This is a genomic window from Thiobacter sp. AK1 (assembly GCF_039822265.1).
GTDB lineage: Bacteria > Pseudomonadota > Gammaproteobacteria > Burkholderiales > Thiobacteraceae > Thiobacter > Thiobacter aerophilum.
Genome location: NZ_JBAJEX010000001.1, coordinates 448,303 through 634,625 on the forward strand (window position 1 = coordinate 448,303; position 186,323 = coordinate 634,625).

A 186,323-nucleotide genomic window follows, 5' to 3' on the forward strand; every position below is an offset into this window, starting at 1 on the left:
AAGCAGCACAGGCCAGAGAGGGCCCGATCCAAAGAGGCGCATGGCTCAAGTGCCCGCGTGCGCGGGCATAAGGGTCTGCGCGCAACCTCACCTGGTTGTGTCAGTCTCCATAGTCGTGCGGAGCACCGGACAAGCCGCTTTACGGCAAGCCTCGCGTGGACGGGTGAGGCGTCAGGCTTGCATTTGGCGCAGCAAGGCATCGATCTCGGCTTCCGCCTCGAGCCAATCCTCTAGCGCGCTGCCACCAACGAAACCCCGGCGTTCGGCGCGAAAGTAGGCCGCATCGCAGATCATGCGGTATCGCTGCTCCGGTGTGACCACGTCCAGCCTGGTCACCGGCGTCTGGGACGGCACCGCTTCCCCATTGACCTGGGGCGCTAGGGCTTTGCGAGGCGACGCCGTGGCGTGGCCCGCCGCCTTGGCGCGGGGCGAGGTTTTGGCGGTCTTCTTCCCGGCGGATTTCGCCGGTGCCGTGGCGGGAGACTTGGCAGAGGACTTTGGCGCGGCCACCTTGCTCTTGGCGCTCTTGTCGGACTTGGCTGCTGCTACGGAAGGAGAGGCGCTCGCAGCCTTCGCGGTGGCCGTGGGCTTGCCAGAGGAGTGAGTCATCGGTTACCTCCAATTTAACAGCGTAGCGAAATACAGACTATAGCACGGCCCCATGACATTAACATGACCGTTGCGGACGTGCTGGGCGATTGCGGCGCAAGAAGCGTACCAGGGTATGGCCCACCCCTTACGCGCGAAGAGCGCGGATATTAGACAGGCGGTGATGGCAAAGTGCCATCGTCCGCACCATTGTAGGACGCAGCCCGTGGCGCCCTCCCCGCGCTGGTGCAGGCGGTGGGCGGGCTGCGCGCCGCTGGGGGCGGATGTCAGAGCGTTCCGCCCACGGTGAGGCCGTCGATGCGCAGGGTGGGCTGGCCCACCCCCACCGGCACGCTTTGGCCTTCCTTGCCGCAGGTGCCCACGCCGGGATCGAGTTCGAGATCGTTGCCGATCATGGACACCCGAGTGAGCACGTCCGGCCCGTTGCCGATCAGGGTCGCGCCCTTCACGGGATAGGTGATGCGGCCATTCTCGATCATGTAAGCCTCAGCGGCAGAGAACACGAACTTGCCGCTGGTGATGTCCACCTGGCCGCCACCAAAATTCACAGCGTACAGGCCGTGTTGCACGGAACGAATGATTTCTTCCGGATCCTTGTCCCCAGCCAGCATGTAGGTGTTGGTCATGCGAGGCATGGGAATGTGGGCGAAGGACTCCCGCCGGCCATTGCCGGTGACGGGCATGCCCATCAGGCGCGCATTGAGACTGTCCTGCATGTAGCCCTTGAGGATGCCGTTTTCGATGAGCACGGTGCACTCGGTGGGGTTGCCTTCGTCGTCCACGTTGAGGGAACCGCGGCGGCGCGCCAGGGTGCCGTCGTCCACTACGGTGACACCGGGGGCAGCCACCCGCTCGCCGATGCGGCCGGCGAAGGCCGAGCTGCCCTTGCGATTAAAGTCGCCTTCCAGCCCATGGCCAATGGCCTCGTGTAGCAGAATCCCGGGCCAGCCGGGTCCCAGCACCACCGTCATGGTGCCCGCGGGCGCTGGACGGGCATCGAGATTGGTGATGGCCTGGTGCACCGCCTGGCGCGCGTAGCGTGCCAAGACCTCCTCCGTGAAGTAGCCATAGTCGAAGCGCCCACCGCCGCCGGCGCTGCCTTGCTCGCGCCGCCCATGGGCCTCGGCGATGACCTGCAGTGATAGCCGCACCAGGGGCCGCACGTCGGCCGCCAGCAGGCCATCGGAGCGGGCAATCAGCACCACCTCGTATTCGCCCGCGAGGCTGGCCATCACCTGGGTGATGCGCGGATCACAAGCCTTTGCCATGCGTTCCAGCTTCTCCAGCAAGGCCACCTTGTGCCCATCGCTGAGGCTGGCGATGGGATCCTCGGGCAGATAAAGTGCCGGTCGCAGCTGTTGCGGGCGGCCATGACTCAAGGCCGGCACCTGCACCCGCGCCTGGCGGCCGGCGCGGGCAATGGCGCGCGTGGCGGCCGCGGCCCGTTGCAAGGCTTCCAGGTTGATGTCGTCGCTGTAGGCGAACGCAGTCTTGTCCCCGTGCACGGCGCGCACGCCCACGCCCTGGTCGATGCTAAAACTGCCGGCCTTCACCTTGCCTTCTTCCAGTTGCCAACCCTCACTGCGGCTCACCTGGAAATAGAGATCGGCGAAATCCACGCCGCGCTGCAGGATGCCATCCAGCACGCCCTGCAGCGCACCTCGCTCCACGCCAAAGGGCGCGAGCAGGCTGGCTTCAGCGGTGCCGAGCAAGGTTTCCTGGGGTATCACTGGGGTTGGTGTGCTCATGGGGTCCTCAACACTTGTGCAAGGTGCGATGCTTGAGCGCGGGCAGACTGTTACGCAGGCTCTTCTGGTAACTGGGGTTGACGCCGGCGATCACAACCCCTGAGCCGCGCGGCAGCCGGTCCAGGATGACGCCCCAGGGGTCAACGATCATGCTGTTGCCGTGGGTCTCCCGCCCCGACAGGTGGTAGCCCCCCTGGGCCGGTGCGAGTACGTAGGCCAGATTCTCGATGGCACGCGCACGGATCAGGGTCTCCCAATGGGCTTTGCCCGTGGTCTCGGTGAAAGCGGAGGGCACCACGATGATGTCCACCTCGCCCATGGCCCGGTAGAGCTCAGGAAAACGCAGGTCATAGCAGATGGAAAGCCCCAGCCGACCAAAGGGCGTGTCCACCGTCACCACCTCCCTGCCGGGTTCAATGGTCTGGTCCTCGTGATAGTGCTCGTTGCCCAGATCCAGATTGAAGAGGTGAATCTTGTCGTAGCGGGCCACCTGACGGCCCTTGTCGTCGTAGACCAGGCAGCTATTCCTCACCTTGGTCTTGACCCTGGCCTCCAGGGGAATGGAGCCGCCCACCAGCCAGATCTTATGCTTCTTCGCCTGGCTGGCGAGAAATTTCTGGATCGGCCCGCGACCTTCCACCTCGCGCACCTCCACCTTGTCCGTATCCTTGAGCCCCATGATGGGAAAATATTCCGGCAGGGCCACTAGACGCGCGCCCTGCCCCACCGCCATTTCGATGAGGCGTTCCGCCTCGGCGAGATTGGCCGATACACTGGGGCCGGAGGCCATCTGGATGGCGGCGATCTTGAAAATGCCGGGCTGGGGCTTGCTCTTGGCGTAGGTGGTACGGGTCTTGCGTTTGGCGAAACCAGAGGTGGTCTTGGCTGCGGTCATTGCGGAGCTTTCGCTGGGTTCGATGAGGTGACTTCGATGCGCAAGGGGCGGCCGCTGGAACCGTCCGCCAAGAGCTGGATGACGTCGGCCTCGATGCCTAGAGCGATCAACCAGCCGCGCAGTTCCTCGGCCTGGGCGGAGGCTTCGTCATTCCGCCCGTGATGCAGGATGAGCTGTGCGCCGGGGTGATCCAAAAAACGATGCACCGCCTGGGCGATGGCCGGCTCGGCGATGATGGCAGGCCCACTGCGCGGTGCGAGCCAGAAGCTTTCTGGCACGGTGAAATCCTGTCCCGCCGCGGCCCAGGGCAGCAGGACGAATAGCCCCAGAATCCACCTCATGGGCGGGCCTCGCCACCCACGGCTTCTTTCGCTGGCACTTGTCCTAGCTTCACCACCTGGGGGTCGTCCCAGGTGCCGCTGACCTGGTATTCGTAGGCAATCAACTGTCCCACTGGATCCTTGAGGAGTTTTTGCAAAAGCAGCGCGGTCACCCCGACCACGGGGCCGCCGAGAAAGGCTCCCGCCACCGCCACGCCCTCGCCCAGGGAGGGGACGATGCGGATACGCAGGTTCTGGGTCTCCCGCACGAGATCGGTGCTGCCGGAGATGGTCACCAGGGCAGCCGGCCCCTGCATCACGAAATCTTGGGTCGTGAGCACGCCGTCGCTGATGCTGCTCGTGCCAGCAATGTTATCAAACGCGAACCCCTCGCTGAACACATCGCGAAAATCCAGCGTGAGACGACGCGGCAGCGACTGGAGGCTCAAAAGCCCCAATAGCTTGCCCAGTCCCGGTTCGATCTTGAGGAATTGACCGCTGTGGGCCTCCAGCTTCAGCGTGCCGGAAAGCGTGGCGAGATTGAAGGAAGCCGGTCCGCCGCGCCAGGCGAGCTCACCTTTGACGCGCGCCGTGCCGCGGCGGATGCGGTCCGGATGCCCCATGCGGGCGAGCAGGCGGCCCACGTCCTTTACCTCCAGCTCCATGCCAAGCCGGGTGGCGGGCTGGGCAAGCCAGCTCTGCCAGCTGCCGGTGCCGCCAAGCACTGCATCCGAATTGGCCAGCCTGAATTTCTCGATGCGCCAGTCCTGGCCCCGCTTGACGGCCTCAAGCTCGAGCCGGCCGAGCTCGAGGTGGGCGAGGTTGAGCTCTTCCACCACCACGTCCAGCCCTGGCAGATCCACGTCGCGACCGCCGGCCGGCGCGACGCGCCGCTCCGGCAGGGGATCCGGCACCACCAGACGCTTGAGCCGGGCCATCAGCCGCCCGCCATCATGACTGCGCCAAGAGGCCGCGCCCTCCAGCTCGTCGCCATCTACCGTCGCCTGCCACTGGCTACCCTGGCTCCAAGCGTTCAGATGCACGCGTTTGAAGCGCCGGCCGAGAAAATCCAGGGCCGCTACCCGCAAATGCACCCCAGCCAGGGGTAGCGCATCGCCGCTAGCGCCGTCCAGCGCCGCCCGCCAGGCGTCCACATCCAGCGCTGGCAGCTCACCGTCCACCCACACGCCTGGGTGCACCGGCGCCGGTGCCGCTCTCCCACCCAGCCGCACGGTGCCTTTCAGCACGCGCATCTCACCGTCCTCCAGCCGGCGCACCACCTGGGCCGAAACCACCTGGTCGAGCACAAGGCTAAGGGCATCCTGCTTAGCATCGAGCGCCCGCCGCTCGATCCGTAGAGGCAAGGCCTCGGCTGCCCGCTTGGATAAGGGTGCAGGCAGGGCGCACTCCAGCCCCACCAGATCGGAGGCGAGGTTGAGATTGGCCAGATGGTCGCGCAGCGCAAGACTCAGGCTCCAACCCGTGCCACCCTGTACGGCGGTATCCAGGGGAGCGGGGAGGAAGGCTCGCACACCGTCCGCCGTGAGGCGGCCGCTGGCCGTTACGCGCAGAGTGCCATCCCCCAGGGTCGTCAGGCTCAGACTCGCCGGTCCCCCCAGCGTCTCCAGGGTGAGCCGAGGGGCGGTGAGACTTTTCTCGGTAAAATCCAGGCGACCGTTGAGTTGGCGGAACAGGGGAAGCTCGGGCGATAACCGCAGCGTGTTGTTGAAAAACTGGTAGTTGCCAGTTAACCGCAGACGCTGACTGGCGCGCAGGGGCAGCGTAAGACGCAGCGCAAGTCGCCCGCCCCCCTCGGCGCTGGCATGGTCCAGGAAGTGATCCATCCATGCCGCTAGGGGGCTTTCCTGGATGAACCGCAACACATCCGCGGTGGCGCCCTCCGCTTCACCCTCCAGTTGCAGGATTTCCTCTGGTGCTGACAGATCGGGGATCACCGCCTTGACGCGGGGTAGGCGCACGTTGGAAATCAGCGCCTGGCTTGCCACCATCTCCATGTGGCTGCCCCGGAATTCCAGGCTGCCGCTGATGTTCTCCGCTTGTGGCCAGCCTGGCGCGTAAGCGAGCCGCACCCCCTGCGCGCGCCCGGTGACCTGAAATAGGCCGTCGCCCTCGCCGGCAAAGGGAAACTTCGCCAGATCCCCCCGGATGCGCATTTTGACGTCCGAGAGCTGGCCCGCCAGCAGGGCATCCCGCAACCAGTCGTGGGTATCCTGCCCCACCACGCGGGGCAGGTAGAGATGCACGGCGCGAGCGTTGGCACGGGTCAGTCCGCCCGTGAGGTCCACCCACCCCGGGCCGTCCGGAACCGACTCGTAGCTGCCGCTCACGGCGCCTGCGGCATCCGCGTTGGCGAATGCGGCACGCGACAGCGCAAGATGGATACGGCCATCACGCACGCGCCAGCTCGCTGCGGCCTCCAGCGTGTCGAAACCCACCGGATTGCGCATCACCAAGGGCAAGTGGAAGGCGCTGTTGCGCCCGGTGATCTGCAAGGTGCCGCCCTTCTCATCCACGTCCAAGCTGCCCGTGAGATTGGAAAAGCCGGGCAGCTTGCGCCAAGGCTCTATCCCCAGCTCGCTGAAACTCGCCTTGGCGCTATAACGGGCCGGTGCTTCGAGCGGTCCCTCCCAGGTCAGGGTAAGCTGGCGCAAGAGGCCCCGCGGGGCCACCTCTTCCAGTGTAGCCCGCTGGGTGGCGCTCAAGGGCAGGTGCATGGCGAGCCCGCGCAGCGGCTCTAGCGCCACACCCTCCGCCTGCAGTCGCCCCTTTTCCGGTTGCCGACCCCGCGCCGCTTCGTAGCGCAGCGATAGGCTGGCCGCGGGCAAACGCAAGCCGGGCCCCTCGGCGGCCAGCCCACGCGCCTGCAATTCGAAACCAGCCACCAGGTCCCGCCAAACGATACGCCCCCGCAGACTAGCGAGATCCAGCTCCGGTAGCGCCTGCGCCAGGCGCGTGCGCACCGCGCCTAAGTGCAGATCCGCAGTCACGCCCGTGATGCGGCCGTGGTCGATGTCGATCCACGCCTGCACGCCGCCTTTGCCCTCCCGCACGGGATAGGGAAACGTCAGCCAATGCGCCCAGGCCGCAAGGTCGGTAGCCGGCACTCGGGCGTAGAGCGTACCCCGCCAGGCCGTGAGATCGTCGAAGGATCGACCGCGCAGATCGCCGCGCAGATCGAGCTGGGAAGCAAGCGACGCCGGCGGACGCGCCACCAGGCCGAAGCGATGGCGCGCCAGTAGCGGCTCGTTGTCTAGCCTTAGGCCCACGTCTTCGAATACCAAAGGCGGCGCGTCCCGCAGTCGATCCTCCCATTCGATGCGGGCGTGCCGAATGCGGATCTCGCCCTGGCGCAGGATCCAGTCGGCGAGCCCCGCGCGGGCCCCGGGACGGTTCACGGGAATCCCCGAGACGTAGATCAGCCCGTCGGGTTCGCGCCGGATGGTGAGGCTGGGCGCATCGAGTTCGAGACGTTTGAGTCGCAATTCCCCTGCGAGCAACGTCTGCCAGGAAAGCTGGGTGTCCACCCGCTCCAGGGTCAGGGCAGGTTTGCCTTGGACATCCAACACCGTCACGCCCAGGAGGGTGAGGCGGGGCCAAAGGCCTTGCCAGTCTCCCTCGAGGCCCGAGATGCGGATGGGCTGGCCGGCCGCGCGGGACAGGGCGCCGGCGAGATCTTCCCGGTAGCGGCCCAGATCCGGCAGCACCCAGTAGCGCAGCGCCAGCACCATGCCGGCAGCCAGCACGGTGACGAGCAGCCCCGCCGCCACAAGAAGCCGCCAGGCCCAGCCCGCTGCTTTGATGGAAAAGGCCTTCATGTTCGGTCAGGCCCGCGGGGCGACCGCACCTGGCGGGACGTCAGTGTCCTTCTCGCAGTAAGTGGCGGATGGTAAAAAGCATCACACCACTTCCCTAAGCTGATCGAGAATCGCGGGATTTTCCAGGGTGGAGACATCCTGAGTGATTTCCTCGCCCTTCGCGATGGCGCGCAGGAGTCGGCGCATGATCTTGCCGGAGCGGGTCTTGGGAAGGTTATCGCCGAAGCGGATCTCGTCTGGTTTGGCAATGGGCCCGATTTCCTTGCCGACCCATTCCCGCAATTCGGCCACGATCTGCTTTGCCTCCTCGCCCGCGGGCCGCGCACCCCGCAGCACCACGAAGGCGACGATGGCCTCGCCCTTGATCTCGTGAGGCTTACCCACCACTGCCGCCTCCGCCACCAGCGGATGAGCCACCAGGGCCGATTCGATTTCCATGGTGCCGAGGCGATGGCCGGAGACGTTGAGGACGTCGTCGATACGGCCCATGATCCAGAAGTAGCCGTCCTGGTCGCGGTGGGCCGAGTCGCCTGCCAGATAGTACTTGCCGCCGGCGATGTCCTCTGGGAAATAGGCTTTCTTGAAGCGTGCCGGGTCGCCCCACAAGGTGCGCAGCTGCGACGGGAAGGGACGCTTGATCACGAGGAAACCGCCCTGCCCCTGGGGCACGGCGTGACCGTGCTCATCTACGATGTCGGCAGCAATCCCTGGCAAAGGCAGGGTGCAAGAGCCGGGCTTGGTGGGAATGGCGCCCGGCAGGGGCGCGATCATGTTGGAGCCAGTCTCCGTCTGCCACCAGGTGTCCACGATGGGACAGCGCGACTGCCCCACGACTTCGTGGTACCACATCCACGCCTCCGGGTTGATGGGCTCGCCCACCGTGCCCAGCAGGCGCAGGCTGGACAGGTCGTACTGCTTGGGCAGATCGGCGCCCAGCTTGATCAGCGAACGGATGGCGGTGGGAGCGGTATAGAAAGTCGTCACCTTGTGCTTCTGGATCAGCTCCCAGAAGCGGCCGGGATGGGGATGGGTGGGCACGCCCTCGAACACGAGGATGGTGGCACCCAGAGCCAAGGGGCCGTAGGCGACATAGGTGTGTCCCGTGATCCAGCCCACATCGGCGGTGCACCAGTAGATATCGCTGTCCTTGTAGTCGAACACCCACAGCATGGACAGGATCGCGCCCAAGAGATAGCCGCCGGCGGCATGCTGCACGCCCTTGGGCTTGCCGGTGGAGCCAGAGGTGTAGAGGATGAACAGGGGATCCTCGGCATTCACCCACACCGGCTCGCAGCTTTCCGGCTGGCCTTCGATAAGCGCATGCCACCAGACATCGCGCGCGCCATTCCAAGCGATGGCATTGCCGGTCCGGCGCAACACGACCACTTTTTCAACCGTATCGCAGCCACCCAAGCCGAGGGCCTCGTCCACGGCATCCTTGAGCCGCACCGCCTTGCCGCCGCGCAGACCCTCGTCGGCGGTGACGATCACTTTGGCGCCGGCATCGATCACCCGCTCGTGCAAACTCTTCGCGGAGAAGCCCCCAAACACCACGGAATGAATGGCCCCGATGCGGGCGCAGGCCTGCATGGCGATCACCGCCTGCGGACCCATGGGCATGTAAATGACCACCCGATCCCCCTTGGCCACCCCCAGGGATTTCAAACCGTTGGCGAAGCGGCACACCTCGACGTAGAGCTCGCGGTAGGTGAGGCGGCTCACCTGGCCATCGTCGGTTTCGAAAATGATCGCGGTTTTCTCGCCTCGGCTCGCGAGATGCCGATCCAGGCAGTTGTAGGAAACGTTGAGCTCGCCATCGTCGAACCAGCGAAAGAAGGGCGCGTTGCTCTCATCCAGCACGCGGGTGAAAGGCTTGTGCCAGCTCACGTATTCCCGCGCCCGCCTCGCCCAGAATTCCTGGTAATCCTGCTCCGCTTCTCGGCACAGGGCCTGATAGGCCTCCATGCCCGAAACATTGGCCTGCTTGACGAAGGCCTCGCTGGGTTGGAAAACACGGGTTTCCGTCAGCACGGATTCAATGGTGGCCATGGCTTCCTCCAGTGGATTCTTGGTTGGGATCGAGGTGGGGTAGGATGGCACCTATCTTACCAAAAGCCCCAAGCCGCATGCCCATGGATCTCGCGCCCGACCTCGCCCGCGCCCTTGCCCATTCCCGCTACGCCCAGCGGCTGCTCGCAGCCGAGCCACGCCTCGCCGATGCCCTGGCCGCGGGGCTGAACCAGCCATTTGGCCGCGAAGCAATGATCGCCTTGCTCGCCGAGCGAAAGCTTGCCGACGAGGCAAGCCTCAAGGCGGCCCTGCGCGCCCTGCGCAAGCAGGTCTATCTGCGTCTGATCGCACGGGATCTCTTGGGGCTCGCAAGCCTGGAAGAAGTCATGTCCACCGTGACCACCCTGGCCGAGGTATGCATCACCCATGCGGCAGAACACCTGGATGCATGGCTTGCCGGCATCCACGGCGAGCCCATCGGCAGCGAGTCCGGCGTGCGCCAGACGCTCATCGTGGTGGCCATGGGCAAGCTCGGCGGCGGCGAGCTCAACGTCTCCTCGGACGTGGATCTGGTCTACGTCTACCCAGAGGACGGCAACACCCGCGGGCCGCGCCGCGTTTCCAATCACGAATACTTCACACGTTTAGGCCAGAAACTGAGCCAAGCTTTATCCGACCTCACGCCGGAAGGCTACGTGTTCCGGGTGGACACCCGCCTTCGTCCCTGGGGCGAGTCCGGCCCACTGGTGACCAGTCTGGCGGCGCTGGAAGCCTACTTCCTCGCCCACGGCAGGGAATGGGAACGCTACGCCTGGCTCAAGGCGCGCCCGCTCACCGGCGACGAGACGCAACTCATGGCCTTGGTGCACCCCTTCGTGTACCGCAAGTATCTCGACTACGATGCCATCGCCGCGCTCCGTGGCCTGCATGCCCAGATCCGGCGCGAGGTGGTGCGCCGGGATCTCGCCGATAACATCAAGCTGGGGCCCGGCGGCATCCGCGAGATCGAATTCGTCGCCCAGGTGTTCCAGTTGATCCGCGGCGGCAAGGACCCGCTGCTCAAGGTACGCGCCACGCGTACCGCGCTGGAACTTTTGCGCACGCGCCGCCTGCTACCGGACGAAACCGTAGACGACTTGCAGGCGGCCTACGCCTTCCTGCGCCGGCTGGAACACCGCCTGCAGTACCTGGACGATGCCCAGACCCATATGCTGCCGGCAAGCGAGGAGGATCGTCAGCTCATCGCCGAGACCATGGACTGCGCGGACTGGGCGCAACTGCTAACACGCCTCGATGCCCATCGCGCCCGCGTGGAGGCGTGCTTTCAGGCGGTGTTCGCCGAGGAAAGCAGGCAGGCAACACAGGAGGCCGCCCTCTGGGCCGCCGAGACAACGCGTGACGAGGCCATCGCGCAGCTTGCCGAGCTCGGTTTCAAACAGCCCGAAGCCGTGTGGGAAGCGTTGCAGCGGCTGCGCAGCAGCGCTCGCTACCAGAGTCTGCCCGAGGCCAGCCGCGCCCGCTTCGACCGCCTGGTGCCCATGATGCTGCGCGCCGCCGCCGGCTTTCCCGATCCCGAGGCCACGCTCGCCCGCATGCTCACGCTCCTGGAAACCATCGCCCGCCGCAGAGCCTACCTCGCCCTGCTGGTGGAATATCCGGCGTCGCTCACCCAGCTTGCACGGGTGTGTAGCGCCAGTCCCTGGGCGGCGGACTATCTCACCCGCCACCCGGTACTGCTGGACGAACTGCTGGACCCCGCGCAACTACTGGAGGAACCGGACTGGCGCGCGCTGGCAGATGCTCTGCGCGCGGAGCTGGGCGAAGGCGTGGACCCCGAGCGTCAGATGGACGTGCTGCGTCACTTCAAGCACGCCTGGACCTTCCGCATTCTGGCGCGCGACCTGGAAGGCCGGCTACCCATCGAAAAACTGGCCGACGAACTCACCGCCCTGGCCGATCTCTTGCTCGCCGAAGTGTTGCGCCTGTGTTGGCTCGGCCTGCCGCGTCGGCACCGGGAGGATGCGCGCTTTGCCATCATCGGTTACGGCAAGCTGGGGGGCCGGGAAATGGGCTATGCCTCCGATCTGGACATCGTCTTCCTCTACGACGATCCCGCGCAAGCCGCGCAGGAAACCTACAGCCGCCTGGCGGCGCGCATCAACACTTGGCTCACCACCCTCACTCCGGCCGGCGTGCTCTACGAGACCGACCTGCGTTTGCGCCCGGACGGCGCATCTGGCCTTTTGGTGAGCGCAATCGATGCCTTCCGCGACTATCAAGAGCATCACGCCTGGACCTGGGAGCATCAAGCCCTGACACGGGCCCGCTACGTGGCCGGCGATCCCGCCGTGGGTGCTCGTTTCGAAGCCATTCGCCGCGATATCCTGTGTCGGCGCCGCGACCTGGCGAAGCTGCGCGAGGATGTACTTGCCATGCGCGACAAAATGCTCAAGGCCCACCCCAACGACTCGGGGTTATTCGACCTCAAGCACGATCCAGGCGGTCTCATCGACGTGGAATTCATGGTGCAGTTTCTGATCCTCGCCCATGCCCATCGCCATGGGGCACTCGCCGACAACGTGGGCAACCTGGCGTTGCTAAAGCGCGCCGCCGATGCCGGACTCATCGCCGCCGACGCCGCACGGCAGGTGCAGACGGCCTACCGCACCTATCGCCGACTGCAGCACAACCTGCGCATGAAGGGCGCCAGCCGTGCGCGCGTGCCTCTGGCGCAAGTGGCAGAACACGTGCAGGCGGTGACCGCGCTGTGGCGGGCGCTTTTCGGCGCGCCGCCGGCAAATCCGCTAAAATGACCGTTTTTGACCGGTTTCAGGAGTACACAAGATGTCGATGGCGGACCGCGACGGGTTCATCTGGTACGACGGCAAGCTGGTGCCATGGCGCGAGGCCACCACCCACGTCCTCACCCATACCCTCCACTACGGCATGGGCGTGTTCGAGGGCGTGCGCGCCTACAAGACCGACCGCGGCACGGCCATCTTCCGGCTCAAGGAACACACAGATCGCCTGTTCCGCTCCGCCCACATCCTGGGTATGAAGCTGCCGTTCGACAAGAACACCCTCGTAGAGGCGCAGCTCGCCGCGGTGCGGGAAAACGGGCTGGATGCCGCCTACATTCGCCCCATGGCCTTCTACGGCGCGGAGGCCATGGGAATTTCCGCCAAGAACCTGTCGGTGCACGTGATCGTGGCCGCCTGGAAATGGGGCGCCTATCTGGGCCAGGAGGCGCTGGAAAAAGGCATCCGCGTCAAGACTTCGTCCTTTGCACGCCACCACGTGAACATCACCATGTGCAAGGCCAAGGCCAACGGCAACTACATGAATTCCATACTCGCTCACAAGGAAGCCGAGCAGGACGGCTACGACGAGGCCTTGCTGCTGGACGTGGACGGCTTCGTGGCAGAAGGCTCGGGAGAAAATATCTTCATCGTCAGAAACGGCAAGCTCTACACACCCGATCTCACCTCCGCGCTGGAGGGGATCACGCGCGACACGATCATTCAGCTCGCGGTAGAAATCGGCGTGCCGGTGATCGAAAAGCGCATCACGCGCGACGAAGTCTATGCCGCCGACGAGGCCTTCTTCACCGGCACCGCGGCGGAAGTCACACCCATTCGTGAACTCGACAACCGCGTGATCGGCGCAGGCCGCCGCGGCCCCATCACCACCCAGTTGCAGACCCTGTTCTTCGACTGTGTGACGGGACGTCATCCCCAGCACCAGGAGTGGCTGACTTATGTCTGACCCCACGCCCACGGCCGAGCAAGATCTGGCGACCCGCCGCTACGTGGAAGTCACGGCAGACGACTTGCCGCTTGCCTGTCCCACCGACGCGGTGGCCCTTTGGAACGCCCATCCGCGCGTCTTCCTGCCCATTGAGGACAGCGGCGAGGCCCGTTGTCCCTATTGCGGCACCCTCTACCGCCTGCGCGGCAGACCGAGTCATCACGCGTAAGCGTGCCGCGCATTCTGATCATCGCGCCCGCCTGGGTGGGCGACACAGTCATGGCCCAGCCACTTCTCATGCGGCTGAAGGCTCGCAGCCCGCAAACGCGCATCGAGGTTTTGGCGGCCGCCTGGGTGGCACCCATCCTCGCGCGTATGCCCGAGGTAGACGCGACCCTCGACAATCCCTTTGGCCACGGCGAACTCAAGCTCGCCCAACGGCTACGCCTGGCACGTAGCCTGAAAAGCCGTGGTTACGACCAGGCCATCGTGCTGCCCAATTCCCTGAAGTCCGCCTTGGTGCCCTTCTTCGCCGGCATTCCCCGGCGCACGGGCTTCGTCGGCGAGGGGCGCTTCGGTCTTCTCAATGATCTGCGCCGACTGGATGCGGCGGCCCATCCCTTACTGGCAGAGCGCTTCGCCCTGCTGGCCGAGCCGCCGGGCGCGGCACTGTCCCGTCCCCTGCCCATGCCGCGGCTGACGGTGGACCAAGCGCGCGCCCAGGCCACGCTCGCCCGTCTGGGATTGCGTGACGATGCCGAACCCATCGCCTTCTGCCCAGGCGCGGAATACGGGCCTGCGAAGCGCTGGCCGGCACACCATTTCGCGCGGCTTGCCCATCTCCTCACCGCTAAGGGGCATGCCGTCTGGCTGCTGGGCTCGCCGCGCGATGCGCACCTCGGCGCGGCCATCGCCGCAGCGAGCACCGCGCGCAACCTGTGTGGCAAGACCACCCTGGACGAAGCCGTGGATCTCTTGGCCCATGCCCGCGCCGTGGTCAGCAACGACTCGGGGCTTATGCACGTGGCCGCCGCCGTGGGAACCCCCCTGGTGGCCCTCTACGGCTCTTCCAGCCCCGGTTTCACCCCGCCCCTGTCGCCAGCCGCGCGCATCCTCAGCCTCGGCCTTGCGTGTAGCCCCTGCTTCGAGCGCGCCTGCCCGCTAGGGCATCTCGACTGTCTGGAAAAGCTCGTCCCAGAAGCGGTGCAGGAAGCGCTCACCACCCTGCTCGCCCGGCCCCGCGACACTCGACCGGGACCGGCTGGGGCATGACGGTCCAGCGGCACGCCAGCCAAAGCCGGGACGAAACACAAAGTAGCGCCAAGCGATAATGTTCGCTGGGCGCGATCAAACCGTGCGTGAGTAACGCGGCTGCGCTAGCGGTTGCTTTAGGTAAGCGTCGAAGCACATGGCGATGTTGCGCAGGAAAATGCGCCCCAGTTCGGTAACCCGGATCATGTCGGAGGTCAACTCCACCAATCCGTCTGCGGCGAGCTTGGACAACTCCTGCAGACTGTCGGCGAAATAGGCATCGAAGTCGATGCCCCATTGTTCCGCTAGGGCCGACCGATCGAGCGCCAGATCGCACATCAGGGAGAGGATGGCGTCGCGCCGGATGCGGTCATCGCGCGTGACACGCACGCCCCGTTCGACGGCAAGCCGCCCCGCCTCGATGCGCGCCTGGTAGTCCACCAAACGCTTGCAATTCTGCACATAGACTTCCTCGGTCTGGCTGATGGCCGACACGCCGAAGGCATAGATGTCGCAATCCTTGTGCGTGGTATAGCCCTGGAAATTCCGGTGCAGCGTATGCGTTGCCTGCGCCTTCACCAGCTCATCGCCTGGCCGGGCGAAGTGGTCCATGCCGATATAGACGTAACCGGCCGCCGTGAGCCGCTCCAGCATGAGCTGCTGCAAGCGGATGCGGGTGGGGAAGTCCGGCAAATCGGCCTCGCTGATGAGTTTCTGGTGCTTTTTGAGCCAAGGCACGTGGGCATAGCTGAACACTGCGAGCCGGTCGGGGCCCATGTCGATCACCTTGTCCAAGGTGGCGGCGAAGCTCTCCACGGTTTGGTGCGGCAGGCCCACCATCAGGTCCATGTTGATGCTGGCGAATCCTGCCTCGCGCATCCAGCCATAGACTTCGCGCACCAGGGCTTCCGGCTGCACGCGATTGACTGCACGCTGCACGCGTTCGTCGAGATCCTGCACCCCCAGGCTTAGGCGGTTGAACCCGGCCTCGCGCAGGGCCGTCACGTGGTCCCGCGTGAGCTCGCGCGGATCCACCTCGCAACCGGCCTCTACCTCCTCGGCGAAGCGGAATCGGCTGCGCAGATGCGCCGCGAGGCGGCGGATGTCGTCGGGGTGCAGATAGGTGGGCGTGCCGCCCCCCCAGTGCAGCTGCTCCACCTGGCGTGTGGGCGAAAGCAGCGTCGCCACCCGGTCCACTTCCTGCTCCAGCACGTCCAGGTAGCGCGACGCCTTGGCGTAATCATGGGTGGCCACCATGTTGCAGCCGCAGTAGTAACACAGCGTGTCGCAGAACGGGATGTGAATGTAGAGGGACAGGCCACGGCCGTCGTCGCGGGTGCGGGCGATTTCTTCGCGCCATTCCCTTTCCCCAAACGCCTCCGTAAAATAGGGCGCCGTCGGATACGAGGTATAGCGGGGCCCGGGCTTGCTGTATTTCTCGAGCAGGGAAGGCGCAATGCGCATGGTTTCGTTTGCCAAACAGGATGCCGTCATCCATTATAGCGGAATGGTGAGGGCCGCCCAATGACCACCCGTTTCCCCTCACCGGAGGACGCCGAGGCCGCTTTCTACCGCGCCTTCGAACGAAACGATCTGGATGCCATGCTGGCGGTCTGGGATGAAGCGGAAGACGTGATCTGCGTGCATCCCATGGGCAGTCCGCTCAAAGGGGTACGCGCCGTGGCCCAGAGTTGGCAGGAAATCCTGGGCGCGCAAGTGGCGATGCGTTTCGGTATCGAGCCCATTCAGATCACCCGCCAGCAGGGTCTTGCCATCCACATCGTCAAGGAACACATCATGGTACCGGATGGCAAGCCGGTGGCGCCCATGAGTGCCACCAACGTCTATCGTGAGACCCCGGCGGGCTGGCGCATGATCCTGCACCACGCTTCGCCGGCGCCGGGCGTGCTGTCCGGCCCGCACGTCGGTCGTGCCCTGCACTGATGCCAGGCCACCTCCAACCCTCCACCTATCGCGCCCCACGCTGGCTCCCTGGGGGCCATGCCCAGACCCTCTATGCCGCGTTATGGGCGCGGGTGCCCCACATCCCCTACCGTCGCGAACGCTGGATCCTGCCGGACGGTGATTTCCTCGATCTGGACTGGGTGGATGGCTCTCCGGGAGCGCCGCTGGTGGTGCTCTTCCACGGCCTGGAAGGCAACTCGCGCGGCCACTACGCACGCGCCCTGATGCAAGCCGTGCGCCGGCGCGGCTGGCGCGGTGTGGTGCCCCATTTCCGCGGCTGCAGCGGTGAGCCCAACCGTCTCGCGCGCGCCTACCACTCCGGCGACTCCGCCGAGATCGACCTCATCCTGCGTCGCTTCCGTGCCGAATTTCCTGGGCGGGCACTGTTCGCGGTGGGCGTCTCCCTGGGCGGCAACGCCCTGCTCAAATGGCTCGGCCAATGGGGAGCGGAATGTTTGTCCATCCTCCACGCCGCCGCGGCCGTTTCGGCACCCATGGATCTCGTGGCCGCGGGGCGCGCGTTGGATCGCGGTTTCAATCGGCACACCTACGTGCGCCATTTCCTGTCCACCCTGCGCCCCAAGGCCCTGGAGAAGATTGCGCGCCACCGTCTGCCCGTGAGTCCGCAGGCGATACGGGCCGCCGCCACTCTCTACCGCTTCGATGATTTGTTCACGGCGCCGCTGCACGGTTTCCGCGACGCAATGGATTACTGGCGCCGGGCATCGAGCAAGCCCTGGCTCAATTCCATTTCCGTGCCCACGCTCATCCTCAACGCGCAAAACGACCCTTTCCTGCCAGCATCGGCCCTGCCTACGCCAGAGCAGGTGAGTGCGGCGGTAACCCTGGAATTCCCGGCCGCAGGCGGTCACGCGGGCTTCGTCGCTGGCCCCTTTCCCGGCAACCTCGACTGGCTGCCGCAGCGGCTCATTGACTACTTCGCGGCTCACCTTGCGCAGCCGACGCTAGCCCCCTTGCCGCCGAATCGTCATAATGCTCCTGCATCTTGTGCAGTCTGAACGGAGCCTCCATGCAGAATCTCCCTCCAGAAATCTTCAAGGCCTACGACATCCGCGGCATCGTCGGCAAGACCTTCACGCCGGAAATCGTCGAGGCCATCGGCCAGGCCATCGGTTCGGAGGCGCAGGCCCGTGGCCAGCGGGCCATCGTCATTGGCCGGGATGGCCGCCTGTCGGGTCCGGTGCTCAGCGAAGCGCTGGCGCGCGGCATCCGCAAGGCGGGCATCGACGTCATCGACATTGGCATGGTGGCCACGCCGATGACTTATTTCGCCGCCTTCGAGCTGCGCACCCATTCCGCCGTGATGGTCACGGGCAGCCACAATCCGCCGGACTACAACGGACTGAAGATGGTATTGGGCGGCGAAACACTGTCCGGCGAGGCGATCCAGGCGCTGCGCCAGCGGCTGCTCGATGGCGCGCTCAGCCACGGCGAAGGCAGCTATCGGCAGGAGGAGATCGCGCAGCGCTACATCGAGCGCATCGTCTCCGACGTGAAGCTTGCCCGCCCCATGAAGATCGTCATCGACTGCGGCAACGGCGTGGCCGGCGCCTATGCGCCGCGTCTGTACCGGCGTTTAGGCTGCGCAGTGACGGAACTCTACTGCGAGGTGGATGGCACCTTCCCCCATCATCATCCGGATCCCTCGCAGCCAAAAAACCTGCAGGATCTCATCGCCCACCTCAAGGCAGGTGAGGGAGAAATCGGCTTGGCCTTCGACGGCGACGGTGACCGCCTGGGCGTGGTCACCCGCGATGGCCAGATCATCTACCCCGACCGGCAGCTAATGCTGTTCGCCGATGACGTGCTGGCCCGCAACCCCGGTGCCAAGATCATTTTCGACGTGAAGTCCACCCGCAAGCTGTTCGATTGGATCCGCGCCCGCGGCGGTGAACCCATCCTGTGGAAGACTGGCCATTCCTTCATCAAAGCGAAGATGAAGGAAACCGGCGCCCTGCTCGCGGGCGAGATGAGCGGCCACATTTTCTTCAAGGAGCGCTGGTACGGCTTCGACGATGGCCTGTATGCGGGCTGCCGGCTGCTGGAATACCTATCGCGCCAACCCGACGTGACCGCCACCCTACACAGCCTACCGGACACAGTGAATACGCCCGAGCTCAACATCAAGATGGCCGAGGGCGAGCACTATGCGCTGATGGAGAAACTCAAGACCACGGCGCGCTTTCCCACTGCCAAGGAGATCATCACCCTGGATGGGCTGCGCGTGGAATACGAAGACGGCTTCGGACTCGCGCGGCCTTCCAACACCACGCCGGTGATCGTGCTGCGCTTCGAGGCAGACAATCCGGCGGCGCTTGAGCGCATCCAAGCAGACTTCCGGCGCGTACTGCGGGAAGCCGCGCCGGATCTGCCGTTGCCTTTCTGAAGCAGACTCAGTCCAGCCCGCCCACCACGTCCGCACGGCGCGCGGCGTAGGCCATGTCCCGCTCCGGCGGCGCCAGATCCACGTCCAGGCTGGCCGCCACCTGGTCGCGCTGCCGACGGTCGCGCTGCCACCAGTAGGCCCAGTTGCGGCTACGCTCGGTTTCGATCCTGGGATCCTCGCGCAGGGTACGGATGAGAATATCCGCTTCGGATTCGTAAGGGTTGGCCTTGCTCATGCTGGTTCTCCCTGTGAGGGGCCAACCTTAGCGAAAACTCCGCGCGGCGACAACCGGCCGGGTCAGGCCCGCCAGGAACGGTTTGGGCGTGTGCCGCACTGGCCAAAGCCCCCCCACAGAGTCTTTCCCCTCAGGCTCGTGGACGGCGCTTTAGCGGCGATCCTCACCGCGCGGCGTGTCCCGTAGCTTTGCAAATCCCGATAAAATGGCGACCACCTTCATCCCGGACGCCCGCATGTTCTATTGTCTCGCCCGCCCGCTTTTGTTTGCTCTCGATCCGGAAACCGCCCATGAACTGACGATTCAGGGCTTAAGTCGCGCTGATGGTCTGCTGAGCTGGGTCATGCCGCAGCGACCCTGTGCAGCGCGCCGGGTGATGGGTATCGAGTTCCCCAATCCGCTGGGGCTGGCCGCGGGGCTGGACAAAAACGGCGAGGCAATCGCTGGTCTGGCTGCGCTAGGCTTCGGCTTCATCGAGATCGGTACCGTAACGCCGCGACCGCAGGCGGGCAACCCGCGCCCCCGCCTGTTCCGCATCCCAGAGGCGCAGGCCATCATCAACCGCATGGGTTTCAACAACCAGGGCGTGGATGCGCTGATCGAGAACGTCAAGCACGCGCGTTTCCGCGGCGTGCTCGGGATCAACATCGGCAAGAATTTCGACACCCCGATGGAACGCGCGGCGGACGATTATCTCCTCTGTCTGCGCAAGGTCTATGCCCACGCCAGCTATGTCACGGTCAACGTTTCCTCCCCCAACACGCGCAACCTGCGCGAGTTGCAAGAAAGCGAGGCACTCGACGCGCTGCTCATACGCCTGAAAACGGAACAGGCGCGGCTCGCCGATGAACACGGCCGCTACGTGCCGCTGGTGATCAAGATCGCGCCGGATCTGACACCAGAACAGCTGGTGGCCATTGCCGACCGCCTGCTCGCCCACCGCATCGACGGCGTGATCGCCACCAACACGACCGTAAGCCGCGAAGGCGTGTCCCATCTACCCCACGGGCAAGAAAGCGGTGGCCTCTCGGGTGCCCCCCTGCGTGAGAAATCCACTGCGGTGATCCGGGCCCTCTACGCCCAACTGCAAGACGCCGTGCCCATCATCGGTGTCGGCGGCATCATGAACGGTGCGGACGCGCTGGAAAAGATCGAGGCCGGCGCCAGTTTGGTGCAGGTCTATACCGGCCTCGTTTATCGTGGACCCGATCTGATCCGCGAAGTGCTGAAAACGCTTTGCGCACCGCCACCCAACCGGAGGCGCGATGACCCATTCCTCTCGTGAAGCCAGCACCGCCAGCCTCGCGCTGGGAGCGATTGGCGTGGTGTTCGGCGACATCGGCACCAGTCCGCTCTACACCATGAAGGAGGTGTTCGCAGGTCACCATCCCCTGGTGCCCTCCGAAGCGAACGTACTTGGAGTCCTCTCGCTGGTGTTCTGGGCCCTCACCATCGTAGTATCCATCAAGTACGTGGCCTTCATCATGCGCGCCGATAACAATGGCGAAGGCGGCATCATGGCGCTCATCGCCATGGTGCAGCGGGCCGTGCCAGCGACGACGCGCCTTGGCTGGCTGCTCGTCGCGCTGGGCATCTTCGGCGCTTCCTTGTTCTACGGCGACAGCATCATCACGCCAGCCATCTCGGTGCTGTCCGCCGTGGAAGGCCTGCAGGTAGCCACTCCTGCCATGCGCCCCTTGGTGGAACCCATCGCGCTGATCGTGCTCATCTTTTTGTTTGCCATCCAACGCCGTGGCACCCATCACGTGGGACGGTTTTTCGGGCCTGTCATGGCCCTGTGGTTTATCACGCTGGCCGTGCTGGGTATAGCCAACATCCTGACGGTGCCCAAGGTGCTGACGGCGCTCAATCCCATCCATGCCCTGGACTTCTTTGTCCAGCATCAGGGTTACGCCTTTCTCACCCTAGGCGCCGTGGTACTTGCCGTCACGGGCGCCGAGGCCCTCTATGCCGACATGGGCCATTTCGGACGGTTTCCCATCCGTCTGGCCTGGTTCGGCCTGGTGCTGCCAGCGCTGCTGCTCAATTATTTCGGCCAGGGGGCGCTGCTCATCCGCGACCCGGAAGCGATCCGCAATCCCTTCTATCTGCAGGCGCCGGACTGGGCCCTCTATCCCCTGATCGGCCTGGCCACCGCCGCCACCATCATCGCGTCCCAGGCCGTGATCACGGGTGCCTTTTCCGTCACCCGGCAGGCGATCCAACTGGGCTATCTGCCGCGCATGCAGACCGTGCATACGTCCGAGCACGCCATCGGCCAGATCTACATCCCTTTCACCAACTGGGCCATGCTCATTGGCATCGTGGTGCTGGTGCTCATGTTCGGCTCCTCCAGCAACCTGGCCGCGGCCTATGGCATTGCGGTTACCGGCACCATGCTGATCGACACCATTCTCGGTTTCGTCGTGGTCATCACTCTCTGGCGCTGGAACCGCTGGCTGGCGGTGGCAGGACTGCTGGTCTTCCTTAGCGTGGATGTGGGCTTCTTTGCCGCCACTTCCCTCAAGATCGTGGAGGGTGGCTGGTTCCCGCTGATGGTGGGCGTGATGGTATTCACCCTGCTATCCACCTGGAAACGGGGACGCCAGCTTTTGCTCAGTCGTCTGCAGTCCGGCGCAATCGCCCTACGGCCATTCATCGAGGGACTGGTGGCCCATCCGCCGGTGCGGGTGCCGGGCACCGCGGTGTTCCTCACCGCCAGCAAAGATGGCGTGCCCCACGCCCTGCTCCACAACCTGGCGCACAACAAGGTGCTGCACGAGCGCGTGGTATTTCTCACTGTGACCACGGAAAACCACCCCTACGTGCCGCCCGAAAAACGGGTGGAAATCGAAGATCTGGGCCACGATTTCTATCGGCTGGTGATTCACTACGGCTTCAAGGACGAGCCCGACATTCCCGCCGCACTGGCACTCTGTGCGGACAAGGGGCTCAAATTCGAGATGATGGAGACTTCCTTCTTCCTTTCGCGGGAAACCATCATCGCTACGGCTATGCCCGGCATGGCGCCCTGGCGCGAACAGTTGTTCATCCACATGGCGCGCAACGCGGAAAGTGCCATGGCGTTTTTCCGCATTCCCACCAACCGTGTGATCGAACTCGGCTCGCAGGTGGAAATTTGAGCCCGGATGATCCATTAGGGCGCGGCATAGGGATGGTTCCAGGCGCGCCTGGGTTGCCTAAGACGCTCGCAGGCCAGGTTACACACCTGGCCGGAAAATCGATCCCAAGCCCGGCCGCATGGGGCCGCCCACACCCGCGTAGGCGCGGGTGGCCTCTCGAAAAACGGTGAAGGATGGCGATTGCTGCGCAGTTCATCGGGCGCGCGCCGGTCTGATGGAGAATCTAGGTTGAAGGCTGCGAGCCACGGGACAAGGAGCAAGGCATGCGCATCGGTATTCCCAAGGAGATCAAAGACCACGAGTACCGGGTAGGCGCCACACCCGCCGGCGTGCATGTGCTGGTTGCAGCGGGTCATGAGGTGTGGGTGGAAAGCGGGGCCGGCGAGCACATCGGCTTCAGCGATGAAAAGTACCGCGCCGCCGGCGCCCGCATCGCCGCCACGGCGCAGGATGTCTACCGCTGCCCGCTGGTGGTCAAGGTAAAGGAGCCGCAGCCAAGCGAAATCCCCCTCCTGTGGGAAGGCCAGGTGGTGTTCTGCTATTTCCATCTGGCTGCCTCGCGGGAACTGGCGCAGGCGCTGCTTGCCCGCAAGATCATCGCCATCGCCTACGAGACCGTGACCGATGAGCAGGGCGCCTTGCCGCTGCTCATTCCCATGTCTGAGATCGCGGGGCGCATCGCGGTGCACGTGGGTGCCAACTGCCTGCACTTGGCCAACGGGGGTAGTGGAGTGCTACTGGGAGGGGTGCCCGGCGTGTCACCGGGCAAGGTTCTGGTGATCGGCGCCGGCACCGTGGGCACCCAGGCCGCACGCATGGCCCTGGGCCTGGGCGCGGACGTCACCATCCTGGACGTAAACCTCCCCCGTCTGCGTCACTTGGACGATTTATTCGGGCCACAGCTGAAGACCCGATATTCGGAAGCCCATGCCATTGCCGAGCTGGCCACCGAAGCCGATCTGGTAGTGGGTTCCGTGTACATTCCAGGGAAGCGCGCCCCCAAGCTGATCAGCCATGACACGGTGCGGCACATGAAACGTGGTTCGGTACTCGTGGATGTCGCGATCGACCAGGGTGGCTGCGCGGAAACCTCGCGCCCCACCACCCACACCCACCCCACCTATATCCATGACGGCGTGGTGCACTACTGCGTGGCCAACATGCCAGCCGCTACTGCGCGGACTTCCACCCAGGCATTGACCAACGCCACCCTGCCCTACACCCTGCTGCTTGCCGCCGATCCCCTGAGTGCGCTCAAGTCGCGCCGCGATCTGCGCGCCGGGCTGCAACTTTACCTGGGACACGTCACCCACCGCGCGGTGGCGGAAGACCTGGGGCTGCCCTTCACCGAGCCGGAACAAGCCCTCGCCACCTGAACGGCGCATGCGGGCGAAAACCCGCCCCGGCTCAGGGTTGCGTGGCCGCACCTAAAAGCGGATAATTTGGTCGCTTTTTCGCGGCCGCCATCGTGGAAACTTATTTCCTCATCCTCATCAGCACGGTGTTCGTCAACAACATCGTGCTGGTCAAGATCCTCGGGCTGTGTCCCTTCATGGGCGTGTCAAAGAAGCTGGAGCCGGCCATCGGCATGGGACTGGCCACCACCTTCGTGCTCACCGTCGCCTCCGGCGCCAGCTATCTCATCAATGAGTACCTGCTGGGTACCGATCTGTTTTACCTTCGCACGCTCTCCTTCATCGTCGTGATTGCCGCCATCGTGCAGCTGACGGAAATGTTTCTGCACAAGATGTTTCCGTTGCTCTACCAGGTGCTGGGCATCTACCTACCGTTGATCACCACCAATTGCGCCGTGCTCGGTATTCCACTGCTCAACGTGCAGGAGAAGCATGATTTCGTGGAATCCCTGTTCTTTGGCCTGGGTGGGGCGCTGGGCTTTTCCATGATCCTGATCGTGTTCGGCGCCATGCGCGAGCGGCTGGAAGGCGCGGATGTCCCCGCACCATTCCGTGGCAGCGCCATCGCCATGGTTACGGCGGGTTTCATGAGTCTGGCCTTCATGGGCTTCGCCGGACTGGTCAAATGAGCGTGCAAGGCCTGCGTGAAGTGGCCACTGCTCTTTGCTTCGAGCACCGCGGTAGCTGAGATACCGGAGCGAGGCCATGCTTTCTGCGCTGCTCGTCATGGCTGGCCTCGCAACTGGGCTGGGTCTCGCGTTGGGCTACGTGGCGGTGCGTTTCAGGGTCGAATCCAGTCCGCTAGTGGACAAGATCGATGCCATCCTGCCCCAGACCCAGTGCGGCCAGTGCGGCTATCCCGGCTGCCGTCCCTATGCCGAGGCCATCGCCAAGGGCGAGGCAGACATCAATCAGTGTCCGCCGGGCGGCGAAGAAGGGATCCGCAAGCTGGCGGAGCTATTGGGGGTGGAGCCCAAGCCCTTGAACACCGCCCACGGCGTCGAGAAACCCAAGTCGGTGGCCGTGATCGACGAAAACTTGTGCATCGGCTGTACCCTGTGCATTCAGGCCTGCCCGGTGGATGCCATCGTCGGCGCCGCCAAGCAGATGCATACCGTGATCGCCTCCGAATGCACCGGTTGTGAGTTGTGCGTGGCGCCCTGTCCCGTGGATTGCATTCACATGGTGCCCATCCAGGAAGACATTTCCACCTGGAAGTGGAAATACCCGGTCATTCCCCTCAAGGCCGCCTGAAACCATGCGTAGGCTTTACGGCTTTCCCGGCGGTGTGCATCCGCCCGAGCACAAGACCGAATCCAGCGGCCGTCCCATCGCGCCGGCGCCGCTGCCGGCACGCCTAGTGGTGCCCCTACTCCAGCACATCGGCAATCCCGCCAAACCCGTGGTGCAGCCTGGGCAGAAGGTGCTCAAGGGTGAGCTAATCGGCAAGGCAGACGGCTACATTTCGGTGAGCGTGCATGCGCCCACCTCGGGCACGGTGCGGGCGGTTGAGCCCCATCCGGTGCCCCATCCCTCCGGCCTGCCGGCTTTGTGTGTGGTGATCGAGGCCGACGGCGAAGAGAGGTGGGTGGAAAAAACGCCCATCGATTATCTCCATCTCGATCCGAGCGAGGTACGCAACCGCTTGCGCGACATGGGGCTGGCCGGTCTGGGCGGCGCCGTGTTTCCCACCTACGTCAAACTCAATCCGATCCCCGAGCGCAGCGTTCCCACCCTGGTGCTCAACGGCTGCGAGTGCGAGCCCTGGATCACCTGCGACGACCGTCTGATGCAGGAACGCGCCCCCAGCATCGTCGCGGGGGCGCGGATCATGCGCCATCTGCTGGATGCGCGAGAAGTCATCGTCGCCATTGAGGACAACAAGGCGGAGGCCATCGCCGCCATGCGCGAAGCCTGCCGGGACACTGATTTCGAAGTGGTCGTGGTACCCACCCTCTATCCGTCTGGCAGCGGCAAGCAGCTCATCCAACTGCTCACCGGGCGGGAAGTCCCCAGCGGCGGCCGCTCCACCGACGTGGGCGTGCAAGTCTTCAACGTGGGGACCGCCCACGCGCTGGACCGTGCAGTAAACCACGGGGAACCGCTGATCTCCCGCATCGTCACCGTTACCGGCAACGTGCGCCGGCCGCAGAATTTCGAAGCGCCCCTCGGCATGCCCCTGGCAGAACTCGTCACGCTGGCGGGTACCCCGCGGGAAGACACCACCGGCTACATCATGGGTGGCCCGATGATGGGCTTCGATCTGAACTCGGATCAGGTCCCGGTGGTGAAGGCCATGAACTGCGTGATCGCCCGTTCGGAACGGCTGTTTCCGCCTTTACCCTTGCCCTTGCCCTGCATCCGCTGCACGCGCTGTGCCCAGGTCTGCCCCGTACGGCTGCAACCCCAGGATCTCTACTGGTTCGCCCGTGCCAAGAATTTCGGCAAAGCCCAGGAGCACAATCTGTTCGATTGCATCGAGTGTGGCTGCTGCGCCTACGTCTGCCCCAGCCACATTCCGCTGGTGGACTATTACCGTTTCGCCAAGAGTGAGATCTGGGCGCGGGAACGGGAAAAGAAGGCAGCAGACCGGGCGCGCGAACGCCACGAATTCCGCTTGCAGCGTCTGGAGCGGGAAAAGAAGGAACGCGCGGAAAAGCTGGCCCAGAAAGCCGTCGCCTCGAAGGACACTGCCGCCATGCCCAATCCCGATGCGCAGGCCAAGCGCGCCGCCATCCAGGCCGCGATCGAGCGGGCCCGCGCCAAGCAGGCGGGTATCGAGCCACGCAACGTGTCGCAACTGCCGCCGGACAAGCTGAAGGAAATCCAGGAAATCGAAGCACGGCGTGCCAAACTGCGGGAGGCCATGCAAAAGCAACCCGGGGACACACCATGACCTACGTGGCACAACCCGCAAGCGTCGGCATGATCATGGGCAAGGTACTGCTAGCGCTGGGCCTTGGCATTGCCGCCTACGTGATCTATTTCGGCCCCGCCATCCTGGTGAGTCTCACGCTCGCCTCCCTCGCTGCCCTCGCCTGCGAGGCGCTAGTCCTGCGCCTGCGTGGCTACGTAATCGCGCCCTTCTTGAAGGATGGCAGCGCCCTGGTCACGGCGTGGCTATTGGCGCTTTCCATGCCGCCGCTTGCGCCGTGGTGGCTGGTGGTGGCTGGCACCGCCTTCGCCATCGTGGTGGCCAAGCATCTCTACGGAGGACTGGGGAACAACCTGTTTAATCCCGCCATGGCGGGCTACGTCCTGCTCTTGGTGTCCTTTCCTTCCCACATGACCCAGTGGCCGGCGGCGGAGATGCTGGCCCACGCCCACCTCTCCCTGCTCGACGCCGCGATCTACATTTTCACGGGCCATTTGCCCGCGGGCGTCACGCTCGATGCCATCACCATGGCCACGCCCCTGGACATGCTGAAGACCCAACTCAAACTCGGACATACGGTCAACGAAGTCACCCGCGCGCCCCTCTACGGCTACCTCGGAGGGCGCGGCAGTGAAGTCATCGCCGCTGCCTGGCTCGTTGGCGGACTTATCCTCCTCAAGCAGCGGGTGATCACCTGGCACGTGCCCGTGGCCATGCTGGCCGCCCTATTCGCCGCCGCCCTGTGGTTCCACGTGTACGACCCCGATCGTTACGTGGCACCCTGGTTTCATCTGGCCACGGGGGGTGCCATGCTGGGCGCCTTCTTCATCGCCACCGATCCCGTCACAGGCCCCACGACCCCCATGGGCAAGTTGATCTTCGGCGCCGCCATCGGTCTGCTCGTCTATCTCATTCGCACCTTCGGTGGCTATCCGGACGGCGTCGCCTTCGCGGTACTCATCATGAACATGGCCGTGCCTCTGATCGACCTCTACACCCAACCGCGGGTCATTGGGCACGACTCCAAGAAGTCCGACCGGTCATGAATCCCGCCCTCGCCAATTCCGTGCGCACGGCGCTCATCCTGCTCGCCTTCACGCTGTTGGGCACGGCTATGCTGGCTTATACCTTTCAGCTTACGCGCGACATCATCGCCGCCAGCGAGGAACGGGAAAAACTCGCCCTCATCAGCCAAGTCTTGCCGCCGACGCTGTTCGACAACGATATCCTTACAGACACCATCAAGCTGCCACCGACAGAAGCCTTGGGAACCATCGAACCTTCGCTGGTGTACCGAGCCACCCTACACGGCCAGCCCGCCGCCTTGGTGTTCGAGGCCGTGGCACCGGATGGCTACGCGGGTCGCATCTACTTGCTGGTAGCGGTGAAGGCCAACGGGGAACTGGCTGGCGTGCGCGTGGTATCGCATAATGAGACACCGGGGCTTGGCGACTACATCGACATCGCCAAAAGCCCTTGGATCCGTGTCTTCGAGGGTAAATCTTTGGCCAACGTCCGGCCCAACGGCTGGAAGGTCAAGAAAGACGGTGGCGATTTCCCCTACGTGAGCGGGGCGACCATCACGCCCCGCGCCGTCATCAAGGCGGTCCACGGGGTATTGATGTATTTCGAGAAAGAAGGCGGCCCCCTTTTCGCGCGCCCCGCCGCCTGGCAGGAGCAGCACAAATGAGCGAAATGTCATATCGCGAAATAGCCTACAACGGCGTTTGGAAACAGAACACCGGGCTGGTGCAGCTACTGGGCATGTGCCCCTTGCTGGCGATTAGCACCAGCTTCGTCAATGCCGTTAGCCTTGGTCTGGCGACGGTGGCCGTGATGGCCCTGTCCAACGCCTCCATCTCCCTCATTCGCAACGTGGTGCCCAAGGAAATCCGCATCGCCGTGTTCATCCTAATCATCGCCGCGCTGGTGACCACGGTACAGCTGCTCATGAATGCCTTCGTCCATCCGCTCTACCTAGTATTGGGCATCTTCATCCCCTTGATCACGACCAACTGCATCGTGCTCGCCCGCTGTGAGGCCTTCGCTTCCAAGAACCGCGTCTTGCCTTCCGTTTTTGATGGCCTGATGATGGGCCTCGGCCTGACTGCCGTTTTAGCCGTGCTGGGCGCCATGCGAGAAATCATCGGCAAGGGCACGCTGTTCTCGGGCCTTGACATGGTGTTCGGGCCCGCAGCGAAAGAATGGGTGCTCCACGTCCTCCCCACCGGCTATCCAGGCGTGCTGGTGGCCGTTTTGCCACCCGGTGCCTTCATCGGTCTAGGCTGTCTGATCGCCTTGAAGAACTGGCGCGATGCGCGCGCCGCCCAGCAGCGCGCGGCTCCGGCCGCGCTCAAGAGCGCATGAACGCGCGAAAGCGTCGGGAAATCTTCGAGCGGTTGCGCGCCTTCAACCCCCATCCCGCCACCGAGCTGGAATACCGCACGCCCTTCGAGCTGCTGATCGCGGTGATTCTCTCCGCCCAGGCCACGGACCGCAGCGTCAACCTCGCCACGCGCAAATTGTTCGCCAAGGCCAACACACCAGAGGGGATCCTGGCCCTGGGGGAGGAGGGATTGATTCCCTACATCCGCAGCATCGGCCTGTATCCCAGCAAGGCCAAGCACATCATCGCCACCTGCCGCATCTTGGTGGAACACTATGGCGGCCAGGTGCCCGCCACGCGCGAGGCGCTGGAGAAGCTACCTGGGGTGGGCCGCAAGACGGCCAACGTGGTGCTCAATACCGCCTTCGGCCAGCCCACCATCGCGGTGGACACGCATATTTTCCGCGTCGCCAACCGCACGGGCCTTGCGCCCGGCAAGACGCCGCTGGAAGTGGAGCGCAAGCTGCTAAAATTCGTACCAGACGAATTCAAGCACGATGCGCATCACTGGTTGATCCTGCATGGACGCTATGTGTGCACCGCGCGCAAGCCAAAATGCCCCGAGTGCCTGATTTTCGACCTGTGCGAGTATCGGCACAAAACAGCCGCGCCATGAGGGGACAGCATGTCCATCGCCACCGCCCTCGCCACCGGGCGCACCGCCCGTGAAGACCTCGCCTACGAGGCGGTGGCCGGCGCCATGGTGCGCGCGGGCCTGGCCCACGCCAATAGCGTGCTGCTTTTTCTCACCCCGGAATTCGCGCCCGACCCGCAACCCGCTCTGCGCGCCGCCTCCCGCGCCGCCAACTGCACCCAGGTGGTGGGATGTTCCGCGGCAGGCATTTTCACCGAACAGGAATGGGTGCTCGACGCACCAGCCGCTGCCGCCATGGTGTTCGGCGGCCGCGTGTCCCTGATGCCCCGCCATGGCGAAGCCCCAGACGAACTGATCCTGGCGCTGGCCGCGCCCAATGCCATCAACATAAGTTGGCTGCGGGCGCCCGGCCGGCGCTTCGGGGGCGTGTCCGGTGATGCCACCGGCCAAGGCCCCTTCAAGGTGTGGTGCGGGGGGCGGGTAGCGGTCAATGGGCGCTGCGAGACCGTCCTACGTGGGGCGCGCGGCGCGGTGGGCGTCTCCCAGGGCGTGCGACCCCTGTCGCCACCCCTGGAAATCACCCAGGTAAGTGGCTACGACGTGATCAGCCTGGGCAGCCAGCCTTCCCTCAACAGCCTGGCGCGCGAGCTGCCGCTGGAGGTGCGCGAGCTGGATCGCCTGCCCTTGCATCTCATCCTCGCTGGCGTGATCTTCGGTGATCCAGACACCGCCATCCAGGAGGGACGTTACCGGCTGGCACCCGTGATCGCCGCCAACAGCGACGACCGCTCGGTGACACTCTCCGCGCGTCTTACGCCGGGCGAGCGTCTGTTCTGGGCCCTGCGGCAACCGCTGGCGGCGGAACGCGACATGCGCCTCACCTTGGAACGGGTGCGACAAGAGTTGTCGAGCGAGCCCGACTTCGGCCTGTTCTTTCCCTGCATGGGCCGCGGGCCCTATTTCTACGGCGGCATCGATCGTGATCTGGAATTGATCAAAGGACGCTTCCCAGGACTGCCCTTGATCGGCTTCTACGGCAACGGCGAGATCGCGCCCCTGGATGGGCGTAACGAGCTTTTCCAGTACTCGGGCGTGTTGGGGCTGTTTTGCATCGATGTTTGATCCCGACCGGGAACAGGTGCGCCGGTTCTACTGCGAAACCTGGCGCAAATATCGCGACCGCGAGCCGCTGCAAGGCAGCGAAACGCTGGCCATCGAGGTGATCCTGCTCCATCCCGAGTACCACGGCGTGCTTGCGCAACCCGAGCGCTACGTGGATCGCGACTACCCCCCGGAGATGGGTGCCGTCAATCCCTTCCTACACCTGAGCGTGCACCTGGCCATCCTGGAGCAGCTCTCCATCGACCAACCGGCTGGCATTCGCAGTCGTTACCAGAAACTTTTGGCGAGCGGCCTCGATGCCCACGACGCCCAGCATGCGCTGGGGGAATGTCTGATGGAGATGATCTGGCAGGCCCAGCATCACCACACCCCGCCCGACGCCGCCGTCTATCTCCGCTGTCTGGACGACAAACTGGGCGCGTGAAAAAACCCGGCAGCGCCGGGTTTTTTCTGGTTCAGGCCAAGCACGCATCAGCGCTTATATTTGAGACCAGACTGGCTGGCAAAATAGGCCGCCAGATCGGCGATGTCTTGATCGGAGAGGTTGGCGGCCTGGCCATTCATGATGGCGTTGACACGGCTCTTGTCGCGATAGGCCTTGAGGGCGTGCTCCAGGTAGTCATCGTTCTGGCCGGCGAGCTTGGGAAACGCGGGGGTCGGGCTGTTGCCATCGGCCCCATGGCAGGAGGCACAGACGGTGCTCTTGGCCTTGCCAGCGGCGGCATTGCCGGCGGCGGCAGCGGGCAGCGCCACCAGGGCGAGGATCGCGGTGGCGAGGAAGATACGCGTGTTCATGTTTTCCATCCCTTCTTACTTGGCGTCGGAATAGTAGGCGGCGAGATCGGCCATGTCCTGATCGGAGAGACTGCCGGCGATCGCGCGCATGGTGGCGTGCTTGCGCTCGCCCGCCTTGTAGGCCTTGAGCGCAGCGATGATGTATTCCGCGTGCTGGCCGCCGATCTTCGGCACCCGATAGGTGTCGGGATAGACGCTGCGATAGCCCTCGATGCCGTGGCATCCGGCGCACATGGAGCTTTTGTTCTTGCCCGCGGCGGCATTCCCCTCCGCCAGGGCACTGCCGCTCGCAGCGGCCGTCAGCATCACGAGCAGGCTGGCTAGGACGTGTTTGCTCATTTTCCTCACTCTTTCGGGTGGTTTGTGAAAGCTTCAAAACCGGACGGACCGCGCTCTGCTTTGATGTGTGACGGGCACCCCCCCGCGCGCGGCCAAAACGAATTGGGCGTTATTCTATGCGTAGGCAGCAGCGCCCCGCAACCGGCATGCATTTGCCGCTGGCGCGTAAATATTAGATACTCCTAATGTTTTTGCCCACTCGACGAGATTTTCATGAGTCTTGCCTCCCGTTTTTCCGACACCTTGGCCTGCAATTTGTGGATCTACCGCATCCTGCCCTTTTTGCGCTGGTGGCCGCGGGTGAACCGGCAGACGCTGCGATCGGATGCCATCGCCGGTCTCACCGGCGCGCTCATCGTCCTGCCCCAGGGAGTCGCCTTCGCCACCATCGCCGGCCTGCCGCCCCAGTACGGCCTGTACGCCGCCATGGTGCCCGCCGTCATCGCCGCCCTGTTCGGCTCCAGCTGGCACCTGGTCTCCGGCCCCACCACCGCCATCTCCATCGCGGTGTTCGCCTCCGTCGCCCCCCACGCCACCCCAGGCAGCCCCGAGTTCATCAAACTGGTCCTCACCCTCACCTTCCTGGTGGGCGTGTTCGAACTCCTCCTCGGCCTCGCCCGCATGGGCACCCTGGTCAACTTCATCTCCCACACCGTGGTCATCGGCTTCACCGCCGGTGCTGCCGTGCTCATCGCCGGCAGCCAGATCAAACACTTTTTCGGGCTGGAAATGGCGCGCGGGCTGCCGTTGCATGAAATCCTCTACCACCTCGTCTTGAAACTGGACCAGATCAACCCCTACGTCACCGCCGTCGGCTTGATCACCCTGCTCTCGGGCATCCTGGTCAAACGCTACCTGCCGCGCTTTCCCTACATGATCGGTGCGATGATCGTGGGTTCGCTGGCGGCGTTCGTCCTCAACCACCATTTCGGCACCCTGCACACGGGAATCCGCACCGTGGGGGCCCTGCCCGCGGGGCTACCACCTCTGTCGATGCCGGATTTCTCCTTCAAGGCGCTCCATGACATGTTGTTTCCGGCGCTGGTGGTGACCATGCTGGCGCTCACCGAGGCCGTGTCCATTTCCCGCGCCATCGCCGCCAAGTCCGAGCAGCGCATCGATGGCAACCAGGAATTCATCGGTCAGGGCCTGTCCAACATCCTAGGTAGCTTCTTCTCCAGCTACGCCTCTTCCGGCTCCTTCAATCGCAGCGGCGTCAACTACGCCTCTGGCGCCCAGACCCCCCTGGCCGCCGTGTTCGCTTCCCTCGCCCTGGTGCTGATCCTGCTTCTGGTCGCACCGCTGGCTGCCTACCTGCCCACCGCCGCCATGGCCGGCATCTTGTTCCTGGTGGCTTGGGGCCTGATCGATTTCCATCACATCGGCGCCATCTGGAAGATGAGCCGCAGTGAATCCCTAGTGCTCTGGGTGACCTTGATCGGCACCCTGATCAACCTGGAGAAGGGCATCTTCTTCGGCGTGCTGCTTTCCCTCATGTTCTACCTCTACCGCACCTCGCGCCCCCAGGTGCAGGCGGTGGTACCAGATCCGGAGCCGGGCAGCTATCACTACATCGACGCCACTGGCCGCCGCGAGTGTCCGCAACTCAAGATGCTGCGAATCAACGGCTCCATCTTCTTTGGGGCGGTAGACCACGTGCAATCGCACTTGCACCAGGTGGACGCGGACAATCCCCAAGCCAAGCACGTGCTGATCGTGGCCTCTGGCATCAACTTCGTGGACATCGCCGGGGCGGAAATGCTGGTGCAGGAAGCCAAGCGCCGCCGCCGCATGGGGGGCGGTCTGTATTTCTACCGCGTCAAGGAAAGCGCCTGCGAGATGCTGCGGCGCGGCAGCTATGCCGAGGAAATCGGCAAGGAAAACATTTTCCCGGCCAAGAGCCGGCCCATCGAGGCCATCTATCCCAAGCTGGACGCAGACGTCTGCGCGCGCTGCACAGCGCGCATCTTCCCCGAGTGCCAAGAGCAGCTGCCGGATGGACGGAGGCGAACAGACTAAGTGTATTTGCCCTAGCGCCCGAAAACGCTACAATTTGACGTTTTCTTGACGTTCGTTTTCGGGAGCCCATCATGGCGGAAACCCCCACGCGCTGGGGCAAAACCCTGTTCTGGGGTCTGCTCGTGGCCCTGCTCTACTGGGGCCTGTTCCATTATCAGGACGCCATCGTGCGTCTCGCCCACACCACCACCCAATCCTGTCTGGTGGTGGAAGACGGCAAAGAAGTCTATTACCACAAGCCCACCGCGGAAGCTTGCGCGGCGAAAGGCGGCATCCTGATCGAAGGCAACCGGTTAAACGTGCTCGTGCCCATCGTGGTCGCCTTCGTCATGTCCTATGCCCATGGGGCTTTCACCGGCATGTTCTGGGATTCCCTGGGACTTAAGGCCGCCAAAAAGAAATGACAGGGAGCAAAGCGCGATGGAATTGATCCAGTTCATCGAACTCGACCTCACCGGCGCGATCCTCCTCATTCTCATTGGTTTCGTGGGAGGCATGGTGTCCGGCTTCATCGGGTCCGGTGGCGCTTTCGTCCTCACACCGGCCATGATGACCCTGGGCGCGCCCGGCATCGTAGCAGTCGCCTCCAATATCTGCCACAAGTTTCCCAAGGCGCTGGTGGGCGCCATCAAGCGCCACAAATATGGCCAGGTGGACGTGAAGCTGGGTCTGGTAATGGGCGTGTTCGCGGAGCTGGGCATGCTCTACGGCAAGCACGTAATGACCGGCATCAAAGACCGTTTCGGTGCGGTGGGCACGGATCTCTACGTGTCAGCCATTTTCGTGGTGGTGCTAGCCATCGTCGGGAGCTTCGTCTATCGCGACTATCGCAAGCTCAAGAGCCATCCCCATGGTGAGGAGCATCGTTTGACTCGGCTGGCGAAATGGGTGCAGTCGGTGCACATTCCCGGCACCATGATCTATTTCCCGGGTGCCAAGGCAAAGATCTCTTTCCTGTTCGTCGCCCCCATGGGCTTCGCCACCGGCATGCTGGCCTCCACCATTGCCGTCGGCGGTTTCATCGGCGTGCCCGCCATGATCTACATCTTCGGCGTGCCCGCCCTGATGGCCTCGGCCACCGAGCTGGTCATCGCCTTCGTCATGGGGCTGGGCGGTACCATCTTCTACGGTCTCGAAGGGATGGTGGATCTGCGCCTGGCCATGCTGATCCTGCTGGGTTCCCTGTTCGGCATACAGCTGGGTGCCATCGGCACCACTTACGTGAAAGACTACCAGGTCAAGCTCACCATGGCGGTGATCATGCTCACCGTGCTGTTTAGTCGCCTGTTCTACATTCCAGGCTATCTGTCCAAGCTCAAACTGATCGAGCCCCTGCCGGAAACCACGGTAAAGACGCTCAAGGTAGCGGGCGATGGTGTGCTCGCGCTGGCGCTGCTACTGGGGGCGATCACGGTGCTCACCGCCTTGCTCCGGGGCATCGCCGAACATCGCCGCCAGCACGAGGTGCTGAGCGAAAACCAAGGCATTGCTCAGTAGCGCCTGCCGGTGGCCGGTGTGCAAAGGCAGCCCGGGGCTGCCTTTGTTTTTTTCTAGCGCTAGAATCACCGCTCATGCGCATCCTCATCATCGAAGACAATCCGGATCTCGCCGCCAACCTGGTGGAGTACCTAGCGGAGCGAGGCCACGCTGCGGACGTGGCGCAGGATGGCATCACTGGGCTGCATCTGGCCACGGTCAACGACTACGATGCCATCGTGCTGGACTTGATGCTGCCTGGCATGGATGGCATCACGCTTTGCCGCAAGCTGCGCGAGGAGGCGCACAAGACTACCCCGGTGCTCATCGTCACCGCCCGTGACGCGCTGGACGACAAGATCGTCGGCCTCGAATCCGGCGCCGACGATTACGTGGTGAAACCCTTTGCCTTGCGCGAGGTGGAAGCGCGCTTGAAGGCCTTGGCACGACGTGCCCAGAGCCAGGGATTGCAAGCACAGCTGCAGGTGGGCGACTTACGCTTCGATACCGACACCCTGAGGATCACCCGTGGCGCGCGGCTGATTCACCTTCCGCCCATTCCCCTACGCCTGCTGGAAACGCTAATGCGCCATTCGCCGCGAGTGCTAAGCCGTGGTGAGCTGGAGCATGCGGTATGGGGTGATACGCCGCCCGACAGCGACGCCCTGCGCGCCCACATGCATCTTTTGCGCCGCGCCATCGACGCGCCGGGCGAAGCGCCGCTCATCCACACCGTGCGCGGGCTGGGCTATCAGCTCGCAGAAGTCGATGCTGCGGCGGCCCCGTAGCCTGCGGCTGCGGGTCGCGTTCGCCTTTGCCTGGTTCGGTGCGCTAATCAGCCTCTTGCTCGCCACCGGCCTATACCTCTCGGCGCGCGATCTCGGCACGCGGCTGATGGACGAGACCCTGCAGGCTGAGCTGGAAGACTACCTCGCCCGCCGCGCGCGCAATCCCCATTCCCTGCCTCCCCACACCCTGATGCTGCAAGGCTACGTGATCGGCCCCGGCTCAGAAACGGACGCGCCGGAGGCATTGCGGCGCCTGCCGCCAGGCCGGCACGAGCTGCTTCTTCAGGGCCGCCCCTACCGCGTCGCCGTCGCGCAACGCGCGGGCGTACGCTACGTCATGCTATTCGACGCAACGCCCCACATCGAGCGAGAACGCCGCTTCCTGCTGGTGCTCAGTGCGGCCGTGTTGATCATGACCCTGGTCTCCGCTGCGGGCGGCTACTGGCTCGCGGGGAGCGTGGTGGCACCGGTCACTCGGCTGGCGCGGGAGATTTCCGGCGCCGCGCCAGAAGCTGAGGCGCCAGCGTTGGCCAGTCATTTCGGCGAGGACGAGCTGGGGGAGATGGCACGCGCCTTCGATGGCTACATCGCGCGCTTGCGTGCTTTCATCGACCGGGAACGGGCCTTCACCGCCGACGTCAGCCACGAGCTGCGCACACCGTTGGCAGTGATCCAGGGCGCAGCGGAAGTGCTGGCGGACGACCCGGCTCTGAACGAACGCCAGCAGTCGCGCATCGAACGCATCGCCCGCGCCAGCCGGGACATGGTGGAGCTGATCACGGCGCTGCTGCTTTTGGCGCGCGAGGAAACGGCGCGCGCCCAGCCCGACGAGCAGTGCTCGGTGAAAGAAGTTCTGCTGGAATGCGTGGAGCGTCACCGCCATCTCATCGAGGGCCGCCCGGCGCGCCTGGAACTCGACGTCGCGGCCGAGCCCCTCCTGCCGGCAGAACGCACCCTGCTCGCCATCGTCATCGGCAACCTGGTGCGCAATGCCTTTGCCTACACCGAACAGGGACGTGTGGAAGTCCAGCTTCTCGCCGATCGCCTGGTGGTGCGGGACACCGGCATCGGCATCAAGGCGGATGAGCTGGCGCGGGTGTTTCAGCGCTACTACCGGGGATCAGCCAGCACTGGGGCCGGCATCGGCCTGTCGCTGGTAAAACGCATCTGCGACCGCTACGGGTGGCAGGTGCGAATCGACAGCCGGGAAGGCGAAGGCACCACCGCTCAACTGGTGTTCGGGGGCCTTGCCGAGCATTCTTAACGCTTTCTTGATGCTTGTTTGACCAGGGTTTGACGGGCGGCCGGCTAGCATCAACTGTCTTTCCCACCGACCACGCGCCTGTCATGCACGATTACACCGCCACGCTCTACCGCATCCTGCCCTTTTTGCGCTGGTGGCCGCGGGTGAACCGGCAGACGCTGCGATCGGATGCCATCGCCGGTCTCACCGGCGCGCTCATCGTCCTGCCACAGGGGGTCGCCTTCGCCACCATCGCCGGCCTGCCGCCCCAGTACGGCCTGTACGCCGCCATGGTGCCCGCCGTCATCGCCGCCCTGTTCGGCTCCAGCTGGCACCTGGTCTCCGGCCCCACCACCGCCATCTCCATCGCGGTGTTCGCCTCCGTCGCCCCCCACGCCACCCCAGGCAGCCCCGAGTTCATCAAACTGGTCCTCACCCTCACCTTCCTGGTGGGCGTGTTCGAACTCCTCCTCGGCCTCGCCCGCATGGGCACCCTGGTCAACTTCATCTCCCACACCGTGGTCATCGGCTTCACCGCCGGTGCTGCCGTGCTCATCGCCGGCAGCCAGATCAAGAACTTCTTCGGGCTGCCCATTCCCCGTGGCACGCCCTTCCACGAAACCATTCATCAACTATTCCTGCATCTGGGCGAAATCAACCCCTTTGTGACGACAGTGGCGATGGTGACCCTGCTCTCGGGCATCCTGGTCAAACGCTACCTGCCGCGCTTTCCCTACATGATCGCGGCCATGCTGGTGGGGAGCGTGTTTGCCGTCTGGCTCAATGGCATGCTGGGCGCAGAAGTCACCCACATCAAGACCGTCGGCGCCTTGCCCGCGGGGCTGCCGCCCCTCTCGCTTCCCGACCTCAGCCCGCAGGCTTTGCGCAACATGTTCTTTCCGGCGCTGGTCGTGACCATGCTGGCGCTCACCGAGGCCGTGTCCATTTCCCGCGCCATCGCCGCCAAGTCCGAGCAGCGCATCGATGGCAACCAGGAATTCATCGGTCAGGGCCTGTCCAACATCCTAGGTAGCTTCTTCTCCAGCTACGCCTCTTCGGGCTCCTTCAATCGCAGCGGCGTCAACTACGCCTCCGGCGCCCAGACCCCCCTGGCCGCCGTGTTCGCTTCCCTCGCCCTGGTGCTGATCCTGCTTCTGGTCGCACCGCTGGCTGCCTACCTGCCCACCGCCGCCATGGCCGGCATCTTGTTCCTGGTGGCTTGGGGCCTGATCGATTTCCATCACATTCACGCCGTGATGAAGGCCAGCCGCGTGGAAAGCCTGATTCTCTGGGCGACCCTGATTGGCACGCTGATCGATTTGGAAAAAGGCATCTTCGTCGGCATCATCCTGTCTTTGGGCGCCTACCTGTACCGCACCTCGCGCCCGGGCATCCAGCCCGTGGTACCGGATGACCAACCGGGCAGCTACCACTACATTGACGCAGCCGGGCGCCCGGAGTGTCCCCAGGTGAAACTGCTGCGGGTCAACGGCTCGATTTTCTTCGGCGCCGTCAACCACGTGCAGCAGCAGTTGCAGCAGGTGGACGAGATCAACCCGCAGGCACGGCATCTGGTGATTCTCGCCTCCGGCATCAACTTCGTAGACATCGCTGGCGCCGAGATGCTGGCCCAGGAAGCCCGGCGGCGCAGGAAGATGGGAGGCGGTCTCTACTTCTACCGGATCAAGGATAGTGTGCGGGAAATGCTGGCCAAGGGCGGGTGGCTAGACGAAATCGGCGAGGACAATCTGTTCCCGGCTCGCGCCGACCCCATGCAGCGCATCTATCCTTTGCTCGATGCCGGGATCTGCGCCTGCTGCGACAAGCGCATCTTCGAAGTCTGCAGAGCCACCAGCGCCACCGAGCTGACGCGGCCCACGCTGCGCCGCGCCGCGGGATGAGCATGCAGGCCTATCGACGCATCCTCGCCTTTATCGAACTCACGCCGGAAGGAGAACAAGTGGCGCGCCGCGCCGCGGCCTTGGCCCAGGCCACCGGGGCGCGCCTGGCACTCGCCACCGTGGTCGACACGACCGGCGAGGAAACCACCCTGGCACCCGTGCTCACCCCAGGCCAGGCCCGCGCGGCACTGGCGGCGACGTTGGAACACCGGCTCGCCCTTCTCGCTACGCGGATCGGCGCGCAAAAGGCCGAGTCGCTCGCTCTCGCCGGCCCACTTGGTACCATGATCGAAGAACTGCTGCAACGGTGGCAGCCGGAACTGGTGCTGGCGGCTGCCCACCAGACTTTCGGCCTTAACCGGCGTAGCCAGCGCGGTCCATCCTACGACCTGCTGCTGGTGCAGCTTCCGCCGCCTGCCACCTTTACTGGCCGTCTGGTACGGGCGCTCGTCGCCGCATTCTGATTTGCCAGCTACCCCTCTACGGTTAAAATAGCGCGTTCTTCTCGATCTTCCCCTCAACCATGATCCGCAAGAATCCCCGCGGCGACCTACCGGTCGTCGCTGCCTCTGCCTTCGTCGATCCCACCGCCATCCTGTGTGGCAAGGTGTTCGTCGGCGAGAATGTGTTCATCGGCCCCTACGCCGTGATCCGTGCTGACGAGGTGAACGAAGAGGGTGACATGGAGCCCATTATCATCGGTGCCAACTCCAACATCCAGGACGGTGTGGTCATCCACTGCAAAGCTGGCGGTGGCGTCATCATCGGCGAAGGCACCTCCATCGCCCACCGTTCCATCGTGCACGGCCCCTGCCGGGTGGGCAACAATGTGTTCATCGGTTTCAACTCGGTGCTGTTCAACTGCAGCGTGGGTGACGGCTCCGTGGTACGCCACAACTCCGTGGTAGAAAACTGCAGCGTGCCGCCCGGCTTCTACATTCCCTCCACCGTCAACATCCATTCCGATGCCGAGCTCGCCCGCATCGAACGGGTAAGCCCCGACGTGGCCGGCTTCTCGGAATCGGTCGCCGAAGCCAACCGCGAGCTGGTCAAAGGCTACAACCGCATCCGCAACGAGTTCTGAGCGGGCTTTTAGCTCCGGCCGCTGCCGCGGATCAGCCATTCCGGCAGCTTGCGGTCGCCTGCGTGATCGATGATGTACTGCCGGATCAGACGCCGTACCACCTGGGACGGTGTGAGATCCTGCTGGGCGCAGATTTCCTCGAATAGCTTCTTCTTGCGGGGATCGATCAGGATAGTGAGGCGGGCAGTGCGCTGTTCCATGGCGAATCTTGAAAGACGGGACCTGCCCAGATGTTAATACAATTAACATTGAAGCCGCAACCGCTTAACACTAGAATCAGCGCACCACATTCCCGATGATGGCCCATGGCACCCACAGACCCCGCATTGCCCCTAGAGCTGGCCTGGGGCTGTACCCTTGCCTGGGTCGCGCTGGGCGTGCTGCAACTGTTCACCGGCGCGCGCTCCCTCTACTACGCGGCCTCGGCGCTGGTGGGGCTCGCGCTGGCGGGTATCGCCCTCGCTGCCCTCGGCAAGCCTGCCCAGGCCATGATCGTACCGCTGGGGCTGCCCGATCTACCCTTGCACCTCCGGCTCGATGCCCTGTCCGTCGTCTTCCTCACGGTGCAGGGCCTTGCGGCCTGCGGCATAAGCCTGCACGCCGCCGGTTACTTCCGTAGCCTCGACCCTGCGACCGCACGCACCGTAGGTCTCTGGTACAACCTGTTTCTGGCAGGCATGGCGCTGGTGGTGCTGACAGATGATGCCTACGCCTTCATGGTGGCCTGGGAGCTGATGGCGCTGGCATCCTACTTCCTGGTCACCACCGACCACGCGGTAGAGGAGATCCGGCACGCCGGCTTTCTTTATCTGCTCATGGCACACGTGGGTGCCGTGGCTTTGCTGTTGGCCTTCGGCGTGATCCAGGGAGGTCAGGGCGCCTACACCTTCGATGTGATGCGCGCAGCCACACCGTCTCCGTTCTGGGCGGCGGTCGCGTTCCTGCTGGCCGTGTTCGGCTTCGGCGCCAAGGCTGGGTTGGTGCCGCTGCACGTGTGGCTGCCGGAGGCGCATCCCGCCGCGCCTTCACCGGTGTCCGCACTGATGTCGGGGGTAATGCTGAAGACCGCCATCTATGGGCTGTTGCGCGTCACCCTAGATCTACTGCCCAGCCAACCCGCTTGGTGGGGCACCCTACTCATCCTGCTGGGACTCGTCTCCACCCTCTACGGCGTGATCTTCGCCGCCGTGCAATCCGACATCAAACGGCTCCTCGCCTGGTCCTCCATCGAAAACATCGGCATCATCGTCACCGGGATTGGGCTGGCTCTGGTGTTCCGCGCGGAAAGCAAGGCAGGCATTGCTGCGCTGGCGCTGACCGCCGCGCTTTATCACGTGCTCAACCACGCCCTAATGAAGGGTCTTTTGTTCCTGGGTACCGGCTCCGTGCTGCACGCCACGGGCACGCGTCTGATGGGCGGCCTGGGTGGCCTGATCCGCGCCATGCCGTGGACGGCGACCTTGATGCTGATTGGCGTGTTCGCCATCGCCGGCCTGCCACCTTTGAATGGTTTCGTCTCGGAGTGGCTGCTGCTGCAAGCCTTTCTCTTCACGCCCGGACTGGCGCAGCCCTATCTGAATATGATCATCCCAGTGGCCGCGGCTGCGGTGGCACTGGCAGCGGCACTCGCGGCCTATGTCATGGTCAAGCTCTACGGGGTGACGTTCCTCGGCCAGCCACGCAGCGCGGAACTCGCCCACGCCCACGAGGCAGGCTGGCCGGAGCGGCTGGGCATGCTCTGGCTCGCGGCAGGTTGTGTCGTCCTGGGCCTGGTCCCGATGGCTGCCCTTATGCTCGTTGCGCCAGCCAGCCAGCTTTTGCTCGGCGCCGCGCTGCCCGTGCAAAGCGGCCTTCTGCTCGCACCCCTGGGCGCCGAGCGCGCGAGCTTCGCACCCGGCGTCCTGCTGGCCGTGCTCCTATTCATGCTGCTTGCCACGCTGCTCTGGGTGCGCCTCGCCTATCACAGTCGCGTGCGTCATGCCGCGGCCTGGGATTGCGGTTATCCGGAACAGGACGGGCGCATGCAGGATACCGCGGAAGGCTTTGGGCAACCTATCCGTCACGTGTTCGACGCCTTCATGAAAGTCGAACGCGAAATGCCCGATGCTTTTGACCCTAAGCCGCGCTACCGTGGCGCGACACGGGATCGGCTGTGGATCCTCCTGTATACGCCGCTGGCGCGTCTCGTGGCTTGGCTGGCGGAACAGGCGGCGCGCGCGCAGCACGGACGCATCCAGTGGTACCTGTTCTACAGCTTCGCGACCCTGACCTTCCTGTTGTTCTTCGTAAGCCGCTAGCACCATGGAAAGCGGAATCGCCTTGCAACTAGCCCAAACCCTACTCGCGGTACTGGCCGCGCCCTTGCTCATGGGTTGGGTCAATGCATGCCGTGCCTGGCTGTCCAACCGCAGCGCGCCTTCGCTGCTCATGCCTTATCGCCAGCTGCGTCGGTTGTTCCACAAGGACGTAGTGCTCGCCAACCAGGCCTCGCCGCTGTTCCGTCTGGCGCCCTATGCCATCTTCGCCTGCATGGTGTTGGCAGCGGGCATCGTGCCCACCCTAATGAACGATCTGCCCTTCTCCCCGGCCGCGGATGCCATCGCCCTAGTAGGACTGTTCGCCATGGCACGCATGTTCCAAACGCTCGCGGCAATGGACGTGGGCACCGCGTTCGGCACCCTGGGTGCGCGCCGGGAAATGTTCGTGGCGTTTTTGGCGGAACCCGCCCTGCTCATGGTGTTCTTCACTGCCAGCCTGATCGCCCGATCCACGGCTCTGCCCACCATCGTGGACGTATTCGCCCACCAGCGGTTCGCCATCTATCCCAGCCTGGCCTTCGCCGCGGTGGCTTTCTGGATGGTCTCCACAGCGGAGAATGCGCGCATTCCGGTGGACAATCCCACCACCCATCTGGAACTCACCATGATCCACGAGGCCATGATCCTGGAGTATTCCGGCCGGCATCTCGCCCTCATCGAATGGGCGGTGGCGCTCAAACTGTTCACCTATTCGGCACTAGGCATCGCCTTGTTTCTGCCTTGGGGAATTGCGCCCGTGGGCGATTGGACGGGCCTGCCACTGGCCTTGGCCGCCCTGACACTGAAACTGGCCATGGGTGGTTTTACGCTGGCAGTTTTGGAAACGCTCAACGCCAAGATGCGGCTGTTCCGGGTGCCGGAGTTTTTGGGCACGGCTTTTCTGCTCGCGGTGTTGGGCATGCTGGTGCATTTCCTGCTGGAGGTGTGATGACGCTGCCGCTGCCTTTGCAACTCACCAATCTGCTCGCCGCCATCTTGCTCCTGATCGCCTTTGCCCTGCTGTCCCAGCGGCGCATCATCGGCCTCATCACGCTGTTCGCATGGCAGGGTCTAGCCCTCGCTTTATCCACCACCCTGGTCGCCTTGCATACGAAGCAGCCCCACCTGCTCGCCTCGGCGGGCCTCACCCTGGTGCTCAAGGTGGGTCTTCTGCCTTGGATCTTTTTCCGTCTGGTGCGCCGGCTCGACATCGAACGCGACGTTGAGCCCATCATCAACATTCCCACCACCATGCTGATCGGCATCGTGCTGGTGATATTTGCCTTCAATCTGGCACAACCCATTTCCGCCCTGGCCGGAACCGTCACGCGCTCCAATTTGGGTATCGCCATGGCCGTCGTGCTGCTGTCTTTCCTGATGATGATCAGCCGGCGCCAGGCCATTGCCCAGGTGATCGGTTTCCTGGCCATGGAGAACGGCCTGTTCTTCGCCGCCACCAGCGCCACCTATGGCATGCCTCTAGTGGTGGAGCTGGGCATCGCCCTTGATGTGCTGGTGGGCGTATTCGTGCTGGTGATTTTCTTCTTCCAGATCCGGGAGACCTTCGAATCCCTGGACCTGCGTCATCTGGAAAGATTGAAGGAACACTGACATGAACCTGGCCTGGGTGCTTGTCTTGCCGCTGTTGGGGGGCCTCGTGCTTACCCTGGTGGGACACCGCCGCATCGCGCCGACAGTGAATGTCGCCTTCGCTCTCGCTACCTTCCTTGCTACCCTGGCACTGGCGCATGACGTGGCCCGCCATGGCCCGTTCACCCTCGCCCACGACTGGTTCTTCATCGACCCCTTCAATGTGTTTCTGGTCGCCCTCACCGCTTTTGTCGGCTTCACCACGGCAGTGTTCTCGCGGCCTTACATGCGCATCGAGGAAGACCATGGCCGTGTGGCCTCCGCACGGCTACGGATGTACCACGGGAGCTACCAAATCTTCCTGGCCATGATGCTGCTCGCACTTACGACCAATAACATGGGCATCCTCTGGGTGGCAATGGAAGGCGCTACGCTCGCAACGGTGCTGCTGGTGTCCCTCTACCGTACGCCGGCATCCCTGGAAGCCGCCTGGAAATACTTCATTCTCTGTGGTGTGGGGATCGCCCAGGCATTGTTCGGCACCATCCTGCTCTATTTCGCCGCGGAGCGCGTGCTAGGCGAAGGCGGCACCGCCCTGTTGTGGACCCACCTGGACGCCGTCAAGGCCCAGCTCGAACCCGTTGTGTTGCAGCTCGCCTTCATTTTTCTTCTGGTGGGATACGGCACCAAGGTCGGACTGGTGCCACTGCATAGCTGGCTGCCGGACGCGCATGCCGAGGGCCCGACACCGGTATCGGCGGTGTTGTCTGGCCTGCTACTCAACGTGGCCCTGTACGCAGTGGTGCGTGGCAAGGTGCTGGTGGACGGTGCACTCCACTCCGATCTCGCCGGCAATCTGATGATGGGCTTTGGTGTTGCCAGCGTAGTGTTTGCCGCCCTACTGCTCCGACGCCAGCTGGACGTAAAGCGCATGTTCGCTTATTCCTCCATCGAGCACATGGGGCTGATCACCTTCGCCTTCGGCATGGGTGGCATCACCGCCAGCTTCGCCGGGTTGCTGCACATGACCATGCACTCCCTCACCAAATCGGCGATCTTCTTCGCCGTAGGTCACGCCACCCAGAAGGCCGGCACCCAGGTGATGGATGATATCCGCGGGCTGATCCGCTCCAACCCCACCATTGGTTGGGGGCTGCTACTCGGCACCGTGGCCATCCTCGGCGTGCCACCCTTCGGGGTGTTCGCCAGCGAGTTTCTCATCATCACCACGGCCATGCATGACCACCCGTGGGCCACGCCGTTCCTGATCACGGGCCTGGGGATCGCCTTTGCCGCGATTTTCGGGCGCGTACAGCCGATGGTGTTCGGAAAGGCGGAGCTACCCTACCTGCCTCATCAGCCGGCATTGCTGCCCGTGTTCCTGCACCTCGCGCTGGTCTTCGTTTTGGGCCTGTACATTCCGGATTTCCTGGCGAACTGGTACCGCCAGGCGGCGCGTCTGCTCGGAGCGTGATCCATGCCGCACCAGATCGACCTCACCCCGCTTGCGCCCCACGGCGGTGGCCCCATCTGGCAGTTCGCGCTCGGACGCACCCGCCTCACCGCCTTCGCTCGCGGTATCCAGGAGGAAGGCGGTCAGCTGCTGGCCCTCTGGGGCGCCGACGATCGGCACCTCGGCGGCACATTCACCCTGCACACCGCCTATCTCTCGGTGCTGGGTCTAATCTGGGCGAAGACACCGCTGGAAGCGCACGCGCCGAGTTATCCGGACATCGCCCATATCTTTCCCCAGGCCGGACGCATGCAGCGCGCCACCCGCGATCTACTAGGCCTGATCGCGGAGAATGCCGACGACACGCGCAAATGGCTGCGCCATGCCGTCTGGAGCGATGGACAGTTCCCCTTGCGCCGCGATTTCGAGCTTGCCCAACCCGAAGCGGCAGACGCCTATCCCTTCGTGCGTGTCGAGGGTCAGGGGGTGCACGAAATCCCGGTGGGGCCCATTCACGCCGGCGTGATCGAGCCGGGTCATTTCCGCTTCTCCGTGATCGGTGACCGGGTGCTGCGCATGGAGACGCGCCTGGGTTATACGCACAAGGGCATTGAGAAACGCTTCGAAGGACTGGATGTTTCAAGCGGGGCACGTTTGGCAGGTCGTGTCTGTGGCGACAGCCACAGTGCCTTCACCTGGGCCTTCTGCATGGCAGTGGAAACCGCGCTGGAAACCACGCCACCTCCCCGCGCCCAGTGGCTGCGTGCCTTGTTCCTGGAGATCGAGCGCCTGATCAACCATCTGGGCGATTTAGGCTATCTCGGCAACGACGTGGCGCTCGGCTTCGGCTTCAACCAGTTCTGGCGCATCAAGGAAACTTGGCTACGGGCTTGCCGGGAATGGTTTGGCCATCGTTACCTGTTCGATTGCATCGTGCCAGGCGGTGTGGCCCGCGATCTCACGGCGAGCGCGGCGGCGGAAGTCGTACGTCTGGTGCGCGAAACGCGCGAGCAAGTGCGTCCCTTGATCGAACTCTACGAAGAACATGCGGGCGTACAGGACCGCTTCACCGGCACCGGCATCGTCACGCCGGCGCTCGCTGCCCGGCTCGGACTGACTGGGCTCGCAGGACGCGCAAGCAGTCAGGCCTGGGATGCCCGCGTGCAGTTTCCCTGGCCGCCCTACCAAGAGCTGGACGTGCAAATGGCACTGGAACGCAGCGGCGATGTCGCCGCCCGGGCCCGGGTACGTGCCGCCGAGACGCTGGAGTCCCTGCGTCTACTTAAGACCATTGCAGAGAGCTTGCCGCCCGGCCCGCTGGTACGGGCGCTGCCCACGTCCGCCCGAGTATGCGAAGCGCTCGGCTGGGTGGAAGGCTGGCGCGGACCAGTGATCGTGCATGTCCGGCTGCAGGCGGACGGTCGCCTGGACCGGGTGCACCCCCACGATCCCTCCTGGCAAAACTGGCCGTTGCTGGAACTGGCGGTGCTGGGCAATATCGTGCCCGACTTCCCACTCATCAACAAATCCTTCAACCTATCCTACAGCGGAGCGGACTTGTAGATGCCTGCCCGGATCATTTTGCGCCAACTCTTCAAGACCGGCATTATTTCTGAGCCGCCTCCGGCCCCCGATCCCACACTCGCCGTAAACGCACACGCCCTCAACGAGGAAATCCTCAGGATCTTTGGGCGCGCCGTCGGAGTGCGCCACGTGGATGCCGGTTCCTGCAATGCTTGTGAGCTGGAAATCCACGCCATGAATGGGCCCCACTACAACATCGAGGGTGCGGGCGTGAAATTCGTTGCCAGTCCGCGTCATGCGGATGTGCTACTGGTAACCGGGCCGGTGTCCGCCCATCTGGCAACGGCGTTGCGTCGCACCTTCGAGGCCACGCCGGATCCGAAATGGGTGGTGGCCGTGGGCGATTGCGCCGCCACCGGTGGACCATTCGGCGAATCCTATGCCTGTCGCGGGCGCGTCGCCAACGTGATTCCGGTGGACGTGGTGGTACCAGGCTGTCCGCCCGAGCCGAAGCGCATCCTGGCGGGCATCCTTACCGCCGTACGCACAGCCCCGGCGCACCGACAAGCCCCAGCTAGCCCCTAAAGTCGCCGTTTTGGTGGCCGTAAATCCAAACAGGCCAGCCAGGAAACGAGCGCCATGGACCATCCCGACGACTATCTCATCATCTCCAGCCTGCAAGAAGACGGCAAGAGGCTGCGCCCGGGCGACTGGGTGGAACGCATTTCCTCCGCCTTGGCGAACTTCGACGAACATCGCCGGCTGCACTATTCGACCAGCGTCCACCCCTGCATCATCGAGGGGGAAAAGTGTCTCGTCGTGGCGCGCGGCCTGGAAACGGCTGATCCCGCTGCTTATGCCTTCGTGATGGAATTCGCCCGCGCCAACCGGCTGCGCATCCTCGCCGATCGGCGCAGCGGTGCCCGCGCCCTCCCCCTGCCAGCCGGCAACCCTTGACAGCGCCACCAGGGACGGTTCCACCAGGGCGGGGCCCTGTGGGAGAATCGGGAGCATTTCATCCACAGGACAAGCCCATGGGCCATCGCCTGAGCCGCATCATTACTCGCACCGGAGACGACGGGACCACCGGCCTCGGTGACGGCAGCCGTCTGCCCAAGCACGCGCCGCGCATCGCCACCCTTGGGGACATCGACGAACTCAACAGCGTGCTCGGCCTGCTTCTGGCGGAGCCGCTCTTGCCGGAGCCGTTTCGGGCGCTTGTGGTGCGCATCCAGCACGAGCTGTTCGAGCTCGGGGGGGAGCTGTCCGTTCCGGGTATCACACGGGTAAGCGATGCCATGGTGATGGCCCTTGAGCAGGATGTGGAGGCGCTCAATGCGCCCCTGCCTCCCCTACGCGAGTTCATCCTGCCCGGCGGCAGCCACGCGGCCGCAGTCTGTCATCTGGCACGCGCAGTGTGCCGGCGCGCGGAACGCGGTCTGGTGGCGCTTGCGAGTGAGGACACCGTCTCACCCGCTGCCCTGCGTTATCTCAACCGGTTGTCCGACCTGTTGTTCGTGCTCGCGCGGGCCATCAACCGCAGCCTGGACATGCCGGACGTGCTATGGCAGCCCCGCGGCTGAGTGCTACCACGGGGCTTCTTGTTCCGGGGTCGCGGAAATACGGTGGATCGACAAATCCGCGCCAGTGAATTCCGCTTCCTGATCCAGCCGGATACCCACGGTCGCCCGTAGGGCGCCGTATACCAGGAGGCCACCGGCCAAGGCGATGACCGCGCCCAGCAGGGTCCCCACCGCCTGGGCTGACAGGCTCACGCCGCCCAGGCCACCCAGTGCCTCGCGTCCGAAAATGCCTGCGGCAATGCCCCCCCAGGTGCCGCACAGACCATGCAGTGGCCATACGCCCAGCACGTCGTCGATCTTCCATTTGTTCTGGGTGAGCGTGAACATCCACACAAAGAGGCCGCCGGCCACGCCGCCGGTCACCAGGGCGCCGACGGGGTGCATGATGTCGGAGCCCGCGCAGACGGCCACCAGTCCTGCGAGAGGACCGTTGTGCACGAAGCCCGGGTCGTTGCGTCCGGCGAGCAGGGCCACCAGAGTGCCGCCCACCATGGCCATCAGGGAGTTCACCGCCACCAGGCCGCTAATCTTGTCCAGGCTCTGAGCCGACATCACATTGAAACCAAACCAGCCCACAATCAGGATCCACGCCCCCAGGGCGAGAAAGGGAATGCTAGACGGCGGGTGGGCGCTGACCATTCCATCCTTGCGATAGCGCCCGCGTCGTGCACCCAGCATCAACACCGCCGCCAGCGCGATCCAGCCCCCCACGGCATGCACCACCACCGAGCCGGCGAAGTCGTGGAACTCTGCACCAAAGGTGGCGGCAAGCCAGCTCTGTACGCCCAGGCGATGATTCCACGCGATACCCTCGAACAGCGGATAGAGGACGGCCACGATCACGAAGGTAGCGGCAAGCTGGGGATAGAAACGCGCCCGCTCGGCAATGCCGCCAGAAACGATAGCAGGAATCGCCGCAGCAAAGGTCAGGAGGAAGAAAAACTTAACCAACTCGTAGCCATTGCGCTCGGCGAGGGCCCCCGCGCCGGCGAGGAACTGGGTGCCATAGGCCACCCCATGGCCGATGAAGAAGTAGGCTACGGTGGAAACGCAGAAATCACTGAGGATCTTGACCAGGGCGTTGACCTGATTCTTTTGGCGCACCGTCCCCAATTCTAGAAAGGCGAACCCCGCATGCATGGCGAGCACGAGGATCGCACCGAGGAGGAGGAACAACGTATCGGAACTGGAAGTCGGCAGCGACATGAATGGCTCCTTGGTCACACGAACCCCGGACCACAAGCACGGACCGTGCCGGCTTACGGGTCCGCACCAAGTGTGCGCGAGAACGCGCTTTTCTGGGGCTGCCCCGAAACCTGACTGAATCTTTTTGGTGCAAATTGCCCGCGCGATGCACTAGAAATGAGCGCCTGGCAGCCTGCGCCGGAGACGGTGATTCGGGAGAAAGGGGGTTTAGCGCCGCGCCAGAAGCTTACCGTCATGTAACGCAGGCTTTTCTAAAGATCCGGCATATCCGGACGTTAAAGCCCGCATACTGCGGAGCCCACAATGACCTGGAAATTCCTACCCCGTCCATCGGATCGGCGCACGCCCCCGGCCTCGCCGCCGTCGGGTGGTGCGCCCGCCGATGATGTAGTCCAAGGCCCGGACACACCGCAGACGGTTTTCTTGGCGCGCGAGCCCATCATCGATGTCACGCAGCGGGTCGTGGGTTATGCGCTCCTGGTGCGCGCTGGCGGTCTTTTGCCCCCCGGAAAGCCGCGCCATGCCGCCGAAGAAATCAACCTCGTGCTGGACACCCTGAACCGCTTCGGCGTGGAACAGGCCCTCGGCGAGAAGCAGGGTTTTCTGCGCCTGGGCGTGCCTTGCCTGTTGAGCGATCTGGTGGAGGTCATTCCCAGGCAGCGCTTCGTGCTGGAATATGGCGCACCCGAGCCGCTAGACGAAGCCAGTTTGAGCCGTCTTGCCACCCTGCGTGAGCGCGGCTACCGCCTGGCCCGCCACTGGCAGGGCGAGGAGCACGGCCTACTGGATGTTGGCAAGACGGCAAGCCTTGTAATCTATGACCTGGCACTCACGCCTCTGCAAGAGATCGCGCGCATCGACCGGCTGGTCAAGGCGCACAAACTCCAGCGCCTGGTGCGCAACGTCAACAGTCGCACCGACTTCGAGGTCTGCCGCGCGCACGGCTTCGACTTCTACCAGGGCCGTCTGCTCGCGCCTGGGCAGACTCTGGTCATGAACAAGCTCGATCCCAGCCGCCTGCGAGTGATGGAACTATTCAACCTGGTGATCAAACGGGCCGACGTGGGCGAGATCGAGAATGCCTTCAAGCACGACGTCGCCCTGTGCTACAGCCTGCTGTGCTACATCAATTCCGCAGGCATCGGCCTCCAGTACAAGGTGTCGTCGATTCGCGATGCGGTGATGCTGCTCGGCTACGATTTCCTGTGGCGCTGGCTTAGCCTGCTCATTTTTGCTGGCGTGGATCTCACCGCCGGTCAGCGTCTGCTGCTCAGCACGGCGGTGATTCGCGGCCGACTGGCCGAGCTTCTGGGTCAGTCGCGGCTATCCAGCCGCGAAGGCAATCACCTCTTCATCACCGGCATGTTCTCGCTACTGGATGCCCTGCTGGGGGTGCCGCTCGCCGAGGTGGCGACGCGGCTACATTTGCCGGAAGACGTAACACAGGCGCTCCTCGCGCGCAAAGGCCGCTATGCGCCCTATCTGGAACTCGCGCTCGCCTTCGAAAACGACGATGTGGAGCGCGCAGCGCAACTCTGCCAGGAACTGGGCATGGACCTCGACGAAGCGAGCCGCGCCCATCTCGCCGCCATCGAGTGGGCGGGCGTGCTGGCAAAATGAGCCCAACCGGCACAGGCGTGCCGGCTCATTCCTGGACAAGGCCCTCGCGGTGGGTCCGGTTGATGAGTTCGAGCAGCCCCCGGAAAGGAATGAACCGCCCGTACTGACGCACCAGCGGCATGAAGGGGAGATCCTCCCCCGCCGGGAACTGATAGCGGCCCGAGGTCATGGCGTCGTAAAGTTCGCGCAGAGTCTTGTCGAGAGGGCCGAGGTACTGGTTGTAGAGATCCACGTCATCCAGTTCCTCCTCGTCCAGAAGGCAGGCCCGCAGTTCGTCCACCTCGTACACCGCCTGATGCACCAGGTCCAGGTATTCGTCCCAGGTTTTGGGACCTCTCATCTGCATGGTTCGCCTCTCAAATGCAACGGGGGCGGCCCGCAAACCGCCCCCACGCGCACCCCCGGTGCAAGTTCACTTCTTGGCCGCGAAGGCTTCCAGCTTCGGGGCGCGAATCACCTGACCATCGAGGCCCGCCTCCTTGGCAGACCCCCCATAGGCCAGGGTCATGAGCTGGCTGTAATACAGCACCGGCATGTTGAACTTGGTGCCGTAACGCTTGTTCACCTCGCCCTGGTAGATCTCCACGTTGGCCTGGCAGAGGGGGCACGGCGTGACGATGAACTCCGCACCGTGGTCGTAGGCCGACTCGACGATGTCCTTGATCTGCTTCTGGCTCTTCTCCGGCTCGGAAAAAGCCAATGCGCCGCCGCAGCAAGTGACCTTCTGGTCATAGGGCACAGCTTCACCTCCCATTGCCTCCACGAGATGGTCCAGATACACGGGGTTCTCGAAGGATTCACCGTGGATGCCGAAGGGACGGTTGGTTTGGCAACCCACGTAGCCGGCAAACTTCATGCCCTCCAGGGGTTTGACCACCGGCTTCTTCAGTTCTTCGTAGCCGAAATCCTCTACCAGCACTTCCACCATGTGGCGCACCTCGACCTTACCCTGGTATTGCAGTCCCGCTTCTTTCAGGGCCTCATTGGCGTCGTTAAACAGGGTGCTGTTGTGGGCCAGGCGTTCCTTGGTCTCGCGCGCAGACAGCCAGCACGCGGCACAGGTCGCCACCACCTGCTGACCCGGTAGCGCCTTTTCCGCCAAGGCCAGATTGCGCGCATTCATCACGTGGCGCGGCAACTCGCCGCCCTCGGCATAGCCGATGGAAGCGCCGCAGCAGTTCCAGTCCGGAATCTCGGTGAGCTCGATGTCCAGCACCTTGCACATGGACTGCACCGAGGTGAGATAGTTGGAGGCCGAGGCGCCTTTCTGCGAGGAGCACCCCGGATAGAACGCATATTGCTTTTTCGCCATCTTCCTCTCTCCTTAGGCCGCGAAGCCCTTGCGTCGATCCTCGATTTCCCGTGCTTTTTTGAGCATGGCGTGAATCCCCTTGGTGTCCTTGCAGCCGTGCCCCTTGACGAGTTCCAGGGGATTGAGACGCTTGGCCTTCAGCATGCCGAGCCCAATGTCTTTCATGGCCAGCGCGGTCTTGATCCCTGGCCCGAGCCCGTCCTTGAAATAAAGCCCCAGGGATAGCTTGAGCTCGTTGACGCGCCCAGTCTTGACGATGTTGTCCCAGAACATCTTGGCGAACACGCGCGTGGGTTGGTTCTTGGGGGCAAGCCCGAGGCGGTGCGCGTAGTTGGCCAGGCCATGCATGATGTGGGTGATGGGCAGCTTGCGCGGGCAGCGCACGATGCAGTTGTAGCAGGAGGTGCACATCCACATGGAGTCGGAGGTCAACACTTCCTCCCGCTTGCCCGCCCGGATCATCATAAAGATTTCCTGGGGCGGATGTGCCCAGTGGGGCCCAAAGGGGCAGGAGCCGGAGCACACGCCGCACTGCATGCACATCTTGACCCACTCGCCCTCCTCGACGTTGGCCTCCACCTCCTTCAGGAAGCTGTTGCCGTATTTCTTGATCGCTTGGGCATTCAGATCGCTCATCATCCGGCTCCTAGAACTTGAACGGGCTCATGCCGATTTCCTTGATCTTCTCGGCATAGTCGTTGATCAGCTGCGGCACGCGCTCGATGTCGGTGATCGCCACTTCGTAGTTCTGCACCCGCTCCGTCTCCAGGTTCAGGCTCTTGAGTGTATCGTCCACCTTGGACAGGCGATAGCTCGCCATTTCCGAGCCCTTCACGAAGTGGCACTGGTACTGTTCGCCGTGTTTGCAGCCCATCAACATCACGCCATCGTAGCCGCTGTTGAGGGCATCGGTGATCCAGATGAGGTTGACCGAGCCCAAGCAGCGCACCGGGATCACGCGCACGAAGGCGCTGTAGGTCTGGCGCTTCATGCCAGCCATGTCCAGCGCGGGATAGGCATCGTTCTCGCACGCCAGCACCAGGATGCGCGGCTTTTCTGAAAACTCATCCGGGATGTCCACCGCCTTGATCTGGGAACCCACGGTATCCACCGAGTAGTTCTCGAAGGAAATCACGCGCACGGGGCAGGCACCCATACAGGTGCCACACCGACGGCAGCGGCTTTCGTTGAACACGGGATAGCGTTTCTCGTCCTCGTCGATGGCACCAAACGGGCACTCCACGGTGCAGCGCTTGCATTGGGTGCAACCCTCGGCACGGAAGGTGGGATAGGAAAGATCGCCAGAACGCGGATGCGCGGCACGACCGGCGGCCGCATTCTCGATAGCTTGGATCGCCTTCAGTGCCGCGCCAGTGGCATCTTCCATGGCCTGGGCGATGTCCATGGGACGACGCACCGGACCGGTGGGGTAAATACCGGTACGGCGAGACTCATAGGGGAAGCAGATGAAGTGGGAATCGGCAAAGCCATGCACGAGCTGCGGCACATCTGGCCCCTGCCGGTAGTTGAGGTTGAGGATGGAGATCGGCTTGATGTCCACACCCTCTTCCCGCGGCTGGTCGATGTTGACGCCGGAATTGGGCACCTGGCCCGTGGCGAGCACCACCAGGTCGGCATCGATGGTGGCATTCTTGTCGTCCAGGATCAGGTCGTGGAAGGTGACCTTGAGGCCGTTGCCCGCGCTCGCCACGCTGGACACCTTGCCTTTTGTGAAGGTCACCCCCTTGCGCTGGGCGCTGCGGTAAAAGTCCTCGCCATTACCCGGTGTGCGCAGGTCGTCGAAAATGACGACAGTGTCCACGTCCGGATTGCGGTCCTTGAAATACATCGCCTGCTTGATGCTGGTCAGGCAGCAGTGTCCAGAGCAGTAGGGTAGATGGGTTCCACTGGGATCACGCTGACCGGCGCACTGGACGAACACCACGGTTTTCACTTCGACGCCGTCGGCGCGCTTGATGGGCCCGCCATTGGCGGCGCGTGCCAGTTCCTCCAGGCCGAGCTGGTCCACCACGTTGGGCAGCCCGCCACCCAGCTCGGGCAGCTTGTTCATGTCGTAGAGCGTGAAGCCCGAGGCCTGGACGATGGCGCCCACGTGCTCCTGGCTGATGCTGCCGGACTCGGTGGCGATATCGATCGTGAAGCGCCCGGGCGCACCGTCGGTCTTGGCCACCGTGGCGTTGAGATAGACCTTGATGTTCTTGTCCGCCTGGATGCGTGCGGTAAGCTCGTTCACCCCGGTGTCGGCGGGATCGGCGAAGGGCTCCTTGTAGGCCACCCGCTTCCACAGCTTGGCTGCCATGCCACCCAGCGCGCCGGTTTTTTCCACCAGGACCACGCGATAGCCGGCCTTTGAGGCCTCCAGCGCCGCCGTCATGCCGCTGACGCCGCCGCCCACCACCAGCACCGTGTCGTTGCGCGCCGCCGCCGGATTGCCGGCGGGTTGCACCATCTTCTTGACCTCGGCGCAGGCCATGCGCACGTAGTCGTCAGCCATTTCCTGCGTGGTTTCCTGGTGCTCGTCTCCCTCGGGGCGGATCCAGATCACGCCCTCGCGCAGGTTGGCGCGGGACATGGCTACCGTGGGAAAGTGGAATGCCTCGGTCTTGGCACGCCGGGAGCAGGCGGCGATGGCGATGTGGGTGACGCCCTCGTTTTCGATGTCGTTGCGGATCATCGCCACCCCTTCGCTGCTACACAGGAAGGGATGTTCCCGCACCAGATTCATCTTGCCGTCGCGGCTCGCCACCTGCGCCAGCTGGCGGGTGTCCAGCCGTTCACCCAGCCCGCAGCCTTGGCAAATGTATGCTGCCGTTTTCTGATCTGCCATTTTTCTCAAGCCTCCGCCCTAGCCACCTGGTTGACCACCTGGATTGCGCGCAAGGCGCTCGCCGTCGCCGATTGTACTGCGCGGTTCACGTCCAGCGCGTTGCTGGCGCACCCCGCCGGAAAAATGCCGCCATTGGCCTCATCCACCTGGATGAAGCCGCTCAAATCCGCCACCACTTGAGCCGGAATGCGATCCGCCGGCACCGACGGCGCCATGCCGATGGCCAGCACCACCAGATCGTGCTCGTTGGCATAGCGGTGGTAGCCTTCGGTGTCCACGCCATGCAGGATGGGGTTGCGGGTATTCTCGTCTTCGACGATGCGCGCCACCTTGGATTTGATGAACTTCACATTGGGATTGGCCTTGACCTTGGCATAGAAGTCCTCGAAACGGTCGATGGCGCGGATGTCGATGTAGTAGATGGTGGACTTCGCCTCGTCGCCGAATTTTTCCGTGACGTAATGGGTCTGCTTGAGGGAAGCCATGCAGCAGATGCGCGAACAGTGACGCAGATGGTTTTCGTCACGCGAGCCAGCGCATTGGATGAAGGCGATGTTCTTCGCCTCCTTGCCATCGGAAGGGCGCAGGATCCGGCCACCCGTGGGCCCATGGGGATCGGCCAGACGTTCGAATTCCACACTGGTGATCACGTTGGGATAGCGGTCATAACCGTAGGGCTGGATCTTCGCCGCGTCATAGGGTTGCCAGCCGGTGGCCCAGACCACGGCACCCACCTTGAGCTGGATACGCTCTTCCTTCATCTCCAGGTCGATGGCACCGTACTTGCAGGCCGCCTTGGCTTTCTCTGCATCCGGCGTACCGATGGCAGAAGAGTCCAACACGTAGCGCATCGGGTAAGCCATGGGATGGGGCAGATAGGCAACCTTGGTCTTGGCCAGGCCGTAGTTGAAGGCATCCGGGATCTCGCCTTCCACCGCCTCGGCACAGTCGCCACAGGCCGTGCAGTTCTCATTCACGTAACGGGGGGAAAGCTTGACGTCCACCGTGTAGTCACCGGCTTGCCCGCTGATGCCAGTCACTTCGGCCAGAGTAAACACGCGCACACGCTTGTTGCCCTTGATGCGGCGCAGGTTGATCTCCAGACCGCAGGTGGGATGGCAGAGTTTGGGAAAGTAGCGGTAGAGCTGGGATACGCGCCCTCCCAAGGAAGGGTTTTTCTCCAGCAAGATGACATCCTTGCCGCATTCCGCCGCCTCCAGCGCCGCCGTCATGCCGCTGATGCCACCGCCCACCACCAGGATCGTCTGGTTGGTTGCCACTACGTCCGTCATGAGGTCTCCTCCAAACACGGATGATTTGACGACCCGCGGCCCAGGCCGCCGGCCGCTGGGGATTCGGATCTGGCCAGCGCCCGCCGGGCAGCGCAGGCGCCGTTCGTAGCCGTCGAATGTTACTCCCGTTTATGCGGGGCTTCCAGATTCGTTCCGAGCCACGACAATTCAAATTTCTTATGCTTCGATAGACCGCCCAAATTTGATTGGGTAGCCGGGATTTTACCGGCGCGAGTTTGGCACTCACATGCGGGGTGTCACACGGGGCATGCTGGCCAGCTCGCCGGGTTTGACTGGCACGTCGCGTATTTCGAATTCCATGCGCAAAAGATCCCCGAGCACATAGGTGGGCGGATTGCCCACGCCGCCCACTGTCCCGGGATTGACGAGCAACGTTCGCCCGCCTTTGATGTTGGGCAGCCAGGCGATTTCCGGGCGGTGTTCGTGGCCACAGCAGACCAGATCCCAGTCACCGGTGGTGGCCATCCCCCGCGCGTAGTGTGGGTAATGCACAAGGAAGATGTTGCGGCCGGCCAGCACGATGCCTGCATCGGCACCGTAATAGTGGATCAGGCTGCCGGGCTCGTGGGCCAGCTTGGCCATGCTGAAGGTATCCCCCGTGTTGTTGCCATGGATCACGTGTACCGCCAGACCATGCTTCTTCAACACGCGCAGGGTGGTGGGCGCCACCACGTCGCCGCAGTGGAGGACCGCCTCGGCACCGTTGGCCTTGGCATCTTCCACTGCATGGTCGAGCAGACGGCGGTTGTCGTGACTGTCGGAGAGTATGCAGATTTTCATGCGCCATCCGTGCAAAAAGCGCGAATGTTACTCGACACTGGGCTTGGAGAAGTAGTAGCCCTGCGCCCAGTCCACCCCGATGTCGCACAACACCTGGGCGGTTTCCGTGCTTTCCACGCATTCGGCGATGGTAATGATGTCGAAACGACGGGCGGTGGCCACCAGGGTCTCCACCAGTTGGCGCACACGCGCATCCTGGATGATACGACTCACCATCCAGCCCTCGATTTTGAGAAAGCGCACTGGCAGTTCCGCGAGATAGAGGAAGGAGGAATAGCCACTGCCGAAGTCGTCCAACGCAAGGCGGAAGCCAAAATCGGTCAAAGGCTTGAGATGCTTCTTGAGCGCGAGGATATCGCCGGCCTGACGCTCGGTGATCTCGATCACCAGGGGTTTGATCATATCCTCCGCAAGCCCACAACCCTGGCAATAGCCACGCGCACGGGCAAGCAGGGCTTCCACATCCTCCGCATTGGCGAGGAACTGGGGTGAGAGATTGATGAAGTGGGCAAGCCGCGAGCCCGCCTGCACGCTGCGGGCGCAACGATCCATGGCCGCAGAGGAGATGGCCTGATCGATGGCCGCCACCAGGTGCAACGCCTCGGCGGCCTGGATGAATCCCTGGGCGGGAATCAGGCTGCCGTCGCTGGCGCGAATGCGTGCTAGCGCTTCCTCCGCCACCACATGCCCGGTGCGCAGATCGACGATGGTCTGGAAGGCCGGCAGCACCCGTCCTTCGCGCAGGGCGCTTTGCACCTGAGAGCCTTCCCAGATCACACCGCTTCTGCGCTGGGTCTCGGAACGTGCGCATACCACCCGGTCGCGCCCCGCCATCTTGGCTTCGTAGAGCAGCGCGTCGGCCTGACCCAGCATGGCATCCACGTCGAGGTGTTCCGGGCCGTAGAGAGACACGCCCATGCTCACCGTCACCGGCAATTCCCCTTGGGGTAGCACGAGCGGCCGCGCCTTGACCTGTTTGCGCAGGCGTTCCGCCGCTGCCTGGGCGCCGCGGCAGTCCAAGTCGTGGAAGCAGACGATGAATTCCTCGCCACCCCAGCGCGCAACCCAGTCGCCGCCGCGCAGGGTGGACGCCATCACCTCCGCCACGTGGTGCAGCACTTGGTCGCCCACGTGGTGGCCATACTGGTCGTTCACCAGCTTGAACCGGTCGATATCGACGATGGCGATCGCGAAAGTGCCCCGCTCACGGCGTGCCCGGTTCCATTCCAGTGCCAGCCGGTCTTCGGCCGCGCGGCGGTTGGGCAGACCCGTGAGGTGATCCTCCAGCGCCATGCGCGCGATTTCCTGTTCGGCCTGCTTGCGCTCCGTGATGTCCATCTGGCTGGAGACGAAATGGGTGATCTCCCCTTGCTCATCGCGCACCGGCACGATGGACAGGTCCAGCCAATACGGCGTGCCGTCCTTGCGGTAGTTGAGGATTTCCACATGCACCGGCTTGCCCGCAGCCAGCGCCTCACGGATGGCCATGCGTGTGGCCTGGCTGGTGTCGGGGCCTTGCAGGAAGCGTGGGTTCTTGCCGAGCACCTCCTCGACCTCATAGCCGGTGATGCGGGTAAAGGCGGGATTGGCGTAGATGATGCGAAACTCGGCATCGGTGATGACTACAGCCTGCGCCGACACCTCCATGGCGGTCGCCAGCAATCGCCGCTGCTGGGCGGCAGCTTCCGCCTCAGTGACATTGAGGGCGAAGGCGCGCAGGATTTCCTCGCCACTGTCCCGTTCCACGAAGGGCGTAAGTTCCAGCACCACCGCCTCACCGGTGCGGTAGCGCACCTTGACCGAGACCCGCCCGCCGCTGCGCGCGGTCTCTAGCACGTTCTCCCAGGCGCGTTTGCCAAATAGGCGCCAAACCGTGTCACCGACCAGTTCTTCCCGGGCATAGCCGCAAAACTGCAGGAAGTTGGCGTCGGCATCGATGAACACCAGGTCGGACAGCCGCACGGCAAAGCGCCCCATGTGCGCCGCCTCGAGGAACTCCGTTTCGTAGCGTGCCGCCAACTGACGTTCGTGGACCCGGATCTGATGCAGCAACTCCGCCATGGCACCGCCCACCAGCAGTCCGGTGAACTCACTGGAGGCGGCGAAAGCCTCATCGATGAGCACCCGCGCCCGCTGGCGGTCGCCCTTGGCGGCGGCGGCCAGCGCAGCCTCGGCGGCGCGCAGGAAGCGCCGGTGCACCTGCCCGAGGCGCGCCCAGGCCTCGCTGAGCTCCTCGCTCGGCAGCTGTTTCACCTGCTCGGCATTGGCCTGCTCATACCCGCGCCAGTATTCGGGCGCAGGCAAGGGCGTGGCAGAACCTTCCAGCACACGATCCACCACCTGCGCGAGATAGAAGAGGTGGTGCTGGATCTCGATCAATAGCGGGGGAAAGACGGTCTTGAAGGTGGCGATGGTCAGACTCTCCGCGGCGATGATGCCAGCATTTCCGACATCCTGACGCAAGAGCGCCCCCTGGGCGCTCAGGCACGGCGCCAGGTGGTGCCCTGCGCTCCGTCCTCCAGGAGGATGCCCGCCTGCGCCAGCTGCGCGCGAATGGCATCGGCGCGGGCGAAGTCGCGTGCCTTGCGGGCGGCCAAGCGTTCGGCGATCAGTGCTTCGATCCGCTCCGGTGTGTAGCCAAGGCCGGAGACATCGCCGCGCAGATGGGTGGCAGGATCGTTCTGCAGCAATCCCAGCGTGCCAGCCAAGGCCTTGAGCAACCCAGACAGGCGCGCCGAGCGCGTCTTGTTGGCTTGGCGCGCCAGCTCGAACAGCACGGTAATGGCTCCATGGGAATCGAAGTCATCGTCCATGGCCTGCCGGAAGCGCGCGGCGAAGGCGTCGTTCCAGTCGATGACCACAGGTTCCGGTGGCACGTCTCGCAGCGTCAGGTAAAGACTATCGAGGGACTGCCTGGCATCGTTAAGGTGCTGGTCGGAATAGTTGAGCGGGCTGCGATAATGGGCGCGCAGGATGAAAAAGCGCACGGTCTCGGGATCAAATTTTTCCAGCACTTCGCGGATGGTGAAGAAGTTGCCCAAGGACTTGGACATCTTCTCGTTGTCCACGCGCACGAAGCCAATGTGCATCCAGTAGTTCACGAAGGGGTGACCATGCGCCCCCTCGGACTGGGCGATCTCGTTTTCGTGATGGGGAAACTGCAGGTCTTGGCCACCGCCGTGGATGTCGAAATGCTCGCCCAAGAAATGCTCGCTCATCACCGAGCACTCGATGTGCCAGCCAGGCCGGCCCGGCCCCCATGGGGAATCCCACTGCGGCTCCCCAGGCTTGGCCGCCTTCCACAGCACGAAGTCCAGCGGATCGCGCTTGTTGGGATCCACCTCCACCCGCTCGCCGGCACGCAAATCCTCCAGCGACTTGCCCGAGAGCTTGCCATAACCCGGGAAACGCGCCACTGCGTAATACACATCGCCATTGGCGGCGGTGTAGGCCAGGCCCTTGTCGATCAGGGTTTGGATCATGCGGATCATGCCCGGCACGAACTGGGTGGCGCGCGGTTCATGGGTCGGGCGCAGCACGTTGAGCCGCGCCTCGTCCTCGTGCATGTAGCGGATGAAGCGATCGGTCAGTTCCTGGATGGATTCGCGGTTTTCCGCGGCCCGGCGGATGATCTTGTCGTCGATGTCGGTGATGTTACGCACATAGGTCACGTCGAATCCGCTGGCCATCAGCCAGCGATAAACCATGTCGAACACCACCATCACACGCGCGTGCCCCAGGTGGCAATAGTCATAGACCGTCATGCCACAGACGTACATGCGCACCTTGCCAGGCTCGATGGGGACGAATTCCTGCTTGGTGCGGGCTAGAGTGTTATAGATCAGCATCGCGGGTCAGGTGGAAAGAACGTGTTGCACCAAGCGGTGACGGGCGCGCTCGTAGCCCATGAGCCGGAACAGGGGCGGCATCTCCGGCCCAAAGGTCTGGCCAGTGAGGGCAGCGCGCAGGGGCAGGAACAACTGTTTGCCGGCCAGGCCGCTCGCCGCCTTCACGCGCTGCACGAAGGCGCTGAAATCCATGTCTTCCAGCAGCGCATCGGCGGCGATGCGAAACAGCTCGGGAGGGGCCTCCTCCAGCACCTGGCGCGCCGCTTCCGAAATGGGCAGCGCCTCGGCATAGACCGCCTCGGCCCAGACGCGGGCGTCGTGGGGAAACATCACATTGGCACGCACCGCCAGCGCGAAAGCCTGCATGTCCGGCTCCGGCACCAGGCCGTGTACGGCCGGTGCCAACCAGGCAGTCAATGCATCGGCATCGGCATGCTGCACCGCCTGCGCCTGCCAGTGATCCAGCTGGGCGCGGTCGTAGCGCGCGGGGGCGCGGCCGAGATGGCGAATGTCGAATGCTTGCGCGAGCGCCTCCAGGGAAAGCAGCCCACTTTCTTCGAAATGGTGGCCGAGCCGGGCCAGATAGTTGTTGACAGCGATGGGAAAATAGCCCAGCTCGCGCAGCTCCTGCACCGAAAGGCTTCCGGTACGCTTGGACAAGGGCGCGCCGTGTGCGTCCACGATCAGGGAAATGTGACCATACTGGGGTACTGGCAGGCCGAGCGCCTGCAGGATGGCGATCTGCCGTGGCGTATTGGCCAGATGATCCTCGCCGCGCAGCACGTGAGTTACACCCATTAACGCATCGTCCAGCGCGTTCACGTAAAAGAAGGCAAAGCTGCCATCGGAACGCCGGATGATGAAATCGCCGATGTCCTCGCTGGGAAATCTCTGCGGGCCACGCACCAGGTCGTCGAAAGCGAGCACGGTATCCGCGGGCATACGGAACCGCAGCGTGTAGGGCAGGCCCTCCGCCTGCTTGCGCGCCACCTCTTCCGGCTTGAGATGCGCGCACTTGCCGGAGTAGCGCGGCGGCTTGCCGGCCGCCGCCTGCACCTTGCGCGAGACTTCCAGTTCCAGCGCGCTACAAAAACAGGGATAGACCCGCCCCTGGGCCTCGAGTTGCTCCAGGTACCGCGTGTAGATGTCGCCACGGCGCGACTGGCGGTAGGGTGCCGCAGGGCCACCCTCGCCCTCGCCTTCCTGCCAGTTGAGCCCGAGCCAGCGCAGATCTTGCTTTACCGCCTCGACGAATTCCTCACGGCTGCGCTCCAGGTCCGTGTCCTCGATGCGCAATAGGAACGTCCCCCCCCCTTTGCGCGCAAACAGGACGTTGAACAGGGCGGTGCGCACGTTGCCGAAATGGATGAGGCCGGTGGGACTGGGGGCGAAACGGGTCTTGATGGACGCCATGGGGAAAATCGCAGCGCGAAGATTGTCGGGGCTTTGAGCTTGTGGTTAAAATGTTGGAATTACAAAGAAATTATCGGGCCCGAGTATAACACAATGACTTTGCGCACCGCTCGTTCGCTGATCCTTCTCATCACCTCCATGTGGCTTGCCGTGGTTTCTTGCGCCGCGTTCGGCGATGAAATCGACGATGCGCAGCAACTCGTGCGGCAGGGCAACTTGAACCAAGCCCTCGAGCGGGTGAATGCCTATCTCGCCAGCCGCCCCAAGGATGCCCGCGCGCGTTTCCTGAAGGGTGTCATCCTCACCGAGCAGAACAAGACGGCGGAAGCGATCAAGGTTTTCACCGCCCTCACCGAGGATTATCCGGAACTGCCGGAACCCTACAACAACCTCGCCGTGCTCTATGCCCAGCAGCAGCAGTACGACAAGGCACGGCACGCTCTGGAAATGGCCATCCAGACCCATCCCTCTTACGCGACCGCCCATGAGAATCTGGGCGACATCTACGCCAAACTGGCAAGCCAAGCCTACGACCGTGCCCTGCAACTGGACAAAAACAACACCGCGGCGCAGATGAAGCTTTCCCTGATCAAGGAAATCTTCCCCATCAACAGCCGCGTGCAACGGCCCGCCGCCAAGACAGAGGCCACGCGGCCGCTTGCTGTGCCGCCAGCCAAACCCGCCGCCGCGACACCGACACCACCCGCAGCGACCGACAAGGCGCCCAGCCCGGTGCCGGTGGAGAAAGCGCCAGAACCTTCTTCCAAGGCGCATCCCGATGCCACGCAAGCGCTCAAAGCAGTGCAGGACTGGGCGCGCGCCTGGTCGGCGCAGAACGTGGCCGAATACCTGGCCTATTACGGGCCGGACTTCAAACCGCCGCATGGGCAAAGTCGCAGCGCATGGGAAAAAATGCGGCGGGAACGCCTGACCGCCCCCAAACGCATCCAGGTCACCCTCTCCGACCTCAAGCCGCGGGTGCTGGATGAGAACCGTATCGCCGTGACTTTCCGGCAGCGCTATCACGCCGACCACCTCGATTCCACGACGACCAAGACCCTGGTGCTCAGGCGCAGCGGCGAGAAATGGCTGATCGAGCAGGAACGGGTCGGCAGCTGAGCATGCGCGCGCAACGCGGCTATCGCTCCTTCTCCTGGCGCGAGGCCTTGTCCGCCCACCGAGGCAAGCTCACCGTCTTGTTCACCTGGCTTCTGCTGGTGCCGTTGGCGGAACCGCCCGCCACCGCCATGGGCAGCCGGCCGCGCGTGGTGGCGACATCACCTGCACCGCAGCCGCGCACGCCCGAGTCCCTCCTGGTGCAAAGCCTGCTCGACATCCAACACAACCGGCTGGATCAGGCGCTGGAAAAGATCGACACGGTACTCAGGATCGAACCGAATTTCCGGCTCGCGCATCTCATCAAGGGCGACCTGCTGATGGCGCGCGCCCGCCCCATCGCCACCCTGGGCAACGTGGCCGACGAACGTGTGCCGGATTTCCGGGAAGAAGCACGTGTGCGCCTCAAGCGCTACTTGGAGCCCCTGCCCCAGGACCGCATTCCGGAATACCTGCTCAAGCTCGATCCCGCGCAGAGCCACGCCCTGGTGGTGGATACCAGTCGTTCTCGCCTCTTCATCTACCGCAACGACCAGGGCGAGCCACGCTATGTCACCGACTTCTACGTCACCGTGGGCAAACGGGGGGCGGACAAATACCGCGAAGGCGACCAGCGCACGCCCGTGGGGGTGTATTTCGTTACCGACGATCTGCCGCCGGCCAGGCTCACGGATTTCTACGGTGCCGGGGCCTTCCCCATCAGCTATCCCAACGAGTGGGACCGACGTCAAGGCCGCAACGGCTCCGGCATCTGGTTGCACGGCGTGCCCAGCGACACCTACAGCCGTCCCCCCCGCGCCAGCAATGGTTGCGTAGTGCTGAGCAATGAGGACCTCAGCACCCTGCGCCAATATCTGAACGTGGGCCACACGCCGGTGATCATCACCGATGGCATCACCTGGATGGACCGCAATCTCTGGCGCAGCGAGCGGGAGGCGATCAGCCGCGAAATCGAGCGCTGGCGCCGTGATTGGGAAAGCCTGGACACGGAACGCTATCTTGCCCACTATTCACCCAGTTTCAGCAGTGGCGAGCTGGATTTTTCGGCGTGGGCGGCCCAAAAGCGCCAGGTCAACGCCAGCAAGACACACGTGCGCATCACGCTCTCCAACCTGAGCATCTTGCGCTATCCAGGGCGCGAGAAACTGGTGGTGGTCACCTTCGAACAAGACTACCGCAGCAACAACCTGGAGCAGACCATGCGCAAACGCCAGTACTGGCGCGAGGAAAACGGCGTATGGAAAATCGTCTATGAAGGCGCGGTTTGAGCTCCGTGCACCGCCGTGGCCAGTATCCCGCGCAAGGCGAACTTTTGGTAATTGTCAGCGCCGGGCTGCTGGGATAAAACAGTCGCCTGTTCCAGTTCCAGTCGCAAAGGAGGCTGCCATGAAATGGATTCTCGCATCCCTCGCCCTGTTGCTCGCCTGTGTCCTGCCCGCGCGCGCGGCCAACCCGCGCGTAGAGTTCATGACCAGTCACGGCAACATCGTGCTCGAGCTCTATCCCGACAAGGCGCCGCTGACGGTGGCCAATTTCCTCAACTATGTGCAGAGCGGTTTTTACGAAGGCACCATCTTCCATCGGGTGGTGAACGACTTCATCGTCCAAGGCGGTGCTTTCACGCCTGATTTCACCGCCAAGCCCACCTTGCCGCCCATTCCCAGCGAGGCCAAGAACGGGCTTACCAACGAAGCCTGGACGGTTGCCATGGCGCGCGGGCGCGACATCGATTCGGCCACCTCGCAGTTCTTCATCAACTTAGACAGCAACAAGTTCCTCAACCACTACAAGGACGACCCAGACTATTATGGCTACTGCGTGTTCGGCAAGGTGGTAAGCGGCTTCGAGGTCGTGAAAAAGATTGCCGCCCTGCCGACCGGTGCCGCCGGCCCCCTCAAAGAAGACGTGCCGCTGGAGCCAGTGGTGATCCAAAAAGTGGCGTTGCTGCCAGCCGCCCCTTCCGCTTCTCCTTCCCAACCCAAAGGAAAAACCCATGGCAAAGGTCAGACTCGACACAAACCTCGGCCGCATCTTGCTGGAACTTGATGCCGACAAAGCGCCGCTCACCACGGCCAACTTCCTGGAATACGTGAAAAGCGGTCATTACAACGGCACGCTGTTCCACCGGGTGATCGACGGCTTCATGATCCAGGGCGGGGGTTTTGCGCCAGGCATGGTACAGAAGCCTACGCGCGCGCCCATCCACAACGAGGCAGACAACGGCCTCAAGAACGAGGCCTACACCATCGCTATGGCACGCACGCCGGACCCCCACTCGGCCACCGCCCAGTTCTTCATCAACGTGGCCGACAACGATTTCTTGAACTTCACCGCGCCCACCCCCCAGGGCTGGGGCTATTGCGTGTTCGGACGGGTGATCGAAGGCCGGGACGTGGTAGACAAGATCAAGAAGGTGCGCACCGGCAGCCGTGCCGGCCACCAGGATGTCCCGTTGGAAGACGTGGTGATCGAAAACGCCGAAGTCGTGTGAGTCTGACAGGTGGGGCCGGCCGCACCAGGGTCCGGCCTTCCCCTACCGCGCATCCCCCGCCGTGCCCACCCTGTTCATCTCCGATCTGCATCTGTCGCCCGAACGTCCGGCGATCACCGCCCTATTCGAGCGTTTCCTCACGCATGCCTCCAACGGCGCAGAAGCACTTTACATCCTCGGCGACTTGTTCGAATACTGGGCGGGGGACGACGATCTGACCGACCCCTTCAATGCCCGCATCGTCGCCGCCCTGGCGCGCACCGCAGGGCGTGTTCGCCTCTACGTAATGCATGGCAACCGGGATTTCCTCCTCGGCGCCGCATTTTGCCATGCCAGCGGCGCGCAGCTGCTGCCGGATCCCAGCGTGGTCACGCTCCACGGCACGCCCACGCTGCTCATGCATGGGGACACCCTCTGCACCGACGACACCGACTACCAGCGCTTTCGCGCCCAGGTGCGCAACACACGCTGGCAGACCGATTTTCTCGCCCAGCCCCTCGCGGTGCGCAAGGCCCAGATTGCGGCCCTGCGCGCCAAAAGCGAGACGGAGAAAGCCGGTAAGCCCGCGGCCATCATGGACGTCAATCCGCAGGCAGTGGCGGCGGCTTTGCACCGCCACGCAACACCTCGCCTGATCCATGGCCACACCCACCGCCCGGGGCATCATACCCACCAGGTGGATGATATGCTCTGCGAACGCTGGGTGTTACCGGACTGGTACGAGCAGGGCGGCTATCTGCGCTGCGATCCCAGTGGCTGCTCCTTGCATGTCCTAACCTTGTGACAAACCACCATGATCTTGATCCTCACCCCCAACGTGGACCTGCACGCGCCTGAGTACCGCCAGCTCCTGGACTACCTCGACCGCCTGCCCAACGTGGCGTATCGCATCCACCACGAACAGGGTGCGCACCAGCGGCTCACCGAGATCTATCTGATTGGTGACACCGCCGCCCTTTCCATCGACTACATGAAAAGCCTCCCCTGCGTGGAACGGGTGGTACGCGTGTCAGAAGAATACCGTGTGCTGGGACGGCACAAGGACGATAGCCGTCCTACTCATTTCGAGTACAACGGCGTGCGCTTTGGCCAGGACAATCTCAACATCTTCGCCGGTCTGTGCGCAGTGGACACGCGGGAGCACGTGGAACTCATGCTCAAGGCACTGCATGCCCACGGCCAGGTGTGCACCCGCATGGGCGCCTACAAGCCACGCACCAGCCCGTATTCCTTCCAGGGCCATGGCAAAGCCTGTCTGCCCTACGTATTCGAGCTGGCGGGCAAGTATGGCATCAAGGTAATCGCCATGGAAGTGACGCACGAATCCCATATTGAGGAGATTCGCGAAGCCCTCGATGCCACCGGTAATGCCACTGGTGTGATGCTTCAAATCGGCACCCGCAACACACAGAACTTCGAGCTACTCAAGATCGTCGGGCGCCAGCAGGACTTTCCGGTGCTACTCAAGCGCGGCTTCGGCATCACGCTGGATGAATCCTTGAACGCCGCCGAGTATCTCGCCTCGGAGGGCAACCGTAAGGTGGTGTTCGGTTTGCGCGGCATGAAGACCAACATGGGTGATCCCCACCGCAATTTCGTCGATTTCGCCCACGTGCCTGTGGTCAAGCGCTTGACCCGCATGCCGGTGTGCATCGACCCCTCCCATTCCGTCGGCTCGCGCGGGGCCGACCCGGACGGCATTCTGGACATCCAGCACGCGGTGGCCCAGGGGGTAATCGCGGGAGCCAACATGGTCCTGGTGGATTTCCATCCCGCACCCGCCAAAGCCCTGGTGGACGGGCCTCAAGCTCTCACGTTGGAAGAGTTGCCGGGTTTCCTCGAGGATGTGGCCATTGCCCGTGAGGCCTACGAGAAACGACGCGCTTTGGCGCTGCGTACCAAGACATCTCACGCATGAACGAAAAGACGCCCCTATCCTTACTGACCAAACGCACCCTTGCCCTTGCCGCGGCGCGCAAGATCACCGCCGCCGCGGAAAGCTATGCCAGACGCCGTGGCTGGAAAGTGGTGATCGCTGTAGTGGACGACGGTGGTCATCTGATCGTTCTGTCCCGTATGGACGGCGCTCAGATCGGCAGCATCCAGGTCGCGCAGGCCAAGGCCCTCACGGCGCTGGCCTTCAAGCGCCCGAGCAAGGCCTGGGAAGACGCGCTGGCCGGCGGCCGCCATGCGGTACTCGGCCTGCCGGGCGTGACCCCGGTCGAGGGTGGACTGCCCCTCGTGGTGGAAGGCGAAGTCGTAGGAGCCATCGGCGTGAGCGGCGTCACCTCCGAGCAGGACGGACTGATCGCCCAAGCCGGCGCCGCACGCCTAGCGAAAATCACCTAACAGGCCGTTGAACCCAGATTATCCATGCAACCGGCGCGTGCCCAATCCACTGCGCTGCACATGACATTCATCCACGCGTCCTGTTGAGCTTTACGAAAGTCGCTGACAGGCTGCGTAAGTCAAACGTCATTGCGGCGAAAGCGGGAATCCAGAGTATTCACGTCCATTTTCCTGGGACCACGAGGATGACCAGACGTGCGGCGCACGGCCTTTAGCGACCAACATCTATCCGCTAGACAGGCAAGCAAGCGAAAACGAAGTTTCGGCATTCGAAGGCGCCGATGTCGCCGCTAAAGCGCCGCCCACAGGGCTGCAGGAAATTTGTGGCAGGCGCTCGTGGGAGCAGCTTGAGCCGCAATCGCAGCGCCCCCTCAGCGCCGCGGCCGTGCCTCGAAGCCGCGGATGGCGGGCAGCATCTCCTGGTAGGGCAGCGCGTCCAGACTGCCGTAGCGAGCCAGGGCGGCTTTTAGGTCGGCGACCACCTGGGGCATGCCTTCCTCCCCCAGACACGCCCTCAGGCCCGCCAGGCCACCGCACTGGAGCTTGAGTTCTTTGGCGTGGGGCAAGGGATCGTCCGGGTGGGTCACCTTGAGCACGAACACGGCGGCGTGCTTGAGCCTCTCCTTGAACCCAACGCACAGGGCATGCGCGGCCTGGTCACGACATCCCACCGCCTCCCGTTCGGCGATATTGCGCCGCACCCCCAGCTCACAATCCACGCAACGCCGCAACATGCTGCGCTCGAACACGCACTTTAGCGGATTGATCTCGGAATAGGTCTGGCGGTAAGCGTTCTCGTCGTACATGCCAGCTTAAACCCAGACATTAGGACGCAGGATGGGAGTGGTCCCAGGCGCGACTAGGTTGGGTAAGGCGGTCGCAGGCCAGGTTGCACACCTGACCGAGAGGTCGAGCGCGCGCCGGGCCGGATGGCGCCGTCTGCACCCCCGTAGGCGGGTGGCATCTCAAAAAACGGTGTTGGATGCCATCTAGAGTGGAGTCCATGGGGCACGCGCCGGTCTAATGGGTACGATCGGTTTACACGACGCGTGCCTCAGTAATCGTCGCCGATGCGTGGCGGCGCCTCGCGCACCTGGGAGAGCAAATCCTCGGCCACCAACTCGTTTTCGGCGTAAATCACTTTGATGATCACGCCCTCCGGCAGCGTCTGGCTCGCACGCTGCTGCTTGGCGAAGGCGCTGGCTTCCTTGAACACCTCGAACACGCTGAGTTTTTCAAGACGGCGGATAGGCAGGTTCTCGATTCGGTACACGAAGTACGGCATGACTGCTCTCCATTCAGTTGGTTTGGCCTTCACCCCGGGCAAGGCGGTATTCCACGTAGCGCGTAACACCCTCTTCCACCGTGAGGAACGGTTCCTGGTAGCCCACATTGCGCAGACTGGAAATGTCCGCCTCGGTGAAGCTCTGGTATTTGCCTTTGAGCGCCTCGGGAAAAGGAATGTATTCGATGATACCGCGGCTGTGCAGCTCAGCAAGGGTAAGAGGGGGTTCGCCCCGCGCCCGCCGACAGGCGTTGATGGTGGTCACAGCAACATCGTTGAAGGTTTGGGAACGGCCTGTGCCCACATTGAAAATGCCGGAATATTCCGGATGGTCGAGGAAGTAGAGATTGACCTTGACCACGTCTTCCACCGAGACGAAATCGCGACGTTGCTCGCCGTTGCCATAGCCGGCGCAGCCTTCGAACAGTCTGACCTTGCCTTCCGCCAGGTACTGGTTGAAGAAGTGATAAGCCACCGAGGCCATGCGTCCCTTGTGTTGCTCACGGGGCCCATAGACATTGAAGTAACGAAAGCCCACCACCTGACTGGTGAGCTGCCGCCAATGCCGGCGCAGGTATTGATCGAACAGAAACTTGGAGTAGCCATAGACATTCAGCGGCGCTTCGAACTGCCGTTCCTCGCGGAAGACCAGACCGCTGCCATAGACGCTGGCGGAAGAGGCGTAGAGCAGAGGGATGTCTTCCGCCTGGCAGTGCTCGAATAAGGTGACGGTGTAGCGGTAGTTGTTGTCCATCATGTAGCGCCCATCGGTCTCCATGGTGTCGGAGCAAGCGCCTTCATGGAACACCGCCGCCACTTCCCCTTCCCATGCCCCGTCCAGCAGCATGTCGAGGAAGGCCTGCTTATCGATGTAGTCGGCGATCTCGCAGTCCACCAGGTTGCGGAACTTGTCGGCACGGGTGAGATTGTCCACACAAATGATGTCGGTCTCACCCCGCTCGTTGAGGGCCTTGACGATATTGGCGCCAATGAAGCCGGCTGCGCCGGTGACGATGTAATACATGGAATCTCCTCGAGTCGCTTCTTTAGCCGAACAGTTCGTGGTGGTGCACCACCGCCGTGCCCAGCTTGCCCACCACGATGCCCGCGGCGCGATTGGCGGTGCGCATGGCCTGTTCCAGCTCCGCGCCGCAAGCCAGCATGAGTGCGAGTGTCGCGATCACCGTGTCGCCCGCGCCCGAAACGTCGTACACCTCGCGCGCCTGGGTCGGTTCGTGCAGGCGCTGGCCATTGCGGAACAGGGTCATCCCCTCTTCGCTGCGGGTGACGAGCAGCGCATCCAGTTCCAGCTCGTGGCACAGGGCGTGGGCCTTGCGTTCCAACTCCTCCTCGCTCTTCCAGCTGCCGGCCACCTCGCGGAACTCGGCCCGGTTGGGCGTGAGCAGCGTAGCACCTCGATAGCGTGCGTAATCATCCCCCTTGGGGTCCACCAGCACCGGCTTGCCAGCCTCGCGGGCCAGGGCGATCATGCGCTCGATGTGCATCAGGCCGCCCTTCCCGTAGTCCGACAGCACCACCACGTCGCAGCTCTCCAGCATGCGTTCGTAATCGGCGAGCTTGGCGGCGAGGATCTCATGGCTGGGTGGCGTCTCGAAATCGATGCGTAGAAGCTGCTGCTGGCGACCGACCACCCGTAGCTTGATGATGGTGGAGATACTGGCATCGGTGTGCAGAAAGGCCTGCACCCCTTCTGCCTCCACCAGTCGGCGCAGAGTGCTACCCGCCTCATCCGCGCCCACTACCGACAACAGCCATGCCTGGCCCGATAAAGCGGTGATGTTGCGTGCCACGTTGGCAGCCCCCCCCGGCCGATCTTGACTAGCGGTCACGCGCACCACCGGCACGGGTGCCTCCGGCGAGATGCGGCTTACCTCGCCGAACCAGTAGCGGTCCAGCATGACGTCGCCCACTACCAGCACGCGCGCCCGTTGCAGAATGTCCTGCCGCACAGACTGCCCCTTTAGTGTCTGCCGATGGGGAAATACTCGAAGCCCGCCTCGCGCACGACTTTGGGTTCGTAAAGGTTGCGGCCGTCGAAGATCACTGGCTGTTGCAGGCGTGCACGCATCGCATCGAAATCGGGGCTGCGAAACACCTTCCATTCGGTGACGATCACCAGGGCATCCGCGCCGTCGAGCGCCTCCATGGGCGAATCCGCGTAGGCCAAGCGCGGCTCGTCGCCGTAGATGCGACGCGCTTCGTGCATGGCCACCGGGTCGTAGGCACGCACCGTGGCCCCCGCCCGCCACAGGCCTTCCATGATGACGCGGCTGGGTGCCTCACGCATGTCATCGGTATTGGGCTTGAAGGCCAGTCCCCAGAGGGCGAACCGGCGCCCGGAAAGATCGTCGCCGAAACGGCCCTTGATTTTATTGAGCAGCACCTGTTTCTGGTGCTCGTTGGCCTGCTCCACGGCGTTGATCACGCGCAAAGTAACGCCATGCTCCGCGGCCGTGCGCTGCAGAGCCTGCACGTCCTTGGGAAAGCAGGAGCCGCCATAGCCCACGCCGGGATAGAGGAAGTGATAACCAATGCGCGGGTCGGAGCCGATGCCCTGACGCACGTGCTCGATGTCGGCGCCCAATTTCTCCGCCAGCAGCGCCAGCTCGTTCATGAAGGAAATGCGCGTGGCAAGCATGGCATTGGCGGCATACTTGGTGAGCTCCGCGGAACGGATGTCCATGGCGATGAGGCGCTCGTGGTTACGCTGGAAGGGCGCGTAGATGGTACGCATGATCTCCAGCGCACGCGCGTCGTCGGTACCGATGACGATGCGATCGGGACGCATGAAGTCCTCCACCGCGGCGCCTTCCTTGAGGAATTCCGGATTGGAAGCCACCGAGAAGGGAATGTCCACGCCGCGTCGCGCGAGTTGCTCGCGCACCGCGGCCCGCACCTTGTCGGCCGTGCCCACCGGCACGGTGGACTTGTCCACGATCACTTTGTAATCGTCCATGTAGCGGCCGATGTTGCGGGCCGCTGCCACCACGTATTGCAGGTCGGCCGAGCCATCCTCGTCCGGTGGCGTGCCCACGGCGATGAACTGCACCTGGCCGAAGGCCACGCTCTTGGCCACGTCCGTCGTGAAGTGCAGCCGCCCCGCCGCCACGTTCCGCTTGACCAGATCTTCCAGTCCTGGCTCATAGATGGGAATACCACCTCGATTGAGCAGCTCGATCTTGCGCGTATCCACGTCCAGGCACATGACCTCGTTACCCACTTCGGCCAAACAGGTGCCGGTCACCAGGCCCACGTAGCCAGTGCCGATGATGGTGATTTTCATGGCAACATCCCTTCGATTTCCGATTCGATTCGTGTCAGCGCCGCAAGGGGATCGGGCGCCTGGGTAATCGGTCGGCCGATCACCAGATGGCTCGCGCCGGCGCGCACCGCCTCGGCCGGCGTGGCGATGCGCACCTGATCGTGTGCCTTGTCACCCGCTGGCCGAATCCCAGGTGTGACCAGCAGGAACCCGGGCCCGTGCCTGGCACGCAGGGCGGCCGCCTCCCGCGCCGAACATACCACACCGGCGAGTCCGCAGTCGCGCGCAAGGCGAGTCAGGCGCTCGACCGCCTCTTCCGGCGTATCGCTCACCCCCACCTCCAGGAGATCCGCCGCCCGCATACTGGTGAGCACTGTGACCGCCACCAGATGGGGCGCATTGGGTAGCCCGGCGAGCGCCTCCGCCGCCGCAGTGAGCATGGCGCGCCCACCCAGGGCATGCACGTTGATCATCCACACCCCCAGGCCGGCGGCGGCGCGGCAAGCCGCCCCCACGGTGTTGGGAATGTCATGGAACTTGAGGTCGAGGAACACGCCGAAGCCCGCAGACACCAGTTGCTCCACTAGCCGAGGTCCGGCGGCGGTGAACAGCTCCTTGCCGACCTTCAGGCGACAACGGGTGGGGTCCAGGCGCCGGACGAGTGTCAGTGCCGGCGCAGCGGCCGAGTAATCCAAGGCAACGATGATGCGGGGATCGGGTTGGCTCGACATGGGCTTCAGGCGTACGGGGCTTGGGCCTGACGTTCTTCCAGACGGCGCGGCGGCATGGTTTCCCAGCCGCCGCAGGCAGGACAGCGCCAGAAGAACTGACGTGCCTTGAAGCCGCAGCCATCGCACTGAAAAAACGCCAGGCGGCGCGCATGCTGATGCACCAGGTTGCGAATGGTCTCTAGGTCCTGGCGTGCATCCGGCGCTGCCTCATAGAGCTGCGCTTCCAAGAGCTTTTCCAGCCCAAGCAGGGTGGGATTGCGGCGCAGCTCCTCGCGCCCCAGCCGGTAAGCCGCCTCACTACCCTCCGCCTCCAGCACCGCCTGAAACGCCGCGCCGAAAAGATCTACGCTAGGGTAGTTGGCCAGCCAGCCTTTGAGCAGGAGGGCGGCGTCCTGGATTCGCTTCAGATCCCGGTAGCAGGCCAGGAGCTTGTCCGCCACCAGGGGGAGATAGTCCGGATTCTGCGCCTCCACCCGCTTCCAGGCGACGATCGCCTCCTCTGGCCGTTTCTCCGCCACGGCAAAATCGCCGGCGAGCAGTGTGGCGCGGACGTTGCGCCGGTTGACTTCGAGGGCTCGCTCAAGTTCCGTTCGCGCCGCCTCGAAACGGCCCTCCACCGCCATGGCCGCCGCTTTTTCGCAATGGAACTGGCTGATCTCCACCACGAAGGCCGCCGCCGAGGTTTCCGCCAATGCGCGCGCCATCGCAATCGCCTTGTCCCAGTCCTTCTCCTGAACGTAGATCTCCATCAGGGCGCGCCGCGCCGCCTCGGCATAGCGCGTGGGCAGCAAGGTGTTGAACAGTTGTTCCGCGCGATCCAGAAGCCCCGCCTTGAGGAAGTCCTGTCCCAACTCCAGTTGCGCTGCCAGACGTTGCTCCTGGCCCAGATCCGGGCGCTCCACCAGTCCTTGGTGCAACTGGATGGCGCGTTCTACCTCGCCCCGGCGCCGGAACAGGCCGCCCAGGGTGAAGTGTAGCTCCACGGTTTCGCTGTCGGCGCGCGCCGCTTCGGTGAAGGCTTCGATGGCCTTGTCCGGCTGCTGGTTGAGGAGAAAATTGAGGCCCTTGAAATAGGACTCCGGCAGCTGGCGCGACTGGGAAATCACGTGCCGAATGTCGATGCGCGCGGCCACCCAGCCCAGCAAGAAAAAGAAGGGGAAGGCCAGTAGCCACCAGTATTCAAAATCCACGCCCATCGACCCTCAGGTCCCGTTGCCCTGGGCTTCCTGCGCGCGGGGGGCTTCCTGGTTGCGGCTGCGCAGTTCACGTTTGAGAGCGAGGATTTCGCGCCGGCTACGCAGGAGATAAGAGAAACTCGCCGCAACCCCCGCCGCCACACCGAGCACGAACACCACCAATAGCACCACCACCAGCGGGGCCTGCCACTCCGCGCCCAGGTAATAGCGCACCGTCACGACCTCGCTGTTCTTGGCGGCAAAGCCGACGGCCAGCAGGAATAGGAACACGCCCAGTATGGGCGTCACGAAACGCATGGCTTTCCCTCTTTCGATCGAGCGGCAAAGAAAAGGCGGCACCATCTCACGACGCTGCCGCCTGGGACCATCACGGCGTTTTCACGTCTGCTGGCTTTCCCCGGAAGCGAGCCGCTTGCGGTTGTCCACTCGGTCCCGAAGTTCCTTGCCAGCCTTGAAGTGGGGCACGTACTTGGCCGGCACTTCCACCCGCCCCCCCGTCTTGGGATTGCGCCCGATCCGAGGTGGCCGGTAATTGAGACTGAAGCTACCAAAACCTCGAATCTCGATGCGCTGCCCCTCGGACAGGCTCTTGGCCATGGCATCCAGGATGGTCTTCACCGCCAGTTCAGCATCCTTGGCCACCAGCTGGGGATACCGCGCCGACAGCCGCATGATGAGTTCCGATTTGGTCATGGCCGACCCCCGGCTCTTAGTGGTCGCTGCTCTTGGTATCCAGCTTGGCCTTGAGGAGGGCGCCGAGATTGGTCGTACCGCTGCTGGCGGACTGGTCGCTGGCCATCTTCTGCATGGCTTCCGCCGCTTCCGCCGCTTCCTTGGCCTTGATCGACAGGCTGATGCTGCGGTTCTTGCGGTCCACGCTGATGATCATGGCCTCCACCTCGTCGCCTTCCTTGAGATGGGTGCGGATGTCCTCCACGCGATCGCGCGAGACCTCGGAGGCACGCAGATAGCCCTCCACGTCGTCGGCGAGCTGGATCACTGCGCCCTTGGCGTCCAAGGATTTCACCGTGCCCTTGACGATGGCGCCCTTGTCGTGGCTCATCACGTAGTTGTTGAAGGGATCGCCCTCGACTTGCTTGATGCCCAGGGAGATACGCTCGCGCTCGGGATCGATGGCCAGCACCACGGCCTCCACCTCATCGCCCTTCTTATAGTTGCGCACGGCTTCCTCACCGGGCTGCGACCAGGACAGATCGGACAGATGCACCAGCCCGTCGATGCCACCAGGCAAACCGATGAACACGCCGAAGTCGGTGATGGACTTGATCTGACCCTTGACCTTGTCGCCCTTCTTGTAATTGGCGGCGAACTCTTCCCAGGGATTGGGCTTGCACTGCTTCATGCCCAGGGAAATGCGGCGGCGTTCCTCGTCGATTTCCAAGATCATCACCTCGACTTCGTCGCCCACCTGTACCACCTTGGCGGGATGCACGTTCTTGTTGGTCCAGTCCATCTCGGAGACATGCACCAGACCTTCGATGCCAGGCTCGATCTCGACGAAGGCGCCGTAGTCGGTGAGGTTGGTCACCTTGCCAAATAGGCGGGTACCGGGTGGATAGCGGCGGGAAATATTGACCCAGGGATCATCACCCAGCTGCTTGAGGCCCAAGGAGACACGATTTTTCTCCTGGTCGAACTTGAGCACCTTCGCTTCCACTTCATCGCCCACGGCCAGCACTTCGGAAGGATGCTTGACACGGCGCCAGGCCAGATCGGTGATGTGCAGCAGGCCGTCGATGCCGCCGAGATCGACGAAGGCGCCGTAGTCGGTGATGTTCTTGACGATGCCCTTCACCACCATGCCTTCCTTGAGATTTTCCAGCAGCGCCTGACGCTCGGCACCGAGTGTGGCTTCCAGCACGGCCTTGCGCGACACCACCACGTTGTTGCGCTTCTTGTCCAGCTTGATGACTTTGAACTCGAATTCCTTGCCCTCGTACGGCGTCGTGTCCTTCACCGGACGCACATCCACCAGGGAGCCCGGCAGGAAGGCGCGGATGCCGTTGATCATCACCGTCAGGCCGCCCTTCACCTTGCCAGTGATCACACCCTTGACGAGCTGGTTGTTCTCCATGGCCTGTTCCAGCTCCTGCCAGGCAGCAATGCGCTTCGCCTTCTCGCGCGACAAGCGGGTGGAGCCGTAACCGTCTTCCAATGCCTCGATGGCCACGGTGACGAAGTCGCCTTCTTTCACTTCGAGTTCGCCGCGGTCATTGCGGAACTCGGAGGCTGGAATCACACTCTCCGATTTCAGACCGGCGTTGACGATGACCTCGTCGCCTTGAATGGCCACCACCTCGGCGGTGATGAGTTCGCCCACGCGCATTTCCTGGCGGGCAAGGGATTCTTCGAACAGGGCGGCAAAGCTTTCGTTGCTGTTGGGCGCAGCCTGGCTTGCGGTAGTTTGGGAAGTCGCCATCATGAATTGGTACCTGAAAAAGCCGTCCTTTGGTCGAAGACGGGTTGGTTCACACAACGTCGCAAGCGTGGATTAAGGAAAAGAAAAACGCACCCAGCGGCACGTGCTATTCACGCGCCTGGTTCGTCCGTTTTCCGCTACCCGCCGGCGACACCCGGCCCGGATGAGGCCCGATACTGCTTTAGCACCGCTTCGACCGCCTGGTCGATGGTGAGATCGCTGGTATCCAGCAGGCTTGCATCCGCGCATTTCTGCAGAGGGGCGGCACTGCGCTGGGAATCCCGTGCGTCGCGCGCCCGAATGTCCTGCAAAAGAGTTTGGATGTTAGCAGACATTCCTTTTTCCATCAACTGCTTATATCGTCGCTGGGCGCGCACCTCGGGGCTTGCCGTGAGGAAGATCTTGACTCGAGCATCCGGGAACACCACCGAGCCCATGTCGCGCCCGTCCGCCACCAGCCCCGGCGGCTGCCGAAAGGCCCGTTGCCGGTCGAGCAAGGCCTCGCGCACCGCAGGCCATTGGGCAACGCTAGAGGCCCCTCGACTCACTTCCTCGCTACGAATGGCATCCGTCACCTCTTCGTCTCCCAACCATACCCGGCCAGCGTCGAAGCGCACCTTAAGTTCCTGTGCCAGGCGCTCAAGCCCCGCCTCGTCGTCCCAGGCCACACCCGCGCGCAGCGCCGCGAGGGCCACCAGCCGATACAAGGCGCCGCTGTCGAGATAATGGAAGCCCAATCGCTCGGCCACCCGCTGCGCCACCGTGCCCTTGCCGGAGGCGGAGGGACCGTCGATGGCGATGACCGGCACGTCCGGCTGGCGCAAACCCAGGAAAACCTCGAAATAGTTGGGAAAGGTCTTGGCCACGCAGCCCGGATCCAGGATGCGTACCGGCACGCCGCCCAGCGCCACCAGGGAAAAGCACATGGCCATGCGGTGATCGTCGTAGGTCTCGATCACCGCGCCGGCAGTCAGTCCATGCGCGGGTGAGGTAATGCGCAGGAAATCCGGCCCTTCCTCCACGGTAGCGCCTAGCTTGCGCAACTCGGCGGCCATGGCGGCGATGCGGTCGGTCTCCTTCACGCGCCAGCTGCCGATGTTGCGGATGGTGGTGGTGCCGGGAGCGAACAGTGCCGCCACCGCGACGGTCATGGCGGCGTCCGGAATGTGATTGAGATCCGCATCCAGGGGCTTGAGCCGGCGCGGCCCGCAGGCCTCGACCCAGTCCGGGCCCATGCGGATCAGTGCGCCCATTTGCGCCAGGGTGTCGGCGAAGCGGATGTCGCCCTGGATGCTGTCGCGCCCCACCCCCAAGACACGCACCGGTCCGCCGCCGATGGCGCCCGCCGCGAGGAAATAGGAGGCACTGGAGGCATCGCCCTCCACGTGGATGACCCCAGGACTCTGGTAGCGGCTGCCGCCCACCACCCGGAACAGCTGCCAGCCGTCCCGCACCACCTCCACCCCGAAGCGGCGCATGAGATTGAGGGTGATCTCCACGTAGGGCTTGGAGATGAGTTCTCCCACCACTTCCACGGTGGTGGTCTTTCCGATGAGTGGCAGGGCCATGAGCAGTGCGGTGAGGAACTGGCTCGAGACGTTGCCGCGGATGCGCACTCGGCCATGCGCCTTTAGCCGCGCCTCGTGGATGGCCAAGGGCGGGTAGCCTTCCTGCCCAAGATAATCGATGCGCGCCCCCAGCTGGCGCAGGGCTTCCACCAGATCGCCGATGGGGCGCTCGTGCATGCGGGGAACCCCCACCAGGCGGTAGCGCCCCTGGGACAGCGCCAGCACCGCCGTCAGTGGCCGGAAGGCGGTGCCGGCATTGCCCAGGAACAACTCGGCTTCCTGCACCGGGAAGCGGCCCGCCACCCCCGTTACGCGGCAGTCGCGGCTGCCACCCCATTCCCACGCGACACCCAGGTGACGCAAGGCTTTCAGCATCACGCGCGTATCGTCCGAGTCCAATAACCCCTTGATCTCGGTCACACCCTCGGCGAGGGCGGCAAGCAGCAGTGTGCGGTTGGAAATGCTCTTGGAGCCCGGCAGCACCACGCTGCCGGCCATCCGCGCGATGGGTTCCAGGTCGAGATATTCCATGTTCGCTTATACCTAGGCTTTGGCCTCACTGCCCTTTCAGCCAGGCTTCACGGGCATCGCGCGCCCGCCGGAACACCTCGAGCAGCGCCGCGCCATCACCCGCCTCGATGAGGCCCTTGATGCGGGCCAGCTCGGCTTCATAGCCGGCGATTTCCCGCAGCAGCGCTTGCCCGTTGGCCAGGCAGATGTCGCGCCACATTTCCGGAGAGCTGGCGGCGATGCGGGTGAAATCGCGGAAGCCACTCGCCGCGAAGGAGAACAGGCGCGCGCCATCGGCGCGTTGTGCGATGTAATCCACCAGGGCAAAGGCGAGCACATGGGGTAGGTGGCTCACTGCGGCGAATAGGGCATCGTGCTCGGCGGCCGTCATCTCCGCCACCTGCGCGCCACAGGCGGCCCATAGTTGCGCCACCTGCCGGCATGCCGCCGGGTCGGTCTCCGGCAGCGGGGTGAGGATGACGGTGCGCTGCTGGAACAGGTCGGCGCGTGCCGCCTCGACACCGCTTTTCTCCGCCCCAGCGATGGGATGGCCCGGCACGAAACGCGGCAGATGCGCACCGAGATGGGCACGCGCCAAGGCCACCACGTTCTGTTTGGTGCTACCCATGTCGGTCACCACCGTGCGCGTGCCCAGATGGGGCGCGATCGCCGCCAAAAGCGCCCCCATTTGACCCACCGGCACAGCCAGCGCCACAAGATCGGCATCCCGCACCGCGGCGGGATCGCCGCCGATCTCGTCGATCACCGAGGCGGCGCGCGCTGCTGCCAGATTCTCCGCGCTACGGCCAAAGCCGACGATATGACGCACCATGCCAGCCTGGCGCAATGCCAGAGCGAAAGAGCCGCCGATCAGGCCGACCCCGAAGACGACCAGCTGGCCGATCATGGGTGCGGCCGCTTGCGAGGCGACGCGAAACAAGGAACGCCGGAGACGCGACTCAAAGCGACCGCCCCAGCACGTTGGCAATGCCCTTGAGCTCGCCCATCAGGCTCTTTAGTTCCTCTGGGCTCAAAGCCTGGTCGGCGTCGCACCAGGCTTCGCATGGCCGCGGATGGGATTCCACCAGCAGGCCATCGGCGCCGGCGGCGATCGCCGCGCGCGCCAGCGCCGGCACCATCCAGGCCTTGCCGCCAGCATGGGAAGGATCGATGATCACCGGCAAATGGGTCTCCTTCTTCAAAACCGGCACGGCAGTCACATCCAGCACGTTGCGGTAGGCGGTCTCGTAAGTGCGGATGCCACGCTCGCAAAAGATGATGTTGTGATTGCCGCCGGCGGCGATGTACTCGGCGGCCATGAGCCATTCGGAAATGGTCGCCGCCATGCCGCGCTTTAAGATCACCGGCTTGTTGATGCGTCCCACCTCCTTGAGCAGATCGAAGTTCTGCATGTTGCGCGTGCCGATCTGGATCACGTCCACGTCGTATTCCAGGAAGGTGTCCAGCATGCGCACGTCCATCAGCTCGGTGACGATGGGCAACCCGTATTTGTCCGCCGCCTTGCGAAACATGGCCAGGCCCTCCACGCCGCGTCCCTGGAAGGTATAGGGACTGGTGCGCGGCTTGAAGGCACCCCCACGCATCAGGCGGCAGCCCGCTTCCTTGACGAAGCGGGCGGACTCATCCATCTGTTCTTGAGTCTCCACCGAGCAGGGCCCGCTGATCACCTGGATTTGGTTGCCGCCCAGGGGCACGCCGCGGATGTCGATGACGGTGTTCTCGCGATGCCACTCCCGCGCCACGATCTTGTAGGGCTTGACGATGTGCATGGACTGCTCAACCCCGGGCAGGGCGTCGATGGCCTCCTGGTCGATTCTGCGCTCATCACCGATGGCGCCGATCACCGTGCGCTCGGTGCCGCGCGAGACATTGGCCTCGCAGCCATATTCCTTGATCTTGCGCACCACCGCTTCGATCTGTTCTTCGGTGGCCCCGTTTTCCATCACGATGATCATGCCGTTTCCTTTCGCTGTTCTTCGAGGGCGCTGGCAAGCGCCGTCAAAAACCGTTCGTTTTCCCGTTCCAGGCCAATGCTCACCCGCAAATACTCGGGCAGCCCATAGTTGGCGATCGGCCTGACGATCACGCCGCGTCTGAGCAGGCGTTGATACATGGCGGTGGCGTTGCCAATGCAAAAGCTCAGGAAGTTTCCGTAGGAGGGAATCCAGGCGAGTCCGAGCCGCGTAAGCCCCGTGGTGATCTGTGCCATGCCCACGCGGTTGATGGTGATGCTGCGCGTAAGATGCTCGCTGTCGCCAAGGGCCGCCTGCGCTGCCGCCTGCGCCACCGTACTCACGTTGAACGGCTGCCGCACCCGGTTCAGCATGTCCGCCACGTCCGGGTGACATAGCGCATAGCCCACCCGCAATCCCGCTAGACCGTAGGCCTTGGAAAACGTGCGCGTGAGCATGAGGTTGGGAAAACGCGCAAGCCACGTGGTGCTGGGCGGTGCGACTTCCGCCGGCAGGTATTCATAGTACGCTTCGTCGAGCACCACCAGCACTTCCCGCGGCACCTGCTCGATGAAATGCAGCAACGCCTGCGGCGCAAGCAGCGTGCCGGTGGGATTGTTGGGGTTGGCCAGGAAAACGACGCGCGTATCATCCTCGATCGCCTCCAGCAGGGCCACGGGATCGTTGCCGAAATCCCGCGCCGGCACCTCGATGGCGCGCGCCCCCACCGCCTGCGCCGCCAAGGGATAGACGGCGAAGGCATGCTGGGAAAAGACAGCAGAAGTGCCGGGCCCGAGGAAGGCGCGCGCGGCGAATTCCAGCACGTCATTGGAGCCGTTGCCCAGCACGATCTGGTTCACGGTCACACCATGGTGGGCCGCTAGCGCTGTCTTCAGCTCGAAGCCTGCGCCATCGGGATAACGAGCCAGTTCCGGCAGGCAGCGTTGCACGGCCTCCAGGGCGAGCGGGCTGGGCCCTAAGGGGTTTTCGTTGGAAGCCAGCTTGACGATCTCCGCAGGATTAAGCCCCATCTCTCGCGCCAGCTCCCCGATGGGCTTACCGGGCGGATAGGGGGCAATGGCCCGGACATAGGCTGGCGCAAGATCACAAAGTTCCATCTCGATTCAGGCGTCGCATCACGCAGGAGTCATTGGCAGGCACGATACTCTACACCTTACGCCTCACAACACGGCCACCGGATAGGAGCCCAGCACTTTCAGCAAGGAGGCGAGGTTTTTCAGTTCCGACAGTGAGCGTGCCACCGGCTCTTCTTCCCGGTGGCCTTCCACGTCCACGTAGAACACATAGTCCCACAGCGCGGTACCCGAGGGCCGCGACTCCAGCTTGGTCATGGACACGCCGTGCCGGGCAAAAGGCCCGAGCAGCTCATACACCGCGCCCGGGCGGTTGGGCGCGGACATGACCAGCGATGTCTTGTCTTGCCCGGAAGGCGCGGCATCGTGACGGCCCAGCACGAGAAAGCGCGTGGTGTTGTTGGGATCGTCCTCGATGTTGCGCTCCAGCAGCGTCAGGCCATAGATCTCTGCCGCCATCTCGCCGGCGATGGCCGCCGCCTGCGGCTCCGCAGCCGCAAGCCGCGCGGCTTCGGCATTGCTGGAAACCGGCACCCGCGCCACCCCAGGTAAGTGTTGGTTCAACCATTCGTGGCATTGGGCGAGCGACTGTGGATGGGAATAAATGCGTTCGATGCCCTCGCGCACCGGCTCGCGTCGCAGCAGACACTGGTGCACGCGCACCACCGTCTCGCCGCAGATCTTAAGCGATGTGTCGAGCAGCAGATCGAGGGTGCGCCCGATGGCCCCTTCCGTGGAGTTTTCCACCGGCACCACGGCGTAATCCACCATGCCCGCCTCCGCCTGACGGAACACGTCGTCGATGGACGGGCAGTCCACCGTCTGTGCGGCGTGCCCGAAATGTTTCACCGCCGCCGCCTGGCTGAAGGTGCCGGGCGGGCCGAGATAAGCCACTCTGAGCGGCTGTTCCAAAGCGAGACAGGCCGACATGATCTCGCGAAAAAGGCGCGCCACCGCCTCGTCCGACAGAGGGCCTGGGTTGGCGGCCTTGATCCGGCGTAGCACCTGGGCCTCGCGTTCCGGCCGATAGAACAGGTTACCCTGCTTGAGCCGCCCCACCTCCTGGGCAAGCCGCGCGCGCTGCGCAAGCAAGCGCAGCAGTTCGTCATCGACGGCATCGATGCGCTGTCTCAGGGTTTGCAAGGCGTCGGACATGAAAGTGGCTCACGCGGGAATGGCACGCACCATGAGCACGCCCTTGATAGCGGCGATGCGGCCGATCACCGCCTGCGTGGGCTCGCTGTCCACGTCCACCAGGGTGTAGGCCATCTCGCCTTTGGACTTGTTCACCATGTTGTGAATGTTGAGCCCTGCCTCGGCCATGGCGGTGGAAATCTGACCCACCATGTTGGGCACGTTAACGTTGGCAATGGCAATCCGCCAGGCCGATTCCCGCACCATGGAAACGTTGGGGAAATTTACCGCATTCAGGATGTTGCCGTTTTCCAGATAGTCCCGCACCTGTTCCGCCACCATCACGGCGCAGTTTTCTTCGGCTTCCTGAGTGGAGGCGCCCAGGTGCGGGAAGGCGACGATGCGCGGGTTTCCCTTGAGGGCATTGGAAGGAAAGTCACAGACATAGCCACGCAGCCTGCCCGCAGCAATGCCCTCCACCACGGCCTTGTCATCCACGATGCCTTCGCGCGCGAAGTTGAGCAGCACCGCGCCGGGTTTCATCAAGGCGATGCGCGCGGCGTCGATCATGTTGCGGGTCTTGTCCAGGAGCGGCACGTGCAGGCTGATGAAATCGCTGTTCTTCACCACCTCCTCGACACTGGTCGCCTTTTTCACAGTGGCGGGCAGGCGCCACGCCGCATCCACCGTGATCTCGGGATCGAAGCCGATCACGTTCATGCCCAGCCGAATGCCAGCATCCGCCACCAAGGAACCGATGGCGCCCAGGCCAATGACACCCAAGGTGCGACCTGGCAGTTCGATGCCGGTGTAGTTCTTCTTGCCCGCTTCCACCGCCTTGGCAATTTCTGCGTCCTCGCCCAACAGGGACTCGGCGAACTGCCAGGCCGGCATCAGATTGCGCGCGGCGATCAGCATGCCGGCGATCACCAGTTCCTTGACTGCATTGGCATTGGCACCGGGGGCGTTGAACACGGGCACCCCGCGCTCGCTCATCTTCGCTACAGGAATGTTGTTGGTGCCGGCACCGGCGCGGCCGATGGCCTTGACACTGGCTGGAATCACCATCTCATGCATCTTGGCGGAGCGTACCAGGATGGCATCCGGTTCAGCCACATCGCTGCCTATGATGTAACGCTCGGAAGGCAGGCGCGCCAGCCCAGCCGGCGAAATGTTGTTGAGGGTGAGGATGCGATACTTCTCAGCCATGTTGTTTCTCGAAGGCTTTCATGTATTCCACCAGCGCTTTCACGCCCTCGATGGGCATGGCGTTGTAGATGGAGGCGCGCATACCCCCCACCGAGCGATGCCCCTTGAGTTGCACCAGGCCGTGCTCCTTGGCCCCTTTGAGGAAGGCCTCGTCCAGACTGGGGTCGCGCAGGGTGAAAGGCACGTTCATGCGGGAACGATTCTCGCGCGCCGTCGGGCAGTGATAAAAGTCGGTGCTATCCAGATAGTCGTACAGGACCTTTGCCTTGGCGATATTGTATTCCTCCATCGCCTTGAGGCCGCCGCGCCGCTTGAGCCACTTGAACACCAGTCCTGCCATGTAGATGGCAAAGGTGGGCGGGGTGTTGTACATGGAGTCGTTGTCGGCGTGGGTCTTGTAGTCCAGCATGGTGGGCGTTCCGGCTAGCGGCTGCCCCAAGAGATCCTCGCGCACGATGACGATGGTCAATCCCGCCGGGCCAATGTTCTTCTGCGCCCCGGCATAAATCAGCCCATAGCGCGTAACGTCGATGGGCCGCGACAGGATGTTGGAAGACATGTCCGCCACCAGCGGCACTGCGCCAGTGTCCGGTGTCCAGAAGATCTCCACGCCGCCAATGGTTTCATTGGGTGTGTAGTGCAGATAGGCCGCATTGGGGTCCAGCTGCCATTGCTCCTGGCTGGGCGCATAGGAAAAGTTGCGGTCCTCGGAGCTGGCCACGATGTTGACCGCGCAGAACTTCTTCGCTTCCTTGATCGCCTTCTTAGACCATTCGCCGGTGTTGAGATAGTCGGCCGAGGCTTTGCCGCGCAGCAAGTTCATGGGCACCATCGCGAACTGCAGGGACGCCCCCCCCTGGAGGAACAAAACCTTATAGTGGGCCGGTATCTCCATCAGCTCGCGCAGGTCGGCCTCCGCCTGGGCGGCGATCCCCATGAACTCCTTGCCGCGATGGCTCATCTCCATCACGGACATGCCGCAACCTTGCCAATTGACCAGCTCGTCGCGCGCCTGCTCGAGCACTTCCAGCGGCAATGCGGCAGGTCCGGCGCTGAAGTTGTAAACCCGCTCCATCGTTCAACCTTTATCGTTCATCCTTGCCCATGCATCACGACCACGCACAAGACGTGTTCGCATCCCTTGATCATTCGTCTTCGTCGCGTTCGACGATGCGCTGTACCCCCACCAGCTTCTCGCCCTCGTCCAGGTTGATCAAGATCACCCCCTGGGTGGCACGGCCCATCTCGCGGATCTCCTTGACGCGGGTGCGGATCAGCACGCCACCGGTGGTGATGAGCATGATCTCGTCGTTTTCGTCCACCAGCGCCGCGGCCACTACCTTGCCATTGCGCTCCGTGGTCTGGATCGCGATCATGCCCTGCGTGCCGCGGCCATGGCGGGTGTATTCGACGAGCGGCGTGCGTTTGCCATAGCCGTTCTCGGTGGCGGTGAGCACGGAAAATTTCTCCTCGCCGGCCACCACCATGGAAATCACCTTCTGGCCAGGCAAAAGCTTCATGCCACGCACGCCATGCGCATTGCGGCCCATGGGGCGCACATCGTTCTCATCGAAGCGCACTGCCTTGCCGCCATCCGAGAAGAGCATCACGTCACAGCGGCCATTGGTGATGTCGGCCCCCACCAGATAGTCACCATCGTCGAGGTTGACGGCGATGATGCCGGTGGAGCGAGGACGGGAAAACTCCGACAGCGGCGTTTTCTTCACGGTACCCATGGCGGTGGCCATGAACACGAAATGCTCGTCGTCGAATTCCTTCACCGGCAGCACAGCGGTGATCTTCTCATGCTCCATCAGGGGCACCAGATTGACGATGGGCTTGCCGCGCGAGGTACGGCTGCCTTGTGGCACGTTGTACACCTTGAGCCAGTACACCCGCCCGCGGTTGGAGAAGCACAAGATGTGGTCGTGGGTGTTGGCGATGAACAGCTTCTCGATGAAATCGTCTTCCTTGGTGGCTGCCGCCTGCTTGCCGCGGCCGCCGCGCTTCTGCGCTCGATAGTCGGCAATGGGCTGGGCCTTGATGTAGCCGGAGTGCGACAGGGTGACCACCACGTCCTCCGGCGCAATCAAGTCCTCCAAGGACAGATCTTGGGCATCGACCACGATTTCGCTTCGGCGCTTGTCGCCATACTGTGCCTTGATCTGCGCAAGTTCCTCCTTGATGATGCCGGTGATGCGTGCCGGCTTCGCCAAGATGTCCAGGTAGTCCGCAATTTTGTCGATCACCTCCCGATATTCCGCCAGGATCTTGTCCTGCTCGAGTCCGGTGAGGCGCTGCAGCCGCAGCTCGAGAATCGCCTGCGCCTGGGCATCCGACAGGCGGTAGCCCTGGGCAGCCAGGCCGTATTCCGGGAGCAGACCCTCGGGCCGCGTGGCATCGGCTCCCGCCCGCGCCAGCATTTCCTCCACCAGGGGCGATCGCCAGACCTTTGCCATCAGCCTTTCCTTGGCGACCGCTGGCGTCTCGGATGCCTTGATCAGGGCGATGATCTCGTCCACGTTGGACAGCGCCACCGCCAGACCCTCCAAGATGTGCCCACGCTCCCGCGCCTTGCGCAGTTCGAAGATGGTGCGACGGGTCACCACTTCGCGCCGATGCCGCAGGAAAGCATCCAGCATCTGCTTCAGATTGAGCAGACGCGGCTGGCCATCCACCAGGGCCACCATGTTCATGCCGAAGGTATCCTGCATCTGGGTGAGCTTGAACAGATTGTTCAACACCACCTCCGGCATCTCGCCGCGCTTGAGTTCGATCACCACCCGCATGCCGGACTTGTCCGACTCGTCGCGCAGGTCGGAGATGCCCTCGATCTTTTTCTCGCGCACCAGCTCGCCGATGCGCATGAGCAGATTGGCCTTGTTCACCTGATACGGCAGCTCGTCGATGATGATGGCCTGGCGGCTGCCGGACTTATCCAGATCCTCGAAGTGGGTGCGGGCACGGATCACCACCCGCCCGCGGCCGGTGCGGTAGCCCTCGCGAATACCGGCCACACCGAAGATGATGCCCGCGGTGGGGAAATCCGGCGCGGGGACGATGTCGATCAGCTCGTCCACCTCGATGTCCGGGTTTTCGAGCAGCGCCAGACACGCCTCCACCACCTCGCCGAGATTGTGGGGCGGGATGTTGGTGGCCATGCCCACGGCAATACCGGCTGAGCCATTGATCAGCAGATTGGGGATGCGCGTGGGCAGGACGGTGGGCTCCCGCTCCTTGCCGTCGTAGTTGGGGACGAAATCGACGGTTTCCTTATCGATGTCGGCGAGCATCTCCGAGGCGATGCGCTCCAGCCGGCACTCGGTATAACGGTAGGCGGCGGGCGAATCCCCGTCCACGGAGCCGAAGTTGCCTTGGCCGTCGATGAGCGTATAGCGCATGGAGAAGTCCTGCGCCATGCGCACCAGCGCCTCGTAGGTGGCCGTATCACCGTGGGGGTGATACTTACCGAGCACATCACCCACGACCCGCGCGCACTTCACGTAGGGGCGGTTCCACACGTTGTTGGACTCGTGCATGGCGAACAGCACGCGCCGGTGCACGGGCTTCAAGCCATCCCGCACGTCGGGCAAGGCCCGACCCACGATCACGCTCATGGCGTAATCGAGATAGGAGTTGCGCATCTCCTCTTCGAGACTGACGGGAATCGTTTCTTTTGCAAATTGGTCCATGTTTTCAGTGGCTTGGCAGTACCCGCCGGGGGCCTAGCGACGGAAAAAATAGGACTAAGTCTAGCATGCCCACCCCGCCCGGGCCACTCGCCCAGCGAGAAAGCCGCCAACAACAGCGGCGCAAGACCCATGCGCCTTGTTTTCACGTGACTTTGCGTTTATGCTTGGCGATGAGTTGACGGCTCCGTGCCGCAGCGGTTTCTCTTCACAAAATCTTGACCGAACAAGAAAGGCTCGAACGATGGTTACTTCCTCGCGTGCGAAAATTTGCTCGGGCATGCTTGCGGCGCTGACTCTGGCTGCGACCGCCCTGATGCCGGTGCAGGCCGCCGAGCGCTCGCCCGGCTACTGGTATGACAACAGCGGCAATGTCTGGAAAAACAACTACAACCAATGTTGGCGCAGCGGCTATTGGACGCCCTCCATGGCGACCGCGGAGTGCGATCCGGATTTGGTGAAAAAAGAAGCGCCCAAGGCCGCCGCCAAACAGGACACCGTCCCCGCCGCACCGCTCGTGCCGCCCACCGGTCCTGCCAAGCCCGCCTTCGCCAAGGTAACCATCCAAGCCGAGGCCTTGTTCGACTTCGACAAGGCCGTGGTGCGTCCGGACGGCAAAGCGGTGCTGGATCGGGAAGTGGTGGCCAAGATGAAGGAGTATCCCCAGGTGGAAGTACTGCTGATCACCGGCCACGCCGACCGCATCGGCAGCGCGAAGTACAACATGAAGCTCTCCGAGCGTCGCGCCAATGCGGTGAAGGAGTACCTGATCTCCCAAGGCATCGAAGCCAGCCGCCTGGAAACTGCGGCCAAGGGTGAATCCGAGCCAGTGGTGGACTGCAAGAACATCAAGGGTCCGGAAAATCGCCACAACAAGAAACTGGTGGAGTGTCTGCAACCCAACCGCCGCGTGGTGGTGGAAATCAAGGTGCAAAAGTCCTCCGCCGACTAAATCTCGCCATTCCCAACCGGCCCCGCCCTGCGCGGGGCTTTTTTTTGAGCGTGTCCATGACCGCAGCACACCTGTTGAGTGCCCGCTGGATCGTCCCGGTGGAACCCGCCGGCATCACCTTGGAGCACCATAGCTTGCTCGTGGAAGACGGCGTGATCACCGCCCTGCTGCCCACGGCGGAGGCGCACAGACGCCATCCCGACGTGACCGAGACCCGGCTCGATTCCCACGCACTCATCCCCGGGCTCGTCAACCTGCACACCCACGCCGCCATGAGCCTGATGCGGGGGCTCAAAGACGATCTGCCCCTCATGACATGGCTCAAGGAGCACATCTGGCCCGCAGAGAATCGTCACGTGTCGGCTGAGTTCGTGCAAGACGGCAGCCTCTTGGCCTGCGCCGAGATGCTGCGTGCCGGAGTAACCTGCTTCAACGACATGTATTTCTTTCCCGAGGCCACGGCAGATGCGGTGCTGGCAAGCGGCATGCGCGCGGCGCTGGGCATCATCACGCTGGACTTCCCCAGCTCCTACGCAGGCGATCCCGAGGACTATCTGCGCAAAGGGCTGGCGGTGCGCGATGCCTACAAAGGCGAGTCGCGGCTGTCCTTCACCATGGCGCCCCATGCGCCGTACACGGTGAGCGATCGCACCCTGACCAAGATCCTCACTCTGGCAGACCAATTGGAACTGCCGATCCACATGCACCTGCACGAAACGGCGGACGAGATCGCCGGCAGCCTCGCCGAACACCAGGTGCGGCCGCTTACCCGCCTCCAGGCCCTGGGGCTGCTAGGCCCCACCCTGATCGCGGTGCACATGGTGCATCTCAACGAAGCGGAAATCGAACTCATCGCCCGCGCCGGTGTGCACGTGGCCCACTGCCCCAGCTCCAACCTCAAGCTGGCCAGCGGCATCGCCCCCGTCCCTGCTCTCCTGGCAGCGGGTGTCAACGTGGCTCTGGGTACGGATGGCGCGGCCAGCAACAACCGCCTCGATCTCCTGAACGAGGCGCGCACCGCCGCCCTGCTCGCCAAAGGTAGTACCGGCGAGCCGACGGCCCTCACCGCCCATCAGGCGCTGGCCATGGCCACGCTCCACGGCGCGCGCGCCCTGGGCCTGGATGCGCGCATCGGTTCTTTAGTGCCGGGCAAGGCCGCCGACATCGTAGCGGTCGATCTGTCGGAGCTGGAGACCCTGCCCTGCTATGATGTCGTCTCCCATCTGGTGTACGCCGCCGGTCGCGAGCACATAAGCCACGTCTGGGTGGAGGGGGAATTGCTGCTCGATGCACGCGTCCTCACCAAACTGGACGAACGCGAGCTAATGGCCAAGGCAAGCCACTGGAATCGCATTCTGGGAGCCAAGACATGAACGCCGACGAAGTGGAACTGCAGAAATTCGCCGCCCTGGCCCATCGCTGGTGGGACCCCAACAGTGAATTCAAGCCCCTGCACGACATCAACCCCCTGCGCCTAGATTGGATCGACCGCCAAGCAGGACTTGCCGGCAAGAAGGTGCTGGATGTGGGCTGCGGTGGCGGCATCCTCGCCGAGGCCATGGCAGAGCGCGGCGCCGAGGTGATGGGCATCGACCTTGCCGAGAAGGCCCTCAAGGTGGCACGGCTACATCTCTTGGAATCCGGTCGCCGGGTGGCGTATCGCCTCATTTCGGCAGAAGCCCTGGCGGAGGAAATGCCGGCCGCCTTCGACGTGGTGACCTGCATGGAAATGCTGGAGCACGTGCCGGATCCGGCAAGCACCGTGCACGCCTGCGCTCGCTTGGTGAAACCCGGTGGAGCCGTATTTTTCTCCACCATCAACCGCAATCCCAAATCCTATCTGTTCGCCATCATCGGCGCGGAATACGTGCTGGGCCTGCTGCCGCGCGGCACCCACGACTACGCCAAGTTTCTCAAGCCCTCGGAACTGTCTCGCTTCTGCCGCGAGGCCGGTCTCACCGTGATGGAGATCATCGGCATGAGCTATAACCCCTTCACCCGGGTGTATTCCTTGGGGTCTGACACCGATGTCAACTACTTGCTTCAGGCGCGGCGGGAGGCTTGAGGGGGTGAGCCAGCATGCTCGTTGAAGCCGTCCTGTTCGATCTGGACGGTACGCTCGCCGACACCGCCCGCGATCTGGCCTTTGCCCTCAACGAGCAAAGGCGGCTGCATGGCCTGCCGCCGCTACCATTCGAGGCCATCCGGCCCGTGGCCTCTCACGGCGCGCGCGGCCTGCTCGCCCTGGGCTTCGACCTGCGCCCGGATACCCCAGAATTTGCGGCCATGCGTAGCGAATTCCTTGAGCTCTATGGGCGTCACTTATGCGACCAGACCGTGCTGTTTCCGGGCATGGAGGAAACGCTGGCGGCATTGGAGCGCCGCGGCCTGCGCTGGGGAGTGGTCACCAACAAGCCGGCGCGTTTCACCCTGCCCCTGCTGCACGCCCTCGGACTGGCCTCCCGCGCCGCTTGCATCGTCTCGGGCGATACCACCGCCAATGCCAAACCCCATCCCGAACCCTTACTCGAAGCCGCGCGCCAACTGGTGCTGCCCAGCAGGAACTGCCTGTATGTGGGCGATGCGCAGCGAGACGTGGCCGCGGCACGCGCCGCAGGCATGCCTGCGCTAGTGGCCCGCTACGGCTATCTCGCCGCGGAGGATGAACCGACCGCCTGGGGTGCCCTAGGCCTGATAGACACGCCCGCAGATTTGCTCCACTGGCTCGCCTAGGCCCAAAGCACCAACAAAAAAAGCGGCCCGCAGGCCGCTTTTTGCATGGTGGAAAGATCCTCAGGCCGCCTTCTGGTCGCCCGGGCCCACCCAGTATTTGAGCTTGGGCAGAAGCTGGTCTTCGACCGCCTTCACCCGCTTGCGGTAGCTTTCGTACCAGCTGCCGGGGGAAGGTGCGCAATATTCGTTGTAATCGAAGCCATGCTCCTTGATGTAGGCCTGGAGCTCCGCGTCGAGCTTCAGCTTTTCCTGAATGAGCTGGGATTGGTCCATGGTTTCCTCCAGAGAAAGTTGCACGCGGTCAAAAGAGAAAAGCACAGTGTTGCCGGGGCCGAATTATAGCAAAACCGCCCTCATCCTTGCCCATATGGGGCGCGTGGCCCGTGACGATCATTCCGTTCGAATTCGACGGCAAGCCCCTCTGCTCGGGCCAGGCGAGGCGATATTCCTGCTGCGGTGCCGGGCAGCGGCTCGCGTGGCTTGGTGCGCGGCGCGCCGTGTCAGCCATATGCTCACTGAACGCAGCACCGGCAGGCAGCATGGCCCACCGCGGGTCCGTCCGACACCGTGCCCGACGCAGTCTGCGATGGGGAGGGTTGCGACGCCGTCACCCGCTCCGCAACCGTCGGTGTATAATCGCAACGCCAATGTGGGAACTTTCTTCGGCAAAGAGACTCACAGGCAACGACTTGCTCATGGGGGCGACCCGGTTTCGACGTGGGTTGCGAAGCAGTCAGGGCATACCGAGGGTCGGAGTACCTCGTTAATCCAGCCGAATCCAAGATAGTCGCCAACGACGAATCTTACGCTCTGGCCGCTTGAGGCCAGACGCTGCACCGGTCGGCCTGCGGGCCGGGCTGGGTCAAACCAGCAGCAGCGTCATGAACAGCAGGAAGTAAGCCTGGCCCACGCCGCGGGGGTCGGGACGAAAATCGAGCGGATCGCCCGTAACCAGCCTGCCCGTCGGCGGGGTGCGGGTCAAATCAAAAGACGCGGCTAAGTATGTAGAACTGGCTGTGTAGGACTTACGGACGCGGGTTCAATTCCCGCCGCCTCCACCAATACCCCAAGCCCGGCCTTGCGCCGGGCTTTGTCTTTTCGCGCACCAATCGAGCGTCATTACATGAATGGCTGCCAGGCCGCGTAAGCGCCGTTATTCTCGCGCAGGTGGCAATCAGCGTATTCCATGGCTGCTTGCCTGACGCCCGGCGTGCGGGGCCGCGGCGCACAGGTGTCACTCAATTACGCAATCGTCGCTAGCCACATGAGGCCGGCCACGGCCGGCCTCATGGCGCGCGTCAGCGCCACACCACGTCGAAGCGATCCAGCATCATCACCTTGTTCCAGGCGGCGACGAAATCTCGCACAAACGCCTCCCGCGCGTCCTCCGCGCCATAGGCCTCCGCCACGGCGCGTAGCTCTGCATTGGCGCCGAATACCAGATCAACCCGAGTAGCGGTCCATTTCACCTCGCCCGTTCTACGATCCCGCCCCTCGAATCGGTGTTGTGTGGTATCCACCGGCTTCCACTCCGTCCCCATATCCAGCAGGTTGACGAAGAAGTCGTTGCCAAGCACGCCCACCTGGTGGGTGAATACGCCGTCGAGGCTGTGGCCGTGATTGGCCCCGAGCACCCGCAGTCCGCCCAGCAACACGGTCATCTCCGGCACGGTGAGGGTGAGCAGCTGGGCGCGGTCCACCAGCAGGTGCTCGGCGGGGATGTGGCAAGGCGCGCGCAGGTCGTTGCGAAAGCCATCCGCGAAAGGTTCCAGCACGGCGAAGGCTTCCACGTCGGTCTGGTCCGAAGTGGCATCGGTACGACCGGGAGTGAAGGGCACGGCTACCGCCACCCCGGCCGCGCGCGCAGCCTCCTCCACCGCTGCGCAGCCCGCGAGCACGATCAGGTCCGCCAAGGACACGCGCCGGCCACCGGCTGCGGCGCGGTTGAAGGTCGACTGGATCTCGCCCAGCACTGCCAGGACGCGGGCGAGCGTGTCCGGCTCGTTCACCGGCCAATCCTTCTGGGGCGCAAGCCGGATGCGGGCACCATTTGCACCACCCCGCTTATCGGAGCCGCGGAAAGTCGCCGCGGCAGACCAGGCCACATACACCAGATCACGCACCGAGACCCCACTGGCGAGAATTCGCGCCTTGAGGGTGGCAATGTCAGCCGCATCGATCAGCGGGTGTGTCACCGGGGGCAGGGGATCTTGCCAGATGAGATCTTCCTTCGGCACTTCCGGCCCCAGGTAGCGGCTCTTCGGCCCCATATCCCGGTGCACCAGCTTGAACCAGGCGCGCGCGAACGCCTCTTCCAGGCTTTCCGGGTGTTCCAGGAAGCGGCGCGCGATCTTCTCGTAGGTGGGATCGAAACGCAAGGCGAGATCCGTGGTGAGCATGGTAGGACGATGTTTCTTCTGGGGGTCGAAGGCATCGGGGATCACCTCCGGTGCGTCCTTGGCCACCCACTGCCAAGCCCCCGCCGGACTCTTCATCAACTCCCACTCATAGCCGAACAGGTTTTGCAGGAAATGATGGCTCCAGCGGGTAGGCGTCTGGGTCCAGGTGACCTCCGGCCCACCGGTGATGGTGTCCGGTCCCTTGCCACTACGAAAACTCGACATCCAGCCCAAGCCCTGCTGCTCGATGGGTGCCGCTTCCGGCTCTGGCCCCAGATGGCTGGCCGGACCGGCGCCGTGGGTTTTACCAAAGCTGTGTCCGCCAGCGATCAGGGCCACGGTTTCCTCGTCGTTCATGCCCATGCGCCGGAAGGTTTCACGGATGTCGCGGGCCGCGGCCACCGGGTCGGGTTGGCCGTTGGGACCTTCCGGGTTGACATAGATGAGTCCCATCTGCACTGCCGCGAGCGGGTCATCCAGCGCGCCACCGCGATGGCGGCGGTCCTCCAGCCACTTGCCTTCCGGACCCCAATGGACAGATTCGTCCGGTTCCCAGGCATCCACGCGGCCGCCGCCAAAACCGAAAGTTTTGAAGCCCATGTCCTCCAGGGCGACGTTGCCGGCCAGGATCATGAGATCGGCCCAGGAAATCTTGCGGCCATATTTGCGCTTCACCGGCCACAGCAGCCGGCGCGCCTTGTCCAGGTTGGCGTTGTCGGGCCAACTGTTGATGGGCGCGAAGCGTTGCTGGCCGCTGCCGGCGCCGCCGCGCCCGTCACCGATCCGGTAGGTGCCGGCGGAATGCCAGGCCATGCGGATGAACAGGGGCCCGTAGTGGCCGAAATCCGCTGGCCACCAATCCTGGGAAGCGCGCATGAGGGCGCGCAAATCGGCTTTCACCGCGGCAAGATCGAGACGCTCGAATTCCCGGCGATAGTCGAAGTCCGGCCCCATGGGGTCGGACAGGGGCGAGGGCGCACGGAGCAGTTTCAGGTTGAGCCGGTTGGGCCACCAGTCCTCGAGGGAGCGGCCTTCTGCCGACACATGGAAGGGACATTGCGCAAGCTGGGACATGACTGCCTCCTGGGTTCGGGTGAAGGAATGGTGGCGGATCGCTGCGGTCCGCCCCACGCCCAAACCTTAGGCCCGTTCCCGCCATATATCCAATTGATTGTCTTCCAGCCTGAGATCGATGACATCAATTCCTCATCCGGCAAGGAGTACCATCGCGAACAGCGCCAGCATGATGCCTGCCCACTGGCGCAAGCTTACCGTCTCGCCCATGAACGCCCAGGCGAGCACCACAGTGAGCAAGGGATAGAGCGCGGTGAGCACCGACACCAACATCGCCGGGCCGCGCGCTATGGCAAACATATAGGCGATGCCGCCGATCATGCCCAAGGCACCGGTCAGCAGGGCCAGTGGCACCGCACGCGCGTCCCACTGGGGCCGAAAGTTGAGCGTGGCCAGCACCACCAACGCTACGCAAAAGGCCCCCAGCGCCTGGAAAAAGAGCGCGCTACGGGGTTCGATGAGGCGCGTGGTGATCTTGGGGAACAAGGCCCACAGCCCCCAGAAGACGAAGGCGAGAAAAGCAGGTAGATACCAGGTTTGCATTGGTGGAGCGAGGTCTCGTTGGAACGTTATGGCGCGGCCGTCAGGCCAGCCCCAGGCGGCGCATGCGCCGCCACAGCGTGGTGCGGTCGATGCCCAGCATTTTCGCCGCCGCGGCCTTGTTGCCGTCGCAGCGTTTGAGTGCAAACAGGATCTGGCCGCGTAGATGACTGTCGGCATCCTCGCTCCTGTGCAGCGCAGCGGGCAGCGCCCCCTGGCTGTGGTAGTCGCGGATGTCCTGGGGCAGACTCTCCGTCTGGATCACGCCTTCCACCGCGCAGATGAGGGCGTGTTCCAGGGCGTTTTCCAGTTCGCGCACGTTCCCCGGCCAGGGGTAGTCGAGCAACAGTCGCAGCGCCTCGGGCGCCAGCACCGCGCGCGCGTAGCCACGCGTGTAGAGGCGGTCCAGGAAATGGTCGATCAGGAGCGGAATGTCCGCCTTGCGCGCGCGCAAGGGCGGAATGTGCAGGGTGATCACCGACAGGCGGTAATAGAGATCGGCGCGAAACTGGCGCGCCTCCACCGCATCCTTGAGGTTCCGATTGGAAGCGGAGACGATGCGCACGTCCACCGTCTGGCTGCGATTGGAGCCCACCGGCTCGAAGCTCCGCTCCTGCACGGCCTTGAGGAACTTGGCCTGGAGGTTCAGGGGTACCTCCCCCACTTCGTCCAGGAACAGGGTGCCGCGGTCAGCAGCAGCGAAGCGGCCGGCGCGGTCGCCGGTGGCGCCGGTGAAGGCACCCTTGACATGGCCGAAGAATTCGGATTCCAAAAGCTCGGAGGGAATGGCCGCGCAGTTGACTTCCACCAGGGGCTGTGCCGCGCGCGGACTCAAGCGGTGGAGCTGGCGGGCCAGCACATTTTTCCCCGTACCAGACTCGCCCTGCATCAGCACGTAGGCCTCGGTGGGGGCAGCCTGGCGCAACTGGCGCAGCACTTCCAGCATGCGCGGGTCGCGGGTGATGAAGTCCTGAGCGGCACTGCCCGCCGCTCCTTCGCGCAGTCGCGCCATTTCCGTCACGTCCCGCAGCAGCACCAGCCGCACCGCGCCGCCGCGCTCGCGCTCGACGATGCCGGTGCGCAGACGGAAACAACGTCGGCCGGAGGGTAGATCCAGCCAGCGTTCCAGTTCCACCACCCCTTTCTGGCGACGGCTCACCGCGTCGTCGAAACCCCGCTCGATGAGGCCACGGGTGATGGCAAGCTTGAGATTCACCCCGCCCACGTCGTTGAGGCTACGCGGCGTCTCGCCGGCGGGAAGCTCCATCAGATGGCGCAGGGCCTCGTTGGCGAACAGGATTTGCCCCTCCACCGTGGCCAGCAGCACGCCCTGGTCGATACCGGCCAGGAGCCCTTCCAAGATGTCCTCGTTCTGTAGCAGTTCCCGCATGGCATGCCGTTGCGCAACGGCAACGATTATATCAACCATTTGATCTATAGCGGTTTTCAGATTCTCATCGACTGTAGCGCAACGGTTATGTGCAACATCGCGCCTCCAGCGTCCACATAAGCCATTGTTTTCAAATAATTCTCATCGCTGGCACGGGCGTTGCTCAGGGTCTTGGTGCAGGGGTCATCCCTGTTTTCAGTCAATTCCAAGGAGAGTCACGATGGCAGATCTCATGAAAGCAATGAGCATCCCGGGGGCGTTTGCCGCCGGGGAGTTCTCGCCCACCGGCGAGCTCATCAACTACGTGGGCAATATCCCGCTGCAAGCGGCGAAGATGGCGGCCCAGATGTGCGCGGCCAACATGCTGATGGCCAAGATGGAGGCGTCGGGCTGGACGGCGTACACCGGCAAGGACGGCTTCGAGCCGGCCCGTGGCTTCGCCGTCTCTGGTCCGGAGAACTCCGCCCTGATCGTGGGCAACGTGGGGGTGTTCGTGAAAAACAAGGACACCGATTTCGACAAAGCCTTCGCCACTTTGGCGTCCCTGTAAGGAGATCCTCATGGCTGATCTGAACGCACTGCTGAAAATCAAGGGCGTGTTCGCCGCCGGCACCTTTTCCGACGACGGCAAGCTGACCGGCTACGTGGGCGACATCACCGAGGACGAAGCGGCCATGGCCGCCGCCATGTGTGCCGCCAACATGCACATGGCGCGCATGCAGACCGATGGCTACACCGCCATGAGCGGTGAGTCGGGCTGGACGCCCGCCACTGGCTTCGCGGTGGCCGGCCCCAAGTTTGCCGTCTGCGTCATGGGCAACACCGGCGTCTTCGCCCGGGTGGGTGAAGCGTCCTTCAACGAGATCTATAAGGCGCTTTCCGCAGCCTAAAGCCGCGTCCGGCCGGGGCGACCCGGCCGGCTTTTTATGGAGGAACGATGGACGATTTTCTCTCGGCCAACTGGGCCGAACGCTATAAAGACATGTGGAACCGTAATGAAACGCTAGTGAGTGGTCTCAAGGGTTTCAGCGCCTTGATCGAATACGGCTGGGAGGATGGTTCCCGTCCCAGCGCCTTCCTCGAAGTGCAGGATGGCCGAGCCGTGGGCACCGCCTACGGTTCTGCACCGCGCAAGCCGGACTTCGTGATGAAGGCCAGTCCCGAGAACTGGCAGCGCCTGCGGGATGGTTCTCTCTCGGGCCGCGCCGCCCTGCTCACCAAGAAACTCAAGTTCCAGGGTTCCATGATCACCGCCATGAAATACATGGGCCCCTTCGAGCAAAGCATCGCCTTGCTGGGCAAGGCTTAAGGTGCCGCGTTCTCCGTGCCTTCCTGCGTGGGAGGTGCGGAGTTTTTTGCCGTTGATTCAAAAAAACGGCGACGCGCGGCCGCCGAGACGCTCATCCCGGCGCGAGCGGACCTCCGGTTCTGGGTGGCTCACGTTCGCCGTCACCCCTGAGCAAGCGGGAATCTAGACGATTTCATGGCTATTTTCCTGCCCCTTGCGTGGGGACGATACCGTTTTCACGCCCTGAGGCATCGTCAAGAGAGGACGATTTGGTTACTCGTGCCGACGGGCTTACGCGGGTATACTGCCAGCGCCTGCGACGATTTGTCGCGGCCCGGACAGCACCAATCTGGCATCATGGAAGAGACTTTCGTGCAAGGAGGAACCATGAACCGTCTCAGCCTGATGACCGCCCTTAGCCTGTTCGTCGCCGGCAGCGCGCTAGCTCAAGTGGAAGTGAAAGACCCCTGGGTGCGCGCCACGGTGCCGGCACAAACCGCCACCGGTGCCTTCATGGAACTTACCGCCAAAGAAGACGCGCGCCTGGTCGCGGCACGCTCGCCCGTGGCCAAGATCGTGGAGATCCACGAGATGAAAATGGAAGGCGGCGTGATGAAGATGCGCGCGATTCCCAAACTGGATCTGCCCGCTGGCAAGCCGGTGACCCTCTCGCCCAGTGGCTACCACATCATGCTCATGGGTCTCAAAGGGCAGGTGAAGGAAGGCGACAGCGTGCCTCTGACTCTGGTGGTGGAGACCAAGACAGGCAAGCAGGAAATCCAAGTCAAGGCGCACGCCATGCCGCTGGGGGGCGACGGTCAGGGTCATTCTCACCACTGAGATGGCGCACGCCCGGCGAGGCCGGGCCTAAATGCTTCCTTTACAGGAAGCGGTCGAGGATGCGGCGGCTGGTCCGGTCCAAGGCCATCACGTCACGGATCAAGAATTGAATGCCGTGGCTGTCCACCACGATCAGGCCGTGGGCGCCCAAGGGACGGAGATCCTCCTCGCCCTTGAGCGTGAGCTGGGCCGGGCCACGATCGGTCTCCACCTGCCAGACGCTCGGGGTGGCGAAGCTTTCGACTTTCAGGATGCGCCGGATCTCCGGCATGAATTCGCGGCTGGCAAGCGCCTCCTCGATCAGGGTGCGGCGCATCGCGTCCAGCTCGTCCAATGCAGGAATCCACAGACGTTCGTGGCCATCGGCCGCCACCAGAGCCACGCCTTCCCGTGGTGCGGTGATGGGAAAGGCTCGTACCGGCACCACCCCTTCATAGCGGCTGCCATCCGGCAGGCTCAGCACCAACCGGCCAAAAGCATTGCGACTGAGCTCGAATTCTTTACTCATGGCGCGCTCGCTGCCTTCACCACCGCTGGCAACTCCGCCTCCATTTCATCTGGTTCGGTATCCACGTTGCGTGCTTGGGCCTGATACAGGCGCCAGTAGTGCCCCTGGCGCGCCATGAGCTCGTCGTGGGTCCCGATCTCGACGATGCGGCCCCGATCCATCACCACCAGGCGATCCGCGCGACGCAGAGTGGAGAGCCGATGGGCGATGGCGATGGTGGTGCGTCCCGCCACTAGATTGTCCAGGGCCTTCTGGATTTCCTTTTCCGTTTCGGTATCCACGGAGCTGGTGGCCTCGTCCAGGATCAGGATGCGCGGGTCGATGAGCAGCGCGCGGGCGATGGAGATGCGTTGGCGCTCACCGCCGGAAAGGCCGTGCCCACGCTCGCCCACCAGGGAATCGTAGGCCTGGGGCAGCCGCAACACGAACTCGTGAGCGTGGGCGGCGCGCGCCGCGGCGACGATCTCCTGACGCGAAGCATGGGGTTTGCCGTAGGCGATGTTCTCGGCGATGGTGCCGAAAAACAGGAAAGGTTCCTGTAGCACCAGTCCAATGTGGCGCCGGTACTCGGCAATGGGGAGCTGACGCACGTCCACGCCATCCACCAAGATGGCGCCCTCGGTCACATCGTAGAAACGGCAGATAAGATTGACTAAGGTGCTCTTGCCGGACCCCGAGTGCCCCACCAGCCCGATCATTTCCCCGGGTTCGATCACCAGATTGATGTCGTGCAGCACCGCGCGGTTGCCGTAGCGAAAACCCACACGCCTGAGTTCGATGCGCCCCTTCACCTGCGCAAGGTGCACCGGCCGCAGCGGCTCCGGTACGGTGGAGACGTGATCGAGGATGTCAAAGATGCGCTTGGCACCGGCGGCCGCCTTCTGGGTCACGGAGACGATGCGGCTCATGGAATCCAGCCGCGTGTAGAAGCGCCCGATGTAAGCCAGAAAGGCAGTGAGCACGCCGACGGTGATTTGGTTCTGGGAAACCTGCCAGATACCGAAGGCCCACACCACCAACAGCCCCACTTCCGTAAGCAGGGTGACGGTGGGGGAAAACAGCGACCAGATACGATTCAGGCGGTCGTTCACCGCCAGGTTGTGGCGGTTGGCTTCGCGGAAACGCTCGGCTTCGCGCTCTTCCTGGGCGAAGGCCTTCACCACGCGTATGCCCGGAATGGTATCGGCGAGCACGCTGGTCACCTGGGACCAGACGCGGTCGATCTTCTCGAAGCCAGTACGCAACCGGTCACGCACGAGGTGGATCATCCAGGCGATGAAGGGAAGCGGCAAAAGCGTCACCAGCGCCAGCCAAGCGTTGATGGAGAACAGTATCGCCGCCGTCATCAGGATCATCAGGACGTCGGTGGCGAAGTCCAGCAGATGCAGTGATAGAAAGACGTTGATGCGGTCGGTCTCGGAGCCGATGCGCGCCATGAGATCGCCTGTGCGCTTGGCTCCGAAATATTCCAGGGACAAGCGCAACAGATGCTCGTAGGTGGTCGTGCGCAGGTCCATGCCGATGCGCTCCGACACCAGAGCCAGGATGTAGGTGCGGGCCCAACCCAAGGCCCAGGCAACTAGCGCCGCGCCCAATAGTCCTGCCAGCAGTAGCATCACCCTGTGGCTGTCGATGGGCTGGCCGTTCTGGTAGGGAATCAGCACGTCGTCCATCAGGGGCATGGTGAGGTAAGGCGGCACCAGCCCCGCGGCAGTGGACGCAAGCGTGAGCAGGAAGGCTGCGAGAAGCCGACCGCGATAGGGCCGGGCAAAGCGCCACAGGCGCAGCAGCACCCAGGTGGAGGGCGGTTCCTCATGCTCCCGCGCGCACACGGGACATTCCTCGGCATCGGGCGGCAAGGGTGCGTGGCAGGTGGGGCAGAGGTTTTCCGTCTCGGGCGGAAGTGGCCGGCGATCAAGCCAGGCATCCCGGGCACCCTCGAACTGACGCGCAAGGCGGGTGGCGGCGAGATTATGGCCGAGCGTGTAGTGCCAGACGGCAAGGCGGCCGCCTTCATCCAGGAGCTCGAGCGTACCCACGCCGGCATGGTCCGATTGCTCCAGCTTGAGCCCCGGCCGAAAGGCCCACGCCTGCCAGGCCCTCTCGCCGGGCGCCCGGGCCAGCAGGCGCCGGTCCGTCAGCGCTAGCCAACCGCGACCAAAATGAAGCCCGGCATCGAGATCCAGCTCGAGGGTAGCCAACAGCCGCTCCCCCGTCTGCAGGGGGAAGTCGGGTTCACGGGATGCTGTCATCGGAAAAGGGGGGCTTTGCGTTACTGCCTAAAACAACGGGTGGTAAAGCCGGCGGTTGACCGGCTCAAGCCGCCTGGACGACACCCAGGCATCCAGGAAAGGCGCTTTTCGGTTATGCTTCGCAATTTTTCGCAGGAGCGGCCTAGTGCCGCATTATATCCCAGTGCATCCATTCTCCTTCGCCTGGCCGAAGCTGCAGGGCTGGAATGCGGTCAGCCACGCCCCATCATGACGCGACGATCCATCGAATTTCTGCGCATCGTCTATCTGCGCGGTCCCAACATGTGGACTTATCGCCCGGTGCTGGAGGCCTGGGTGGACATTGGCGATCTGGAAGATGCGCCATCGAACACCATTCCGGGCTTCTATGAGCGCCTGACGGCCTGGCTGCCGGGCCTGGTGGAGCACCGCTGTGGGGTCGGGGAGCGGGGCGGCTTCCTGCTGCGCCTGCGTGAGGGCACCTGGCCGGCCCACATCCTAGAACACGTCACCATTGAGCTCATGAACCTCGCCGGCATGAAGGTGGGTTTCGGCAAGGCGCGCAGCACCTCGGTGCGCGGGGTGTACAAGGTGGTGGTGCGTACCCGCCACGAGACAGTCGGCCGCGCCTGCCTGGAAGCGGCGCGCGATCTGGTGATGGCCGCCATCGAGGACAAACCCTTCGACGTCCCTGCCACCGTCGAACGCCTGCGCGACCTGGCGGACCGGCTTTGCTTGGGTCCTTCCACCACCTCCATCGTCGATGCGGCCACGGACCGGGGTATCCCCCACATCCGCCTCACCGACGGCAATCTGGTGCAACTGGGCTACGGTGCCAAAAGCCGCCGCATCTGGACCGCCGAAACCGACCGCACACCGGCCATCGCCGAATCGATCGCCGGCGACAAAGATCTCACCAAGCGCCTGCTCGCTGCCTGCGGCGTACCCGTGCCCCAGGGCAGCATCGTCAAGACAGCCGCCGAAGCCTGGGAGGCCGCCCAAGACATCGGCCTGCCGGTGGCGGTGAAACCCGTGGACGCCAACCACGGGCGCGGCGTATCCCTCGAGCTCAACACGCGGGAGGAAATCGAGGCCGCGTTCCACCTGGCCGAGCAGGAAGGCAGCGAGGTGATCGTGGAACGCTTCGTGCCGGGTAACGAACACCGCCTGTTGGTGGTGGGTGGCAAGTTGGTGGCCGCCGCCAAAGGCGAGAGCGCCTGGGTGACGGGCGATGGACGCTCCACCGTGGCGGAACTGATCGATAGCCAGATCAACACCGACCCGCGCCGCGGCACCACCGAGGATTATCCGCTCAACGTCATCCGCATCGAGGAAGATCCCGCCGTGCGTCTGGAGCTCGCGCGGCAGGGCTATCGCGGCGAGGACGTGCCCGCCGCGGGCACGCGCATCCTCATCCAGCGTAACGGCAATGTAGCCTTCGACGTCACCGACCGGGTTCATCCGGAAGTCGCGGCGGCCGCCTGCCTCGCGGCACGCATCGTGGGCCTGGACGTGGCGGGCATCGACCTGGTGGCGGAGGACATCTCCCGTCCCCTGCAGGAGCAGGGCGGGGCCATTGTCGAGGTCAACGCCGGGCCGGGACTACTCATGCATCTGAAGCCGGCCGAAGGCAAACCGCGACCGGTGGGACGCGCCATCGTCGATCACCTGTTTCCGGAGAACACCACCGGGCGGATCCCCGTGGTGGGCATCACCGGCCGCCGCGGCACCACGCTCATCGCCCGCCTCACCACCTTGCTGCTGCAACTCGCCGGCCGGCGCACCGGGCTTGCCTGCCGCGACGGTGTGTTCTTCGATCGTCGCCACGTCACCCCCCGCGACGGCTGCCGTTGGATCGCCGGCCACCAACTGCTCATGAACCGCATGGCCGATGCCGCGGTGTTCGAGACACCGGTGGAAATGATCCTCGACGAAGGCCTACCCTATGACCGCTGCCAGGTGGGCATCGTCACCGACGTCTCCGGCTGGGAGCAGCTTTCGCGCTACTACATTCACGGCGCCGACCAGCTCTACACCGTGCTGCGCACCCAGGTGGACGTGGTGCTGCCCGATGGCGTGGCGGTGCTCAACGCCCACGATCCCCTGGCGACGAAGATGGCGGAGTTGTGCGATGGCGCGGTCATCCTCTATGGCCGCGAGGGCGGCCTCGACGCCATTGCGCGCCACCGCGCCGAAGGGGGTTTGGCGCTGTTCGTCCGCGATGGCGCGATCATCCGCGCCATGGGCCTGGAGGAACGCGAGTTCACGCGCCTCGATACCATCGCCCTGTTGCAAAAGACCGGGGAAACTGGGCTTGAGAGCGTGCTCGCTGCCATCGCCGCCAGTCTCGCGCTCGGTCTGCCGGAGGAACTCATCCGCACCGGCATCGAAACCTGCGATCCGGCCCAGGTGGGCCTTCCCGGCTGAAGGACGAACCATGGAACTCCAGCGCGTGCGCGCCCTGCGCGGTCCCAACGTGTGGAGCCGCCACACTTCCATCGAGGCCGTAGCCAGCCTCGCGCCCGAGGAAATCCAGATCGGCGCAATGCCCGGATTCGAGACCCGGTTGCGGGCACGCTTCCCGGACATCGGCGCCATGCGCCCGATCGGCTTTGAGGGCGACATCTCGCTCGCCCATGCGCTTGCTTTTGCCGCCTTGGGGCTACAGGCTCAGGCCGGCTGTCCCGTGAGCTTCTGCCACACCGCCCCGACGGTGGAGCCAGGCATTTATCGGATAGTGTTCGAATACACCGAAGAGGCGGTGGGTCGCCTGGCCTTGGAGCTCGCACAACGTTTGATTGAAGCCGCGCGCGAGGATGTGCCCTTCGACCTGGCGGCGGCGCTTTCCCGCTTGCGCGAGCTGGACGAGGACGTGCGCCTGGGGCCGTCCACCGGCGCCATCGTGCAGGCCGCCGTCGCGCGGGGCATTCCCTACCAACGGCTCACCGAAGGCAGCATGGTGCAGTTCGGCTGGGGTGCCAAGCAGCGGCGCATCCAAGCCGCGGAAACCGACTGGTCCAGCGCCATCGCCGAAGACATTGCCAAGGACAAGGATCTCACCAAGATGCTGCTGGAAGCGGCCGGCGTGCCGGTGCCCACCGGCCAGCCCGTGACCGATGCCGAAACCGGCTGGCAGGTGGCCGAGACCATCGGCCTGCCGGTGGTAGTGAAGCCGCGCGACGGCAACCAGGGCAAAGGCGTGACTGTCAACGTCACCGACCGCGAGCAGTTTTTGCGCGCCTTCGCCGCTGCTGCCGAGTTCGGCCCCGAGGTGTTGGTGGAACGTTTCATTCCGGGCCATGATCACCGCCTGCTGGTGGTAGGTCACCAGATGGTGGCTGCCGCCCGTCGCGAGCCACCCCACGTCATCGGCGACGGGGTGCACACGGTGCGCGAGCTGGTGGATCAGGTGAACAGCGATCCCCGCCGTGGCGAAGGCCACGCCACCTTATTGACCAAGATCCGCTTCGACGACATCGCCCTTGCGCAACTCGCCGCCCAAGGCCTTGCCGCCGACTCGATCCCGGAAAAAGGTCGGCGCGTCCTGCTACGCAACAACGCCAACCTCTCGACCGGCGGCACTGCCACCGACGTCACCGACGACGTGCACCCGGAGGTGGCGGCCCGCGCCGTGGAAGCAGCGCAGATGGTAGGCCTGGACATTTGTGGCGTGGACGTGGTGTGCGAAACGGTAATGAAGCCGCTGGAAGAACAAGGTGGCGGCATCGTGGAAGTCAATGCCGCCCCCGGTCTGCGCATGCATCTCGCGCCCTCGTTCGGCAAGCCGCGCGCAGTCGGAGAAGCCATCATCAACTGGATGTTCCCGCCTGGCGAAGACGGGCGCATCCCGCTGGTGGCGGTCACCGGCACAAACGGCAAGACCACCACGGTGCGACTCATCGCCCATCTGCTCGACGTCGCTGGCCACCGCGTGGGCATGACGCTCACCGATGGCGTGTTCGTCGATGGCAAGCAGATCGACACTGGCGACTGTAGCGGCCCCAAAAGCGCGCGCAACGTGCTCATGCACCCGGACGTCACCGCGGCGGTGCTGGAGACCGCCCGGGGCGGGCTATTGCGCGAAGGACTCGGCTTCGATCGCTGCAAGGTGGCGGTGGTCACCAACGTGGGCAGCGGCGACCACCTCGGTCTCAATTTCATCCACAGCGTGGACGAGCTTGCGGTGGTCAAGCGCGTGATCGTGCAGAACGTGGCCCCCGACGGGATGGCCGTGCTCAATGCCTGCGACCCGCGGGTGGCCGACATGGCAGTGCACTGTCCAGGCAGCGTCACCTTCTTCGCTCACGACGTGCACCACCCGGTGGCTGCCGCTCAGCGCGCCCAGGGCAAGCGTCTGGTGTTCCGCGAGGGCGGCGATATCGTCGCATCGGAAGGAAATTTCGAGCTGCGCATCCCCTTGAGTGAAGTGCCCTTGACGCGCAACGGCACGATCGGCTTTCAGATCGACAACACCATGGCGGCGGTCGGCGCAGCCTGGGCGCTGGGACTCGACTGGAACATCATCCGCCGAGGACTGATCACTTTCGTCTCTGATACTTTGCGCGCACCGGGCCGTTTCAACGTGTTCGACTACCGGGGCGCGACCGTGATCGCCGACTATGGCCACAACGCCGACGCCATGCGTGCCTTGGTGCAAGCCTTGGAAGCCATGCCGGCGCGGCGCCGCAGCGTGGTTCTGAGCGCCGCCGGCGACCGCCGCGACGAGGACATCCGCGCCCAGGCCGCGATTCTTGGCCAAGCCTTCGACCACCTGATCCTGTACGAAGACGCGTGCCTGCGTGGCCGCGCCCCAGGCGAAACCTTCGCCCTCATGCGCGAGGGTCTCGCTCAGGCCCTTCGCGCAACAAGAATCGAAGAGATCCGGGGGGAATTCGCCGCCATCGACCACGCCCTCGATCACCTCGAGCCCGGCGACCTCTGCCTCATCCTGGTGGACCAAGTGGACGAAGCACTCGCCCATCTGCAAAACCGTATCGCCCAGGCCGCTGCCCACCCATCACCGGCGTGAGACGGGGCCTGGAAAGCGTCGGGCTCGATGCGCCCGCCTTCAGCTCGCCATAAGCGACCGCTAAGCGGGCCTTAAGTCCGAAAGGGCATCATCGCACCCATTGGAACCCATTGGAGCGTGCGCCATGAAAGCCCTTTCGTTCGTCATCGTCGTGATTGCCGCACCTTCTGCCCTCGCCGCGACACCCGCAGAGCTGCTTGCGACCTATCGCGCCGAAGCCGCCAAAACGGCACCGAATTTCGCGCCTTCGGTGCAGCGTGGCGCCGAATTTTTTGCGCGGCGTTTCGGTGTATCGCCCCAGATGCCATCTTGCACCAGTTGTCATACCGAAAAACCGACGCAGGCTGGCCGCCATGTCATCACCGAAAAGACGATCAAGCCGCTGGCGCCTGCTGCCAATGGCGAGCGTTTCACCGATCTGGCCAAAGCCGAGAAGTGGTTTCGTCGCAACTGCAAGGAGGTCGTCGGCCGCGAATGCACGGCGGCCGAGAAAGCCGATTTCGTCGCGTTCCTACTGGAGACGCGGCCATGAAAACGACAGCGTTTTGGAGCGGCATCGTGCTCATCTCACTGTCCGCCGTGGCGCTTGCCGACACGCGTAACCTGTCCGCCGACGGGCCGCCGATTTTTCAAGCCGAGTGTGGAAGCTGTCACATCGCCTTCCCGCCGCAGCTCATGGCCGCAGAAGACTGGAAACGCGTGATGGCAAAACTCGACAAGCATTACGGCGAGGATGCCAGTGTCGATGAGCGCAGCCGGCACGAGCTCGAGCAATTCCTAGTACGCAACGCCGGCAGTGCGTCGACGCTTGGCGTCGCGACGACCCAAGCCAATGCCCTGCCTCGGCTGACGCGGACCGCCTGGTTCTTGCGTAAGCACCGCCAAGTATCGCCGGCCGACTGGCGTCATCCGAAGGTGAGGACGCCGGCCAATTGCGCTGCGTGCCATCGCAGGGCGGCGGAAGGACGTTTTCACGAAAGAGAAATCACCATGCCCGACGGACGTCGGTGGGAGGATCGATGATCAAGACCATACTGGTCTGGGATGCGCCGGTGCGCATCGGTCACTGGTTGATGGTGGTCGCCTTTGCACTCGCCTGGGCGACTGGTGAAAGCGAGCAATGGCGGCTCATCCATGCAGGCGCAGGGGGTGCCCTGGTCGGTGTGGTGGCGTTTCGCCTGCTGTGGGGTGTGATCGGCAGCCGACATGCGCGTTTTGCGGATTTCGTGCGCCCGCCAGCGGCGGCGCTCGCCTACCTGGCGCGACTCTTGCACGGCCAAGCTCCCCATTACACCGGCCACAATCCTGCCGGAGCATGGGCAATCCTGCTCTTACTCGCGCTTGGTCTCGCGACGGGCGCAAGCGGCTGGCTCGCCTACAACGATTTTGGTGGACATCTGATCGGGACACTACACGAGGCACTGGCCGATGGAATGCTGACCGTCGTCGGCGCGCATGTCGCCGGCGTGATTCTGGGTAGCGTCGTCCATCGCGAGAACCTGGTCAAGGCCATGATCACGGGCAAAAAGCTTGGCAAACCCGACGAGGCAATCGCTTCGGCTCAGGCCTGGGCGGTACCACTTCTGGCAGCAAGCGCCCTGGCCGCCGCTTGGTTCCTATCCCGCTAGCGTGCACGGGGTGCACGTTAGTCGAGAACGCCCACGCGCCAAGCATCGGGGTCATGGCATAGCAAACGTCCGGGGCCAACCCGGGCGGTGTCTTGTCTGCCGCTGTGGGCGCGATGCCCCCTCGCCCGCGCGACGATGCTTCACGATGCCCCACCATGAAGCGGGGATCGCCTCCATCGCCGGCTTTATAGAGTTGGCGCAGCCTGCGGTCTACGTCACGGATCGCCTCCCAGTCACGGGGCACGGCCAGGTAGCGCTCACGCAACGCGGCCCGTGCCCGGGCGATTTCCAGGTCCAGCTGACGCTGGCGCTCGAGCCACTCCGCCTCGATGCGCGCCAAGGCCTCGCGCTGGGCTAGCCGAGGTGTCCGCTTCCACACCCCAGCCACAGCAGGTTTCGTCGGCGAACTCGTCCATCATGGACATGTCATGGTGCAAGCCCGCCCAGCCGCCCTGCCAAGCCCCACCTCCGAAGGCAAGCAAACCGGTAGCCAGCAGAAGACCCGACCACACCGCAAGCCAAAGTACGGTCCGTGCGGCCATGGCTCAATCCTTCAGGTCTTGGGCACGCTTGCGGAATTCTTCCTCGTCGATCTCACCGCGGGCGTAGCGTTCCTTGAGGATCTTAAGCGCGCGGTTGCTGGATGGAGTCGAGCCGCCCGCGCCGGGGAGCCACTTCACCAGCGCCACGATGCCGACGATCACCAGCACCCAGAACAGGATCATGAACAGCCAGCCGAATCCCCCCATGCCATATCCGAACCCGTAGCCCATCATCGTCGTGCTCCTTTCCGTGGAATCCGTGACCGCACGCCGCCTGGCGCAGCCGTTAGCACACTATAGGCCAGCCGCGCCCGTTTCACCGGCTATTTGCGCGGGCCATTTCACCGGGCATTGCGCTCGATCTCCAGCCATTGTGCATAGACCGCATCCGGCCAGCGTGCCACCAGCCAGTCGATGATGGCCTCGATGTCGCCCTCCGACAGCTTGTCGCGGAAGGCCGGCATGTTGCCTCCGAGACGGCCGGTGCCCTCGCGTATGGTCAGGCGCAGGATGGCGCGCGGGTGATGCCAGGCATGGGCGCTGCCGTCCAGCGGCGGGGGTGGATATTTGCCGTCGGCGCCGGGCGTGCGCCAATTGGGCGTGCCCTCGGCGCGGCTGCCGTGGCATGCCGCGCAGTGCGCGGCGAACAAGCGGGCGCCCTGTTCGGCTCGCGTGGGATCGATGCCCCGCCGGCGCGCCACCGCCGGATCGGGCAGCACGGCGGCCGCGCTCGCCACGGGCGCGGGCGGTGACGAGGCGCGTTTCTCCTCCTTGGAGCAGGCCATAAGGGCCAGCCCCGTCAAGAGCAGGACAAGCCAGCCTTTCACGAACCGGCCTTTTCGATCCGCGTGATCAAAAGCCCCGCGGCGTCCTTCTCCAGCTGGAAGCGGACCTTGTCTCCGGGCGCGAGCCCCTCGAGTAGCGCCTTGTCCTTGACCCGGAAGAACATGTTCATGGCCGGCCAGCCGAGCGCAGGAATAGGCTCGTGGTCGATTCTAACCTTGCCCTGGTCGGCCTTGACCTGGCGCACCACACCGACACCCGCGATGGCGCTTTGGGCCTCGCCTTGGGCCATGTGCCTGCCACCCGGCATGTCGCCATGGGCCATGCCGGGCTCGGCCGCTACGGGCAAGGCGATGCCCAGCGCCACCAGGCTTGCGAAGAAGATGGGGAATTTCATGTCGTACCTCCTTGTGTGAAACGATGAATCGTCAACGAACGCGAATCCGCCCGCGCATGCCGGCCTCGAAATGGCCGGGGATGAGGCAGGCGAACTCGACCTGACCGGCGCGGGTGAATGTCCAGGTGAGGGTGGCTTCCTGCCCCGGCGCCACCCTGACCATATTCGGGTCACTGTGTTCCATGTCGGGATAGCGCCGCATCAGCGCGGCATGTTCGGTCAGCTCCCGGCTACGCCCCAAAACGAACTCATGGGTCTGCGTGCCACGGTTACGCACCACGAAGCGCACCGTCTCGCCCCGCCGCACCCGGATGTGGGCAGGACGAAAACGCATGTCATCGCCGGCCTCCACGACGATGCTGCGCCGGGCCGCCTCGGGCTGTCCCGGCACGCCGAAGTCCGCGCCAGGTTCGCTCCCATGCCCGCCCGCGTGCTGGCCGGACGCGACTAGCGGCAAGGGTGCGAGGAGGAGCAGCGCGAAGGCCCCTTTGAGCATGTTGCAAAACGCGATCTTCATGGCACCCCCTCAGAACCACACACGCACGCCCGCGACGAAACGGGTGTCGCGCGTGCGCAGCCCTTCGTCACGGGCCATGTCGGCTGTCTGGCCAAACTTGCCCGCCCATTCCACGCCGATGTAGGGCGCGAACTCGCGGCGGATTTCGTAGCGCAGGCGCAGACCGAACACGCCATCGGCGAGCCCCGCGCCCCTCTCCAGCGCCGGGTCGCGCTTGCCATAGAAATTCGCCTCGATACGGGGACTGAGGATGAGCCGCTGGGTGAGCAACATTTCGTATTCGGCGCCAAGGCGCAAGGCGGTGCGCCCCCCTTCGCCTGCATAGGCCGTCGCATCCACGTGGAACCAGTAGGGCGCAAGACCCTGCACACCCACGGCGAGCCAGGTGCGGTCCGGCCCCACGCCGCTGTCGTGACGCAGCCCCAACTGGGTGTCCCAATAAGCCGCCACGGCGTGGCTCCAGAGCAGCTCGGTGCGGCCTTCCTGAAGCCGCCCGCCATCCACCTCGCCTTCGGCCTTGATGACTAGGCGGTCGTAGTCGCGCCCGATGAAGCCCCGGAAATCGTAGGCGTTGAAGCCATTGTCCCGGCCCTGGGCCGTCTCCAGCCGGTCCAGCATCACCCCCCAGAAGATTTTTTCGTCGTGCAGCCGCAGCGGGTGGTCCGCCGGCCGCGTGTAGCCGCCCGAATACGCATGGGGATCACGGGCATCCGCGGGTGGGTCGCCTCCCTGCATGGTGCCCATGCCCGGTTCCGCCCACGCCGGCACAGCCAGCGCCAGCAGCAGCGCCGGCACCATCCAGTGTTTGCCTGTCATGCCCATCTGCTCCTTTCCTCTTGTCATCACGCCACCACGATCTCGCGGAACATGCCGGCATCCATGTGCAGCATCAGGTGGCAGTGCCACACCCAGCGGCCCAGGGCATCGGCGGTGACGAGAAAGCTCACGCGCTGCGCCGGCTGCACGGCGATGGTGTGCTTGCGCACGAGAAACTCACCTTCCGGCGTCTCCAGTTCGTTCCACATGCCATGCATGTGCATGGGGTGGGTCATCATGGTGTCGTTGACGAAGATGACGCGCAGGCGTTCGTTGTGGCGGAAGTGAATGGGCGTGGCGCGTCCGAATTCCAGCCCATCGATGGACCAGGTATAGCGCTCCATGTTGCCGGTCAGATGCAGCTCGATCTCGCGGCCGGGGCCACGCGGGTCGAGGGGACCGCCGACGGTATGCAAGTCGGCATAGGTGAGCACACGACGGCCGTTGTCGCGCAAGCCCACACCCGGATCGTCCAGGTTGGTGCGGGGCGTGTCCACCCGCATGTCCACGCTGGGCCCGTATTCGGTGCGGGCATGATGGGCCCGTGCCGTGCCCGTCATGTCGCCCATCATGTCTTCCATTTCCAGCGGCTGCGGCTTGTCCAGCGCCGGCACCGGCGCGCTCAGGCCCGCGCGCGCTGCCAGCGTGGCGCGGGCAAAGCCGCTGCGGTCCATGGACTGGGCGAAGATCGTGTAGGCCTCGTCCTTGGGCTCGACGATCACGTCGTAGGTTTCCGCCACGGCGATGCGAATCTCGTCCACCGTCACCGGCTCCACGTCCTGCCCATCCACCGCCACCACCGTCATGGGCAACCCCGGGATGCGCACGTCGAAGAAGGTCATGGCCCCCGAGTTGATGAAGCGCAACCGCACCCGCTCGCCCGGCTTGAACAGCGCCGTCCAGTTGGCCGCCGGCGGCATGCCGTTCACCAGATAGGTGTAGGTGTAAGCCGACACGTCCGCCAGATCCATGGGGCTCATGCGCATCTCGTTCCACATCTGGCGCTTACCGAGCGCGGCCTTGAGCCCTTCGTTGGCCACGTCGCGGAAGAAATCCAGCACCGTCGCCTGGTGAAAGTTGTAATAGGCGCTGTGCATCTTGAGCTTGTGCAAGACCCGCATGGGATCTTCGTCGGTCCAGTCCGACAACTGCACCACGTACTCCCGGTCCGCGCGCACGGGCTGGCCTGCGCGCGGCTCGATGATGATGGCCCCGTACATGCCGGTTTGCTCTTGCATGCCAGAATGGGAGTGGTACCAGTAGGTGCCGCTCTGCTGCACCTTGAAGCGGTAGGTGAAGGTCTCGCCGGGGCGGATGCCGGGAAAGCTCACCCCCGGTACCCCATCCATCTGATAGGGCAGCAGAATGCCGTGCCAGTGGATGGAGCTGTCTTCTTTGAGACGATTGGTGACCCGCAGGGTGACGGTATCGCCCTCCTTCCAGCGCAGAATGGGGCCCGGCAGGCAGCCGTTGATGGTGGTCGCCAGGCGCGGCCTGCCGGTGAAGTTCACCAGCGTTTCCTCCAGCACCAGGTCGAACTCGGTGCCCGAGAGCACCGGCGGATAACCGCTCCGGGTCGCGGCGGGCACCGCAGCCGACAGACGCGGTAGCGCTAGCATCAGCCCGCCGGCCGCGAGCCCCTGCACGAAACGACGCCGGGAAAGATCCGGTAACTCAAAGCCCAAGGCATTCCGCATGGATGACGCTCCTTCTGAAACCACGCCGCCAGTCTAGCCACCCGCCGCCTGCGAGGAGATGACGCGCCGATTACAAGTCGGTAAGCTTGGGCCGTCCGCCTCGGGACATGGCACCATCCCCTCCATGAAAATCCTCATAATCGAAGACGAAGCCAAGACCGGCAGCTATCTGAGACAGGGGCTGAAGGAAGCCGGTTTCGTGGTGGACTGGGTGCGCGATGGTGGCGACGGCCTGCACCAGGCCATGGCGGAACCCTACGATCTGGTGATCCTGGATGTCATGCTGCCCGGCCTCGACGGCTGGCGTGTGTTGCAGGCGCTGCGGGCGGCGGGCAAGGCGCTGCCGGTCTTGATGCTGACGGCGCGCGACCGCCTGGAAGATCGGGTCCAGGGTCTGGAGCTGGGCGCCGACGACTATCTGGTCAAACCCTTCGCCTTTGCGGAGCTGCTGGCGCGGGTGCGCAGCTTGTTGCGTCGGGGCAGCGCCCGCGAATCGACCGTGCTGCGGGTAGCCGATCTGGAACTCGACCTGTTGCGGCGTCGGGCGTTTCGGAGCGGCCGCCGCATCGACCTCACCGCCAAGGAGTTCGCGCTTTTGGAATTGCTGATGCGCCGCGAGGGCGAGGTCCTGCCCCGTTCCCTGATCGCCTCCCAGGTCTGGGACATGAATTTCGACAGCGACAGCAATGTGATCGAAGTGGCCATCCGGCGCCTGCGCGCGAAGGTGGACGATCCCTTCGAGCCGAAACTGATCCACACCGTGCGCGGCATGGGCTATGTGCTGGAAGCGCCGGAACCATGAGCCGGCCGCTGTCCATCACGCTGCGCCTGACGCTGTCCTTTGCGCTGGCCTCGTTCATCATCCTGCTGGGTGTGGGCCAACTGGTGACCGTGGCCATGGAGCGGCATTTCGAGGCGCTCGATGCGACCGAGCTCGACGGCAAGCTGGAACTCGTCCGCCATGCCCTTTCCCTGACCCACGACGGCCGCGAGGCAGCGGCGCTGAGCCGCCGCCTGCAAGATGCGCTGGTGGGTCATCACGCGCTGTCGGTGCGGGTGCAAGCGCCGGACGGCCAGGTGCTGGTGAGCACGGGTGAGGCGCGTTTTCCGGATGCTTTGCTCAAGCAGGCGCTGGCCGCCGAGCACATCACACCTTCCTTGCTCGCCGCCTGGTCCCAGGGCGCGCGCCACTTCCACGGCGTGGTGGTGGCCGTGCCTTCCACCCTGCCCGGCCAGCCGCCGTTCCGCGTCGGCCTGGCGCTGGACATGGTCGAGCACCAGGCTTTCATTTCCGCTCTCCGGCGCGCCATCTGGCTGGCCGTGCTCCTGGGTACGCTCGTCGCGGCCCTGCTCGCGTGGTTCGTGGCCCACCGCGCCCTCGCACCCGTGCGCAGCATCGCCCAACTGGCACGGAGCATTTCGGCGCAGCACCTCGATGCGCGCTTGCCGGCCGCCGAGGTGCCGGTGGAGCTCAACGACCTGGCGCAGTCCTTCAACGACATGCTGGCGCGCCTGGGCGATGCCTTCCGGCGGCTGTCGGAGTTTTCCTCCGACCTCGCCCACGAGTTACGCACGCCCATCAGCAATCTCATGACCCAGACCCAGGTGGTGCTGTCCCGGGCGCGCAGCGCAGACGATTACCGGGAAACGCTCTACTCGAGCCTGGAGGAATACCAGCGCCTGGCCAGCATGATCGACGACATGCTGTTCCTGGCCAAGGCCGACAACGGTCTGATCATGCCTTCCCGGGCGCCGGTGGATCTCGCGCAGGAGATCGCCAGCCTGTTCGCCTTTTACGAGATCCTGGCGGAAGAACGGGGCGTGCAGTTGGTTTGCCGCGGCACGGGTGAGGTCGTCGGCGACCGGTTGATGCTGCGGCGGGCGCTTTCCAATCTGCTGGCCAACGCCATTCACCACACCCCGCGGGGTGGACAAGTCCAGGTGGAAATGGGGCTTGCGCCCGACGGCTGGGTGACGGTGGCGGTGACCAACCCCGGCCCGCCCATCCCGCCCGACAAGCTGGAGCGCATCTTCGACCGCTTCTACCGCATCGACCCCGCCCGCACCCGCAGCGGCGAAGGCGCGGGGCTGGGCCTGGCCATCACCCGCTCCATCGCCCGCGCCCACGGCGGGGACGTACGGGTGCGCTCCGGGCAGACGACCTGTTTCGAACTGCGCCTGCCCGCCGCAGCAGCCACCGCCACACCCTGAGGCCGCGACACGCGGCACCGCCCGCTCTTCGAAATTGTTGTGGACTTATGCGCCGCATGTGCGTAGTATGGAGAGCCTTGTGCGGCACAGAGCCCTTCGGCCCTGCTCCCACATTCCATCGTCCCCGACCCCTCTGGCCCGCCTTCGCGGTGCACGCCGAAATGGTTGGCGCCGGTGTAAAACGCCAATCGGCCGTGCTCGTTCCTGATCTCCCGCATCAAACCGGGCCGCGCGATTGTTCCCAGGCTCACGCCTGATCCGGCGCGCTACCCTTCTACGCGCCAGAACCCTTGGAAGGTAACCATGACTTTCGCCCAACTCGGCCTCGATCAGGCCCTCCTGAACGCTTTGACCGCCGCAGGCTATCAAACCCCCACCGCCGTCCAGGCACAGACCATTCCCGCCGCGCTGGAAGGCCACGATCTGCTCGTATCCTCCCACACCGGCAGCGGCAAGACCGCCGCCTTCCTGCTGCCCGGTCTGCAGCGCCTGCTAGAGCCGTCCGCCGCCGCAGGCAACGGCCCGCGCATGCTGGTGCTCACGCCGACCCGCGAGCTCGCGCTGCAGGTGGAAAAAGCCGCGCGCACCTATGGCCAGCACATGCGCAGGCTACGCACCGCCTGCCTGGTGGGTGGCAGCCCCTATGGGCTCCAGCTCAAGGCCCTGTCGCAGCCGGTGGACATCGTCATCGCCACCCCCGGCCGCCTGATGGACCACATGGAGCGTGGCCGCATCGACTTCGCGCGCCTGCAAACCCTGGTGCTGGACGAAGCGGATCGCATGCTGGACATGGGCTTCATCGACGACATCGAAGCCATCGTGCGTGCCACTCCCGCCACGCGCCAAACCCTGCTGTTTTCCGCGACCCTCGATGGCGTGGTGGGCAACCTGGCGCGCCGCCTGACCAAAAACCCCAAGCGCATCGAAATCGCCACCACGGACGGCGCTCGTGCCAACATTGAGCAGCGCCTGATGTTCGCCGACAACGCGCATCACAAATCGCGTCTGCTGGATCATCTGCTGCGCGATGCGGCTCTTGGCCAAGCGGTGGTATTCGTCGCCACCAAGCGCGGTGCCGAAGAACTCGCAGACCGGCTGCGCGACCAGGGTTTTGCCAGCGCCGCCCTGCACGGCGACATGCAGCAACGGGAACGCAACCGCACCCTCGACCATCTACGCCGCGGAACCACCCAGATCCTGGTGGCCACCGACGTCGCGGCACGCGGCATCGACGTGGCCGGCATCAGCCACGTCATCAATTTCGAGCCGCCGCGCCAGGCGGAAGACTACGTCCACCGCATCGGCCGGACCGGTCGGGCAGGACGCAGCGGCGTGGCCATCACCTTGGCTGCCCCGGAGGAACGACGCATGATCCGCGAAATCGAGCGCTTCACCGGCGCACGCCTTGCCGTCAGCGCCATTCCGGGCCTGGAGCCCAAACCCCACACGGAACGCAGCGGCGGCCCGCGCCCCGGTGCCCGCGGCACACCCCGAAGCAGGAATGGCGGTCGCGAAGCGGCGCGCCGCCAAGGGTTCGACGCTCGCCCAGCCTACGCCAGCGAGGCACGCCCCAAACCCCAGGGGCGGCGCGACTGGGATGCCGTCGGCAACCGCGCGCAACCCTTGGAGCGGGCGCGTAGTGGTGGATCGGCGCGCCGTCTGACCGGCTCCGGTCCCATGCCCGCCGACGCCCGGGACAGTCGAGGTTACGGCCGCAACGCGCACAGCACGCGTAGCCACCCGCGCGCCGCGGCACGCCGGGGACGCTGAAAACCCAGCGCAAGGCGGGAGGCTCCGTGCCGAAGGACGCTAAAATGCCCCTGCCATGGCCACCATCGTCCTCGCCACGCTCAATGCGCGTCACACCCATGCTTCCCTGGGCCTGCGCTATCTGCTCGCCAATCTGGGGCCGTTGGCCGAGCAGGCCACGCTCATGGAGTTCACCATCGCTCGCCCAGTGGCGGAGGTCGTGGAGGCGATACTCGCAGCCCGGCCACGCATCGTTGGACTGGGGGTCTATATCTGGAACGTGGAGCAAACCAGCAAACTAGTGGCCATGCTCAAGCGCGTGGCGCCGGAAGTGACGGTCGTGCTGGGCGGTCCGGAGGTCAGCCACGAAACCGAGACACAGCCCATCGTCGATGAGGCCGATTACGTCATCACGGGCTGGGGTGAGGTGAGCTTTCGCGTCCTCTGTGAAGGCGTGCTTTCCGGCCAGCCCCCCGCGCAGAAAATCATCCCGGGCGAGCAGCCTGCCTTGCGCGAGCTTTCTCTGCCCTATGCGCTCTACACCGAAGAAGACATCGCCCATCGCTTCCTTTACGTGGAGGCCTCGCGCGGCTGCCCCTACAAATGTGAGTTCTGCCTGTCCGCCTTGGACAAGACTGCCTGGGCCTTTCCCCAGGACGCCTTCCTCGCCGCGCTCGACGCGCTCTACCAACGCGGCGCGCGGCATTTCCGCTTCGTCGATCGCACCTTCAACCTCAACGTGAAGTCGAGCCTGGGCATCCTGGAGTTTTTTCTGGCGCGCCTGGACGCACAATTATTTCTCCACTTCGAGGTGATCCCGGACCATCTGCCGGACGCCTTGAAGGCGGCGCTCGTGCGCTTCCCGCCAGGTAGCCTGCAACTGGAAATCGGCGTGCAGACTTTCGATCCCACGGTACAGGCGCTCATCTCCCGCCGCCAGGACAACGCCCGCACCGAAGAAAATCTGCGTTGGCTCAAGGCGCATACCCATGCCCATCTCCACGTGGACCTAATCGCCGGTCTGCCGGGAGAGGATCTCTCCGGCTTTGGCGCGGGTTTTGACCGGCTGGTAGCCCTCGCGCCCCACGAGATCCAGGTGGAACTGCTCAAGCGCCTGCGCGGTGCACCCATCGCGCGTCACACGGAACGCTTTGGGCTTCGCTTCAATCCTCATCCACCCTACGAGATCCTGGCCACCGACCGCATTGGGTTTACGGACATGCGTCGGCTGGCGCGCTTCGCCCGCTACTGGGACCTGCTGGGCAACTCGGGCCGATTCCGCCACACCCTGCCGCTCATGTTAGGCGAGGCGCCCTTCGCGCGCTTTCTCAACTTCAGCGACTGGCTATGGCGGACCGCTGGCCAGACCCACGGTTTTGCACTGGAACGCCTGTTCGCACTGGTGGCCGAAGGGCTCACGCAGGTGCTCCACATCGCCCCGGAAGCGGTGCGCGCCGCACTGGCGGCCGACTACGCTACGGTCGGCGCAGGGGCGTTGCCCGGTTTCCTGCGCGGGCCTGCCACCAAGAAACCGGCGAGTCCTGACGCTCGCCGGGCACGCCAGGCCCGACACCGCGCCGCCAGCAGCGAGTGCGGCTGAAGGCTTGCGAGCCTTGGGGGGTTGGTTCGCCCGCCCAAGGTTTCGCCCAACCCAAGTCGGCCGGCTGCGTGCGCCTCCCCACCGGGGCAGGCGTCGGTGCGCGATTCTTTCGCGATCTCGCGCCAACCGGCCACGCCCAGCCGTCTCCGCAGGGAGGGTTGTGTAACGGAAAGTGCGGCTGGGCCACGCGGCTTTGTCGCGCACAAAAAAACCCACGCATCGTTGGAAACGAGGCGTGGGTCAGGAGGCGCAGAGGATGACTCCGTTCCAGGCGGAGGCCCGAACGGAAGTGGCGGAGGATCCACCACCCCGGGCAAGTCACCCAAACTTGCCCGTCGCCGGCGGCAAACACAGATTGACCGCCGAACGCCATGATCATGACCGAAACCGGAGCGGCCCGGAATTTGCCGATGGCCATATGCCGAAAGTTATAGGCGGAGGACAGAGACTCAGTGACGGGCCGCAGGATTGCCGAAGGGCAGCAGGTTCACGTAATAGCCCGCCAGGCCCTGCAGCACGTGCATGCTGCGCCCGTCGCGCAGGAGCCGCTCGAATTCCTGCGCGGGAAGCGGATAGCTGAAAGAATAGCCTTGAATCTCGTTGCAGCCTTGGGCACGTAGGAAGCTCAACTGAGCCTCCGTTTCCACCCCCTCGGCCAGCACGTTGAGGCGCAGGTTGCAGGCCATGGCGATGATAGCGGAAACGATGGCGGCTCCGTCCGAATCCAAGGTGATGTCGCGCACGAAGCTCTGGTCGATTTTCAGAGTGTGGATGGGCAGGCGCTTGAGATAGGAGAGCGAGGAGTAGCCCGTACCGAAATCGTCGATGGCGATGTGCACGCCCAGGTCGCGCAAACGCTCCAGCGTGGAGGCATTGGCGGCATTGTGTTCCAGCAACACCTCCTCGGTGATTTCCAGCTCGAGCCATTCAGGCGCAAGCCTGGTCTCGGCCAGGGTGAGCCCCACCATGCCGGCCAGGTCCTTTTGCATGAACTGGCGCGCCGAGAGATTCACTGCCATGCGCACCGGCGGCAGTCCCAGATCCTGCCAGGAACGGTTCTGGCGGCACGCCTCACGCAGCACCCATTCCCCCACCTGGATAATGATGCCGGTTTCCTCCAGGATGGCCACGAACTCGCCAGGCGGCACCAGCCCCAAGTCCGGATGGCGCCAGCGCAACAACGCCTCCGCGCCGATCACCCGGCCGGTCCTGAGATCCACGCGTGGCTGATAGTGCAGCACGAACTCTTCGCGCCCCAGGGCCCGGCGCAGCGCATTTTCCAAAAGCAGCCGCTCGCGTGCCCGCTGATTAATTTCCGGAGAATAGAACTGGAAGTTGTTGCGACCGTGTTGCTTGGCCCGGTACATGGCCGAATCGGCGTTACGCAGTAGATGATCCAGATGTTCGCCGTCGTCCGGATAGAGGGTGATGCCCACGCTGGGCGTGACGAACACCTCGTGCCCACCGAGGTAGAAAGCCTGGCTGAAGGTATCGAGAATCTTTTGTGCCACCACGGCCGCCGTGTCCCGGTCGGCCACGTCCTCCACGATCACGGTGAACTCGTCACCACCGAGGCGCGCCACGGTATCACAGTCGCGCACGCAGCTGCGTAAGCGGTCCGCGACGACGCGCAGCAGCTGGTCGCCCACGTTGTGGCCAAGAGTGTCGTTGATGGCCTTGAAGCGATCGAGATCCAGGAACATCACCGCCAGCTTTTGTTGATAGCGGTCGGCCTGGGCCATGGCATGGGTGAGGCGGTCGCGGAAAAGGGTGCGATTGGGCAGACCGGTGAGCGCGTCGTGATGCGCCATGTGGCGCATTGCGCGCTCGGTGCGCTTGCGTTGTTCGAGATCGTGACGCAGCCGCTCGTTGACCTGCTCAAGTTCGGCGGTGCGCGCCGCCACCGCTCGCTCCAGCGCTTCGTTGGCCGCGCTCAGGGCGTTACGGGTCTCTTTCAGCTGGCGCACCAGGGGCAGCCAGCGCCAAAAGCCCAACGCCAGCAGCAGATTGCCCGTGACCCAGGCGGTGTAGCGGACGACCTCCACCCCTTCCGGGAAGGGCGCTCGCCACAGGGAGTGCCCGGCCTCGCCCCAGGCCAGATTGATTAGATCGCCCAACAGCACGATCCACAAGCCGGCAAGCAGCATGCCCCAGCCGGGATGCCGGGCCAGGTCGGGCTCGCGCCGGCTCACCCAGAATAGCGCCAGGCCGATGGTGGTCACCACCGCGGCCTTGATCGCCTTCAGGGCGACCACCTCACCTGCAAACACAACGCCTCCCTCCGTTGTGACCGCACTTCCCCTGGCGCCTTCAGCTCGGCTCGGCCAGCGCCCCGTCGCTACAACTTGGGCCGGCCCTCATGGGCATAGAGCTGGTCGCGCTTGGTCTGGCAGACGAAACAACGCGCCGCCGCCGGATTGGCCTTGAGGCGCTCGTAGCCCACGGGCGCGCCGCAGTCCACGCACACCCCGTAGCTACCCTGCGCCAGACGCGCCCGCGCTGCTTCCAGCTCGCGCAACTCGCGCACATGGCGGTCGATCATGGCGGCATTCAAGTCGGCGAGCATGTCGGCCACGGATTCATCGCCAGTATCGGTCACCCGACCCGCGAGCTCGATGTACTGCTGTTGGCCAGAGCGCTCCAATTCGTCGCGCACTGCCTCCAGCACGCGCTGGTACTCCTCCTGCAGGCGCTTTTCCAGAGTTTGCAGTTCTTTTTTGGTGAGCACGGACATGATCGATTCCAGACTGTTCGAAAAACCGGCTTCATTGTCGGCCCAATGGCGGCGAATTTCAACCAAACGTCCTGATCTTTTGGGCTACAATACGCCGCCCCGCCCCGGTAGCTCAGTGGATAGAGCAACCCCCTCCTAAGGGGTAGGTCACACGTTCGATTCGTGTTCGGGGCGCTTTGCCTTTCGCTGCTCGATCGCATCCACTCCATTTGCGGCGCAATCGGTCGCGCGGCAGCTTTCTTTGCGGAACGTCACTCTTCTTCCACCATCGCGATGTAGCCCACCGGACACTCGTGGGCGCACAAGCCGCACCCCTTGCAGTAGTCATAGTCGAATACGTAATGGGAACCATCGGTGAGGGGCGCGCGCGTCTTCAGCACGGCATTGTCCGGACAGAGGGTGAAACAGTTGTCGCAGGCCATGCAGTTGCCGCAGGAAAAGCAGCGCAAAGCCTCGGCGTGGGCGGCCTGTTGGTCGAGACCACCTTGCACTTCCCGGTCGCCGGCACGCTCGGACACGGGCAACACCGGCGGTTCCTGGCGGGGTGCGTGATCGAAGTAATGGAGATTGAGCCGATCGAGGCCGACCACCGCGCCGCGCTGGGGCCGGGTCTCGTGGCGTCCCAGCAGATCGGCGATGGCCGCCGCCGCGCGCGCGCCGTCGAAGATGGCACCCGCCACCGTGCCCAGCCCCGGCCGACAGTCGCCGCCGGCGAAGATGCGGCTGGTGCCGGGCACGCGCCCATCGGCCTCTACCCGCAAGAATTCCCGCTGGCCCAGCAACTGCGCCAGCCCCTCCTCGTTTACCACTTGGCCGATAGCGGGAATCACTTGGTCCACCTTGAGCACGGATTCCGTGCCCTCGAAGGCTTGCACGCGCACCCGCTCGCCTTCCTTGAGTTTGCGGGCATGCACGATCTCCACGCCTACTACCCGTTCGCCACGGAGGATGAGACGACGCACCATGCGGTTCTCGTGGATCAGCACGCCTTCTTCCAGGGCCTGGACGATCTCGTCCGGCGCGGCACGCATGCGTTCATAGTCGGGCACTTGGGCATGGGGCATGCGCTCGTGGGTGATGAGATGCACCTCGCGCACCCCGGCGCGTTTCAGGATGCGGGCCACGTCCACCGCGGTGTTGCCTCCGCCGATGATGGCCACGCTATCCATGACCGGCACCGCACCTTCCGCGATCCAGTGGCGCAAAAGGTCTAAGCCGAAGCGCAGATCCCGTGGCACGACCCCTTCCACACTGTAGGGGCGGCTCTTCTGCGTGCCCACCGCGAGGAACACGGCGGCGAAGTCTGTTTCCAGTTCCTCCAGCGAAAAATCGCGCCCCAGGCGCTGGTGCGGCCTAAACTCGATGCCCGTGGCCAGCAGCCGCTCGATTTCGCCGTCCAACACCGCGCGTGGCAGGCGGTAAGGCGGAATCGCCGTGCGCGGCACGCCACCCGCCTGGTTGAGCGCCTCTAGCAGCACCGGACGAATGCCCCGCCGCAAAAGCTGCCAGGCGCAGGACAACCCAGCCGGCCCCGCGCCCACCACCGCCACCGCTGGCACGTCCCGGCCAATGGCGGGCGCGGGACAGGCCCAACCCGCGGCGAGTGCCGCATCCCCTAGCCAGCGTTCCAGGCCGTGCACGTTGAGGGGGGCGTCGTAGCCACCGCGATTACACGCGGTCTCGCAGGGATGGGGGCAGACCCGGCCGGTGCTGGCAGGCAGGGGGTTGGCAGCGATCAGACGTTGCCAGGCACCCGCCACATCCCCCTCGGCCAGGCTGGCGATCCAGGCCTGAGGATCCTCACCGGCGAGGCAGGCGTGGTGGCAGGGCGCGATGCCGTGCACATGCTCGGGACGTTGGATGCGCCACGTACCGGTGCGAAAGCCCATGGCAGTGCCCGGCGCGGCGAAGCCGCCCGGCGTGACCTTCACGCCCATTGGCCCCCTCCTCGCCGCACGGTGTCGGCGCTTTCCGTATCCAGACCAGCACCGCCTGCGCGCAGGCCGTAGCGCTCGATGTTGGCATCGGCCAGGGCCTGCAAGTGGGCAAGCTCCTCGCGCGCCCGGGGGTCGTCGGCGAACAGGTGGGCGAAGCGTCCTTGCAGCGCGAGGTAATCCCTCACCGGCTTGGGTGCGCGCAGGGGCAACACGCCCACCAGGGAGCCCCGCTCCATTTCCACCAAGGGGAACAGCCCGGTCTCCACCGCCAGACGCGCCACCTCGATGGACAGCGCGCCATCATGCCCCCAGCCCAGGGGACAGGGCGAATGAACCAGCAGGAAACTCGGCCCCGGCACCGCCAGGGCGCGCCGCACCTTCTTGCGCACGTCGGCGGGGTAAGCCACCGAAGCCGTGGCCGCATAGGGAATGTGATGGGCGGCGATGATGGCGAGGATGTCCTTCTTGAGATGGCGCTTGCCCATGCGTGCGCGGCCGGCGGGCGAGGTGGTGGTGGCGGCGGCGTGGGGCGTGGAGCTGGAACGCTGGATGCCCGTATTCATGTAGGCCTCGTTGTCATAGCAGACATAGAGCACCTCGTGTCCCCGCTCCAGCATTCCCGACAAGGCCTGGAAGCCGATGTCGAAGGTGCCGCCATCGCCACCGAAGGCGAGCACCTTCGTGGATTTGCCCTGGGCTTTGAGGGCCGCCTCCATGCCCGCCGCCACCGCGCCCGTGTTCTCGAACAGGGAATGTAGCCAGGGCAGCCGCCAGGCCGACTCGGGCCAAGGCGTGGTGAAGATCTCCAGGCAGCCGGTGGCGTTGGCGACAATCACGTCGGGGCCCGCCGCCTCGGTGACCAGGCGTGCCGCCAGCGCCTGGCCACAGCCGAGGCAAGCACGGTGGCCCGCGGTAAGACCGGCATAGCGAGGCTGCTGGCTGCGCAGCGCCTCGATGGAGATGGTCTGCCCATTCATAGTGCCTCCTGCGGCAGTTTGTCTGGATCGAGATCGAAGATGCGGAAAGGCCCGGGCGTCTCGGGCAGGCTGGCCAGCAGACGCGGCAGTAGATCCAGCGGCACGTCGCGCCCCCCCAGCCCCACGGCGAAGCCATGCACACAAGGCGGCTTAAGCAATTCCGCCAGCGCCGCGCGCACTTCGGCGGTGACGATGCCTGAAGCGCCTGGGGAGATCGCCCGCTCCAGCACCACCAGGCGCTCGAGTCCCGCACACGCCGCGCGCAACGCCGCCGCCGGAAAGGGGCGAAAGCTGCGCAAGTGCATCAGCCGCACCGGCCCACAGGCGGGATCGATCGCCACCGCGTCGGCCAGCGTGCCGAAAATGGAACCGAGGGTGAGCACGCCGGTGCGCGCCGCGGGATCACCTTCCACGCGCAGCAGGCCGCCGCAGCTGCGACCGCTCACTTCTTGCCAGGCCGCGTCCACCGCGGGGATCAGCTCCAGGGCGTCAAGTAGCGCCTGGTGATGCAGTTGCCGCATCTCTGCGTAGTATTCGGGCGCCACCAGTGTGCCGAAACTTAAGGGGTTGCGGGGATTGAGCGTGCGCGCAAAGCGATAGGGAGGCAAGAAATGGTCCACCTGTTCCTGCGCCGGCAGGTCGATGGCCTCCAGGGTGTGGGTCAGGGTGAAGCCATCTACGCACACCATCACCGGCACTTCTAGGGTTTCCGCGATGCGGAAGGCCTGCAGCGTCGTGTCCACTGCCTCCTGGTTGTCGCTGCAATAGAGCTGCACCCAGCCCGCATCGCGCATGGCCATGGAATCCTGCTGGTCGTTCCAGATGGACAGCGGCGCGGAGACCGCCCGGTTGGCCACCGTCATCACCAAGGGCACGCGCAGGCCGGCGATGTTGTAGAGAACCTCGCCCATGAGCAGGAGACCCTGGGAGGCAGTGGCGGTATAGGCGCGCGAGCCCGCCACGGCCGCCCCCAGCACCACGGAGGCCGCGGAAAACTCGGATTCCACACTCACCAGCTCGCAGGTCGCCTCACCGTCGGCGACGAGCTTGGCGATGTGTTCGACGATGTGGGTCTGGGGCGTGATGGGATAGGCCGCCACCACCTGGGCGCGCGCCGCCACCACTGCACGCGCGATGGCCTGGGAACCTTCAAGCGGCAGCCGCATGGACGCGCTCCCGCCAGCGGCCTGCCTCCACCTGGGCAGCCGCTGCCTCGATCAGACGCAGATTTTTTTCCAGCACTGGCCCCTTGAAGCGGGCCGCCAGAGCATGCCTTAAGGCGGACAAGGGCAAAAACCCAGTGAGGCTGAAGAACGCTGCGGCCAGCGCGGTGTTGGGCACCGGACGGCCCAGGTAGGCCTTGGCAAGCCGGGTAGCGGGCAGTGCCACGGCCTCCACGCCTTCAGGCACCCGGTTGCCATCCAAGACCACCGCGCCAGTGGACTTAAGCCCATCCAGCACGCCTGGCACGTGCAGCAGCGCGGGATCCTGGATGATGAGAAAATCCGGATGCACGATTTGATTGCGCCGGCGGAAGGGATCGCGCGCGATGCGCACGAAGGCCGTCACCGGCGCGCCGCGGCGCTCCGCGCCAAAAGCCGGAAACGCCTGGGCATGCCAGCCTTCGAGGATGGCGGCGGTGGCGATGAGATAGGCCGCCACCACGTTGCCTTGGCCGCCGCGCCCATGGATGCGCAGTTCAATCATGGGACAATCGTGCCATGGTTGTGTCAACGCAACAACCGCATGAGCGATATCGATTTCCCTCGCAGTGCTGAAGCAATCGCCGTCGCCCTCGCCGAGCGTGGCTTTCTGGTGCTGGAGGGCTTCCTGCAATGACCGCCGTGGCCGCCTTGCACGGTGCTATGCGCTCTATCCGGCCGGCGCCCGCTATGCGCGCCATCACGCCCAGTTGCGGGGCGACGCACGCAAGCGGTGAAGCCCGCATCCCGCAGCGCCTTATCTCACCGGCTGGTTCCGCGCCCGCAGCTGGCGAGCCGGCTTTGGTTGCGCCGCATGCTTGGCAGGGGCTCGGGCAGACGCACCGCAACAGGCGTCGGGCGGTCGTTTGGTTTATGACGGCGCTCTTGGCCATGGCGGCTCCGGTAGGCACTGGCGCGGTCTTGCCCCTTGCTCCACAATGGGGTGATGAATGCTGACAACGGCCGTCGCACCCGCGTCCTCATCATGGGGGCGGGGGGGCGTGATTTCCACAACTTCAACACCGTCTTCCGAGACCACCCGCAATACGAGGTGGTGGCCTTCACCGCCACCCAGATTCCGGATCTCGCTGGCCGCGTCTATCCCGCGGCCCTCGCTGGCAGCCTTTATCCCGATGGCATTGCCATCGTGGATGAAGTAGAGCTGCCGCGGCTAATACGCGAGGCTGCCATCGACGAAGTGGTGTTCTCCTACAGCGACGTCTCCCATGAGCACGTGATGCATGTGGCTGCCCGTGTACAGGCCTTGGGTGCGGGCTTTCGCCTGCTGGCACCGCGCCAGACCATGCTTTGCAGCAGCAAGCCCGTGATCAGCATCACCGCGGTGCGCACTGGCTGCGGCAAGAGTCCGGTGGCGCGTCATGTGGCCGCCTTGCTGGATGCGGCGGGACTGCGCCCCGGCATCGTGCGTCACCCCATGGCCTACGGTGACCTCGTGGTCCAGGCGGCGCAGCGTTTTGCCAAGCTCGCGGATCTTTCGCGCCAGCACTGCACCATCGAGGAAATGGAGGAGTACGAGCCGCACCTGGCAGCCGGCCACGGCATCTACGCCGGGGTGGATTACACCCGGGTACTGGCGCTTGCCGAAGCCGAAGCCGACGTCATCGTCTGGGACGGGGGCAACAACGATCTACCCCTGATCACCCCGGACCTGGACATCGTGCTGGTGGATCCCCACCGCGCGGGCCACGAACGGAGCCATTTCCCTGGGGAAGCCAACCTGCTGCGCGCCCAGGTGGTGGTAATCACCAAGACCGATACCGCCCAAAGCGAACAGCTCGAGGCGGTGCGCGCTAGCATTCGCCGTAACAACCCCGCCGCCATCGTCATTGAATCGGCCATGCCCATCAGCGCCGATGCACCCCAGCATGTGCGCGGCCAGCGGGTACTGGTGGTGGAGGACGGCCCTACCCTCACCCATGGCGGCATGGCCTATGGCGCGGGCACGCTGGCGGCTCGCCGCCTCGGTGCCGCCGAGCTGGTGGATGCGCGTCCCTACGCGGTAGGCAGCATCCGCACAGCCTTCGCCCAGTATCCCCATCTGGGGCCGGTGCTGCCCGCGCTGGGCTATGGCATGCAGCAAATCGAAGAGTTGGAAGCGACCATCGCCGCCACCGACTGCGATAGCGTGCTCATCGCCACCCCCGTGGATCTCACCCGCATCATGCGGATAAGCCGGCCAGTGTGCCGCGTGCGCTACGAATATGCCGATCGTGGCCAGCCCACGCTCGGTGACGTGATACGCCAGTGGCTTGCCGACCTGGCCGCGCGCGCCGCCCTGTGAACTCTCGCCAGCGCCGGGACCACGCAGTAACATAGCCCCATCTCCCATATCGGTATCTGTCCCATGCAAGCCAGCAATGACTATCTCGTGATCACCGCCGCCGGCGACGACAAGGTGGGTCTGGTGGAAGCCTTTTCCGCGAAGATCACCGAAACCGGCTGCAACATCGAGGACAGCCGCATGACCGTGCTGGGTGGCCAGTTCGCCATCCTGATGCTGGTGTCCGGACCATGGAACGCCCTCTCCAAACTGGAAAGCCAGTTGGATGGCCTGGGCCGCCAACTGGGCCTCACCATCACCCACAAGCGCACGCGGGAGCGGGAACGCCGCCAACCCACCCTGCCCTATCACGTGGAAGTGGTGGCGCTCGACCATCCGGGCATCGTGCACAAGCTGGCCCGCTTCTTCGCCGGCCATGGCATCAACATCGAGGAACTGTCCACCGACACCTATCCTGCGCCCCATACCGGCACGCGCATGTTCTCGGTCCACATGGAGGTGGGCGTGCCCGCCAGCACGCACATCCCCACCCTGCGCGCGGACTTCTTCGATTACTGCGACGATCTCAACCTGGACGCCACCTTCGAGCCCTCGCGCAGCTGACATGACCGACGCTCCCGCCTGCCCTCTGCGCACGCCGCCCGACCTGACCAGCGTCGAGGTGGTGTCTCTGACGGGCGCCGCCGATTACCGCGTTGCGCTGGCGCGCGCCAACGCGGAAGCGGCGCGTCGGCTCGCCGAGCCCATGCTGCTATCCTGGTATGACCGCGACCGGGATTTCGAAGCGCCTCAGCACATCTCGGAATGCCACCAGGATTCAGCGGTGCCGGGTTATGTGGACTATGCCCTGGCGCGCGGCGCGCGTCTCAAGATCGATTTCGACCATGGCCGTTTCGTGTTTTTTTACCGTGACGCGGCTTGAGCAGGCCGCCTGACCACGCCTCGCCATGCCGGAAGACACGCTGGTCTGCGTAAGATGCGGCGCTGCCCTCGACGACCTGCCGCTGCCCCTCTCGCGCTTGGCGCAATGCCCCGCCTGTCGCGCGCCGCTCCACACGTGCCGCATGTGCCGTTTCTATGACCCCAGCGCAGCGCGCCAGTGCCTGGAGCCGGTGGCGGAAGAAGTGCGCGACAAGGACCAAGCCAATTTCTGTGGCTATTTCCAGCCCCGCCTCGGGGCTTTCACGCCACGACCAGATACAGCCGCCGCGCGCGCCGCGCTCGATGCCCTGTTTGGCGCCGCGAGTCCGGCGCCTACCCGCCCCAATCCCCTGGACGAGCTGTTCGGCAAGGACTGACCGTGCAACTGCGCGGGCTTGGGCGTAAAATGGCGCGTTTCCGATCGCTTCCGTGGAAGACCATGCCCATGATGGACAGTCCTGAAAACGAGCCTTCCCTGTTCGACGACGCGGCCGCGGCGGTGGTGGATCTCGGCAACCGCCTGATGGACCAGAACCGCGACGCGGATCCGTGGGACGTGGCCTCCGGCCTTCTCGCCGGTGCCATCCAGTACTGGCTCTACGCCCACCAGCCCTGCCCGGACCCCTATTGCGAATCCTGCGCGGAAGTGGCAACGGCGGAACAGCGCATGAAGCTTTTGCAGGAAGAAATCCGCGAGTTCGCGGAGGAAAGCGACTACTACCACAGCCCCACCGACAGCAACGTGGGCCGGGCATGAGCTGGGTTCAAGCCGGCTTCAGTATCCCGTCTTCCAGGGCCAGCACCCGCTGCGCCCGGGCCGCGAGCTGGGGGTCGTGGGTGACGATGACGAAGCTGGTGCCCAGGGTCTCGTTCAGGCTCAGCATCAAATCGAACACCGCAGCCGCGGTCTTGCGGTCCAGGTTACCAGTGGGCTCGTCCGCCAGCACGCAGGCGGGCTGGGTCACCAGCGCCCGCGCTACCGCCGCTCGCTGACGCTCGCCGCCCGACAATTCCCCCGGCTTGTGTCCCAGGCGGTGCGAAAGCCCCACGCGGGCGAGCATGTCCTGAGCCGCCGCACGCGCCGTGGCGGAGCTTTGCCGCCGAATCAGAAGCGGCATCATCACGTTCTCCAGGGCGGTGAATTCCGGCAAAAGATGGTGGAACTGATAGACGAAGCCCAACGCCTCGTTGCGCAGCCGGCCCCGTTCGGTGTCGCTCAAGGCCTGCATGTCGCGGCCAAGGATGCGCACCTCGCCCCGGTCGGCCGTATCCAGCCCGCCCAACAAATGCAGAAGCGTGCTCTTGCCGGAGCCCGATGCGCCAACGATGGCCACCCGCTCACCCCGCCCCACCTCGAGATTCACATCCATGAGCACCGGCACCTCCACTCGCCCCTGCCAGTAGGACTTGGCCAGGCCCCGGCAGGTGAGCACGGGCGCACGCGCTTCACTCATAGCGCAGCGCCTCCGCCGGATGGGTGCGCGCCGCGCGCCAGGAAGGGTAGAGGGTCGCCAGCAGCGAAAGCAGGAACGATACCACGCCGATGGAAATGACGTCGGTGGCCTGCACCTGCGAGGGCAGTTCCGAGATGTAGTACACGTCCTTGGCGAGAAAATGCACGCCGAACAGGCGTTCGATGGCGGGCACCACCACGTCGATGTGGGAGGCGAGCAGAACACCCCCCACCACGCCGGCAACGGTGCCGATGAGGCCGATTAGCGTTCCCTGGACGATGAAGATCTTCATGATGCTGGCCGGTGTCGCACCCAGGGTGCGCAGGATGGCGATGTCTGCCTGCTTGTCGGTGACCACCATCACCAGGGTGGAGACGATGTTGAAGGCAGCCACCGCGACGATGAAGAACATGATCACGAACATCACCCGCTTTTCCATCTGGATGGCGCGGAAGAAATTGGCGTTCTGCTGGGTCCAGTCGCGAATGAGCAAATTGCCCGGCAACTGGGCGGCGAGCTCCCGGCTCACCTCGGGCGCGGCGAACAGGTCGGCGAGCTTCAGCCGCACGCCGGACACCGCATCCCCCATGCGATAAAGGCGCGCGGCATCCTGGATGTGGATGAGGGCCAGCCCCGAGTCATAGACGTTCATGTCCACCTCGAAGATGCCCACCACCGTGAACTGCTTGAGGCGCGGCAAAATGCCAGCGGGGGTCACAGTGCCCTGGGGCGCGATCACCGTCAACTTATCCCCCACGCGCACCCCCAGAGCCTGGGCGAGTTCGATGCCGAGCACGATGCCGAAACCACCAGGCTTGAGATCGGTAAGCCGACCCCGTTTCATGTGGCGGCCGATGTCCGCCACCGTGTCCTCCTCCTTTGGCTCGATGCCGCGGATGACTGCGCCCTGCACCGCCTGGTCGTAGGACAGCATGCCCTGAGCCATGATGTAAGGGGCCGCGCCCTGCACCCGAGGGTGGGTTTGCGCCTGGCGGATGACTTCCCGCCAATCTTCGAGCGGCCCTGCGAAGGCGGAGATTTCCACGTGCGAGGCGACACCCAGGATGCGCGAACGCAATTCCTCCTGAAAGCCATTCATCACCGACAGCACGGTGATGAGCACCACGATCCCCAGCGCGATCCCCAGCGTGGAGATGAGCGAAATGAAGGAGATGAAATGGTTTCGGCGCTTGGCGCGCATGTAGCGCAGGCCGACGAAGAGTTCGTAAGGTGGCATGGGGCGAGACACGGGGCGGGAGTGTGCCACAGGGCCTGTGCGCTGGCCAGCCTCTTTGTTGTTTCGCTGCGGCAGAGTGAGCCTTATACGAATCACTGGCAACGCCCCTCAGTGGAGGCGTTTGGGAGTGGCCCATTGCGTTGCGAAGCTTAGGGGCGAGCCAATCGCGCCGACTTTCATGGCAAGCCACCGCCCGATGATTTATTGAGCATTACGTGAATAGGTGACACCTTTGTGTCGTCCCCGCGAAAGCGGGGACCCAGCAACATGGCGAGAAATACCCTGGATTCCCGCTTTCGCGGGAATGACGTTTGAGTTACGCAGCCTGCCAACGACTTACGTAACGCTCAATAAGAAGCGTTGCGCCAGGATCGTTGCCTCACCCCAGCCCGCTCGCCCCACCAGCGAGGGGACGAAGGAACCGCCCCGCCTTGGCGAAAGCTCTAGTCCGGCCTTTGACAGCCGCTAACATTATCAGGACAATGCGGTCCCGTTATCGCCTAGCGGCCGGCGCACCGAGGGTAACCCATGGACAATCATACACATAGCATAAGCCTGACGATCTCCGAGTTTCTGCTGCCGCCCATCGAGGATGGACTGGTGATGGGCGCGCGATCCCCCATCGGGCCGCTGGCCATGAGCCGGGCGCTCGCGCTGCTGAGCACCACCGCCTACCGCCACCTGGCGGTGGAGGACGACGTGGTGAGCGGCATCCTGATCCGGGAAGCCATCCTGCGCAAGCTGGACGAAGGGGAACTGGTGGCGGTGGTGCTGCGCAACATCAAGCCCTTCATGGCAGCCGATGAGATCATCCATCTGCGCCTCGAGGTGAGCACCCATATCGAGATCAACCGGCTATGATCCACCGCGACGACCCTCGGGTTTGCGACTGTCTCGCAAACGACTGTGCCCGGGTCGGCCCCGAGGCACGTTACTGCGACCTCGCGCCGGAGAAGCGGGCCCAGGTACTCGCGGTTTTCGATAACGACCGCTATCTGGGCGTCGTGCTGGCGCGCCAGGCGGCGCTCTTTCCCAATCGCATCTTCGCCGATCTATTGACCGCGACGCGCCAGCCACCGGCGCTGGCTGGCGACACGCCCCTGGAAGAGGCCCTCGCCCAGCTCGAACACGGCCGCTATGACTGTCTGCCGGTCATCGATACACAAGGCCGGTTTCTGGGGGTGGTCTCCGCCAGCAGTCTGTTCCGGTGCCTGGCCCAACGGGAGCGCGTCGCCCGGGAGCGCCTGGCCTGCGCGGTGCAGGTGCTGGAAGAGGAGCTGGTGCATCACCGCATGGCCACCGCCGTGTTCGACACCACCAGCGAGGGCATCATGGTGACGGATGCCGATGCCCGCATCCTCTATGTCAACCGCGCCTTCGTCGAGACCACCGGCTATACGCTGGAAGAAGTGCAGGGCAAGTCGCCCCACGTGCTAGCCTCGGGCAGACACGATGCCGAGTTCTACCGCGCCCTCTGGCAGCAGCTCAAGGACACCGGCCACTGGAGCGGGGAAATCTGGAATCGGCGCAAGAACGGCGAAATCTACCCGGAATACCTGCACATCGACACCATACGCGACAAGGAAGGCAGGCCCTACCGCTACGTGGGGGTGTTCTCGGACATCAGCGATGACCGCCTGATTCAGCGTCAACTCTATGAGCTGGCTTTCCATGATCCCCTCACCGGTCTGGCCAACCGGGCTTTGCTGCGGGAGCGCCTTGCGGCCGCCGTCGGGCAGGCCAGCCGCAACGGGGGCCGCTTCGCGGTGGTGTTGCTCGATCTGGATCGCTTCAAGAACGTCAACGACAGCCTGGGACACGGTGCGGGCGATGAACTGCTGAAACAGGTGGGTCGGCGCCTCGAGGATCTGGTGCGGGAGACCGACACCGTCGCCCGCATGGGAGGCGATGAGTTCACCCTGCTGTTGTGCGAGCAACCGGACACGGCCAGCATCAAAAAGATCGCGCCCAAGATCCTGGATGCCGTGCGCCGTCCCATCCTGGTAGAGGGCCATGAGCTGCGGGTCGAGGCCAGTCTGGGCATCGCCTACTTTCCGGAGGACGGCACCGACGCCGAGACCCTGCTGCGCCATGCCGATACCGCCCTCTATCACGCCAAGGCGGCGTCCGGCCCGGGCTGGGCCCGCTACGAAGCCGGCATGGGGCGCCGCGCCAAGGAAAACCTGGAACTGGAAACCGCCTTGCGCGCCGCCCTCGAATCCGGAGCGGGACTACATCTGGCCTGGCAACCGCAGGTGCGGCTTGCCGACGGGCGCATCACGGGCGTGGAGGCCCTGGCCCGTTGGATCCACCCCCAGCTCGGCCCCATCAGTCCCGCCCGTTTCATTCCCGTGGTGGAGCAGACGGGTCTGGCGCCGGCATTCGGGAGCTGGCTAATAGAAACCTTCATCGCCGATGCCGAACGCCTGCTCGCTGCCTTGAGCGATGAGCACGTGCGCTTCGCGTTGAACGTCTCCCCCCACAATCTCCATGACGACAGATTTCTCCGTCTGCTGACCGATGCCCTCCGCCACCTGGAGATATTGCCCGACCGGATCGAGGTGGAACTGACCGAATCCAGCCTCATGGAAGACGAAGGCACGCAGACCCACATGCTCCGCGCGCTGCGGGATGCCGGCTTCGGCTTGGCGGTGGACGACTTCGGCAGTGGCTATTCGAACCTGGCCTATCTCATGCGCTTCGCCGTGGATCGCCTCAAGATCGACATGCAATTCATCGCCGGGCTGGAACACAGCGCCGCGAACCGCAGACTGGTGGAAGCCATGCTGCGCATGGCCGACAGCCTGCAGATGGAAGTCGTCGCGGAAGGGGTGGAGCGGGAAAGCCAGCGGCAGATTCTATTGGAGCTGGGCTGCCAGTTCGCTCAAGGCTATCTGTTTGCCCAACCCATGGCCGCGGACGAACTGATTCGGCATCTGCGCGGCCAGGCACTGACAGCTTGAAATGCTCTACGTCATCCAGGAGAACGCGCCATGCAAACCCATCTGACCCTGCAGCAACGCCTCTGGCTCTGGGCGGCTTTCGCCACCCTGGTGTTCTACATCGCCATCGGCGTGGGCTGGCTGGCCCTCGATCACACGGTGATGCTGGCCGCCCAAAGCGCCCCTTCCCTTCTGCCCGGCCTGACTAAGATCCAGACCCAGGCCCGGCTGGCCTTCGGCATCCTGGCCGTCGTCGCGGCCGTGGCCGGCACGGGCATCGGCTTGTCCGCTTTGCGGCGGCTGCGGGCGGGCCTCAAGGAAGCCATGGAAGCCGCGGACACCATCGCCCAGGGCGATCTTACCTGCCGGATCGATGTGGGCGGACAGGATGAGTTGACACGCCTGGCATCCCACATTGCTTCCATGCGCGATCAACTTCGCGCCCTCGTGGGGGAAACGGGTGCCCAGATCGATCTGCTTTCGCGCAGCGCCACGGGGCTCAAGACGTCTGCCGCCAACGATACACGGGTCATCGCCGATCTGGTCACGCAGGCGAACGGGGTGACCCAATCGGTCTGTCTGCTCACCCAGCGCCTGGAAGAGATCGCTTCCCGCACCGATCAGGCACGGGGGCTCGCCATCCAGTCCACCCAAGGGGCCGATCGGGCCGGAGAACTGATCGTCACCACCGCGGCCGAAACCCAGACCATGGCGGAGCAGGTCGCCCATGCCGCCGCCACCCTGCAGGGGCTGCGCAAACTGACCGATGACATCAGCCGCTTCGTCACCATCATCCGTGAGCTCTCCGACCAGACCAACCTGCTCGCCCTCAACGCTGCCATCGAGGCGGCCCGTGCCGGCGAGCACGGAAGGGGGTTTGCAGTGGTGGCGGACGAAGTGCGCAAACTCGCCGAACGTACCAGCGCGTCCAGCGGCGAAATCGGGGGCCTGGTTGGCCAGGTACAAGCCGCGACCCAGGAGGCAGTGGTCATCATGGAGAAAAGCGCGCAAACCGTTCGGGCCAGCGTGGCCCGCTCCACGCAAGCCGTGGCCGGCACGCGCAAAATCAGCGCGGCCCAAGAGCAGGTGCTCGAGGCGGTTGCCGCCATGGGGCAGGCCGTAGCCGACCAGCTGGGTGCCACCCGCGCCATCGACACGCAACTTGCGCGCATGCGCGAAGCTACCGCCCACCTTGCATCCAGTACCCAGGACACCAGCACCTCAGCCTCAGGGCTCGCCGACTGCGCGGCCAAGGCCGCCCGGCTGGTGGCACGCTTCCGAATCGCATGACAGGGGATCGAATATGGCGACCGAACTCTACAACGACGGCAAGCACATCGCGCTCGCCTTCACCGATCTGGTGCAAGACGAGTGTGCGGTGGATCACTGTGCGGTGCAGAGCAACCAGTTCCTGATCGTGGACGATCACATGGGTGCGCTCATCGACCCCGGCGGCAACATGACCTACAACAGCCTGTTCATGGCCATGCATGCCTACTTCCCGCCGCGCCGGCTGGCCTATGTGCTGGCCTCCCACGCCGATCCGGACATCGTGGCCTCGGCCAACAAGTGGATGGTGCACACGGACTGCAAGATTTACATCTCCAGGCTGTGGGCCCGCTTCGTGCCGCACTTCTGCAGCGTGGGCAACACGGCAGGGCGCATCGTGGCGATTCCCGACGAGGGCATGCGCATCCCCCTGGGAAAAAGCGAGATCGTGGCGCTGCCGGCGCACTTCCTCCACGCCGAGGGCAATTTCCACTTTTACGACCCCGTGGCGAAGATCCTGTTTTCGGGGGACGTGGGCGCAGCCATGGTGGCCACCGCCGATGCGGCACACCCCGTGGAGGATTTCGACGCCCACATTCCCTACATGCAGCCCTTCCACCAGCGCATCATGGTCTCCAACCGCGCCGCGCGCGGCTGGGTGAAGATGGTGCGCGGGCTCGACGTGGAATGGCTGGTGCCCCAACACGGCCCGCCCCTGCGGGGCAAGGCCATGGTGAAACGCTTCCTCGACTGGTTCGAACAGCTGCCCTGCGGCATCGACCTCATGGGCCCGGAGACCTATCGCGTGCCGGCTTGAGTTTCACAACAGGTCCGGGGCCATCACCGCCCGCAGCACCGTCTGCGCCTCGCCGCCGCGCACCCGGTTGCTGAACCACCAAATGGCACCCTTCTTCACCGACCAGTCCTGCTCTTCGCCCGCCAGTAACAGCGCGGCCACCCGCCCCAGGGTGGGTTGGTGACCCACCACGACCACCGTCCCGTTGTCCGGCCAGCCCGCCGCGGCCAGCACTGCGGCCGCGCTTGCCCCCACGTCCAGGGCCGGCACGATCTGCGGCTTTTCGACCAAGGCACTCGCGGTCTGCAATGCGCGCTTAGCGGGGCTCGACAGGATTTGCGTCTCCCGCGGCAGGCGAGACTTGAGCCAGGCGGCCATCGCCCGCGCCTGTTTTTCGCCTTTGGCGGTGAGTTTGCGACTCTTGTCCGGTAGGCCGTCTTCGGCTTCCGCGTGGCGCCACAGGATTAAATCCAATTCATGCCCTCCGCTTTAGGGGGTAATGTAACAATGCGATGTTACATTTAGCGCATGCAGCTGACACTGGTGATTCCGGATCTCATTCCGCCCAGACCGCAAGGCGCGCTCACCGACGTCTATCTTGACCTGCACGCCCCCGATCTCGCCTTCCTCCTGGCGCGCGGCAAGCGCCGCAGCATGCCGGGAACCTCGCTGGAAAATTGGCTGGGCGCCCGTTTCGGACTGTCCTGGGAACGCAACCTACCCGCGGCCCCCTTGAGCCTGCTGGCGGAACACGGTGATCCCGGTGAGGCATGGTGGCTATGTGTGGACCCGGTGCATCTCGCGGCCCACCAGGACCAGGTCTTGCTCACCGGACCGGAAGCCCTCGGCATCTCGCGCGCAGAAGCCGAACAGTGGCTTAACGCGCTCAACCGTCATTTCGCCGGCGAAGGGGTGAGCTTCCACCACATCCGCCCGGATCGCTGGTATGCCCGCTTCGCCACGCCCCTGGTCGTGGAGAACGCGGCGCTGATGGAAGTCGCCGGTCGCGCCATCAACGACCATCTGCCCCGCGGCGAGCAGGCGCGGCGTCTCATGCGCCTGGTGAACGAAATCCAGATGCTGCTTTTTTCTCATCCCTTGAATCAAACGCGGGAAGCGGCCGGCCGGCCCACGGTCAACAGCGTCTGGGCTTGGGGAGGCGGGCGACTGCCCACGGTTCCGATTCGACCGAATGGTCGCCTGTGGGCGGACGACTTGCTGGCCCAGGGGCTGGCACGCGCCACGCACATGCCCCACTCGGCATTGCCGCGTGATGCCCGCAGCGTAATCGAGGTGGCAGATAGCCACCTGGTGGTGCTGGATGCCCTACGCGCACCGGCGGCATACGGCGACGCCGATGCCTGGCGCCGCAGTCTGCGCAGGCTGGAAGAGAAATGGTTTGCGCCGCTGGCCCATGCCTTTCGCAAGGGGCGCCTAACCTCTCTATGCCTGCTCGCCCTGGATGCATGCCACAGCATGGAATTCACGCTCACGGGTCAAGCCCGCTGGAAATTCTGGCGGCGCGTTCGTCCCTTGAGTCATTACGCCAAGGCTGCGCCCCGGATCGCCGCCCCGGATCGCCGCTAAATTATTGAGCATTACGTAAGTAGGTGACACCTTTGTGTCGTCCCCGCGAAAGCGGGGACCCAGGAACATGGCGAGGAATACCCTGGATTCCCGCTTTCGCGGGAATGACGTTTGACTGACGCAGCCTGTCAACGACTTACGTAACGCTCAATAGCTCCCACAAGCCTGGTCGCAAAGCCACTGTGGAAGGGGCTCTCACCGAGAGAGTCTATTCTTGCCCAAGCGGGAATCCAGTCTGAGTCCCCCACCGCTGCCCGGATTCCGGCACAACGCGCTCGGCCGCCATGACGACAAGGAAGCCCCCACCCGCCGGCATCATCCGTAGCCTGGATTATCTGGGATAATCGCGCGATGACCCGCATCACCGTGCGCGAGGCGCCGCCCCATGTCGTCCAACGTCTTTGCCGCCACGGTTTGCCGCCTCTCCTCGCGCGCCTGTATGCGGCGCGCGGCATTGAGGACGTCAGTCAACTGGAACCCGCACCCGAGCGCCTGCTACCGCCCCAGGCGCTCACCCACGCCGCTGAAATGGCGCGCCGGTTAGCCGATGCCATCGCGGAAGGAAAGCGCCTCCTGATCATCGCCGATTACGATGCCGACGGCGCCACCGCCTGCGCCGTGGCCCTGCGGGCCCTGCGCGCCTTCGGCGCCCAAGTGGATTACCTGGTGCCAAACCGCTTCGAATACGGCTATGGCCTCACGCCCGAGATCGTGCGTCTGGCCGCGCAGCGCGCGCCCGACATCCTGATCACGGTGGACAATGGCATCGCCAGCCACGCTGGCGTGGCGCAAGCCAAGCGGCTCGGCATGGAGGTGTTCATCACCGACCACCATCTGCCCGCCGCCGGTGGCGATCTGCCGGATGCGGCGGTGATCGTCAATCCCAATCAGCCTGGCTGCGGTTTCCCCAGCAAGCACCTGGCCGGCGTGGGGGTGATTTTCTACGTGATGCTGGCCCTGCGCGCCGAACTGCGCAAGCGGGGTGCCTTTGCTTTGGGTAGTGAACCCAACCTGGGTCGCCTGCTGGACCTGGTGGCATTGGGCACGGTGGCGGACGTGGTGAAGCTGGACGACAACAACCGTCGGCTGGTGCGCGAAGGCCTAAGCCGCATACGCAAAGGCGCTGCCTGTGTCGGCATCGATGCCCTGTTCCGTGTCGCGCAACGCGCCCCCAGTCGCGCCGCGCCTTGGGATCTTGGCTTCGTGCTCGGCCCGCGCCTCAATGCGGCAGGCCGCCTCACCGACATGTCCCTGGGCATTGAGCTGCTCACCACGGACGATGCGGCACGCGCCCTGTTGCTCGCCCAGCAGCTGGATACCCTCAACCGGGAACGGCGCGAGATCGAGGCGGACATGCAGGATACGGCGCTCGCCGCCCTGGAGCAGATCCAGGTGGACGACAACCACAGCCTGGTCTTATTCGACCCCAGCTGGCACCAGGGCGTGATCGGCATTCTGGCCTCCCGCCTCAAGGAAAAGTTTCACCGCCCGGCGATTGCCTTCGCCCCGGGCGTTGAGGGCGAGCTCAAGGGTTCCGGCCGCTCCATCGCCGGCTTCCACCTGCGCGATGCGTTGGATCTGGTGGCCAAGCGGCATCCCACTTTGCTCAGGAAATTCGGTGGCCACGCCATGGCCGCAGGACTCTCCATCGCAGCAGTCGATTTTCCCCGCTTTGCCCACGCCTTCGAGACCGTAGCGCGGGAACTCATTCCGCCCCACCAGCTCACGCGCACCCTGGAGACCGATGGCAGCCTCCCGCCGGAAGAAGCGAGTCTAAAGCTGGCGCGCCGGCTCGGCGACGAGGTATGGGGACAAGGCTTCCCCCAGCCCACTTTCTTCGACCGTTTTCAGGTGCAAGCCCAGCGCATCGTCGGTGAGACGCACACTAAGCTCACCCTCGCGCGCGCAGGCCGCCGGTTCGAGGCCATGCTGTTCTTCCGCGCCGAGACGCTGCCCGAGGAAATCGAGGCGGTCTACCGCCTGGACGTCAACCACTACAATGGCACCGAGAGCCTGCAACTGATCCTGGAACACTGGCAGGCCGCGTGACCGCACCATGGACAGCTTCTTCGCCCCGGATTCCCCCTTCCATGCGATCTTCCCGTTTTTGGTGAGTCTGGGGCTGGGCCTACTCATCGGTCTGGAGCGGGAACGCAACCCTCGCGCCAAGGCAGGGCTGCGCACCTTCGCCCTCACTTCGCTGCTGGGCACGCTATGCGCCATGCTCTCGCAACAAATCGGCTCGCCGTGGCTTCTGGTAGTGGGCTTCGCCGCCGTGGCCGCCACCATCGTCACCGCCTATCTAGGCGAGACTCCGCCAGAAACCGAACCGGGCACCACCACCGAGGCAGCCCTGCTGGTGAGTTACGTCCTGGGCGCGCTGGTGTGGCAAGGCGAGCGGGAGCTTTCCATCATGCTCGCCATCGTCACCACCGTCCTGCTCTATCTCAAGCCGGAGATGCAGGGCATCGCAAGGCGGCTGACGCGGCGCGATTTGGTGTCCATACTGCAGTTCGCGGTGCTCTCCTTCGTCATCCTACCCGTGCTGCCGGACCGCGACTTCGGCCCTTACCACGCCTTCAATCCGCACCAGACCTGGCTTATGGTGGTGCTCATTTCCGGCATCAGTCTCGCCGGTTACGTGGCCTTGCGCGTCCTGGGCCAACGCTATGGCACCCTGCTTTTGGGTTTTCTCGGCGGGCTGGTATCCAGCACCGCCACCACGCTGGTCTATGCACGGCATGGCCGCGCCCACATCGAGATGGTGCCCATCGCCGCCACCGTGATCGCCCTGGCCAATCTGGTGGTGCTAGTCCGTCTCGCGCTACTCGCCGCTGCCGTCGCTTGCGCCGCCCTGCCTGCGTTGCTGCCCGTACTGGGCGGTGGCTTCACACTGGGCCTTCTGATCACCGCCTTGCAATGGCAGCGCTCGGCGCCCGCGGCAAACCTGCCCCTACCAGAAACCGCCAACCCCACCGAACTGCGCACGGCGCTGGCGTTTGGCGTGCTCTATGCGCTGATCCTGTTCGTGGCAAGCCTGGTAGCCGCACGCGGCAACCTCGCAGGACTCTATGGCGTGGCGGCGGTGGCGGGAATCACGGACGTGGATGCCATCACCCTTTCCAGCCTGCGCCTGTTCAACCTGGGCAGCCTCGAGGCGGCGGAAGTGGCGCGGGTGATCCTGGTGGGCTTCCTCGCCAACCTCCTCGTCAAGCTGGGTCTGGCTTTTGCCGTGGGCGGGCGGGCGCTGGGCCTGCGCTGCCTGGCACCACTTCTTGCCACCGGCTTCGGGTCGCTGGCCGGCCTGATCGTCGCGTAAGCCAGGCGCTTCGCGATAGAATTACGGCTTTTTCGGAGCACACGCCATGGAAGCGGAACGCCTCAATCTCCTCGCGCACCGGCTTGCCGATCTTGCCCAGCGCACCGCCGAATTACGGAGGTATCTTTGACTTCGACGGCAAGCAAACCCGCCTGGCCGAAGTCGCCCAACAGTTGGAAGACCCCAACGCCTGGACCGACCCCAAGCTCGCCGAAGCCCTGGGCCGCGAGCGGCGCAGCCTGGAGGCGGTGGTCCACACGTTGAGCCAGCTTGACCGCGAGCTCAGTGACGCCCGCGAGCTATTCGAAATGGCGCGCGCAGAGCACGACGACGCCACCCTGGAAGCCCTCGACGCCGACACGCGCCGCCTGGAGCAGACCGTCGCCGATTTGGAATTCCGGCGCATGTTCTCCAACCCCATGGATCCCAACAACTGCTTCATCGACATCCAGGCTGGGGCGGGCGGCACCGAGGCCTGCGACTGGGCCGCCATGCTGCTGCGGCAGTACCTGAAATACGCCGAGCGCAAGGGCTTCAAGACGGAAATCCTGGAACAGACCGAAGGCGACGTGGCGGGTATCCGTTCCGCCACCATCAAGGTGGAAGGCGACTACGCCTACGGCTATTTGCGCACGGAAACCGGCGTGCATCGGCTGGTGCGCAAGTCGCCGTTCGATTCCGCCGGCGGCCGTCACACCTCCTTCGCCAGCGTATTCGTCTATCCCGAGGTGGACGAGTCCATCGAGATCGACATCAATCCCGCAGACCTCAAGATCGACACTTTCCGCGCCTCGGGCGCCGGCGGCCAGCACATCAACAAGACCGATTCCGCGGTGCGCATCACCCACCTTCCCACTGGCATCGTGGTGCAATGCCAGAACGATCGCTCCCAGCACCGCAACAAGGCCGAGGCCATGGCCATGCTCAAGTCGCGCCTCTATGAGCTCGAGCTACGCAAGCGCCAGGCGGAACAGGAGAAGCTGGAAGCGGCCAAGTCCGACGTGGGCTGGGGCCATCAAATCCGTTCCTACGTGCTGGACCAGTCGCGCATCAAGGACCTGCGCACCAACGTGGAAATCTCCAACACACAGAAGGTGCTCGACGGCGATTTGGACGCCTTCATCGAGGCGGCCCTGAAACAGGGTGTGTGATGGAGGATAAGCTCGATCTGTCGGCTTTTCTCGCGCCAGGCGTCGAGGCGGGGGATGTACCCTCGCTGTTTCCCCTGCTCGCCGGCCGCCGCCTGATCGGCGCGCTGGTTGCCCTGTTCCGGGGCGGTGATGAGGAAGTGCTGGTGCGCCTGGCGGTTCTCCGAGAAATCGGTGCCCGCGCCGAGGCCCCGGAATGGAGCCCGCGAGAGCTGGAAACCCATCTTGCCTTCATCGACCCCATTAAGCTGGACACAGTCCTCAAGCGCCTGCGCGAGCACGACCTTTTGGTGTGGGATGGTGAGCGCCGCCTGTATCAGCTCTCGCCGGTGGGGCGCATGGTGCTCTCGGCGCTTTCGACCTTGCTCGCCTTCGCCACCGACGAAGGTAGCGAGCTGGGTTTCCTCGCCTCCCAGGTGGCGGCGGGAGGCGCCACCGGCCGCCTGTTAAGCGAGACCCTGGCCCATCTCGCGGCTCGGCTGGCGGAGCTGGAGGAAGAGTTCACCCAGGCCGTGGCCTCGGGCTCGGAGTTCCGTCTGCGTGCGGCCCAGAATAAGCTCGCTTCCGTGTGGCGCTGGATGGAAAAGGGTAACGAGATCATCGCCGCGCTCTCCGAGGATGGGTTCAGTGACGATGCCAGCTGGCGCATGGCCCAGGACATTGGCAGCCGACAATCGCGCATGATGCGCATGGCCAGTGTGTTCCAGCGCGAGCTGGCTGCCATCGCCCGCCAGCGCGTGCACCTGTCGGAAGGTGGCCTTACCTCCTCGGAGCTGGCCGGCTGGCTGCGCGGCTTGGACGTGGACCGGCTGGCGGCGCTGGCCAGCCCGGGTCCCGCCATCGTACCGGAGCCGATCTTCGTGCTGCCTGACGTGATGCTGGACAACACCGAGGAATTCCTGGATCGCACACGACAGACCCGCCGCGTCTCGGTGCTGCCGCCGCCCACCGAGGTCCGGCAAACCACGGAGGTCCCGCGCGAGCCGCCACCCCATCTGGCGGCGCTAACACGGCTTTTGGCGCAAACCGAACACGCCTTGCCCCTGACCGATGCAGTGGTGGGGGAAGATTTCAGCGCCGCCTCCTATCGCCTATCGCTGTTGTCTTTCCTCGGTGAGCAGAACGTGGATCCGGAACTGGCGCCATTGGCTAGCCTGCCTCTAGCGGTGGTGTGGGAAGAGGGCGATGCCCTGGTCCCAGTGCAACGGGGCGAGGTGGCGGCCATGACGCCTGGCCGCATCGAACCAACGAAGAGAACGAGCTGACATGGAGCGAGACGCCCACGCGCGCTTGATCGCCAGGCTTTTGGCCCTACGCTGGTTGCCGCGCGAAGACGCGGAGGCTCGCCGCCTGCTGGTGGACCTGAGTTTCCGGGAAGAGGTGGAAAGCCGGCTGGCCGCCTGCGGACTGCGCCTGCTGGACCACCCCTTCGCCGATCACATCGCGGTGGCCCTGGCCCAGTCCACGGAAAGCGCGGTATTCGAGACCGGCGGCCAGTGGGCTGCCACCACCATCGCCCTGCCCAAGGACGCCATCGCCCTGTTGGTCATTCTCTGGGCGCTCATCATCCTGCCCAAGCGCGAGCGCCAGCTCGCCCGCGCCAATGGCGAGGAAGGCCAGATGGACATGTTCGGCGGTGTGCCCGGGCAGCTTACCGCCGACGCCTCACGGGGCATCCCCGAGAACGTGCTGCTGGAAGACTATGCCCGGCTTTTGGGCGGACGCGCCCGCATCACCCAGTTCATCCTGCCGCAGCTTTCGCGCCTGGGCTTCATCGAACGGCGCAACAAGGTGATCTACGAAGGCCCACTCTTGGATCTTGCCTTCGATTACGGCGAGATGGCGCCGCGCATTCTGCAGGGGGCGTTGGCCGATCTGCTGCGCAAACAGGATGAACCCCGTAACACGGAAGGAGACGCAAGCTGATGTTTCGCCTACTGGAACTGGAGGTGGTGCACTGGGACTTCTGGCAGCGTTTCCGTCTGCCCCTCGATGCCGCCATCATTACCATCGTGGGTCCGAACGGCTCCGGCAAAACCACCCTGCTCGACGCGCTGCGCACCCTGCTCGCCCTCGAATGCTCCCGTAAACGTGATTACAAGCGCTACGTGCGTCGCAGTGGCGAGGATTTCTGCTGGCTGCGCGGCGTGGTGGACAACCAACGGCCCCAGGGCAGCAGCCGCCGACCCTTCGGCCTACCCTTTCAAAACGACCGCATCACTCTTGCCTGCCGGATCGACCGCAAGGGCGGCGACTGGGTGCGCAAGTATTGGGTCGCGGAAGGTAACGTGCCCATCGAAGCAATGGAAAGCCAAGGGCAGGAGTTCGGTGTGCGCGACTATCAGCGGCTTTTGCAGAGCGCCGGCCTGTCGCCCGCCATCGCCCGTGTGCTGTCTCTGGAGCAGGGACAAACCGATAAGCTCACCGAGCTCGCGCCCCGTGAACTGCTGGATCTGGTGTTCCAGGTGTTCGGCGACAAGGAGGTACTCGACCGTTACCAGGAGGCACGTCATCACCAGGAAGCCACCGCGCGGGAACTGAACGAGGTGGAACGACAGCTGGAAATGCTCGCCGCCAGCCTGGAAAAACACGACAGCCGCGTCAATCGCTATCTGGAATGGCGACGCCTGCGCGACGAGCAGACGGCGCTTGCCTCGGAAGTCCTGCCCCGTCTGGAGTACCATCTGTTGCAGCGAGAAGTGCAGAGCGCACGCCGTGTCCTCACCGTCCAGCGACGGGAATGGCGTGAGTTGCGCGCCGCCAAGCACATGCTCGGCGAACGGATCGCGGCCCAGCGTCGCCTGATCGAAGAAGCGCGGGCCACCAAGCTCGCCGCGGAGGCCCTGGAGCAGGCCCGCTACGAAGAGCTCAACGAGATCAACCGCGCGCTGGGCAAATACCAGGCGCTGGTGGAACAGCACGACACCCTGCTTGCGCAGGCCGCTCAAGCCGGGGGCGATCCGAGCACCGATCAGGCCGCGCTGGAACAATTGGAAGACGAGCGGGACCGGCTGCGCCTGCAAGCGGCCACCCTCAGGCAGGAACAGGCCGCCACTGCTGAGCTCTTGGAAAACCTTGCCGCCGGACGCCGGACCGATCCCGCCGATGTGGCGGCGTTCCGCCTAGCCTTGTCCAGTGCCGACATCGACCACGATCTGCTCACCGATTTGGTGGAAATCATCGATCCCGCATGGCAGGCGGCGGTGGAAGCCGTGCTCGCGCCCTTCGCCCACATCGTCCTGCTGGCACGACAGCAGGATGCCGAGCGCGCCTTCGCCCTGGGCGAGAAACTGCGCTATCGTCATTACATCGTGCCGGAACGCACGCCCGCGCCGTTGCCCACCCAGGGCTCGCTGCTGGAAGTGGTGCGCTTCAAGAAAGCGGTGCCGGAGTGGTTGATCCGTCTGCTGGAACGCACTCAGCGCGTGGAGGACGCCGCCGCCGGCGCCAAACTTCCCCGCGCCCAGGACTGGGTGACCCGATCCGGTTACCTGCGCGAACGGCGCGGCGCGCGCTACGCCGCACCGGAACAGGCTCGTTTCGGCCAGGCGCGCATCGAGGCACTTAAGAACCGGCTCCAGGCGCTTGACGCCGCCATCGCCCCGCTTCTCGGTCGGCTGGATGCGCTCGGGCGCGAGATTGCCGCCATCCGTGGCCGCCTCACCGGCATCGACGCCGGCACCCAGCTCGCCGCCCGGGCCGCGGAATTCGCCGAGGCGCGACGGCAACAGGAAGCCCTCACGGCGCAGCGGCGCGCGGTGGGTGAGGCGGTACACGCGGCGCGCGAAGCACGTGGCCGAGCGGAGGCCACCCTCCAGGCGCATTTGCAGGACCAAAACCGACAGGAACTGCAACTCGCCGCGATCGAGCGCGAGCTCGCCCAACGCGCCAACTCCGCCGGGCGAAAGGAACAGGCCGATCGCATTCGCCGCCTGCGTCACCTGAACAGGACCCTGCCCGCCGCCTGGCGGGATCACAGCGCCAACCAGGTACTCACGGACAAATGGCGCGATACCACCAACGTGCGCCGGCGCATCGAGGAGATCGAAGCGCGTTTTGCCACGGAATCGTGGGAGACGGACGAATCGGTGATCGCCCTGCGCGACAAGATCCGCGCCGACTACGAACGCCAGAGCCAGGAGCTTGCACAGCGACGGCGCGACAACGCCATGGCGCAGGCTCAGACCGACGCTGCGCGCGCCCAGTACAGCAAGGTGCTCGCCCATAGCGTGCGCCGTTATGGCCGCAATCTGCGCACCCTGGGTGAGATGGCGGGCATCCGCGTGGAATACGAGCCATTGGGAAGCGACTTAAGCGACCTGGCGCTCGCCCAGGCGGGACTCGTGGTCAAGTTCGACTTCGACGAAAAAGGCCTGATGGGCCTCAACGATGGCGATGCCTCCGGCGGCCAGCAGGTGATGAAATCCCTCATCCTGCTGGTGGCGTTGATGATGGAAGAGTCCCGTCCCGGTGGCTTCGTCTTCATCGATGAGCCCTTCGCCCATCTGGACATCGTCAACATCGAGCGCGTGGCCGCCTTCCTCAAAGCGACACGGGCCCAGTATCTGCTCACCACGCCGGTGACCCACAACGTCAACGTCTATGATCCCGCCATGCTTACCCTGGTCACCTTCAAGAAGCGGCCAGGCGAGACCTGGGCGCCACGGGTGGGCGTGCTCGTGCGCGATGCCGCCAATGACGGACACTGATCCCTTCATCGTCGAAGCACTGGACGACCGTCCCCTGCCCCGCCGACGGCGACGCTACCGGGCGCAGCGCGGTGCCAGCGTGGAGACCCTGCCCCAACCTTGGCGCGCGTTGCTTGTGCGCTGGATCGCCCGCGGCGGACGCAGCCGCTGGGAGACGCTGGCTAAGGAAGCCGGTGCGGCCGAATTGCAGACCGCGCAAGCCCTGCTCGATTGGCTGGTGCGCCAGGGCTGGGCGAGGGTGGAAGAAGCGCGCCGCCACGGCGACTGGTGGCCTGTGCGCGTGGAACTGATCGACCTTCCCACCCTGCGCACCGCACTGGGCTTGCCGGACGAGGCGGCGCTGGCCGAGCAATGGCGCCTGCTACGCGAGGCCCTACAAGCCCGGTGCGAGCCCCTGTTTGCCCAGGCAGTGGCCGAGCTCGATGGATTGCCCCCAGCCCGCGCGCTGGCCCGCGGCCAGCTGCTGGCGGCGGCTAAGCGCTGGCACGAGGAAGAACGCAGCGGCACGCGGCGCGACTTCGCCCTTTACGCGCGCGGCAGCACCAAGGCGGTCACCGACGCCGAATGGTTTTGGCTGGAGACGCGGATAGACCTCTCCGAGCTTGGCATCGAACGCCACACACCCCTGCTATTGATCGCGGCACCGCTCACCCTCATCACCCCAACGGGCCGCCTGGAGCTCGCGGCAGGAACGGATTTCTGCGCCATCACCCCCGCCACCGTACACGCCGCCCGGCAGGGGGAACAGAGTGTGGCACGCTGGCGCCTGGTGGAGAACCGCACCAGCTTCGAACGCCTGGCGCGGGCCCGGGAAGCGGACACCGGCGTGGTCTGGTTGCCCGGCTTTGCACCCACTTGGTGGCGGGAGGCCATGGCACGGCTGATTGCCCTGGCGCCCGCTCCCGCCGAGATCGCCTGCGACCCGGACCCCGCCGGCATCGAGATCGCACTCGATGCGGGCAGGCTATGGGAGGCGCGGGGACTACCCTGGCGGCCGTGGCGCATGGCGCCGGCCGACATCGCGGCGCTTCCCCACCGCGCCGCGCTCACACCCCGCGACCGGGAACGTCTGGCCGCGCTCGATCAAGCACGCTTGCCCAAGCAGCTCGCCGCGCTTGCCCAATGGATGCTTGCCCACGGCGAAAAAGGCGAGCAGGAAGGCTTGCTGTAAGATGCGGCCTGTCGCGCCATGAGTCAAACGAAACCTTCTGCCCGAGACGATCCATGACCCAGCACGAAGCCATCCCCTCCCACGACGAGAACGCCCTCATTGCCGAACGGCGCGCCAAGCTCAAGGCCTTGCGTGAACAAGGCGTGGCCTTTCCCAATGATTTCGAGCGCGAGCATCTGGCCGAGGCACTCGCCGCAGCCTACGAGGACAAGTCCAAGGCGGAACTGGAGACCTTGGCAGTACCGGTGGCGGTGGCCGGCCGCATCATGCTCAAGCGCGTGATGGGCAAGGCGAGCTTCGCCACCCTGCAAGACATGAGCGGGCGCATCCAGATCTACGTCTCTGACGACCACACCGGTGCCGCCGCCCACGAGACCTTCAAGCACTACGACCTGGGCGACATCATCGGCGTGCGCGGTACCCTGTTCAAGACCAACAAGGGCGAGCTGTCCGTGCGAGCGAAGGATGTGCGCCTCCTCACCAAGGCCATCCGGCCACTACCGGACAAGTTCCACGGCCTGGCCGACCAGGAGCTCAAATACCGCCAGCGCTACGTGGACCTCATCATGAACGAGGATACGCGGCTCACCTTCGTGCTGCGCTCGCGCATCATCCAGGCCTTTCGCGACTTCCTCAACGCGCGCGGCTTTTTGGAAGTGGAGACACCGATGATGCACCCCATCCCAGGTGGCGCGGCGGCACGCCCCTTCATTACCCACCACAACGCCTTGGACATGCCGCTTTATCTGCGCATCGCGCCCGAGCTCTATCTCAAGCGCCTGGTGGTGGGTGGCTTCGAACGGGTGTTCGAGATCAATCGCAATTTCCGCAACGAGGGGCTCTCCCCCCGCCACAATCCCGAGTTCACCATGCTGGAGTTTTACGCGGCCTACAAGGACTACCGCTTTCTGATGGATTTCGTGGAAGAGATGCTGCGGGACATCACGGTCAGGGTACTGGGCCGCACCGCGATCGAATACCAGGGCCGCGGCATCGAGTTCGGCCAGCCATTCCGCCGCCTGACCATGGTGCAGGCGGTCGTCGCGCATCACCCCCAATTCACCACTGCACAGTTGAACGACCGCGCCTTCCTCATCGACTATTTCGAAAAACACGGCATCGAATACCGCAAGGAAGACGGTCTGGGTGGGCTGCAGACCACCCTGTTCGAAGAGACCACCGAGCACCTGCTGTTCGAACCCACCTTCATCATCGACTACCCGGCGGAGACCTCGCCGCTGGCGCGCCGCAGCGACAAGCATCCGGAGATCACGGAGCGATTCGAACTGTTCGTCGCCGGCCGCGAGCTAGCCAACGGCTTTTCCGAGCTCAATGACCCGGAGGATCAGGCCGAGCGTTTCCTGGAACAGGCGCGGCAGAAGGAAGCGGGCAACGTGGAGGCCATGCACTACGACGCCGACTACATCCGCGCTCTGGAATATGGCCTGCCCCCCACCGCCGGCTGCGGCATCGGCATCGACCGCTTCGTGATGCTGCTCACGGACAAGCCCAACATCCGCGACGTGATCCTATTTCCCCACATGCGGCCGGAGTCTTGATCCGCGGTTGGGTAGAGACCCCCTTCAGCCAAAACGCCGCGCCACCAGCACGGCGTTGCTCCCGCCGAAGGCGAAGGAATTGGACATGACGGCGCCTAGCGCGACGCCGCTGCGCCCCACCAGCGGCACATAGTCGAGGTCGCAAGCAGGGTCCGGCATGTGCAGGTTGGCGGTGGGCGGAATCGCCTGCTTGGCCAGCGCGAGCAGGCTAACCACCATCTCCAGGCCACCAGCAGCACCCAGGGTATGGCCGTGCATGGATTTGGTGGAACTCACGGCAAGCCGGTAGGCATGCTCACCAAACACTTCCCTGATGGCGGCGGTTTCCGATTCATCCCCCACCTGGGTGGCCGTGCCATGGGCGTTGATATAGCCGATCGCTTCCGGGTCCAGCCCCGCATCCAGCAGCGCACCGCGGATGGCACGCACCTGACCCTCCGCGGAAGGCTTGGTGATGTGAGCGGCGTCGCTGGACACGCCATAGCCCACCATTTCACCGTATATCTTGCCCGCTCCGCGTGCGCGGGCGTGCTCGAGGGATTCCAGGATCAGCATGCCCGCACCCTCGCCCAGCACCAGGCCGGTGCGGTCCTTGGCGAAGGGACGGGAAGACGCCTCCGGTCCTTCCGGTGCCTCCAGCGCCAGCGTATGCAAGGCCTGCCAAGCCTTGACCACACCGTAGGCGAGCAAGGCCTCGGCTCCGCCCGCCACCACCACATCGGCCTGACCATGTTGGATGAGACGCATGGCCTCGCCGATGGCCACGGCGGAAGAGGCACAGGCGACGCTAAAGGTGAGGGTCGGACCCTTGAAGCCATAGGCCAGCGAGATGTGTGCAGTGGGCGCGTTGTTCATCACCCGCAGCACCGTGGTGGGTTTCAGGCGCACGGCCTTCTTGTCGTAGATTTCCCTGTAGGATTCGTCCAGTGTGTTGGCCCCGCCCATGCCGGTTCCCAGATAGACCCCCACGCGCGTTGCATCCAGCGTCGCCGGATCGAGGCCTGCATCCTCGATGGCCTGCTGGGCGGCGATCATGGCGAGCTGGGTGACGCGGTCGGTTCCCACCGCCTCCCGCGGCAGGTGGGGCGCCAAATCTTCGGTGATGCGCGCCGCCACGCCCTGCATTGGATGGGGACCCATGTCCACCGGCAGGCGGCTCACGCCGGAGCGGCCGGCCATGAGGTTGGCAAAGAAGGGCTCGCAACCGATGCCGCAGGCCGAAGCCACACCGAGACCGGTCACCACCACGCGAGGCGTCATGCGGGTGTCCCTCCCCCCGCTTGCTTTGCGGCCAACAGCCGGTCCACCATGTTGACGATGTCCTGAAGCGTGTTGATCTGCTCCCGCTCCTCGGAGAGCACGATGTCGAACTCGGTCTCCAGGGTGAACATAAATTCGATCACCGACAGGGAATCCAGCCCGAAGTCTTCCAATCGGCTCTCCGGTTTGAGATCGGCTTCGTTGAGATTGAATTCCTTCGCGATCAGGCTGCGGATGCGTTCGTAGGTATCCATGGTGTTTCCTTCCTGAGCTAGCTGGCCGGCGGTGCCGGAAGCCAGACTATACCCCGCCGTAGTTCGGTACATGACCGATGCCATTGTCAAGCATAGTCGGCCTGCTGGCAACCGGCCACGGCGGGAAACGAGGTGTGTCTATGTTCCCAATATCGGTCACCGGTGCGCCGGCTTTAACCTATTGAGCGTCATGTCGCGGCTGAAGCCTTCCCACAGAGTCACCCTCATCAGGCTCGTGGGAAGCACTTTCGCGGCGCGCCGGCTTGTGGGAAGCGCTTTAGCGGCGATCCTCTTCGGTCCGTGTTGGCCGCAGCGAAGTGGGCTCAAGAGTTCCGCTTGCGCGGGAATAACGGTCCAATCCTTGGCCTGTCACCAACTTTCCCGAGCCTGAATAGAAACCATGTCCGGCAGCGGTTTCTAGGTTTGACGCCGTGCATGTCGAATCCTTCTTGACGGCCGACGTCAGGCCGTATACCCTACATGGGTATATGACGGAGATCGCCCCGTCCCCCCGTGCCGATGCGCCATCCACCTGCACACTCGACGTGCCGGTCGCCGGCATGACCTGCGCCGCCTGCGCGGTGCGCATCGAGAAAGCCTTGAACCGCCAGCCCGGGGTCAAGGCCCAAGTCAACCTAGCGGCGGAGCGAGCGCGCATCGAATACGATCCCGGCGCGACCTCACCCGCTGAGCTGATCGAGCTCATCCGCAAGACGGGCTATGAGGTGCCGAAACAGCGCGCCGAGCTCGCCATCAGCGGCATGACCTGTGCCGCCTGTGCCGCACGCATCGAAAAAGTGCTCAATGCCCTGCCGGGTGTGGAGGCCCAGGTCAATTTTGCCGCCGAGAAGGCCCTGGTGTATTACACGCCGGGTACCGTGACGCTGCGCGATCTGATCGCCGCGGTGGAACGCGCAGGCTACGGTGCGCGCGAAATGGTGGGTGCCGAGCGCGAAGCCCTGCGCCGCGAGAAGGAAGCGGCCTACCGCCATGAATTCCGCGTGTTCTGGGTCGCCGCCGCGCTCACCCTGCCTTTGCTGCTGCAGATGCTCGCGCCGCTGGCAGGCCTGCCCCACGATCTTCTGCCACGGGGACTACAGTTTTTCCTCGCCACGCCGGTGCAGTTCTGGGCGGGCAAGCGCTTCTACGTAGGGGCCTGGCATGCCCTGCGCGGCGGGGGCGCCAACATGGACGTGCTGGTGGCCCTGGGCACCAGCATGGCCTGGCTGTATTCAACCGTCGTCACGCTGCTTGGCCTAAATCATCTACACGTGTATTTCGAAGCCGGCGCAGCGGTGATCACTTTGGTGCTGCTGGGCAAGCTGTTGGAAGCGCGCGCCAAAAGCAAGACATCGGCCGCCGTGGAGGCCTTGTTACGCCTCACGCCGCGCACCGCCTGGGTGGAACGGGATGGCCAGGCGCAGGAAGTCCCCATCGAGCTGATTCGCGCTGGTGACGTCTGCCGCGTGCGGGCGGCCGAACGCATCCCGGTAGATGGCGAGGTGCTGGAGGGAGATTCCAGCGTGGACGAATCCATGCTCACCGGGGAAAGCCGGCCACGGCACAAGACTGTGGGCAGCAAAGTCTATGCGGGCACCCAGAATCTGGAAGGCACGCTGCGCCTACGCGCCACCAGCGTCGGCGCGGATACGCAGCTCGCCCACATCGTGCGGCTGGTGGAAGAAGCCCAGGGCTCGAAAGCACCCATCGCACGCCTCGCCGACCGCATCTCCGGCATCTTCGTGCCGGTGGTGCTTAGCATCGCCGTGGTCACCTTTGGTCTGTGGTGGGGGATTGCTGGCGATTTCACCCAGGCCCTCATCAATGCAGTGGCCGTGCTGGTCATCGCCTGTCCCTGCGCTCTGGGGCTAGCCACGCCCACCGCCATCATGGTGGGCATGGGGCGCGGTGCCCAGGCCGGCATCCTGGTGCGCGATGCCCGCGCCCTGGAACTGGCGGGTCGCATCGACACGGTGATCCTGGACAAGACCGGCACCCTCACCGAAGGGCGGCCAGGGCTCACCGATTGCCTGCCCGCTGCCGGTGTCACGGAGGCGGAATTGCTGGCTACCGCTGCCGCGCTGGAACAGGGCTCGCTTCATCCGCTGGCGCTGGCCATCGTCGAGGAAGCGCGTCGGCGCGGCCTGCGCCTTCCCGCTGTCACCGAGTTTCGTAGCATCGCTGGCAAGGGCGTCACGGGCCGGGTGGGGGATGAGACGTTCCACCTCGGCGCACCCGCCTGGTTCGCGGAACTCAACATCACTGTGCCGTCCGCCCCCCTGCTTGCCGAGCAGGGCAAGACCGTGGTCGCCGTGGCAAGCGCCACACGCTTTCTCGGTCATCTGGCGCTTGCCGACCGCCTACGAGCGGATTCAGCGGCGGCGGTGGCCCGTCTGCAGACACTGGGGCTGGAAGTAATCATGCTCACCGGCGACAACGAAGCGACGGCGCGCGCCATCGCCACGCAGGCGGGCATCCGCCACTACGTGGCCGAGGTGCTGCCCCAGGACAAGGCGGCAGAAGTCAGCCGGCGGCGCGAGGCGGGACGGCGCGTGGGCATGGTGGGTGACGGCATCAACGACGCCCCTGCACTGGCCGCCGCCGACGTGGGCTTCGCCATTGGTGCCGGTGCCGACGTGGCCATCGAAGCCGCGGACGTCACCCTCATGCGCGACAGCCTGATGGGCGTAGCGGACGCCATTTCCCTGTCACGCGCCACCCTCGCCAAGATCCGCCAAAACCTCTTCTTCGCGTTCATCTACAACGTGCTGGGCATCCCCCTGGCGGCACTGGGCATGCTCAGTCCGGTGATCGCGGGTGCAGCCATGGCCATGAGCTCGGTGTCGGTGGTGAGCAACGCCCTTTTGCTCAAGCGTTGGCGTCCGGCATCGGCCCTTCCCTTGCCCGCTTCGCGAGGATGATGTCGGTGCGTAGGACAATTCCTTCCTCCACGCAAAACCGGCCGCCAGGAAAACGGCCATGGAAGACTCTGATTCACGGGATGAGGCCAGGACCGTCAGCCAGGCCGAGCCAAACGAGCGCCGGAATCCAAAAGCGGCAGGCACGTGGGACTGGATTGCCGCTTGCGCGGCAATGGCGTTGTACGCCCAGCGTGGGATCGACCGCTATAAACCTTCGTCACCAAAGAAAGGAGCACTCATGGAATCCATCACTCTCGACGTCAAGGGCATGACCTGCGGCGGCTGTGTCAACAGCGTCAAGCGCGTACTCACCTCCATCGACGGCGTCTCCCTGGTGGAGGTCAGCCTGGACAGCGGCAAGGTGCAGGTGGGTTACGATCCCGCGCGGGCGCAACCGGACCAGTTCAAGGCTGCCATCCGGGACGCTGGATATGAAGTCAGCTGACGCATCCTGTCACGGCGGCCGGCCCACGCCCGCGCACGCAGGCAAGAGCGTGGTGCAGCCCCACAAGCGGGCCCTCATCAAGCGCTTGAACCGCATCGAAGGCCAGGTGCGAGGCGTGGCGCGCATGGTGGAGGAGGACCGTTACTGCATCGACATCCTCACCCAGATCTCAGCCATCCGTTCTGCGCTGGATGCCGCCGCGCTCGTCATCCTGGAGGACCACACGCGCGGCTGCGTGCAGAATGCGGTCCGTCAGGGCTCGGGCGAGGCCGCCATCGGCGAGCTAATGGATGTGGTGCGACGCTTCGTGAGATAGCCCGTGGCCTGCCCATCTGGAGCATGGACGCTGGCGCGGCAAGCGGGTAGAGTGTTCGGTTGTCCAGCATCGAGCGAGGAAAGCCCCCATGAACAACCCGACTTCCACCAATGAGCTGACCAAGGAGCAGCAGATCCTGCGCGTGATGCGCAAGGTGCTGGCCGCCGTGGTCAAAGACGTCACCCCCGTTGCCGGTCGCCCCAACCCCTTGCGCGAGAGCACCATCCGAGACATCCGCGAATGCTTCGGCCTGATCGCCGCCCGCGAGCGGGAACTCGCGGAAATGCTCGGCCTGGCCCCGATGCGTCCCTACTACCCGGGCGAGGAACCCAAATCTGCCAAGGTGGTGCAACTGGTCAGGCCGGCGAAAAACGACGGCGAGTGAAGGGCTACGGCACGGCCCCCGCGGCAATCGCGGTTTAAGCCGCTCGCACCAGGCCCAGCTCGCGCCACGGCCCGGCAGGTCTGCTCAGAGCACGGCTTGGTCGGCCAAGGCCGCAAGCCTGCGGTCGGCCTCGGGATCATGGCGATCGAGGGCGACGATTGAGCGGGCGATGGCTTCCCAGTGTGCCCGGCCACGCTCGGTCATGTCCTTCAGGGCCTGCCAATGGCCTGCCTCCACGCCGCGGCGATAGGCCTGATAGGCGCCAGGAAAGAGCTTGAGCCGCATGCCAGTGAAGTTGCCGAAAAAGAAGTGGATGGAGCTATCCATGCCACGCGAAAGCAGAGTGGGCAGGGTCACCATGCAGTCGGCCAGGTTGTCGCGCACGGCGCGCGCCACGATCTCGGGCTTGTGACGGCTGCACCCCGCGAGTAACGCCTGCCAGCGCGCTTCGCCCAGCAACTCGCCCGCCAGGGCCTCGCCCAATTCGTGTAGGATCATGGCCTCACCTTCCACCTCGGTCATGCGTTCCAGCGCGGCATCCGGGTCAGTGTCGAAGTCATAGTAGGCCAGCGCCCGTCCCAGGGCGTTGTCCTGGCGCTTCCAGTTCCATTCCTCTAGCTTGCTCCAGAGAAAATCCTGTACCGCCTCCCGGCGCAGATAAATGGTGCGGTCAAGCAGTGCCGCCGGCGGCGCGATGAGATCCCGGGCGTACTCGCAATCGGCGATGAGCACGGTGACACCATGGCGCACCTCACGCCGACCAAGCCTGGCAAGAAAGAAATGGGGCCGGTTGAAACGGCCAATGCCGCCGCCATAGACGTAACCTTCGGGCACCAGATCGGCATTGATGGCCTCCGTCTCGAATGGATCGCGCGGACCAGAGGCCACGGGCACCGGGCGGTAATCCTGGTTCTCCAGTCCCTGCCACAACGCCTCGCGCTCCGTGAGCCATGCGCCAAGCTCATCCTTGGGCAGGCGTTGGGAATGGGGCAGACTGTGTTCCCAGCGATAGAACTGTCGCATCTCCAGGAGGTAGGTGCACATGGTCATGTCCTGGGCGTGACGCGCATCGTTGATGTAGCAGTTGGTCTGCACAGCTTCGACGATGTGGTGGAAGTTCTCCATGGCGGCCTCTTGCTCGTGTCCTGCCGGAATGCTAACACCGCCGGGCGCATTTGCGGGCAACAGCTTTACTCGTGGTCGGGACGCTGGCCACTTGCGTCAGCAGTCGCGGCTAGGTGCGCTCCCACAGGTCTTGCCGATGGGGGACGGACAAGCGGCGAGCACGCCCGTCACTCGGTGCCGCTAAAGCCGCGCCCACAGGTCATGCACGTCGCTGTCGGTGATGGTAACCTCGGCGAACTCACCGGGTTTGAGCGACTGGCCGTCGGTGACGAACACCAATCCGTCGATCTCCGGCGCATCGGCGAAGGAGCGGGCGATGGCCCCTTCCTCGTCCACTTCGTCCACCAGCACCCGCAGGCGGCGGCCAATGCGCGCGGCGAGCTTGCCTGCGCTGATGTCCTCTTGCGTTAGCATCAGCCGCTGCCGGCGTTCCTCTTTCACTTCCTCCGGCACCGGATTGGCCAATGCATTCGCCGCCGCGCCCTGCACCGGCGAATAGGTGAAGCAGCCCACGCGGTCGAGGCGGGCTGCCTCCAAAAATTCCAGCAACTGCTGGAAGTCCTCTTCCGTCTCGCCGGGAAAGCCGACGATGAAAGTGCTGCGGATGACGAGGTCCGGGCAGATCTCGCGCCAGCGTTCGATCCGCCGCAGAGTATCTTCGGCGGCAGCGGGCCGCTTCATGGCCTTGAGGATGCGCGGGCTGGCGTGCTGGAAGGGAATGTCCAGATAGGGGAGCAGCTTGCCCTCCGCCATGAGGGGAATCAGCTGGTCCACGTGGGGATAGGGATAAACATAGTGTAGCCGCACCCATACGCCCAGCTCGCCCAGGGCGCGCGCCAGCTCCGTGATGTGAGTGCGCAACGGGCGGCCAGCGTGAAAGCCCGTGCGGTATTTCACGTCCACCCCGTAGGCGCTGGTGTCCTGGGAGATGACCAGGATCTCCTTCACGCCGGCCTTGACCAAACGTTCCGCCTCGCCCATCACCTCGTGCAACGGGCGGCTCACCAAATCGCCGCGCAGGGCGGGAATGATGCAGAAGGTGCAGCGATGATTGCAGCCTTCGGAAATCTTGAGATAGGCGTAGTGACGCGGCGTGAGGCGCACGCCCTGCGGGGGCACCAGGTCTGTGTAAGGGTCGTGGGGTTTGGGCAGGTGGGCATGAACCGCTTCCATCACCGCTTCTGTGGCGTGGGGGCCGGTCACCGCCAATACCTGGGGATGGACATGCCTCACCACGTTCCCTTTAGCTCCGAGACAGCCGGTGACGATCACGCGACCATTTTCCGCCAGCGCCTCGCCAATGGTTTCCAGCGATTCCTCCACGGCGGCATCGATGAAGCCACAGGTATTGACGATCACCAAATCCGCTTCGGCGTAGTTGCCCACGATGTCATAGCCCTCCGCGCGCAGGCGGGTGAGGATGTGCTCGGAATCCACCGTGGCCTTGGGGCAGCCTAGGGATACGAAACCGACTTTGGGTGTTTTCATGCAAAACTCCATCCCAGCGCTTCACGCAAGGTGGCCAACCAGATGTTCAGTCGCCACGATGGAGGCCACGCCCAAGGCGATGAGCAGCACCTGCTGCAAGGTGGCACCCAGCTCGGCGCGGCGGTGCAAGCCTGGAATGAGATCCGCCACTGCCACGTAGATCATGCTCGACGCCGCCAGCGCAAGGGCGAAGGGCACCCAACCATGCACGGCTTCCAGTGCGTACCAAGCCAGCACGCCGCCCACCAAGGTAGCCAGACTGGAAAGCAGGTTGAGGGCGAAGGCCTGCGCCTTGCTGTAGCCGGAATGGAGCAAGATCAGAAAATCGCCCACTTCCTGGGGAATCTCATGGGCGATGATGGCCAGGGCAGTGATCATCCCCAGCGGCACGCTGGTGAGGAAGGCAGCCGCGATGATCACCCCGTCCACGAAGTTGTGGAAGGTGTCCCCAATGGTGATCATCAGCCCGCTGCGCCCGTGATCATGGCCCGGCTGCTGCGGCGCATGGGCCTCGCAGGCGGTCGTATGACAATGGCGCCAGAGCACGAGTTTCTCCAGCAGGAAGAAAAGCAGGATGCCCGCGAGCAAAGTCGCGCTGACAATACTCACGCTCGCCCCTTCCTTGAGGGCATGGGGAAGAATCTCCAGAAAGGCCGCGCCTAAGAGCGCGCCGATGGCATAACTCACCAGCACCGGCACCAGGGCCGCGCTGGCGGAAAAGGCGACCATCGCCGCCACCAGGAGGCTCAGCACGCCGCCGGCGAGGCTGGCAAGAATGATGTAACTCAGGCTGCTCACGGCTTCCCCGACAAAAGCGGGGAATTATCCCAGTTTTCCCGCTCCCTGGGGACGCTTCATGCCTGCTCAGCCAGCCGGGCGGTCAGCCGCGCCTCGATCTCCGTGGCTGGCATGGGCCGACCGAAGAAATAACCCTGGGCGAAATCGCAACCGTGGGCGCGCAGCCATTGCCACTGGGCCTCTGTCTCCACGCCTTCGGCCACCACCGACAGGTGTAGGCTGTGGGCGAGATCGATGATGGCGCCGGCGATGGTGGCATCGCTGGGATCGTCTACCACGCCGTCAATGAAGGAGCGGTCGATCTTCAAGGCAGTGAGGGGAAAACGCTTGAGGTAGCTCAAGCTGGAATAACCTGTGCCGAAATCGTCGACGGACAAGGATAGCCCCATGGCACGCAAGCCCTCCAGCAGAGTGATGCTACGGCGCTGGTCGCCCATGAGAATGCTCTCCGTCACTTCCAGTTCAATCTGCTTGGCGCAGGTGCCCATGCCTTCGGCGCTCAGGATGGCGGCCACGTCGTCCAAAAGCCCAGGCTTGGCAAACTGACGCGCAGAGAGATTCACCGCCACCCGCACAGACGGCAAGCCGCGCCGCTTCCACTCGTTAATTTGGCGACAGACCTGCGCCAGGACCCACTCTCCGATGGGCTCGATGAGCCCACTATCTTCCGCCACCGGGATGAACTCGTCGGGCGACACCAACCCTCGCTCGGGATGATGCCAGCGCACAAGCGCTTCCAACCCCACCCAACAGCCGTTTTCCACCGCCACCTGGGGCTGATAGAACACCTCGAACTGTCCCTCCCGCAGCGCCCGGCGCAGGCCAGTCTCCAACTCCAGCCGGCGCTTGACTTCGGCATTCATCTCGGCCGTGTAGTAACTGTAGCGGTTACGGCCTTCCCGCTTGGCGCGATACATGGCGGTATCCGCGTTACGCAGCAAGTGCTCGGCATCGGCGTCGTCCAGGGGATAGAGGGTGATGCCAATGCTAGCGGAAACGTTGACCTCCCGCCCCTCGATCTGGTAGGGCTTGGCCACTACCGCCAGCAGCTTGTCCGCCACCCGTGTCACGTCCGGGATCTGGCGGACACCCGCGATGAGCAGGGTGAACTCGTCCCCACCCTGGCGGGCCACCACGTCCGCGGCGCGCACGGCGCCACGGATACGAGCCGCCACCTGCTTGAGCAAGGCGTCCCCTGCACCGTGGCCCAGGGTATCGTTGATGGTCTTGAAACCATCCAGGTCCAGGAACATCACCGCCAGAAGGGTCTCGTCCCGGTCTGCCTGCATCATGGCCTGCTGCAAGAGCTGGCGGAACAACATTTGGTTGGGTAGCCCCGTGAGGGCATCATGGGTGGCCTGGCGCAGGAGCTCTTCTTCGAAGCGCTTGCGCTCGCTCGCATCACGCACCGCGGCCACCACCTTAAAGCCCTGTTCCGTGGGCAACGGCCCCAGGCTCACGTCTACCGGAAAGACGCTGCCATCCTTGCGCCGGGCGAGGACATGCGTACCCGGTTTGCCCATTGGCCGCGGCCGCGGTGCAGCCCAGTATTCGGCCCGTAGGCGCACATGAAGGTCGCGCTGCGCTTCCGGCACCAGCAACTCGATGGACTGGCCCTTGAGCTCGTCGGGGCGGTAGCCGAACAGCGCCTCGCAGCGGGCATTGGCCATGGCGATAGAGCCCTGGACATCGGTGACCAGGATCGCTTCCGGCACCACGTCCATGATTCGTTCCAGCATCCCCCGGGACTGCTCCAGGTTGGCAGCCATGGCACCCAGGCTGTGCGTCAGTTCACTAAGTTCTCCCTCGCCTGCCGGCTCGGGCCGCGCCGACAGGTCCCCCTGGGCAAGCCGCCGGGAAAAGTCGCGCAAACGCCGCACGGGTGCGAGCACGGTTTTCTCCGCAAACATCCAGCCCAGTGCGAATACGCCCAGCGTCATACCCAACACCAGCAGGAAGCGCCAGCGCAGCGCCTCCTCGACGGGTGCCTCCACCATGCGCACGGGCACACTGACTGCCACGTAGGCCAGCGCCACACCGCGCCAGTCAAGCGGCGTGTAGGCGATCAGGCTAGGCGCATCGCCGCCCACTTCCAGGATCCCGCCAGGACCCCCCGTTTGCGCCGCCTTAACCAGGGCCGCAGCGGGATGGGGTTTACCCAAGTATCGCGGCTCGGCCGGCAGGCGGGCCACCACCGTGCCCTGGCGGTCCAGGAGGGTGACGACGGTGGCAGGAGGCAAAGCCGCAAGGGTGAGTCGGGATGCCAGCCAGTCGGCACCAATGGCGGCATAGATGACGCGCGTCACCTCGCCCCTCTCATCGACAATGGGAGAGGCCAGGGGCATCACGGCCTGGCCGGAGACGCGGCCGATGATGTAGTGCCCCGCCACGAAGCCGCGCCTTGCGCGCGCGGCCTGGAAATAGCTCCGATCCCCCAGGTAGGTGCCGGCACCCCCCATGAGGTCGCACACGAGCCGGCCATCGGGACCGATCACACCCACGTTGACATAGCCCCGGCTGCGGGTCTTAAGCATGGCCAGCCGTGCGCCACAGGCCGCGGTATCACCGCGTGCGACTTCCGGCAGCGCAGCGAGCACGCTCAGAAATGTGCGCGCCTCCTCCACGACCTGACGCTGCTCCCACGCCGCCTGGGTGGCAAACGCCTCCACCTTGGCAACCGCCTCGGTATGGGCCGCCTGACGGATCTGCAATAAGCCATAGCCCGTCGCCACCACCCAGGGCAGGACGGCCAGCATGAGCAGCAGAAAAAGCCGGGCCCGCAGGCCGTGGAAGTGGGGAGTACGCATGATTTTTGGTCGCTGAACCGCTTATAGCGAACCAATGTGTGCGGACTTGAGGGCCAGTCCGGCCCGAAGGGGGAAGTCGTCGCGCTTCAAGCCGCGCCCACCACCTCTTCCTAGGAGGCGCTCTAGCAGTGACTGCGGTGCCTGCAATTGAGCTGCATTTCACAGGCCGGGGTCGAGCCAGATGAGGCTGGCCATGCGGCCGGTGGCGCCGTCCCGGCGATAGGAGAAAAAGCGCGTGGGATCTGAGAAGGTACACAAGCCGCCGCCGAAAACCGCCTGCACGCCGGCGCGGGCAAGCCGCATACGCGCCAGCGCGTAGAGATCGGCGCGCCATCTGCCGGGGCCATCAGCTCGGAAGGCCTCTGCCGCCGCGGCATCCACGGCGAGAAAGGCTAAACGCACCTCCTCGCCCACTTGGAAAGCCTCGGGCCCGATGGCGGGGCCAAGCCAGGACATAATCTGCCCGGGATCGGTCTGCATGGCAGCCACGGTCCGTTCCAGCACACCTGCACACAGGCCACGCCAGCCCGCATGGGCCGCCGCCACCACCGTTCCGGCGCGGTCCGCAAAGAGCACGGGCAGACAGTCCGCGGTGAGCACGGCGCACACCTGCCCGGCGGTGCGGCTCACACTGGCATCGGCGCGCCCCGGAGCGCCCGCTTCCATGCGCCATACGGCGGTGCCATGGACCTGTTCCAGCCACAGGGGCTCGGCGGGCAGGAGTCGACGCAGACGGGCGCGATTCTCCGCCACCGCGGCGGGATCGTCGCCCACGTGGGCGGCGAGATTGAGGCTGGCGTAAGGCCCCACGCTCACGCCACCGGCGCGGGTGGTGACCAAGGCCCGCACATGCGGTGGCGTCGGCCAATCTGGAAGGATAGCGGCAAGCGTCATGACGCACGCAGCCGCGAAAGCAGTTGCACCAGGTCTGCTGGCAGGGGCGCACGCCAGCGCATGGGTTCACGGCTTGCGGGATGGATCAGGGCAAGTTCGGTGGCGTGCAGGGCCTGGCGCTGGAACAGGCTTCGCCCCTGCCGTGAGCCATAGACCGGATCGCCCACCAGCGGATGCCCCAGGGCCTGCATGTGCACGCGAATCTGATGGGTGCGGCCGGTCTCCAATCGGCATTCCACCAGGGTATGGCGGGGAAGGATCTCCAGCACCCGGTAATGGGTGACGGCCGGTTTACCCCGCTCCACCACCGCCATCTTCGTGCGCTCGCGGGGATGACGGCCAATGGGCGCCTGCACCGTGCCCCCTTCAGTGAGCCGGCCCTCGACGATGGCGAGATAGACGCGGCGTACGCTGCGCGCGGCCAGTTGCCGTACCAGGTCGGTCTGGGCCTGTACGGTCTTGGCCACCACCATGAGGCCGCTGGTGTCCTTGTCCAGACGGTGCACAATGCCGGCGCGCGGCACCTGGGCCAGTTCGGGCGCGTGATGGAGCAGGACATTCATGAGTGTGCCGCGCCAGTTGCCGCTACCCGGATGCACCACCAGCCCTGCCGGTTTGTCCAGCACCAGGAGGGTCGTGTCCTCGTACACGATGGGAAGCGCCATGGCTTCGGGCTCCGCCTGGACCTCGGAAGGATGCAGAAGCGGCGCCACGTCGATATGTGTCCCGGGCCAGACCTTCTGCTTGGCGCGCGCCCGCGCACCCTCTACCGTAACGCGCCCCGCCTCGATCCAGGACTGGATGCGGGAGCGGGAATACTCGGGCATAAGCTCGGCCAGCGCCTGGTCCAGACGCCGCCCGCCCAATGACGCCGGCACCAGGAAGCGGCGGGGCGGAAGGCCCACGGGGCTTGCGCTATAATCGCCTGACTTCGTTGCGGATATCACCATGCGCTTGAGTTTAGCTTTGATCCTCGCCCTTTGGCTCGTGGGCTGCAGTCTGTTGCCGGAAGTGCAGGACGAAACCCGCGGCTGGTCCGCCCAGAAGCTCTATAGCGAGGCCAAGGCCGCCCTCGGCGAGGGGGACTACGAAAAGGCCATCAAGTATTACGAGACCCTGGAGGCTCGCTATCCCTATGGCCGCTACGCCCAGCAGGCCCAGCTGGAAATCGCCTATGCCTATTACAAAGACCGCGAGCCCGCCTCGGCGCTGGCGGCCTGCGACCGCTTCATCAAGCTCCACCCCAATCATCCCCACGTGGACTACGCCTACTACCTGAAGGGACTGATCAACTTCAACGACGATCTCGGCTTCCTGGGCTACGTGGTGAAACAGGATCTCTCTGACCGCGATCCGCAGGCAGCGCGCGATTCCTTCGACGCCTTCAAGGAGTTGGTGACGCGCTTTCCGGACAGCAAATACACGCCGGACGCGCTGGCGCGCATGCATTATCTGGTCGATGCCATGGCCCGACACGAGGCCGCCGTCGCCCACTACTACTACCGGCGGGGCGCCTATGTGGCGGCGGTGAACCGGGCCAAGGAACTCATCCGCCAATACCCGCAAGCACCGGCCAACGAGGACGCCCTGGCCATCCTCTGGCGCGCCTACGAAAAGATGAAACTTCCAGATCTCGCCGCCGACAGCCGGCGCGTGCTGGAACGCAACTTTCCGGACAGCGCCTACCTGAAGGGCCGCCAGCCCGGCGGCGTGCGGCCCTGGTACCAGTTCTGGTAGCGAGTTAGATCGCCGCTTCGTTGGTCTCGCCGGTACGGATGCGCACCACGTGCTCCACCGGCGTGACGAAGATCTTGCCATCCCCGATCTTGCCGGTGCGCGCCGACTTGACGATCGCCTCGATGGCAGCATCGACCTTGTCTGCCGCGATCACCAGCTCGATCTTCACCTTGGGCAGGAAGTCCACCACATACTCTGCCCCGCGGTAGAGTTCGGTATGCCCCTTCTGGCGGCCAAAGCCCTTCACCTCGGTGACGGTGAGTCCCGTCACTCCCACTTCCGCCAGCGCCTCCCGCACCTCGTCCAGCTTGAATGGCTTGATGATGGCCTCGATTTTTTTCATGGCGTTTCCTTGTCTAGAACTTGGGATGATAACGGTTGGTGATGGGATAGCGCCGGTCCTTGCCGAAGCCCCGTGGCGTGACCCGCACGCCCACCGGTGCCTGACGGCGCTTGTATTCGTTGCGGTCGATCAGGGTCACCACGCGTTGCACATCCTCGCGCCGGAAGCCCAGGCCCACGATCTCCTCGGGGCACAAATCGCGCTCCACGTAAGCCTCCATGATGCCGTCCAGCACGTCGTAGGGTGGCAGGCTGTCCTGATCGGTCTGGTTGGCGCGCAGTTCCGCGGAAGGAGCGCGGGTGATGACCCGCTGGGGAATCACGGGCGATAAGCCATTACGGTAGTGGGCCAGCCGATACACGAAGGTCTTGGGGATGTCCTTTAGCACACCGAAACCGCCCGCCATATCGCCATAGAGGGTGGCATAGCCCACCGCCAGCTCGCTCTTGTTGCCAGTGGTGAGGACAATGGTGCCGTATTTGTTGGACAGCGCCATGAGCAGCGTGCCGCGGATGCGCGCCTGGATGTTTTCCTCGGTCGTGTCGAAGGGCAAGTCTTTGAATTCATCCGCCAGGCTGTTCAAGAAGGCATCGTAGATGGGCTTGATGGGAATCTCGGAATAGCGCACCTTCAGGGTGCGGGCCATTTCCCGCGCATCCTCCCGGCTCATGTCGGCGGTGAATTGGGAAGGCATCATCACCGCGTGCACCCGCTGCGGCCCCAGGGCATCCACGGCAATGGCCAGGGTGAGCGCGGAATCGATGCCACCAGACAGCCCCAGCTCGATGCCGGGAAAGCCGTTTTTCTCTACGTAGTCCTTCACGCCAAGACACAGGGCACGATACACCAGCGCCTCGAGGGGAGGTTCTGGCACGATCTCGCCGGCCACCGGCATTGGCCCATCCAGTTCTACAAACCCGAGCGCCTCTTCGAAGAATCCGAAGCGGTGGGTGAGGTTGCCCGCCGCATCCACCGCAAAGGAGGCACCGTCGAACACCAACTCGTCCTGGCCGCCAACCAGGTTGCAATACACCACGGCCAAACCGTTTTCTCGCGCCCGCTGCCGCACCACATCCTCGCGGCTGACTTGCTTGTTCATGTGGTAGGGGGAGGCGTTGAGCACCAGCAAAAGCTCGGCCCCAGCCTCGCGCGCCAGCCGCGCGGGCGCCGTCTCCCAGATATCGGCACAGATATTGAGGCCGATCTTCACGCCATTAAGCTCGAACACGCAGGCGGTTGTGCCCGGGGTGAAATAGCGCACCTCGTCGAATACCGTGTGGTTGGGCAGCTTGTGCTTGTGATAGGTGGTGAGGATGCGTCCGTCCTGCAACACGGAGGCAGCGTTGTAGCGGTGCTCGCCCACCACGTCGGGATGCCCCACCACCACCGTGATGCCGCCAAGCTCGCGCGCGAGCCCATGCAGGGTATCGAGGCAGGCTTCGCAGAAACCCTGGCGCAACACCAGGTCCTCCGGCGGATAACCGGAGAGGGCAAGCTCTGGTGTGACCAGCAGCTGCGCGCCCGCAGCCTGCGCTTGGCGCGCGGCCTCCAGGATGCGCCGCGCATTGCCTGCCAGGTCGCCCACCACCAAGTCGATTTGCGCGATGGCGATTTTCATGCTGCTGGGCTCATCCCTTGACCCAGGGCGGCCTGCATGGCCACGCCGATCTCCGCTGGCGAGCGGGCCACGATCACACCCGCCGCCTCGAGCGCGCGGATCTTGTCCGCTGCCGTGCCCCTGCCGCCGCTGATGATGGCGCCGGCATGGCCCATGCGTTTGCCGCGCGGCGCACTCACACCGGCGATATAGGCCGCCACTGGCTTCTTCACGTGTGCCTTGATGTATTCCGCCGCTTCCTCCTCCCGCGTGCCGCCAATCTCGCCCACCAGGACGATGCCTTCCGTGGCGGGATCTTGCTCGAACATCTTAAGGCAGTCGATGAAATCCAGGCCCTTGATGGGATCGCCACCGATGCCCACGCAGGTGGTCTGCCCCAGCCCGAGCTGGGTGGTCTGGTGCACGGCTTCGTAGGTGAGCGTGCCAGAACGGGAGACGATGCCGATCTTACCGGGCTTGTGGATGAAGCCGGGCATGATGCCGATCTTGCATTCGCCGGCGGTGATGATGCCGGGACAGTTGGGACCGATGAGCTTGGCGCCATTGGCCCTGAGCGCCGCCTTGACGTTGAGCATGTCCAGCACCGGAATGCCTTCGGTGATGCAGACGATGAGCTCGATGCCGGCATCGGCAGCCTCCATGATGGAATCGGCCGCAAAAGGCGAAGGCACGTAGATCACGCTGGCCTGGGCGCCGGTGGCCGCCACAGCCTCGCGCATGGTGTCAAACACCGGCAGGCCGAGATGGGTCTGGCCACCCTTGCCTGGGGTAACCCCACCGACCATGCGCGTGCCGTAGGCGATGGCCTGTTCGGAATGGAACGTGCCCTGCTTGCCAGTGAAACCCTGGCATAGAACCTTGGTGTGTTTATCGACGAGAATGCTCATGACGGGCGGTTTCCGGAAGGGCGCGGGCGAATCTCTATTCTACTGGTGAAGCGCGCGGCCTTGCACGCGCCTTCAGGGCATCATATCCGCCAGACAGGAAAGCAGGGACAGCCGCCAGTCCGGCAGCGCCACGCCGAAGACGCGCGCAGCGCGGCTACTGTCCAGCACGGAATAGGCCGGACGCGGCGCCGGCAGGGGATATTCGCGGCTGGGAATGGGCACCACCGGTGGCCGTCGCGCCAGCAGCGGCGCGTGGGCGATGATGGCCTGGGCGAAGCCACACCAGCTGGTCTGGCCAGCGCTAGCGAGATGGTAGAGGCCACCCTTGTCCGCCAGGAATTCGGCAATGCCACCGTGGGCGTGCGCCTGGGCGACGATGGCGGCGCTCGCCTCGGCGATCAGCCGGCTCCAGGTGGGCGCCCCAATCTGGTCGTCCACCACGCGCAGCTCATCGCGCTCCTTGGCAAGCAGCAGGATGGTGCGCAGGAAATTGCCGCCCCGCAGTCCATACACCCAGCTCAGGCGCAGGATGAGATAACTGGGGGCCAGCGCCTCGATGGCCCGCTCCCCCTCCAGCTTGGATTCACCATAGACGTTCAAGGGGCGGGGCGCGTCGATTTCTTGGTAGGGCGCGTTCTTTCCCCCGTCGAACACGTAATCGGTGGAATAATGGATGAGGGCCGCGCCGAGCCGCTTCGCCTCCTCGGCGAGGATGCGCGGCGCAGCGGCATTGACCGCGAAGACCGTCTCCCGCTCTTGCTGGGCCCGATCCACGGCGGTGTAGGCCGCGGCATTGACGATGAGGGCCGGTCCCACGTGACGCACCGCCTGACGGATGGCCTCGGCGTCCGTCAGATCCAGCTCTGCGCGGGAAAGAGCGGTGAGCCGGCCCAGGGGCGAGAGGGCGCGGGCAAGCTCCCAGCCCAGCTGGCCATTCTTGCCAATGAGCAAAATGTTCACGGATAGACCTCCGCCTGCGCCAGAGACACCCCCTGCCGGTCCTTGGCAGAAAGCAGCGGCTTGCCGGCGAGCGGCCAGACGATGCCCACGCTGGCATCATCCCAGCGCAGGCAGCGTTCGTGCTCAGGCGCGTAGTAGTCCGTGGTCTTGTAGAGGAACTCGGCCGCCTCGGAGAGCACCAGAAAGCCGTGGGCGAAGCCTGGCGGAATCCACACCATGCGCTTGTTCTGGGCCGACAGATGCACCCCCACCCAGTGTCCGAAATGGGGAGAGGAACGGCGCAGATCCACGGCCACGTCGAACACCTCGCCCGCCACCACCCGCACCAGCTTGCCCTGGGGCTGCCGGATCTGATAGTGCAGGCCGCGCAGCACGTTGCGTACCGAACGCGAGTGATTGTCTTGCACGAATTCGCAATCGACGCCAGTCGCCTGGGCGAAGGCGCGCCGGTTGTAGCTTTCGAAAAAGAATCCGCGCTCGTCGCCGAACACCTTGGGCTCGAGCACCAGCACGTCTGGTAGATGGGTCGGCACCACTCTCACTTGGAATCACGCCTTTGCATGTGGCCGCGCCGCGCGCACGAACGGCGCCACGCTGGAAGAACGAGGCGAGCAGGGCGCAGCCATTCTATCCATCGCTTGGCACCAGCTCCACTTCCGGACGGATGCGCAAGGCAAGCTGGGCATGGGCTGCGCGCAGGGCGGTCTCGGCAGCAGTCGCATCGGCTGCGCGCGCGAAGATGAAGCCGAGGTAGGACGCACCCTCCGGCACGGGTTTGAGCAGCGTGCCTGCTTCCACGGTGATCTGGATGTCGGTGATCCCGGGCACGGCAGCGGCCTTCTGCAAATGATCCACGCCCTCGTAGATGCCACGACGGGGGATGGGAATCATCATCACCCCGGCACCCTCCCCTGCCGTCGCTTCGGGCACGGGCTGCCCGAGCGCATGACGCAGAATCAGTTCCTCCAGACTCATGCCCAGGGCGTGGCGCAACACGCGCCCACACAGACCACCGATGGCGCGCGGCGCGATTTCCAGCAACCACACGCCGGCGTCATTGACACGCATTTCCGCGTGCACCGGGCCGGTCACCAGGCCGGCGGCACGACAAGCCCGTTGCACCGCATCCGCGATCGCCTGCTGAGTCGCCGCTGGCAGGCGCGACGGTGTGACATAAAGGGTCTCCTCGAAATAGGGCCCATCCAGGGGGTCCGGTTTGTCGAACAGGGCGAGCACGCGCAGACGTCCATCGTCGAGCAGGCCTTCCAAAGCATATTCGCGCCCGGGAATGAAGGCTTCCACTAAAAGCCCCAGCTGCCCCGCCTGTCGGTCGGCGTAGCGCTGGATTCTGCGCGCCTGGCGCACCGCGCTCGCGAAGGAGGCCGCATCGTCCGCACGCACCACGGCGCGGCTGGCAGACAGCCGGCGCGCCTTCACCACCACAGGGTAGTCACAGGGCGGCTGCCAGGTATCTGGCTCGACCTCGTCTGGCAGGTGGGCAAATGGGGGACAAGAAAGCGCCGCCTCGCGCAGCAGCTGGCGAAACTCAAGTTTGTCCCGTAGGCGAGCCACCGCCGCGGGGGGATTGCCCGCCAGGCCGAGCCGCTCGCGCAAAAGCGCGGCGAGTTCTACCCCATGATCGTCGGCGGCAAGCACCGCATCGGGCCGCGCCGTGAGATGTTTGAGGACGATTTCCACTGCCAGCTGCGGCCGGTCGAAGGGCACCGCAGCCAAAGGCGACAGACCCCAGCGGGGCGCCAGACGGGGACAGTAGTCGGCGATGGCAATCACCTCGACCTCGAGGCGTTGCGCGGCGGCGAGAAAATCCTCGTTGCGATAGCCCGCCACCGGCAGCAGAAGCAGCACGCGCGCCATATCGATCTCAAAAGCTTTGCAACTGCTTCGCGGTGGGTTCGGCGCAGCAGTACCAGGGTTCGGACAGATGGGGAATGGGCGCGCCCAGATCGCGCCCGGCCAGACTGGGCGCCGCCCGTCCCAGAGCCCGGTGCGCCGCCTGCCAGATAGTTTCGAAGATGGCGCGGCGCGGTAAGCCGGCTTGCTCGCCTGCCGCCGCGAGGCGCTCCACCTCCTGCTGGAGACGATCCACACGGCAATCCGCGTGGTGCCAGGGATGGCCCAACAAACGCGCGTCGAACGGACCGAGCCGCTGCGCGAGCTCCGGCAACTCCATGAGCCGCGAGCCCGCGGGCACCAGCAGGCGGATGGCCAGCTGCACCGGCGGCACCGCCTCCACCAGGCGCAGTTCCACCAGCGTCTTAAGCAAGTCGAGATAGCCCTCCAGGGTGGACCAGGGGTGGAAGGCCACCCAGGTGGGCGCCAGGGGCAAACCGATGGTCCGCAGCGATTCGACCGCCCGCACAAAGTCAGCGCGTGTATGGTTCTTCGCCAGATGGGCGAGCACACGGTCGTCCACCGACTCCACCGCGCTGATGACGAAGGCACACCCGGCCGCCTTGAGTAGCGGCAGCACCTCGGCATGGCGAATGAGATGCTCGATCTTGATGGTGGCGTCGAAGCTGAGCGAAGGAAAGCGAGCGTGCATGGCCCGCACCACCCTCAAGGCGTGGCTGGGCCCATTGAGGAAATCGTGATCGGTAAAGGAAATGTGTTCTGCCCCCATCGCCACCTGCTGCTCGATGTCCGCCATCACAACCGGCAGGGGCACGGCGCGGAAGCGCCCTTGGTACACGGGCACCACGGGGCAATGCCGGCACAGGTGCTTGCAGCCGCGGGTGGTCTCCACGAATCCCACGGTGCGACGGCCCCCATCCGGCAGGACCAGATGGGCATAGCGCGCTAGAGGTGGCAGGCCCGAGCGATCCGGCAGCAAAAACTCGATGCGCCCGGTGTGCACGCGGGTCGGGCGCGGCGCAACATGGCCTGCACGTAGCGTCTGCGCCCAGGCCAGCAAATCGGGCTCCGATTCGCCACCGAACACGGCCGCCACCCCCAACGCGCGCAACAACGATTCGTTCACGGGCGCATACAGCCCAAAGGCGGCGAAGGCAGCCTGGGGGGCGAGGGCACGCGCCCGCGGCAGCGCCTCCATGGCGATGCGGGTGGCCGTGTACATGCCCAGGTAGAAGGCGACCACCTGGGCGCCGGCAAGCACGTTCGGATCGAGCTTCTGCAGCGACAAGTCGAGGCAGTCCACGGCCATGCCCGCACGCTTAAGCCAGGCTGCGGCGTGGGCTAGGGCGAACGGCTGGCGACCCAGTTCATATGGGCTCACCAGCACCACCCGGAAGCTCCCCGGGGTCGTGGCAGCGGGAGCAGGATAGACATCAGGCAGGGGATCGCGACGCATGGCAGGTTTCCGGCAAACGAGTGCCAAGCCTACCGGTCGCCACGCGCCGAGGCAATTGCCCCGTCGAACATGACCTCAACGCGGACCACGTTTTCACGCAAATGACGGTGCGTTTCGCGCCCGCTGAGTGAAGCGCCCGTGGTGAAGCGATCCCGATCCCGGCTAAAGCCCCTGCCACTAACCTTCCTCAATGCCGCTTGCTTATTGAGGGTTAGGTAAGTACTTGACAGGCTGCGTAAGTCAAACGTCATTCCCGCGAAAGCGGGAATCCAGGGTATTCCTCGCCATGTTCCTGGGTCGCCGCTTGCGCGGGGACGACACAAGGGTGTCACCTACTTACGTAATGCTCAATAGCATGATGGGCCCGGCGAAGCGCCTACTTTCGCGAGTCTTCATTGGACGCAGCCAATTCCCCCAGGAATGCGAGATAGGCGGGCGCGGACCAATCGCGGCCACCTAGGGCGAGATAGCGCAGGCGGCCGTCTGGGTCCACCAGAAAAGTGGAAGGCAGGCCACGGGGCTGCCAGCGGGCGGTGGCCTGGCCATCCCGATCCAGCAGCGTGGACAGTTCCGGTGCCACGCTGGCGAGGAAGGCAAAGGCGTCGTCCTCGCTTTCCGCGGTATTGACCAGGAGCACCGTCAGCCGCTCGGGCGGCAGCGTGCGCATCACAGTGACCAGCGTAGGCATCTCGCGCCGGCAAGGCCCGCACCAGCTCGCCCAGAAGTGCACCATCACCCAGCGTCCCCGCAGGCTCGCCAGGTCCACCGTCCGCCCGTCCAGGTCCGTGAGCTTGAGCGCCGGGGCAGGCCGCCCGTCCAGGGCCATCAATCCGGCTGGCGGCTGGGCGGCGTGGCCCGCCGTCGCCACGAAAAGCAATAAGAGCATGAGCACCCTCATGGCTGGCTTCCGGGGCAGGTAAGCGGCTCCACGCGCAGCTTAAGGGGTGGGCCGTTACCGTCGGCGCCGGTGCGAAACCGCGCGATGAGGCGGAAAGGTCCCGCAGGGGGTTCCACCGCGACATTGCCGCCGACTGGCTCGCCCGGTTGCAGGTCACGGCTTTCCGGCAACTGGGTCCAGCCAAAGGTGGCACGCGGGGCCAAGGGTACGGCCAGGCGCTCGAAACGGGCTTCCCATTCCTCGCGGGCGAGGCGCCGAACGGGGCGGCCATCCAATGTCTCGAAGCGCCAGCGCGCCGGCTCCAGCCACACCACGTCACGCCCGTGGTTGACGATGCCCACGGTGAGGAAACAACTGGCCGCGATCACTTCCACTGCCGCCGGCGGAAAGCCACGCGCGGCATAGAAGGCCATGAGTTGCTCCGGGGTGCGGGGGGAGATGGAAAATTCCAAATCGGCTTGGCGCAGGCGCTGCCCATGCGCAGGCATGATCGCCAAGGCAAGCAGAAGGCATGGTAGGAAAGCGCGGCCCATGCCTCATTGTACCCGCCCCGGCCGCCCTCTCGTGCAAGGGCTAACTTCCTCTTTCGGCTTGCTAATCCGCTTTCGCTTGGCCTATCCTGTGAGCCTTATCACAGACCTTAAAGCGGGTATTCGCACCGAAGGAGAAACCGTGTCAGTCAAACACCCCATCGTCGCCATCACTGGCTCCGCCGGGGCGGGAACCACCACGGTGCGCCATGCCTTCGCCGACATTTTCCGTCGCCAGGGCATCACCCCCGCGCTGGTGAAGGGGGACAGCTTCTTCCGCTACGAAAAGCCGGAAATGGATCGCTTCATCGAGGAATCCACCGCACAGGGCCGGCCGGTGAGTCTGTTCGGCCCCGAGTGCAATCTGTTCGACAAGCTAGAGGAGCTGTTCGCCACGTACTCTAAGACCGGCGGCGGCATGATCCGCCATTACGTGCGCGACGAGGACGATGCCCGCCGTTTCAATCGTGCCATCGGCACCTTCACCCCATGGGAACCGCTGCCTGAGGGTACCGATCTCCTGTTCTACGAGGGCATGCACGGCGGCGTGGCCGCCCAAACCTGGACCCGGCGCCGGTCCAGCCCTGCCCATCTGGCCGCCGATTTCCGCGATCGGCGCGGCAACGGCGGCAACGGGGTGAATGCCGCCCAGTACGTGGATTTGTTGATCGGCATCGTGCCCGCGGTGAACCTGGAATGGATCCAGAAGATCCACCGCGACTGTGCCAAGACCGGTTGCACCGTGGAGGAAGTCACCAGCACCATCCTGCGCCGGCTGCGCGACTACGTCCATTTCATCGTGCCCCAGTTCGGCATCACGGACATCAACATCCAGCGCATGCCCTTGGTGGATACCTCCAACCCGTTCATCGCCCGTGACGTGCCCAGCGCCGACGAAAGCATCCTGGTGATCCATTTCCGTGATCCCAAGCGCTTCGATTTTCCCGATCTGCTGCGGCGCATCAGTGGCTCTTTCATGTCGCGTCCCAATACCATGGTGGTGCCGGGTGGCAAGCTACGGCTGGCGTTGGACGTGATTTTCACGCCGCTCATCCAGGAGCTGGTCGAGGGGCGGCGCGCCAAGAGGCGGCCATGAAATCCCTGCTGTCGCTGGCGCTGGGGTGGCTGCTCGCGGGCTGTTCCACCTTTGATCTACCCCATCTCTCCAACAAGGAGGCGCTGGCAGTGGTGGCGGTGGTGTACTACACCCATGACGGCTTTCGCTGGGACGTGGAGGACCGGCGTATCGCCCCCGACCGCTACCGCATCACCGTGCGCCAGGGCAAATTGACGCGCGGCGGGCAGGGCGAAGCCGAGCCCATCTTCCGCCGTCGCGCCGAGGAGATCGCCCTCACGCAAGGCTGCGCTGGCTACACCATCCTGGAATACACCCAAAGTCTCGAGCACGATTTCCTAGGTGTGGCGCAACGGGTGTCGGAAGGCGTGATCCGTTGCGATGCCGCGCCCGCCGATGCCCGTGAGCCGCGCGTATGAGCACCTCAGAAAACACGCTGCTGCCCATCGATCCCACGCATGACCTGGGCCAGTACTGGCTGGAAGCGCGCACGGAGGTGGTGCATATCCTGCGCAGCCTGAACACGCATGCCGATTCGCTGGCGGTGTATTTCGACCAGGGACGGCATTTCATCCTGACCGCTCTGCTGGACGTGCGCCCGGCGCAGGAGACTTTCGTGTTCGACGTGGGTAGCCAAGCGGAGATGAACGAAAGGCTGCTCAAAAGCGAGCGCCTATTGTTCGTGGGCATCCAAGACGGCATCCGCGTGCAGTGGAGTACCGGCCCTGCGGCCAAGACCCACTTTGGCGGCGGCCCCGCCTTCATCGCCTGGCTACCCCAGGCGGTGTTGCGTCTGCAGCGGCGCGATTACTTTCGTGCAGTAGTACCGCTTTCCATGGACGCACGCGTCCACCTGCCCGCCGTGCAAAGCGGGCGGGAAGGATTGCGCATCCATGACATCAGCGCGGGTGGGGTGTGCGTGATCGCCAATGAGAGCCTGGCGCGCGCCCAGGTGTTAGACCGCTTCGATGCCTGTACCCTGAGGCTTGAGCACGTTCTGGACGATCTGCACGTCGCAGTGGAGGTGCGCCACATCACCCCCGTCAATCTGCGCGGCGGCCGGGTGGAAACGCGCGTGGGCCTACGCTATCTCGATCCGTCCGCCGCCGATCAAGCCCGTCTGCAGCGCTTCCTGGTCAAGGTCGAGCAGACCAAACGCGCGCTCGTGGGCGAGTGAGTCTGCCATGGCTTTGGCATCCCATTCGACATCGTCATCCCCCACCGCCAGCGAGGCGGTGCGTCTCGCCCCTCTCACCGCCGAGTTCCGCGACCCCGAAATGGAACGCTATTACCGGCAAAAGGCCTACCCGGGCCTGCGCACCGATTTCCGCATGGCGGTGGCAGTGGGCGCATTCTTCTACCTGGCCTTCGCCATTCCCGATTACGCCGCTCTCGGCGACAGCCCCGCCTTCTGGCGACTGTTTTACCTGCGCGCTACGATCACCGCTCTAGCCATCGGCCTAATGCAGTGGGTGGAACACCACCCCGCCTGGGTAACCAATGGCTGGGCCGCGAGCTTCATCGAGCTTATAGCCATCGCCGGCAATTTCGTCATTATCATCACCCGGCCCGGCGACCTCGCCGCCCACGCCAGCGCCATGATCGTGATCCTGGTGGCGGTCTATGTGTTTCTGCCTAACCGCTTCCTGCTGGCTTTTGGTGTGGCCTTGGTGGGCACCGTCTCCTTCCTGGTTTACCTCTTTGGCTGGGCGCAAGCCGACAAGACCACTCTGATCTCGCTCTTGGGGGTGCTGCTTCTCATCAACAGCTTCGGCACCCTAGCCGCTTACCGCTTCAGTCACCTGCGCCGGCGCGAGTTTGCGGCCCTGGAAGCCCAGCGGGTCAGCAACGAAGCCCTGCTGTCGGAAATCGCCCGGCGCGAGGCACTGGAGACCGCCCTCACCGTGGAGAAAAACGCCGCCGAACGAGCGCGCGACCAGGCCGAGGCGGCAAGCCGCGCCAAGTCCCGGTTCCTGGCCGCGGCCAGCCACGACCTGCGCCAGCCCATGCATGCCTTAAGCCTGTTCGCCGCCACCCTGGTGGAGCGTCTGCGCTATCCGGAAGTGCGTCACATCGCCGACCAGATGCAGGCTTCCATCATCGCTCTCACCAGCCTGTTCGATTCGTTGCTGGACATCTCCAAGCTGGATGCGGGCGCCATTAAGGCATGCGTAGTGAGCTTCCGGCTCAAGGATCTGTTCGACAACGTACGCCGGGATTTCACCGGCAAGGCCTACCACAAGGGAATCCGTTTCCAGGTGGTGGACACCGCCCTGGTGGTGCGCAGCGATCCGCTGCTTCTGGAGCGCATCGTGCGCAACCTGGCGGCCAATGCCGTCAACTACACCGAGCAAGGCGGCGTGGTGATCGGCGCGCGGCGGCGTGGCAAGCTGGTGCGCATCGAAGTGTGGGACAGTGGACCTGGCATCCCGGAAGAGGAACAGCAACGCGTATTCGAGGAGTTCTACCAAATCGCCAATCCGGAACGCGACCGCAGCAAGGGGCTGGGGCTGGGATTGGCCATCGTCAAGCGTCTGGCCGAGCTGTTACACCATCCCATCGACGTGCGCTCCCGCCCGGGACGCGGCGCCTGCTTCGCCGTCACCGTACCACGGGGTGTCTTGCGCCAGAATGCGCGCACAGAAGAAGCGGCCCCCGCACCGGAATTTCTGCGCGCCTCGGCAGAGCGGCTGGTGGTGCTGATCGAGGATGAGCGCATCATCCGCGAGGCCACCCAGACCCTACTGTCGGACTGGGGTTGTAAAGTGATCGCCAGCGCCTCCGCTGACGAGGCCGTCGCCCAGTTGCTGCAAGCCGACCGCCTGCCGGATTTGGTGATCGCGGATTACCGCTTGGCAGGGGGACGTACCGGCATCGACGCCATCGATGCGGTACAGGAAGCGGTGGGCGCGGCCGTCCCAGCGGTGCTGATCACGGGTGATACCGCCGCCGATCATCTCAAGCGCGCCCGGGAGCACGGCTACCCGGTGCTGCACAAGCCGGTGCCACCCGCCAAACTGCGCGCCTTGGTGGCCAGCATCCCGCCCCGGGCCCCACTCAAACCTGCGGGTGCGCCCGTTCCAACCGAGAGTGCAAGCGATTGAGGGCGTGGATGTACGCCTTGGCGGAGGCCACCACGATATCGGTATCCGCGCCCTGGCCATTGACGATGCGTCCACCCTTGGACAAGCGCACCGTCACCTCACCCTGTGCATCGGTGCCGCTGGTGATGTTGTTGACCGAATAAAGCAAAAGCTCCGCTCCGCTTTTCACCACCGCTTCGATGGCCTTGAAGGAAGCATCAACTGGCCCGCTGCCATCCGCCTCGGCAGCCTTCTCCACGCCATGCTCAGCGAGCACCACGCGCGCGTGGGGAATTTCCCCCGTCTCCGAACACACCCGTAGCGAGACCAGCCGGTAGATCTCGCTCTCCAGTAGCTGGGCCTCGTCGCTCACCAGGGCGTGCAGGTCTTCATCGAAGATCTCGTGCTTCTTGTCGGCGAGCTCCTTGAAGCGCGCGAAGGCTGCGTTGAGCGCCTCTTCCGACGGCAGCTCGATACCCAGTTCCTTGAGGCGGGTCTTGAAGGCGTTACGGCCGGAGTGCTTGCCCAGCACCATCCTGTTGGCGGTCCAGCCCACGTCCTCGGCGCGCATGATCTCGTAGGTCTGGCGATGCTTGAGCACACCATCCTGATGGATGCCAGACTCATGGGCGAAGGCATTGGCGCCGACGATGGCCTTGTTGGGCTGCACTGCAAAGCCGGTGATGCTGGCCACCAGACGCGAGGCCGGCACGATCTGGGTGGTGTCGATGGTCGTGTCGCAAGGAAACACGTCCTGACGCGTGCGTACCGCCATGACGATTTCCTCGAGCGCCGCATTGCCAGCGCGCTCGCCGAGGCCGTTGATGGTGCACTCCACCTGCCGCGCACCGTTTAGCACCGCGGACAGGGAGTTGGCTACCGCCAATCCCAGATCGTTGTGGCAATGTACCGAGAACACCGCCTTATCGGAATTGGGTACCCGCTCGCGCAACTGACGGATCAGCTCACCAAACTGATGCGGCAGGTTATACCCCACGGTGTCCGGAATGTTGATCGTGGTAGCGCCGGCATCGATCACCGCCTCCAGCACGCGGCAGAGAAAATCCAGTTCGGAACGACCGGCATCCTCCGGCGAGAACTCCACGTTGTCCGTCCACTTGCGCGCCCATTTGACTGCCTGTACGGCCTGCTGCAATACCTGCTCCGGCGTCATGCGCAGCTTCTTCTCCATGTGGATGGGACTGGTGGCGATGAAGGTGTGGATGCGACCGGACACCGCGCCGCGCAGGGCCTCACCGGCGCGGTCGATGTCCCGCTCCAGCGCCCGTGCCAGCCCGCAGACCGTGCTGTCTTTGATCACGTCGGCGACCGCTTTGACCGCCTCGAAGTCGCCATTGGAGGCAGCCGGGAAACCGGCCTCGATCACATCCACGCGCATGCGCTCCAGCTGACGCGCGATGCGCACCTTTTCCTCCTTGGTCATGGAAGCACCCGGACTCTGCTCCCCGTCACGGAGCGTGGTGTCGAAAATGATGAGCTTGTCTTTGGCCATGGTGAGCTCCCACATCGGGGCACGCCCCGAGGGCGTGCGAAAAATCCAATGAAACCGGCAGTTTAGCCGATCGGGTCAATACAGCGAAGGGGGAAAGTCGGAGTCTTCAGCGCGCAAGGCGCAGCAGCAGCGCGGCCAGCAGGACGTTGGCCGGGAAGGAGACGAACCGGTATTGGTGCGCGTTCGACATGCTGGTAACTATATCGGCTTCCCCCCTCCACCGCAAGCGTATGTGTAGAGAGCTGTAGTGCCCTTCCCGGATTTGCAGGATTGTAACTTGCGCGCTGTGGCGCTGGTGGGCAGCCGCCGACCTGTGGGTAAGCGTTGTCCATGGCTTGTCCATGGGGGACCGCGGCTTCGCGGTCAGGCGGGTGCTGCCGGCTGCCCACAAATCCACAGTGCATTGGCTTTCCATGTCACGCCGCCATCGGCTGGGTTTGCGGCTGGGTGCCGAAGTAGGCTTCGTCGGGTGTCTGCCAGTCCAGCGACGGGCAAGTCCTCGGCGGTTATACCACTCGCAGCACTGGGCGAGACGACGCTGCTGCTCGGTGCCGTTGTCGCAGGGGCGCAGATAGACCCATTCGTGCGACGGTCCACCACAGCCGTTCGACGAAGATGTTGTCGTGACATCGCCCGCGTCCATCCTGGCTTATCTGGATCGAATGCGCCTTGAGCACGTCGGTGCATTCGGCGCTGGTGAATGGGCTGCCCTGGTCGGTGTTGAATATCTCCGGGGCACCGTAACGCGCCAGCGCCGCCCGCAACGCCGCTGTGCAGAAGTCGCTCGTCAGGGTGTTCGACAAGCGCCAACTCGGCACTTTCCGCATCGCCCAGTCCATGATCGCGCACAGGTACAGGAAACCGTGCCGCATGCGGATGTCGGTGATGTCGGTCGCCCAGACGTGGTTCGGCCGTTCGATCAGCAGGCCGCGCAGCAGGTAGGGATAGACCTTGTGCGCCGCATGGGGCTTGCTGGTGTCGGGTTTCGGACCGACCACCCAGAGTCCGAGCTTTTCATCAGGCGCCGGATGCGCCGGCGTCCAACCAGAATCCCTTCGCGCTTGAGCATGACCTGCAAACGCCGACTGCCGTACATCGGGTTGTCGGTGAAGCGTTCGTCCAGCCGTTTGAGGCGATCGAGTTCTTCCTGAGATTGCGGCTTGGGCCGGTAATAGACGCTGCTGCGCGAGACGCCGAGCAGCTTGGCTTGCCGGGCCACGGACAGCTCGCTGTCCGGGGTAATCATCGCGCGCCTCTCACGAGGCGGGCAATGGCGGACTGTCCGGCCAAGAAATCCCGTTCGACCTGCAACGGGCCAATCTTGCGCTGCAGGTTGTCGATCACCGCCTGCGGGTCGGCGGCTTTCTTGTTGCCCCACTCGAAAAGGTTCTTGGCGTTCTTTACCCGTTCCTGTTTCCAGGTGCTAATCATCGTCGGATGCACCCCGTATTCCGAGGCCAGCTCCACCAGGGTCTTGTCCCCCGCCCGTGCCGCCATCGCGACTTGCGCCTTGAATTCCGCACTGTGCTGCTTGCGCTTTGCTCCCATGCTTCACGTTCCTTTCAACCGGACAGCTTTAGCTTATCCGACTGTCCAAAAAAACGTAACCGCCGCAGTGCGGCGCTGGTCGGCCTGGGCGCGCAGGATCGGGCCCAGGCTCATGCCGGTGGCCTCGGCCTGGATCAGGGTGGCGACAAAGCTCGCAACCGCCGGCATGTCCATGCGGGCGGCCAGTTCGCGCAGGGCGTCGGCGCGCGGCTTGCCGGCGCGGACGTCGCGCAGCAGGCCAGGGTGATGCGGTTACTTCGTGTAAGCACTCAGGCGCGCGGTAGCGAGTTGAGAAAGCAGTCTGTCAAGATCCGCCGCATCAGATAGACCGACTTCCTGCCAAATGCCGCCTGCCTTGGCGCGATACAGAATCAAAGGAGTGGCGCCAAACAGCGACCGACTCCAGTAGCGGGTGTTCTTGCGCAGGCTGGATTGCTCGGCGAGCGTAGCGTCTTTGACCGGGGGCATTGCGCCCTCCCATGCGGCTGCATCGAATGTCAGGAAATTCTGCGCCAATGCGGCATACGGGTCGGCTGTGCGCAACAGCGCAATGGCTCGTGCTTCGCTCGTTGGTTTCATGTAGGCCACCGGTATCCACATGCTGGCCACATCACGGCGAGGCATCGTATCGAACCACTGCCAGAGCTTGGCGCAGGCAGGGCAATTAGGGTCGAAGAAGAACACGATTTGAGTCTGTTCTTCCGGCTTGGTCAGGCGCAAACCGGCGAGTTGTTGCACGGCCAGCCAAACGCCTTGTTCACGTTGCCCTGTCAGCGGTGTTGAGCCCTTGAGCATGCCGGCCCAGGCTGGCATGGCGGGCAAGAGCACAATCGAGGCGAGAAGAAAATGGCGGCGATTCATGGTGGTCATTTTTTAGCTGAACGCGAAATGAGGTAGATGGCGTTTTTAGCGCCGACAGCCAAGTCGCCCTTGGGGCTGAAGGCCAGTGCGCCGGTGAGTTCGCCGTGTTTGAATTCGGCGATGGTGACACGGGTAGCATCCTTGCGCAGACTGGATTGGCCAGGGTCGCCGATGCGAACTACACGATCTGGTTCATCAGGTCTCATGCCTTCTTCTGCGGCGTAAATGTAGCCGTCGGGGGTCAATGAACCAAACACACGTAGATACGAGAACGGTAGTAGTTCTAAATGGCTATTTACCGGTTTCAGCGTGCCGTTGTGGGAAATGGAAAACCATTTCCCAGATTCCACAGCTGATCTTTCTTTAGAAAAGTAGGGTGCTGTATGTAACAACACTTTTCCTTGAAACCAATAAATCTCTTTGAACGTCCACTGGCTTGGATTCGCCACAGAGTCAAAATCCGAAATACTTTTGATTTGCGTTCCGTCTGGCAGCGCAAATCCCAGAAACTTCGCTTCTCCAGTAGTGATATTAATTTCAAATGGGTAAGCACCATTTCTTAGCGTGAGCAAATTTCCATCTTCGGAAATACTCAAACCCGCGAACGTGTTGTACACCGGCTCGCGCTCGGTCTTATCATCTGGCGTCACGTACCCCATGACCCCTGATCGGGCGATTACTTTACTTTTACCATCGGGAGCAAGCGCGACAATGGCGTCTTCATGATCACCGATGAAATACAGCGTCCCGTCCCTGGCAAATACAAGCGATTTCGGGTAGTCCACCTCCTTCACCAAGGCCATAGGTTTCAATTTCTTCTGGCTTGATGCAAGTATGGAACGCTGATTGGCATGATCAAGTAAAGGCTTGGGCTGGGCGATAAACAACTTGCGCACATCCCCTTCGTTCTGTTCGATCTTGCTCGATTCAGCCATGGCGGGCAGTGTTGCTGGCTGGGTTGTTTTGCCATTCTGATCAGGAATCTTGGGGGGGGTCGTATCCTGGCCTGATTGCCCGCATCCGATCAGTCCAAATACCAGCAGCCCGGCAAGGATGTTTCCAATCGCTTTTTTCATCAGTTGCATACCTCGGTCTTCCCAAAATGTTTGGCGTAATACGCTTTGTACAGGTCAAATACTTCCTTGGCGTAATCACCGGCCGCCCCTGATCCGTTCCATGCGCCAGCGGCTTTCTTCACCCATTTCTCGGTTTCAGCATCCTCGGGATCGGCGTGCTTGCCGTCATAGCCACGCTTGGGTAATTCGAATATCTGCTTTACCGCTGCGATATGGCAATCTGTGTTAGCGAAGAACGCCATCAGGCGCGTGTAAAGCTTGGGCGGTGCGGCGGCGAACAAGGCGTAGTTCCCGAAGGTGGCAGCGGCTTCATTCCAGATTTTTGATTCGATATAGGGTTTGATTCCCCTATAATATTTACTGGAGTTCAGCATTTCCACCCTATCAAGCAAGCTTAAATATTCAGTATTGGTTGAGCTTGACAAAGCTTTCCACGCCATCGCCTTATCCCCGTTCATCTCCTTCCACTTCGCCTCGATGATCTGTCTGAGCCGTTCCCAAGCCGCCATGCGTTCCCACATTTCCTTCCACTCGGCCACGCTTTTCGCGTCATCCTCCTTGAGGATTTTAAGCTCGACGGCCTTCGTTTTGATATCGGTGGGGATAGCGGGATAGCTGATCGTGCCGTCCGTGTTGACGGTTGCAGCAGGCACCTTTCTGCCAGATACCAGGCCCGCGCCGAATGCACGGGCTTTGTCCGCATCCTTCATCGCACCCATCAGCGCTTTGTCATCGAGAAACCATTCCTTCAGACACTGCGGCGGCGGATTGAATTTCGTTGCACCGTTCGGATTGATCCACTCGAACAGTTTACCCAGCGTCACCTGCTGCGTGCCATAGGAAGCAGCGTAGAAGGGCTTTTGGCCCGCCGATGCGGGGTTGCCGGTGGTCGCGGCGCAGTAGTCATTGCCAGCGTTACAGGGATTTTCGTCAGGGGTGTCATAGCCATACGACGATCCCGTCTCTTTCTTCCCGATCGCCCAGCGGAAGATATCCTCGCCATTGGCGAGATGGCAATCCTTGAATTTGCAGTCGAATTCTTTTTCATATTGAACCTTACCCTTGGGCGTTATAAAGCAGATTTCCTTTTCGCAAGGCGACTTCGGGGCAACGCTGCTGATGGCATCCAGCGCCTGTGCAATACCGAACCATGCGGTTACTGCCAACACCATGAAAGCGAATGTATTGCGCTGCCAATTGCTCATGGTTTCTTGATTACCTTACCGTTTTCGTCGGTGCACACCGGACAGATATTGCTGCCATCTGGACACGGCGCATCGTTATTTCCATTCCCACCGCCGGGTGGCTCCGGCGCCGACGTACACGCCGGATCGGTGACCGGGCACTTCGGCAGTTCTCCGCCTCCCGGCCCCGGCCCGGGGTCTTTTGGCTTGCCGTCATTGCCCGGACCCGGGATGGAAGCCATGGCGTCGTTCTCGATGGCTTCGGACTGCATGCGGATGACGGTGTGGGCGACGATGGGGATGCGGCCGCGGGCGATGAGGGCCTTGCGGAAGGTGTCCGGGTCGTCGGCATCGAGCACCGACAGCGCCCAGGTGTAGAAGCGCCCCACCAGCGGCACTTGTTTCTCCGGCGGAATGCCGTAGGTCACGCGCAGCTTGAGCAGGTTGGCATCCTGCAGGCTCTGGCCGGATCGGTTGGTCTTGGGGTCGTGGTTGCAGCCCGGCACATCCATCGGACACTGAAGGAAGGCAAGATTGGCGTTGGGAATGACGCGACCCTTGACCTTGAGTTTGGCCGCCAGGGCCGGGCTGGCGTAGTCGTCGAAGCTCTCCTTGCTGGGTGAGAGGATTTCGATGCGCACCGGGCTGGTAGCCAGGTCGGCTACGAGCCGGACGTAGGACTGGGCGAGTTCCGTCGGGGTGGTGCCGCCGCCGTAGTAGGCCACCAGCCCCCGCCGCAGGCCGGTGAAGATCGCGTCCAGCCGGGCGTGGTCGACGGCGCCGGCGCGCGCCGCCTCGAAGGTGGCGTAGTTGAGATTGCTCTTGGCGTGATACACCAGCCCGGCCTGCAGGGTGGCCAGCCCCAGCATCAGCACCGTGGGCGCCACGACGACGAACTCCACCAGGGAGGCGCCGCGCCGCCGCGGGAGACGTCCCGCCAGAAGTCGGCGCCTCATGGCCGGCCCGCCTCGCCCAGAACCGTCAGGCTTTGGCCCACCTCGAGCCCGAGCGCCTCCGCCTGCCCCGCCGAAAGCTCCAGTACCGCGCGACTACTTGGGCAGACGGCAATGCGCCACGGGGGCAGCGGCGCGACGATTCGGCAGATGCGCTGCCGGGCATCCAGGAACACCGCGTCGATGGCATAGGCCATGCCGAAGGTGTGCACCGCGGCGCAGGGGAGGATGAGCAGGCCCTCTTCCCGGCCAAGCCCGCGCGAAGCCAGCCTCGGGGTCAGAGCGGCATCACAGGAACGGTAGGCGAGGCAGCCAGGCCCCGGCGCTGCCGCTGGTGACGACTTGATGCTATCTAACTCGGGCGGATGCAAAGACGGGTATAAAGTACAGGCCTGACCCTTGCTCCTCAGGCCTGACCCTTGCTCCTGAAGGGTCGTTCCGCGGCCCATTGGGCAGCGGCCCGTCGATGGCCACCAGTACGCTGCGGTGGTTGATCGTCCGGTAGGCGTAGGTGGTCGTGCGACTGATCGGAGTCGGTTTGGCCTGGCCCTGCTCATCCAGGGGGCTGAAGCCACGCTCGGTGATGCGGGTGGGTTGGCTGTAGGCGTCCAGATCGGCGATGCGCTGGCGCGCCTCGTTGTACAGGGTGTGGGTGGTTTCGGCCCCTACCTGCTTGCCGACGCGCAGGCCGTGGAGTTGTCGCGATGTCGTGCTCACTACCGACACGCCGCTAACGTGCCTGATAGGCTTCCAGCCTGGCGGCACCCAGCCGAGCAAAATAGCCGCTCA

Annotated in this window: 174 protein-coding genes, 1 tRNA gene, 1 other RNA gene and 1 pseudogene; 91 read left to right on the forward strand and 86 right to left on the reverse strand. The window is 64.4% G+C overall.

The genetic code is table 11. The features are described from left to right. Positions 1-171: 171 nt before the first annotated feature. Positions 172-294, reverse strand: a complete 123-nt coding sequence (locus V6E02_RS02360; protein ID WP_347306745.1) for a DUF2934 domain-containing protein — start codon at positions 292-294, stop codon at positions 172-174. Here V6E02_RS02360 and V6E02_RS02365 point away from each other — a divergent pair. Then, the gene (locus tag V6E02_RS02365) at positions 293-604 is read left to right on the forward strand and encodes a hypothetical protein (protein ID WP_347306747.1); all 312 of its coding nucleotides are present in this window, start codon (positions 293-295) and stop codon (positions 602-604) included. The genes V6E02_RS02360 and V6E02_RS02365 overlap by 2 nt on opposite strands. Positions 605-875: 271 nt before the next feature. Here V6E02_RS02365 and tldD read toward each other — a convergent pair whose 3' ends face one another. The 5 genes from tldD to acs all read right to left on the reverse strand — a co-directional run bounded on the left by tldD (position 876) and on the right by acs (position 9,457). Then, positions 876-2,357, reverse strand: a complete 1,482-nt coding sequence (gene tldD, locus V6E02_RS02370; protein ID WP_347306749.1) for a metalloprotease TldD — start codon at positions 2,355-2,357, stop codon at positions 876-878. 7 nt (positions 2,358-2,364) lie between these two features. Continuing rightward, positions 2,365-3,252, reverse strand: a complete 888-nt coding sequence (locus V6E02_RS02375; protein ID WP_347306751.1) for a carbon-nitrogen hydrolase family protein — start codon at positions 3,250-3,252, stop codon at positions 2,365-2,367. Continuing rightward, positions 3,249-3,593, reverse strand: coding sequence for a hypothetical protein (locus tag V6E02_RS02380; protein WP_347306752.1), 345 nt, complete (start codon positions 3,591-3,593; stop codon positions 3,249-3,251). Before V6E02_RS02380 ends, V6E02_RS02375 begins: the two co-directional genes overlap by 4 nt. After that, a complete protein-coding gene (locus V6E02_RS02385; protein ID WP_347306754.1) occupies positions 3,590-7,408 on the reverse strand; it encodes a YhdP family protein in 3,819 nt (1,272 codons plus the stop codon). The genes V6E02_RS02380 and V6E02_RS02385 overlap by 4 nt, the downstream gene beginning before the upstream one ends. Positions 7,409-7,489: 81 nt before the next feature. Further along, positions 7,490-9,457: an acetate--CoA ligase gene (gene acs / locus V6E02_RS02390; protein ID WP_347306756.1), complete on the reverse strand. Its 1,968-nt coding sequence runs from the start codon at positions 9,455-9,457 to the stop codon at positions 7,490-7,492. An 83-nt stretch (positions 9,458-9,540) separates the two neighbouring features. On the opposite strand from acs, the gene glnE reads away from it, so the two are divergent. Genes glnE through waaF form a run of 4 tightly spaced genes read left to right on the forward strand, consistent with a single transcriptional unit; the run spans position 9,541 to position 14,437 of the window. Then, positions 9,541-12,231 (forward strand): bifunctional [glutamate--ammonia ligase]-adenylyl-L-tyrosine phosphorylase/[glutamate--ammonia-ligase] adenylyltransferase, encoded by a 2,691-nt coding sequence (gene glnE, locus V6E02_RS02395; RefSeq protein ID WP_347306757.1) that lies wholly within the window; start codon positions 9,541-9,543, stop codon positions 12,229-12,231. A 31-nt stretch (positions 12,232-12,262) separates the two neighbouring features. Continuing rightward, positions 12,263-13,183, forward strand: a complete 921-nt coding sequence (locus V6E02_RS02400) for a branched-chain amino acid transaminase (RefSeq protein WP_347306759.1) — start codon at positions 12,263-12,265, stop codon at positions 13,181-13,183. Beyond that, entirely contained in the window at positions 13,176-13,394 is a 219-nt protein-coding gene (locus V6E02_RS02405) for a zinc-finger domain-containing protein (RefSeq protein ID WP_347306761.1), read from the forward strand. The genes V6E02_RS02400 and V6E02_RS02405 overlap by 8 nt, the downstream gene beginning before the upstream one ends. Before the next feature lie 2 nt (positions 13,395-13,396). Beyond that, on the forward strand, positions 13,397-14,437 hold the full coding sequence (gene waaF, locus V6E02_RS02410) for a lipopolysaccharide heptosyltransferase II (protein WP_347306762.1): 1,041 nt from the start codon (positions 13,397-13,399) through the stop codon (positions 14,435-14,437). Between the two features lie 75 nt (positions 14,438-14,512). Here the strand turns inward: waaF and hemN are convergent, their stop codons facing one another. Beyond that, positions 14,513-15,880 (reverse strand): oxygen-independent coproporphyrinogen III oxidase, encoded by a 1,368-nt coding sequence (gene hemN / locus V6E02_RS02415; RefSeq protein WP_347306764.1) that lies wholly within the window; start codon positions 15,878-15,880, stop codon positions 14,513-14,515. Between the two features lie 60 nt (positions 15,881-15,940). Between hemN and V6E02_RS02420 the strand changes: the two genes are divergently transcribed. Genes V6E02_RS02420 through V6E02_RS02430 form a run of 3 tightly spaced genes read left to right on the forward strand, consistent with a single transcriptional unit; the run spans position 15,941 to position 18,788 of the window. Beyond that, positions 15,941-16,360 (forward strand): YybH family protein, encoded by a 420-nt coding sequence (locus V6E02_RS02420; RefSeq protein WP_347306766.1) that lies wholly within the window; start codon positions 15,941-15,943, stop codon positions 16,358-16,360. Then, positions 16,360-17,400: a hydrolase gene (locus V6E02_RS02425; protein WP_347306768.1), complete on the forward strand. Its 1,041-nt coding sequence runs from the start codon at positions 16,360-16,362 to the stop codon at positions 17,398-17,400. Before V6E02_RS02420 ends, V6E02_RS02425 begins: the two co-directional genes overlap by 1 nt. An 11-nt stretch (positions 17,401-17,411) precedes the next feature. Beyond that, positions 17,412-18,788, forward strand: a complete 1,377-nt coding sequence (locus tag V6E02_RS02430) for a phosphomannomutase/phosphoglucomutase (protein ID WP_347306770.1) — start codon at positions 17,412-17,414, stop codon at positions 18,786-18,788. Positions 18,789-18,795: 7 nt separating this feature from the next. On the opposite strand, the gene V6E02_RS02435 is transcribed toward V6E02_RS02430, so the two are convergent. Continuing rightward, a complete protein-coding gene (locus V6E02_RS02435; RefSeq protein ID WP_347306772.1) occupies positions 18,796-19,023 on the reverse strand; it encodes a hypothetical protein in 228 nt (75 codons plus the stop codon). 205 nt (positions 19,024-19,228) lie between these two features. On the opposite strand from V6E02_RS02435, the gene V6E02_RS02440 reads away from it, so the two are divergent. From V6E02_RS02440 to V6E02_RS02495, 12 genes are all read left to right on the forward strand, one after another. Further along, complete coding sequence (locus V6E02_RS02440; protein ID WP_347306774.1) at positions 19,229-20,308, forward strand: quinone-dependent dihydroorotate dehydrogenase; 1,080 nt, start codon at positions 19,229-19,231, stop codon at positions 20,306-20,308. Further along, positions 20,289-22,166 carry a potassium transporter Kup gene (locus V6E02_RS02445; RefSeq protein ID WP_347306776.1) on the forward strand — a complete coding sequence of 626 codons (1,878 nt, stop codon included), beginning with the start codon at positions 20,289-20,291 and terminating at the stop codon, positions 22,164-22,166. Before V6E02_RS02440 ends, V6E02_RS02445 begins: the two co-directional genes overlap by 20 nt. Positions 22,167-22,429: 263 nt before the next feature. After that, entirely contained in the window at positions 22,430-23,542 is a 1,113-nt protein-coding gene (gene ald, locus V6E02_RS02450) for an alanine dehydrogenase (RefSeq protein WP_347306778.1), read from the forward strand. Between the two features lie 92 nt (positions 23,543-23,634). Continuing rightward, positions 23,635-24,210: an electron transport complex subunit RsxA gene (gene rsxA / locus V6E02_RS02455; RefSeq protein ID WP_347306780.1), complete on the forward strand. Its 576-nt coding sequence runs from the start codon at positions 23,635-23,637 to the stop codon at positions 24,208-24,210. A 76-nt stretch (positions 24,211-24,286) separates the two neighbouring features. Continuing rightward, positions 24,287-24,835 carry an electron transport complex subunit RsxB gene (gene rsxB, locus V6E02_RS02460; RefSeq protein WP_347306782.1) on the forward strand — a complete coding sequence of 183 codons (549 nt, stop codon included), beginning with the start codon at positions 24,287-24,289 and terminating at the stop codon, positions 24,833-24,835. 4 nt (positions 24,836-24,839) lie between these two features. After that, positions 24,840-26,477, forward strand: a complete 1,638-nt coding sequence (gene rsxC / locus V6E02_RS02465) for an electron transport complex subunit RsxC (RefSeq protein WP_347306784.1) — start codon at positions 24,840-24,842, stop codon at positions 26,475-26,477. Continuing rightward, positions 26,474-27,502, forward strand: coding sequence for an RnfABCDGE type electron transport complex subunit D (locus tag V6E02_RS02470; RefSeq protein ID WP_347306786.1), 1,029 nt, complete (start codon positions 26,474-26,476; stop codon positions 27,500-27,502). The genes rsxC and V6E02_RS02470 overlap by 4 nt, the downstream gene beginning before the upstream one ends. Beyond that, the gene (gene rsxG, locus V6E02_RS02475; RefSeq protein ID WP_347306788.1) at positions 27,499-28,146 is read left to right on the forward strand and encodes an electron transport complex subunit RsxG; all 648 of its coding nucleotides are present in this window, start codon (positions 27,499-27,501) and stop codon (positions 28,144-28,146) included. Before V6E02_RS02470 ends, rsxG begins: the two co-directional genes overlap by 4 nt. Further along, on the forward strand, positions 28,143-28,823 hold the full coding sequence (locus tag V6E02_RS02480) for an electron transport complex subunit E (RefSeq protein WP_347306790.1): 681 nt from the start codon (positions 28,143-28,145) through the stop codon (positions 28,821-28,823). The genes rsxG and V6E02_RS02480 overlap by 4 nt, the downstream gene beginning before the upstream one ends. After that, entirely contained in the window at positions 28,820-29,458 is a 639-nt protein-coding gene (gene nth, locus V6E02_RS02485; protein ID WP_347306792.1) for an endonuclease III, read from the forward strand. The genes V6E02_RS02480 and nth overlap by 4 nt, the downstream gene beginning before the upstream one ends. Before the next feature lie 9 nt (positions 29,459-29,467). Beyond that, positions 29,468-30,559, forward strand: a complete 1,092-nt coding sequence (locus V6E02_RS02490) for an FIST N-terminal domain-containing protein (protein WP_347306794.1) — start codon at positions 29,468-29,470, stop codon at positions 30,557-30,559. Next, on the forward strand, positions 30,552-30,983 hold the full coding sequence (locus V6E02_RS02495; RefSeq protein WP_347306796.1) for a DUF1841 family protein: 432 nt from the start codon (positions 30,552-30,554) through the stop codon (positions 30,981-30,983). Before V6E02_RS02490 ends, V6E02_RS02495 begins: the two co-directional genes overlap by 8 nt. 47 nt (positions 30,984-31,030) lie before the next feature. Here the strand turns inward: V6E02_RS02495 and V6E02_RS02500 are convergent, their stop codons facing one another. Both V6E02_RS02500 and V6E02_RS02505 read right to left on the reverse strand, forming a co-directional pair. Beyond that, a complete protein-coding gene (locus V6E02_RS02500; RefSeq protein WP_347306798.1) occupies positions 31,031-31,354 on the reverse strand; it encodes a c-type cytochrome in 324 nt (107 codons plus the stop codon). Between the two features lie 15 nt (positions 31,355-31,369). After that, positions 31,370-31,660 carry a c-type cytochrome gene (locus V6E02_RS02505; protein ID WP_430626760.1) on the reverse strand — a complete coding sequence of 97 codons (291 nt, stop codon included), beginning with the start codon at positions 31,658-31,660 and terminating at the stop codon, positions 31,370-31,372. Between the two features lie 246 nt (positions 31,661-31,906). Between V6E02_RS02505 and V6E02_RS02510 the strand changes: the two genes are divergently transcribed. The 8 genes from V6E02_RS02510 to V6E02_RS02545 all read left to right on the forward strand — a co-directional run bounded on the left by V6E02_RS02510 (position 31,907) and on the right by V6E02_RS02545 (position 40,204). After that, a complete protein-coding gene (locus V6E02_RS02510; RefSeq protein ID WP_347306802.1) occupies positions 31,907-33,712 on the forward strand; it encodes a SulP family inorganic anion transporter in 1,806 nt (601 codons plus the stop codon). Positions 33,713-33,783: 71 nt separating this feature from the next. Then, positions 33,784-34,116 carry a hypothetical protein gene (locus V6E02_RS02515; protein ID WP_347306804.1) on the forward strand — a complete coding sequence of 111 codons (333 nt, stop codon included), beginning with the start codon at positions 33,784-33,786 and terminating at the stop codon, positions 34,114-34,116. Positions 34,117-34,132: 16 nt separating this feature from the next. Beyond that, positions 34,133-35,209, forward strand: a complete 1,077-nt coding sequence (locus V6E02_RS02520) for a sulfite exporter TauE/SafE family protein (RefSeq protein ID WP_347306806.1) — start codon at positions 34,133-34,135, stop codon at positions 35,207-35,209. Positions 35,210-35,283: 74 nt separating this feature from the next. Continuing rightward, positions 35,284-35,976 (forward strand): response regulator transcription factor, encoded by a 693-nt coding sequence (locus V6E02_RS02525; protein WP_347306808.1) that lies wholly within the window; start codon positions 35,284-35,286, stop codon positions 35,974-35,976. Further along, positions 35,957-37,240, forward strand: a complete 1,284-nt coding sequence (locus V6E02_RS02530) for a sensor histidine kinase (RefSeq protein WP_347306810.1) — start codon at positions 35,957-35,959, stop codon at positions 37,238-37,240. The genes V6E02_RS02525 and V6E02_RS02530 overlap by 20 nt, the downstream gene beginning before the upstream one ends. Positions 37,241-37,323: 83 nt before the next feature. After that, a complete protein-coding gene (locus V6E02_RS02535) occupies positions 37,324-39,120 on the forward strand; it encodes a SulP family inorganic anion transporter (protein WP_347306812.1) in 1,797 nt (598 codons plus the stop codon). Beyond that, the gene (locus V6E02_RS02540) at positions 39,117-39,584 is read left to right on the forward strand and encodes a universal stress protein (protein WP_347306814.1); all 468 of its coding nucleotides are present in this window, start codon (positions 39,117-39,119) and stop codon (positions 39,582-39,584) included. The genes V6E02_RS02535 and V6E02_RS02540 overlap by 4 nt, the downstream gene beginning before the upstream one ends. 59 nt (positions 39,585-39,643) lie before the next feature. After that, positions 39,644-40,204, forward strand: a complete 561-nt coding sequence (locus tag V6E02_RS02545; RefSeq protein ID WP_347306816.1) for an LbetaH domain-containing protein — start codon at positions 39,644-39,646, stop codon at positions 40,202-40,204. Positions 40,205-40,212: 8 nt separating this feature from the next. On the opposite strand, the gene V6E02_RS02550 is transcribed toward V6E02_RS02545, so the two are convergent. Further along, on the reverse strand, positions 40,213-40,404 hold the full coding sequence (locus V6E02_RS02550) for a CopG family transcriptional regulator (RefSeq protein ID WP_347306818.1): 192 nt from the start codon (positions 40,402-40,404) through the stop codon (positions 40,213-40,215). 105 nt (positions 40,405-40,509) lie between these two features. On the opposite strand from V6E02_RS02550, the gene hyfB reads away from it, so the two are divergent. The 8 genes from hyfB to V6E02_RS02590 all read left to right on the forward strand — a co-directional run bounded on the left by hyfB (position 40,510) and on the right by V6E02_RS02590 (position 48,651). Then, positions 40,510-42,501, forward strand: a complete 1,992-nt coding sequence (hyfB, locus tag V6E02_RS02555) for a hydrogenase 4 subunit B (RefSeq protein WP_347306820.1) — start codon at positions 40,510-40,512, stop codon at positions 42,499-42,501. A 4-nt stretch (positions 42,502-42,505) separates the two neighbouring features. Next, a complete protein-coding gene (locus V6E02_RS02560; protein ID WP_347306822.1) occupies positions 42,506-43,450 on the forward strand; it encodes a respiratory chain complex I subunit 1 family protein in 945 nt (314 codons plus the stop codon). Beyond that, positions 43,450-44,112 (forward strand): formate hydrogenlyase, encoded by a 663-nt coding sequence (locus tag V6E02_RS02565; RefSeq protein ID WP_347306824.1) that lies wholly within the window; start codon positions 43,450-43,452, stop codon positions 44,110-44,112. Before V6E02_RS02560 ends, V6E02_RS02565 begins: the two co-directional genes overlap by 1 nt. A 1-nt stretch (position 44,113) precedes the next feature. Then, a complete protein-coding gene (locus tag V6E02_RS02570) occupies positions 44,114-45,565 on the forward strand; it encodes a hydrogenase 4 subunit F (RefSeq protein ID WP_347306826.1) in 1,452 nt (483 codons plus the stop codon). A 3-nt stretch (positions 45,566-45,568) separates the two neighbouring features. Then, positions 45,569-47,107, forward strand: coding sequence for a hydrogenase large subunit (locus V6E02_RS02575; protein ID WP_347306828.1), 1,539 nt, complete (start codon positions 45,569-45,571; stop codon positions 47,105-47,107). Continuing rightward, on the forward strand, positions 47,108-47,653 hold the full coding sequence (locus tag V6E02_RS02580; RefSeq protein WP_347306830.1) for an NADH-quinone oxidoreductase subunit B family protein: 546 nt from the start codon (positions 47,108-47,110) through the stop codon (positions 47,651-47,653). A gap of 54 nt (positions 47,654-47,707) precedes the next feature. After that, entirely contained in the window at positions 47,708-48,025 is a 318-nt protein-coding gene (locus V6E02_RS02585) for a DUF3579 domain-containing protein (RefSeq protein WP_347306832.1), read from the forward strand. Positions 48,026-48,102: 77 nt separating this feature from the next. After that, positions 48,103-48,651 carry a cob(I)yrinic acid a,c-diamide adenosyltransferase gene (locus tag V6E02_RS02590; RefSeq protein ID WP_347306834.1) on the forward strand — a complete coding sequence of 183 codons (549 nt, stop codon included), beginning with the start codon at positions 48,103-48,105 and terminating at the stop codon, positions 48,649-48,651. A 3-nt stretch (positions 48,652-48,654) separates the two neighbouring features. Here V6E02_RS02590 and V6E02_RS02595 read toward each other — a convergent pair whose 3' ends face one another. Further along, positions 48,655-49,857 (reverse strand): ammonium transporter, encoded by a 1,203-nt coding sequence (locus tag V6E02_RS02595; RefSeq protein ID WP_347306836.1) that lies wholly within the window; start codon positions 49,855-49,857, stop codon positions 48,655-48,657. Positions 49,858-50,160: 303 nt separating this feature from the next. Between V6E02_RS02595 and V6E02_RS02600 the strand changes: the two genes are divergently transcribed. Further along, positions 50,161-51,477 (forward strand): EAL and HDOD domain-containing protein, encoded by a 1,317-nt coding sequence (locus V6E02_RS02600; protein WP_347306838.1) that lies wholly within the window; start codon positions 50,161-50,163, stop codon positions 51,475-51,477. Between the two features lie 25 nt (positions 51,478-51,502). On the opposite strand, the gene V6E02_RS02605 is transcribed toward V6E02_RS02600, so the two are convergent. From V6E02_RS02605 to gltX, 9 genes are all read right to left on the reverse strand, one after another. After that, positions 51,503-51,817, reverse strand: a complete 315-nt coding sequence (locus V6E02_RS02605; protein ID WP_347306840.1) for a hypothetical protein — start codon at positions 51,815-51,817, stop codon at positions 51,503-51,505. 72 nt (positions 51,818-51,889) lie between these two features. Further along, on the reverse strand, positions 51,890-52,789 hold the full coding sequence (locus V6E02_RS02610; protein WP_347306842.1) for a CoB--CoM heterodisulfide reductase iron-sulfur subunit B family protein: 900 nt from the start codon (positions 52,787-52,789) through the stop codon (positions 51,890-51,892). Positions 52,790-52,801: 12 nt separating this feature from the next. Continuing rightward, positions 52,802-53,428, reverse strand: coding sequence for a 4Fe-4S dicluster domain-containing protein (locus V6E02_RS02615; RefSeq protein WP_347306844.1), 627 nt, complete (start codon positions 53,426-53,428; stop codon positions 52,802-52,804). 7 nt (positions 53,429-53,435) lie between these two features. Beyond that, positions 53,436-55,637: an FAD-dependent oxidoreductase gene (locus tag V6E02_RS02620; RefSeq protein ID WP_347306846.1), complete on the reverse strand. Its 2,202-nt coding sequence runs from the start codon at positions 55,635-55,637 to the stop codon at positions 53,436-53,438. Positions 55,638-55,642: 5 nt separating this feature from the next. Continuing rightward, positions 55,643-56,929: a CoB--CoM heterodisulfide reductase iron-sulfur subunit A family protein gene (locus V6E02_RS02625; RefSeq protein WP_347306848.1), complete on the reverse strand. Its 1,287-nt coding sequence runs from the start codon at positions 56,927-56,929 to the stop codon at positions 55,643-55,645. Between the two features lie 243 nt (positions 56,930-57,172). Beyond that, positions 57,173-57,730 (reverse strand): metallophosphoesterase family protein, encoded by a 558-nt coding sequence (locus V6E02_RS02630; protein WP_347306849.1) that lies wholly within the window; start codon positions 57,728-57,730, stop codon positions 57,173-57,175. A gap of 27 nt (positions 57,731-57,757) precedes the next feature. Next, complete coding sequence (locus tag V6E02_RS02635) at positions 57,758-60,193, reverse strand: putative bifunctional diguanylate cyclase/phosphodiesterase (protein WP_347306851.1); 2,436 nt, start codon at positions 60,191-60,193, stop codon at positions 57,758-57,760. 17 nt (positions 60,194-60,210) lie between these two features. After that, a complete protein-coding gene (cysS, locus tag V6E02_RS02640; RefSeq protein ID WP_347306853.1) occupies positions 60,211-61,578 on the reverse strand; it encodes a cysteine--tRNA ligase in 1,368 nt (455 codons plus the stop codon). A gap of 6 nt (positions 61,579-61,584) precedes the next feature. After that, the gene (gene gltX / locus V6E02_RS02645) at positions 61,585-62,991 is read right to left on the reverse strand and encodes a glutamate--tRNA ligase (protein ID WP_347306855.1); all 1,407 of its coding nucleotides are present in this window, start codon (positions 62,989-62,991) and stop codon (positions 61,585-61,587) included. 93 nt (positions 62,992-63,084) lie between these two features. Between gltX and V6E02_RS02650 the strand changes: the two genes are divergently transcribed. From V6E02_RS02650 to V6E02_RS02680, 7 genes are all read left to right on the forward strand, one after another. Next, positions 63,085-64,110, forward strand: a complete 1,026-nt coding sequence (locus V6E02_RS02650) for a nuclear transport factor 2 family protein (RefSeq protein WP_347306857.1) — start codon at positions 63,085-63,087, stop codon at positions 64,108-64,110. A 2-nt stretch (positions 64,111-64,112) separates the two neighbouring features. After that, positions 64,113-65,375 carry a L,D-transpeptidase family protein gene (locus V6E02_RS02655; protein ID WP_347306859.1) on the forward strand — a complete coding sequence of 421 codons (1,263 nt, stop codon included), beginning with the start codon at positions 64,113-64,115 and terminating at the stop codon, positions 65,373-65,375. 118 nt (positions 65,376-65,493) lie between these two features. Then, on the forward strand, positions 65,494-66,153 hold the full coding sequence (locus V6E02_RS02660) for a peptidylprolyl isomerase (RefSeq protein WP_347306861.1): 660 nt from the start codon (positions 65,494-65,496) through the stop codon (positions 66,151-66,153). Beyond that, a complete protein-coding gene (locus V6E02_RS02665) occupies positions 66,101-66,598 on the forward strand; it encodes a peptidylprolyl isomerase (protein WP_347306863.1) in 498 nt (165 codons plus the stop codon). Before V6E02_RS02660 ends, V6E02_RS02665 begins: the two co-directional genes overlap by 53 nt. A gap of 61 nt (positions 66,599-66,659) precedes the next feature. After that, positions 66,660-67,382 carry a UDP-2,3-diacylglucosamine diphosphatase gene (locus V6E02_RS02670; protein ID WP_347306864.1) on the forward strand — a complete coding sequence of 241 codons (723 nt, stop codon included), beginning with the start codon at positions 66,660-66,662 and terminating at the stop codon, positions 67,380-67,382. Positions 67,383-67,391: 9 nt separating this feature from the next. Further along, entirely contained in the window at positions 67,392-68,516 is a 1,125-nt protein-coding gene (locus V6E02_RS02675; protein ID WP_347306866.1) for a hypothetical protein, read from the forward strand. Further along, positions 68,513-68,947: a GlcG/HbpS family heme-binding protein gene (locus V6E02_RS02680; RefSeq protein WP_347306867.1), complete on the forward strand. Its 435-nt coding sequence runs from the start codon at positions 68,513-68,515 to the stop codon at positions 68,945-68,947. The genes V6E02_RS02675 and V6E02_RS02680 overlap by 4 nt, the downstream gene beginning before the upstream one ends. 371 nt (positions 68,948-69,318) lie before the next feature. Here the strand turns inward: V6E02_RS02680 and V6E02_RS02685 are convergent, their stop codons facing one another. The 18 genes from V6E02_RS02685 to gyrA all read right to left on the reverse strand — a co-directional run bounded on the left by V6E02_RS02685 (position 69,319) and on the right by gyrA (position 89,062). Continuing rightward, positions 69,319-69,753 (reverse strand): hypothetical protein, encoded by a 435-nt coding sequence (locus tag V6E02_RS02685; protein ID WP_347306869.1) that lies wholly within the window; start codon positions 69,751-69,753, stop codon positions 69,319-69,321. Between the two features lie 248 nt (positions 69,754-70,001). Beyond that, complete coding sequence (locus V6E02_RS02690) at positions 70,002-70,232, reverse strand: hypothetical protein (RefSeq protein WP_347306871.1); 231 nt, start codon at positions 70,230-70,232, stop codon at positions 70,002-70,004. 13 nt (positions 70,233-70,245) lie between these two features. Further along, positions 70,246-71,256, reverse strand: a complete 1,011-nt coding sequence (gene rfaD, locus V6E02_RS02695) for an ADP-glyceromanno-heptose 6-epimerase (protein ID WP_347306873.1) — start codon at positions 71,254-71,256, stop codon at positions 70,246-70,248. Positions 71,257-71,278: 22 nt separating this feature from the next. Beyond that, complete coding sequence (gene rfaE1 / locus V6E02_RS02700; RefSeq protein ID WP_347306875.1) at positions 71,279-72,202, reverse strand: D-glycero-beta-D-manno-heptose-7-phosphate kinase; 924 nt, start codon at positions 72,200-72,202, stop codon at positions 71,279-71,281. An 11-nt stretch (positions 72,203-72,213) separates the two neighbouring features. Continuing rightward, a complete protein-coding gene (locus V6E02_RS02705; protein WP_347306877.1) occupies positions 72,214-73,536 on the reverse strand; it encodes a UDP-glucose dehydrogenase family protein in 1,323 nt (440 codons plus the stop codon). Further along, positions 73,533-74,246: an orotidine-5'-phosphate decarboxylase gene (gene pyrF / locus V6E02_RS02710; protein WP_347306879.1), complete on the reverse strand. Its 714-nt coding sequence runs from the start codon at positions 74,244-74,246 to the stop codon at positions 73,533-73,535. Before pyrF ends, V6E02_RS02705 begins: the two co-directional genes overlap by 4 nt. Positions 74,247-74,251: 5 nt before the next feature. After that, positions 74,252-75,436 (reverse strand): lipopolysaccharide assembly protein LapB, encoded by a 1,185-nt coding sequence (lapB, locus tag V6E02_RS02715; protein WP_347307105.1) that lies wholly within the window; start codon positions 75,434-75,436, stop codon positions 74,252-74,254. A 12-nt stretch (positions 75,437-75,448) separates the two neighbouring features. Next, positions 75,449-75,739, reverse strand: a complete 291-nt coding sequence (locus tag V6E02_RS02720) for a lipopolysaccharide assembly protein LapA domain-containing protein (protein WP_347306881.1) — start codon at positions 75,737-75,739, stop codon at positions 75,449-75,451. Positions 75,740-75,820: 81 nt separating this feature from the next. Then, positions 75,821-76,135, reverse strand: a complete 315-nt coding sequence (locus V6E02_RS02725) for an integration host factor subunit beta (RefSeq protein ID WP_347306883.1) — start codon at positions 76,133-76,135, stop codon at positions 75,821-75,823. Between the two features lie 16 nt (positions 76,136-76,151). Then, positions 76,152-77,885 (reverse strand): 30S ribosomal protein S1, encoded by a 1,734-nt coding sequence (gene rpsA / locus V6E02_RS02730; protein ID WP_347306885.1) that lies wholly within the window; start codon positions 77,883-77,885, stop codon positions 76,152-76,154. 134 nt (positions 77,886-78,019) lie between these two features. Further along, positions 78,020-79,981 carry a bifunctional 3-phosphoshikimate 1-carboxyvinyltransferase/cytidylate kinase gene (locus V6E02_RS02735; RefSeq protein ID WP_347306886.1) on the reverse strand — a complete coding sequence of 654 codons (1,962 nt, stop codon included), beginning with the start codon at positions 79,979-79,981 and terminating at the stop codon, positions 78,020-78,022. 25 nt (positions 79,982-80,006) lie between these two features. Next, positions 80,007-80,867 carry a prephenate dehydrogenase gene (locus V6E02_RS02740; protein WP_347306888.1) on the reverse strand — a complete coding sequence of 287 codons (861 nt, stop codon included), beginning with the start codon at positions 80,865-80,867 and terminating at the stop codon, positions 80,007-80,009. Between the two features lie 52 nt (positions 80,868-80,919). Then, the gene (gene aroF, locus V6E02_RS02745) at positions 80,920-81,936 is read right to left on the reverse strand and encodes a 3-deoxy-7-phosphoheptulonate synthase (RefSeq protein ID WP_347306890.1); all 1,017 of its coding nucleotides are present in this window, start codon (positions 81,934-81,936) and stop codon (positions 80,920-80,922) included. Then, the gene (gene hisC / locus V6E02_RS02750) at positions 81,933-83,051 is read right to left on the reverse strand and encodes a histidinol-phosphate transaminase (protein WP_347306891.1); all 1,119 of its coding nucleotides are present in this window, start codon (positions 83,049-83,051) and stop codon (positions 81,933-81,935) included. Before hisC ends, aroF begins: the two co-directional genes overlap by 4 nt. A 63-nt stretch (positions 83,052-83,114) precedes the next feature. Beyond that, a complete protein-coding gene (pheA, locus tag V6E02_RS02755; RefSeq protein WP_347306893.1) occupies positions 83,115-84,182 on the reverse strand; it encodes a prephenate dehydratase in 1,068 nt (355 codons plus the stop codon). Between the two features lie 9 nt (positions 84,183-84,191). Further along, positions 84,192-85,370, reverse strand: coding sequence for a phosphoglycerate dehydrogenase (locus tag V6E02_RS02760; RefSeq protein WP_347306895.1), 1,179 nt, complete (start codon positions 85,368-85,370; stop codon positions 84,192-84,194). Next, positions 85,363-86,445 (reverse strand): 3-phosphoserine/phosphohydroxythreonine transaminase, encoded by a 1,083-nt coding sequence (gene serC / locus V6E02_RS02765; RefSeq protein ID WP_347306897.1) that lies wholly within the window; start codon positions 86,443-86,445, stop codon positions 85,363-85,365. The genes V6E02_RS02760 and serC overlap by 8 nt, the downstream gene beginning before the upstream one ends. Before the next feature lie 70 nt (positions 86,446-86,515). Beyond that, positions 86,516-89,062 carry a DNA gyrase subunit A gene (gyrA, locus tag V6E02_RS02770; RefSeq protein WP_347306898.1) on the reverse strand — a complete coding sequence of 849 codons (2,547 nt, stop codon included), beginning with the start codon at positions 89,060-89,062 and terminating at the stop codon, positions 86,516-86,518. Between the two features lie 241 nt (positions 89,063-89,303). Between gyrA and V6E02_RS02775 the strand changes: the two genes are divergently transcribed. Genes V6E02_RS02775 through gph form a run of 4 tightly spaced genes read left to right on the forward strand, consistent with a single transcriptional unit; the run spans position 89,304 to position 92,744 of the window. Continuing rightward, positions 89,304-90,011, forward strand: coding sequence for an OmpA family protein (locus V6E02_RS02775; RefSeq protein ID WP_347306900.1), 708 nt, complete (start codon positions 89,304-89,306; stop codon positions 90,009-90,011). Positions 90,012-90,067: 56 nt separating this feature from the next. Next, positions 90,068-91,384, forward strand: a complete 1,317-nt coding sequence (locus V6E02_RS02780; RefSeq protein ID WP_347306902.1) for a TRZ/ATZ family hydrolase — start codon at positions 90,068-90,070, stop codon at positions 91,382-91,384. Next, positions 91,381-92,076 (forward strand): bifunctional 2-polyprenyl-6-hydroxyphenol methylase/3-demethylubiquinol 3-O-methyltransferase UbiG, encoded by a 696-nt coding sequence (gene ubiG / locus V6E02_RS02785; protein WP_347306904.1) that lies wholly within the window; start codon positions 91,381-91,383, stop codon positions 92,074-92,076. The genes V6E02_RS02780 and ubiG overlap by 4 nt, the downstream gene beginning before the upstream one ends. 14 nt (positions 92,077-92,090) lie before the next feature. Beyond that, complete coding sequence (gph, locus tag V6E02_RS02790) at positions 92,091-92,744, forward strand: phosphoglycolate phosphatase (RefSeq protein ID WP_347306906.1); 654 nt, start codon at positions 92,091-92,093, stop codon at positions 92,742-92,744. Between the two features lie 60 nt (positions 92,745-92,804). On the opposite strand, the gene V6E02_RS02795 is transcribed toward gph, so the two are convergent. Next, the gene (locus tag V6E02_RS02795; protein WP_347306908.1) at positions 92,805-93,017 is read right to left on the reverse strand and encodes a hypothetical protein; all 213 of its coding nucleotides are present in this window, start codon (positions 93,015-93,017) and stop codon (positions 92,805-92,807) included. Positions 93,018-93,441: 424 nt separating this feature from the next. Here V6E02_RS02795 and ssrA point away from each other — a divergent pair. Continuing rightward, positions 93,442-93,805: a transfer-messenger RNA gene (gene ssrA, locus V6E02_RS02800) on the forward strand. A gap of 237 nt (positions 93,806-94,042) precedes the next feature. Here the strand turns inward: ssrA and katG are convergent. From katG to V6E02_RS02815, 3 genes are all read right to left on the reverse strand, one after another. Further along, on the reverse strand, positions 94,043-96,217 hold the full coding sequence (gene katG / locus V6E02_RS02805) for a catalase/peroxidase HPI (RefSeq protein WP_347306910.1): 2,175 nt from the start codon (positions 96,215-96,217) through the stop codon (positions 94,043-94,045). A 132-nt stretch (positions 96,218-96,349) separates the two neighbouring features. After that, positions 96,350-96,760 (reverse strand): EamA family transporter, encoded by a 411-nt coding sequence (locus V6E02_RS02810; protein ID WP_347306911.1) that lies wholly within the window; start codon positions 96,758-96,760, stop codon positions 96,350-96,352. Between the two features lie 40 nt (positions 96,761-96,800). Continuing rightward, entirely contained in the window at positions 96,801-98,147 is a 1,347-nt protein-coding gene (locus tag V6E02_RS02815) for a sigma-54 interaction domain-containing protein (protein ID WP_347306913.1), read from the reverse strand. A gap of 220 nt (positions 98,148-98,367) precedes the next feature. Here V6E02_RS02815 and V6E02_RS02820 point away from each other — a divergent pair, with 220 nt between their 5' ends. The 4 genes from V6E02_RS02820 to V6E02_RS02835 all read left to right on the forward strand — a co-directional run bounded on the left by V6E02_RS02820 (position 98,368) and on the right by V6E02_RS02835 (position 100,275). After that, the gene (locus V6E02_RS02820) at positions 98,368-98,697 is read left to right on the forward strand and encodes a DUF2173 family protein (RefSeq protein WP_347306915.1); all 330 of its coding nucleotides are present in this window, start codon (positions 98,368-98,370) and stop codon (positions 98,695-98,697) included. Between the two features lie 10 nt (positions 98,698-98,707). After that, positions 98,708-99,037, forward strand: coding sequence for a DUF2173 family protein (locus tag V6E02_RS02825; protein ID WP_347306917.1), 330 nt, complete (start codon positions 98,708-98,710; stop codon positions 99,035-99,037). 47 nt (positions 99,038-99,084) lie between these two features. Further along, the gene (locus V6E02_RS02830; RefSeq protein WP_347306919.1) at positions 99,085-99,456 is read left to right on the forward strand and encodes an SCP2 sterol-binding domain-containing protein; all 372 of its coding nucleotides are present in this window, start codon (positions 99,085-99,087) and stop codon (positions 99,454-99,456) included. A 366-nt stretch (positions 99,457-99,822) separates the two neighbouring features. Continuing rightward, complete coding sequence (locus V6E02_RS02835) at positions 99,823-100,275, forward strand: copper chaperone PCu(A)C (RefSeq protein ID WP_347306921.1); 453 nt, start codon at positions 99,823-99,825, stop codon at positions 100,273-100,275. Positions 100,276-100,315: 40 nt separating this feature from the next. On the opposite strand, the gene V6E02_RS02840 is transcribed toward V6E02_RS02835, so the two are convergent. After that, a complete protein-coding gene (locus tag V6E02_RS02840) occupies positions 100,316-100,783 on the reverse strand; it encodes a cyanophycin metabolism-associated DUF1854 family protein (RefSeq protein WP_347306923.1) in 468 nt (155 codons plus the stop codon). Beyond that, positions 100,780-103,035, reverse strand: a complete 2,256-nt coding sequence (locus V6E02_RS02845) for a cyanophycin metabolism-associated ABC transporter (protein WP_347306925.1) — start codon at positions 103,033-103,035, stop codon at positions 100,780-100,782. Before V6E02_RS02845 ends, V6E02_RS02840 begins: the two co-directional genes overlap by 4 nt. Positions 103,036-103,263: 228 nt before the next feature. Between V6E02_RS02845 and V6E02_RS02850 the strand changes: the two genes are divergently transcribed. From V6E02_RS02850 to V6E02_RS02875, 6 genes are all read left to right on the forward strand, one after another. Beyond that, positions 103,264-105,441, forward strand: a complete 2,178-nt coding sequence (locus V6E02_RS02850; RefSeq protein ID WP_347306927.1) for a cyanophycin synthetase — start codon at positions 103,264-103,266, stop codon at positions 105,439-105,441. A 10-nt stretch (positions 105,442-105,451) separates the two neighbouring features. Then, a complete protein-coding gene (gene cphA, locus V6E02_RS02855) occupies positions 105,452-108,043 on the forward strand; it encodes a cyanophycin synthetase (protein WP_347306929.1) in 2,592 nt (863 codons plus the stop codon). A gap of 124 nt (positions 108,044-108,167) precedes the next feature. Next, positions 108,168-108,575, forward strand: a complete 408-nt coding sequence (locus V6E02_RS02860; protein WP_347306931.1) for a DUF1924 domain-containing protein — start codon at positions 108,168-108,170, stop codon at positions 108,573-108,575. After that, entirely contained in the window at positions 108,572-109,066 is a 495-nt protein-coding gene (locus V6E02_RS02865; protein WP_347306933.1) for a cytochrome C, read from the forward strand. Before V6E02_RS02860 ends, V6E02_RS02865 begins: the two co-directional genes overlap by 4 nt. Next, the gene (locus V6E02_RS02870) at positions 109,063-109,671 is read left to right on the forward strand and encodes a cytochrome b/b6 domain-containing protein (protein WP_347306935.1); all 609 of its coding nucleotides are present in this window, start codon (positions 109,063-109,065) and stop codon (positions 109,669-109,671) included. The genes V6E02_RS02865 and V6E02_RS02870 overlap by 4 nt, the downstream gene beginning before the upstream one ends. Before the next feature lie 145 nt (positions 109,672-109,816). Continuing rightward, entirely contained in the window at positions 109,817-110,029 is a 213-nt protein-coding gene (locus V6E02_RS02875) for a hypothetical protein (RefSeq protein ID WP_347306937.1), read from the forward strand. A 187-nt stretch (positions 110,030-110,216) separates the two neighbouring features. Here the strand turns inward: V6E02_RS02875 and V6E02_RS02880 are convergent, their stop codons facing one another. From V6E02_RS02880 to V6E02_RS02905, 6 genes are all read right to left on the reverse strand, one after another. Next, on the reverse strand, positions 110,217-110,447 hold the full coding sequence (locus V6E02_RS02880) for an SHOCT domain-containing protein (protein WP_347306939.1): 231 nt from the start codon (positions 110,445-110,447) through the stop codon (positions 110,217-110,219). Between the two features lie 107 nt (positions 110,448-110,554). Then, entirely contained in the window at positions 110,555-111,040 is a 486-nt protein-coding gene (locus tag V6E02_RS02885) for a c-type cytochrome (protein WP_347306941.1), read from the reverse strand. Continuing rightward, positions 111,037-111,393 carry a copper-binding protein gene (locus tag V6E02_RS02890; RefSeq protein ID WP_347306943.1) on the reverse strand — a complete coding sequence of 119 codons (357 nt, stop codon included), beginning with the start codon at positions 111,391-111,393 and terminating at the stop codon, positions 111,037-111,039. Before V6E02_RS02890 ends, V6E02_RS02885 begins: the two co-directional genes overlap by 4 nt. A 31-nt stretch (positions 111,394-111,424) precedes the next feature. Next, positions 111,425-111,910 (reverse strand): cupredoxin domain-containing protein, encoded by a 486-nt coding sequence (locus tag V6E02_RS02895; RefSeq protein ID WP_347306945.1) that lies wholly within the window; start codon positions 111,908-111,910, stop codon positions 111,425-111,427. A gap of 9 nt (positions 111,911-111,919) precedes the next feature. Next, the gene (locus tag V6E02_RS02900) at positions 111,920-112,726 is read right to left on the reverse strand and encodes a copper resistance protein B (protein WP_347306947.1); all 807 of its coding nucleotides are present in this window, start codon (positions 112,724-112,726) and stop codon (positions 111,920-111,922) included. 26 nt (positions 112,727-112,752) lie between these two features. Next, positions 112,753-114,423: a copper resistance system multicopper oxidase gene (locus tag V6E02_RS02905; protein ID WP_347306949.1), complete on the reverse strand. Its 1,671-nt coding sequence runs from the start codon at positions 114,421-114,423 to the stop codon at positions 112,753-112,755. A 124-nt stretch (positions 114,424-114,547) separates the two neighbouring features. Here V6E02_RS02905 and V6E02_RS02910 point away from each other — a divergent pair, with 124 nt between their 5' ends. The 4 genes from V6E02_RS02910 to V6E02_RS02925 all read left to right on the forward strand — a co-directional run bounded on the left by V6E02_RS02910 (position 114,548) and on the right by V6E02_RS02925 (position 119,983). Next, complete coding sequence (locus V6E02_RS02910) at positions 114,548-115,225, forward strand: heavy metal response regulator transcription factor (RefSeq protein WP_347306951.1); 678 nt, start codon at positions 114,548-114,550, stop codon at positions 115,223-115,225. Next, positions 115,222-116,634, forward strand: coding sequence for a heavy metal sensor histidine kinase (locus tag V6E02_RS02915; protein ID WP_347306953.1), 1,413 nt, complete (start codon positions 115,222-115,224; stop codon positions 116,632-116,634). The genes V6E02_RS02910 and V6E02_RS02915 overlap by 4 nt, the downstream gene beginning before the upstream one ends. A gap of 303 nt (positions 116,635-116,937) precedes the next feature. Then, the gene (locus tag V6E02_RS02920; RefSeq protein ID WP_347306955.1) at positions 116,938-118,404 is read left to right on the forward strand and encodes a DEAD/DEAH box helicase; all 1,467 of its coding nucleotides are present in this window, start codon (positions 116,938-116,940) and stop codon (positions 118,402-118,404) included. Positions 118,405-118,459: 55 nt separating this feature from the next. Next, positions 118,460-119,983: a B12-binding domain-containing radical SAM protein gene (locus tag V6E02_RS02925; protein ID WP_347306957.1), complete on the forward strand. Its 1,524-nt coding sequence runs from the start codon at positions 118,460-118,462 to the stop codon at positions 119,981-119,983. Positions 119,984-120,432: 449 nt separating this feature from the next. Here V6E02_RS02925 and V6E02_RS02930 read toward each other — a convergent pair whose 3' ends face one another. Together V6E02_RS02930 and V6E02_RS02935 are read right to left on the reverse strand one after the other, a co-directional pair. Then, complete coding sequence (locus V6E02_RS02930) at positions 120,433-122,253, reverse strand: putative bifunctional diguanylate cyclase/phosphodiesterase (protein WP_347306959.1); 1,821 nt, start codon at positions 122,251-122,253, stop codon at positions 120,433-120,435. Positions 122,254-122,321: 68 nt separating this feature from the next. Beyond that, on the reverse strand, positions 122,322-122,717 hold the full coding sequence (locus V6E02_RS02935) for a TraR/DksA family transcriptional regulator (RefSeq protein WP_347306961.1): 396 nt from the start codon (positions 122,715-122,717) through the stop codon (positions 122,322-122,324). 101 nt (positions 122,718-122,818) lie between these two features. Here V6E02_RS02935 and V6E02_RS02940 point away from each other — a divergent pair. Further along, positions 122,819-122,891: transfer RNA gene (locus tag V6E02_RS02940), tRNA-Arg, on the forward strand. A 77-nt stretch (positions 122,892-122,968) separates the two neighbouring features. On the opposite strand, the gene V6E02_RS02945 is transcribed toward V6E02_RS02940, so the two are convergent. From V6E02_RS02945 to V6E02_RS02960, 4 genes are read right to left on the reverse strand one after another with little or no spacing between them, the layout of a single operon-like run. Continuing rightward, positions 122,969-124,654 carry an FAD-dependent oxidoreductase gene (locus V6E02_RS02945; RefSeq protein ID WP_347306962.1) on the reverse strand — a complete coding sequence of 562 codons (1,686 nt, stop codon included), beginning with the start codon at positions 124,652-124,654 and terminating at the stop codon, positions 122,969-122,971. Continuing rightward, positions 124,645-125,631 (reverse strand): thiamine pyrophosphate-dependent enzyme, encoded by a 987-nt coding sequence (locus tag V6E02_RS02950; protein WP_347306964.1) that lies wholly within the window; start codon positions 125,629-125,631, stop codon positions 124,645-124,647. Before V6E02_RS02950 ends, V6E02_RS02945 begins: the two co-directional genes overlap by 10 nt. Next, on the reverse strand, positions 125,628-126,797 hold the full coding sequence (porA, locus tag V6E02_RS02955) for a pyruvate ferredoxin oxidoreductase (protein ID WP_347306966.1): 1,170 nt from the start codon (positions 126,795-126,797) through the stop codon (positions 125,628-125,630). The genes V6E02_RS02950 and porA overlap by 4 nt, the downstream gene beginning before the upstream one ends. Beyond that, on the reverse strand, positions 126,781-127,338 hold the full coding sequence (locus tag V6E02_RS02960) for a 2-oxoacid:acceptor oxidoreductase family protein (protein WP_347306968.1): 558 nt from the start codon (positions 127,336-127,338) through the stop codon (positions 126,781-126,783). The genes porA and V6E02_RS02960 overlap by 17 nt, the downstream gene beginning before the upstream one ends. Before the next feature lie 441 nt (positions 127,339-127,779). Here V6E02_RS02960 and V6E02_RS02965 point away from each other — a divergent pair, with 441 nt between their 5' ends. From V6E02_RS02965 to V6E02_RS02985, 5 genes are all read left to right on the forward strand, one after another. Then, positions 127,780-129,135 carry a cyclic 2,3-diphosphoglycerate synthase gene (locus V6E02_RS02965; protein WP_347306970.1) on the forward strand — a complete coding sequence of 452 codons (1,356 nt, stop codon included), beginning with the start codon at positions 127,780-127,782 and terminating at the stop codon, positions 129,133-129,135. Between the two features lie 63 nt (positions 129,136-129,198). Further along, positions 129,199-129,738, forward strand: coding sequence for a glycine cleavage system transcriptional repressor (locus V6E02_RS02970; protein WP_347306972.1), 540 nt, complete (start codon positions 129,199-129,201; stop codon positions 129,736-129,738). A gap of 1 nt (position 129,739) precedes the next feature. After that, on the forward strand, positions 129,740-130,057 hold the full coding sequence (locus V6E02_RS02975; protein ID WP_347306973.1) for an AF1514 family protein: 318 nt from the start codon (positions 129,740-129,742) through the stop codon (positions 130,055-130,057). 25 nt (positions 130,058-130,082) lie between these two features. Beyond that, on the forward strand, positions 130,083-130,433 hold the full coding sequence (locus V6E02_RS02980; protein WP_347306975.1) for a hypothetical protein: 351 nt from the start codon (positions 130,083-130,085) through the stop codon (positions 130,431-130,433). Between the two features lie 68 nt (positions 130,434-130,501). After that, the gene (locus V6E02_RS02985; protein WP_347306977.1) at positions 130,502-130,813 is read left to right on the forward strand and encodes a hypothetical protein; all 312 of its coding nucleotides are present in this window, start codon (positions 130,502-130,504) and stop codon (positions 130,811-130,813) included. 7 nt (positions 130,814-130,820) lie between these two features. Here V6E02_RS02985 and lolD read toward each other — a convergent pair whose 3' ends face one another. Together lolD and V6E02_RS02995 are read right to left on the reverse strand one after the other, a co-directional pair. Next, positions 130,821-131,510, reverse strand: coding sequence for a lipoprotein-releasing ABC transporter ATP-binding protein LolD (lolD, locus tag V6E02_RS02990; RefSeq protein WP_347306979.1), 690 nt, complete (start codon positions 131,508-131,510; stop codon positions 130,821-130,823). Then, the gene (locus V6E02_RS02995) at positions 131,503-132,747 is read right to left on the reverse strand and encodes a lipoprotein-releasing ABC transporter permease subunit (RefSeq protein WP_347306981.1); all 1,245 of its coding nucleotides are present in this window, start codon (positions 132,745-132,747) and stop codon (positions 131,503-131,505) included. The genes lolD and V6E02_RS02995 overlap by 8 nt, the downstream gene beginning before the upstream one ends. Positions 132,748-133,275: 528 nt before the next feature. Between V6E02_RS02995 and V6E02_RS03000 the strand changes: the two genes are divergently transcribed. Genes V6E02_RS03000 through V6E02_RS03015 form a run of 4 tightly spaced genes read left to right on the forward strand, consistent with a single transcriptional unit; the run spans position 133,276 to position 137,775 of the window. Then, on the forward strand, positions 133,276-133,608 hold the full coding sequence (locus V6E02_RS03000) for a hypothetical protein (protein WP_347306983.1): 333 nt from the start codon (positions 133,276-133,278) through the stop codon (positions 133,606-133,608). Beyond that, positions 133,605-135,710 carry a putative bifunctional diguanylate cyclase/phosphodiesterase gene (locus tag V6E02_RS03005; protein WP_347306985.1) on the forward strand — a complete coding sequence of 702 codons (2,106 nt, stop codon included), beginning with the start codon at positions 133,605-133,607 and terminating at the stop codon, positions 135,708-135,710. Before V6E02_RS03000 ends, V6E02_RS03005 begins: the two co-directional genes overlap by 4 nt. Before the next feature lie 30 nt (positions 135,711-135,740). Then, positions 135,741-136,979 (forward strand): methyl-accepting chemotaxis protein, encoded by a 1,239-nt coding sequence (locus V6E02_RS03010; protein ID WP_347306986.1) that lies wholly within the window; start codon positions 135,741-135,743, stop codon positions 136,977-136,979. Between the two features lie 13 nt (positions 136,980-136,992). Further along, complete coding sequence (locus V6E02_RS03015; protein ID WP_347306988.1) at positions 136,993-137,775, forward strand: oxygen-binding di-iron domain-containing protein; 783 nt, start codon at positions 136,993-136,995, stop codon at positions 137,773-137,775. A 3-nt stretch (positions 137,776-137,778) separates the two neighbouring features. Here V6E02_RS03015 and V6E02_RS03020 read toward each other — a convergent pair whose 3' ends face one another. Beyond that, the gene (locus V6E02_RS03020) at positions 137,779-138,228 is read right to left on the reverse strand and encodes a SixA phosphatase family protein (RefSeq protein ID WP_347306990.1); all 450 of its coding nucleotides are present in this window, start codon (positions 138,226-138,228) and stop codon (positions 137,779-137,781) included. A 54-nt stretch (positions 138,229-138,282) separates the two neighbouring features. Here V6E02_RS03020 and V6E02_RS03025 point away from each other — a divergent pair, with 54 nt between their 5' ends. From V6E02_RS03025 to lysS, 9 genes are all read left to right on the forward strand, one after another. After that, a complete protein-coding gene (locus V6E02_RS03025) occupies positions 138,283-139,341 on the forward strand; it encodes a hypothetical protein (RefSeq protein WP_347306992.1) in 1,059 nt (352 codons plus the stop codon). Between the two features lie 351 nt (positions 139,342-139,692). Further along, the gene (recJ, locus tag V6E02_RS03030) at positions 139,693-141,390 is read left to right on the forward strand and encodes a single-stranded-DNA-specific exonuclease RecJ (RefSeq protein WP_347306994.1); all 1,698 of its coding nucleotides are present in this window, start codon (positions 139,693-139,695) and stop codon (positions 141,388-141,390) included. Positions 141,391-141,397: 7 nt separating this feature from the next. Next, positions 141,398-142,660: an MgtC/SapB family protein gene (locus V6E02_RS03035; RefSeq protein ID WP_347306996.1), complete on the forward strand. Its 1,263-nt coding sequence runs from the start codon at positions 141,398-141,400 to the stop codon at positions 142,658-142,660. Positions 142,661-142,706: 46 nt separating this feature from the next. Then, positions 142,707-143,811 (forward strand): peptide chain release factor 2 gene (gene prfB / locus V6E02_RS03040; RefSeq protein ID WP_347306998.1). Its coding sequence is split into 2 segments (ribosomal slippage): positions 142,707-142,787 and positions 142,789-143,811, totalling 1,104 coding nucleotides; the frame shifts between segments, so codons are not numbered across the junction. Next, positions 143,811-145,073: a hypothetical protein gene (locus V6E02_RS03045; protein ID WP_347307000.1), complete on the forward strand. Its 1,263-nt coding sequence runs from the start codon at positions 143,811-143,813 to the stop codon at positions 145,071-145,073. The genes prfB and V6E02_RS03045 overlap by 1 nt, the downstream gene beginning before the upstream one ends. A 1-nt stretch (position 145,074) precedes the next feature. Further along, complete coding sequence (locus tag V6E02_RS03050) at positions 145,075-145,734, forward strand: hypothetical protein (protein ID WP_347307001.1); 660 nt, start codon at positions 145,075-145,077, stop codon at positions 145,732-145,734. Beyond that, complete coding sequence (locus V6E02_RS03055; protein WP_347307003.1) at positions 145,734-148,517, forward strand: AAA family ATPase; 2,784 nt, start codon at positions 145,734-145,736, stop codon at positions 148,515-148,517. Before V6E02_RS03050 ends, V6E02_RS03055 begins: the two co-directional genes overlap by 1 nt. After that, a complete protein-coding gene (locus tag V6E02_RS03060) occupies positions 148,504-149,688 on the forward strand; it encodes a DUF2399 domain-containing protein (protein WP_347307005.1) in 1,185 nt (394 codons plus the stop codon). Before V6E02_RS03055 ends, V6E02_RS03060 begins: the two co-directional genes overlap by 14 nt. A 53-nt stretch (positions 149,689-149,741) precedes the next feature. Next, the gene (gene lysS / locus V6E02_RS03065; protein ID WP_347307007.1) at positions 149,742-151,247 is read left to right on the forward strand and encodes a lysine--tRNA ligase; all 1,506 of its coding nucleotides are present in this window, start codon (positions 149,742-149,744) and stop codon (positions 151,245-151,247) included. 24 nt (positions 151,248-151,271) lie between these two features. Here the strand turns inward: lysS and V6E02_RS03070 are convergent, their stop codons facing one another. Beyond that, positions 151,272-152,507: a beta-ketoacyl-[acyl-carrier-protein] synthase family protein gene (locus tag V6E02_RS03070; protein WP_347307009.1), complete on the reverse strand. Its 1,236-nt coding sequence runs from the start codon at positions 152,505-152,507 to the stop codon at positions 151,272-151,274. Then, the gene (locus V6E02_RS03075; protein WP_347307011.1) at positions 152,504-152,761 is read right to left on the reverse strand and encodes a phosphopantetheine-binding protein; all 258 of its coding nucleotides are present in this window, start codon (positions 152,759-152,761) and stop codon (positions 152,504-152,506) included. The genes V6E02_RS03070 and V6E02_RS03075 overlap by 4 nt, the downstream gene beginning before the upstream one ends. A 488-nt stretch (positions 152,762-153,249) precedes the next feature. Between V6E02_RS03075 and V6E02_RS03080 the strand changes: the two genes are divergently transcribed. The 4 genes from V6E02_RS03080 to V6E02_RS03095 all read left to right on the forward strand — a co-directional run bounded on the left by V6E02_RS03080 (position 153,250) and on the right by V6E02_RS03095 (position 156,828). Beyond that, positions 153,250-155,682: a heavy metal translocating P-type ATPase gene (locus V6E02_RS03080; RefSeq protein WP_347307013.1), complete on the forward strand. Its 2,433-nt coding sequence runs from the start codon at positions 153,250-153,252 to the stop codon at positions 155,680-155,682. Between the two features lie 238 nt (positions 155,683-155,920). Next, positions 155,921-156,127 carry a heavy-metal-associated domain-containing protein gene (locus V6E02_RS03085; RefSeq protein ID WP_347307015.1) on the forward strand — a complete coding sequence of 69 codons (207 nt, stop codon included), beginning with the start codon at positions 155,921-155,923 and terminating at the stop codon, positions 156,125-156,127. Next, positions 156,114-156,443 (forward strand): metal-sensitive transcriptional regulator, encoded by a 330-nt coding sequence (locus tag V6E02_RS03090; protein ID WP_347307017.1) that lies wholly within the window; start codon positions 156,114-156,116, stop codon positions 156,441-156,443. Before V6E02_RS03085 ends, V6E02_RS03090 begins: the two co-directional genes overlap by 14 nt. An 88-nt stretch (positions 156,444-156,531) precedes the next feature. After that, on the forward strand, positions 156,532-156,828 hold the full coding sequence (locus V6E02_RS03095; protein ID WP_347307019.1) for a hypothetical protein: 297 nt from the start codon (positions 156,532-156,534) through the stop codon (positions 156,826-156,828). A gap of 84 nt (positions 156,829-156,912) precedes the next feature. On the opposite strand, the gene V6E02_RS03100 is transcribed toward V6E02_RS03095, so the two are convergent. The 6 genes from V6E02_RS03100 to rluD form a co-directional block, all read right to left on the reverse strand. Then, the gene (locus V6E02_RS03100) at positions 156,913-157,953 is read right to left on the reverse strand and encodes an Sfum_1244 family protein (RefSeq protein ID WP_347307021.1); all 1,041 of its coding nucleotides are present in this window, start codon (positions 157,951-157,953) and stop codon (positions 156,913-156,915) included. 180 nt (positions 157,954-158,133) lie between these two features. Then, positions 158,134-159,441 (reverse strand): 30S ribosomal protein S12 methylthiotransferase RimO, encoded by a 1,308-nt coding sequence (gene rimO / locus V6E02_RS03105; protein WP_347307023.1) that lies wholly within the window; start codon positions 159,439-159,441, stop codon positions 158,134-158,136. 21 nt (positions 159,442-159,462) lie between these two features. Then, positions 159,463-160,239 carry a ZIP family metal transporter gene (locus V6E02_RS03110; RefSeq protein WP_347307025.1) on the reverse strand — a complete coding sequence of 259 codons (777 nt, stop codon included), beginning with the start codon at positions 160,237-160,239 and terminating at the stop codon, positions 159,463-159,465. A gap of 56 nt (positions 160,240-160,295) precedes the next feature. Continuing rightward, the gene (locus V6E02_RS03115) at positions 160,296-163,046 is read right to left on the reverse strand and encodes a bifunctional diguanylate cyclase/phosphodiesterase (RefSeq protein WP_347307027.1); all 2,751 of its coding nucleotides are present in this window, start codon (positions 163,044-163,046) and stop codon (positions 160,296-160,298) included. Between the two features lie 159 nt (positions 163,047-163,205). Beyond that, on the reverse strand, positions 163,206-163,940 hold the full coding sequence (pgeF, locus tag V6E02_RS03120; protein ID WP_347307029.1) for a peptidoglycan editing factor PgeF: 735 nt from the start codon (positions 163,938-163,940) through the stop codon (positions 163,206-163,208). Beyond that, positions 163,937-164,845 carry a 23S rRNA pseudouridine(1911/1915/1917) synthase RluD gene (gene rluD, locus V6E02_RS03125; RefSeq protein WP_347307031.1) on the reverse strand — a complete coding sequence of 303 codons (909 nt, stop codon included), beginning with the start codon at positions 164,843-164,845 and terminating at the stop codon, positions 163,937-163,939. The genes pgeF and rluD overlap by 4 nt, the downstream gene beginning before the upstream one ends. 43 nt (positions 164,846-164,888) lie before the next feature. On the opposite strand from rluD, the gene V6E02_RS03130 reads away from it, so the two are divergent. After that, positions 164,889-165,677, forward strand: a complete 789-nt coding sequence (locus V6E02_RS03130) for an outer membrane protein assembly factor BamD (RefSeq protein ID WP_347307033.1) — start codon at positions 164,889-164,891, stop codon at positions 165,675-165,677. A gap of 4 nt (positions 165,678-165,681) precedes the next feature. Here the strand turns inward: V6E02_RS03130 and V6E02_RS03135 are convergent, their stop codons facing one another. The 9 genes from V6E02_RS03135 to V6E02_RS03175 form a co-directional block, all read right to left on the reverse strand. Further along, positions 165,682-166,020, reverse strand: coding sequence for a P-II family nitrogen regulator (locus V6E02_RS03135; protein WP_347307034.1), 339 nt, complete (start codon positions 166,018-166,020; stop codon positions 165,682-165,684). A gap of 13 nt (positions 166,021-166,033) precedes the next feature. After that, positions 166,034-167,638, reverse strand: a complete 1,605-nt coding sequence (locus V6E02_RS03140; protein ID WP_347307035.1) for an NAD+ synthase — start codon at positions 167,636-167,638, stop codon at positions 166,034-166,036. Continuing rightward, entirely contained in the window at positions 167,635-168,525 is an 891-nt protein-coding gene (gene sucD / locus V6E02_RS03145; protein ID WP_347307037.1) for a succinate--CoA ligase subunit alpha, read from the reverse strand. The genes V6E02_RS03140 and sucD overlap by 4 nt, the downstream gene beginning before the upstream one ends. A 72-nt stretch (positions 168,526-168,597) precedes the next feature. Next, a complete protein-coding gene (gene rfbD, locus V6E02_RS03150; protein WP_347307039.1) occupies positions 168,598-169,485 on the reverse strand; it encodes a dTDP-4-dehydrorhamnose reductase in 888 nt (295 codons plus the stop codon). Then, on the reverse strand, positions 169,482-170,027 hold the full coding sequence (gene rfbC, locus V6E02_RS03155) for a dTDP-4-dehydrorhamnose 3,5-epimerase (protein WP_347307041.1): 546 nt from the start codon (positions 170,025-170,027) through the stop codon (positions 169,482-169,484). Before rfbC ends, rfbD begins: the two co-directional genes overlap by 4 nt. Before the next feature lie 85 nt (positions 170,028-170,112). Continuing rightward, positions 170,113-171,360 carry an ATP-grasp domain-containing protein gene (locus tag V6E02_RS03160; RefSeq protein WP_347307043.1) on the reverse strand — a complete coding sequence of 416 codons (1,248 nt, stop codon included), beginning with the start codon at positions 171,358-171,360 and terminating at the stop codon, positions 170,113-170,115. Positions 171,361-171,367: 7 nt separating this feature from the next. After that, on the reverse strand, positions 171,368-172,813 hold the full coding sequence (locus V6E02_RS03165) for a CUAEP/CCAEP-tail radical SAM (seleno)protein (RefSeq protein ID WP_347307045.1): 1,446 nt from the start codon (positions 172,811-172,813) through the stop codon (positions 171,368-171,370). A 376-nt stretch (positions 172,814-173,189) separates the two neighbouring features. After that, the gene (locus V6E02_RS03170) at positions 173,190-173,699 is read right to left on the reverse strand and encodes a TlpA family protein disulfide reductase (RefSeq protein WP_347307047.1); all 510 of its coding nucleotides are present in this window, start codon (positions 173,697-173,699) and stop codon (positions 173,190-173,192) included. 8 nt (positions 173,700-173,707) lie between these two features. After that, the gene (locus tag V6E02_RS03175; RefSeq protein WP_347307049.1) at positions 173,708-174,199 is read right to left on the reverse strand and encodes a hypothetical protein; all 492 of its coding nucleotides are present in this window, start codon (positions 174,197-174,199) and stop codon (positions 173,708-173,710) included. Between the two features lie 184 nt (positions 174,200-174,383). Here V6E02_RS03175 and V6E02_RS03180 point away from each other — a divergent pair, with 184 nt between their 5' ends. From V6E02_RS03180 to V6E02_RS03195, 4 genes are read left to right on the forward strand one after another with little or no spacing between them, the layout of a single operon-like run. Further along, complete coding sequence (locus V6E02_RS03180; protein WP_347307051.1) at positions 174,384-175,337, forward strand: phosphoribulokinase; 954 nt, start codon at positions 174,384-174,386, stop codon at positions 175,335-175,337. After that, positions 175,334-175,735 (forward strand): hypothetical protein, encoded by a 402-nt coding sequence (locus V6E02_RS03185; protein WP_347307053.1) that lies wholly within the window; start codon positions 175,334-175,336, stop codon positions 175,733-175,735. The genes V6E02_RS03180 and V6E02_RS03185 overlap by 4 nt, the downstream gene beginning before the upstream one ends. Then, positions 175,732-176,493 (forward strand): flagellar brake protein, encoded by a 762-nt coding sequence (locus V6E02_RS03190; protein ID WP_347307055.1) that lies wholly within the window; start codon positions 175,732-175,734, stop codon positions 176,491-176,493. Before V6E02_RS03185 ends, V6E02_RS03190 begins: the two co-directional genes overlap by 4 nt. A gap of 7 nt (positions 176,494-176,500) precedes the next feature. Continuing rightward, the gene (locus V6E02_RS03195) at positions 176,501-178,420 is read left to right on the forward strand and encodes an ATP-binding response regulator (RefSeq protein WP_347307057.1); all 1,920 of its coding nucleotides are present in this window, start codon (positions 176,501-176,503) and stop codon (positions 178,418-178,420) included. On the opposite strand, the gene V6E02_RS03200 is transcribed toward V6E02_RS03195, so the two are convergent. From V6E02_RS03200 to V6E02_RS03240, 9 genes and pseudogenes are all read right to left on the reverse strand, one after another. Continuing rightward, positions 178,374-179,912, reverse strand: a complete 1,539-nt coding sequence (locus V6E02_RS03200) for a 2-isopropylmalate synthase (RefSeq protein WP_347307058.1) — start codon at positions 179,910-179,912, stop codon at positions 178,374-178,376. The two genes, V6E02_RS03195 and V6E02_RS03200, sit on opposite strands and share 47 nt — an antisense overlap. Positions 179,913-180,328: 416 nt before the next feature. Then, positions 180,329-181,460: pseudogene (locus tag V6E02_RS03205) on the reverse strand (IS3 family transposase). A gap of 33 nt (positions 181,461-181,493) precedes the next feature. Then, positions 181,494-181,634, reverse strand: coding sequence for a hypothetical protein (locus tag V6E02_RS03210; protein ID WP_347307060.1), 141 nt, complete (start codon positions 181,632-181,634; stop codon positions 181,494-181,496). 78 nt (positions 181,635-181,712) lie between these two features. Next, positions 181,713-182,330 carry a hypothetical protein gene (locus V6E02_RS03215; RefSeq protein ID WP_347307062.1) on the reverse strand — a complete coding sequence of 206 codons (618 nt, stop codon included), beginning with the start codon at positions 182,328-182,330 and terminating at the stop codon, positions 181,713-181,715. After that, positions 182,327-183,406, reverse strand: a complete 1,080-nt coding sequence (locus tag V6E02_RS03220; RefSeq protein ID WP_347307064.1) for an LptM family lipoprotein — start codon at positions 183,404-183,406, stop codon at positions 182,327-182,329. The genes V6E02_RS03215 and V6E02_RS03220 overlap by 4 nt, the downstream gene beginning before the upstream one ends. Further along, entirely contained in the window at positions 183,397-184,602 is a 1,206-nt protein-coding gene (locus V6E02_RS03225) for a hypothetical protein (RefSeq protein WP_347307066.1), read from the reverse strand. Before V6E02_RS03225 ends, V6E02_RS03220 begins: the two co-directional genes overlap by 10 nt. Continuing rightward, positions 184,599-185,537, reverse strand: coding sequence for a TadE/TadG family type IV pilus assembly protein (locus V6E02_RS03230; protein WP_347307068.1), 939 nt, complete (start codon positions 185,535-185,537; stop codon positions 184,599-184,601). Before V6E02_RS03230 ends, V6E02_RS03225 begins: the two co-directional genes overlap by 4 nt. Beyond that, complete coding sequence (locus V6E02_RS03235) at positions 185,534-185,983, reverse strand: DUF192 domain-containing protein (protein WP_347307070.1); 450 nt, start codon at positions 185,981-185,983, stop codon at positions 185,534-185,536. The genes V6E02_RS03230 and V6E02_RS03235 overlap by 4 nt, the downstream gene beginning before the upstream one ends. Continuing rightward, positions 185,883-186,251 (reverse strand): hypothetical protein, encoded by a 369-nt coding sequence (locus V6E02_RS03240; protein ID WP_347307107.1) that lies wholly within the window; start codon positions 186,249-186,251, stop codon positions 185,883-185,885. Before V6E02_RS03240 ends, V6E02_RS03235 begins: the two co-directional genes overlap by 101 nt. Positions 186,252-186,323: the final 72 nt, after the last annotated feature.

Bases quoted from the DNA above. Each gene is read 5' to 3' on its own strand.
- V6E02_RS02365 (WP_347306747.1), top strand. From the start codon at position 293: ATGCGGTATCGCTGCTCCGGTGTGACCACGTCCAGCCTGGTCACCGGC.
- V6E02_RS02360 (WP_347306745.1), bottom strand. From the start codon at position 294: ATGATCTGCGATGCGGCCTACTTTCGCGCCGAACGCCGGGGTTTCGTT.
- tldD (WP_347306749.1), bottom strand. From the start codon at position 2,357: ATGAGCACACCAACCCCAGTGATACCCCAGGAAACCTTGCTCGGCACC.
- V6E02_RS02375 (WP_347306751.1), bottom strand. From the start codon at position 3,252: ATGACCGCAGCCAAGACCACCTCTGGTTTCGCCAAACGCAAGACCCGT.
- V6E02_RS02380 (WP_347306752.1), bottom strand. From the start codon at position 3,593: ATGAGGTGGATTCTGGGGCTATTCGTCCTGCTGCCCTGGGCCGCGGCG.
- V6E02_RS02385 (WP_347306754.1), bottom strand. From the start codon at position 7,408: ATGAAGGCCTTTTCCATCAAAGCAGCGGGCTGGGCCTGGCGGCTTCTT.
- acs (WP_347306756.1), bottom strand. From the start codon at position 9,457: ATGGCCACCATTGAATCCGTGCTGACGGAAACCCGTGTTTTCCAACCC.
- glnE (WP_347306757.1), top strand. From the start codon at position 9,541: ATGGATCTCGCGCCCGACCTCGCCCGCGCCCTTGCCCATTCCCGCTAC.
- V6E02_RS02400 (WP_347306759.1), top strand. From the start codon at position 12,263: ATGTCGATGGCGGACCGCGACGGGTTCATCTGGTACGACGGCAAGCTG.
- V6E02_RS02405 (WP_347306761.1), top strand. From the start codon at position 13,176: ATGTCTGACCCCACGCCCACGGCCGAGCAAGATCTGGCGACCCGCCGC.
- hemN (WP_347306764.1), bottom strand. From the start codon at position 15,880: ATGCGCATTGCGCCTTCCCTGCTCGAGAAATACAGCAAGCCCGGGCCC.
- V6E02_RS02420 (WP_347306766.1), top strand. From the start codon at position 15,941: ATGACCACCCGTTTCCCCTCACCGGAGGACGCCGAGGCCGCTTTCTAC.
- V6E02_RS02425 (WP_347306768.1), top strand. From the start codon at position 16,360: ATGCCAGGCCACCTCCAACCCTCCACCTATCGCGCCCCACGCTGGCTC.
- V6E02_RS02430 (WP_347306770.1), top strand. From the start codon at position 17,412: ATGCAGAATCTCCCTCCAGAAATCTTCAAGGCCTACGACATCCGCGGC.
- V6E02_RS02435 (WP_347306772.1), bottom strand. From the start codon at position 19,023: ATGAGCAAGGCCAACCCTTACGAATCCGAAGCGGATATTCTCATCCGT.
- V6E02_RS02440 (WP_347306774.1), top strand. From the start codon at position 19,229: ATGGCGACCACCTTCATCCCGGACGCCCGCATGTTCTATTGTCTCGCC.
- V6E02_RS02445 (WP_347306776.1), top strand. From the start codon at position 20,289: ATGACCCATTCCTCTCGTGAAGCCAGCACCGCCAGCCTCGCGCTGGGA.
- ald (WP_347306778.1), top strand. From the start codon at position 22,430: ATGCGCATCGGTATTCCCAAGGAGATCAAAGACCACGAGTACCGGGTA.
- rsxB (WP_347306782.1), top strand. From the start codon at position 24,287: ATGCTTTCTGCGCTGCTCGTCATGGCTGGCCTCGCAACTGGGCTGGGT.
- rsxC (WP_347306784.1), top strand. From the start codon at position 24,840: ATGCGTAGGCTTTACGGCTTTCCCGGCGGTGTGCATCCGCCCGAGCAC.
- V6E02_RS02470 (WP_347306786.1), top strand. From the start codon at position 26,474: ATGACCTACGTGGCACAACCCGCAAGCGTCGGCATGATCATGGGCAAG.
- rsxG (WP_347306788.1), top strand. From the start codon at position 27,499: ATGAATCCCGCCCTCGCCAATTCCGTGCGCACGGCGCTCATCCTGCTC.
- V6E02_RS02480 (WP_347306790.1), top strand. From the start codon at position 28,143: ATGAGCGAAATGTCATATCGCGAAATAGCCTACAACGGCGTTTGGAAA.
- nth (WP_347306792.1), top strand. From the start codon at position 28,820: ATGAACGCGCGAAAGCGTCGGGAAATCTTCGAGCGGTTGCGCGCCTTC.
- V6E02_RS02490 (WP_347306794.1), top strand. From the start codon at position 29,468: ATGTCCATCGCCACCGCCCTCGCCACCGGGCGCACCGCCCGTGAAGAC.
- V6E02_RS02495 (WP_347306796.1), top strand. From the start codon at position 30,552: ATGTTTGATCCCGACCGGGAACAGGTGCGCCGGTTCTACTGCGAAACC.
- V6E02_RS02500 (WP_347306798.1), bottom strand. From the start codon at position 31,354: ATGAACACGCGTATCTTCCTCGCCACCGCGATCCTCGCCCTGGTGGCG.
- V6E02_RS02505 (WP_430626760.1), bottom strand. From the start codon at position 31,660: ATGCTGACGGCCGCTGCGAGCGGCAGTGCCCTGGCGGAGGGGAATGCC.
- V6E02_RS02510 (WP_347306802.1), top strand. From the start codon at position 31,907: ATGAGTCTTGCCTCCCGTTTTTCCGACACCTTGGCCTGCAATTTGTGG.
- V6E02_RS02515 (WP_347306804.1), top strand. From the start codon at position 33,784: ATGGCGGAAACCCCCACGCGCTGGGGCAAAACCCTGTTCTGGGGTCTG.
- V6E02_RS02520 (WP_347306806.1), top strand. From the start codon at position 34,133: ATGGAATTGATCCAGTTCATCGAACTCGACCTCACCGGCGCGATCCTC.
- V6E02_RS02525 (WP_347306808.1), top strand. From the start codon at position 35,284: ATGCGCATCCTCATCATCGAAGACAATCCGGATCTCGCCGCCAACCTG.
- V6E02_RS02530 (WP_347306810.1), top strand. From the start codon at position 35,957: ATGCTGCGGCGGCCCCGTAGCCTGCGGCTGCGGGTCGCGTTCGCCTTT.
- V6E02_RS02535 (WP_347306812.1), top strand. From the start codon at position 37,324: ATGCACGATTACACCGCCACGCTCTACCGCATCCTGCCCTTTTTGCGC.
- V6E02_RS02540 (WP_347306814.1), top strand. From the start codon at position 39,117: ATGAGCATGCAGGCCTATCGACGCATCCTCGCCTTTATCGAACTCACG.
- V6E02_RS02545 (WP_347306816.1), top strand. From the start codon at position 39,644: ATGATCCGCAAGAATCCCCGCGGCGACCTACCGGTCGTCGCTGCCTCT.
- V6E02_RS02550 (WP_347306818.1), bottom strand. From the start codon at position 40,404: ATGGAACAGCGCACTGCCCGCCTCACTATCCTGATCGATCCCCGCAAG.
- hyfB (WP_347306820.1), top strand. From the start codon at position 40,510: ATGGCACCCACAGACCCCGCATTGCCCCTAGAGCTGGCCTGGGGCTGT.
- V6E02_RS02560 (WP_347306822.1), top strand. From the start codon at position 42,506: ATGGAAAGCGGAATCGCCTTGCAACTAGCCCAAACCCTACTCGCGGTA.
- V6E02_RS02565 (WP_347306824.1), top strand. From the start codon at position 43,450: ATGACGCTGCCGCTGCCTTTGCAACTCACCAATCTGCTCGCCGCCATC.
- V6E02_RS02570 (WP_347306826.1), top strand. From the start codon at position 44,114: ATGAACCTGGCCTGGGTGCTTGTCTTGCCGCTGTTGGGGGGCCTCGTG.
- V6E02_RS02575 (WP_347306828.1), top strand. From the start codon at position 45,569: ATGCCGCACCAGATCGACCTCACCCCGCTTGCGCCCCACGGCGGTGGC.
- V6E02_RS02580 (WP_347306830.1), top strand. From the start codon at position 47,108: ATGCCTGCCCGGATCATTTTGCGCCAACTCTTCAAGACCGGCATTATT.
- V6E02_RS02585 (WP_347306832.1), top strand. From the start codon at position 47,708: ATGGACCATCCCGACGACTATCTCATCATCTCCAGCCTGCAAGAAGAC.
- V6E02_RS02590 (WP_347306834.1), top strand. From the start codon at position 48,103: ATGGGCCATCGCCTGAGCCGCATCATTACTCGCACCGGAGACGACGGG.
- V6E02_RS02595 (WP_347306836.1), bottom strand. From the start codon at position 49,857: ATGTCGCTGCCGACTTCCAGTTCCGATACGTTGTTCCTCCTCCTCGGT.
- V6E02_RS02600 (WP_347306838.1), top strand. From the start codon at position 50,161: ATGACCTGGAAATTCCTACCCCGTCCATCGGATCGGCGCACGCCCCCG.
- V6E02_RS02605 (WP_347306840.1), bottom strand. From the start codon at position 51,817: ATGAGAGGTCCCAAAACCTGGGACGAATACCTGGACCTGGTGCATCAG.
- V6E02_RS02610 (WP_347306842.1), bottom strand. From the start codon at position 52,789: ATGGCGAAAAAGCAATATGCGTTCTATCCGGGGTGCTCCTCGCAGAAA.
- V6E02_RS02615 (WP_347306844.1), bottom strand. From the start codon at position 53,428: ATGATGAGCGATCTGAATGCCCAAGCGATCAAGAAATACGGCAACAGC.
- V6E02_RS02620 (WP_347306846.1), bottom strand. From the start codon at position 55,637: ATGGCAGATCAGAAAACGGCAGCATACATTTGCCAAGGCTGCGGGCTG.
- V6E02_RS02625 (WP_347306848.1), bottom strand. From the start codon at position 56,929: ATGACGGACGTAGTGGCAACCAACCAGACGATCCTGGTGGTGGGCGGT.
- V6E02_RS02630 (WP_347306849.1), bottom strand. From the start codon at position 57,730: ATGAAAATCTGCATACTCTCCGACAGTCACGACAACCGCCGTCTGCTC.
- cysS (WP_347306853.1), bottom strand. From the start codon at position 61,578: ATGCTGATCTATAACACTCTAGCCCGCACCAAGCAGGAATTCGTCCCC.
- gltX (WP_347306855.1), bottom strand. From the start codon at position 62,991: ATGGCGTCCATCAAGACCCGTTTCGCCCCCAGTCCCACCGGCCTCATC.
- V6E02_RS02650 (WP_347306857.1), top strand. From the start codon at position 63,085: ATGACTTTGCGCACCGCTCGTTCGCTGATCCTTCTCATCACCTCCATG.
- V6E02_RS02655 (WP_347306859.1), top strand. From the start codon at position 64,113: ATGCGCGCGCAACGCGGCTATCGCTCCTTCTCCTGGCGCGAGGCCTTG.
- V6E02_RS02660 (WP_347306861.1), top strand. From the start codon at position 65,494: ATGAAATGGATTCTCGCATCCCTCGCCCTGTTGCTCGCCTGTGTCCTG.
- V6E02_RS02665 (WP_347306863.1), top strand. From the start codon at position 66,101: ATGGCAAAGGTCAGACTCGACACAAACCTCGGCCGCATCTTGCTGGAA.
- V6E02_RS02675 (WP_347306866.1), top strand. From the start codon at position 67,392: ATGATCTTGATCCTCACCCCCAACGTGGACCTGCACGCGCCTGAGTAC.
- V6E02_RS02680 (WP_347306867.1), top strand. From the start codon at position 68,513: ATGAACGAAAAGACGCCCCTATCCTTACTGACCAAACGCACCCTTGCC.
- V6E02_RS02685 (WP_347306869.1), bottom strand. From the start codon at position 69,753: ATGTACGACGAGAACGCTTACCGCCAGACCTATTCCGAGATCAATCCG.
- V6E02_RS02690 (WP_347306871.1), bottom strand. From the start codon at position 70,232: ATGCCGTACTTCGTGTACCGAATCGAGAACCTGCCTATCCGCCGTCTT.
- rfaD (WP_347306873.1), bottom strand. From the start codon at position 71,256: ATGTATTACATCGTCACCGGCGCAGCCGGCTTCATTGGCGCCAATATC.
- V6E02_RS02705 (WP_347306877.1), bottom strand. From the start codon at position 73,536: ATGAAAATCACCATCATCGGCACTGGCTACGTGGGCCTGGTGACCGGC.
- pyrF (WP_347306879.1), bottom strand. From the start codon at position 74,246: ATGTCGAGCCAACCCGATCCCCGCATCATCGTTGCCTTGGATTACTCG.
- V6E02_RS02720 (WP_347306881.1), bottom strand. From the start codon at position 75,739: ATGCGTTTCGTGACGCCCATACTGGGCGTGTTCCTATTCCTGCTGGCC.
- V6E02_RS02725 (WP_347306883.1), bottom strand. From the start codon at position 76,135: ATGACCAAATCGGAACTCATCATGCGGCTGTCGGCGCGGTATCCCCAG.
- rpsA (WP_347306885.1), bottom strand. From the start codon at position 77,885: ATGATGGCGACTTCCCAAACTACCGCAAGCCAGGCTGCGCCCAACAGC.
- V6E02_RS02735 (WP_347306886.1), bottom strand. From the start codon at position 79,981: ATGGAATATCTCGACCTGGAACCCATCGCGCGGATGGCCGGCAGCGTG.
- V6E02_RS02740 (WP_347306888.1), bottom strand. From the start codon at position 80,867: ATGATCGGCCAGCTGGTCGTCTTCGGGGTCGGCCTGATCGGCGGCTCT.
- aroF (WP_347306890.1), bottom strand. From the start codon at position 81,936: ATGATCATCGTGATGGAAAACGGGGCCACCGAAGAACAGATCGAAGCG.
- hisC (WP_347306891.1), bottom strand. From the start codon at position 83,051: ATGGAACTTTGTGATCTTGCGCCAGCCTATGTCCGGGCCATTGCCCCC.
- pheA (WP_347306893.1), bottom strand. From the start codon at position 84,182: ATGTCCGACGCCTTGCAAACCCTGAGACAGCGCATCGATGCCGTCGAT.
- V6E02_RS02760 (WP_347306895.1), bottom strand. From the start codon at position 85,370: ATGGCTGAGAAGTATCGCATCCTCACCCTCAACAACATTTCGCCGGCT.
- serC (WP_347306897.1), bottom strand. From the start codon at position 86,445: ATGGAGCGGGTTTACAACTTCAGCGCCGGACCTGCCGCATTGCCGCTG.
- gyrA (WP_347306898.1), bottom strand. From the start codon at position 89,062: ATGGACCAATTTGCAAAAGAAACGATTCCCGTCAGTCTCGAAGAGGAG.
- V6E02_RS02775 (WP_347306900.1), top strand. From the start codon at position 89,304: ATGGTTACTTCCTCGCGTGCGAAAATTTGCTCGGGCATGCTTGCGGCG.
- V6E02_RS02780 (WP_347306902.1), top strand. From the start codon at position 90,068: ATGACCGCAGCACACCTGTTGAGTGCCCGCTGGATCGTCCCGGTGGAA.
- ubiG (WP_347306904.1), top strand. From the start codon at position 91,381: ATGAACGCCGACGAAGTGGAACTGCAGAAATTCGCCGCCCTGGCCCAT.
- gph (WP_347306906.1), top strand. From the start codon at position 92,091: ATGCTCGTTGAAGCCGTCCTGTTCGATCTGGACGGTACGCTCGCCGAC.
- V6E02_RS02795 (WP_347306908.1), bottom strand. From the start codon at position 93,017: ATGGACCAATCCCAGCTCATTCAGGAAAAGCTGAAGCTCGACGCGGAG.
- katG (WP_347306910.1), bottom strand. From the start codon at position 96,217: ATGTCCCAGCTTGCGCAATGTCCCTTCCATGTGTCGGCAGAAGGCCGC.
- V6E02_RS02810 (WP_347306911.1), bottom strand. From the start codon at position 96,760: ATGCAAACCTGGTATCTACCTGCTTTTCTCGCCTTCGTCTTCTGGGGG.
- V6E02_RS02815 (WP_347306913.1), bottom strand. From the start codon at position 98,147: ATGCGGGAACTGCTACAGAACGAGGACATCTTGGAAGGGCTCCTGGCC.
- V6E02_RS02820 (WP_347306915.1), top strand. From the start codon at position 98,368: ATGGCAGATCTCATGAAAGCAATGAGCATCCCGGGGGCGTTTGCCGCC.
- V6E02_RS02825 (WP_347306917.1), top strand. From the start codon at position 98,708: ATGGCTGATCTGAACGCACTGCTGAAAATCAAGGGCGTGTTCGCCGCC.
- V6E02_RS02830 (WP_347306919.1), top strand. From the start codon at position 99,085: ATGGACGATTTTCTCTCGGCCAACTGGGCCGAACGCTATAAAGACATG.
- V6E02_RS02835 (WP_347306921.1), top strand. From the start codon at position 99,823: ATGAACCGTCTCAGCCTGATGACCGCCCTTAGCCTGTTCGTCGCCGGC.
- V6E02_RS02840 (WP_347306923.1), bottom strand. From the start codon at position 100,783: ATGAGTAAAGAATTCGAGCTCAGTCGCAATGCTTTTGGCCGGTTGGTG.
- V6E02_RS02845 (WP_347306925.1), bottom strand. From the start codon at position 103,035: ATGACAGCATCCCGTGAACCCGACTTCCCCCTGCAGACGGGGGAGCGG.
- V6E02_RS02850 (WP_347306927.1), top strand. From the start codon at position 103,264: ATGACGCGACGATCCATCGAATTTCTGCGCATCGTCTATCTGCGCGGT.
- cphA (WP_347306929.1), top strand. From the start codon at position 105,452: ATGGAACTCCAGCGCGTGCGCGCCCTGCGCGGTCCCAACGTGTGGAGC.
- V6E02_RS02860 (WP_347306931.1), top strand. From the start codon at position 108,168: ATGAAAGCCCTTTCGTTCGTCATCGTCGTGATTGCCGCACCTTCTGCC.
- V6E02_RS02865 (WP_347306933.1), top strand. From the start codon at position 108,572: ATGAAAACGACAGCGTTTTGGAGCGGCATCGTGCTCATCTCACTGTCC.
- V6E02_RS02870 (WP_347306935.1), top strand. From the start codon at position 109,063: ATGATCAAGACCATACTGGTCTGGGATGCGCCGGTGCGCATCGGTCAC.
- V6E02_RS02875 (WP_347306937.1), top strand. From the start codon at position 109,817: ATGCCCCACCATGAAGCGGGGATCGCCTCCATCGCCGGCTTTATAGAG.
- V6E02_RS02880 (WP_347306939.1), bottom strand. From the start codon at position 110,447: ATGATGGGCTACGGGTTCGGATATGGCATGGGGGGATTCGGCTGGCTG.
- V6E02_RS02890 (WP_347306943.1), bottom strand. From the start codon at position 111,393: ATGAAATTCCCCATCTTCTTCGCAAGCCTGGTGGCGCTGGGCATCGCC.
- V6E02_RS02895 (WP_347306945.1), bottom strand. From the start codon at position 111,910: ATGAAGATCGCGTTTTGCAACATGCTCAAAGGGGCCTTCGCGCTGCTC.
- V6E02_RS02900 (WP_347306947.1), bottom strand. From the start codon at position 112,726: ATGACAGGCAAACACTGGATGGTGCCGGCGCTGCTGCTGGCGCTGGCT.
- V6E02_RS02905 (WP_347306949.1), bottom strand. From the start codon at position 114,423: ATGCGGAATGCCTTGGGCTTTGAGTTACCGGATCTTTCCCGGCGTCGT.
- V6E02_RS02910 (WP_347306951.1), top strand. From the start codon at position 114,548: ATGAAAATCCTCATAATCGAAGACGAAGCCAAGACCGGCAGCTATCTG.
- V6E02_RS02915 (WP_347306953.1), top strand. From the start codon at position 115,222: ATGAGCCGGCCGCTGTCCATCACGCTGCGCCTGACGCTGTCCTTTGCG.
- V6E02_RS02920 (WP_347306955.1), top strand. From the start codon at position 116,938: ATGACTTTCGCCCAACTCGGCCTCGATCAGGCCCTCCTGAACGCTTTG.
- V6E02_RS02925 (WP_347306957.1), top strand. From the start codon at position 118,460: ATGGCCACCATCGTCCTCGCCACGCTCAATGCGCGTCACACCCATGCT.
- V6E02_RS02935 (WP_347306961.1), bottom strand. From the start codon at position 122,717: ATGTCCGTGCTCACCAAAAAAGAACTGCAAACTCTGGAAAAGCGCCTG.
- V6E02_RS02945 (WP_347306962.1), bottom strand. From the start codon at position 124,654: ATGGGCGTGAAGGTCACGCCGGGCGGCTTCGCCGCGCCGGGCACTGCC.
- V6E02_RS02950 (WP_347306964.1), bottom strand. From the start codon at position 125,631: ATGAATGGGCAGACCATCTCCATCGAGGCGCTGCGCAGCCAGCAGCCT.
- porA (WP_347306966.1), bottom strand. From the start codon at position 126,797: ATGCGGCTGCCGCTTGAAGGTTCCCAGGCCATCGCGCGTGCAGTGGTG.
- V6E02_RS02960 (WP_347306968.1), bottom strand. From the start codon at position 127,338: ATGATTGAACTGCGCATCCATGGGCGCGGCGGCCAAGGCAACGTGGTG.
- V6E02_RS02965 (WP_347306970.1), top strand. From the start codon at position 127,780: ATGAATGCTGACAACGGCCGTCGCACCCGCGTCCTCATCATGGGGGCG.
- V6E02_RS02970 (WP_347306972.1), top strand. From the start codon at position 129,199: ATGCAAGCCAGCAATGACTATCTCGTGATCACCGCCGCCGGCGACGAC.
- V6E02_RS02975 (WP_347306973.1), top strand. From the start codon at position 129,740: ATGACCGACGCTCCCGCCTGCCCTCTGCGCACGCCGCCCGACCTGACC.
- V6E02_RS02980 (WP_347306975.1), top strand. From the start codon at position 130,083: ATGCCGGAAGACACGCTGGTCTGCGTAAGATGCGGCGCTGCCCTCGAC.
- V6E02_RS02985 (WP_347306977.1), top strand. From the start codon at position 130,502: ATGATGGACAGTCCTGAAAACGAGCCTTCCCTGTTCGACGACGCGGCC.
- lolD (WP_347306979.1), bottom strand. From the start codon at position 131,510: ATGAGTGAAGCGCGTGCGCCCGTGCTCACCTGCCGGGGCCTGGCCAAG.
- V6E02_RS02995 (WP_347306981.1), bottom strand. From the start codon at position 132,747: ATGCCACCTTACGAACTCTTCGTCGGCCTGCGCTACATGCGCGCCAAG.
- V6E02_RS03000 (WP_347306983.1), top strand. From the start codon at position 133,276: ATGGACAATCATACACATAGCATAAGCCTGACGATCTCCGAGTTTCTG.
- V6E02_RS03005 (WP_347306985.1), top strand. From the start codon at position 133,605: ATGATCCACCGCGACGACCCTCGGGTTTGCGACTGTCTCGCAAACGAC.
- V6E02_RS03010 (WP_347306986.1), top strand. From the start codon at position 135,741: ATGCAAACCCATCTGACCCTGCAGCAACGCCTCTGGCTCTGGGCGGCT.
- V6E02_RS03015 (WP_347306988.1), top strand. From the start codon at position 136,993: ATGGCGACCGAACTCTACAACGACGGCAAGCACATCGCGCTCGCCTTC.
- V6E02_RS03025 (WP_347306992.1), top strand. From the start codon at position 138,283: ATGCAGCTGACACTGGTGATTCCGGATCTCATTCCGCCCAGACCGCAA.
- recJ (WP_347306994.1), top strand. From the start codon at position 139,693: ATGACCCGCATCACCGTGCGCGAGGCGCCGCCCCATGTCGTCCAACGT.
- V6E02_RS03035 (WP_347306996.1), top strand. From the start codon at position 141,398: ATGGACAGCTTCTTCGCCCCGGATTCCCCCTTCCATGCGATCTTCCCG.
- V6E02_RS03045 (WP_347307000.1), top strand. From the start codon at position 143,811: ATGGAGGATAAGCTCGATCTGTCGGCTTTTCTCGCGCCAGGCGTCGAG.
- V6E02_RS03050 (WP_347307001.1), top strand. From the start codon at position 145,075: ATGGAGCGAGACGCCCACGCGCGCTTGATCGCCAGGCTTTTGGCCCTA.
- V6E02_RS03055 (WP_347307003.1), top strand. From the start codon at position 145,734: ATGTTTCGCCTACTGGAACTGGAGGTGGTGCACTGGGACTTCTGGCAG.
- V6E02_RS03060 (WP_347307005.1), top strand. From the start codon at position 148,504: ATGACGGACACTGATCCCTTCATCGTCGAAGCACTGGACGACCGTCCC.
- lysS (WP_347307007.1), top strand. From the start codon at position 149,742: ATGACCCAGCACGAAGCCATCCCCTCCCACGACGAGAACGCCCTCATT.
- V6E02_RS03070 (WP_347307009.1), bottom strand. From the start codon at position 152,507: ATGACGCCTCGCGTGGTGGTGACCGGTCTCGGTGTGGCTTCGGCCTGC.
- V6E02_RS03075 (WP_347307011.1), bottom strand. From the start codon at position 152,761: ATGGATACCTACGAACGCATCCGCAGCCTGATCGCGAAGGAATTCAAT.
- V6E02_RS03080 (WP_347307013.1), top strand. From the start codon at position 153,250: ATGACGGAGATCGCCCCGTCCCCCCGTGCCGATGCGCCATCCACCTGC.
- V6E02_RS03085 (WP_347307015.1), top strand. From the start codon at position 155,921: ATGGAATCCATCACTCTCGACGTCAAGGGCATGACCTGCGGCGGCTGT.
- V6E02_RS03090 (WP_347307017.1), top strand. From the start codon at position 156,114: ATGAAGTCAGCTGACGCATCCTGTCACGGCGGCCGGCCCACGCCCGCG.
- V6E02_RS03095 (WP_347307019.1), top strand. From the start codon at position 156,532: ATGAACAACCCGACTTCCACCAATGAGCTGACCAAGGAGCAGCAGATC.
- V6E02_RS03100 (WP_347307021.1), bottom strand. From the start codon at position 157,953: ATGGAGAACTTCCACCACATCGTCGAAGCTGTGCAGACCAACTGCTAC.
- rimO (WP_347307023.1), bottom strand. From the start codon at position 159,441: ATGAAAACACCCAAAGTCGGTTTCGTATCCCTAGGCTGCCCCAAGGCC.
- V6E02_RS03115 (WP_347307027.1), bottom strand. From the start codon at position 163,046: ATGCGTACTCCCCACTTCCACGGCCTGCGGGCCCGGCTTTTTCTGCTG.
- pgeF (WP_347307029.1), bottom strand. From the start codon at position 163,940: ATGACGCTTGCCGCTATCCTTCCAGATTGGCCGACGCCACCGCATGTG.
- V6E02_RS03130 (WP_347307033.1), top strand. From the start codon at position 164,889: ATGCGCTTGAGTTTAGCTTTGATCCTCGCCCTTTGGCTCGTGGGCTGC.
- V6E02_RS03135 (WP_347307034.1), bottom strand. From the start codon at position 166,020: ATGAAAAAAATCGAGGCCATCATCAAGCCATTCAAGCTGGACGAGGTG.
- V6E02_RS03140 (WP_347307035.1), bottom strand. From the start codon at position 167,638: ATGAAAATCGCCATCGCGCAAATCGACTTGGTGGTGGGCGACCTGGCA.
- sucD (WP_347307037.1), bottom strand. From the start codon at position 168,525: ATGAGCATTCTCGTCGATAAACACACCAAGGTTCTATGCCAGGGTTTC.
- V6E02_RS03160 (WP_347307043.1), bottom strand. From the start codon at position 171,360: ATGGCGCGCGTGCTGCTTCTGCTGCCGGTGGCGGGCTATCGCAACGAG.
- V6E02_RS03165 (WP_347307045.1), bottom strand. From the start codon at position 172,813: ATGCGTCGCGATCCCCTGCCTGATGTCTATCCTGCTCCCGCTGCCACG.
- V6E02_RS03170 (WP_347307047.1), bottom strand. From the start codon at position 173,699: ATGCTCTTATTGCTTTTCGTGGCGACGGCGGGCCACGCCGCCCAGCCG.
- V6E02_RS03175 (WP_347307049.1), bottom strand. From the start codon at position 174,199: ATGCCTGCGCATGGGCAGCGCCTGCGCCAAGCCGATTTGGAATTTTCC.
- V6E02_RS03185 (WP_347307053.1), top strand. From the start codon at position 175,334: ATGAAATCCCTGCTGTCGCTGGCGCTGGGGTGGCTGCTCGCGGGCTGT.
- V6E02_RS03190 (WP_347307055.1), top strand. From the start codon at position 175,732: ATGAGCACCTCAGAAAACACGCTGCTGCCCATCGATCCCACGCATGAC.
- V6E02_RS03195 (WP_347307057.1), top strand. From the start codon at position 176,501: ATGGCTTTGGCATCCCATTCGACATCGTCATCCCCCACCGCCAGCGAG.
- V6E02_RS03200 (WP_347307058.1), bottom strand. From the start codon at position 179,912: ATGGCCAAAGACAAGCTCATCATTTTCGACACCACGCTCCGTGACGGG.
- V6E02_RS03210 (WP_347307060.1), bottom strand. From the start codon at position 181,634: ATGGACATGCCGGCGGTTGCGAGCTTTGTCGCCACCCTGATCCAGGCC.
- V6E02_RS03215 (WP_347307062.1), bottom strand. From the start codon at position 182,330: ATGACCACCATGAATCGCCGCCATTTTCTTCTCGCCTCGATTGTGCTC.
- V6E02_RS03220 (WP_347307064.1), bottom strand. From the start codon at position 183,406: ATGCAACTGATGAAAAAAGCGATTGGAAACATCCTTGCCGGGCTGCTG.
- V6E02_RS03225 (WP_347307066.1), bottom strand. From the start codon at position 184,602: ATGAGCAATTGGCAGCGCAATACATTCGCTTTCATGGTGTTGGCAGTA.
- V6E02_RS03230 (WP_347307068.1), bottom strand. From the start codon at position 185,537: ATGAGGCGCCGACTTCTGGCGGGACGTCTCCCGCGGCGGCGCGGCGCC.
- V6E02_RS03235 (WP_347307070.1), bottom strand. From the start codon at position 185,983: ATGGGCCGCGGAACGACCCTTCAGGAGCAAGGGTCAGGCCTGAGGAGC.